This window comes from Massilia agri (genome assembly GCF_024753255.1).
Lineage (GTDB): Bacteria > Pseudomonadota > Gammaproteobacteria > Burkholderiales > Burkholderiaceae_D > Telluria > Telluria agri.
The window spans coordinates 1-227,400 of record NZ_JANUHA010000002.1 but is presented as its reverse complement, the minus strand read 5'-3'; the positions used below and the strand labels follow the sequence as shown (position 1 = coordinate 227,400).

Genomic DNA, 227,400 nt, shown 5'->3' with positions numbered 1-227,400 from the left:
CGTCCTGCGCGCACGCCTGCGCCATGCGGCGCCCGGCATGCATGCACTAGTGTATCCGATGGGAAATAAAAAGGTATGCATGGTTGGCACGTAAAAACACGTAAAGCACGCGAAACATCGACTTGAGGATTGTGGCAGTAGGAAACAAAAAAGGCATGCGTTTGGGACGCATGCCTTTTCGTGGAGCAGACCGGAATCAGTCGCCGTACAGCTTCTGCTTCAGTTCGCGGCGTTGCTGGGCTTCCAGCGACAGGGTCGCGGTCGGACGGGCGATCAGGCGCGGGATGCCGATCGGTTCGCCGGTTTCCTCGCACCAGCCGTACTCGCCGGCCTCGATGGCGGCAAGCGACTGCTGGACCTTCTTGAGCAGCTTGCGCTCGCGGTCGCGGGTGCGCAGTTCCAGCGCGTGTTCTTCTTCGATGGTGGCGCGGTCGGCCGGGTCCGGGACCAGCACGGTTTCGCGCAGGTGCTCGGTGGTTTCGCCGGCGTTCTTCAACAGTTCCTTCTCGAGCTCCTGCAGGCGGTTACGGAAGAACGCCAGCTGGGCCGGATTCATGTAGTCGTCGTCGCTCATCGCCCGAATTTCTTCTTCCGTCAGAAGGCGTTCTTCGAGCTGCGCGGCGGTATTCGGTTTCGTTGTTTTAGTCATGATGCCTTCGATACGACAGAGGTTTTCATTTTAGCAGCTAACTCGGCAATAGCACTTTTGCAACAGGTGCGTGCGAGAGCTGCTGCCCGGACGGCGACCGCCGTCCTTCACTGCCTGCTCCCCACCCTGGACGAGATGGGGTTGCCCGGATGCGGCTGCTGCCGCCGCCCGTCCCGCCAACTCCGTGGCAGGCCGTCAAACGAGCCCGGGCGTGCCCGTAAAACTGATGTAGTTTATACCAAACACTGTTCGAGTCCGGCGATAAATACGTCTTTTGGTAAATTTTTACCAATAAAGACCATTTTACTGGCGCGAGGTTCGCCGTCGATCCACTTTGCGCCCAGGTCGCTGCCCATGATTTGATGCACGCCTTGGAACACGACCTTGCGGTCGGCGCCCGCCATCGACAGCACACCCTTGTAGCGCAGCATCTGCGGGCCGAAGACCTGCACCATGCTGCCCAGGAACTGGTCGAGGCGCTCCGGATCGAAGGCGCGTTCGCTCTTGAACACGAAGGCGGCGATGTCGTCGGTGTGGTGGCTATGGTGATGGTCGTGGTGGCTGCAGGCTTCGCCGTGGGCGTGGTCGTGGCCGCAGTGCTCGCCGTGTTCATGATCGTGGTCGTGCGCGTGATCGTGCTCGTCGGCGCGCAGGAAGTCCGGATCGATCTCCAGCTTGTCGTTCAGGTTGAAGCCGCGCAGGTCCAGCACGTCCGAGATCGGCGCGCGGCCGAAGTCGCTCGTGGCGATCGGGGCGCGCGGATTGATGCGGTGCAGGCGCGTCTTCAATGCCTCGACCGCGGCGGCGTCGACCAGGTCGGTCTTCGAGAGCAGGATCTTGTCGGCGAAGCCCACCTGGCGCTGGGCTTCCTCGTGCTGGTCCAGCTGCATCATGGCGTGGCGCGCGTCGACCACGGTCACCACGGCGTCGAGCATGTAGTTAGCGCCCACTTCCTCGTCCACGAAGAAGGTCTGGGCCACCGGGCCGGGGTTGGCCAGGCCGGTGGTCTCGATCACCACGCGGTCGAAGGCGATTTCGCCGGCGGCGCGCTTCTGCGCCAGGTTGTTCAGCGCCACGATCAGGTCGCCGCGCACGGTGCAGCAGATGCAGCCATTGTTCATCTCGACGATCTGCTCGCCGGTGTCGCGCACCAGGATCTCGTTGTCGATGTTTTCCTGGCCAAATTCGTTCTCGATGACGGCGATGCGCAGGCCGTGCTCCTCGTGCAGGATGCGGTTGAGAAGGGTGGTCTTGCCTGCGCCGAGGAAGCCGGTCAGGATGGTGCTCGGGATGGGTTCCATATTCGCTGTGCGTCCGGTTGGGCCCGTGCTGGGGCCGGAGAATCGGGGGATTATGCCGGATTTCTTTCAACACCACCATCAACCGTGCAGTGTCTTGACGCACTTCAATCCGGTGTGGCGGACTCCCTTCACCGATTTCGCCTTTTTGGCTATTTGCTCTTTGCGCGCGGATGGGCCTTGTCGTACACCGCGGCCAGGTGCTGGAAGTCGAGCGCCGTATACACCTGGGTCGAGGTGATGCTGGCATGGCCGAGCAGCTCCTGCACCGCGCGCAGATCGCCCGAGGACTGCAGCACGTGCGAGGCGAAGGAGTGGCGCAGGACGTGCGGATGCACATGCACCAGCGTGCCCGCGCGCAAGGCATGGGCTTTCAGCCGCGCCTGCACCACCCGCGGCGTGATGCGCACGCCGCGCGCCGACAGGAAAAGCGCGGCGCTGCCATCGCGCGCGGCAGGCCGCACGGCCAGCCAGGCCTGCAAGGCGTCGCGCGCCGGGCCGCCGACGGGCACCCGCCGCATCTTGCCGCCCTTGCCTGTGACCACGACTTCGCCGGCCTGGGCATCGAGCCAGCCGAGCGAGGCGGGAACACCATTGCCGCCTTCGGTATAGACCATGTCGAGGCCGGTGAGTTCCGAGACCCGCAGGCCGCTTGAATACAGCAGCTCGAACATGGCGCGGTCGCACAGTTCGGCCGGCTCCGGATGGCCGTGGCGGTTCGCTTCCATCAGCTGCACCGCGTCGTCGACCGACAGGGCCTTCGGCAGGGTCTTGGGCCGGCGCGGGGCGCGCACGCCATCGACCGGGTTGGCCGCCAGCGCTATCTGCCGCGACAGCCATTCATAGAAGCCGCGCCAGCCGGACAGCTTGCGCGCGATCGAACGCGCCGACTGGCCGCTGGCGTGCAGCTTGGCCGCGAAGCGGCGGATATCGTGGTGGGACAGTCGCGACCAGTCGGCGTGGCCGGCAAGTCGGGCCAGCTCCTCCAGGTCCCGCCGGTAGGCGGCGACGGTGTGCGGCGACAGCTGGCGCTGGGTCGCCAGCTCGCCGAGGTAGCGCGCCGGCCAGTCGTCCCGGCTGTCCGCACCAGGCATGGTCAGGCGCGCAGCGGCGCCAGCGCGGTGCTGGCGGTGGCGGCGATGTGGACCAGGAAGTCGGTCGCCATCGTCGCGGTGAAGCGGTCGTCGTTCGGGGCGCCCAGCACCAGCAGGCCGAAGGTCTTGCCGCCCGCCACGAGCGGCATCAGGACCGTCGAACGCACCGAGGCCGGGTCGTCGAGCCAGCGCACCGCCTCGAAGTCGTTGTTCAGGCCGCAGTAGGGCGCGCGCAGGCTGGCGGCGAACAGGCGCGCGTCGTCCGACACGCCCTCGGTGAACCAGGTCCCGGCGTATTCCGGGGCCAGGTTCCACAGGCGCAGGGTGACTTGCGGGACCATGAATTCGGTGCGCAGCGCATCGACCAGGTCGCGCGCCATCGCGGCGCCGCCTTCCGAGGCGAGCAGGGCCTGGTTCCAGGCATGGAAGCGGTTGGCGATCGCGTGGTTTTCCTCGGCGCGGCGGGTCAGTTCGGCCAGGCGCAGTTCTAGCACGCGGTACTTGTCGCGCATGACTTCCATCTGGCGTTCCTGCAGCGACACGGCGCGGCCGGTCAGCGGGCTCGACAGCTTGACTTCGCCCAGCAGGCCGGCGTGCTCTTCGAAGAACTGCGGGTGGTCGATGAGGTATTGGGCGACGGCGTTGGCGTCGAGTACGTCAGTGGTCATGAATGCTCGATGGAAGTGGAGGGACATCAAAGTGTCATTTTACCCGACCGCCGCACGGCATCGGGCTACGACCCGGGAACATAAAAAAAGACGCCCCGCAGGGCGTCTCGTGTGGCCGGCCTCGCCGGATCAGAAGCGGTGGCGGATGCCGATCTGCAGCGCGCGGCCGTCTGCTCCCGGCGTCTCGGTGAAGCCGCCCGGGTTGCCCGAGGTACCCGGCGAGTACTGTGCCAGGCCATCGTTCTTGATGAAGGACACGACGGTGTACAGGTCGGTGCGCTTCGACAGGAAGTGGTCGTAGCCCAGCGCGTACAGGTTGGCGTCGCTGTTGGTTTCGGTACGGTCGTTCTGGTGCGCGTACTGGGCCATGATGCGGCCGCTGCCGATCTTGTAGTGCGCGCCGACCTGGTAGCTGTTGGCGTCCTGCTGGGTGTTCTTGCTCAGCGCGGTGAGGAAGATGTTGCGCAGGAAGTTCTGGTTGGCCGCCGGGATGCCCTGTTGGGTCAGGACCGGGACCACGGCCTGGTTCCAGCCGGCGGTGTAGTCGGCCATCAGCACCGAGTTGCTGTTGCGCTGGCTGTGGAAGCCGGCGAAGAACTTCCAGGTGTCGTTCGGAGCATAGGAGCCGCCCACGGTGGTGGTGCGCAGGCTTGGGCGGTTCAGCTGGTCGTAGCCGTGGTTGTAGCCGATGCCGACGTCGAAGCCGTTGGCGGTATAGGTGACGGCGCCGGCGCGGAACTTGTTGTAGCGGCCCAGGTAGCCCGAACCTTTCGGGCCGTACATGACCGAGGCGCCGATGCCGTTCGGCAGCGCGATGCGGTACTGGATGGCTTCCTGCGAGCGGATGTCGGCGCCCAGCGCGGTGAAGCCCGCGGTGCCGCCGGTGATGTGGCCCCAGGTGCCGCCGGTGCCCGACTCGAAGGTGTCGGCCTTGTTGAAGACTTCATAGCCCGGGGTGTACATGCGGCCCAGCAGGATGGCGCCGACCGGGGTGATCAGGCCGACCATCGCGGTGCGGTCGAACAGCGCGCGTTCCTGGTTGACGGCCGGGCCGCCCGGCGGCTGGATCGTGGTCTGCAGGCGATCGAGGATGGCCTGCGGGATGCCATTCATGCCGCGCAGCAGGTAGGTGCCCGGATTGTCGTTCATCAGGGTCGGCTGCTGGGTGCCGGTGTCGAGTTCGACACGGGCTTCCAGGTTGAAGATCGCCTTGTAGCCGTTGCCGAGGTCTTCGGTGCCTTTGAAACCGATGCGCGAGCCGTCGGCGCCGCCGCTGTAGATCTTGGTCGGGCCGCCTTTCTGCCACATCACGCCGGCATCGGCGATACCGTAGATCTGCACGCTGGTCTGCGCGAAGGCCGAGGTTGCGAAACAGGTGCCGAGCAGCGCGGCCAGGATACTCTTCTTCATTGCGTCTCCATGTTATTTTGCGAACGAGCGTTTGTTAACTCGTCTTGGCAATATGCCATTGCTTCTGCGCACTGTACAGACTCTCCTCATGCGTGATGCAGCCCTCATGGCTGGCGTTGCTGAAAAACTACAGAAGCGCTGGGTGAAAACAACAGGGGCGGACATGGTTGTCCATGTCCGCCCCTGTGCGAGGGCAGGCCCTGTGGCCCGCCCTGGTGACGTTCAGCTTAGAACGAGTGGTTCACGCCCACGTCGTAGTGGTTGACGGTGGTCGGCTGGGAGGTCAGGCCCTTCTTGCGCGATGCGTCCACGTAGAGGTAGGTGCGCTTCGACAGGCTGTACTCGTAGCCCAGCGACAGCTGCTTGACCTTTTCCAGGCCGTCCTGGTCCTTCTGGCCATAACCGGCCAGGAACTTGCCCGGGCCCATGGTGTAGTTCGCGCCCACGACCCATGCCTTGGTATCCGGATTGATCAGGCGGTTTTCTTCCTGGTCCTGCTTCGAGTACAGGGCCATCAGCTTCAGTTCCGGGGTGGCGGCGACCGATGCGCCGATCGACCAGACCTTCGATTCGATGGCGTTGCGCTCGTAGGCGCCCATGAAGGCCAGCGGACCGTTGTTGTAGGTGCCGGTGATCGAGTACGGGTTGGCCGATGCCTGTGCGCCCACCGGGAACTGCGGGTTGGCTGCGGTGCCGCGGCCGATGATGGCTGCGCCGCCGCCGCCTTCCTTGGTGGCGATCGCTGCGTTCAGCTGGAAGCCGCTGGTGACCGGCGAGTTGTACCAGACCGCGTTCGAGAAGCGGTTGTTCGAGTAGCCGGCAACGTCCAGCGGCTGCGAGCTGTAGCCTGCGACGGCGATGTCGGTCCAGAAGCCGGCCGGGCTCGGCGAAGCGTGGAAGGGTTCGAAGGCGCCCACGGTTTCGTGGAACGGGGTCAGGCCGCGACCGATGCGGACCATACCGAAGTCGCCCTGCAGGCCGACGCGGCTCTGGCCCTGGAACAGCGGACGCTGGGTGCCGTTGCCGCCGATTTCATTGGTGCCGGTGTCCGGCTCGTAGCGCATTTCCAGTTGGAACAGTGCCTTGAGGCCATTGCCCAGCTCTTCAGTGCCCTTGAAACCCAGGGTGTTCGAGGCACGCTTGCCGATGTTCAGGCTCTGGCCGCTGCGCTTGATCAGGCCAGCGTCGATGGTGCCGTAGATTTGAACCGAGGTTTGTGCATGGGCCACGCCGGCGAATGCGCCGAGCAGTGCGACGGCCATGAGGGAGTGTTTCATTGTTCGTATTCCTTTTCTTAAGTCTTTAGCGTCATCCTTGGCATTGAGGCTCGTGTGCTGAATGCCCGGATAAGCTGCACCTTAAATGCTTGAGTCGTCAAGATTGTCGGTTTTGTCAATTATGAAGGGGTGACTTGGCCGAAAGCCAATAAATCCAATCGTGCTGTTGTATTTTTGAAACGCGTGTCAAAAAGATGTAACAAATTGCTTCAGGGCTACAGTCGAGTTCGGCAAATAGTTGGTTTGCGCCGCCTCAAGGAAGTCCGGAATTGCAAGAGGAACGCCACCAGTCGCGGCTTAGACTCTGCGTCACATTGCGTGCGTGTCGGCGACGAATATTGATTTCTTGTATATTGGCAACTTTGGGCATGGCCATCGCTGCGCTGCCCGGTCGCCCCGGCGATTTCGCCGCTCCCGCCGCCGCGCCGCGTACCGAACCCATACCCATGAATCAGAATGGCTAACCGCGAAGAACTGGCGATCATCCGCAATGCCCGCGCCGGGCAGGCCGCTGCCCAGCTCGCGCTGGGCAAGCTCTACCTGTTCGGCAGTGCCGGCCTGCCGCAAAGCCTGCCGACCGCCCTGCACTGGCTGGAGCGGGCGGCGCGCCAGGACTGCCAGCAGGCCTGGCAGCTGATCGGCGACCACATTCCGCTGGAACTCGCACAGGGCAGCGCGCAAGCGCTCGCGCCCTGGTACGAACGCGCCTACGACGACGGCAGCGTGCACGCCGGGCTGGTATTCGCCCAGCTCGTGCTGGAGACCATCGATACCGGTGTCGCGCCGGCTCCACAGCACGGCAAGGCGCAGCGCGCCCTCGAGGATGCGGCGCGCGCGGGCTTTCCCGCGGCCCAGTGGCTGCTGGCGCGCCGGCGCGAGCTGGCTGCCGCGCCGACGCGCCAGGCCCGGGCCGATGCCGCCGCGCCTTCCACCGGCAGGCCGGCGGCGGCCAGCCAGGGCTGGCTGCGGCGCGCCGCCGACAACGGCGTCGCCGAAGCCCAGGCCGCCGTGCTCGAACAGGCCTGGGAGGCCGGCCACTGGGACGACTACCTGGCGCGCGCCCTGCCGCTGGCGCGGGCGCTGGTGGCGGCCGCCTCCAGCCGCGGCCAGTTGCAGCGCCTGGCGCCCGGCGACATCACCCTGCTGTCGCGGGTGGCGCGCCTGCTCGACGGCCGCCATGGCCCGGCACCGGCGCCCGGCGAACCGCTGTGCTTCTGGGAACTCGCCGCAGCCGAACACGACCGCCACGCCCAGCTGGCCATGGGCCTGCGCTGCGCGCGCATGGGCATCGACGGACGCCGCATTGCCGGCGCCGGCGGGGCCGCCAATTTCAAAAAGGCGATCCGCTGGCTGACCTTGGCGGGCGAGCAGGGCCTGCCGGAAGCCTGGTATGCGCTGTCGCGCATCTATATCAAGCCGGAATTCTCGCAGCGCAATGTGGCCGACGCCCAGCGCCACCTCGAGCGCGCCGCCGAGATGGGCTATGCCGACGCCCAGCTCGAATGCGGCAACAATGCCTGGCGCGCGCGCCGTGAAAACGAGAACAACGACGTGCGCGCGGCCTACTGGCTGCAGAAGGCGGCCGCCCAGGGTTCGGGCGCCGCAGCCGCGCTGCTGCGCAAGATCGCCCCGCGCCTGTCCACGCCGCCCTATCTCGAGACCGGGAAGCTGTTCGCCAGCTACCAGGCCAGCCAGCGCAATGGGCCGCGCGATGCGGCCCCCCGGGGAGCCGTACCTGCCCATCCCTTGCTCGCGGCACGCCTGGAACTGGCCGCCCTGTTTAATCTGTCGCGCGCCGAGGCGCTGCTGCTCGACGTGCCGACAGCCGACCAGGGCCACTGCCTGGTGATCGACATCCGCGCCAGCTACGGCCGCAGCAAGCGGCGCCTGGTGCTGGTCGAGACGGCGCAGGAGCGCATCGCGCTGGACCGCATCGGGCGGCTGTTCGAGCAGATCGATTGCGGGCCCTCGGGGCCGGAGGGGAATTACCGGCAGCGGCTTTACCGGTTGCGCACCTTGCTGGGAGCAGGCAAGGACAGCAGCGAGGCGCCAGCGGAGGAGATCGGCCTGGCCGCCTGAGCGGGCCACGCCGGATCTCGTAACAGGGCTAGCGGGCTTTCCCCTTGTCGGCGACGCGGAACCGACGCGCCGGGCCGACTTCCAGGCCCTTGTTCAAGCCACTCCCTGTTTGAATGCCGGATTGACTGCTCAGATCTCGACTTCGCCTTCGAACACGGTGACTGCCGGACCGCTGAGGTAGACCGGCTCGCCAGGCCCGCCCCAGGCGATGCTCAGTTCGCCGCCCCTGGCGGAGACGCGCACCGGCGAATCGAGCAGGCCGCGGCGGATGCCGGCCACGACGGCGGCACAGGCGCCGGTGCCGCAGGCCAGGGTTTCGCCGGCGCCGCGCTCGAACACGCGCAACTTCACGTGCTTGCGGTCGACCACCTGCATGAAGCCGGCATTCACCTTTTTCGGGAAGCGCGGATGCGTTTCGATTGCCGGCCCCATCGTTTCCACCGGCGCGGTATCGACGTCGTCGACCACCTGCACCGCATGCGGATTGCCCATCGAGACGACCGACACGAAGACGGTCTTGCCGTCGACCGGCAGCGGCCAGTTGGTGTCCTCGCCCTCGATTCGGCCGTCCAGGCCTGCGCTGTCGAAGGGCACCTCTGCTGGATCAAGGCGCGGCGCGCCCATGTCCACCGTCACGCTGCCATCCAGCTCGAGGCGCGGGGCGATGATGCCTTTCATGGTTTCGACGCGGATGCTGCTCTCTTTTGAGAGCCCCTTGTCGCTGACGAAGCGGGCAAAGGCGCGGGCGCCGTTGCCGCATTGTTCCACTTCGCCGCCATCGTTGTTGAAGATGCGGTAGCGGAAATCGACGCCTTCGGTGACCGGGCGTTCGACCACCAGGATCTGATCGGCGCCGATGCCGAAGCGGCGGTCGGCCAGCTTGCGCCATTGTTCCGCAGTCAGGCTCACGTCCTGGTGGATGGCGTCCACGACGATGAAATCGTTGCCGGCGCCGTGCATCTTGGTGAATTTCAGTTTCATGGGTTCAAAAGCTGGTTCAGTTCTGCGAATGCAAATCCATACTGGATTGGCGCAGCTTAATCATAGAAGGACGGCTCGCCCGCCGGACGGGTCTTGAAGCGTTTATGCGTCCAGAAGTACTCCGCCGGCGCCTCGCGCACGCGGTCCTCGATGAAGGCGTTCATGCGGCGGGTCGCTTCGACCATGTCGTCGCCCGGATAATTCTCCCACGCCGGGTAGAAACGCACACGCCAGCCTTGGTAGTTCGGCAGATAGGTGGCGATCACGGGAATCACCTTGGCGCCGGTGGTCGCCGCGATGCGGCCCAGGGCGGTGAGGGTGGCGGCGGGGATGCCGAAGAAGGGCACGAACTCCGCATCTTTTTCGCCGAAGTCCATGTCCGGCAGCATGAAGTAGGGCAGGCCGTCACGCAGGGCGCGCAGGATGGGCTTGATGCCTTCCTTGCGCGTCACCAGGCGCACCGGGCCGTAGCGTTCGCGGCCGTGGCGCAGCAGCTTGTCGAAGGCCTCGTTCTTCTGCGGCACGTACATGCTGCACACCGGGATCACGCGCGAGGCCACCCCGGCCACGTCCAGGCAGACGAAGTGCGGGCACAGCAGGATGGTCGGGCCAGATTCCATCTCGGCCTGCGGCACCGCCGGCTCCACGTGGATGTAGCTGCGCACGCGCTCTTCCGGCGCCCACCACAGGATCGAGCGCTCGAAGATGCTGCGCGCGTAGGCGCGGAAGTGCTGCTTCGCGATGGCGTGGCGCTCTGCATCCGACTTTTCCGGCATGCACAGGCGCAGATTGGTCAGGGCGATGCGGCGGCGCTTGCCGAGGATCAGGAACATCAGGCTGCCGACCGCTTCGCCGAGGCGCCCGAGGATAGGCAGCGGCAGGAAATGCAGCAGCCACAGGAAACCGAGCAGTAGCCTCATGCCGCGACCTCGCTCTCCGGACCGCTCACGCCTTCCGGCTGCTTGTAGCGGTTATAGCTCCAGAAATACTGCGCTGGGCAGCGTGCGATCAGCTGCTCCATGGCGCGGTTGATCGACGCCGCCTGTTCGCTGGCGCTGCCTTCCAGGCTGCCCTCGAAGGGCACGAAGCGCACGACGTAGCCGCGGCCCTTTGGCAAGCGCTCGGCATAGACCAGCAGGATGTCGGCCTTGCCCAGCTGGGCCAGCTTGGCCGGCAGGGTCATGGTGTAGGCGGTGCGGCCGAACCATGGGGCCCACACGCCTTCGCCTTCCTGCGGCACCTGGTCGGGCAGCAGGCCGATCGGCTCGCCGCTCTTGAGGGTCTTGGCCAGGATGCGCACGCCGGACAGGGTCGCCGGGGCGAGTTTCAGGTTGTGGCGGGCGCGGGCGCCCTCGACCAGGGGTTTCAGCGCGCTCTTCTTCGGCGGACGGTACATGACGGTCAGTGCCGTCTGCAGGGCGATTTGCTGGGCCGTCATCTCGAAACAACCCAAGTGTGGCGTCAAGAACACAATGCCGCGGCCGGCGTCGAGGCGTTCCTGCACCAGTTCCCAGTTCTCCACGCTGGCGTGGCGGGCGACGCGCTTGGGGTCGGCGCACCAGACGAAGGCCAGCTCGATGATGGCCTTGCCGGCTTCGGCGACTGCGGCATTCAGGTGCTGTTCATAGCCGGCCTGGGCCAGGTTGGCGCGCAGGCGGCGGCGGTAGGAGCCGGACAGGAGATAGACGAGCCAGCCGAGGGCCGCGCCTAAGGCATGCAAAAACGGCAATGGAAATACCGATAGTGCACGGAATAAATAAACTAACATGCTATTGATCAGGGTTGAACGCGCGGGGCGTGGTAGAGCAAAATTCTCGAAGGAAGCGTAAAATACCACTTAATGCAGGATCCGCCGAGTTAATAGACAACTTGCGAAGCGGAATATAAATGTCGCTAAAGCGTCGCAGGCAACCGTTGCTGCGGCACATTTTTAAAACATCGCCCTCACAGCAGTAACTGGAGCCTACATGTCCAACGACTATCTCTTCACTTCCGAATCGGTTTCGGAAGGCCATCCCGACAAGGTCGCCGACCAGATTTCCGACGCCATCCTCGACGCCATCCTGGAACAGGATCCGCGCGCGCGCGTCGCCGCCGAAACCCTGTGCAACACCGGCCTGGTGGTGCTGGCGGGTGAAATCACCACCCACGCCAACGTCGACTACATCACGGTCGCACGCAACACCATCAAGCGCATCGGCTACGACAACACCGACTACGGCATCGACTACAAGGGCTGCGCCGTGCTGGTCGCCTACGACAAGCAGTCGCCCGACATCGCCCAGGGCGTGGACGAAGGCGCCGGTATCGACCTCGACCAGGGCGCTGGCGACCAGGGCCTGATGTTCGGCTATGCCTGCGACGAGACCCCGGAACTGATGCCGGCCGCTATCTATTACTCGCACCGCCTGGTCGAGCGCCAGTCGCAGCTGCGCAAGGATGGCCGTCTGCCATGGCTGCGCCCGGACGCCAAGTCGCAGGTCACCCTGCGCTACGTCGACGGTCGCCCGGTCTCCGTGGACACCGTCGTGCTCTCCACCCAGCACCACCCGGACGTGACCCACTCGCAGATCGAGGAAGCGGTCATCGAAGAAATCATCAAGCCGACCCTGCCGCGCGAGTGGCTGCAGGACACCAAGTTCCTGGTCAACCCGACCGGCCGCTTCGTCATCGGCGGCCCGCAGGGCGACTGCGGCCTGACCGGCCGCAAGATCATCGTCGACACCTACGGCGGCGCAGCTCCGCACGGCGGCGGCGCCTTCTCGGGCAAGGATCCTTCGAAGGTCGACCGCTCGGCAGCCTACGCCGCGCGCTACGTCGCCAAGAACATCGTCGCCGCCGGCCTGGCGCGCCAGTGCCAGGTGCAGGTCAGCTACGCGATCGGCGTGGCCCGTCCGATCAACATCACCGTGTATACCGAAGGCACCGGCGTCATCTCCGACGAGAAGATCGCCCAGCTGGTGATGGAACACTTCGACCTGCGCCCGAAAGGCATCGTCCAGATGCTCGACCTGCTGCGCCCGATCTACGCCAAGACCGCGGCCTACGGCCACTTCGGCCGCGAAGAGCCGGAGTTCACCTGGGAGCGCACCGACAAGGCGGCGCTGCTGCGCGCCGAAGCCGGCCTCGCCTGAGTTCTGCCATGCCCACCCGGAGCCCCACGGTTCCGGGTCGGGGCAGGGGAACAACAATGGCGGCCTATTTCGCCGCCACTCGTGGTAAACTCACCAATTCCGAGGAGCGTTGCGACGAAGATTCCCATCTTCGCCAGGCTCGGATATCAACACCGCGCTCACGTTACTTTTTTCAACCATTGAAAGGAGGGCGTGATGAGCGCCGTACTCAAAGACATCAACGATTTCCACGTAGCAGACATCTCCCTGGCATCCTGGGGCGAGAAGGAAATCCGCATTGCTGAAACCGAAATGCCGGGCCTGATGGCGATCCGCGAGGAATACGCTGCCGCCCAGCCGCTGAAAGGCGCGCGCATCGCCGGTTCCCTGCACATGACCATCCAGACCGCGGTCCTGATCCGCACCCTGGAAGCCCTGGGCGCGCAAGTGCGCTGGGCATCGTGCAACATCTACTCGACCCAGGACCACGCCGCCGCCGCCATCGCATCGGTCGGCACCCCGGTCTTCGCCGTCAAGGGCGAAACCCTGGACGAGTACTGGGAATACACCCACCGCATCTTCGAATGGCCGGGAGACAACCACGCCAACATGATCCTGGACGACGGCGGCGACGCCACCCTGCTGCTGCACCTGGGTGTGCGCGCGGAAAAGGACATCTCGGTGCTGGACAAGCCGGGTTCGGAAGAAGAAATCTGCCTGTTCAACTCGATCAAGGGCCGCCTGGCGCGTGACCCGGCCTGGTACTCGAAGCGCCTGCCGTGCATCCTGGGCGTGACCGAGGAAACCACCACCGGCGTGCACCGCCTGTACCAGATGCACCAGGAAGGCAAGCTGGCCTTCCCGGCCATCAACGTGAACGACTCGGTCACCAAGTCGAAGTTCGACAACCTGTACGGCTGCCGCGAATCGCTGGTGGACGGCATCAAGCGCGCGACCGACGTCATGGTCGCAGGCAAGATCGCCGTGATCGCCGGCTACGGCGACGTGGGCAAGGGCTCGGCCCAGGCCATGCGCGCGCTGTCGGCCCAGGTGTGGGTCACCGAGATCGACCCGATCTGCGCCCTGCAGGCCGCGATGGAAGGCTACCGCGTCGTGACCATGGACTACGCCGCCGAACACGGCGACATCTTCGTCACCTGCACCGGCAACTACCACGTCATCACCGAGCAGCACATGCTCAAGATGAAGGACCAGGCCATCGTCTGCAACATCGGCCACTTCGACAACGAAATCGAAGTCGCCGCACTCAAGAAGTACGAGTGGGAAAACATCAAGCCGCAGGTCGACCACGTGATCTTCCCGGATGGCAAGCGCATCATCCTGCTGGCCGAAGGCCGCCTGGTGAACCTGGGCTGCGGCACCGGTCACCCGTCCTACGTGATGAGCTCCTCGTTCGCGAACCAGACCATCGCCCAGATCGAGCTGTTCGCCAACACGGATAAATACCCGGTCGGCGTCTACACCCTGCCGAAGCACCTGGATGAGAAGGTTGCCCGCCTGCAGCTGAAGAAGCTCAACGCCCAGCTGACCACGCTGACCGACGAGCAGGCCGCCTACATCTCGGTGCAGAAGGAAGGCCCGTACAAGCCGGATCACTACCGCTACTGATCCACGGTAGCTGGTAAAGGATGCGCGGGCGCGGCGTTGTTTCAACCCCGCGCCCGTTTTTCAACAGCCGGCACTTTCACGCGTGAAAGTGCCGTGTACCACGAAAGTCGATGCGATGCGCCTGCTGATTACCTGGCTGATCAATGCCGTGGCCCTGATGGCCTTGCCCTTCCTGATGTCTTCCGTCGTCGTCACCAATTTCACGACCGCGCTGATCGCCGCGCTCGTGCTCGGGCTGGTCAATACCCTGATCCGTCCGCTGCTGGTCATCCTCACCCTGCCGGTGACCGTGATCTCGCTGGGCCTCTTCATCCTCGTCATCAATGCCCTGCTGTTCTGGATGGTGTCGCACTGGATCGAGGGCTTCGACGTACGGGGATTCGGCTCCGCCTTCCTGGCCGCCATTTTGTACAGCATCATTTCGTGGGCGCTTTCGACCTTGCTCCTCAAAGACAAAGATGAACACGCATAATTTCAGTATCGAGTTCTTCCCGCCGAAGACCGAAGAGGGCGCCGAAAAGCTGCGCGTCGTGCGCAGCAAGCTCGCCGAGCTGCAGCCCAAGTATTTCTCGGTGACCTTTGGCGCCGGCGGCACCACCCAGCAGGGCACCCTGCAGACCGTGCTCGAGATCAAGAACGAGGGCTTCGATGCGGCGCCCCACCTGTCCTGCATCGGCGGCACCCGCGACTCGCTGCGCACCATCCTGCAGGAATTCCAGGCCAAGGGCATCCGCCGCCTGGTGGCCCTGCGCGGCGACCTGCCGAGCGGCTATGGCGCCGGCGGCGAATTCCGCTACGCCAACGAGCTCGTCGAGTTCATCCGCCAGGAAACCGGCGACTGGTTCCACATCGAAGTGGCGGCCTATCCGGAAATGCACCCGCAGGCGCGTTCGCCCCAGGACGACCTGCAGGCCTTCGCCCGGAAGGTAGCCGCCGGCGCGAATTCGGCAATCACGCAGTATTTCTACAACCCGGACGCCTACTTCCAGTTCGTCGACAATGTGCGCAAGCTGGGTGTGGACGTGCCGGTGGTGGCGGGCATCATGCCGATCACCAATTACACGCAGCTGATGCGCTTCTCGGACATGTGCGGCGCCGAGATCCCACGCTGGGTGCGCGTCAAGCTGGCCAGCTTCGGCGACGACAGCGCCTCGATCAAGGCCTTCGGGCTGGATGTGGTGACGGGCCTGTGCGAGAAGCTGCTGGCCGGCGGGGCGCCGGGACTGCATTTCTACAGCATGAACCAGGCGGCGGCGACCACGGCGATCTGGCAGCGCTTAGTGAAGTGATTCGTAGGGTGGACGGCTTCGCCGTCCGCGCGTTCAATCGGCGGGGAAATGGACGATGCGCGTCCTCTCATCGTGTATTTGAACGCGCGGACGTATGTCATTCCGGGCATTGCCCGGAATGACCCCGTCCACCCTACATTTCGGTAATCATCTGGTCGAGGGGAATGTCATATTTCCCGATCTCGAACGCCACCTGCTGGCACGCATACGCGATGCCCACTGTCTTCGGACGCGGCTCGGCCGCCAGCGTCCTGTCATAAAACCCCCCGCCATACCCCACCCGATAGCCGCGCGCGTCGAAGCCCAGGCAGGGCACCAGCAGCGCATCCGGCCTGTCGACCATGCGCAGTTCGCTTGGCACCGCCACCCCCATGCTGTCCGCCACCGTCGCCTCGCCCGGCACCCACGCGGCGAATCCCAGCGCCGCATCGCGTTCCACCACGACGGGCAGGGCCAGCCGTACGCCTGCCTCCGCCAAATCCGCGTAGGCTGGACGCAGGTCCGGTTCGCCGGCGAGCGGCCAGTAGACCCCGAGCATACGCACGTCATGTTCCTGCACCCAGGCCACCACGCGCGCGCCGATGCGGTCATCCCAGGCACGTTTGGTGGCGTGATCGATGGCGCGACGCCGCTCTTTCAAGATGCGGCGAAGTTGTGGTTTATCGGGCGCGGCGCTTGCGCCATCGTCTGGCAGGAGCCCGGGGGCGCGTGGTATTCTTGGATCGCCGGTCATGGTGTGAATGCAGCGTTGAGTGAGAGTTGTGGATGTTTCAATCGAGATTGACAACCGGCTCCCTGCCGGCCGTTTTTTTTCTTGCAACTGCTTCGTGGCTGCTGCCCCTTGGCGCAGTCCACGCGGAATCCGCGCCAGATGCGGCGCCGCCCGCGCAGCAGACGATCTCGCCGGTGCCGGCCGGCGCACCCACGGTGCCCGGGGCTACCCCGCCGGATTCCCGCGCCGATGACGACACCTTCATGCTGCTGCGCGAAGCCGCACGCCAGAACGACGCGGCGCGCGTCAATGCGCTCGCATCGCGCCTGCCGAACTACGTGCTGGCGTCCTACGTCGACTATTATCGTCTGAAACCCCGCCTGCGCGAGGCCACGCAGGAAGAGATCCGCGAGGTCCTGCGCCGCCACGAGGGCACGGCGGTCGCCGAGCAGCTGCGCACCGAGTGGTTGCTGGACCTCGGCCGGCGCCGCGACTTCGCCGGCTTCGAACGCGAGGCGGGCCAGCTGGCGCGCGGCGACAACCTGCAGATCCGCTGCTACGCCTTGCTGGCGCGCGCCAGCCGCGGCGAACAGGTGGCGCCTGATGCCCGCGCCCTCCTGCAAAACCCGCCGGGCTATGGCGAGGCCTGCGCAGCCCTGATCGCCCAGCTCTACCAGACGCGCCAGTTCAACGACGACGACCTGTACTGGCAGCTGCGCCTGGCCGGCGAAGCCGACGCCACCGGGCCGGCGCGCCGCATCGCGCTGCTGCTGGGCGCCTCCGACACGCGCGCGGCCCAGGCCGTCGACGTGCCCGCCGTGGCCATGGCGCGCGGCATCGGCAAGACGCGCGCCGAACGCGCGATCTACCTGGTCGCGGTCGGCCGCATGGCGCGCACCAGCCTCAAGCTGGCCGCCGTCGCGCTCGAGAAGAACAGCCCCAGGCTCACGCCCGAGGAACGCGCCACCGGCTGGGCCAGCCTCGCCCACGCCGCCTCGATCGGCCTGTCGCCCGACGCCTACAACTACTGGCAGCGTGCCAACGGCGTACGCCTGACCAACGAGCAGCTGCAGTGGAAGACCCGCATCGCCCTGCGCCGCGGCGACTGGAAAACGGTCCGCGCCACCATCGAGGCGATGCCGCAGGCGCTGAAGAACGACAATGCCTGGGTCTACTGGCTGGGCCGCGCCGACAAGGCCGAGGGCCGGGCACAGGAAGCGAATGCGGCCTTCGAGCGCATCGCCAGCCAGCACAATTACTATGGCCAGCTCGCCCTGGACGAACTCGGCCGCCAGGTCACGGCGCCGCCGGCGCCAAGCCCGCTCACGCCCGAGGAGCTGGCCCAGGCCGGCGCCAACCCGAGCCTGCAGCGCGCGCTGAAGTTCTATTCCTTGCGCCTGCGCGCGGAAGGCAACCGCGAATGGAACTGGGGGCTGCGCGGCTTGTCTGACCGTCAGTTGCTGGCCGCCGGCGAACTCGCGCGCCGCAACGAGCTGCTCGACCGCACGGTCGAGACCTCGCTGCGCACGCGCTCCGAAATCGACTTCGCGCAGCGTTTCCCGGCGCCGCACCTGGACGTCCTGCACCCGACCGCACAGGGCCTGGGCCTCGACAAGGCCTGGGTCTACGGCCTGATCCGCCAGGAATCGCGCTTCGTCACCGATGCGCGCTCCGGCGTCGGCGCCTCCGGCCTGATGCAGGTGATGCCGGCCACCGGCAAGTGGGTGGCGGCCAAGATCGGGATGGACAATTTCGTGCACGGCATGCTCACCGACCTGCGGACCAATATCACGCTCGGCGCCAATTACATGAACATGGTGCTGGAGAACTTTGACGGCGACGAGATCCTCGCCACGGCTGCCTACAACGCCGGCCCCGGACGCGCGCGCGCCTGGCGCGGCCTGCTGGACCAGCCGATGGAAGGGGCGGTCTTCATCGAGTCGATCCCGTTCTCCGAGACCCGCAACTACGTGCGCAATGTGCTGGCCAACGCCACCAACTACGCAGCCGTGTTCGAGAACAAGCCGCAGTCGATCAAGACCCGCGTGCGGCCGGTGCAGCCGCGCGAGCGCGCCGCCATCCTCCCCTGAACCGTTATGAGGATTTGGCCATGCGTGAACAGAACGTGGTGGTCATCGGCGGCACCGGCTTCATCGGCGGCCATCTCCTGAACCGCCTGGCCCAGGACGGCTTCAATACCCTGGTCCCGGCGCGCCACTACGAGGCCGCCAAGCACCTCACCACCTTGCCCTACCTCGACCTCGAGGTCGCGAACATCCACGACGACGCCACCCTGCGGCGCCTGTTCCAGGGCCGCGACGCGGTGATCAACCTGGTCGGCGTGCTGCACGGCGGGCAGGGCGAGCCCTATGGTCCGGGTTTTCGCCGCCTGCACGTCGAACTGCCGCGCCGCATCGTGCAGGCCTGCTTGGATGCGGGCGTGCCGCGCTACCTGCACATGAGCGCCCTGGGCGCCAGCCCCACCGGCGCGTCGATGTACCAGCGCTCCAAGGCCGACGGCGAGCTGGCCGCGCGCAGCCGGCCCGAGGTATCCGCCACCATCTTCCGCCCCTCGGTGGTGTTCGGCCCGGGCGACCATTTCCTCACCCTGTTCGCGAAGCTGCAGCGCCGCCTGCCGGCCGTGCCGCTGGCCTGCGCCGGGGCGCGCTTCCAGCCGGTCTACGTCGAGGACGTGGGCGCCGCCTTCGCCGCGGCGCTACGCGATCCGCATACGCGTGGGGCCACGATCGAGCTGGCCGGCCCCGGCATCTATACCCTGGCGGAACTGGTGCACCTCGCCGGGCGCTATGCGGGCCACGAGCGCCATGTCGTCGCACTCCCGGATTGGGCCGCCCGGGCGCAGGCGCGCCTGTTCGAGCTGCTGCCGGGCGAGCCGGTGATCAGCCGCGACAACCTGGCCTCGATGAAGACCGACAATGTGCTCGTCCCCCACGAAGGAGTCTTGACAGCGGGCGCGCTGGGAATCAAGCTCACACCGCTCGAGGCCGTCGCGCCGCATTACCTGGCGCCCGAACGCGGACTCGATGACTACCGCGAGCACGCGGGCCGCTGACATCTCAACCATACCGGACACCATGCAGACCATCGAACTCGACCCGACCCTGTCTTCCACCCTCGAACAGGCCCGCCAGCCGGGACTGACCCTCGTCATCGGCAACAAGAACGTGTCCTCATGGTCGATGCGTCCCTGGGTGGCAGCCAAGGCCTTCGGGATCCCGTTCACCGAGGTCCGCATCCTGCTCGACCAGGCCGATACCGCGACCAATATCGCGCGCTATTCCCACGCCGGCCGGGTGCCGGTGCTGCTGGCGGGCGAGATGACGATCTGGGACAGCCTCGCCATTGTCGAATACCTGGCCGAGCAGTTCCCGGACAAGCATATGTGGCCGCAGGATGTCGCCGCGCGCGCGCTGGCGCGGGCGATCGTGGCCGAGATGCACTCGGGCTTCGCCGAACTGCGCACCCAGATGTCGATGAACATCCAGGCGCGCCTGCCGGGCCGTGGCCGCACCCCGGGCGCCCAGGCCGACATCGGCCGCATCTGCGAGATCTGGGAAGACTGCCTGTCCCGCTTCGGCCACCACCATTTCCTCTTCGGCGAGTTCTCGATCGCCGACGCCTTCTATGCGCCCGTGGTGACCCGCTTCAAGACCTATGGCGTGGCGCTGGCGCCGGCCCTGCAGGCCTACTGCGACCGTGTGCTGGCCCATCCGGCCGTGGCCCAATGGGTCGAGGAAGCCATGCGCGAGACCGACCCGACCCCGCTGCACGACCTCGAACTGCCGGGCGAGGATCAGTGAACAGGATGCGGACCTACGTGGTCGGCGGCGCCGTGCGCGACGCCCTGCTGGGACGTCCCGTCACCGACCACGACCACGTGGTGGTCGGCGCCACGCCCGAGCAGATGGTGGAGCAGGGCTTCCGCCCGGTCGGCAAGGATTTCCCGGTCTTCCTGCACCCGGAGACCCAGGAGGAATACGCGCTGGCCCGCACCGAGCGCAAGACCGCGCCCGGCTACCACGGCTTCGTCTTCCACACCTCGCCCGAGGTCACGCTCGAAGAAGACCTGGTGCGGCGCGACCTGACGATCAATGCGATGGCGCGCGCCGAGGACGGCAGCATCGTCGACCCCTACGGGGGCCAAGAGGACCTGCGTGACCGCATCTTCCGCCATGTGTCCGAAGCCTTCGCCGAAGACCCGGTGCGCATCCTGCGCCTGGCGCGCTTCGCCGCGCGCTTCCCGGACTTCCGGGTGCACGAGAGCACCAATGCCCTGATGCGCCGGATGGTCGCGAGCGGCGAAGTCGACGCCCTGGTGCCGGAGCGCGTCTGGCAGGAACTGGCGCGCGGCCTGATGGAGGAGCAGCCTTCGCGCATGTTCGCGGTACTGGCCGACTGCGGGGCCCTGGTCCGCCTCCTGCCGGAAGTCGATGCCGATGCCTCCCTCATGCGGATGGTCGACAAGACGGCGGGGCAGGGCGCGCCGCTCGAAGTGCGCTTCGGCGTGCTGCTGCACCGGCTGCCGCAGGAGGAGGTGCTGGAGGTGAGCAGGCGCCTGAAGGCGCCCAACGAATGCCGCGACCTGGCCCAGTTGATCGCGCGCGAACGCGGCGTGGTCGAGCAGGCGGGGGTACTCGACGCCGAGGCCATCGTCACCCTGTTCGAGCGCAGCGACGCCTTCCGCAAACCGGAGCGCTTCGGGCAGATGCTGCTGGCGGCCGCCTGCATCACGGGCGAGGCGCAATCGCCGAACGCGCCGCCATCGCGCCTGCCGCGCGCCCTGGCGGCGGCGCGCGCCGTGAATGCCGGCGAGGTGGCGGCACGCTGCGCCGGCGACAAGGCCAGGATCCCGCAGGCCGTCCACGCGGCCCGGGTCGCAGCGGTGGCGGAGGGGTTGTAACAGGGCAATTCAGAAGTGCGCGGCTGTTCCGCAAGCTTTTGCTATGCTTGGCCGGATAACAATGGTTCAATTGGTGTAACGGAGGAGAAGATGGTTGCCGTGCTGGCGCAGCGGGTAGCAAGCTGGACACCGCGTCGCCGCCTGCAACTTGCCGGCGCGGCGGTCGTGGTGCTGGCCCTGCTGCTCGCCTTCCTGTTCGTCCGTTCGGAAGCGGCCGATCCCGAAATCCGCAACGACGTCATGCTCAGCCTGCGCGAGCTGGAAAAGCTCGACGCCGAATGGGATGCCAACATCCTGCGCGCCCACATCGGCCGCGCGCCCGCGACCCCGCAGCTGACCACCCAGCTGCCGCACATGCGCGCCCTGCTCGTGCGCCTGGGCGAGGCCGTGCCCGACGATGGCGACCCCGCACTGCGCAGCGCCTATGCCCAGCTGAGCGACGCCATGCAGCGCAAGGAACTGATCACGGTCCAGTTCGCGCGCCACAATCCTCCACTGCGCGAGGCGCTGACCTATCTGCCGCCCGCGGTGGCCGACCTCAAGACGGAACTCGGCGGCATCGAAGGCGCGCTGGCGCCGGCCAGGCTGGTGGTGCGCCTGGACGCCTCGCTCAATGCCTTGCTCACCGAGATCCTGCGCTATAACGTGATTCCCTCGACGCCGCTGGCCGCGCGCATCGACGAGATCCTGGGAGACATCGCGGCCCAGGAAATCGCCTTCTCGCCGGCCGTGGTCGAGAAGATGGACGCCATCATCAAGGCCAGCCGCGTGATCCTGGAAAAGCGCCCGCTGGAAAACCGCCTGGAAGCGCAGATCGCCTCCACCGCCACCAGCGCGGCCTTCGACCGCCTGGGGCGCGAGTTCACCCGCTCGTTCGACGCCGCGCTGGCGGTGCGCGAGCGCTATCGCGGCTATCTGTTCGCCTATTCGGCGCTCCTGCTGGTGCTGCTGGCCTGGGCCGGCATCCGGCTGTGGCGCAGCTACCGCATCATCGGCGAGGTCAACCACCGCCTGCATGCGGCCAATGAAAACCTCGAGCACCGCGTGGCCGAGCGTACCGCCGAGCTGGAAACGCAATCGAAGCAGCTGGAACGCCTGGCCCAGCACGACAGCCTTACCGGCCTGATCAACTACCGCCAGCTGACCCGCCTGCTCGAGCGGGCCCTGGCCCGGGCCGACCGCCGCGACACGGTGGTGGTCATCATGTTCATCGACCTGGACGGCTTCAAGGCGGTCAACGACACCTATGGCCATGCCACCGGCGACCTGGTGCTGCAGATGGTCGCGCGCCGGGTACAGGACAAGCTGCGCGCCGAGGATGCCCTGGCGCGCCTGGGCGGCGACGAGTTCGTCATCATGCTGGAGGAGGTCACCTCGCGCGACGGCGCGCTGCGCGTGGCCCAGATCGCGCTCGAGCAGATCAAGTCGGTCACCGAGGCCGACGGCAATCCGGTGTCGATCTCGGCCAGCATCGGCATCTCCAGTGCCAAGGGCCACGCAGGCGCGGCCCGCGGCTCGGCGGCCCTGCTGGCCGAAGCCGACAAGGCCATGTACGAGGCCAAGAACTCGGGCAAGGGCGTGTTCGTGGTCAGTCCGAAGGCGCAGTGGGCCGTTCCTGGTGACGGCAGCACGACAGGGTAGAATTCGCTAGAATCCTGTTATTGCTGCACTGCACAAAAAGGAAGACACCATGCTGGACAATCCGCTGGGACGCTGGCTGCGCGGCCTGGGTGGCAAGCACACGGGCAAGCCCGGGCGTCCCACCGTGCTCGTCAAGGAACTGGGCGAGCGCGACCGCCGCCGCATCCTGCGCCACTTCCTGGCGCTGGACAGCAATGACCGCCTGCTGCGTTTCGGCAGCATGATCCCGGACGAGCAGATCCAGGCCTATGTCGCCAAGATCGACTTCAAGCGCGACATCGTGTTCGGCGTGGTGAACCGCGTCTTCCAGCTCGTAGGCGTCGGCCACCTGGCCTTTGCACCGGCCGACAAGGGCAAGCCCACGCAGAAGGCGCGGGTGGCCGAGTTCGGCGTGTCGGTGTCGGCATCCGCGCGTGGCCAGGGCGTCGGCTCGCGCCTGTTCCAGCGCGCCGCCATCCACTGCCGCAACGCCGACGTCGACACGCTCTACATGCAGTGCCTGACCTCGAACCAGACCATGATGCACATCGCCCGCAAGGCGGGGATGGAGATCAAGCGCGAATACGGCGAGGCCGACGCCTACCTGCAGCTGCCGCCGCCGAGCCCGGCGAGCGTGATGGCGGAGGCGCTGGAGGAGCAGTGGGCGGTGATCGATTACGCGGTGAAGGCGAATGCGCGCGCAGCCGTGAAGTGGCTGACGCCGAAAAAGTAGGGTGGACGGCAGGGCCGGCTAGGCGCTCCCGTCCGCCCTACCCGGCTACGGGAAGTGCCGTGGTCTCCTTGATCCGCTGCAAGGCAAAACTCGACTTCACATCCAGCACCGCCGGATGCTTGAGCAGGGTGCCCATCATGAAGCGCGAGAAGTGGTCCATGTCTTCCACGTGCACGCGCAGCAGGAAATCCATCTCCCCCGTCATCGCATAGCAGGCCACCACTTCCGGCCAGGTGCCCACCGACACCGCGAAGTCGTTGCGCGGAGAGGTGGCCGGCAGGCTGGGGGCGCCGCGGGCGCCGCCGGCGACTTCGCTGTGCTTTTCCAGGCGCACGTTCACATAGGCCAGCAGGCCCAGGCCGATCTTGTCGGGGTCCACCAGCGCCACGTACTGGCGGATGACGCCGGCTTCTTCCAGGCGCTTGATGCGGCGCAGGCAGGGGGAGGGGGACAGGTTGACGCGCTCGGCCACGTCCTGGTTCGACAGCCGGCCATCCGTCTGAAGCACCGCCAGGATCTTGCGGTCGGTCTTGTCGAGCTCGATTTTTGACATGGTTTCCTCGGTTGATTCGCAAACACGGCAATTTTATTGCGCAAATCGCCCGGCGGGGGGAATTGTTTGGAATTTAATGCCGGATCACCAGCCCTATACTGTGCGCCATACGGGAGCAGGCTGAACCAGCCCCGCGCGCACGACAGGCCGACAAGAGCCGATGGCGCCACGTTCCGCATCCCACCGAACACCACGGAGACACCGCATGAACGCACCCCTCGAGCGCGCCAACCTGGCGCTGCCCCAGCACGACATTACGTTGGACGACAAGTGGACGCTCGAACGCGGCCGCGCGTTCATGACCGGCACCCAGGCACTGGTGCGCCTGCCCATGCTCCAGCGCGAGCGTGACCTCAAGGCAGGCCTGAACACCGCCGGCTACATCACCGGCTACCGCGGCTCGCCCGTCACCGCCGTCGACCAGACCGCGATGAAGGCGAAGAAGCATCTCGACGCCCACCACGTGAAGTTCCACCCGGGCATGAACGAGGACCTGGCGGCGACCGCCGTCTGGGGCACCCAGCAGACCAATCTCTACAAGGACGCCAAGTACGACGGCGTGTTCGCCATGTGGTACGGCAAGGGCCCGGGCGTGGACCGCTGCGGCGACGTCTTCAAGCACGGCAACAATGCCGGCTCGGCGAAGCATGGCGGCGTGCTGGTGCTGGCCGGCGACGACCATGCGGCCAAGTCTTCCTCCACCGCCCACCAGTCCGACCACATCCTGACCCACTGCGGCATCCCGGTCCTCTACCCGTCGTCCGTGCAGGAATACCTGGACTTCGGCCTGCACGCCTGGGCCATGAGCCGCTATACGGGCCTGTGGGTGTCGATGAAGTGCGTGACCGACATCATCGAATCCGGAGCCGTGGTCGACCTCGATCCGGACCGCGTGCAGATCGCCCTGCCGACCGACTTCGACATGCCGCCGGGCGGCCTGAACATCCGCTGGCCGGACGCCGTGCTGGACCAGGAAGTCCGCATGAGCAACTTCAAGTGGTACGCGGCCCTGGCCTATGCGCGCGCCAACAAGCTCAACCGCATCATCTGGGACAGCAAGAAGCCGAAGATCGGCATCATCACTGCCGGCAAGAGCTATGTCGACACCCGCCAGGCCCTGGCCGACCTCGGTATCGACGAACAGGCGGCCGCCGACATCGGCCTGCGCCTGTACAAGGTCGGCATGACCTGGCCGCTCGAATCCGAAGGCGTGCACGAATTCGCGCGCGGACTGGACGAGATCCTGGTGGTCGAAGAGAAGCGCCAGGTGATGGAATACGCGCTCAAGGAAGCGCTGTACAACCTGCCGGACGGCGAGCGTCCGCGCGTGGTCGGCAAGTTCGACGACACCGGCGAGTGGAGCAACAAGGACCGCATGGGCCACGGCGACTGGCTGCTGCCGGCCACCTACGAGCTGAACCCGGCCCAGATCGCCCGCGCCATCGCCTCGCGCATCTCGCATTATTGCGCCGGCCACCCGGTCGAGCAGCGCGTGAAGGAACGCATCGCCTACCTGGAGAACAAGGAGCTGGTGCTGAAGTCGATTCCGGCGAAAGCCAATCCGGAAACCGACCGCATCCCCTTCTTCTGCTCCGGCTGCCCGCACAACAGCTCGACCAAGGTGCCGGAAGGTTCGCGCGCCATGGCCGGCATCGGCTGCCACTACATGGTGCTGTGGATGGACCGCGAAACCTCCACCTTCACCCACATGGGGGCAGAGGGCACGACCTGGATCGGCCAGTCGCCCTTCACCGACGAGAAGCACGTCTTCGTCAACCTGGGCGACGGCACCTACTTCCATTCGGGCATCCTGGCGATCCGCGCGGCGGTGGCGGCGAAAGTCAACATCACCTACAAGATCCTCTACAACGACGCGGTCGCGATGACCGGCGGCCAGAACGTCGACGGTCCGCTCGATCCGGGCATGATCACGCGCCAGATCGCGGCCGAAGGCGTGCGCCCGATCATCGTCGTCACCGACGAACCGGAAAAATACCCCGAGGACTACGCCTGGGCCGAAGGCGTCACCGTGCGCCACCGTTCCGAGCTGATGGACGTGCAGAAGGAACTGCGCGAGATGCCGGGCGTCTCCGCCGTCATCTACGACCAGACCTGCGCCTCCGAGAAGCGCCGCCGCCGCAAGAAGGGCGAGTTCCCCGACCCGGCCAAGCGCGCCGTCATCAACGAGGCCGTCTGCGAAGGCTGCGGCGACTGCTCGGTGCAGTCGAACTGCCTGTCGGTGGAGCCGCTGGAAACGGAGCTGGGCCGCAAGCGCCAGATCAACCAGTCCTCCTGCAACAAGGATTTCTCCTGCGTCTCCGGCTTCTGCCCTAGTTTTGTGACCGTCGAAGGCGGCGGCCTGAAGAAGCCGAAGAAAGCCGCGACTGCGGATGCAGCCCCGCCGGCCCTGCCGATGCCGCGCATCCCGCAGGTCGCCGAACCCTTCGGCATCCTGATCGCCGGCGTGGGCGGCACCGGCGTCGTCACCGTCGGCCAGATCCTGGCCATGGCGGCCCACGTGGAAGGCAAGGGCGCGCTGGTCCTCGACCAGTCGGGCCTCGCGCAGAAGGGCGGTCCGGTGATGTCGCACGTGCGCCTGGCCGAACACCAGGCCGACCTGCACTCGACCCGCGTCGGCACCGGCAGCGCCGACCTCGTGATCGGCTGCGACCAGATCGTCACCGCCAGCCGCGATGCGCTCTCGCGCATGGGCGAAGGCCGCACCTGGGCCGCCGTCAACTCGACCGGCGCGACCACCGCGGCTTTCGTGAAGAACCCGGACTGGCAGTTCCCGGCCGAGGGCTCGAAAGGCGCCATCGTACAAGCCTGCGGCGAAAGCAATGTCGATTTCGTCGACGCCGGCAAGATTGCCACCGCCCTGATGGGCGATGCGATCGCCACCAATATGTTCATGCTGGGCTATGCCTTTCAGAAGGGCCACGTGCCGCTGCAGGAAGCCTCGCTCTTGAGGGCCATCGAACTGAACGGCGTCTCGGTGCCCTTCAACAAAGCCGCCTTCAACTGGGGCCGCACGGCCGCCCACGACCTGGCATCGGTGAAGAAGCTGGCGACGCCGAGCCAGGTGATCGAGTTCAAGCGCAGCGAGAGCCTGGACGACATCATCAACCGTCGCGTGGATCTGCTCACCGCCTACCAGGACGCCGCCTATGCCGCGAAGTACAAGGCCTTCGTGGACCAGGTGCGCGCCGAGGAAGCGAAGTTGGGCAAGGGCACCCGCCTGACCGAATCCGTGGCCCGCTACTTCTACAAGCTGATGGCCTACAAGGACGAGTACGAAGTCGCCCGCCTGCACACCGACCCGGCCTTCAAGGCCAAGATCGCGAACATGTTCGAAGGCGACGTCAAGCTCAAGTTCCATCTCGCGCCGCCGCTGCTGGCCAAGCACGACAAGGAAGGCCGCGCGCTGAAGCAGGAATACGGTTCCTGGATGATGGGGGCCTTCGGCGTGCTGGCCAAGCTCAAGCGCCTGCGCGGCACCCCCTTCGACGTGTTCGGCTACACGGCCGAGCGCCGCACCGAACGCGCCCTGGTCAAGGAGTACCGCCAGACCGTGGAAGCGCTGCTGCCCAAGCTCACGCCGGACAACCTGGCCCAGGCGGTGGCGATCGCCAGCATCCCGGAAGACATCCGCGGCTATGGCCACGTGAAGGAGCGCCACCTGAAGGCGGCGAAACAGAAGGAAGCGGCCCTGGTGGCGGCCTTCCACGCGCCCGCAGGCACGGCGTCGCAGGCGGCTTGATGACAGCTTGATATGGCCGGCTTCGGCCGGCCATATCCGACTGGCATGCTTTGTTGTGATCCAGCTCCAACTGTTACAGTTGGTTGCACTTCGGGCGATTTGCGGCGTCTATAATCGGCGCATGAGATCGCCATCCCTCCGTCTGTTCGTCCCCTTTGTTCTTGCAAGCGTCCTCGCCGGCTGCGGCGGCGGTGGCGGTTCGCCCGGTGTCGGCGCGCGTCCGCCCACGGGTGGCACCACGCCACCGCCGGTAACGAATCCGACCACGCCGACGACCCCGGCCCCGACCCCGACCCCGCCGTCGGCGGCCGACCTCGACCCGAGCACCCTGGGCGATGCCTTCCTGAGCTACTGGAACCTGTGCGAAAAGCCGCGCACCGGCGTCGACTTCGAGGGCAAGCCCTACCGCGACCGCCAGGGCACCCTGCTCGACGAACTGAAGTTCCTGCGCGCGTTCTCGCACCAGTACTACCTCTGGTACAAGGAAATCCCCAACACCTACAAGATGGCGGATTTCACGAACCCGATCGATTACTTCAACGTCCTCAAGACCCCCGCGCTGACCGCCTCGGGCCAGCCGAAGGACAAATACCACTTCACCTACCCGAGCGACGAGTGGGACAAGTTGCAGAACGCGGGCATCGAGCTGGGCTATGGCGTGACCTGGAAGCGCAACAGCTCGACCGCCCCGCGCACCTGGCTGGTGACCCTGGTCGAGCCGGGTTCGCCGGCCGCGGCGGCCGGCCTGAAACGTGGCGACATGCTGATGCGGGTTGACGGCGTCGACTTCGTCAATGGTTCTGACGCCGCCTCGGTCGACCGCATCAACGCCGGCCTCTTCCCCGAAGTCGCAGGTAGCGCGCACAACTTCACGCTGCGCCGCGGCGGGGCGAACTACGACGTGAGCATGACGGCGCTGGAAGTCAGCACCGACCCGGTCAAGCACGTGAAGGTGATCGACACCCCGAGCGGCAAGGTCGGCTACCTGAGCTTCGAGACCCACGACGGCGTATCGGAAAAAGAACTGCTGGACGCCTTCACCACCTTCAAGCAGGCCGCGGTGAGCGACCTGGTGCTCGACATGCGCTACAACGGCGGCGGCCTGCTCTACGTCGCCAGCGAGCTCTCGTACATGATCGCCGGGCCGGAAGCCACGAAAGGCAAGGTCTTCGAGCGCCCGCTGCACAACGACAAGATTCCGCAAGAACCGGCGATCCCCTTCCTCGACACCGCCTATGGCTTCCCGGCGCCGAATCCGGCGCGGGCCGGCACGCCGCTGCCCTACCTGGGCCTGAAGCGCGTCACCGTGCTGACCACCGAGGGCACCTGCTCGGCCAGCGAAGCCGTGATCAACGGCCTGCGCGGCGCCGACATCCAGGTCGACGTCATCGGCAGCAAGACCTGCGGCAAGCCCTACGGCTTCACGCCGGTGCCGAACTGCGGCACGACCTATTTCTCGATCGAATTCATGGGCGTGAACGACAAGGGCTTCGGCGACTACGCCGACGGCCTGGCTGCGACCTGCCAGGTGGCCGACGACCTGTCGCGCGAGATCGGCGACCCGGCCGAGGGCTTGCTCGCCGCGGCCCTGTCCTACCGCCAGACCGGCGCCTGCCCGCCGGCCAGCCGCGCGCGCATGATTCCGATGGAGATCGTGCGTCCGCCGGTGAAGGAAATCGCGATCCGCACCCCGCCGCGACCTTGATCGCATCGCCTTGAAGACGGCCCGGCCAGCACCCGCTGCCCGGGCCGTTTCATTTGGGAAAACGGGTCTATAATCATCCGCTTTGTCACCTCGTCAATTGCCGGAGATTCAAGGATGATCCGTTCCGCCGTATTGCTGGCCATGCTGGCCGCTGTCCCCCTGTCGCACACCGCCCACGCCGCGACTGCCCTGACGACCATCTCCGAGCGCTCCGGCTTCCAGGCCACCGGCCGCTACGACGAAGTCATCACCCTGTGCGGCGCGTTCCAGAAGGCGTATCCGAAGCAGGTCAAGTGCACCGAATTCGGCCGCACCCCGGAAGGACGTCCGATGCTGGCGCTGATCGTCAACGGCAAGGGCGTGTTCACGCCGGCCGCGGCGCAAAAGGCGGGCCTGCCGGTGACCCTGATCCAGGGCGGCATCCATGCGGGCGAGATCGACGGCAAGGACGCCGGCTTCCTGGCCCTGCGCGAAACCCTGGACGGCAAACTCGCCAAGGGCGCGTTGGAGAAGCAGGTGCTGGTCTTCGTCCCGGTCTTCAACGTCGACGGCCACGAGCGCTTCGGCAAGTGGAACCGCCCGAACCAGCGCGGCCCGGTCGAGATGGGCTGGCGCACCACGGCGCAGAACTTCAACCTGAACCGCGACTACGTCAAGGCCGACGCGCCCGAGATGCAGGCGATGCTGAAACTGGTGAACGCCTGGGACCCGCTGACCTACGTCGACCTGCACGTGACCGACGGCGCCAAGTTCCAGCACGACGTCTCGATCCAGGTCGAGCCGGTGTACTCGGGCGACCCCGAATTCCGCAAGGCCGGCCTGGCCCTGCGCACCGGCGTGATCGGCGACATCGCCAGGCAGGGCTCCACCCCGCAGTCCTACTACATGTCCTTCGCCAAGACCGACGACCCGATGTCGGGCTTCATCGACAGCGTCTCGGACCCGCGCTTCTCGACCGGCTACTTCCAGCTGCGCAACCGCATGGCCCTGCTGGTCGAGACCCACTCGTGGAAGGACTACCCGACCCGCGTGCGCGTGACCCACAACACCGTGATCTCGATCCTCGAGCAGGTCGCGAAGAACGGCGCCGACTGGCAGGCTGCGGCGAAAGCGGCCGATGCGCGCGCATCGAAGCTGGCCGGCGGCGAGGTGGCGCTGACCTACCGCACCACCGATAAAACGCAGATGGTCGACTTCAATGGCTACGAGTTCACCCGCACCCAGTCCGATATCTCGGGCATGCTGATGACCCGCTACGACGAAAGCAAACCGCAGGTCTGGCGCGTGCCGCTGCGCGAGGAAGTGGTGGCCGACAAGGTGATCGCGGCGCCGCGTGCCGGCTACATCGTGCCGGCCGCCTATGCCGACATCGTGGCGAACAAACTGGCGCTGCACGGCATCAGCTTCCAGAAGCTGAGCAAGCCGATCGCGAAGCTGGAAGCCGAGACCTTCCGCGCCGACAAGGCGACCTTTGGCGCCACCTCCTTCGAGTCGCACCAGCGCCTGACGGTGGAAGGCAACTGGAAACCGGAAGCGCGCGCCGTGCTGGCGGGCTCGCTCTTCGTGCCGGTGAACCAGCCGAAGGCGCGCCTGGTCGTGGCGATGCTGGAACCGCAGGCCCCGGACTCGCTGCTGGCCTGGGGCTTCTTCAACAACGCCTACGAGCGCAAGGAATACATGGAAGAGTATGTGGCCGAGGACGTGGCGCGCGAGCAGCTGAAGGATCCGGCGGTGGCGGCGGAGTTCAAGCGCCGCCTCGAAACCGACCCGGCCTTCGCCAAAAACCCGCATGCGCGCCTGGAGTTCTTCGCCCAGCGCCATGCCTCGTGGGATGAGCGTTTCAGGCTGTATCCGGTGCTGCGCACCAACGTCGCGCCTTGATTTTGTAGGGTGCACGGCTTCGCCGTGCGCGCGTTCAACTCCCGTATAAACGGATGCGGCGTGCGCTATTCACGCACTGGTTGAACGCGCGGTCGGCGGAGCCGACCACCCTACGAAAGCACAGCCGCCTCTGACTTCAGCGCCCGCTGAACAGCCGAGGCGGGAAGATTCATCAGCAACCTCACCAGCTCCGGCTGCCGGTTGGTCGCCGTCTTCTGGTAGATCGACAGCAGCTGCTTGCGCACCGTGTCGTATTGCACCCCCAGCGTCTCCGCAATCGCCTTGAGCGGCATTCCGTCCGCCAGGTGGGACGCCACCCGGCATTCCGCGTGCGAGAGCCCGAAGGCCGCCGTCAGGAGGGCCGAGTCGATCACCTGGGCCGACCCAGGGTGGTAGAAGATCAGCATCACCAGCGGCCGCAGGCCGAAGCTGCCCAGGGTCCGTTCCGGCACCAGCATCGTGAAGAAACCGTAGAGCACGTCCTGCGCGGCGCCGGGCTCGCTCGTCATGTGCAGCGAACGAAAATCCTTGCCGCCGCCGCTACCTGCCGCCGCCCCCGTGGCGCGGACCGCGTGTTCGAGCCCGGCGCACTGCTCGAGGAAGGTCCGGCGATAGGCCTGGGGCAGGACCAGGCGGCCGTCCGCCACCTGCACCAGGCTGGTCGAGCCGAGCAGGCAGCGCGCGGCCTCGTTGGCCAGCACCACGTCGCCGGTGGTGGTGAGCAGCATGACCGGCTGGCGCAGCTTGTCGACCAGGGCGTGGCCGACCAGGGCCTGGGCCGAGTAGACGAAGCGGGCGAGCCCGAGGCGCACGGCGCGCTGCAGGTGCGGGCGCAGGCGGTCGAGGAAGTCCAGGGCGTCAGCCGGCATCGGGCCTTCGCCCGTGCGCCGCAGGCAGGCCAGGATGACGGTCGCCTCCGCGTTCTCCACCAGCTTGCAGGCCGACAGGTAGCGCGCGCCGTGGGGAATCAGGAATTCCTGATAGAAGGGATCGCCGGCCACGAAGGCGTCGTCGAAGTGCTCGTGGCAGTGCAGCCAGACGTCCGGCGCCAGGGTGCGCAGCAGGCCGACGCGCGAATCGATGAACTGGTATTTCTGGATGTACTCGAGGTCGATCTGGGGCGCCATGTCGGCGCCGTCGCTGTACGACAGGGCGCCATGCTCGGCGTCGAAGGCCAGCAGGTGGATCGCGCGGCCGCCGACCGCCTCGTGCAGGCACTCCAGCACCGGACGCCAGCCGCCCCGGTTTTCCAGCGTCTCGTAGATGAGATTGACGGCGCGCTCGAAGCGCTCCTGCGACAAATCCAAGATGTTCCCCGTATTGACGTCCTTTTTACATCGTAACCGATGCCGGGGTGCATTGGAACCGCCGGTTATTGTTGTGGCGTAACAGGAAGGGAGCGCAACAGGACCGTGCGCACCGCGCCCTCCCTGCCGGTGAGCTGGTAGAGACGGTCGTATTCGTCGTCGAGGATGTCGGGTCCCGGCACGCCGCCGAACAGGCGCACCAGTTCCGGCAGGGTGTTCGAGTGGCCGACCACCAGCACGTTCGCGCCGGCTGCGCGCACGTTCTGCACCTGCGCGACGAGCGCCTTCGGATTGCCCGGATCGTAGAGCGCCACGGCGATGCCGCTTTGCTGCGCCAGCGGCGCGGCGGTCTGGCGGGTGCGCTGGGTATTGGAACTGTAGATGGCAGTGATGCCTGCCTTGCCGAGGATGGCGGCCACGTTCTCGGCGCGCAGCCTGCCTTGCGGCGTCAGTTCCGGATCCTTGCCGCTTGCTGCCTTCTCGCCATGGCGGACCAGGTAGAGCGCACCCGGCTCGGCCAGGGCCTCGGCGGGCGCGAGCATGGCGAAGCCGAGGGAGAGAGGCAGGGTCAGGTGGCGGAACAGGCGCAGCAGGCTCATTGGCATCCTTTTTCTGTGCAGGGAAAAGCCCAGCGTATCACGACGGCGCCCCCCTGTTGCCACTGTCGAGTTGTATTTTCGTGCACACGATTGGTGCATCCGCGACATGTCTCCCTTACGGCGCTACTCTACGCCAGAGGCCGCTCCGTACCAGGCTGCCGGCTTCCTTAGTGCACTTTTCTGAGGGAGAGTGAAATGAAGAAACCGACGCTGCTTGCAGCAGCATTGGCGCTGGCAGCAAGCGGCGCACAGGGGCAGGAGATCACGTGGCGCGTGGACTTCCTGGAAATCAGCGGGCGCACCCATGGATTCAGCTGGGACAACGAACCCCCGCCGCCATTCGAGCGCACCACCCTGAGCGGACTGGTGCGCGGCGAAGACCGCAACGATGACGGCTGGATCGACGAGTCGGAGCTGAGTGAACTGCGCTTCGGCAATGACGGCTTTACCGGTAACTATGTCAATTGCGAAACCACTGGCGACGCCTATAACTATTGCGCGCTGCTCGCCTTCCGGTTCGCGCCCGATAGCCCGCTGGGGCCCGTCTTCGAGATGTCTTCGCAATGGGAGCAGCGGGGTGACGGGATGCGGGAACGTTTCGCGCGGGTCGAGACGGGCAAGGAATACCGCTTCGAATATTACCGCGAGCTCTACGGCAGCTATTACTGGACCGAGGACACGACCCTGCAGGTGACCCAGATCTCGGCGGTGCCGGAGCCAGGCCACGGCCTGATGCTGGCTGCGGGCCTGGCAACCTTGCTCGGCGCGCGGTGCCGGCGCCCAGTCTCGTCAAGGAGGGCATGACGATGGTGAAACGACTGCTGCTGGGCGCCGCACTGGCGCTCGCCGCCGGCATGGCGCAGGCCCAGGAGGGCGCGTGGAACGTGCAATTCACCGACGTCATGGGCCGTATCACCTACGGCTGGAGTCCGGAACCGCCGCCGCCACCGCCCTACGAACCTGCCAATCTGTCGGCCTTTGTCAGGGGCGAGGACAGTAATGGCGACGGCTGGATCGACGAAACGGAAGTGAGCGAACTGCGCTTCGGCCATGACAACATTGCGGGGGACTATGCCAACTGCGGCGCATCGTTGGGCGTCAACGATTCCTGCTCGCTGGAGCACTTTCGGTTCGTACCCGACGGACCGCTCGGCCCCACCTTCGAGATGAAGGCGCACTGGAGCCAAGGATCGGGCTACGACTTGCAGGAAACGCTACTCGACATTGGAACCCAGAACCAGAATTACCGCTTCCAGGTCTACCGGCAGCTGTTCGGCTACTACTACTGGACCGAGGATACGCAGCTCCTGGTGTCGGCCGTGCCGGAACCGGCGCACGGCGCGATGCTGGCTGCCGGTCTGGCGCTGCTGGGCCTGCGCCGGCGCCAGGCCCGGACCGGGTGATTACAGCTGCGTGAGCGAGATCGTGTTCGGCGCCGGCGTCGAGCACGGCTCCTCGTCGAAGGCGATGTCGCCCAGCGGGTTCGGCACGCCGTCGGTCTTGAGGTCGACGAAGCCGAACAGATTGCGGTCCTGCAGGTGCGAAGGCACCACGGTGCTCAGGGACGAGAACACGTTCTCGACGCGGCCCGGGTGTTTCTTTTCCCAGTCGCGCAGCATGGCCTTGATCTGCTTCCTCTGCAGGTTTTCCTGCGAGCCGCACAGGTCGCACGGGATGATCGGGAAGCCCTTCACTTCGGCATAGCGCTCGGTATCCGCTTCCTTCACATAGGCCAGCGGACGGATCACCATGTGCTTGCCGTCGTCCGACACCAATTTTGCCGGCATGCCCTTCAGCTTCCCGCCGAAGAACATGTTCAGGAAGAAAGTCTCGAGGATGTCGTCGCGGTGGTGGCCCAGGGCGATCTTGTTGCAGCCCAGCTCATCCGCCACGCGGTAGAGGATGCCGCGACGCAGGCGCGAGCACAGCGAGCAGGTGGTCTTGCCTTCCGGGACCAGGCGCTTGACGATGCTGTAGGTGTCCTGGTTCTCGATGTGGTAGGGCACGCCCAGCTTGTCGAGGTAGGCCGGCAGCACCTCGGCCGGGAAGTTCGGCTGCTTCTGGTCGAGGTTGACCGCGACGATCTCAAAATTGATCGGTGCGCGCTCGCGCAGGGTCATGAGGATGTCGAGCAGGGCATAGCTGTCCTTGCCGCCCGACAGGCAGACCATGACCTTGTCGCCGTCCTCGATCATGTTGAAGTCGCCGATGGCCTGGCCCACCAGGCGGCACAGGCGCTTGTGCAGCTTGTTGTTCTCGTACGCGATTTTTTCGAGTTTGGCTTTTTCCAACTTATTCGCGTCCGGGTTCAGCTGGTCGAGATCCGCTTCGCTCATGCTTCTTCCTTCACCGAAAACACTTCCACGCCCACGCCTTCGCAATCCGGATAGACATCCGGCTTCATGGTCGACACGCGCGCGGCGCGCACGCGCGGGTGGGTCAGCATCGCCTTGACCACGTCGTCGCACAGGGTTTCCTGCAGATGGATGTGGCCCTTCGAGATGCGCTTGGCGATGGTCTCGCGCATGAAGTCGTAGTCGACCACTTCCGACAGCTGGTCGGCCTTCGGCGTCGACTGCTCGAGCGGGATGTAGAGGTCGACGTTGATCAGGACACGCTGTTCCGCCTTCTTCTCGAAGTCATGCACGCCGATGTTGATCATCACTTCGTAATTGCGCAGGAACAGCCGGCGGCAGTCGCGCAAGCTCGGGTGAATCAGGGCGGATAACATGGATAAAGCCTTTTATGAATGGTTGTTTGGTTCGGTCAGGAACATCACGTCGCGCGGCGACGCCTGCAAATGCTGGCCGCCGTCGACCAGCAGGGTGGTGCCGGTCAGCGCCCGCGCGCCGACAGCAAAGACCACGGCGTCGGCGATGTCCTGCGGGGTCGAGGAGCGTTTCAACGGCGTCATGGTGTGCGCCTGCCGGAAGCCTTCCTCGCTCTGCTCGCCCGACACCATCGTGATGCCCGGCGCCACGCCGACCACGCGCACCGACGGCGCCAGCGCCTGCGCCAGCACCGTGGTAGCCGTGTGCAGCGCCGCCTTCGACAGCGTGTACGACAGAAAATCCGGGTTGAGATTGTACAGTTTCTGGTCCAGCAGGTTGACCACCACGGCCTGGCTGCCGGCAAGCGTCATGGCGTGCAGGGCCTGGGCCAGCAGCAGCGGCGCCGTCACGTTCGCCGCCATGTGGGTGTTCAGGAGGGCCGGCGAGAAGGTGGTGGCACTGTCGTATTCGAACAACGAAGCGTTGTTCACTACACAAGTGATCACGCCCAGTTCCGCGGCGACGCGGCCGGGCAGGGCGCGTACGGCGGCTTCATCCTGCAGCTCGCATTGGAACAGTGCGGCGCGCCGGCCTAGGGCCCGGATCGCTTCCGCCGTCTCTCGCGCGTCGCCTTCCGAATGGCGGTAGTGCACGGCCACGTCCCAGCCGGCGCCCGCCAGCCCGAGCGCGATGGCGCGGCCCAGGCGGCGCCCCGCGCCGGTCACCAGCGCGACCTTAGGGGCGGGATGCATCGCGTTGTCCATGGTTGCTTGCTATTAGTTGATAAGAGCTGATTTCGCTACAATGCCGGCATGTCCCTGCCCGCACCCACCCCCGACGCGCTTGCCGCATCCCAGTCCCTGCAACAACTGATCGCCGCCGAAATCGAAGAGCTCGGCGGAGCGATGGCGTTTTCACGGTTCATGGAACTGGCGCTGTATGCGCCCAGGCTCGGGTATTACAGCGGCGGCGCGTCCAAACTGGGCGCGAGCGGCGACTTCACGACCGCGCCCGAGATCTCGCCCCTGTTCGGGGCCGCCCTGGCGCGCGTGGCCGCCCATATTATCGCCCAAAGCGCGCCCGAGATCATCGAATTCGGCGCCGGGACCGGCAAGCTGGCGCGCGACGTGCTCACGGCCCTCGACCGCATGGGCGTGGCCGTCAACGCGTATACGATCATCGAACTGTCCGGCGAACTGCGCGCGCGCCAGCAGGAAGCATTGAAAGACCTGCCGCAGGTCCGCTGGCTGGACGGCATGCCGGAACATTTCAGCGGCGTGGTGCTGGCCAACGAGGTGCTGGACGCGATGCCGGTGGAACTCGTCGTCCGCCAGGACGGCCAGTGGATGCGCCAGATGGTCACCGTGCGCGAGGGCGCCTTCGCTTTTGTCGCGGCGCCGCTGCCTCCGGGGCTCGCGGCCCAGGTGGCGCGCCAGGTCCCCGATGCCGGGCAGCTGCCGGACGGCTACCTCACCGAGATCCACCCCGTCGCCGAGGGCTTCATGGCCTCGCTGGCCGCCATGATGAAAGAGGGCCGCGGCGCCGCCATCCTGTTCGACTACGGTTTCCCGGCCCACGAGTACTACCTCGACCAGCGCATGGGCGGCACCCTGATGTGCCACTACCGCCACCACGCCCACCCGGATCCCTTCTACCTGCCGGGCCTGCAAGACATTACCGCCCACGTCGACTTCACCGCGATGGCGCTGGCGTCCCAGGAAGCCGGCCTGCCGGTGCTGGCCTATATGAACCAGGCTTCCTTCCTGCTGGGCGCCGGCATCGGCGAGCTCCTGATGGCAAGCGACCCCGAGCAGGTCCTGGACTTCCTGCCGCAATCGCGCGCGGTGCAGAAGCTGGTCTCGCCGGCCGAAATGGGCGAGCTGTTCAAGGTGCTGGTGGTCGGACAGGATGTGGAATTGCCCGACGCTATCGTGCGGGCGGACCGGGCCCACCGCCTGTAGAATTTTTGACATCTTGCGCTCTGGATACAAATCCGGCTAAGCTGTACCACCCCGGATCGGCTCGGATCGCCTGAACATTCTCACGACCGGCAGCAGCGGGACTTTTCGACAGACCATGGCCAAGATCCATACCCACTATGACAACCTGAAGGTCGCGCGCGGCGCGCCGGCGGAAGTCATTCGTGCGGCGTACAAGGCCCTGAGCCAGAAATACCATCCCGACAAGAATCCGGGCGACGAAAAAGCCGCCCGCATCATGGCGATCGTCAACACCGCCTACAACACCCTGTCCGATCCGGTGCGCCGCAAGGAGCACGACGAGTGGATCGCGTCCGAGGAGTGGGAAGTCGAGTGGCTGGAAAGCAGCGGCGCCGAAGAGGGCGAACAGGGGGCGGGGCGCGGCCGGCCGGAAAGCTGGGAGCCGCGCGCCACCGGCGAGGGCCGCCCGCGCGCCAGGCTGCTGCGCGATCCGCGCTGGTGGCTGGGCCTGTCGACCTGCTTCGTGCTGGGCGCCGCCGCCGCCGTCTTCATCGGGCAGCAGCCCCGCGGCAAATTGCCGGATGTGCTGTCCTGGGCCGGCAAGTCCGAGGTGGCCGCCGCGGCCGCGCCTGGCGCGAAGGCCGCGCCGGCGCCCGACCGTCCCGATGACCTCGGGGCCGACGCCAGCACCGAAGGCTGGGCGCGCCGCTTCGGCGGCGAAGGCAAAGAGCCCCCGCCCGAGATCAAGGCCCTGGCCGTGACCCAGCTGGTGGTCCCGGCGCGCGCCCCCGACTGCGGCACCGACCTGCAGACCCTGGCCGCCCCCAGCGGCGATCCGTGGCCGGCCGAGTCCGGCTACCTGCCGGGTTATCCGGTCGGCAATAGCGGCAGCGAGATGCAGGTCATCATCGACAACAGCGAGAATTCCTCGCCGATCTTCGTCAAGCTCTATGACCTGGACCGTCGCTCGAACGTGCGCCATGCCTACGTCCAGCCGAACGGCAATTTCATTATCGACAAGCTGGCCGCCGGCAAGTACGAAGTCCGTTACCAGAACATCGTCATCGGCGAGGGCAAGACCGAGTGCATCAACGGCCGCCGCATGCCATTGCGACAAGCAGCCGCCTTCTCTGCGGGCAGCTGACACGCCACGGTGTCGCTTTTTCCCCGCATCTCTTGCCCGTAATTACCGGGTCTTTACCCAATTTAACTAATTCGTTCCCCAGCCGTAATATACTCAATCGATGCGGCAGCCTATGTAGCGGCCGCCCATGCCCAACGCAGGCTTACGGAACCCCATGAACGAACTGGAAGGCCTCACGGCCCTGATCATCGAGCCCCACGCGGGCATGCGCGCCAATATCCACAGCATGCTCAATATGTGCGGGTTGACGCGCATCGAGCATGCCAGTTCGTCCAACCTGGCCGTCAAGCACCTGGGCCTGCGCAGTTTCGACATGATCCTGTGCGAGTACGACCTCGAGGGCGGCCAGGACGGCCAGCAGCTGCTGGAAGACGTGCGCCACCACAAGCTGATGCCCCTGTCGACCATGTTCTTCATGGTCACGGCCGAAGGCAACCACAGCAAGGTGGTCAGCGCCGCCGAGCTGGCGCCCACCGACTACATCCTGAAACCCTTCACCGCCGACCGCCTCCTCGAGCGCATCGCGCGCGCGCTCGACCGGCGCAGCGCCTTCATGCCGGTCTACACCCTGATGGAAGCGGGCGACCAGCGCGAGGCGATCGAGGCCTGCATCGCGGGCGAAGGCCTGCATCCGCGCTACGCGGTCGACTTCCTGCGCCTGCGCGCCGAGCTGCACGTCTTCCTGGGCGAGCCGGAGCAGGCCGAGCCGATCTACCGCAAGCTGATCGAAGTGAAGGCGATCGCCTGGGCGCGCCTGGGCCTGGCCAAGACCCTGTTCCTGCGCAAGCAGTACGGCGAAGCCCAGGAGATGCTGGAAGAGCTGGTCGACTCCAACCGCAATTTCGTCGACGCCTACGACTGGCTGGCGCGCACCCATGCGGCGGTGGGCGACCTGGCCCAGTCGCAGGCGGTGCTGCAGGAAGCGGTGGCGGTGTCCCCGCACGCGGTGCGGCGCCTGCGCACCCTGGGCGAGACCGCTTTCGAAGCCGGCGACAACGAGTCGGCCGAAAAATTCCTCAAGCAGGTGGTCAGCAAGGCCAAGTATTCGGAATTCCGCGACCCCGAAGACCACGTGAAGCTGGTGCGCACCCTGGTCAGGAAGGGCGACCCGGTGGCGGCCGCCTCGGTGATCCGCGACCTCGACCGCTCGATGGGCGGACGTCCCAACACCACGCTGTGCAGCGCGATCTCCTCGGCCCTGCTGCATGAATTCACCGGCAACGAGACGCGCCTGAACGACGCCCTCAACACCGCGCTGGAGGCCTGCAAGGATGCGCCGGCGCTGTCCGCCGACCTCAAGCTGGAGCTGGCGCGCACCTGCCTGGAAAACAATATGGAAGAGGGCGGCGCCGAGATCGTGCGCGAGGTGATGCGCAATGCCTCGAGCGACGCCGGCATGGCGCGCGCCATGGGCGTGCTCGAAGGCGCGGGCTTCCCCGACCTGGCACGCACGCTGGCGCAGGAAAGCCGCCAGCACGTGGTCGACCTGGTCAACGGCGGCGCCGCGCGCGCCAGGAATGGCGACTACCAGGGCGCCGTCGAACTGATGCTGGAAGCGGCCACCAAGCTGCCGAACAACCCCTCGGTCGCCTTCAACGCCGCCCTCGCGGTGCTGCGCTGCCTCGAGCACGACGGCTGGGACGACCGCCTCGGCCAGCAGATCAGCGGCCTGATCGGCAATGTGCGCAAGCTCGACCCGGGCAATCCGAAACTGGGCGCGCTGTCGGCGCTGCACCACCAGATCCTCAAGAAATACGAACGCAACGGACAGGGACGGGTGAGCAAGCCGGCCGCGGTTCAAAAAGCGGCAGTGTGAAAGCTTAAACGATGTCCGAATCCCATTTGCCGTCCGAAGGCGCGACCCGCCGCGTGCGTGCGGCCCTGATGAACAAGGTCTGCGGCGACGAAGAGATGTTCGCCCTCGGCGCCTCGATCGCCCGCGTGGTCGAGATGGCCTCCAGCGACGACCAGGGCACCCATGACCTGGCCTATTACGTGGTGTCGGACCCGGCCCTGACCCAGCGCATCCTGCGCCTGTCGAACACCATCCAGTACCGCACCACCTCCGGCGCGCCGGTGACGACGATCTCGCGCGCGATCTCGCTGCTGGGATTCGACAACGTCAAGGCCACCGCGCTGGCCATGCTGCTGGTCGATGCCCTCGACAGTTCGGAACACGCCGGCAGCGTGCGCGTCGAGCTGGAAGCCGCCCTGTGCGCCAGCCTGGTGGGTCGCGAGATGGCGCGCCACAGCTTCTACCAGGGCGCCGAGGAAGCGGCTATCTGCGCGCTGTTCAAGAACCTGGGCCCGCTGCTGGTGGCCAGCCACGCGCACGAGCGCTACCGCGAGATCGGCGCCCTGATGGCGGGCGGCAAGCATACGCTGGGACAGGCTTCACAGATGATCCTCGGCTGCAGCTACGACGCACTGTCGCAGGCCGTGCTGCAGGAGTGGAAGATCCCCGACATGATCGTGCGCGCCCAGAGCAGCCTGCCGCCCACGGCGGTGCGAGTGGCCGCCAACCGCGGTGAATGGATGCGTCAGGTGGCTTCCTTCAGCCAGGACGTGGCGCGCCTGCTGGCCCGGACCCACGAGCCGGTGGCTTCGCCCGAGGCCAAGGCCCTGCTGGGCCGCTATGGCGACGCGCTCGACCTGGACGGCGCGCGCATGGACGCCCTGATGAACGCGGTGCAGGAGGGCATGCGCGGCCTGCTGGAGAGCATGAACATGCAGCCCGCGCCGCGCAGCGAAGCGAAGGAAGCGGGCAGCGGCCTGCCGAATGTGCTGCTGCTGGCGACGCTCGACGCCGGCGAGGAGGAGCAGGAAGGCGCCCACCCGAGCGGCAAGCCGAAGAACGCCCGCGAACTGCTGCTGGCCGGCGTGCAGGACGTGACCCAGCTGCGCGCCACCGGCGGCAAGGTCAACGACGTGGTGATGGCCGTGCTCGAGACCCTGTACAGCGCGCTGGGCTTCCGTTTTGCCACCGTCTGCCTGAAGGACGTGCGCAGCAACCAGTTCCGCGCGCGCCTGGCCCTGGGCGAGGAGGGCGCCCGCCTCCAGGCCGGCTTCGCCTTCCCGATGGCCTCCAGCCGCGACCTGTTCCACCTGGCGATGGAGAACGACGCCGACCTGATGATCTCGGATGCGTCGAGCACCAAGATCCGCGACCTGCTGCCGGAATGGCACCGCCGGCTGCTGCCGGATGCGAAGAGCTTCATCGTGCTGCCGCTGGTGGTGGGGAAGGTGCAGTTGGGGCTGTTCTATGCGGACCGGACGCTGGAAGCGCCGGAGGGCGTGCCGCCGGATGAGACCGCGCTGATCAAGGCGCTCAAAGGGCAGGTTCTCGCAGCCCTCGGCCCCACGTAGGGTGCACCGGGCCACGAAAGGCGGCTTCGCCGTGCGCGCGTTCAAACCGACGTAGAACTGACGCACATCGTCCATTTTCGAGCTGGTTGAACGCGCGGTCGGCGGAGCCGACCGCCCTACAAAACCCACGTCCGAACCCGCCGAAACGGGGCTTTTCCCGATTCCCTGCAATTCCCACAAAATCGCCCTTGTGGTTTTGCATCCCGCCCGTTACAATCACGCCCCGAAGCAACGCTGCTATGCGACGCGGACAAAGTCTGCCGAAACATAGTTGACAATACGTTGAGCTTGCTTCATACTCTGCGGTTCTTCGCGGTGGGGTGGCCGAGTGGTTAAAGGCAGCAGACTGTAAATCTGCCCTCTCTGAGTACGCTGGTTCGAATCCAGCCCCCACCACCAAAAAGAAGAGTCGTGAAGCGAATTGAAGAAAGTTGTACCTCGCGGGTGTAGCTCAATGGTAGAGCAGAAGCCTTCCAAGCTTACGACGAGGGTTCGATTCCCTTCACCCGCTCCAGTTAGTGCGGTGTCTTTTCTAGCCGCAAAAAATAAGCCCTTGTAGCTCAGTGGTAGAGCACTCCCTTGGTAAGGGAGAGGCCACGTGTTCAATCCACGTCAAGGGCACCAGAATTTTGTACGGCAGTCGCGTAGTACTCGTCCGTCAGGTGTGCCTGGTAATTCTCAAAAAAATCGTTAGATCTTAGGAGTCTGAAATGGCAAAGGAAAAATTCGAACGGACCAAGCCGCACGTCAACGTCGGCACCATCGGTCACGTTGACCACGGCAAAACCACCCTGACGGCTGCAATCGCAACCGTTCTGTCGAAGAAGTTCGGCGGCGAAGCCAAGGCCTACGACCAGATCGACGCGGCTCCGGAGGAAAAAGCACGCGGCATCACCATCAACACCGCGCACGTCGAGTACGAAACCGCAAACCGTCACTACGCCCACGTTGACTGCCCAGGCCACGCCGACTACATCAAGAACATGATTACCGGTGCTGCGCAGATGGACGGCGCGATCCTGGTGTGCTCGGCCGCTGACGGCCCGATGCCGCAGACCCGCGAGCACATCCTGCTGGCGCGTCAGGTTGGCGTTCCGTACATCATCGTGTTCCTGAACAAGTGCGACCTGGTCGACGACGCAGAACTGCTGGAACTGGTCGAAATGGAAGTGCGCGAACTGCTGTCGAAGTACGAGTTCCCGGGCGACGACCTGCCGATCATCAAGGGTTCGGCACGTATGGCGCTGGAAGGCCAGGCTGGTCCGCTGGGCGAAGACGCGATCATGCAACTGGCTGACGCGCTGGATTCGTACATCCCGACCCCGGAACGTGCCGTTGACGGCGCCTTCCTGATGCCGGTGGAAGACGTGTTCTCGATCTCGGGCCGCGGTACCGTGGTGACCGGTCGTGTCGAGCGCGGCATCATCAAGGTCGGCGAAGAAATCGAAATCGTCGGTATCGTCGACACCGTCAAGACCACCTGCACCGGCGTGGAAATGTTCCGCAAGCTGCTGGACCAGGGTCAAGCTGGCGACAACGTCGGCCTGCTGCTGCGCGGTACCAAGCGCGAAGACGTCCAGCGTGGCCAGGTCCTGGCCAAGCCGGGCTCGATCAAGCCGCACACCGACTTCACCGGCGAAGTGTACGTCCTGTCGAAAGACGAAGGCGGCCGTCACACCCCGTTCTTCAACAACTACCGTCCGCAGTTCTACTTCCGTACGACTGACGTGACCGGTTCGATCGTGCTGCCGGCTGACAAAGAAATGGTCATGCCAGGCGACAACGTGTCGATCACCGTCAAGCTGATCGCTCCGATCGCGATGGAAGAAGGTCTGCGCTTCGCAATCCGCGAAGGCGGCCGTACCGTCGGCGCCGGCGTGGTTGCCAAGATCATCGCCTAATAAGTGATGCAAGAGGGAGGCGGAGCAACGCTTCCCTCCAACAGCATTGCCTGGCGCGCGCGCGCCATGTATAATGCTGGATTCAGCGAGAAGTTTTCGTAGGGGTGTAGCTCAATTGGCAGAGCGTCGGTCTCCAAAACCGAAGGTCGCGGGTTCGATTCCCTCCGCCCCTGCCACCGAATTCTGGTGCGCAAGCATCGAAAGAAAAGAAGATGTCCAATCAATCCGTGCAAACTGTCAGCACCTCGAATGACAAGTTCAAGGTCGCACTGGCGGTAGTTGCCACGATTGCAGGCGTTGTCGGGTTCTTTTACCTGAAAGGCCAAAACAAACCAGCCTTGGTCGCCACCGGCGCCCTCGTGGCTGGTTTAGTTTTTGCTGTCCTGCTTTTGTGGACTTCCACTACCGGTCGTGATTTCCTGAACTTCGCCAAGGAGTCGGTGCGCGAGACCAAGAAAGTTGTTTGGCCGACCCGCAAAGAGGCCACCCAGATCACCGGCATCGTGTTTGCCTTCGTGGTCGTGACGGCGATTTTCCTGTGGGGCACGGATAAGGTGTTGGAGTTCGTATTGTACGACCTGGTCCTGGGATGGAAAAACTGATGAGCGAAAACGTGCAAGACAATGCGCCGGGCCAAGACCCGGCGCAAGACGCTGGTGCGGCTCCCGTGAGTGTCCCGGTCAGCAACAAGCGCTGGTACGTCGTCCACGTCTACTCCGGCATGGAAAAGAGCGTCATGCGCGCCCTGACCGAGCGCATCGAGCGCGCGGGCATGTCGGAACAGTTCGGCCGCATCCTGGTTCCGACCGAGGAAGTCGTCGAAATGCGCAACGGCACCAAAGCCGTCTCCGAGCGTCGTTTCTTCCCGGGCTATGTCCTGGTTGAGATGGAAATGACCGACGAGACCTGGCACCTGGTGAAGAACACCTCGAAGGTCACCGGCTTCATCGGCGGCAAGTCGAACAAGCCGACGCCGATTCCGGCGCGCGAGATCGACAAGATCATGCAGCAGGTCCAGGAAGGCGTCGAAAAGCCTCGTCCAAAAGTGCTGTACGAAGTGGGCGAGCAGGTGCGCATCAAGGAAGGCCCGTTCACCGACTTCAACGGCAACGTCGAGGAAGTCAACTACGAAAAATCGAAGGTGCGTGTCTCTGTCACCATCTTCGGCCGCGCAACTCCGGTGGAGCTGGAGTTCGGGCAAGTAGAGAAAGTCTAAAACGCCGTAATCGGAGCGTTCGCAGCAGCAAGGCGGAATCCGGTAAGAGGAGCCCCGCCAGAGTAGTAGTGGTGGGGCGCTACTACTCAATGCCAATCTAGGAGCCATTCATGGCAAAGAAAATTATTGGCTTTATCAAGCTGCAAGTCCCGGCTGGTAAGGCAAACCCATCCCCACCGATCGGTCCGGCACTGGGCCAGCGCGGTCTGAACATCATGGAATTCTGCAAGGCGTTCAACGCCCAGACCCAAGGCTTCGAGCCGGGCATGCCGATTCCGGTCGTGATCACCGCCTTCGCGGACAAGTCCTTCACCTTCGTGATGAAGACCCCGCCGGCAACCTACCTGATCAAGAAAGCCGCTGGCATCACCAAGGGTTCGCCGAAGCCACATACCGACAAGGTTGGCTCGCTGACCCGTGCCCAGGCTGAAGAAATCGCAAAAACCAAGCAGCCGGACCTGACCGCCGCCGACATGGACGCAGCAGTGCGTATCATCGCTGGCTCGGCACGTTCGATGGGCATCACGGTGGAGGGTGTGTAATGGCTAAGCTGTCCAAGCGCGTCAAAGAAATGAAAGCAAAAGTGGACCGTAACAAGGTCTACGCGTTCGACAACGCTGTGTCGATCGTCAAGGAATTCGCCACCGCCAAGTTCAACGAGTCGATCGACGTGTCGATCCAGCTCGGCGTGGATCCGAAGAAGTCGGACCAGGTGGTCCGCGGTTCGGTCGTCCTGCCAGCAGGCACCGGCAAGACCGTGCGCGTCGCTGTCTTCGCTTCGGGCGACAAGGCTGAGGCTGCTAAAGCAGCCGGCGCCGACATCGTCGGTATGGAAGACCTGGCAGAGCGCGTCAAGGCCGGCGACATGCCGTTCGACATCGTGATCGCTTCGCCGGACACCATGCGTATCGTCGGTACCCTGGGTCAGATCCTGGGCCCGCGCGGCCTGATGCCGAACCCGAAGGTCGGCACCGTGACCCCGAACGTCGCCGAGGCCGTCAAGAACGCCAAGGCCGGTCAGGTCCAGTACCGCACCGACAAGGCAGGCATCATCCACGCCACCATCGGTCGCAAGTCGTTCTCGGACGAACAGCTCAAGACCAACCTGGCAGCACTGCTGGATGCCCTGAACAAGGCCAAGCCGGCAACCTCGAAGGGCGTGTACCTGCGTAAGGTCGCCCTGTCGTCGACCATGGGCGCTGGCGTCCGCGTCGACCACGCTTCGATCGCTGCTTAATAGCACTGAATAAAGTCCCTGCAGTTTCATCGCAGGGCGCATCTTTGGGCTGTCGGAGCAAATTACCGCTCCGGCAGGCAATCAAAGACCGTTGGGCCGAAGGCAGAGGTTGAGCTTGAGGTTAATACACCACCCAACGCAGATGGTGACCCGAACAAGTTTTGTAGTCCACGCTGCGTGAGTTCATCCGCGTTAGATTGACTTCTTAACTTCGGACGCCGTGTTCGAACCGATGCAAACATGTTGTTCGCATCATTTAAGGAGATTGACCGTGGGTCTTAATCTGAATGACAAAAAGGCCGTCGTCGAAGAGGTGAGCGCGAAAGTTGCAACCGCGCAGACCATCGTCGTGGCTGAGTACCGTGGCATCCAGGTTGCTCACTTGACCAAACTCCGTGCAGCTGCACGTGCCCAGGGCGTCTACCTGCGTGTTCTGAAGAACACGCTGGCTCGTCGCTCGGTCGAAGGCACGCAGTTCGCTTCGCTGGCAGATTCCATGACCGGTCCGCTGATCTACTCGATCTCGGACGACGCCGTTGCAGCAGCTAAAGTCATCAATGACTTCGCTAAAACCAACGACAAGCTGGTCGTGAAAGCTGGTAACTACGCCGGTAAGCAACTGGATGTTGCTGGCGTGACCGCGCTGGCAAGCATCCCGAGCCGTGAAGTCCTCATCGCCCAGCTGCTGGGCGTCATGCAGGCACCGGTGTCGGGCTTCGCACGAGTTCTGGCTGCAGTCGCAGCACAAAAAGGCGAAGGCTCGGCTGCTCCGGCAGCGGAAGCCGCCGAAGCGTAATCGCTTCGCGACTTTTTGTTCAAGTAGAACCAAACCTGTACTACACACACACAATATTTGGAGTTTCAAATGGCAATTAGCAAAGAAGAGTTCCTGGACGCAGTTGGCGCAATGTCGGTCATGGAACTGAACGACCTGGTCAAGGCTTTCGAAGAGAAGTTCGGCGTGTCGGCAGCTGCAATGGCAGCACCGGCAGCTGGCGGCGCCGCTGGCGGCGCAGCTGCTGCTGAAGAGCAGACCGAATTCAACCTGGTCCTGGCTGAAGTCGGCGCGAACAAGGTCGGCGTCATCAAGGCCGTCCGCGAAATCACCGGTCTGGGCCTGAAAGAAGCCAAAGACCTGGTCGACGGCGCACCGAAGGTCGTGAAGGAAGCCCTGCCGAAGGCAGACGCAGAAGCCGGCAAGAAGAAGCTGGAAGAAGCTGGCGCCAAGGCCGAGCTGAAGTAATACATATGCATTGGGCACTCATCAAGGGTGCCCAGCGCGGGAGTCAAAGCTTGCGGAACCTGCCGAAAGGGAGGGGATGCGGCTTTGGCTCTTTTGTCGTCCCTGCAGCAAACGTTTGCATCAGGTGCCGATAAGCAACACAGCAGTAAAGAGCAGCACCAGCAGCACCAGCGGTCAGAAATATCGTAACACAGCAGTACGGCTGTCTTAATCACCTGGCGGGAAAGCAGAGGCTTCAGGCCTTGCGTGTGGTGCGACCACCACTGGCAATTCCTGAATTCTCATCCTTTCTGTCACTCACGGAGTGTCCATGCACTACTCATTTACTGAGAAGAAGCGCATTCGCAAGTCGTTCGCGAAGCGCGCCAACGTTCACAACGTTCCCTATCTTCTGGCTACCCAGCTCGAATCCTACGAGAATTTCTTGCAGGCCGACGCCACTCCGTCCGTCCGCAAGAATGAAGGCCTGCAGTCCGCCTTCACCTCCATCTTCCCGATCGTGTCGCACAACGGTTTTGCGCGCCTCGAGTTCCTGTCCTATGTGCTGGGCGACCCCGCGTTTGACGTGAAAGAGTGCCAGCAGCGCGGCCTGACCTTCGCTTCGCCGCTGCGCGCCAAGGTGCGTCTGGTGATCCTGGACAAGGAATCGCCGACCAAGCCGGTCGTGAAGGAAATGAAAGAGCAGGAAGTGTACATGGGCGAACTGCCGCTGATGACCACGAACGGTTCGTTCGTCATCAACGGTACCGAGCGCGTCATCGTCTCGCAGCTGCACCGCTCGCCGGGCGTGTTCTTCGAACACGACCGCGGCAAGACGCACTCGTCCGGCAAACTGCTGTTCTCGGCTCGCATCATTCCTTACCGCGGCTCGTGGCTGGACTTCGAGTTCGACCCGAAGGACATCCTGTTCTTCCGCGTCGACCGCCGCCGCAAGATGCCGGTGACGATCCTGCTGAAGGCCATCGGCATGACGCCGGAACAGATCCTGGCGAACTTCTTCGTCTTCGACAATTTCACCCTCCGCGATGAAGGCGGCGAGCTGGAGTTCGTGTCCGAACGCCTGCGCGGCGAAGTCGCGCGCTTCGACATCGTCGATCCGAAGTCGGGCAAGACCATCGTCACCAAGGACAAGCGCATCAACGCCAAGCACGTCCGTGACATCGAAGCCGCTGGCATCAAGTCGATCTCGGTGCCGGAAGACTACCTGCTGGGCCGTGTGCTGGCCAAGAACATCGTCGACCAGGACACCGGCGAAGTCATCGCCGTGGCCAACGACGAGCTGACCGAAGAGCTGCTGGGCAAGCTGCGCGACGCCAATGTGTCGGCCATCCAGACCCTGTACACCAACGACCTGGACCAGGGCGCCTACATCTCGCAGACCCTGCGCACCGACGACACCGCCGACCAGACCGCCGCACGCGTGGCGATCTACCGCATGATGCGTCCTGGCGAACCGCCGACCGAAGAGTCGGTGGAAGCCCTGTTCAACGGCCTGTTCTACAGCGCCGAGCGCTACGACCTGTCGGCCGTGGGCCGCATGAAGTTCAACCGCCGCATCGGCCGTGACGAACTGACCGGCGACATGACCCTGTCGAACGACGACATCCTGGCCGTGATCAAGATCCTGGTCGAGCTGCGCAATGGCCGCGGCGAAGTCGACGACATCGACCACCTGGGTAACCGCCGCGTGCGTTGCGTCGGCGAACTGGCTGAGAACCAGTTCCGCGCCGGCCTGGTGCGCGTGGAACGCGCCGTCAAGGAACGCCTCGGCCAGGCCGAAGCGGACAACCTGATGCCGCACGACCTGATCAACAGCAAGCCGATCTCGGCCGCGATCCGCGAATTCTTCGGTTCCTCGCAGCTGTCGCAGTTCATGGACCAGACCAACCCGCTGTCGGAAGTCACCCACAAGCGCCGCGTCTCGGCACTGGGCCCGGGCGGCCTGACCCGCGAACGCGCAGGCTTCGAGGTGCGCGACGTGCACCCGACCCACTACGGCCGCGTCTGCCCGATCGAAACGCCTGAAGGCCCGAACATCGGCCTGATCAACTCGTTGGCACTGTACGCCCGCCTGAACGAATACGGCTTCCTGGAAACCCCGTACCGCAAGGTCGAAGGTTCGAAGGTCACCGACAAGATCGAATACCTGTCGGCGATCGAAGAAGGCCGCTACATCATCGCCCAGGCGAATGCTGCCATCAACGAAGAAGGCCAGCTGGTCGACGAACTGGTGTCGGCGCGTGAAGCAGGCGAAACCATCCTGGTCTCGCCGGAACGCATCCAGTACATGGACGTGGCCCCGGGCCAGATCGTGTCGGTTGCAGCCTCGCTGATTCCGTTCCTCGAGCACGATGACGCGAACCGTGCACTGATGGGCGCCAACATGCAGCGCCAGGCCGTGCCTTGCCTGCGTCCTGAAAAGGCCGTGGTCGGCACCGGCATCGAGCGCACCGTGGCGGTCGACTCGGGCACCACCGTGCAGGCCCTGCGCGGCGGCGTGGTGGACTACATCGACGCGGGCCGTGTCGTGATTCGTGTGAACGATGACGAAGCACAGGCTGGCGAAGTCGGTGTGGACATCTACAACCTGATCAAGTACACCCGTTCGAACCAGAACACCAACATCAACCAGCGTCCGATCGTGCAGGTTGGTGACCGCGTCGCCCGTGGCGACGTGATCGCCGACGGCGCATCGACCGACCTGGGCGAACTGGCACTGGGCCAGAACATGCTGGTGGCCTTCATGCCGTGGAACGGCCTGAACTTCGAAGACTCGATCCTGATCTCGGAAAACGTGGTCAAGGACGACCGCTACACCTCGATCCACATCGAAGAGCTGAGCGTCGTCGCACGTGACACCAAGCTGGGCGCGGAAGAAATCACCCGCGACATCTCGAACCTGGCCGAGAACCAGCTGGCCCGCCTGGACGAATCGGGCATCGTGTACATCGGCGCCGAAGTGCAAGCCGGCGACGTGCTGGTCGGTAAGGTCACCCCGAAGGGCGAGACCCAGCTGACCCCGGAAGAGAAGCTGCTGCGCGCGATCTTCGGCGAAAAGGCCTCGGACGTGAAAGACACCTCGCTGCGCGTGCCTTCGGGCATGGTCGGCACCGTCATCGACGTGCAGGTGTTCACCCGCGAAGGCATCCAGCGCGACAAGCGCGCCCAGCAGATCATCGACGACGAGCTGAAGCGCTACCGCCTGGACCTGAACGACCAGATGCGTATCGTGGAAGGCGACGCCTTCCAGCGTCTGGAGCGCATGCTGATCGGTAAAGTCGTCAACGGCGGTCCGAAGAAGCTGGCGAAGGGTGCCGCGATCACCGCCGAATACCTGGCGGACCTGGACAAGTTCCACTGGTTCGACATCCGTCCGGCCGACGACGACACCGCGAACGCGCTGGAAGCGATCAAGGAATCGATCAACGAGAAGCGTCACCAGTTCGACCTGGCCTTCGAAGAGAAGCGCAAGAAGCTGACCCAGGGCGACGAGCTGCAGCCTGGCGTGCAGAAGATGGTCAAGGTCTACCTGGCCGTCAAGCGCCGCCTGCAGTCGGGCGACAAGATGGCAGGCCGCCACGGTAACAAGGGTGTGGTCTCGCGTATCGTCCCGGTCGAAGACATGCCGTTCATGGCCGATGGCCGTCCGGCAGACGTCGTGCTGAACCCGCTGGGCGTTCCGTCGCGTATGAACGTCGGTCAGATCCTGGAAACCCACCTCGGCTGGGCAGCGAAGGGCCTGGGCTGGCGCATCGGCGAAATGCTGGCTGCGCAAGCGAAGGCTGCGGATCTGCGCGCGTTCCTGGGCAAGATCTACAACGAAACCGGCCGCAAGGAAGACCTGGACAGCTTCAGCGATGAAGAGATCCTGAGCCTGGCGCACAACCTCAAGAACGGCGTGCCGTTCGCGACCCCGGTGTTCGATGGCGCCCACGAAGACGACATCCGCCGCATGCTGGACCTGGCCTTCCCGGACGACATCGCTGCCCACCTGGGCATGACCCCGTCCAAGAACCAGGTCGCCATGTTCGACGGCCGCACCGGCGAAGCGTTCGAGCGCAAGGTCACCGTCGGCTTCATGCACATGCTGAAGCTGCACCACCTGGTCGACGACAAGATGCACGCCCGTTCGACCGGCCCGTACTCGCTGGTGACGCAGCAGCCGCTGGGCGGTAAAGCCCAGTTCGGTGGCCAGCGCTTCGGTGAGATGGAGGTGTGGGCACTGGAAGCGTACGGCGCATCGTACGTGCTGCAGGAAATGCTGACCGTCAAGTCGGACGACGTGAACGGCCGTACCAAGGTGTACGAGAACCTGGTCAAGGGCGACCACGTGATCGACGCCGGCATGCCGGAATCGTTCAACGTGCTGGTGAAGGAAATCCGTTCGCTGGGTATCGACATCGATCTCGAGCGCAACTAAGCAAGGCCAGCATGGCCGCCGGCCTTCGGGCCCGGCCCTCTGCTCCTGAAATCGTCGCCCCGGCGCAGGCCGGGGCCCAAGTCCAGTTGGTAACTGGAAAAATTGGATCCCGGCCTGCGCCGGGATGACGCTTTCAAGGGTATGGTGAGGCAAACACTGGCGAAAATCAGTGAGAACCGGCGGAAGTAGTACTTAGTACAGAATCAATCACCTCTGGAGTGATACATGAAAGCACTGCTCGATCTATTCAAGCAAGTTCAGCAAAACGAGAGCTTCGACGCCATCAAGATTGGCCTGGCGTCGCCCGAAAAAATCCGTTCGTGGTCCTACGGCGAAGTCAAGAAGCCGGAAACCATCAACTACCGCACCTTCAAGCCTGAGCGCGACGGCCTGTTCTGCGCCAAGATCTTTGGCCCGATCAAGGATTACGAATGCCTGTGCGGCAAGTACAAGCGCCTGAAGCACCGCGGCGTCATCTGCGAGAAGTGCGGCGTCGAAGTCACGCTGGCCAAGGTGCGCCGTGAGCGCATGGGCCACATCGAGCTGGCCTCGCCGACCGCCCACATCTGGTTCCTGAAATCGCTGCCGTCGCGTCTGGGCATGGTCCTGGACATGACCCTGCGCGATATCGAACGCGTGCTGTACTTCGAAGCATACGTCGTGACCGATCCTGGCATGACCCCGCTGAAGAAGTGCCAGATCATGTCGGAAGACGACTACGCCGCCAAGTACGAAGAGTACGGCGACGACTTCACCGCATTCATGGGCGCCGAAGGCATCCGTGAACTGCTGCGCTCGATCGACATCCACCGCGATGCCGAAGCCCTGCGCGTGGAACTCAAAGAGTCGAAGTCCGAAGCCAAGATCAAGAAATACGCCAAGCGCCTGAAAGTGCTCGAGGCGTTCCAGCGTTCGGGCATCAAGCCTGAATGGATGATCATGGAAGTGCTCCCGGTCCTGCCGCCGGAGCTGCGTCCGCTCGTCCCGCTGGACGGCGGCCGTTTCGCGACCTCCGACCTGAACGACCTGTATCGCCGCGTCATCAACCGTAATAACCGCCTGAAGCGCCTGATGGAACTGCGCGCTCCGGAAATCATTACGCGTAACGAAAAGCGCATGCTGCAGGAAGCGGTTGACTCGCTGCTGGACAACGGCCGTCGCGGCAAGGCGATGACCGGCGCCAACAAGCGTCCGCTGAAGTCGCTGGCTGAAATGATCAAGGGTAAGGGCGGCCGCTTCCGCCAGAACCTGCTGGGCAAGCGCGTCGACTACTCGGGCCGTTCGGTCATCGTGGTGGGTCCGCAGCTGAAACTGCACCAGTGCGGCCTGCCGAAGCTGATGGCCCTGGAACTGTTCAAGCCCTTCATCTTCAACAAGCTGGAACTGATGGGTCTCGCGACCACCATCAAGGCTGCCAAGAAGCTGGTCGAAGTGCAGGAGCCGGTGGTCTGGGACATCCTGGAAGAGGTCATCAAAGAGCACCCGGTCATGCTGAACCGTGCGCCTACCCTGCACCGTCTCGGTATCCAGGCGTTCGAGCCGGTCCTGATCGAAGGCAAGGCGATCCAGCTGCACCCGCTGGTCTGCGCGGCGTTCAACGCCGACTTCGACGGTGACCAGATGGCAGTCCACGTCCCGCTGTCGATCGAAGCACAGATGGAAGCCCGCACCCTGATGCTGGCTTCGAACAACATCCTGTTCCCGTCGAATGGCGAACCGTCGATCGTCCCGTCGCAGGATATCGTGCTGGGTCTGTACTACGCGACCCGCGAAGCGATCAACGCCAAGGGCGAAGGCATGCTGTTCCCGGACGTGTCGGAAGTCATCCGCGCGTACGACAACAAGGAAGTCGAACTGGCGACCCGCATCACCGTGCGTATCACCGAATACCCGAAGAACGCCGAGGGTGAATTCGACAAGACCGTGACCCGCTACGAGACCACCGTCGGCCGCGCCATCCTGTCCGAGATCCTGCCGAAAGGCCTGCCGTTCTCGGTGCTGAACCGCGCGCTGAAGAAGAAGGAAATCTCGAAGCTGATCAACACGTCGTTCCGCAAGTGCGGCCTGCGTGCGACCGTCGTCTTCGCGGACAAGCTGATGCAGTCGGGCTTCCGCCTGGCGACCCGCGCCGGCATCTCGATCGCCGTCGACGACATGCTGATCCCGGACGTCAAGAAGGGCATGATCGCGACCGCCGAAGCGGAAGTGAAGCAGATCGAGCAGCAGTACGCTTCGGGTCTGGTCACCGCCGGCGAGCGTTACAACAAGGTCGTCGACATCTGGGGCAAGACCTCGGACGAAGTCGGCAAGGCGATGATGGACCAGCTGAAAGTGGAACCGGTCACCAAGCGTGACGGCACCGAAGGCACCCAGGAATCGTTCAACGCGATTTACATGATGGCCGACTCGGGCGCCCGTGGTTCGGCAGCCCAGATCCGCCAGCTGGCCGGTATGCGAGGCCTGATGGCCAAGCCGGACGGTTCGATCATCGAAACCCCGATTACCGCGAACTTCCGCGAAGGCCTGAACGTTCTGCAGTACTTCATCTCGACCCACGGCGCTCGTAAAGGTCTGGCGGATACGGCACTGAAGACCGCGAACTCGGGTTACCTGACCCGCCGCCTGGTCGACGTGACCCAGGATCTGGTGGTGATCGAGGACGATTGCGGCACCAGCAACGGCACGCACATGAAGGCGATGGTCGAAGGTGGTGAAGTCATCGAGCCGCTGCGCGACCGTATCCTCGGCCGCGTCGCCGGTACCGACATCGTGAATCCGGAAACCCAGGAAACCCTGTACGAAGCCGGCACGCTGCTGGACGAAGACATGGTCGAAGAGATCGAACGCGTCGGCATCGACGAAGTGAAGGTCCGCACCCCGCTGAACTGCGACACCCGCTTCGGCCTGTGCGCGAAGTGCTACGGCCGTGACCTCGGCCGCGGCCTGCTGGTCAACGCCGGCGAAGCAGTCGGTGTGGTCGCAGCACAGTCGATCGGTGAGCCGGGTACCCAGCTGACCATGCGTACCTTCCACATCGGTGGTGCGGCATCGCGTGCAGCGGTGGCGTCGTCGGTCGAAGCGAAGTCGAACGGCACCGTCCGCTTCACCTCGACCATGCGTTACGTCACCAACGGCAAGGGCGTCCAGATCGTGATTTCGCGTTCGGGCGAAGTCCTGATCACCGACGACCACGGCCGTGAGCGCGAGCGCCACAAGGTGCCGTACGGCGCGAGCCTGATCGTCAAGGATGGCATGGCTGTCAAAGCCGGTACCGCCCTGGCGACCTGGGATCCGCTGACCCGTCCGATCATTACCGAGTACGCAGGTACGATCAAGTTCGAAAACGTGGAAGAGGGCGTTACCGTCGCTCGCCAGGTGGACGAAGTGACCGGCCTGTCGACCCTGGTCGCGATCGATCCGAAGCGCCGTGGTTCGGGCAAGGTCCTGCGTCCGCAGGTCAAGCTGCTGAACGACGAAGGCCAGGAAGTCAAGATCGCCGGCACCGAGCACGCCGTGACGATCGGCTTCCAGGTCGGCGCGCTGATCATGGTCAAGGACGGTCAGCAAGTCTCGGTGGGTGAAGTGCTGGCACGTATCCCGACCGAATCGCAGAAGACCCGTGACATTACCGGTGGTCTGCCGCGCGTTGCCGAACTGTTCGAAGCACGTTCGCCGAAAGACGCGGGCATGCTGGCGGAAGTCACCGGTACCGTCGCGTTCGGTAAAGAGACCAAGGGCAAGCAACGCCTGGAAATCACCGACATGGACGGCAACAAGCACGAGTTCCTGATCACCAAGGACAAGCAAGTGCTGGTGCACGACGGCCAGGTGGTGAACAAGGGCGAGATGATCGTCGACGGTCCGGCCGATCCGCAGGACATCCTGCGCCTGCTGGGTATCGAAGCGCTGGCCCGCTACATCGTGGACGAAGTGCAGGACGTGTACCGTCTGCAGGGCGTGAAGATCAACGACAAGCACATCGAGGTGATCGTTCGCCAGATGCTGCGTCGTGTCCAGATCACCGATGCAGGCGACACCGACTACATCGTCGGCGAGCAGGTGGAGCGTTCGGAACTGCTGGAAGAGAACGACAAGGTCAACGCCGTCGGCAAGCTGCCGGCGCAGTACGAAAACGTGCTGCTGGGTATTACCAAGGCATCGCTGTCGACCGACTCCTTCATCTCGGCCGCATCGTTCCAGGAAACCACTCGCGTCCTGACCGAAGCGGCGATCATGGGCAAGCGCGACGGTCTGCGCGGCCTGAAGGAAAACGTCATCGTCGGCCGCCTGATCCCTGGCGGTACCGGCCTGGCATTCCACCGCGCCCGCAAGGAGAAGGAAGTGTGGGAGGCGGAAGAGCGCCAGGCGCTGCTGCAGCAGGAGAAGGCCAATATGGCTGCCGAACTGCAGGCGATGGAAGACCAGCAGAATGCTGCGGCTCCGGCGGAGCAGCATCATGGTGAGGGCGAGTGATCGTCTGAGCTAGCTGAGAGCTGAAATGAGAACGGCACCCTGAGGGGTGCCGTTTTTATTTGGGCAACAGTATTCAATAGACCGAGTAGTGTGGTTTCTTGCCACACACCACTTGATCAAGCTAAAGGAAACACTGATTAATCGCTTATCGGCCTAACTCAGAAGACACAATAGCTCTCTGTTCTTGAGTAAATCGAACATGAGATAAGGTGGCTCCTCCGATGGCTGATCCGACCAAGTCCTTCAATCAAGCACTCCTTGCCCAGCACGACCGTCTCCTGAAGCTGGACACGCCTCTCGGCAACGATATCCTCCTGCCACAACGCGTCCTTGCGCATGAGCGCCTCGGTAGAAGTTACGAATACACGATCGATCTCGTATCAGTACGCGACGATATCGAACTCAAGAAACTCATCGCTCAGCCGGTCACTCTCTGGCTACGACAGGCAGACGGCAGCTACCTTCCCACTAGCGGCTATGTGCACACAATCAAGCGATTAGGCAGTGACGGGCAGATCACGTTTTGCCAGATATTGATCGCGCCGTGGCTATATTTTCTGAAGTTTCGCAAAGACGCCCGGATATGGCAAGACAAGACCGCCGATGACATTCTGGCTGAAGTATTCTCAGTGCATCCCCAAGCGGCAGGAAATTTTCGTTTTGAATTGAGCCAGCCAGCACTTCCGCGCTCGTATTGCACACAGTACGAGACGGATTGGCATTTCGTCCATCGCTTGATGGAAGCGGAGGGATGGTACGGCTACCACGAGCAAGCAGAAGACGGCTCGGGCCACGTTCTCGTCATCACGGACTCGACGTATCAACTCAAGCCTCTCCTGTCTCAGCAGATCCGCTTCCACGGAGCAGGTACCGAGGATGAGTTGCAGGAAATCGGGCACTGGGGCACAAGCCGAAGCGTCCTCTCGTACCAATTCACCACGCGAACCGACGACTACAAGGCCCCCAACCAGCAAAAGCAATGCAACGTCTCTGTGCTGACAGAACATGGCGATCTGCCCAGCCAACTGGAGGTGTACGAGTACACGGGTGCTTATACCTATTCAAAGCGCGAGCAGGGAGACAAGCAAGCGCGCATTAGGGTGGAAGAATGGGAATCGAGCATGCAGCGTTTCCACGGGGTTTCCAGTGTGCGCAACTTACGCGTGGGAAGTTGGTTCACACTGGAAGATCATCCGGCCCATCGGGACGATCCAGAACAAGAACGCCAGTTCATCGTCATCGCTCTTGACTGGTGCATTGAAAATAACTTGCCGGTGTCGGACAAGTTGAGAGATCTTCCAGGCAGTCTCTCATTGCAGGTGAAAACGTTCAAAGCTGCCATCGGCCGCGGCGGTGCAGGAGTCCGGTCGAGCGGTGAAGGACCGCGGAGTAACAAGGACACCGGCCATTGCTTCAACTGCTTCGAAGTCCAGCGACGCAAGGTTCCCTTTCGTAGTCCGGTGGAGCACGCAAAGCCGAACCTGCATCCGCAGACCGCTATTGTCGTCGGGCCTGCTGGCGAAGAGGTCTATACGGATCACCTCAACCGGGTCAAGGTCCGGTTCCGGTGGGATCGGGAGAATTTCGGCGATGAGAGGGCATCGTGCTGGGTACGTGTCAGCTACCCGAACGCAGGTCAGGGCTGGGGCGGAATCAATGTTCCCCGCACTGGGCAGGAAGTCATCGTCACCTTCCTGAACGGCGACGCGGACAGGCCTGTCATTACGGGCCGGCTCTATAACGAAGACCAGGTTCCGCAGTGGCATACCGATGGCAAGCTCTCGGGTCTCAAGTCCAAGGAACTCAAAGGCAACGGCTTTAACCAGCTGGTCCTTGATGACACGACCAGCCAAAACCGGGTGCATCTCTACAGCAGCAATACCCATGCACAGCTGAACCTCGGTTATCTGGTCACCCAGCGTGGGAACGAGCGAAGCCGTTTTTTTGGATCAGGCTTTGCACTCAGCACTGACGACTTCGGCGGCATAGTCACGAACAAGGGGCTGTATATCAGCACCTTTGGTCGCCCCGGTGCGCAGGGAACACAGCTCGATGCGACCGAATCCACCAGTCAGCTCAAGGCGGGCGCCTCGCTCGTAAAAAATCTGTCTGACACGGCGTCTAAGGCAGGAGCAGAAGCGCTCGGTGGACAGGAGGGCCTCAAGCAGTTCATCGACGCAACCGCAGACCGTTACGAAGGCGATGCACAGGGAGGCGCCAACCGTTTCAAGGAACCAATCCTGCTCGCCGGATCCCCCGCGGGGATCGGGCTGGCCAGCACTACAGGCATGCATGTTCATGCGGGCACGGATGTGACTCTATCGTCCGGTACGGATACCAATGTAGCGGTGGGCAAAAGCCTTATTGCCAGCGTCGCTGAAAAGATCAGCCTGTTTGCCTACAACGCGGGTATCAAGCTGTTCGCAGCCAAGGGCAAAGTCGATATCCAGGCGCAGGGCGATGATCTCGACATCATCGCTGAGAAAGTCGTGCGCCTGCTGTCGACCAGCTCCCGCATCGAAATCCACGCGAAGGAGGAGGTCACCATCTCCGCAGGCGGGTCCTCCATCAAGATCAATGGTTCCGGAATCACGGAGAGCACGTCAGGCAAATGGACTGCCCACGCGTCGATGCACCTTATGCCTCGGCCGGCAAAGGCTCCCTATGTGATGCCGCATTTACCGAAGACCGAGCTGCAGAAGACCGATCTGGAATTTCGCCATCTGACGGACTGGGGCGAGCCCTTGGCAGGTGCTGCGTTCAAGGCGACGCTGAGCGACGGCAGTGTACGCACGGGCACGCTTGATGCGCAAGGGATTGCTCGTGTCAGTAATGTGCCCGCGGGTACGACGGCGAAGATTGAATACGACTACAAACCGCTGCAGGCAAGCTCTACCGTATCGACTGAGCTGGACGATGATGTTGACGAATTGCTGAACTGGGTATCGGGCAGCGGTGTCGAGAAAGGTAGAGCATGAGCCAAAAACCTGCGCTACCGGATCAGAACGGAATTCTTGAGGACGCTTGGGAGTCGGTCGTAGGAGGTATGAATTGGCTCAGCTCGGTCCTCTTGGGAGAGTTTGCCGACAAACGGCCCCTTTCGGCTGTCGTGGCGGACATGCTGGTCAGTTTCGTGCCTGGTGTCGTCATTGTAACCAGCGCCCGTGATGCGGTCGCTGTCATCGTACGGCTGGCCTGTCATCCCGAAAAGCGTGATGACCTCATGGAATGGGTGCTTCTGAGCGCTTGCCTCATTGTTATAGCGTTGCCCATTGCGATGGCTGCCGCAGGCGCCGCTGCGCTAGGGGCCGGCGCCGTCGTAGGGGGTATCGCGGGTTCAGAACTCGGCGCCGTGCTGCGTGCCGTCATGCTCCTGTTGATCAAGGAAGCGTCGAAGCTTGTGGAATTGGTGCGTTTCTTGCAGCAGTTCATCAAGGGCGACGTCCTGAAGTTCCTGCGCGCAGTGAAGTTCGCTCAATACGAAAAAGCGCTTCTCGGAGCGATGAAGCAAATTATCGGTAAGCTCGTGGAAATAGTGCGGGCGCTACGTACGCGGCTGGAAAGCCTGGAATATTTTGAAACGGTCAAGGTCACGATCGGCAGACTTATAGACTGGGAACAAAGGTTTTACCAAGTACAGCAGGATGCGATCAAGCAGATGCCGAGGGCGCTGGCGGAACTCGATGCACGGCTTGCGAAACTGCTGGCGCAGACTGCGCCAAAGGAGGCGCATACGGTCGTCATTGGTGTTAAAACAGATAAGGCTGTGGGAGCGCAACTGCTCAAGCAGCGGGTACGGGATACACCGGGTAAAGTCCTGGAGAAGCCAGAATACAAAGCATCAAAGCCAAAAGCCATCACCGCAGCGGCGCCACCCGACGTCAAAACCAGATCGAAAGCCGCATCCGAGATTTCACTGAAAGAAAAGCCCGAGCCTATAAAATCGCCTCACGAGGGGCCGAACGGGAAGAAACAAGCTGTAGCCGATGCCGCTGCGGCCGCTGATAGGGAGCGGATAACGCAACTGGCTAAGGAAGGTAAGATCGGCGAAGCACAAAGAATTTTACAACCTTATGTAGACGCAGCTAAAGATGCTAAGACATCGACGGAAAAACAGGCTGCAATGGATGCGATAATCGCCAGGCTGGACGTAACTTCTGATAAAGAAAAGATGTTCTGGTCCGGCAATAAAGATCTCGCGGCTAAAATAGCAAAAGAAAGAGGGAAGACTATTTTAGAGCAAACGCCGGGTGGCAGCGTCATTGATGGTTGGGGAGATTTGAACAAGACGTTTTCTTGGGCGGGAGAGGGAATCGAGCCTCATGGACCTGATTTCTGGGGTGCCGTATCCTCAAAATACTCGAGCGATGCAACCGGTAAGATCGACGTCATTCAAGATTTTGAGAAAAGATTTCCGCGCGGAGGGAATATTTGGCGTGAAGATGAGTGGACAACAATCGTAAGAGAGGGCAAGGTGACGTCCATTAATGTGTTGGGGATGAGCCCTGACGGTAGACTGGTAGATTCAATGGAAATCGAACCAAACGGAGCGATTGCCAAAAAACTATTCGGAGAGGGATAAAATGACGTTGGCGTTCGAGAATTTCATGAGGCAATACAAGATGACCGGAAGCGAAAAGGCTGATGGATATAGTCGGGATGCTTTCGTAGGACTCGACGAGTACGAGAAGAAAACCGTTTTCGAATTATTGGTGAAAGAGCTTCCATGGTCTGCTGAATGGCTCTTTTACCTTGATCCAGAAAAGGCTCTTGCAGTTACGAAACAAATAGAAGAACAATCACGCGGAAATCCTTATGCTCATGTTTATAAATTACAGGAGCAGATAGTTAAATACTCTGGAGATCTAAATTACCAAAAACGCATGATCGACGATTTTCCTAATTACATAGATAGACTAAAGCCACGTGTTGTTGATGCTATTAATAGAACGCCTACGACAGATGTAAAACTTGATTTTTTTAAGCAGGTTATTTTATTGGAAGCGAATTCCGATGCTGTGGCAAGAGCCAGTCAGCATCTGCTAGATTCACTTAATATTTCTTGCGAGGGCGAGCGCGAAGAAGAATACAATCGATTGATTCGAGCACTCCGTAGCGATAACCTTACAGATAAAAAGAGAGCCATTGCTGAGTTGCGACGGTATGGTTCTATAATCTAAATTCGAGGGACACATCGATTTGGCTTGCCAGAGTTTAAAATCGTTTGGAACAGGAGAAGATAAGCGAAATCAAAATGCATGTGGTGGATATAGGCTCGGGCACTCACGGCTTGCCAGATACCTACATCAACCAACTACCAAATTTCGATCGACGACCATGAGCGAATGCCGGAATTTCCTCGATTTCTTTTCGATGCATAACAAAGAACGTTTGGATGGATTGAGTGAAATTTATTTTTCGGAAATGACGCATCAAGAGCGAACAATGGCGTTCGGCTATCTGTTGAAGATGGTAAAGGCTGGAGGGTCAGAGGAAAGCATAAATGGACTTTTTCTAGCCGATCAGAAACGTGCGTGTCTGATTGTGGCAGAGCTTCTAAAAAGCGGGAGTTTGCGAGATGAGGCCAGAGTCGTAGCGGCGTGGAATCTTTTTCGTGTAGAACCTGACTCTTCGCTGCTTTCCGTGTTTATACAACTCATGTCAAGTGCGGACAAGCGAATTCGTGCCAAAGCTGCGTACTATGTTCCTTCCAACATGGCAACCTCAGATCTTATTGATGGGCTTAAGGCGATGGTACGAACGGAGACCGATACTCTGGCCTCAATAAATGCTGCAAACAAGCTGCTGGAATGCTATGGCATCACTAGAGAATCCGTAGAAAAGGAAGAATTTTCTCGTCTTTATCGAGGTCTTCGGAGCGATGATTCAAGCGATAGGGAACAGATTTTCAAACAGCTCGACCGTTTGTACAAGCCGAGAGTCGTAGCCAGCGAGGGGCCCGATTTATAAGGCCGCAATATTTTGTCTGGTCAGGCGAATGGTGCTTACCCGTAGGTGGCCGTGGCTAGGCTGGAGATCAAGGTACATCCGCAAGCGCAGCGGTGACCATGTAACGCAACCATGCGCTCACCAATTAAATAGGTTCCGGCCCCTTCCACGATAAGATTGATGCCATGCCCGATTTGTGGGCAAGTGATCAAATCGCCAACACGGGCAATGCCGATTCCATCGATAAGGTGCGTAGTCGACGCGGAGATCACTTTGCCACCGTGTGAGGTAGAGTCGCCCAAGCGGACAATTGGTAGCGCCATTTTCATTCCTCCCACTATATTTTCCAATCAAATCATCACCAAATTACTCAAGAACGGTTAACTTTTTCGCCGAGTCAAAGCGTACATTGCCTTAAATGCGTTGGTGCTGTTGTTGAACAATATTTTTGGACCGAGGCCGATCACCAGGGACAAGCAGGTGCTGGTGCACGACGGCCAGATGGTGCACAGGTACGAGATGATCGTCGACGGTCAGGACTGGGGCGCCCCACCGATCGCAAGACATCCTGCGTCTGCTGAGCATCGAAGCGCTGGCCCGTTGCATCATGAATGAAGTGCAGGACGTGTACCGTCTGCAGGACGTGAAGATCAACGACAAGCACATCGAGGTGATCGTTTGCCAGATGCTGCGTCGTGTCCAGATCACGATGCAGGCGACACCGACTACATCGTCGGCGAGCAGGTGGAGCGTTCGGAACTGTTGGAAGAGAACGACAAGGTCAACGCCGTCGGCAAGCTGCCGGCTCAGTACGAAAACGTGCTGCTGGGTATTACCAAGGCATCGCTGTCGACCGACTCGTTCATCTCGGCCGCATCGTTCCAGGAAACCACCCGCGTCCTGACCGAAGCGGCGATCATGGGCAAGCGCGACGGTCTGCGCGGCCTGAAGGAAAACGTCATGGTCGGCCGCCTGATCCCTGGCGGTACCGGCTTGGCATTCCACCGCGCCCGCAAGGAGAAGGAAGTGTGGGAGGCTGAAGAGCGTCAGGAATTGCGTCTGAACTAGGACATGGAACTACGCCTGCGCCAGATAAGGCCCACAATGAGACCAAACAGAACTACGGCGAATGCAGCGTAGGCTTGAATGTAATAGACTGTGCCCTGTTCCAGACGCAGGTAAGGGCCAACATCTGGCGAGTGGATTTCCAGTAACAGGCCGATAAACCAGAAGGCCACAGTCGCAAAAAACAGGACGCCCAACCAAGGTCTCAAACGTGCAGCGAAAAGGCAAAGCATTGCTGCCGTCAATCCCACAGTCCAGAACAGCGAGATAGTGGGCTCCTTGTCGCTCACCTCAGCAATCGCTGTTCCCGGAATGAAGGCAAGAGCAGATAACAGGAGCCACGATGTTGCATGGTCAGGGGCATACGACATTTGCAAAGTTCTCCGCTTACTTCGTTGGGACGCTCGGTTTGATTCACGTACCATTGCGGCATCGCGAACAAACAGGTCTAGCGCATGATCAACAAGCAGTTTGAAGCAGACGGATTTGCCAGTATTGCGCAAGTGCTGTCCGCACGAGAGTGCGAGTTGATCGCTGCAAGGACAGTGGCAATCGATGCCAACGCAGTAGGCACCCGCTGCCTGCTTGCCGAGGACTGGTGCCGGGCGCTTGCCAGACGGTTGCTCCAGCATCCCAACATCGCAGCGTTCATCCCAAGCGGCTTCGTGGCGGTCCAGTGCATCTACTTCGAAAAATCAGTGGAACGGAACTGGCTTGTCCCCGTCCATCAGGACCTGAGCATTCCAGTTGCGGCACGCGTCGACCATCCGGACTTGCGCGGATGGTCGGAAAAGGAGGGCGGCCTGTTCGTCCAGCCGCCAGCCGCCTTGATGGAACAACTCGTCGCCCTGCGCGTGCATCTCGACGCATGCCTGGAGCAAGATGGCCCGCTTCAGTTTGTTCCGGGTTCGCATCAGGAGGGGCGGATCAGTGCAGACGAGGCGCGGATGCGGCGCCAGGCCGGCCCCATTGTCAGCTGCGCGATGGAGCAGGGTGACGTGCTCGCCATGAGACCGCTCGTATTACACGCTTCCTCGAAAGCGGAAGGACATAGCCGCCGCCGTGTCCTGCATTTCGTGTTCGGCCCCCCCAAGCTGCCCTATGGCCTGTCCTGGCAGCGGCCGGTCTGATCGAGCGGGAGACGCCTACTTCGCTGACGCTGCGTTCTTTGAGATCACCGGCGCACACCCGCGGGTGCAGCGCATGTAGCTCGCATCGCACGCATCCAACCGCTCCCGCTTGCGCTTCATGAAATCGCTGCGCTCCGCCTCACGCGCCGATTCCGGCCGCATCCGATTGGCGGTGTCTGCGAGCGGGTTCTTTTCTTCCCCCGCTATGGTATCGAGTTCAGTCAGCCTCCCCGCACGGTTCGCGCACTGCTGTTTTGTGTCTGCACACATTGACTTGCACATGGAGGGCTCTTCGGCACGGGTGACAGGAGCCGCGAAGATGCCGAGCAGGGCGACGAGCAGGATAGAACGCTTCACTTGAATTCCTTTTACTAGGTGGCAGCGACGCTGCAAGCCAGACAATGCCCCGCAGCATACGAAGGCCATTGTAGACCCGCATCCGCGCCATAAAGCAATCCCGACAAACGACCCCCACAACTTACCCTGTCCGGGTAATGCCAAATGCGCACAAATGTGTCATACAATGTTATCCATTTAACTCATCCGTACGCCCCGTCCGTGTAATGACTGCTATGATCCGCGGCTGAGTTATCGAACTATCCACATCCCTTGCCCTGCGAGCAATATGCCCTGGCCTTTTGACACGACACCGGACGCGGCTGCCTCCGACCTCAAGTCGGATAGCCGCACCTCGGACAGCCACATCTCCGAGATGGAGCGCCGGATGCGCGCCTTCCCCTGGGAGACGACAGCGGTAGGCCCGGTCCATACCTGGCCGCACAGCCTGAAAAGCGCCGTCCGCACCGTGCTCGACCTGCGCCTGCCGGCCTATCTCGCCTGGGGCGATTCCTACGTCCAGTTCTTCAACGACGCCTACATCCCCATCCTCGGCGACAAGCAGGATGCGGCGCTCGGCAACGACGTGCGCGTCACCTGGGCCGAGATCTGGCCGACCATCGGCCCGATGTGGCAGCAGGTGCGCCAGGGCGAGGCGCTCGGTTCGGAAGGGCTGCCGCTGACGATCAACCGCTACGGCTACTACGAGACCTGCTACTTCAGCTATTCGTACAGCCCGATCTACGGCGACACCGGCAAGGTCGAGGGCGTGCTGGTCACCTTCGCCGAGATCACCAAGGCAGTGCTGGGCGAGCGCCGCCACGCCTACCAGATCAAGCTGGCAGACACGCTGCGCCGCGAGACCGAATTCAACCCGATGCTCAAGGCGACCATTCGCCTGACCAGCGAATACTTCACCAACTCGAACGTCGCCTACGTCGAACTCGACGAGGCAAAGCGCATCTTCACGGTGAAGGAGGAGTGGAAGGACGGCGTCGAAACGGGCGCCGCCCAGGGCACGCTGCCGATCGACATGCTGTCCCCCGGCCAGCTCGAGCTGCTGCGCGCCGGCACTACCATCTGCATCAACGACGTCTCGAGCGATCCCGAATGCGCGGCCGTCGCCGGTCCCTGCCTGATGCTGGGCATTCACTCGGTGATCGTCATCCCGCTCAAGGACGGCAACCGCCTGCACGGCGCCGGCTTCCTCTACAAGGACCATCCCTACCGCTGGACCGATGACGAACGTACCCTGGCCGAGGACCTGGCGCGCCGCACCTGGGAAGCGCTGCGCCGCATCCGCGCCGAGGAAGCGCTGCGCGAAGAGACGCGCATGCTCGAACTCCTGAACCGCGCCGGCAGCGTGCTCGCCTCCACGCTCGACATCGACACCCTGCTGCAGGCCGTCACCGACGCCGCCACCGAACTGACCGGCGCCGAATTCGGCTCCTTCTTCTACAACGGCAAGGACGCCAACGGCGACGCCTACCTGCTCTACACGCTCAGCGGCGCGCCGCGCGAAGCCTTCGAGAAGCTCGGCCATCCGCGTCCGACGGCCGTCTTCAAGCCCACCTTCGATGGCGGCCCGCCGATCCGCAGCGACGACATCACCAAGGACCCGCGCTATGGCCGGATGGGGCCGCACCACGGCATGCCCAAGGGCCACCTGCCGGTGCGCAGCTACCTGGCGGCGTCCGTCAGCTCGCGCTCGGGCGAGGTGCTGGGCGGCCTGTTCTTCGGCCACTCGCAGCCGAAGATGTTCGACGAGCGCACCGAACAGCTGATCGCCGGCTTCGTGGCCCAGGCGGCCGTCGCGATCGACAATGCGCGCCTCTACGACATGGCGCAGCGCGCCGCCCGCGAGCGCGAGGGCCTGCTGGCGAGCGAACGCGCCGCGCGCGCCGAGGCCGAGCGTCACAGCAAGATGAAGGACGAGTTCCTCGCCATGCTGGCGCACGAGCTGAGGAATCCCCTGGCGCCGATCACCAATGCGGCCCAGCTCATCAACATGCCGAGCGTCGACGAAAAGCTGCGCCTGAAGGCCGGCAGCATCATCTCGCGCCAGGTGCGCCACATGACGGAGCTGGTGGACGACCTGCTGGACGTCTCGCGCGTGACGCGCGGCCTGGTCAAGCTGGAGCACGAGACGCTGGAGCTGAGCGCGGTGCTGCGCTCGGCCGTCGAGCAGGCGCGCCCGCACATCGAAGCGCGCGAACACGCCCTCGTCGTGGAAGCGCCTGAACACCCGGTGCTGGTGGTGGGCGACCGCACGCGCCTGGTGCAGGTGCTGGTCAACCTCCTGAACAACGCCGCCAAGTACACGCCGCCGCGCGGACGCATCGTGCTGCGCCTGGAGGCCGGCCTGGAGTCGGCGCGCATGACCGTCATCGACAACGGCGCCGGCATGGACGCCAAGCTGCTGCCCCACGTGTTCGACCTGTTCACCCAGGCCGAGCGCACCCCGGACCGCTCGCAGGGCGGCCTGGGCATCGGCCTGGCCCTGGTAAAAACCATCGTGCAGATGCATGGCGGCCAGGTCGAGGCGCACAGCGACGGGCCGAACCTCGGCGCCTCGGTGTCGGTGCTGTTGCCACTGGCGGCGGCCGATGCGGCCAGGCCGCAGGCGCCGGGCCGTCCGCGCGCCGGCAGGCGCAGCGTCACGCCCTGCGTGCTCACCATCGTCGACGACAATGCCGACGCCGCGCAGTCCCTCGCCGTGCTGCTGCGCGCCCAGGGCCATACCGTGAATGTGTTCGAGGACGGCGTGCGCACCCTGGCCTCGAGCGACATCGCGCGCGCGCAGGCCTTCATCCTCGACATCGGCCTGCCCGACATGACCGGCTACGAACTGGCGCGCCGCCTGCGCCGCGAGCATCCGAAGGCGACCTTCATCGCGCTCACCGGCTACGGCCAGGCGCGCGACCGCGACCTGTCGAAGCAGGCGGGCTTCGACCATCACCTGGTCAAGCCGGTGGAGTTCCGCGCGCTGGCCGACATTCTGGCAGGACTCGATTGCACAGCCGCCGAGGAACCGGATATCGCAGGCGCGAGGTGAAAGCTGGTTGACTTTGTTGCAGTAAGTCAGCAATATTGTTAACTCCTCGACATCTGCATTTCTCGCCTTCGCCGTGTCCCGTAAAAAGAACAGTCGCCAGTGGGCGCGCCTGCGGATCCTGTGTTCCGGTGGCCTGCACCTGATGACTCTGATCCCCGATGCGCTGGAGCTGGTGCGTGAGCTGATTCCCAACAGCGCGTCCCAGCTGTTCCTGCTCGCCGAGCAGGCGCCGGAGGATGTACAGGAAGCGAACGTGCTGGGTGTGCTGCCGCCGCCGAACGGCTACTTCTATGGCGATTCGGTCGACTTCGGCGTAGCCCCGGGCGAGGCAAAAGCGCGTGCCCAGCACGTGCTCGAAGTGCGTCTCGGTTCCGCCGCCCATCCCCTCGGCACACTCACCCTGCTGCGCGACAGCGGCGCCGCCTTTGACCAGGACGACGAGGAAGACCTCGGCCGCGTCGCCAACTATTTCGACTACGCGCTGCGCAATGCGGCCGGCGCCGGCACGGGTCTGTCGGGCGTGATCGAGGACGAAGCCATGCTGCTGGCCACGACCAGCGGCGACATCCTCTTCCTGAGCGATTCGGCCGGCGCGCTGCTGGGCCAATTGGCCTCGCAGGAGCAGCAGGTTTTTGATCGCCGTACGCTGCCGCCGTTCTGCCTGCGCCTGGTGGAGTCGGTGGTGTTCGGCGAGCGCTATCCCTGGCGCCTGCCGGCGGGCACGCTCGAGCTGGCCGGCGGGGTGCTGGAAGCGCGCGCCCAGTGGATGAGCGCCGGCTCGCACGACGCCGTCCACGGCCGCACCGTCGGCATCTTCCTGAAGTTCGTGGTGCCGATGCCGCTGCGGATCTGGCGCGCCCTGGGCAGCGTGGAGCTGTCGCCGCAGCAGATGGAAGTGGCGTTCTGGATGGGCCTGGGCGGCGGCCGCGAAGCCGCGCGCTCGCGCATGGACGTCAGCGACGCCGTGCTGCGCGACTGCGTCAAGGCCGTCTACGAGAAGTTCGGCTGCACCTCCGAAGCGGGCCTGCTGGCCATCCTGCGCCCGGCCGTCTCGCGCATGTAATCCCCCCGCTGTCCGGTTTCTCCGGAACACCCCCCACCCGAGGGGATGGAATACACTTGCTTGGCTTTTTATTATCTAACCCGAATCTCGAAGGAGGTTGTCATGAACATTCGCTGGATGTGCGCTGTTCTCCTGGGCGCGAGCTGCGCCGTCGCCAATGCCGCCGATACCAAGGTCACCATGAAGATGGCGACCGAAAAAGGGGAGGGCCTTGAGGTCGGCACCGTGACCATCAGCGAGACCAGCCACGGCCTGGTGTTCACGCCGATGCTCAAGGGACTGCCGGCCGGCCTGCACGGTTTCCACGTGCATGAAAACGGCAGCTGCGGCCCGAACCAGAAGGACGGCAAGCCGGTGCCCGCGGGCGCGGCGGGCGGCCACCTGGACCCGTCCAAGACCGGCAAGCACGGCCTGCCATGGGGCGACGGCCACCTGGGCGACCTGCCGGCGCTCACGGTCGACGACAAGGGCGCGGCCAGCAACCCGGTGCTGGCGCCGCGCCTGAAGAAGCTGGCCGACATCAAGGGCAAGGCCCTGATGGTGCACGCGGGCGGCGACAACCATGCCGACCACCCGGCGCCGCTGGGCGGCGGAGGCGGCCGGATCGCCTGCGGCGTGATTCAGTAGCCATCCCTGATGCTGTCAGGGATGAAATAAAATTTCAAATAGAAGGCAAAAACGAAATGAAATTTCACTCCCTGATGGCAGCGGCGCTGCTGGCCTTTTCCATGGACAGCCACGCCGGCCTGATCCACCAGTTCAATATCAACGGCTCCCTGGCCGATTCGGTGGGCAACGCTTCGCTGGTCGGCCTGGGCGGCACGGTCGGCGCCGATGCCTACGTGTTCGACGCCAACAAGGGCCTGCGCCTCGAAGCGAAGCTGGGCGGTGTCTATACCATCGACATGCGCTTCCACTTCGACAGCTTCCGCACCTACGGCCGCATCATCGACTTCAAGAACCTGGTCGGCGACGAAGGGTTCTACGCCGCCAGCGACAAGTTCCGCGTCTTTAACATCGCCGGCACCGGTAGCGGCGGCAACATGGATGCGAACGTCGATAGCCGCGTGACCGTCACCCGCGACGCCCAGAAGATGTTCCGCGTCTACCAGAACGGTGAACTGGTGCTGAGCGTGCTGGACACGGCGGGCGTGACCGATTTCGGCCAGAATGTTGCCCACTTCTTCCGTGACAACATCAGCGGGGGCACTACCGGGGAAGGGAACCCGGGTGCGGTCGACTATATCCGCGTCTACGACACGGCCCTGGGCCTCGAGGAAGTGCGCGCGCTGACGCCGCCGGATGTGGACGTGCCCGAGCCGGCTTCGCTGGGCCTGATGGGCGCCGGCCTGGCGCTGCTGGGCTTTACCCGCCGCCGCCGCAAGTGATGTTCGTGCGTGGCCGGCGTTGCCGGCCACGTCACGGTTTCCTGGGTAATTCCACCTGCGGCACCTCGGTCGCCTGCGCCGCAATGAATCCCTCCAGCGCATCCGTCAGGTCGTCGACGACGGCCTTGCCCCACGCTTCTTCCATCAGCCGGTACTGGCGCTCGATCAGCGGCGCGATCTCGTCGATCAGGCGATCGCCTTTCTCCCCCAGCAGCACCAATACCCGGCGCGCATCGGTGGCCACCCGCTGGCGCTTGACCAGCCCGAGTTCTTCCATCCGCGACAGCACGCCCGCCATGCTCGGGCTCAGGATCTGGCACAGCTCGCACAGCTCGCGCGGCTCGAGCTGGCCGTGCTCGTCCAGCGCGCGCAGGATGCGCCACTGTTGTTCGGTGACCCCGAAGTGGTTCAGCACCGGGCGAAAATGCGCCATCAGCGCGTCGCGCGCTTTCAGGAACAACTGGGGCAGGTTACGGTGGGTGATCCGGTAGGGCAAGGGAACTCCATTCGCGCAGTGAGGCGAGCTTGACTGGCTAACATATTAGTGATTAACTTACGCACATATTAGCGAATATTGTGTTCGCTGCCTTCACTTTTTCGCGTGCGGCAAAGACCGTGATTATCCGAGACAGGCCTTCCGGCCTCAAGCTGTTCCTCCTCCTGCGCGGGTCAGTTCTGCTACGCATCCTGCCGACGCTGGCGGTCAACGTGGCGGTCGCCATCCTCGTCACCTGGTCGCATGGCGACTTGTGGGACCTGAAGATCACGCTCACCACCATTCCCTTCACCCTGATCGGCCTGCCGATCGCGATCTTCCTCGGCTTTCGCAACAACTCGGCCTACGACCGCTTCTGGGAAGGCCGCAAGCTGTGGGGCGAGCTGCTGCTGCGCAGCCGTAACCTGGCGCGCCAGTGCCTGAGCCTCGTCGACGGTGACGGCCCCGCGCACATGAAGAACGGCCTGGACGACGTCCGCGTGCGCATGGTCCTGCGCGCCATTGCCTTCTGCGGCTCCCTGCGCGACCAGCTGCGCCACCGCCCCCTCGACCCGCACCTGGCCAGCCTCCTGCCGGCTTCGGAATTCGAAGCATTGAAACACCAGGCGAACGGGCCGGACTACCTCATGCGAAGAATCGGCCAGGACCTCGGCGAATGCGTCCGGAACAAGCGCATCGAGCCCTGCCTGGCCGCCAACATCGACCACACGCTCTCCGCGATGACGGCCGCCGCCGCATCCTGCGAGCGCATCAAGAATACCCCGATTCCCTTCTCCTACTCGGTGCTGCTGCATCGCACCGCCTACCTGTACTGCTTCCTGCTGCCCTTCGGCCTGGTCGACACGATCGGCTTCATGACGCCGGTGGTGGTGGCCATCGTGGCCTATACCTTCTTCGGCCTGGACGCCCTCGGCGACGAACTCGAGGAGCCGTTCGGGATGGAGCCCAACGACCTGCCGCTGGACGCGATCTGCCGGGTGATCGAGATCGATCTGCGCACGGCGCTCGGCGACGACGACGTACCACCGCCCCTGCAGGCGGTCGATTACACCCTCATGTAGCACGTTTTTGAAGAGACGTTTATGCACCACGACGAACACGTTCAACACGACCGCATCCGCCTGCCGCAACTGCGCGAACGGATCACCAGCGCTGCCCGGGCGGCCGAATGGATCAGGGACGGCATGACCGTCGGCATGAGCGGCTTCACCCGCGCCGGCGACGCCAAGGCGGTGCCGCTCGCCCTGGCCGAGCGCGCCCGCAGCGAACCCCTGAAAATCACGCTGATGACCGGGGCGTCCCTGGGCAGCGACATCGATAAAACGCTGGCCGAATCTGGCGTGCTGGCGCGCCGCATGCCCTTCCAGGCCGACCCGGCGCTGCGTGCGGCGATCAACCGCGGCGAAGTCATGTTCGTCGACCAGCACCTGTCCGAGACCGTCGAACTGCTGCGCACCCGCCAGATCGCCCCGGTCGACGTGGCCGTGATCGAGGCGGTCGCCATCACGGAAACCGGCGCCATCATTCCGACGACCTCGGTCGGCAACAGCGCCAGCTTCGCCATCCTGGCCGAGAAGGTGATCGTCGAGATCAACCTGAGCCAGTCGCCGGCCCTGGAGGGCCTGCATGACATCTTCATCCCCAAGCACCGCCCGCGCCGCGAACCGATGCCGCTCATGAACGTGGACGACCGCATCGGCACCACGGCCATCGAGATCCCGCCCGAGAAGATCGTCGCCATCGTGATGACCGAGAAGATGGATAGCGCCTCGACCATCCTGCCGGCGGACGCGGAGACGGCGGCGATCGCGGGCCACCTGATCGGCTTCTTCAACGAAGAGATCGCATTGGGCCGCCTGACCGAGCGCCTGATGCCGATCCAGGCCGGCATCGGCACCATCGCCAACGCCGTGGTCGGCGGCCTGATCGACGGACCGTTCAGGAACCTCACCATGTACTCGGAAGTGCTGCAGGACTCGACCTTCGATTTGTTCGACGCGGGCAAGCTGGACTTCGCCTCGGGTTCCTCCATCACGCTGTCGGAGGCCAAGGCGCGCCAGGTGTTCGGCGACATCGAGCGCTACAAGGACCGCCTGGTACTGCGCCCCCAGGAGGTGAGCAACCATCCGGAGGTGATCCGGCGCCTGGGCATCATCGCCATCAACACGGCGCTCGAGTGCGACATCTACGGCAACGTGAACTCGACCCACGTGCAGGGCACGCACATGATGAACGGCATCGGCGGCTCGGGCGACTTCGCGCGCAACGCCTACCTGTCCGTGTTCGCGACCAAGTCGCTGGCCAAGGGCGGCAAGATCTCGAGCATCGTGCCGATGGTGGCGCACGTCGACCACAACGAACACGATGTCGACATCATCGTCACCGAAGTGGGCCTGGCCGACCTGCGCGGCCTGGCGCCACGCGAACGGGCGCAGCGCATCATCGAGAACTGCGTGGCCCAGCCTTACCGGCAGATGCTGAAGGACTACGTGGAAGAGGCGAGCAAGGGAGGAGGGCAGACGCCGCACGTGCTGGAGAAGGCGTTCTCGTGGCACGTGCGATACCGCGAGACGGGGTCGATGCTGCCGGCGGCCGAGGGCGTTTGACTTGCCGCGAACCGTAGGGTGGTCGGCTCCGCCGACCGCGCGTTCAACTCCCCTTTGAACAGACGTAAGCGCTGCTCATATACGGTTTGAACGCGCGCACGGCAAAGCCGTGCACCCTACTATTTCGCGGACGTGCGGGCCTTGCCGAACGGATCCCCCGCCTTCCACTGCGGCGCCTTCGGCGAATCCGCCACCATGCGGCCCAGGTTCAGCGTGAACTGCGCCTGCTGCACCATGCCCGACAGGTCCCAGTTCGGATCGTACTCATCCGACACCTGGTGATACTTGGCGCGGTAGGACGCCTGCTTGGCCTTGCTTGCCTCCACATCCTTCACCCAGCCATGCCCCGCCCCCACCGAGAACGCCGGCACGCCGGCCTTGGCGAAGCTGAAGTGGTCGCTGCGGAAGTAGCCGCCCGCCAGGTCGGGACGCGACGGCGCCACCGTCAGGCCCATGCTCCTGGCGGTGGCTGCGGCCAGGGCGCCCAGGTCGGTACGCTCGCTGCCAGGCGTCGAAACATCCTTCACCAGGCCGACGAAGTTCAGGCTGTCCAGGTTCAGGTTGGCCACCGTCTTCTCGATCGGCCACAGCGGCTTGGCGGCATAGGCCGCGCTTCCCAGCAGGCCCTGCTCTTCGGCCGCCACCCACAGGAACATCTGGCTGCGCTTGGCCGGGTTGCGTACGGCTTCCTGGGCCATCGCCAGCAGGGCCGCGGTGCCCGAGGCGTTGTCGACGGCGCCGTTGAAGATGGTGTCGCCTTCCGTCCCCTGCTTGCCCATGTGGTCCCAGTGGGCGCTGTAGATCACCACTTCGTCCTTGAGCTTCGGGTCGGTGCCCGGCACCACGCCGGCCACATTGAATTCGTTCAGCGTGCGCACTTCGGCGCGCGCCTCGCCCTTCACGCGGGCGTTCAGCACGACCGGCCTGAAGTTCTTGTCCTCGGCGGCGGCGCGCAGCTTGTCGAGATCCTGGCCGCCGGCTGCGAACAGCTTGCGCGCGGTGGCGTCGGTCATCCAGCCCTGCAGGCCGGTGCCCAGCTTGCCCTCGGCCAGCTGGAAGCGCTCGGCGTTGGCCCAGCTGTTCTGCACCACGCTCCAGCCGTAGGAGGCCGAGGCGTCGGTGTGGATCAGCAGGACGCCGGCCGCGCCCTGGCGCGCCGCTTCTTCCAGCTTGTAGGTCCAGCGGCCGTAGTAGGTCAGGCCTTCGCCGTTGAAGCGCTTCGGCTCAAGGGCGGTCGGCTTCGGATCGTTCACCATCATCACCAGCACCTTGCCCTTCAGGTCCTGGCCCTTGAAGTCGTCCCAGCCCTCTTCCGGCGCTTGAATGCCGTAGCCGACGAAGACCAGCTCGGCGTCCAGGGTGTGGTCGGCCTGGGCGTCGCCCGGACCCCAGACCCAGTCGGGGCCGAACTGCAGCGGCAGCGCCTGGCCACCGGCGGTGATGCCGAGATTGCTCTTCGCGGGCAGCGAGCGCACGCCGGCGATCTTGACCGGCTGGCGGTAGCTGCCGTTGTTGGCCGGCTGCAGGCCGATCGCGGCGGACTGGGTTTCGAGGTAGGTGACGGTCAGCTCACCGCCGCGCTGGCCGGTGCCGCGGCCTTCGACGGCGTCGGACGACAGGAAGGCCAGGTGGGCGCGCAGCGGCGCTTCCTTGACGGTAGCGGCTTGCGCCTTGCCTGCGGCGTGGGCCGGGTAGGCCACTGCCAGGCTGGCTGCGAGAGCGGTGAAAGCAAGGGAGGAGACGATCTTGTACATGGAATCCTGCTGCAAGAGTTGAAAGGGTTGGCACACCGGGTGCGTCTTGCATTGTATGCCAACCCATCAGTAAAACCGCAGCACGTCGGACGATATCGTCATGCCCGTTCCCGGCATGCGCTTCGGCGCGCCGGGCGGGAGCAGGTGGGTCGGCAGGCCCGGGATGCGCTCCTCGACCACCACCGCCAGCAGGTCCTCGGACTTGATGTCGAAGGTAAAGCGCAGCAGGGTGTCTTCCATCCCGTACACCGACATCGACCAGATGGTCTCCTTGTTGCCGAGCGCGCGGCCGTTGACGGTGGAGGCCAGCGGCTTGGTGCCGGCCGCCCACAGCTCGATGTGGGGCGCCCGGTTCTTCGAGCGCAGCGTGAACTCGACCTGGCGCGGGCCGCCTTCCTTGCGCGGCCTGGGCATGCGCAGCAGGTAGCCTTCCGGATAGGCGATGGCGTCCTCACGCGGCGCCACCGAAAACCACTGGCGCGGGCTGTGCCAGCCGAAGACGTCCACGTGGATCGAGGGCTTCGCGAGGTGCGGGAACAGGTTCTTGCTCCAGCTGTCGAGCGGATCCGGCGGCGCCAGCCAGTAAGCGCGCCAGCTGTTCATGTCCTTGAAGTAGACCAGGCGGTCCGGTGCCAGGGCCGGCGTTTCGATCGGCGCAGGACGTGCCGCCTGGGTGGGCAGCGCCAGGCAGCCGGCGCAGGCGAGCAGCATCGCGGCCGCGACGTAGCGCCCGACAGGCAGCAGCAGGAACAGGCTGGCGAAGCAGGCCAGCAGCACCGCGATCGCCAGCGAGGGCAGGTAGACGCCGCGCGGAGCCAGCGCCGTCCAGGTTTCACCCAGGGCGGGGACGAGCAGCAGCAGGGCCGGCAGCAGGCCCGCGGCCAGCACCAGCACGCGCGCCGCAAGGTGCGATATGCGCGGCAGCACCATCCAGGCGCCCAGCGCCGCCGTCAGCGGCCAGGCCAGCAGGTAGGCCGTCTCGGGGGCGATCAGCAGCGCCAGCACCAGCGCCACCAGCAGCCAGGCCATGGTCCCGAGGAAGACCGGCGCCGCGCCCATGAAGCGGCGCATCAGGTAGAGTCCGGCGACGAACAGGCAGCCGCCGACGATGGTGTAGGCCAATGCCGGCCCGCTGTCGCTAAGGCGCGTCAGCGCCGCCACCTCCTCGCGCTGCTCCCACAGCGCCATGCGCGCCGCCAGCAGCACCAGCGCCACGCCGAAGAAACCCTGCACCAGCGGGGCCACCGTTTCTTCGGACCGCGCCAGCGCCTGCTGGTAGCCGCGCACCAGCATCAGGGCGGCCAGCGCCGCCAGGGTCCAGCACAGGATCGCCGAATGCTGCACCCGTCCCAGGCCCGGGACCGTGAACCAGGCGCGGGCGCCATGTGCGCCGCGCGCGAGGTCGGCATCGCCGTAGTGGCGCGCCAGGCCCAGCATCGCATCGCCCAGCCGCGCCGGCAGGCCGGTCTCCAGGCGCTCCAGGGTATCGAGCGTGCGCTCGCCGTCGAAGGGTTTGCCGGTGTTCGCGAACAGCAGGGCCGGCGCGCCGAGCCGGCCGAGAGGTCCGACGCGCGGCGTTTCCGGCCGCAGCCTGTACAAACCCGCCAGCAGCGACGAGCCTTCCACGCCGGGCGCCGCATCCGGCAAGGCGTTCAATACGCTGCCGCCGGCATTGCTCGCATCGAGCAGCATCAGGGGGCCGCCGCTGCCCATGCTGTCGAAGCGCAGCGCCAGCCCGACCTGGCGCGCCAGCGGATGGCGCTCGGCGAAACCCTGGGCGCCGAGGGCGCCGACTTCCTCGCCGTCGGCGAACAGCATCACGATATCGTTCCGTGGCGCCTGCCCGGCGGACAGGGCGCGCGCCGTCTCCAGCAGCGCAGCCGCCGGCAGGGCCGAACGCGCGGCGCCCAGCGTCGTCTTCCCGCTGTCGTAGTGCGTGGCCAGCAGCAGGGCGGGGCGCTTCGCCCTGTCCGGGGCGCTGCCGGACAGGCGCGCCACGACGTTGTGGACCACGCCCACCGTGTAGTGGGTGCCGCCCCAGTACTGGACGGTGGATTTCTGCACCGTGGTGCGCTGCACGCTGGCCTGCAGGCCCATGCCGCGCAGCTGGTTGACGATATAGTCGCGCGCCGCGGCATTCGCGTCGGTGGCGATCGGCCGCGTGGAAGCGGCGAGATTGGCCATGTGGCGCTGCATGCGGGTGGTATCGATGGCCGCCGGTGGCGATGCGGGCGTGTCGTGCGGGCGGGCCAGCCAGGCCAGCGCCAGGGCGATGCAGACGGCCGCGAAGGCGGCCAGGCCGAGGGCGCGCGCGGGCGCCGCCGGTAGTCCAGCGGTAAGCATGTTTCTCTCTCCAATGTTTGTCTTGTTGTGGGTGCGACGGGCGTACGGCGGGAAGCGGCTCCTTTCGAGTCGAAAAAAAGCCCGCCAGGCTGGGAGGCTGTAGCGGGCGAAGTAGGGAAACTGTCGTGCTTAGTCGAGGGTCCAGACGTAGGCGATCTGCGCCCACCCGGCTTCGGCCACGCCGTTGTTCATGGCCGGCTTGAACTGGCACAGGCTCAGGGCGTTGACCGCGGCGCGGTCCAGCACGCGCGAGCCGCTCGACTTCTGGATGCGCGAATCCTGCACGCGACCGTCGGCGCCGACCATCAGGGCCAGGGTCACGGTGCCGGTCTCGCCGTTGCGGGCGGCGCTCGTCGGGTAATCGGGCTTGGCGCAGCCGTCGGCGTCGGCCAGCACGGCGCTGCGCATCGCGCCGGCATTGCTGCTGGCGGGCGCCTGGCTGGGCGGCGCCTCGCTGGCGGCGGCTTGCGCAGGCTCCGGCATCGGCTGCGGCTCGGTGGTGGCCTGCACCTGTTCCTCCATCGGTGGCGGCGGCACCTCGACCTCCACCTTCGGCACCACGATCGGCGGCTTGGCGACTTCCACGCGCGGCTTGGGCGGTTCCGGCGGCGGCGGAGGCGGCGGAATGTCCGGCTTGACCCAGACCAGCGTGTCTTGCACCAGGGCCGGAATGCTGATCGCCTTCGAATTCATCACATTGACCACGCCCATGGCCACCAGCGCGTGCAGGCCGGCCACGAGGGCGAACTTCCCGGCCTTGCCGCCGGTCCCATCGTTGATTTGCGAGAAGTGCATGACGATCTCCTTATTGTTGCGCCTGCGCATGGATCGCAGAACTTTTTGCTTCAGGAAAGATATGCATCAGACAACCGATGGAACTAATATATGCCAGCCTCTAGCAATAAGTAAAGCGCTTTCTTGGTAATTTTGCTTCGATGTGTAAGTGTTCTTGGCCTGCCGGCGTGATGAAACCGGCACTCGCGTCCGTGACCGTTGTATGAAATAATCCTCTTGCAACCCGCATCCTTTCTGTCGTCTGGCACACTTGGCTGCCACAGATTGGTACGGCGACCGTAAGCGGGTCCCAGAACAGGAGCAGAAGAGTGGTGTCCGAACAGAAAAAACCTATCCGCGTGATGCTGGCCGACGACCATCCCATCGTCATGACCGGCTTTGCCATGTCGCTCGAAGCGGCAGGCATGCAGGTGGTAGGGCAGGCCAAGACCCCGAGCGAGGCGGTGGCGCTGTATGCCGCGCAGCAGCCCGACGTGGTCATCCTCGACATGCGTTTCGGGACCGAACTCACCGGCCTCGATGCGGCGCAGGGCATCCTCAAGGACGACCCGCGCGCGAAGATCATCTTCCTCAGCCAGTTTGACCAGGACAGCCTGATCAAGGAAACCTACCGCATGGGCGCCCACGCCTTCGTGACCAAGGATTGCGACCCGTCCGACCTGGTCACCGCCGTGCGCCACGCCCACGACGGCAAGCTGTACTTCCTGCCGCAGATCGCCTCGCGCCTGGCCAGCATGGCGGTGCGCGGCGACGTGACGCCGCAGTCGCAGCTCGATGAACGCGGGCTGGAGATCTTCAAGCTGATGGCCGAGGGCCTGACCAATGCGGAAATCGCCGAGAAGCTCGACCTGTCGACCAAGACCATCAGCAACATCAGCCAGTCGATCAAGGAAAAGCTGGGCGTGCACCGCCAGGCCAACATCACCCTGCTGGCCGTGAAGCATGGCCTGATCGAGCCTTAAGCGAATGTCTCTCCTGCGGAACACGCGCGCGCTCCTGGCGACGCTGAGCGTCCTTGCGCTGCTGGCCGGCGCTGCCCAGGCAGGCACGGGGCAAGCGGCCGCGCGTGACGACGAGGTCACGGGCTTCCGCTTCCAGATCCTCACCGGCGACGACAGCGAGGTCACGCGCCGCATCGCCGAAGACCTGTACAAGCGCCTGGTGCCGACCTTCGGCGCCTTCCGCACCGAGCTGGCCCAGCGTCGCCGCATGCTCTACGTGGCGATCGGCCCGACCGCGCTGCGCGACGCCCTGGCGCGCCGCTGCGACTGCGTGATCATCTCGGCCTTCACCTCGAGCCAGGTCTGGCGCGCCCTCACCGCCAGGGCCAACAACCGCACCGCGATGCTGACGGCCGTCTACGCCGAGCCGGCGCCGGCCGACCAGCTGCGCCTGGCGGCCCTGCTGTACGGGCGTCCGGTGCGGGTGGGCGCCATCCTCGGCCGCGACACCGCTTTCCTGCGCACGACGCTGGAGAGCGAGGTCGAGGTGCAGCCCTTCGCCGCCGGCGACGACATCAACCACACGCTCAACGGCATGACGCGCGCCGAGGTGCTGCTGGCGCTGCCCGACGGCGACGTTTACAACCCCGAGAACGTGCGCAACATCCTGCTCTCGACCTACCGCCGCAAGCAGGGCGTGATCGGCTTCTCGGCCGACATGGTGAAGGTGGGCGCGCTGGCCACCACCTATTCGGAGATCGAGGACATCAACACGCAAGTCGCCGAGATCGCGGCCGCTTTTGTTGCCACCGGCGAGCTGGCCCCGCCGCAGTTTCCGCGCTACTTCCGCACCGTGGTCAACGAGGGCGTGGCCCGTTCCCTCGACGTGCGCGTGACCGACGGCGCGCGCCGCTTCGCCCGCCATCCGGCGCGTCGGGCGCCGGCACCGGCCCCCGCGCCCGCCGCCGCCGCGCCGGTCGTCTCGCAGGCGCCCATTCCACCGGCGCCCGTGCCATGACGCTGCGTTTCTGGCGCAGCTGGAGCATCGGCCGGCGCATGACCGTCATCACCATGCTGCCGGTGGTCTGCCTGTTCACCGCCTTCGTCTGGTATTCCTGGTACTCGCACCGCGCCCAGGTGACCGAGGAACTGGCCGAGCGCGGGCGCATCCTGGCGCGCGCGCTGGCCGAGACCAGCGAATACAACGTCATCTCCGGCAATCTCTCCGACCTGCGCCTGACCATCAACGGCCTGGTGCAGTCCGACAGCAGCATCTACCGCATCGAGGTGGTGGGCGTGGACGGCGCCCAGGCCGTGCGCGTGAATTCCGAATCCGCCATCGACGCCCAGCCCTTCCACTACGAGGCGCCGATCAAGAAGCAGGTGGTGTGGATCAACCTGTTTACCGACAACGGCACCCCGCACGTCTCCGCCTCCAGCGACCTGCGTCCGCCGACGCTCACCACCGAGATCGTCGGCTGGGTGCGCGTGACGATGTCGCCCTCGAACATGATGGCCAAGCAGACCCGCCGCTTCCGCTTCGAGCTGTCGATCGCCGCGCTGGCGCTGGCCGCCAGCGCCGTGATGGCCTGGGTGCTGGCGCGCTCGCTGACGGTGCCGCTGCGCGAGGCGATCGGCGCCTTGAGCCGCATCCGCAACGGCGACTACCGCGTGCAGCTGCCGGTCAGGACCGGCGGCGAGGTCGGCGAGCTGCAGGCCTCGATCGGCGAGATGTCGCTGGCGCTGGACGAATCCAAGCGCGACCTCGAGAACAAGGTGGCCGAGCGCACCCGCGACCTGCTCGCCTCGCGCAACGAGGCGCTGCGCGCCGACGCCGACAAGCGCAAGCTGATCCAGAAGGTCAACTCCATCATCGAGGACGAGAGGAAGAGCATCGCGGTCGAGATCCACGACGAACTGAACGCGTCCCTGATCGCCGCGCGCCTGGAAGCCCAGGCCATCGGCGCCTTGGCAAGCAAGGCGGCCCCTGGACCGGAGATCGAGGAGATCGGCCGCAAGTCGCAGGCCATCACCAAGCTCGCGCTCGACCTCTACGCCAACGGCCGCCGCCTGGTGCGGCGCCTGCGCCCCGAAGTGCTCGACATGCTCGGCCTGCACGGCGCGGTCGAGGAGATGACGCGCCACTACGACAGCAGCTCCGGCTGCAGCTTCGAATTCCACGGCGAGGGCGACTTCTCGCGCCTGTCGAACGAGCTGGCCATCTCGGCCTACCGCATCGTGCAGGAAGCGCTGTCGAACATCATGAAGCACTCCCACGCGACCTCGGCCCAGGTACGCCTGGTGCTGGACGAAAGCGCGCAGACGCTGCGCATCGTGGTCGCCGACGACGGCAACGGCTTCGATCCGGCCAGCGTCTCGGAAGGCATCGGCATCATCGGCATGCGCGAGCGCGTCTACGCCGTGCATGGCACGATGGACGTGCGCTCGCGCCCGGGCGGCGGCACCGTGGTGGCCTTCACCCTGCCGCTCAGTGCGCCGGCGCCCGCATCGGCACCCACTTAAGCATTCACTCATCAACAAAGACGACCATGTCCAACGAACTGCGCACGCCCTACGAGAAGGGCAACCTGAACCAGACCACCACCCATGCCGAATGCATCGCCTGGTATCAGGACCTCGCGGCGCGCCATCCCGGCGTGCTGCGCTTCTTCGAGGTGGGCGTGTCGGACGCGGGCGTGCCGATCCACGCGGGCGTGGTGAGCAGCGACGGCGTCTTCGACCGCGAGGAGATCAAGCGCACGGGCCGTCCGGTCTTCTTCAACAACAACGGCATCCACCCGGGCGAACCGGAAGGCGTGGACGCCTGCATGGCCCTGGTGCGCGACTTCTGCACCCAGCCCGAGCGCCTCGCGGCGCTCGGTAAAACCGTCTTCCTGTTCGTCCCGCTGTACAACGTCGACGGCAGCCTGAATCGGGCCGACACTTCGCGCGTGAACCAGGACGGCCCCGAGCAGTTCGGCTTCCGCGGCAACAGCCGCCACCTCGACCTGAACCGCGACTTCATCAAGTGCGACACGCTCACGGCCCAGGTCTTCAACAAGCTGTTCACGGCCTGGGACCCGGACGTGATGGTCGACACCCACACCTCCAACGGCGCCGACTACAGCTACACCATGACCCTGATCCACACCCAGCCGGACAAGCTGGGCGGAGAACTCGGCGAGTTCCTGCGCTCCACCATGCTGCCCGCGATGTACGCCGGGATGCAGGAGCGCGGCTGGCCGACCTGCCCCTACGTGAACCCGGTCAAGGACAGCCCGGACCACGGCATCGCCGACTTCCTGGAAACGGCGCGCTTCTCGACCGGCTACGCGGCCCTGCACCACACGATCGGCTTCATGCCCGAGACGCACATGCTCAAGCCCTTCCAGGACCGCTACGAGTCGATGCGCGCGCTGGTCGAGACCGCGCTCGCCTTCACGGTGCAGAACGCCGAACAGATTCAATCCCTGCGCCGCGCGGCAAAGCAGCTTGGTCGCACCCGCGCCGAGTGGCCGATCCACTGGACGATGGATGCCGACAATCCCGACAGCTTCCGCTTCAAGGGCTACGAGGCCAAGTACAAGCCGAGCGTGCTGGGCACCTACACGCGCCTGTGGTACGACCGTACGAGCCCGTGGGAGCGCGACATCGCCTGGTACAACCGCTTCCCGGCCGACATCCACGTTCCCGCGCCGCGCGCCTACGTGGTGCCGCAGCAGTGGCGTGAGGCGATCGAGCGCCTGCAGTGGAACGGCGTACGCATGGAACGTGTCGAAGCCGACCGCATGCAGGAAGTGGACTACTACCACATCGTGAGCGTGGCCTCGCGCCCGAACGCCTATGAGGGCCATATGTTCCATGATGACGTCGTGCTGGAGAAGCGCCGCGGCGAGGTGCTGCTGCGCGCGGGCGACTACATCGTGCCGCTCGACCAGGACAATGCGCGCTACGCGGTCGAGACCCTCGAGCCGCTGGCCCACGACAGCTTCTTCCGCTGGGGCTTCTTCAACAGCGTGCTGGAGAAGAAGGAAGCGTATTCGGATTACGTGTTCGAAGACCACGCGGCCGAGCTCTTGAATGACGAGCCGGCGCTGCTGGCGAAGTTCGAAGCGTGGAAGGAAGCGAATCCGGCGCTGCTGGATAACCAGGAAGCGGTGCTGGACTTCATCTTCGCGAACTGCGAGCGCTATCGCGAGCCGGAGTGGCGGCGTTATCCGGTGTTCATGCTGGCTTGAAGGTCTTCCAGTTCGACGGCGATTCGAGCGCACCGCCGCCTCTGGCTGTCTGTCAAGTTTTGCCGATCGCGGCCACGCTATTCTTGTTTGTACAACGACGTTGAGGCGACACCATGAGTATTCGCGGTAAAGAAAGCCAGATCGACAACATCGAATTCAATGTCCTGGACATCGGCAGAAGCAAGCGGTTTTACGGCGAGGTGTTCGGCTGGACCTTCGTCGATTACGGTCCTGCCTACACTGAATTCACGGATGGCCGGCTGACGGGCGGTTTCACGACCGGCGAAGACGTCCGACCCGGCGGTCCCCTGGTCATCCTGTATTCCGACGACCTGGAGCAAGCTGCGCACAGGATCACGGGAGCGGGAGGCCGCATCAGCCGGGACGTCTTTTCCTTTCCCGGCGGGCGGCGCTTCCACTTCATCGACCCGGATGGCTATGAGCTGGCGGTGTGGTCGGCGGACGAGCAGTAGCTAAAGTGGTGAGCATCATGATTTCGCTTTATCAGCTGAAAGTGATGTTCACCAATATCCATTAGGGAGCGAGTTCTTCTTCGCGAGCCACTTGATCAAGTACGGCGGCGCAGGAAGCCCAAACCAGACAGGCCGATGGCCAGCAGGGCCAGCGAAGCGGGTTCCGGCACCGGGCGGATTTCCGGGTCCGGCTGCTTGAGTTCCTCGCGCTTGAAGTCCGCGGTGATGTACATGCGCGAAGTCTTGCCTTCCGGGGTGGTCCAATACTTGCCGTCGAAGCTGCCGTAGGCGCCAGCTTCCAGCTGGTATTTAATGTCCGACATCACGATGCCATTCAGCGCGAACGAGAGATTGCCCAGGTCATTGAGGGACAGGCCCATCAGCTTGTCGCCCGCGTTGTTCTGGGTATTGAGGATCGTGAAGCTGAACGGCTCCGTATCCGCAGCCGTGTTCGGCTTGGAAAAGTTGATGTTGAGGGTATAGCTGGCGCCGAAACTACTCGGGGTGACCGATGAACTGGTGGCGCGGTTGGTCCACACCAGTTCGGCAAGGATCACGTCGTCGGCGTCGGTCGACACGTTCCAGTTGCGGTCCCTGGCAGTCAGGGTCGATCCGGGTTTGCTGAACCACTCGGTACCGAACCAGCCCGGGGTATATCCCCATTCGAGCACGGTGTTGCCGCCATCGGTCCCGCCCTTGATGCGGCAATAGGGCGATGCGCAGTTGCTGATATTGGAGAAGCTGCCATCGGAATTCCCGGTGATGACGCCGGCGCTGGCGCTGCCTGCGCCGGCCAACAGGGTAAGCGCCAGGGCGGACGAAAAGATCTTGTTGTTAAATACACTCATATTGCACTCCTTAAACTAATATTTCCGCAATGTAATGCAAATAACGTGCCAGCACGCTAAGCCTTTGATTTTATTGGACAAGCTAAATAGTGTCCCCAGGGCATGTAAGATTTCTCGACATCACAAGTGCGCTTCCCGCGGCGGCGCCGGCGGCGAAGCCAGGCAGTGGGTCTGCCGGTGACGCATTTTTTTCCCGCCGCTGTCGAATCCCAGTTTCCCCAAACGTCGTTGTTGGGCACACCGACAAACCGAAAGGAACGACGATGGAACAGGAACGGAATATTGCCGACACCGAAAGCGTACGCCAGCTCCTGCTGGACTGGGCCACCGCAACCCGCAGCGGCGCACGCGACGCCATCCTGCAAGGGCACGATCCCGATGTGCTGATCTACGATGTCCTTCCACCCTTGCTCTACCAGGGAGCCGACGCCTATCGCGCCAGCTGGAGCGGCTGGCAGCCGCAGACGCAAGGAGAAGACACCTTCGAATTCACCGGGCTGGATGTGGTGGCGGGAAGCGATGTCGCTTTCGCGAGCGGCTTGATCAAATGCGGCGGCACCCTGCAGGACGGCAGGACCTTCGCAGACCTCGTCAGGGCCACCTTCTGCCTGCAGAAGCGCTCGGGCGAATGGCTGGTGACCCATCAGCATATCTCCAGGCCGACGGGCGCTTGAGGAGACGTCGATGAGGGACGGGATCCTGCGCCGCGACGATGGACGGACGCTTCACTTCCATGACCAAGGACCGCCGGACGGCAAGCCGGTGTTCTGGCTGCATGGCACGCCGAACATCGGCCTGCCGCCCGAACCGCTGTTTGCCGATGCCGAGCGCCTGGGACTGCGCTGGATCGGCTATGACCGCCCCGGCTATGGCGGTTCCAGCAAGCACTCGGGGCGCGACCTGGCCTCGAGCGCCCGGGACGTCGCTGCAATCGCCGATTTGCTGGGCATCGCGCGCTTTTCGGTCATGGGGCATTCAGGCGGCGGCTCGCATGCGCTGGCTTGCGCTGCCGCCATGCCGGACCGCGTGCTTGCGGCCATCAGTGTCGCCGGCCTCGCGCCCTATGGAGCCGATGAACTCGACTGGTTCGCGGGAATGCATGCGGAAGGCGAGGCCAATCTGCGTGCGGCGCTGGCGGGACGCGAGGCCAAGATGGCGTACGAGGAATCGGCCCCGGAATTCGATGCCACGCTGTTCACGGACGCCGACTGGATGGCCTTGTCCGGGCCGTGGTCCTGGTTCGACAAGGTGGTCGGCCCGGCCGTCTCGAGCGGGCCGGCGGGCCTCGTCGACGATGACATCGCTTATGTCACGCCCTGGGGTGTCGACCTCGCGCGGATCGCTGCGCCAGTGCTTCTCCTGCACGGCGGGCAGGATCGCATTGCGCCGCTCGGGCATGGCGAATGGCTGGCCCGGCATTGTCCGACCGCGCAGCTGTGGCGGGGGCCGGAGGATGGTCACATCTCGGTCCTGGGTGCCGCACCGGATGCGCTGGAATGGCTTGCAGCGATCCTGCGCTCGTCCGCCTGACTACAGTCGCGCATCGCGGTCGGCAAGCTCCAGCCGGGTGCCCAGCAGGACCAGCTCTTCGTTCAGCGCATCGAGCGTGCCCTGGTAGCGCTTCTCCCTGCTGTCGTCCGTTTCGAGCTTTCCTGTTTGTCCGGGCTGATAGGGCGCCAGCGCGTCCATCAGGTTGCGCACCAGCACATACTGGCCCGGTATCGTCTCGTCCGACATCAGGCGGCCCAGCACATATTTGCGCACACGCTCGGATTCGCTGAGCGTCTGCTCCATGCGCGCTCCCGTCAGGCGGCCATCCTTGTAGTCGAGGGACACCGTACTGCTCGCGCTGTCGTTGATCTCGTGGTAGCGGTAGTTCTGCGTTTCGGAACGGAAGTCGAAAGCCGGGAGGTCGCCCTTGTTCAGCGCCTCGTGGAACTGCGCCTTCAGCTGCGAATTCTGCACCTGCGACAGGGAACGCCGCGCATCCTTCTCTTCCGTCCGCGTGGCCTGCGACAGCGCGTAATGGAAACCCGTGACTTCCTCGCGCCGTGCCGGGTTGTCCTGGCGTGGCGTCCCGGTGACCGAAGCCTCGAAGTCCGCCAGGCCGGTCAACACGGCGCGGTCCACTTTCGACAGGGGCTTGCGTTCGCCTGCCGGCATGCCGGTCTCGATCGCATCGCGGTTTGACGTGCGGCTCAAGTCGCTGAACGCGTCCTTGAACATCGTGGCCAGTTCCGTGTTCCCATGCCCGCGGCGAACGGCGTGGTCGAAGCCCTTCAGGTAGGTGTCGATGGCCCGCGCCTGCTGCTGCTTCGTGCCCAGCAGTTCCAGTTTGCCGGTGTCGATGGCGAGGGAGATTGCGCCGCGCGGTCCGTCGATGGCGAGCGAGCGCCGGTCCGCATCGATGTGCAGGTCCAGCGACTGCCGCTCGGCCGGCTCGCCCGGCAGCGTCACCTCGGCGCGCAGCTTGATCGACTCGAGCAGGGGATGCAGGCGCGCGAGTTCGCCGAGCCGTATCCTGGGCGGGTCGATCGCCATGCCGTCGATCGCTGCCTGGAAGCCTTTCGCCAGGCCGGCCAGGGCTTCGCGCTCGTCCTCGCCGAGGTCCGCGTCCGCATCCACGCGCATGAACATCTCGTCACCAAGATTGGCCAGCACGAGGTCGACCTTCCCGCCGCTCGCCGTCGTGACGCTGAGCGCGAAGCGGTTGTCGACATCTTCCGGCATCGCCGCATCCGCTACCGGTTTGATAGGACCGCTCCTGAAGGCCGCAAGCAGTTCCGCACCCAGGTCCTTGTAGCGCATGGCCGTCGTGACGGGTTTCTGTGCCGCTTCCTCGGCTGCCGCGAGGCCTTCCTTGCTCAGTTTGACGACGGCCGATGGCGCTGCGGCGGCAGCCTGTACGGCACTGCCGGAACGGCTGGACGGGGCCGGATAGGGCGCGGCCGCCTGCAGCTGGGAGAGGGACGATATGGTGCTCATACGTGGGTTAACGGCGCGGATTTCCTTCAGCTGAGGTCCTGCAAAGGAGGGGGTTTGATTTCACGCCGCTTGCGTGGCATTTACGGCAGGCGTAAAAAAACCGGGGCATGCCCCGGTTCCTTGCATCTGGCGCCGAGATTACCTGCTCGCGGCGATCCAGCGATCCACCTTGGCCTCCAGCACCGCCAGCGGCAAGGTGCCTTCACCCAGCACGATCTCGTGGAACTTCGGCAGGCTGAATTTCTCGCCCAGCGCGCTTTCCGCGCGCTTGCGCAGCTCCATGATCTTCAGCGAACCGATCTTGTAGCCCAGCGCCTGGCCCGGCCACACCATATAGCGCTCGATCTGCGCGCGGGCCTCAGGCTCGGAATAACCCAGCGTATCCTGGAAATACTGGATCGCTTTCGCGCGGCTCCAGCCCTTCGCGTGCAGGCCGGTATCGACCACCAGGCGGGCGGCGCGCAGCATCTCGTCGTTCAGGTGGCCGAAATAATCTTCCGGCTTCTCGAACAGGCCCATCTCCTTGCCCAAGGTCTCCGCATACAGCGCCCAGCCCTCGGTGAAGGCATTGTTGCCGCCGAACTTGCGGAAGTTCGGCAGGCCCAGTTCCTGCACCAGCGCGATGTGGAAGTGGTGGCCCGGCTGGCCTTCGTGCAGGTAGAGGGTCACCATGCCGGTGCTGCCGTACTGCTTCGGATCGTTCACCACCGACCAGAACACGCCCGGACGCGAACCGTCCACGGCCGGAGGTGTGTAGTGGTCGGAGGCGGTGGCGCGCGACAGCTCCGGTTCCAGGCGCAGGTCGAGCGGCGACTTCGGCATCAGGGTGAACAGCGCCGGCAGCTTGGTGCGCACCTTGGCGTCGAGCTCGCGGTAGACGTCGATCACCTGCTGGTCCGAGGTGAAAGGCTTGTACTTCGGCTGTTCCGATACCCAGCGCGGCAGGCCGGCGGCCGGGCCGGTATAGCCCATCTTCGGTCCGACGACGCCGTACTCGCCCTGGATGCGCGCGACTTCCTTGACGCCGATCTCGTGGATCTGCTCCGGCGTGAGGTTCGTCGTGGTCATCCCCGCCACCCGGGCCGCGTACCAGGCCGCGCCGTTCGGCAGCGCGTTCCAGCCGGCGCTGGTGCGGGTCTTGGGCAGGTAGTCCTTCTCGAGGAAGGTCGACAGGCGCCGCAAGGCCGGATTCAGTTTGTTGGCGATGGTCTTGCGGTAGGCCGTCGTCAGGCTGCGCTTCTCGGCCGCCGTGAAGCTGGCCGGCAGATTGGTGATCGGCGTGTAGAAGATGCTGTCCTCGGCCTTGGCGGCGACCAGCTGCCTGAACTGGGGCAGGGCGGACTGCATGGGCTCGCGCGGCTGCACGACGCCGCGCTTGATCCCTTCGCGCATGTTGACGATGGACTGGTCGATGTGCGTCACCAGCTGCGCCAGGCGGTTCAGGTAGGCGCGGTATTCGCGCGGCGTGCTCAAGGGCTGGGCGCCCTGGCCGCTCGCGTAGTTCGCCAGGATCACCGGCATGCTGACCATCTGGTCGATCGGGATCAGGTGCTCGGGGAAGGCGGCCAGGCGCAGCGCCGTGTCGAGCTCGAACTTGAGGATGTCGTAGCTGGTCTGGTCGCGCTGGCCCAGCTTGTCGCGCGGAATGCTCGACAGGCGCTTGAGGTAGCTGCGGTAGCGTGCGAACTGCTGCTGGCGCACCTTGGGCGAGATCGACAGGCCGAGCTGGTCGTTGAAGCGGCTGTCGCCGTTCTCGGTGGCCCAGACGGGCTCGAAGCGCGCGAGCGATTCGTAGTACTCGTCGGCCAGGGCGTTGATCTGGCGCGATTCAGGTGTCGCCGCGGCGGGTGCAGGCTTGACGGCAGGGGCGGCCTGCTGCGCCGCGCCCGCCGGCGCGCAGGCCAGCAGCGCTGCAGCGGCCAGCGTAAGCAGGGACAATCGGGTTTTCATCGTTGCGAATCCTTAGTAGCTTGCCAGCGGCGTCAAGGCGCCGTTCCTGAAGGTATAGACAGTCACCGTGGTCTTCTTCAGGTTGCCCTTCGGGTCGTAGCCATAGGTGCCGACCACGCCCTGGTAGCTGATCGTGTGCATGGCCGCGCCGACCTTGGCCGGGTCGACCGAGTTCGCGCTCTTCATGGCCTGGGCGATGAACTTGGTCTGGTCGTAGAAGGAGGGCGCGTAGACGTCGGGATCGCGCTTGAAGCGGGCCTTGTAGCCGTTGATGAAGGCCGGGCCGCCCGGCTGCTTGGCGACGATGGCGCCGGCCTGGGCGCAGCGCACGTTCTCGCCGACCGCCGGGCCGCCGAGCTTGGCCATCTCGGGGCTGCACAGGGTGTCGCCCCCCAGCAGCGGCACGTTCAGGCCGAGCGCCTTCATCTGGCGCGCCATCGGGGCCGCCTGCGGGGCATAGCCGCCGAAGAAGACCGCGTCCACGCGCCTGGCCTTCAGCGCGGTGAGGATGGCGGCGAAGTCGGTGGCCTTGTCGGTGGTGTACTCGTGGCCGGCGACCTTCATGCCGTTCGCCTGCGCCTGGCGCTTGAATTCCATGGCGATGCCCTGGCCGAAGGCGGTGCGGTCGTCGATCACGCCGACGTTCTTCACCTTCAGTTCCTTGGCCGCGTAGGCAGCCACCGATCCACCCACCTGGGTGTCGCTGGCGACGATGCGGAACACGGTTGGATAGCCGGCTGCGGTGATCTTCGGATTGGTGCCGACGGTCGACATCAGGATGCCGTTGTCGTTGTAGACGCGCGAGGCGGGAATCGCCACGCCCGAGTTGTAGGGGCCGAGCACGTACTTCACCTTGGCGTCGGCGAACTTCTGCGCCACGGTCACGCCCTGTTTCGGGTCGCCGCCGTCGTCCTCGGACTGCAGCTCGAAGCGGATCGTGTTGCCGCCCACCTGCAGCTTCTGTGCGTTGAGTTCCTCGATGGCGAGGCGCACCCCGTTCTCGTTGTCCTTGCCGGCGAAGGCATTCGAGCCCGAAAGCGGGCCGCTCACGCCGATTTTCACGACCTGTTCGGCGGCGTTGGCGGAAGTGGCGGTGGCAAGCAGCGCAGTGATGAGCGCCAGCGACAGTTTGGATGGCATTCCCTTGGTCTCCGTTGTGTTCTAACGGACGCCATCATCGCATACATCGATGGCCGGGCGAAGCGCGCGCCCGGCAGAATCTAGGCCGGTAGCCCGTGCGAGATCAGCTCCAGCGGCAGCGCCGTGGTGCACTTGATCTGTTCCATGGAGAAGGCCGAGGACACGCCGGTCAGGCGCGCCGCCTTGATCAGCTTCTTGTAGAAGCGGTCGTAGCCGGCGATGTCGGTGGTGACGACCTTGAGCAGGTAGTCGACGTCGCCGCTCATGCGGTGGAATTCCAGCACCTCGGGCAGCGCCACCACCGCCGAAGCGAAGCGGGCCAGCCACTTCTCGTCGTGTTCGCTGGTGCGCACGCTCACGAACACGGTGACGGGCAGGCCGACTTTCTCGCGGTTGACGATGCTGACCCGGCTTTCGATATAGCCCTCTTCCTCGAGCCGTTTGACGCGTTTCCAGCAGGGCGTACTGGACAGTCCGACCTTTTCGCTGAGGCCGGAAATCGAGAGGGTGGCATCCGCCTGCAACGCAGCAAGAATAGCGCAATCAAACTTGTCGAGAGAGTTCATTTTCCATATATCGATATGTGGAGAACACATATGCCAATTATGTGCCATAAAGGCGAAAAATTGGGATATCTTTACCGGCACGACTCCGTAACATATTACTTAAAAATAACACGCTCCGCAGCAAATATTTACTTTTTTGTAATTGGTTTATGAACAGCGAACTGTACCTCGACGCCAACGCCACTTCCCCGGTCCTGCCGGCCGCCATCGAGGCCGCCACCACGGCCATGCACACCTGCTTCGGAAACCCGAGCAGCAGCCACGCCGCCGGCCTGCGCGCCAAGGCGCTGCTGGACGGCACCCGCGCACTGGCGCGCAGGGTACTGGGCGCGGCGACGGGGCGGGTGATGTTCACGAGCGGGGCGACCGAGGGCATCCAGACCGCCGTGCTGTCGGCCCTGTGCGCGGTGCGCGAGCGCCGCCTGCACGGCGAGGTCTGCGGCGACCTGCTGCTGTACGGCGCCACCGAACACAAGGCGGTGCCGGAAAGCCTGGCGCACTGGAACCGCCTGCTGGGCCTGAACCTGGAGCTGCGCGCGCTGCCGGTCGGCGCCGACGGACGGCACCGTCTCGACGTGCTGCGCGAACTGGCGCCCCGTGCCGCTTTTGTGTGCACCATGGCCGCCAACAACGAGACCGGCGTGGTGTCCGACCTGGACGGCATCGCCGCCGTCCTGAAGGAAAGCGCCAGCCCGGCCCTGTGGATGGTCGATTGCGTGCAGACGCTGGGCAAGCTGCCCCTGCAGCTCGATCGCAGCCGCATCGACTACGCCCCCTTCTCGGGCCACAAGCTGTACGCGCCCAAGGGCATCGGCCTGCTTTACGTACGCGAAGGCGCGCCCTACACGCCCCTGATGTGCGGCGGCGGGCAGGAAGCCGGACAGCGTTCCGGCACCGAGAACATGAGCGGCATCGCGGCCCTGGGCGCCGTCCTGGCGGCGCTGGAGGCGGGCGGCACCTTCCGCACCCATGGCCAGCTGCTGGCCATGCGCGAGCGCCTGGCCGCCGCCCTGCTCAACGCCTTCCCTGGCCTGGTCTTCAACGCGCCGCTGGCGCAGACGCTGCCGACCACCCTGAACTTCTCGGTGCCGGGCGTGAGCAGCAAGGAACTGCTCGACGTGTTCGACGCCGCCGGTGTGCGTGTCAGCGCCGGATCGGCCTGTTCGGCTTCCAAGGCCGCGCCCAGCTATGTGCTGGATGCGATGGGCGTGCCGGCGGCCTGCAGCGCTTCCGCGGTGCGCCTGTCCTTCGGTCCCCTCGCGGACGAGGCCTTCATCGAAGCCGCCTGCGAGCGCATCCTGCGCTGCGGCCACGCCTTGCTCGAGGCGCGTCCCGCCGCCATGCTGCAGCAGCTCGAATCCTTCGGGGCCAGCGGCTGGCTGCTGTTCGACGAAGCGGGCAGCGCATGCATCGCGATCGATCCGCCGGCGGCGCTGGCGCCGCGCATCGCGGCCGGCCTGCGCGCCTGCTGTTGTCGCCTGCTCGCCTGCTTCGACACCAGCCATGGCGCCGGCGGCGCCGACGCGCTGGGGGAACTGATGAACGTCACACCCGGCTGGCCGGGCGAGGGCGCGGGCATCGCCCTCGGCCAGGACCTCCTGGTGCAGCGCGGCGACGCCTTCTTGTTCGGCCGCGCCCGAGACGGCGTCCTGGCCCTGGCGGACGTGCGCTTCGTGTTCGGCGCATCAAACCTTGACGGCGTGGCCGGCAGCGCCCTGTGCTGCCACCGCATCGGTGAACCGGCGGTGTCGCGGCCGGGCATCGACCCACTGCCGGACGAGGGCATCGACCTGGATGCCGTCTCCGCCGCCGCCTACCTGGAATCGCACCCCGACGCCCTGCTGGTCGACGTACGCGAGCTGCCTGAGCACACCGCCGGCGCCGCCCGCCTGCACGGGCGCGCGGCGCTGCACGTGCCGCTGTCGGAGCTGGCCGGCCGGGCCGCACAGTGGCTCGACCAGCCGCGTCCCCTGGTGTTCGTCTGCCGCAGCGGCAACCGCAGCGCGCGCGCCGCGCGCACCCTGCGCCGCCTCGGCCATGCCCAGTGCTGGCACGTGGCCGGTGGCCTGGCGCTGGCCGGCTGATCTGCCAAAAGACCGATCGCCTCGTGACACATCGGTGTCACAGGCCGGCCCATCGGCCGCCTGTGTACGCCACCGCACAGTGACCGCCGCCCGCATCTCCTAGCATGGCGGTGGCCGTGCGCGCCCAGCGTTTCCCGTCCTCCCGAACCGCCCCGGGCGCCCTGCGCGCCAGCGGTCGACTGCGCACGCCTCTGTGTCGAGGTCCCTGTTGAAGCAAGAAACCAAAGCGAAGGCCGGATCCGCCGCCATCGACGAGCAAGCGGCTTCCCAGGCCGCCCAGTTTGCGGCGCATTTCCAGCGGCTCGCTGCAAGCCACCGGCTGGAGCGGGGCGATGGCGCGCCCGCGCTGCGCATGCTGCTGTCCACCCAGCTTGCCGCCTTCGACGCTGCCTGCGATGCGCTCGAAGGCGCGCGCCTGGACGGCACCGAACTGCCGGCCGCCGCCGGCGCCATCCTCGACGGCTATCCCCTGATCGACGCCCAGCTGCGCGAAGCGCGCGGCCAGCTGCTGCATGACGCGGGCGTGCTGCCAAGGCTGGCGCCCGATGGCCAGGCGCGCATCTACGCGCTGGCCGGCGAGGCGGTGGCGCAGGGTGGAGGAAAGATCACGCGCGCCGAGCTGGCAGCCATGCTCGCCGCCTACCAGGAGGGGCTCGAGGACAAGGCGCTGCGGCTGGCCGAGCTGCGCCTGCTGCCCGCCGCGCTGCGCCTGGCCCTGCTCGACACCCTGCGCCACGTGGCCGAGCGCAGCGCCGAGGCCTGCCGCGAACGCCTGCGCGCCGCCGACTGGGCCGGCCGCATGCTCGATACCGCCCAGCAGCGCTCGGGCGACCTGATCCTGCTGGTGGCGGACATGGCGCGCGCCGTGCAGCCGCTCGGCTCCGCCTTTGTCGCGGAGCTGGCGCGCCGCCTGCATGGCCGCGGCGGCGCCCTGGAACAGGCGCTGGCCTGGATCGACGCGCGCCTGCAGGACGAAGGCGCCGGCATCGGCCAGCTGGTCGAGCGCGAGCGCGGCGCACTGGCGGCGGATGGGGCAATCGCCGCGCACTGCCTGGCCAGCCTGCGCCAGCTCGGCGGCGTCGACTGGCGCGCGCTGCTGGAAGAGGTGAGCCCCGTGGAGACACTGCTGCGCGCCGATCCGGACGGCAGCTATCCGCGCATGGACGGGCCGACGCGCGACCTGTACCGCCACGCCGTCGAAACCCTGGCGCTGCGCGCCCGCCGCCTGGAAGCGGAAGTCGCCCAGGAAGCGCTGGCGCTGGCCGGCGTGCACCGCGCGCCGGGCGAGGGCGGCCTGGACCTGCGCCGGCGCCATATCGGCTACTACCTCGCCGGGCCGGGACGAGAAGCCCTGATGCAGCGCCTGCGGCCGCAGTCCCGCCTGGCCGCGCGGCTTCGTAGGCCGCGTGCGCCGCTGGTGCTGCGCATCGGCGCCGTGGCCCTCCTGTCCCTGCTGTTCGCCGTCTGCGTCATCGCCTGTGCACGTACCCAGGGTGCTGGCCTGGCGCTGCAGGCGGCGATCGCACTGCTATCCCTGGTCGGGGGCAGCCAGCTGGCCGTGGCGCTGAGCGACATGATGGCCGTCTGGCTGGCGCCGCGTCCCCAGGCCATGCCGCGCATGGACTACGAGGACGGCATCCCGGCCGACGCACTGACGCTGGTCGCGGTATCGGCGCAGCTCGCGCATGCGGAGCAGGTCGCCGGCCTGTGTCGCGATCTCGAACAGCGCTATCTGGCCAACCGCGATCCGCGCCTGCGCTTTTGCCTGCTGGCCGATCTGCTAGATGCGACCGAAGAGGTGCAGCCGGGCGACGCGGCGCTGGTGGCGCAGGCGGTGGACGCGATCGAGGCGCTCAATCGCAGGCACGCGCGCGAGCACCGCTTCCCGATCGTCGACGAGGACGGCCAGCCTACCACGCACAGGGTGCGCGTCGAGCCTTTCCTCCTGCTGCAGCGCCCGCGAATGCGTGGACGGGCAGGGCGCCGCGGCCAGCTGGCCGACCTGCATGCCTGGCTGGCCGCCAGACCCGAGGACGGGGGACACGCGCGCTTCGCCACCGTGGCGGGCGGCAGCGCCGGGCTGGCGGAAGCGCGCTATGTGATCGCGCTGGACGCCGCCATCGACCTCCCGCGCGACGCGGCGCGCAAGCTGGTCGCGGCGATGGCGCATCCGCTCAACCAGGTAGTCCTCGACACCGGCGCGCCCCGCGTCCTGGAAGGCCACGCCATGCTGCGCCCGGCCATCGGCGGCGCGCTCCCCGGCAGGCAGGACTGCCGCTACCAGCGCCTGTGGGCCGAGGGCAGGGATAGCTGGGCCGCGCCACAGGCGCTGCGCGAATCCGAGGCCCAGGGCATGTTAGGTTGGGCCGCGATCTACGAGATCGATGCCTGGGAGCGCCTCATGGCGGGCGAGCAGTCGGCGCCGGGCATCGTGGACGAAGGCTGCCTGCACGCGCGCCGCGACGGGGAAGTCCGGCTGGAACAGGCCTTCCCCTGCGGCTACGGCGAGCATGCCGCGGCGCGGCGCGGCGCCGTGCGCGCCGCCTGGCAGTCGGCCGGACGGTTGCGGCGCCCTGGTTTGATGACGGGACAGGCGCGCTGGCGCCTGTTCGACGCCCTGCGCGACAGCCTGGTGGCGCCGGCGCTGCTGCTCCTGCTGGTGCTGTGCTGGACGGCGCTGACCGAGCCGGCTTTCTGGACCGCGGTTGTGCTCGCGGTATTCTTCCTGCCCGGGCTGCTGGGAAGCCTGGTGGCGCTCATCGACCGGCCGCACGACGCTCCCTGGCGCCAGCACCTCGAGGCCTGGACACGCGGCGCCCGCGTGCCGCTGGTGCGCGCGGCGCTGGCCACCAGCTTCCTGCCGCACGCCGCCTGGTCCCAGTGCGATGCGCTGCTGCGCGCCCTGCTCAAGCGGCGCGATCCGGCAAGGACGCGCACCATGCCCGCGGTCGTGCATTATCTCGTGACGATGTGGTTCGCGCCCGCCCTGTCGGTGGCCATGGCCCTGCTGCTGACTTTCGCCAATCCGTATTCGCTGTTCCCGGCCGCGCCGCTGCTGCTGGTCTGGTTCCTCTCCCCCCTGCTCGCATGGTGGACCGGCCTTCCGGTGCGTCCGCGCCCGCCGCGCCTGTCGGCGGCGCGCCAGGCCCTGTTGCAGCGCGTCGCGCGGCGCAGCTGGGCCTTCTTCGAAGACTTCGCCGGCCCCGCCAACAACTGGCTGCCGCCGGAAAGCGTGCAGGAACAGCCGGAGATGCTGGCCGACGCACGCACCACGCCCGAGGGCATGGCCGTGTCCCTGTTGTCGGCGCTGGCCGCGCGCGACTTCGACTTCCTGCCGCTGGGCGCGCTGCTGGAGCGCCTGGAGGGTTCCTTGGGCGCGATGGGCATGCTGGAGCGCTGGCGCGGCCACTTCCTGGCGGCCTACGACAACGCCAGGCTCGCGCCGATCGAGCCGGCCTTTGTGTCCACCTCCGGCAGCGGCTGGCTCGCGCTGTCGCTGCGCATTCTCGGCGTTGGCCTCGACGAGCTGCCCGACGCGCCGATTGCCGGACCGCAGGCCCTGGAAGGCATCCGCGCGACGCTGCACGTGGTGGACGAGCTCGCGGACGGACGATCGATGCGCGAGCGCGAACTGGTGGCCGCCGCATGGGCAGCGCTGGACCCGCAGCGCTGCCGCGCGGCCGACACCTTGCCCGGCCTGGCCGAATGCCTGCGCCACATCGTCGCGGCAAGCGAAGCCCTGCATGCCGGCCTGCCACGCGCCGGACTGAAGGACGAGGACCCTCTACGCGAATGGGCCGCGCGGCTGGTGGCGCAATGCCAGGCCCTGCAGGACGACCTCCTGGAGCTGGCGCCCTGGATGCGCGCCGAGCAGGAATACGTGCTCGACGCCGGACTCACCCGCATCCCGACCTTGCGCGAGCTCGCCGCCTTCGAGCCGCTTCCCGGCATGCACCCCGGCCTGGCGCGCCACGTGCGCGACGGACGCGAACACGCGCGCAAGCTGATGAAGCGCTTCGCGGCGCTCGCCGTCCAGGCGCGCGGCTTCGGCGCGATGGATTTCGCGGCCCTGTTCGACCCGGCTGCCGGCCTGCTGGCGCGCGGCTGCCATGTCCGTGAAGAGCGCCTCGATGCCAACAGCTGCGACCTGCTGGCCTCGGATGCCTGCCTGGCCAGCTATATGGCGGTGGCCCAGGACCAGCTCGGCCAGCGCCACTGGTGGCGCTTGAGCCGTCCACTGCGCATCGCCGGCTTCGACCAGTTGCTGCTGTCGGCCGATGGCGCCCTGTCGGACTACCTCGCGCCCCAGCTCCTGATGCCGGCCTGGCGTGACACGCTGCTTGACCATGCCGCCCGCGCCGCCGTACGCGCCCAGGTGGCGCATGGGCGCCGCCACGGCATGCCCTGGGGCTTCTCGGAATCGGCCTGCAATGCGGTCGACGCCAGCCTGCTGTACCAGTTCCGCCGCTTCGGCGTGCCAGGCGCCGCCCTGCGCCGGGGTAGCGGGGACGCCCTGGTGGCCGCTCCCTACGCGGCCCTGCTGGCGCTGCCGCTCGCGCCCGGCGCGGCGCTCGCCAACCTGGAACGCATGGCCGCGCTCGGCATGGGCGGCGACTACGGCTTCGTGGATGCGGTCGACTACACGCCCGGCCACCTGCCGCACGGGGAGGGCCACCACGTGGTGCGCACGGTCGCCGCCCGCCACCAGGGGATGAGCATGCTCGCGCTGCTGCAGGCGCTGCACGACGCGCCGATGCAGCGCCGCTTCGCGCTTGATCCCGAACTGCGCGCCGCCCAGGCGCTGCTGCAGGAAGCGGTGCCGGCCCGCGGCGCCTCCATGCCCGCGCCCTACAGCGGCGCGGCAAGGCCCGGCACGCCGAGCCAGGTCCGCGTCATCGAGCGCGCCGACGCCGCCATGCTCGACGTGCAGCTGCTGTCGAACGGCCGCTACCACCTGATGGTGGCCAGCGACGGTTCCGGCTACAGCCGCCTGGACGACATGACGCTGACGCGCTGGCAGCCGGACCCGCTGGGGTCCCGGGGTGGCATGGCCTGGATGCTGCGCGACACCGCCGGCGGCGAGCTGTGGTCGTCCACGCCTGGCCTTGGCGCGACGGAGCGCATCGAAGCCGTATTCGCCGAGGGCCGCGCGACCTTCCGGCGCCAAGAGCGCGGCCTGGCCATCGTGGCCGACGTGGCGGTGGCGCCGGAAGACGACGTCGAGCTGCGGCGCCTGCGCATCCGCAACACGCGCGACACCGCGCTCGCCCTCGAGGTGACGAGCGGCGTTGCCCTGGCCGCGCTCGCGCCGCACGGACAGGGCGTCCAGCTCCAGGTCGATGCGGCATCCAGCGCGCTGCTGTGCTACGCCGGCCCGGCCCTGCCCACCGTGCTGCACGCGCTGGCGGTGCGGGGCAGGTCCGGCGCACCGCAGTTCGGCGGCGCCTGCCTCGATCCCGCCAAGCCCCTGCCGCCGCTCGAAGAAGGGACAAGCGAGGTGCCGGTGCTGGCGATCCGCCGCAGCCTGGACCTGGATCCCGGGCAGGAAATCACGGTCGACCTGCTGCTGGGGGCGGCCGCCACGCCCGCCGCGGCGCGCGCCCTGGCGGCCCGGTATCTCGACGCGGCCGCGGTGGCGCAGGCCCTGGAAGCGGCATGGACCCACGGCCAGGCCGCGCTCGACCGCGAAGGCCTGGGCGAGGCCGAGGCACAGCGCTTCAACCGCCTGGCCGGCTGCCTGTTCGAGCCCGTGCCCGGTCTGCGCGCCGAGCCCGGCGTCATCGAACGCAATGTGCGCGGCCGCGCGGCCCTGCGCGCCTACGGCGTGGACGGCCGCCGTCCCCTGCTGGTGCTGCAGCCGGACGCCGACCTGGACCTGGCGCGCGAGGTGCTGCGGGCCCATGCCTACTGGCGCGCCCGCGGCCTGGCCGTCGACCTGCTGGTGCTGTGCGAGAACCGCGCGATCCGCGAGCAGACAAGGGAGATGGCGCCGCAGGACGTGGCGCACCTGCACCTCCATCTGCTGGACGAGGTGCCGCAGGAAGACCGCATCCTGCTGCGCGCTGCCGCCCGGGTACTGCTGCTGGCCGGGCGCGGCCCGCTCGCCGAGCAGCTGGGCCGCGCCGCGCCGCCGATGCCGTCCTGGCCCGTCCCCTTCGTCCCGGTCGCCGAGCCGCCGCAATGGACGCCGGATGCACCCCCGGTGGCGCCGGAAGCGCTCCAGCACGACAATGGTCTCGGCGGTTTCACCGCAGACGGCCGCGAATACCTGATCCGCAGCAGCGAGGCCCTGCCGGCGCCCTGGCCCAATCCGCTGGCCAACGGCAGCTTCGGCGCCGAGGTCCAGGCCACCGGGCCGGGCGGCAGCTGGTGCGGCAGCCGCATGCTGCGCCTCACGCCTGACGAGGGCGAGGCTTTCTACCTGCGCGACGAGGATACGGGCGTGGCCTGGTCGCCCACGCCCTGGCCCATGCCCTCCGGCGAACCTTATCTGACGCGCCACGGTTTCGGCTATACGCTGTTCGAACACGGGGCCCACGGCATCGCGTCGACGCTACGCTGCTTCGTCGCCCAGGATGCTCCCCTCAAATACTCGGTGCTCACGCTGCGCAATGCCTCCAGCACGCCGCGCCGCCTCTCGGCGACCGGCTACGTGCAGTGGTGGCTGGACGAGGCCGAGGCGCCTGCCGGCCTGCAGATCGTCACCGGCGTCGACCTGGCCAGCGGTGCGCTGACCGCCCGCAACGCCTTCGGCGACGGCTTTGCAGACAAGGTCGCCTTCTTCCACGTGGAAGCGGCGCAGGTGGCGCATACCGCCGACCGGCGCGAATTCGTCGGACACCACCGCAGCCTTGCGCGGCCGGCCGCACTCGAACGCGGGGGCCTGTCGGGCAGCCACGGCGCCGCGCTCGACCCCTGCGCTGCGCTGCAGCTGCGGATCGAGCTGCAGCCGGGCGAGGAAAGGGAGCTGGTGTTCCTGCTGGGCGTGGCCGGGCCAAGCGTGCTCGCCGCCAGCCAGGCGGTGCAGCAGCATGGCGGCGCCAGGGGCGCGGCGCGGGCCCTGCGCGCGCTGCACGCCCATTGGGACGCGCTGCTCGGCAGCGTGCGGGTTGCCACGCCAGGCCCGTCCTTCGACCTGTTCGCCAATGGCTGGCTGCCCTACGCCGCCCTGGCCCTGACCTCCGGCGAGGCGCCGGCCCGGCAGCTGCAGGGTGCGCTGGCGGCCCTGCACGGCAGCCCGGCCACGCTGCGCGAGGCACTGCTGCGTGCTGCGCGCGCGGACATCGGCAGCGCCGGGGCGGCTGTCGAGGACTTCCTCTGGCTGCCCTGGGCGCTACAGCGCTATATCGCGGTGAGCGGCGACTACGGCATCCTGCGCGAGCCGGCCGGGGGCGATCCATCCAGCGGCACGCGACTTGCCCACGACGACCTCTACCAGTATTGTGTGCATGGCCTGCGCGGCTGCCTGCGTTTCGGCGAGCACGGCCTGCCCTTGCAGGACGCGCGCATGCACGAGGACGGAGAAGATATGCCGGAGCGTCCGGAAGACCTGCGACTGGCCTTCCTGCTGGCCGCCGTGCTCCAGCATTTCGCCGACGTGGCCGACCGCCGCGCCGACTTCGGCTTCGCCACCACCTGCCGCGGCGCGGCGCTGGCCTTGATGGCGCAGGCCGAGGAACACGGCTGGAACGGCGAAGCCTATGGCGAAGGCGATGCCGCGACCCAGGCCTGGGCTGCGCTCGCGGGTGCGGAGCCGGGCCGTGTCGCCGCCGCGCTGTCCAGGCAGGACCGTGCGCCGGACGCGCGCACGGCCGCCTGGCTGGGCCTGGCCCTTGCCAAGCAGGGCGCCGCGACGCGCGCCTGGGCGCTGGCCATGGAGGCACCCGTGCGCCCTCTGGCTACGCCTTACTTCATGATGGATGGCGCGGCGAGCGGCTGGACCTGCCTGCTGCTGTATGATGCGCTGCTCGGCATCGGGCGCGCGGCCGACCGCCTGGCGCTGGCGCCCTTGCTGCCGGCCGCCTGGGAAGGACTGCGCCTGCGCTACCGGGCGGGCCGGGCGGACTACGACGTCCAGGTGCGCCATGCCGGCCAGGGCGAAGCGCTGCTGCTCGACGGCCGGCCGCAGGCGGACAACATCATCGACCCGCTCGACGATGGCCGCGAACACCAGGTCGAACTCTATGTGGAACGCAGGCCGGGAGACGTACTCCCCGGCCCGCATGACAAACTGCCAGGATTGAAAACATGAGCACCCAAGCGAGAAAAATGAGAACAGCGGCCTGCGCCGCACTGCTGTGCTGCGCCGTCCCCGCCGGGGCGATGGACTGGAGCGACAACGCGATCAGCTACCGCTACGGCACGCGCTTCGCGGAGCCGTTCAACCCGGAGCACATCAAGAAGCACATCGTGGCCTTCACGCACGCGAGCGGCTACAAGTACGGCAGCAACTACCTCAACCTCGACGTGCTCAAGTCCGACAGCACGGACCCGCGCAACCTGGGCAGCGACAGCGGCGCGCAGGAAGCCTACCTGCTGTACCGCCACACGCTCGACATCGGCGCGCTGCGCGGCTCCGAGATTCGCTTCGGAAAGGTGAAGGGCGTGGGCCTGACGCTCGGCTTCGACGTCAACGACAAGGACGACGTCGGCTACAACTCGCGCAAGCGCATGCTGGTAGCCGGCCCCACCCTGATGTGGGACGTGCCGGGTTTTCTCAACACCAGCATCCTGTGGCTGCGCGAATCGAATGCGCCGAGCGGCCCCTTCCCGCCGATCGCCAATGTGCGCGGCCGCTACACCTACGAGACCCACCCGATGTTCGGCGCCAGCTGGGGCATCCCGGTGGCCGAGGGCTGGTCCTTCGAAGGCTTCCTGAACTTCATCGCCGAGAAGGGGCTGGACGAGACCGGCAACCCGACGGGGGCCGAGACCAACCTCGACCTGGCCTTCATGTACGACATCGGCCCGCGCCTGGGCTACGCGAAGAAGAAGATCCGGATCGGCGTCGGCTACCAGTTCTGGAACAACAAGTTCGGCAATACGCGCCGCACCACGGGAGGCGCCGGCCAGCGCGCCAGCACCCCGATGCTGCGCGCGGACTTCCATTTCTAGTGCCGGCTGTCGAGCTATTGAAGTCGCTCAAGAGTTCTAGATAAATTTGCAACAGCGGCGCCGGGTGGGCGCAAGGTGGATTTCGATGCAATTGTAAAAATTGCATTATGAAAACCACAATCTTCTCCCCACTCTTCGGTGCGCTGCTGCTGGCCCTGTGCCACGGCGGCGCGGTCGCGGCCCCTGCCGAGCACAAGGAACTCGAAGCCACGCTGCACGCGCCTTTCAAGGCGGCGGACGCGCGCCGGACCTTCAGCATGAGCTTCCATTATCCCGGCCTGGAAGGCCGCGGCACGGTGGACTGGTCGCTGGAACTGGTCGACCCGCGCGGCCGCGTCGCCCGGCGCTGGCGCGGCAAGCGCGTCATCGGATCCGAGGCTGTCGCTGTCCCGGTCGCCTGGGACGGACGGATCGGCGGCGTCGCGGCGCCTGCAGGCCTGTACCGGGTCCGGCTGCGCGCCCAGCTCGATGGCGACCATGAGGAGGCCGTCGTGCAGGACTGGCAGATCGCCGTCGGCGCCTTGCCCGCCCAGCGCACCCCGCGCTTCGCGCCGCTGCCCGGCGTGCGCGAGATGACGGGGCAGGCCGGAGCGGCGCCCGCCCCGGGCGCGCTGCCCTACACCGTCTATCTCGCCAACCTGCACAGCCAGAGCAACCACAGCGACGGCGGCGCCGCGCTCGACGAATGCAAGGGCGCCCAGGACCCGCTCAAGGCGAAGTACGGACCGGAAGCCGCTTTTGCCTACGCGCGTGGGCGCGGCCTCGACGTGCTGGCGGTCTCCGAACACAACCACATGTACGACGGCTCGGACGGCACCAACCTCGACGCAGACGCCGCCCAGGCGCGCGCCCTGTACCAGGCGGGCCTGGCCAGCGCCGCCGCCTTCAACGCCACCAAGCCCAACTTCCTCGCCCTGTACGGCATGGAGTGGGGCGTCATCAACAAGGGCGGCCACGTCAACATCTTCAACAGCGACGAGCTGCTCGGCTGGGAGAGCAACGGCAAGGGCGAGCTGATGGCCGATACGGCGACGCCCCGCAGCGACTACGGCGCGCTCTACACCCTGATGCGAAAGCAGGGCTGGGTGGGCCAGTTCAACCATCCGGCGCACAGCGGGCAGTTCGTGGTGAACGGCGTCCCGCTCGGCTACACCGCCGACGGCGACGAAACCATGGTGCTGTGCGAGGTGATGAACAGCACCGCCTTCTCGACCAACGACAGCGAGACCGAAACCCGGCGCAGCAACTTCGAGCAGGCCTGCAACCGGTTGCTGGAAGCCGGCTACCACCTGGCCTTCAGCACCAACCAGGACAACCACTGCGCCAACTGGGGCGCGTCCTACACCAACCGCACCGGCGTCCTGCTGCCCAACGGGACGCCGCTCACGCGCGAGAGCTTCGTGGCGGCGCTCAAGGCGCGCCGCGTGTTCGCGACCATGGACAAGACGGCGCAGCTGGTGTTCACCGCGAACGGGCGGATGATGGGCGAGCGCTTCGTGAACCGCGGACCGCTGACCCTGCAGGCGAACTTCGCATCCAGCACGGGCAAGAAGGTGGCGGCGGTATCGATCATGGAAGGGGTGCCGGGGCGCAAGGGCACCGTGACCGAGGTGTCGAACCTGGCCACGGCCAGCTTCACGCCTTCGCCCGGGGCGCACTTCTACTATGCGAAGGTGACGCAGGAGGATGGCAACGTGCTGTGGTCGGCGCCGATCTGGGTAACGCAGGAATGACCGCGAATCGTAGGGTGGTCGGCTCTGCCGACCGCGCGTTCAACTCCCAGTCGAAGGGACGCTGCGTCTGTTCGTCATCGGTTTGAACGCGCGGTCGGCGAAGCGACGGGGCCGCCCAGGCCACCCTACCAGAGCGACTCGCCTGCTCCCAAGAGGGTGGCGATACCCAGTACCGCAAAGATCAGCGCTGCCAGCCCGTGCACCAGCCTCAGGGGCACCCGGTGCGCGATGCGCTCGCCGAACACCACCGCCGGCACGTTCGCCAGCATCATGCCGAAGGTGGTCCCCGCCACGACCGCCGCCATGGCCTCGTAGCGCGCGGCCAGGGCCACGGTCGCGACCTGGGTCTTGTCGCCAATCTCGGCCAGTCCCACGATGCCGGCCGATACGAGAAAGGCGTCCATGATGGGGCCGGATCATAGCAGAGCGCCCCGTCAATACGGCGTGCGCCTGGGGCCAACTCGTGCTTTTCCGACGCGCCCGGAAGATGCTATTCTGCTCGCGCCCTCATCCTTCCCGAGAGACCATGAAGACTTCTACCGTGCTGCGCGCCACCGCCTGCGCCATCCTCAGCCAGTGGAGCGCCTACGCGTTCGCACTCGATCCCCTCAGCTACGCCAAATACGACCAGGTCAAGACCACCGCCCTGCACCTGGACCTGAAGGCCGACTTCACCCAGAAGACCCTGGGCGGCTATGCCGAACTGACGCTGGACTGGATCGACAAGAAGGCCACCACCCTGGACCTCGACACCCGCGACCTGGCGATCTCGAAGATCGAGGCGCAGGATGCGAAAGGCGGCTGGACGCCGGTCAAGTACACCCTTGACAAGCTCGATCTTGAAAAGGGCCAGGCCCTGCACGTGACCCTGCCCGGCCAGCCGGCCAAGGTGCGCATCCACTACAAGACCGCGCCTACCGCCGCGGCCCTGCAGTGGCTGACCCCGAAGCAGACCATGTCGGGCAAGTTCCCCTTCATGTTCAGCCAGTCGCAGCCGATCAATGCGCGCTCCTTCATGCCGGTGCAGGACACGCCAGCGGTGCGCTTCACCTACACCGCCCGCATCCAGGCGCCGGAAGGCATGCGCGTCGTGATGAGCGCCGATAACGACCCGAAGGCCACCGGCAAGGGCGGCTGGAACTTCAAGATGCCGCAGCCCGTGCCGTCCTACCTGGTGGCGATCGGCATCGGCGAGCTGGAAGCACGCACCCTGGGCGGCCGCACCGGCGTCTACGCCGAGCCGCAGCGCATCAAGGCCGCCGAGTACGAGCTGGCCGACACCGAGAAGATGGTGGCCGCCGCCGAATCGCTGTACGGCCCATATCGCTGGGGGCGCTACGACATGCTGGTGCTGCCGCCGTCCTTCCCGATCGGCGGCATGGAAAACCCGCGCCTGACCTTCCTGACCCCGACCATGATCGCGGGCGACCGCAGCCTGGTCGACCTGATCGCCCACGAACTGGCGCACAGCTGGTCGGGCAACCTGGTGACCAACGCCTCGTGGAAGCACTGGTGGCTCAACGAGGGCTTCACCACCTACGTCACCACCCGCATCATCGAGAAGCTCTACGGCGAGGAAGTGGCGACCATGAACCTGCAGCTCGAGCAGGAAGAGGCGATCGAATCCCTGAAGGGCATCCCGAAGGAGAAGCAGGCCCTGGTCACCCGCAACCCGGACGACTCCTCGAAGCACTACACCGACGAAGGCCTGGCTTACCCGAAGGGCGCCTGGTTCCTGCGCACGCTGGAACAGCGCGCCGGCCGCGCCGCATTTGACCCATTCCTGCGCAACTGGTTCGACCAGCACGCCTTCCAGAGCGTGACCACCGACCAGTTCGTGGCTTTCCTGCGCACGAACCTGCTGGCGAAGAACCCGAAGATCATGAGCGACAAGGAGCTCGACGAGTGGCTGTACGGCCCGGGCATCCCGGCCAGCGCCAAGCACGCCGTCTCCAGCCGCCTGACGAAGCTGAACGACACCACCGCGCGCTGGCTCAAGGGCGAGCTCACAACCGCGCAGCTCGATACCAAGGGATGGAAGGCGGAAGAGTGGATGAAGTTCCTGAACGACATCGACAACAAGGCCAATGCCGCCAAGCTGGAAGAACTCGACAAGGCCTTCGGCCTGGCCAGGACCGGCAACAACGAAGTGGCCTTCCGCTTCTATCGCGCTGCGGTGCACGCCGGCTACAAGGGCGTGCGTCCGCAGATGGAAGCCTTCCTGATGAGCGTCGGCCGCCAGAAGTTCGTGGTGCCGCTGTACACCGCCCTGCGCGCCAAGCCGGACGACCGCGCCTGGGCCGAGCGCATCTACAAGTCGGCGCGCGAGCGCTACCACCCGGAGACGCAGGGCAGCGTCGACAAGGCCATGGCAAGTAAATAAACAAGAAGGGGACAGACAGAGTGTTTTCGATGAATCGAGTAGCAGCCGCGGTCCTGATCGCGATTTCCACCACCGGTGCGGTCTTCGCACAAGATGCGGCGCCAGGCAGCAGCGCCGCCGTCGCGCCGGCGTACAACCTGCGCGCCGACGTCGAGCGCGTGATGAAAGAGTTCGACGTGCCAGGCATCGCCATCGCCGTCGTCAAGGACGGCAAGGTCGTCACCGCCGAGGGCTTCGGCGTGCGCAAGCGCGGCGAAGCGGCCAGGGTCGACGGCAAGACCATCTTCGAGATCGCCTCGAATTCCAAGGCCTTCACCGCCGCGGCGCTGGGCATGCTGGTCGACCAGGGCAAGCTGTCCTGGGACGATCCCGTGATCAAGCACCTGCCGGACTTCCGCATGTACGACGCCTACGTCACCGCCGAGATGACCGTGCGCGACCTGCTGACCCACCGCAGCGGCCTGGGCCTGGGCGCGGGCGACCTGTTGTGGTGGCCGACCACCACCTTCAGCACCGACGAGATCATCCACAACCTGCGCTATGTGAAGCCGGCGACGAGCTTCCGTAGCGCCTACGCCTACGACAACCTGCTCTACATCGTGGCCGGCAAGATCATCGCCGCCAAGTCCGGCAAGACCTGGGGCGAGACCATGCACGAGTGGATCCTCAAGCCAGTCGGCATGACGGGCACCACCACGAGCCTGGAAGAGAACGCGAAGTTCGCCAACGTCTCGGCGCCGCACAGCAAGATCGCCGGCAAGGCCGTGCCGGTCAAGCCGATGCCGGTATCGAACGCCGTCGGTGCGGTCGGCATCAACACCAGCGCCGAGGACATCGCGCGCTGGATGAACGTGCTGCTCGATAACGGCAAAGTCGGCGGCGACAAGCGCCTGTGGTCGGACAAGCAGGCGCGCGAGATGTGGACCGCCCAGACCCCGATGACGATCAACCAGCCGCGTCCTCCGCTGGCGGCGACCAAGCCGAACTTCTACGCCTATGGCCTTGGCTTCCAGCTGCGCGACTACCAGGGCAAGCTGGTCGCCATGCACGGCGGCGCGCTGCAGGGCTTCTATACCCGCGTGCTGCTGGTGCCGGAAGCGAAGCTGGGCATCGCGATCTTCACCAACGCCGAGAGCGGCCCGTCGCTGAACGCCCTGCAGTACCGCCTGCTGGACCAGCACCTGGGTGTGGCGCCGACCGACTGGATCGGCCGCATCGCCGACATCGACAGGGAAAACCAGGCCAAGGAAGCGGCCCGCGTGAAGGGGGAGGCGGCGTCGCGCGCGGCGCAGTCGAAGCCTTCGCTGGCGCTGGCGTCCTATGAAGGCGACTACGAGGATGCCTGGTACGGCAAGGTCTCGATTAAACGCGTGAATAACAGGCTGGTGATGTCCTTCACCCGCACGCCCGACCTGACGGGGGAGATGGAGCACTTCCAGCACGACACCTTCATCGTGCGCTGGAAGGAACGTAACTTCAACGCCGACGCCTACGTGACCTTCTCGCTGGATCACGACGGCAGCATCGAACGGGTGCGCATGAAGCCGGTGTCGACCGAGACCGACTTCAGCTACGACTTCCAGGACCTGCTGCTGGTGCCGGTCAAGAAGGCGAAGTAAGCAAAAAAAAACCGCAGCCCAGGCTGCGGTTTTTTCATTGCGGGACCGGATTACTTCCCGTTCCACACCTTCATCATGTCCTCCGACCCCTGGGTGCGGATGCCGTTGTCCGACAGGATCGATTCGGTCGCATCCAGCGCCGCCTTGCGCGGCAGGATCAGGGTCTCGCCGTAGCGCTGGTCGAACTTGAAGACCACGTGCTCGTCCTTCAGGTCACGCAGGGTCGACACCAGGTGCGCCAGGCTGCGGATCTTGACGCCGTTGACCGTGTCGACCACCGAGCCGAAGCGGTTGCCGTAGCCGGTCACCAGCCGGTGCGGGAAGAAGGGGCTGCTGATCACGACCAGTTCCTCGCGCGCCGCATCCGGCGAATCGCCGCGCTGGTTCACCAGGGGATTGTCGTTGAAGGCGTAGGCCGTCATTGCCGCCGCATTCGTCATCAGGAAGCTCGCGAATTCGGCCGTCGCGCGGGTGAAGGAAACCGGGCCGTAGACGAAGTAGGAGGGGTAGCCGCCGTTCAGGTCGGGGATCAGGAGCGGACGCGGGCCGCTGGTCGGCACCTCGACCTTCATGGTCTTGCCCCCACGGACGATGGTCATGGGCACCTTGCCGTTCTTCGCCACCTGCTGGATGCGGTACTGGAAGCGCACGCGCAGGTTCGAGCCCAGCTTCACCATGCCCTGGTTGTCGACCGGGTACTCACCGATGTGGGTGATCACGTCCCATTCTTTCAACGGCCAGGAAGCATCAGGTTTATACGGACGATGCACCACCGCGCCTTCGACCGATTTGTCCAGCTTCAGGAAGGCGCGCAGGGCCGGGTTCTCCAGGGTCTGGATGCTGTCGTGCAGCAGCGGCTTGCCGTCGTAGCGGCCATCGGCCACGTCCTTCAGGAACAGCTCGATCTCCTCGTTCGGAATCACGTAGCCGATGTTCTGGGCGCCGGCCGCCATCGAGAAGGCCAGGCCGATCATCTTGTCGCCGGCGATCACGGGGCCGCCGCTGTTGCCCGGGTTGATCGGCGCGTCGATCTGGATGCGCAGGCCCGAGCTGAAGGAACCGTAGCCGACGAATTCCACGCGCGAGACGATGCCGCGGGTGGTCGAGAGCGAGTTGCCGCCGACCGGATAGCCGTAGGCGTAGACGGCTTCGCGCACGTCCGGCAGCACGGCGGCGCGCCGGACCGGCGGGCGCTTCTCAAAAAAGGAAGCGTCGTCCAGTTCCAGCACCGCCAGGTCCAGGCCACGCGCCAGCGCGATCACCTTGGCCGGCACCTTGTCGCCCGACTGGCTGGCCTGCACCTCCACCTGGCTGGCGTAACCGACCACGTGGGCATTCGTCAGGATGCGCTTGCCCTCGATGATGACGCCCGAGCCGGTGATGTCGCGCGGCGACTGCTTGGCCCAGGGTTTGTACGGGTCCGGGGCACGCACGGTGGAGAAGATCTTGACCACCGAGTTCTCGACCGCCGGCAGGGCGGGAGCCGTGGTGGCCGACGGGGTCGCGACCGCCGGCGAAGGCGGGGTGCCGGGAACCGGCGCCGGGGGAGGGGTGGTGTCCTGTGCATGGACGAAGCCGGCCAGGGCGAATGCCACGGCGGCGGCAAGACGTGCGGTTTTCATGGTTTCCTTCGGTGGCGTTGCGGTTGATTCGAACCGCAAGAATATACACGCTCGCCGCCGAAGGAAATACACAAAATTCCACCGGAGGGGCGGCCCCTCCGGCATGGCTTACTGCTTGACGAACTTGAGCGTCATGCGGTCGCTCTCGCCGATCGCCATGTACTTCTCGCGGTCCTTGTCCTTGTTGGCCAGTACCGGGGGCAGGGTCCACACGCCCTTCTCGTGATTGGCGGTGTCCTTCGGATTGGCATTGACCTCGGACTTGGCGGCCAGCTTGAAGCCGGCGCTTTCGACCATCTTGATCACCCAGGCCTCGTGCACGTAGCCGCTCGAGGCTTTCGCATCCTGGGTCATCGAGGCCGGCAGGCGGTGGTCGACGATGCCCAGCACGCCGCCCGGTTTCAGGACCTTGTGGATTTCCCTGAAGGTGTTCTTCAGCGCGTCTTCGCCGTTGCCGACCCAGTTGTGCAGGTTGCGGAAGGTGAGCACCATGTCGACGCTGTTCGGCGCCGCGATCTGGTAGGTGGTCGGCGGTTCGAACACGGCTGGGACCACCTTGTCGTAGATCGCCGGGTTCGAATCGAGCTTCTTCTTGAAGGCCATGCCGTAGCGCTTCTCCGGTGCGATGGCTTCGCCCGCGCCGATCAGCTTGCCGTTCTGGCGCAGGTAGGGCGCCAGGATCTCGGTGTACCAGCCACCCGAAGGCGACAGCTCCACCACGGTCATGTTCGGCTTGATGCCGAAGAAGCTCAAGGTCTCGTAGGGATGGCGCGCCGCGTCGCGCGCCTTGTTGGCGGCGCTGCGGTGTTCGCCCGCGATGGCGGCTTTCAGGGCGTCGTCGGCCTGCGCGGCGCCGGCCGCCAGGCTTGCGGCCAAACCAGCGGCCAGGATCAGTCGTTTCATCGGTTCGAGGTCTCCATGGTGTTGTGCGGCCGGGCGGGACGCCGCCGCCGCGCCGATGATCAGGCACGCGGGCCGGACAGTCAAGCAGTGTTCGCATATACATATTCGTCCCCTGTACATGTCCGGCCAAGTGTCCGCAATCGCCGTCCGGACAGGGTCGCGGACACTTTCCGCGGACAGCGGACGCCCATGCATTCATGCATGCAAAAGGCACGGTGATCTGGCACAACAATTGCCTATTCAAAACCTCAAGTTGCTGCTAAGGTTGACAAGTTTGCCGGGCCCGATCGGGGTCGGCAAAACCGCTTTCCCTGCGCCGTAAATACAAGAGCGGACCGCGTCGTCGGCGGGACCGCTGCCCAGAAGTAGGTTGATTTCAGGAGATTTTATGGAACGCCGTACCTTTCTAAATTTCAGCAGCCTGGCGCTCGCCTCCACAATGCTCCCCTTTACCCGCGCGATCGCGGCTGAAGAGCTGCTGAGCAGCATGCCCACCGCCGCCAAGAAGGCCCTCGCCGACGTCGCGCTGAACGCCGCCACCAAGGCCGGCGCCAGCTATGCCGACGTGCGCATCGGCCGCTACCTGAACCAGTACATCACCACGCGCGACCTGAACGTCGAGAACGTGGCGAATACCGAGTCGGCCGGCGTGGGCGTGCGCGTGATCGCGAACGGCGCCTACGGCTTCGCCGCCACCTCGGACATGAGCAACGACGGCATCGCCAACGCGGCGCGCCAGGCGGTGGCGATCGCCAAGGCCAACGCCAAGCTGCAGTCCGAACCGGTGCGTCTCGCACCAGTCAAGGGCGTCGGCGAGGTGTCGTGGTCCACGCCGATCAAGAAGGACTGGCGCCTGGTTCCGATCAAGGAAAAGGCGGACCTGCTGATTGCGGCCAACAAGGCCGGCATGGAAGGCGGCGCGACCTTCATGAATTCGATGCTGTTCCAGGTGAACCAGCAGAAGTATTTTGCCTCGACCGACGGCTCCTACATCGAGCAGGACGTGCACCGCCTGTGGGCCCCGTTCCAGGCCACGGCCGTGGACAAGGGCACCGGCAAGTTCCGCTCGAGGTCCGGCCTGGGAGCGCCAGTCGGCATGGGCTACGAATACCTGGACGCGCGCCCCGAGCACAAGCTCAAGGCGGCCGGCGGCGTCGCCACCTTGTACACCGGTTCCTACGACATCATCGAGGACGCGAAGGCCGCGGGCCGCGATGCCAAGACCAAGCTGACCGCCAAATCGGTCGTGCCGGGCAAGTACGACCTGATGCTCTCGCCCGAACACCTGTGGCTGACGATCCACGAGAACGTCGGACACCCGACGGAACTGGACCGCGTGCTCGGCTACGAAGCCAACTACGCCGGCACCAGCTTCGCCACCCTGGATAAGTGGGAGACCAAGAAGTTCAAGTACGGTAACCCGATGGTCAACCTGTACGCCGACAAGGTCACCCCGGGTTCGCTCGGCTGCGTGGGCTATGACGACGAGGGCGTCAAGACCAAGAAGTGGGACATCATCAAGGACGGCATCCTGGTCAACTACCAGGCCACGCGCGACCAGGCCCACATCATCGGCGAAAAAGAATCGCACGGCTGCTCCTACGCCGACTCGTGGAACTCGGTGCAGTTCCAGCGCATGCCTAACGTCTCGCTCGCCGCGGGCAAGAAGAAGCTCACCCCGGACGAGATGGTCAAGGACATCAAGAAGGGCATCTACATCGTCGGCGACGGCTCCTTCTCGATCGACCAGCAGCGCTACAACTTCCAGTTCGGCGGCCAGCTGTTCTACGAGATCAAGGACGGCAAGATCGGCCCGATGCTGGAAGACGTGGCCTACCAGGCCAATACCCAGGAATTCTGGAATGCCTGCAGCGCGATCTGCGACGAGCGCGACTGGCGCATGGGCGGCTCGTTCTTCGACGGCAAAGGCCAGCCGCCGCAGATCAGCATCGTCTCACACGGCTCGTCGACGACGCGCTTCAACGGCATCAACGTGATCAACACCGCCCGCAAGATCGGCTGAGGCATAGGCAAACATGAGCATCCTGACCCAAGAGCAAACCAAGCGCATCACCGACCGCGTCATGTCGCTGTCGAAGGCCGACGAGTGCACCGTCAGCATCGAAGGCTCGCGCATCGGCAACATCCGCTTCGCGCGCAATGCCGTGTCCACCGCCGGCCTGTCGGACGACACCCAGATCCAGGTGCAGGTGGCCTTCGGCAAGCGCCAGGGCACCGCCACCATCAACGAGTTCGACGACAAGTCGCTGGAAAAGGCCGTGCGCCGCGCCGAAGACCTGGCGCGCCTGGCGCCGGAGAATCCGGAATTCATGCCGGCGATCGCCAAGACCGCCTACAAGCCGTCCGAGACCTTCGTCCAGCGTACCGCCGACATCGATCCGGAGTTCCGTGCCCAGGCGGCCGCCTACGCCATGGAAGCCTGCCGCAAGAAGGGCCTGGTCTCGGCCGGCTTTTTCACCGACCGCTCGACTTTCGAGACCGTCGCGAATTCCAACGGCGTGTTCGGCCACCAGGTCGCCACTTCGCTGGACTTCACCTGCACCGTGCGTACCGAAGACGGCCGCGGTTCGGGCTGGGTCAAGCGCTCGGCGCGCGACGTCGCCAAATTCGATCCGCGCGAAGCGGCCGACATCGCCATCGAGAAGGCGCTGCGCTCGGTAGACGCCAAGGCTCTCGAGCCGGGCCGCTACACCGTGGTGATGGAGCCTTCCGCTACCAGTGATTTGCTGACCTTCATGATCGGCGGCTTCAATGCCCGCATGGCCGACGAGGGCCGCAGCTTCCTGTCGAAGAAGGGCGGCGCCAACCGCCTGGGCGACAAGCTGTTCGACCAGCAGGTCAACATCTGGTCCGACCCCTGGGACAAGGACGTGCCGGTGCTGCCGTGGGACGGCAATATGCTGCCGCGCGAGCGCACCCACCTGGTCAAGGACGGCCGCATCAATGCGCTGAACTACTCGCAGTACTGGGCCAAGCAGAAGGGCCAGCGCGCCATCGGCAGCGCCGGCAACATCATCATGGCCGGCACCGACAAGAGCACCGCCGAGCTGATCGCCAACACCAAGAAGGGCGTGCTGGTGACCCGCACCTGGTACATCCGCATGGTCGACCCGCAGTCGGTGCTGGTGACGGGCCTGACCCGCGACGGCACCTTCTACATCGAGAACGGCAAGGTCAAGCACCCGATCAAGAACTTCCGTTTCAACGAGAGCCCGGTGTCGATGCTGAACAATATCGAGGAGATCGGCAAGCCGATCGTGATCGGCGGGGACGAGGCGAACTACTCGATGCTGATTCCGTCGATGAAGATCCGCGATTTCAACTTCACTTCCCTCTCGGACGCTGTCTAAGCACCGTTGGGTGGGCGGGGACCGCCCACCCATTGACACCCACTCGGAACAAATCATGGAACGTCGTAAATTCCTCCAAATCGGCGCCGGCACCGCGGGCGCCATGCTGGTCCCCGTCTTCGGCAACGCCATCGCGGCCGAGGAGCTGCTCAATCCCATGGCCGCAAGCGCCAAGAAGGCCATCGCCGACGTCGCGCTGAACGCCGCCACCAAGGCCGGCGCCAGCTATGCCGACGTGCGCATCGGCCGCTACCTGAACCAGTTCATCATCACCCGCGACCTGAACGTCGAGAACATCAGCAACACCGAATCGAGCGGCGTCGGCGTGCGCGTGATCGCCAATGGCGCCTACGGTTTCGCATCGACCAACAACATGAGCCCGGACGGCGTCGCCGAAGCCGCGCGCCAGGCGGTCGCCATCGCCAAGGCCAATGCCAAGCTGCAGACGGAACCGGTGCGCCTGGCGCCCGTGAAGGGCGTGGGCGAGGTGGCCTGGGCCACGCCGATGAAGAAGGACTGGCGCGGCATTCCGGTCAAGGAAAAGGCCGACATGCTGATCGCCGCCAACAAGGCGGGCCTGGACGCCGGCGCGACCTTCATGACCGGCTCGCTGTTCCAGATCAACCAGCAGAAATACTTCGCCTCGACCGACGGCTCCTACATCGACCAGGACATCCATCGCCTGTGGGCGCCGATCAACGCGACCGCGGTCGACAAGGCCAGCGGCAAGTTCCGCTCGCGCGCCGGCCTCGGCTCGCCGGTCTCGATGGGCTACGAGTACTTCGACGCCAAGCCGGGCGACAAGGTGCGCGCGGCAGGCGGCGTGACCACGCTCTATACCAGGTCCTACGATCTCGTCGAGGATGCGCGCCTGGCCGGCAAGCAGGCGCGCGAGAAGCTCACGGCGAAGTCGGTCGAGCCGGGCAAGTACGACCTGGTGCTCTCGCCCGAACACCTGTTCCTGACCATCCACGAGAACGTCGGCCACCCGACGGAGCTGGACCGCGTGCTCGGCTACGAGGCCAACTACGCCGGCACCAGCTTCGCCTCGCTCGACAAGTGGGAAACGAAAAAATTCAAGTACGGCGCCGAGCGGGTGAACTTCGTCGCCGACCGCACCACCCCGGGTTCGCTGGGCCTCATCGGCTACGACGACGAGGGCGTGCGCGCCAAGAAGTGGGACATCATCCGCAACGGCGTGCTGGTGAACTACCAGGCCACGCGCGACCAGGCCCACATCATCGGCGAGAAGGAATCGCACGGCTGCTCCTACGCCGACAGCTGGAGCACCATCCAGTTCCAGCGCATGCCGAACGTGTCGCTCGAGCCGGGCAAGGCGCGCCTGACCCCGGACGAGATGGTGGCCGACGTCAAGAAGGGCATCTACATCCTCGGCCGCGGCTCCTACTCGATCGACCAGCAGCGCTACAACTTCCAGTTCGGCGGCACGCTGTTCTACGAGATCAAGAACGGCAAGATCGTCGGCCCCCTGGAGGACGTGGCCTACCAGGCCAACACCCAGGAATTCTGGAATGCCTGCAGCGCGATCTGCGACGAGCGCGACTGGCGCATGGGCGGCTCCTTCTTCGACGGGAAGGGCCAGCCGAGCCAGGTCAGCGCGGTTTCGCACGGTTCGAGCACCACGCGATTCAACGGCATCAACGTCATCAACACCGCACGCAAGATCGGTTGAGGAGGAGACACCATGAAACAGCTGAACCAGGAACAAGCCAAGCGCATCACCGACCGCGTGATCGGTTTTTCGAAAGCCGATGAATGCAGTGTCTCGATCGACGGCAACCGCACCGGCAACATCCGTTTCGCGCGCAACAGCGTGTCGACCGCCGGCCTGACCGAGGACACCCAACTGTCCGTACGCGTCGCCTTCGGCAAGCGCACCGGCACTGCGGTCATCAATGAATTCGACGACAAGTCGCTGGAGAAGGCCGTGCGGCGCGCCGAGGAACTGGCGCGCCTGGCGCCGGAAAATCCGGAATTCGTCCCGGCCTTCGGACCGCAGGAATTCCGCGGCACCCAGACCTTCGTCCCCGGCACGGCGGCGATCGACCCGGACTACCGCGCCGAGGTGGCGGCCGCTTCGATCGGCCAGGCGCGTGCGAAGAAACTGGTCACCGCCGGCTTCTTTACCGACAGTACCCGGTTCTCCGCGATCGCCAACTCGAAGGGCGTGTTTGGCTTCCAGGAATTCACCGATCTCTCCTTCACCTGCACCGCGCGTACCGAAGATGGCCGCGGTTCGGGCTGGGTGACCCGCTCGGCCAACGATGCACGCCGCTTCAACGCGGGCGAAGCCGCGGCGGTCGCGATCGACAAGGCCCTGCGCTCGGTCGACGCGAAGGCGCTGGAACCGGGCCGCTACACCGTGATCCTGGAGCCGGCGGCAACGTCTGAAATCCTCGGCAATATGTTCAGCTCCTTCAGCGCGCGCAGCGCCGACGAGGGCCGCAGCTTCCTGGCCAAGAAGGGCGGCGGCAACCGCCTGGGCGACAAGCTGTTCGATGAACAGGTCAATATCTGGGCCGACCCCTGGAATCCGGACGTGCCGGTGGCGCCCTGGGATGACAACACCATGCTCGCCCGCAAGCGCACCGACCTGGTCAAGAATGGCCGCGTCGCCTCGCTCGGCTACAGCCCCTATTGGGCGCAGAAGACCGGCAACGCTCCCACTGCCAGCCACGGCAACATGATCATGGCGGGCGGCACCAAGTCGCTGGACGAGCTGATCGCGGGCACCAAGAAAGGCATCGTGGTCACCCGTACCTGGTACATCCGCATGGTCGACCCGCAGTCGCTGCTGCTCACCGGCCTGACGCGCGACGGCACCTTCTACGTCGAGAACGGGAAGATCAAGCACGCGGTGAAGAACTTCCGCTTCAACGAGAGCCCGGTCACCATCCTCAACAACATCGAGGAGCTCGGCAAGCCGGAGATCATCGGTGGCGACGAGGTGCCTTTCCAGATGGTGCTGCCGCCGATGAAGGTCCGCGACTTCAACTTCACCTCGCTGTCCGACGCGGTCTGAATGGCGCGCTTCTGATGGCGAACTTCGATTTCTACTTCACGCGCCTGAGCTACGAATCGGGCGACTGGGACGTGGATATCCGTATGCCCAGCAACGTGCTGAACTCGCTCGTCGAGTACACCACCTTGCGGGTGGATCCGACCGAGCGCATCGTCGCCCTGTCGGATCCGAAGATGCTGGAAGCGCCGTTCTGCTACTTCGCGGGACACAAGCTGGTGCAGTTCACCCCAAGCGAGCGGCGCAACCTCGAGAAGTACGTGCGCGGCGGCGGCTTCGTCTTCGTGGACGACTGCAACCACGACATCGACGGCCTGTTCGCGAAATCGTTCGAGGCCGAGATGGTCAAGATATTCGGCGCCTCCGCCCTGAAGAAGATCCCGAATACGCACCCGCTGTATTCCTGCTTCTTCAAGTTCGACGGACCGCCCACCACCGGGGGCGAGCTCAATGGCTGGGGCGACGACCTGGTGCACGAATACCTGAAAGCCATCGAGTTCGGCGGGCGCATCCGCCTGCTGTACTCGAACAAGGACTACGGATGCGAGTGGGACTACGACTTCCGCAACAAGCGGTTCCTCGCGGTCGACAACACCCGCTTCGCGGTCAACATCATTCAATATGCGTTGGGAGCCTGAAGAGTGTCGGAAGCGTGGAATGAAGAGCAAATCGCCTCCTTGAGTGCGAAGATCGGCGCCCTGAAAGCAAGCATGGCGCGCGTCATCATCGGCCAGGAAGAAGTGGTCGACCTCCTGGTGACCTGCCTGCTGGCCGGCGGCCACGCCCTGGTCGAGGGCGTGCCGGGGCTGGGCAAGACCCTGCTCGTGAAGTCGCTGGCCCAGGCCACCGACATGCAGTTCCGCCGCGTGCAGTTCACGCCGGACCTGATGCCCTCGGATATCGTGGGCACCGAGATCCTCGAAGAGGACACCACCACGCGCCAGCGCGTGTTCCGCTTCCAGCAGGGCCCCGTGTTCACCCAGGTGCTGCTGGCCGACGAGATCAACCGCGCGCCGCCCAAGACCCAGTCGGCCCTGCTGGAAGCCATGCAGGAGCGCGCCGTCACCTTCGCGGGCACCACCCATAAACTGCCGCGTCCCTTCTTCGTGCTGGCAACGCAAAACCCGATCGAGCAGGCCGGCACCTATCCGCTGCCGGAAGCCCAGCTGGACCGCTTCCTGCTGCGCATCGACGTGGTCTACCCGACCGAGGACGAGGAAGTCCTGATGGTCTCGCGCACCACCCACGCCGGGCTGGACGATGCGGAACCGGCCATGTCGGTCGAAGACCTGCTGCGCCTGCAGCAACTGGTGCGCGACATCGAGATCGGCGAGCACCTGCTGCGCTACGCCACCCGCCTGGTGCGCGCGACGCGCCCATCGGAGACCACGGTGGCGGCGGTGAAGAACCATATCGGCTGGGGCGCCGGCCCGCGCGCCGGCCAGGCCCTGGTGCTCGCATCCAAAGCGCGTGCCCTGATGCAGGGGCGCCTCGCCGTCACCCGCGACGACATCCAGGCCATGCTGCTGCCGGTGCTGGCGCACCGCGTGCTGCGCAACTTCGAGGCGGAGGCCGACGGCATCGCCATCGCCGACATCCTGCAATCCCTGCGTAACGAGATCCGGGTCGATTAATCTTGTCGCTGGCGAAGACCGCGCTGATCGCGCACACGCAAAAGCTCGACCTCGTGATCCGCCACGTGCTGGCGGGCCTCGGCCACGGCATCCACGCCGGGCGCGAGCGCGGGGCGGGTGTCGAATTCTCGGAATACCGGGCCTATGCGCCCGGCGACGAGTGGCGCCGGGTCGACTGGAAGCTCTTGGCGCGCGCCGACCGCTACTTCGTGCGCGAGGCCGAGCGCGACAGCCACGTGGCCGTCTGGCTGCTGCTGGACGCCAGCGCCTCGATGCAGGAACCCAGCCGCGAGATTGGCGGCGTGGACAAGCTGGCCTATGCCCGCACGCTGCTCGGCTGCGTGGCGGCCATCGCCCAGCGCCAGGGCGATGCTTTCGGTCTCGTCGTCCTGAACGCTGGCCGCGTCCAGTTCACCCCGGCCATACGCGGCCCGCGCCAGCTGCAGCGCGTGCTGCTGCAGCTGAGCCGGGTGCAGCCCGAAGGCGGGCTGCCGGATGCCGACACCCTGCGCGCCAGCCTGCACTTCGTCCAGTCACCCAGCGTCATCTTTGCCGCCAGCGACCTGCTCGACTGGCCGTCGCCGCTGTCGCAAGCCTTGACCCGCCTGCGCGGCATGCGCCACGACGTACGCGTGCTCTGCCTGCAGACCCAGGCCGAGGTCGACGCCAGCTTTTCTTCGAACGCGGCCTACCGCGACCCCGAACAGGCATCCGGCGTATTCCGCTTCGGCGCCGACCTGAAGGAGGGGTATCGCCGCGCCCGTGACGAACACTTTGCCCAGGTCACGTCCAGCTGCCGCAAGGCCGACATTCCCCTGGTGACGGCGCGCATCGAGCAGCCGCCCGGCGAAGTGCTGCGCCTGTGGTTGCGCAAACCCGGGAGCCGCCCATGAACGCGCTATGGTGGCTGGCGCTGCCCATCCTGCTGCTGCCGGTCTGGTGGCACCGGAAGAAGCGCGAACAGCACAAGGCCGAGCCGCTGGCGACCAGCCGCTTCCTGCCGCGTACCGAACCGCGCCAGACGCGCGAATGGTCTTGGCAAGATCTGCTCCTGCTGCTGGTGCGCTGCCTGCTGCTGGCCTGCGCGATCGCCTGGCTGGCCGATCCGGTCATGCCCTCGCGTGGCGACACCGTCATTGTGGCGGAAGGGACCGACGCCCAGTGGGCCGAGCGCGAAGCAGCGCAGGCCGGATTGAGCAAGGCCGAGCGCCTGTCGCTGCCGGCGGGGCAGGCGATTGCTTTCCTGCGCACGCACCAGCGGGAATGGCGGCCTGATGCCCGCCTGCTGGTCCTGGGCGACATCCCGATGCCGGCCATGGCGCCCGAGTTCGGCCGCCGCATCGAGGTGCGCACGCTGGCGCGCCCGTTCGAGCGAGCCGAACGCCATGTGCACATCGCCAGTACGCGCCTCGAACAGTGGCGGCGCGTCTTCGCCGGCCAGGGCGCGGTCTTCGACGAGGCGCCCGGAGCCAAGACTTCCCTGATCGTCTGGGACCGTCCGGACGCGCCACCGGCATCGCTGCGCGCGCCCCTGTGGCTGGTTGCCGATACGACGGCCTTCCCCGAACTGAAGAAAGCGCCGCAGGTAGGCGGGCTGCACTACGCCGACAGCCCGCGCGGCCGCCTCTGGCATGCCGCGAGCTGGCCGCCGCAGACGGCGGAAGCGGCGCGCACGCTGCTGGAGGACTGGCAGCGCCTGCATGCCGGCCCGCCGGCCTACACCATGCCGGCACGCGTGTTCGATGCCACCGCCAGCGTCCGCGCCCCCGAGCCGAGCGGCGCGCTGCGCGGCATCCTGATGGCCGTGCTCGTGGCCCTGTTCGTACTTGAAAGGATCCTGAGCCATGCAAGAAGGCGCTGAGATCGTCCGGCGCGTCTGGCGCGCCGCCCAGTTGCGCCGCCTGCCCCTGTGGATCGTGGGCGCGCTGCCCTGGCTGCTCATCCGTTCGGCGCCAGGGCTGATCGCCTGGAGCGCCTTCTGCGCCTGGGACTGGGCCGTCCTGCGGCGCGGCGTCGCCATCGAATGGACGTCCTGGATCGATGGCGCCGTGCCGGAAATGGAAGACAGCAGCGCGCTGCTCGAGCACGCGCCGACGCCGGTCGCCCAGCTGCAGAGGAAGCGCCTGTTGGAGCGCATCGACGCCAGCGTCGGGGCGCCGCAGCTGCGCGCCATCGCGCGCGGCCGCATCAAGGCGGGAGCACCCTGGCTGCTCGGCAGCGCCATCGCGGCCGCCGGCATCTGGTTCGCGGGCGCCGGCGCGCCACAGGGCAGCGCCGTGGCGCAGACCCGCCCCCGGCCTGCGATGGCCACCCTTGCCGCCAACCAGGTCATCGTGCGCACGGCGCCGCCGGGCTATACCGGCGTGCAGCCGGTCGAGACCACGCCGCGCGACCTGCAGGTGCCGGAGCAGACCCTCGTCATGTGGTGCGTGATGGACCCGAGCGCCACGGAAGAGACCATCGAAGCCAGCAATGGCCAGGTGTTCAGGCCGGGCCGCGAGTGCGCGCGCTGGACTGCTGCCGAATCGGTGTTCTGGCGCTGGCGCGGCAAGCGCTACACGATCAAGGTCATTCCCGACCAGCCGCCCGAGATCACGATCACGGCCCCAACGCAGATGGTGCAGGAGCTGCTTGATACGGCGACCAGCGCCGCCATGGGCGTGCAGATACGCGACGACTACGCCATCAGGCGCGCCACCCTGCACATGACGCTGGCGCGCGGCAGCGGCGAGAACATCCGCTTCACCGACCGCGAAATGCCGCTGCCTGCCGGCCCCGACCCGAAACGGCGCAACTGGTCGAAGCAGTGGTCGTTGGCGGAACTGGGCATGGAGCCGGGCGACGAACTCTACTTCTTCGTGCGCGCCATCGACAATGCGGAGAAGCCGCACACGGTGCAGTCGCCCACCTACACGCTGCGCCTGCCCGCGCCGCCAGAAGAAGCTGAAGAAGAAAGCGCGGCGATGCCGATGCTGGTCAAGCCGCAGAGCCTGCGCAGCCAGCGCCAGATCATCATCGATACCGAGCAGCTCGTCGCCGACATGCGCAGCACGAAGATGGGCGAGGACGCCGTGCGCGAGCGCAGCCAGAAGATCGCGGCCGACCAGGGCGCGCTGCGCCGCCGCTATGGCCAGTTCCTGGGCGAGGAGTCGTCGCTGTTCGCCGATGGCGAGGACGACCACGATGACCATGGCGACCATGGTCCGGGTGAGGGAAGCAAGCAGGACATCCTGCACACCTACGGCCACGCCCACGACGAGGCCGAGAACGCCACCCTCTACGACGAGGCGACCAAGAAGGTGCTGCGCCGCGCGCTGGCCGCGATGTGGGACGCCGAAAAGGCCTTGCGTGCGATCACGCCGAAAGTCGCGCTGCCGCCCGAGCACAAGGCGCTGGAGGCGATCAAGGAGCTGCAACAGGCCGAGCGCGTCTACCTGCACAAGACCGCCTTCGTGCCGCCGCCGATCAAGGAAGAGAAGCGCATGAGCGGCGACATGGTTGGCGCCGCGAGTTACCGCCGCGAGCAGGCCGGAGGCGAGGAGCGCGTGCCGGAAGACGTGCGCCAGCTGGTGCAGGCCCTCTCGAACGACGGCCCGTTGCCGGCGCTGTGGACGCGCAGCGCCCACGACTGGGTGCGCACCCACATCAAGGATGACGAGCAGCGCCTGGCCGCCCAGGGCGCGATCCAGGACGTGGCGGACGGCCGCGCAGCCAGCCGTCCCGTGCTGAGGGCCTGGTTGCGCGCCGGCGCAGGGCAGGGCAAGGTGCTGCTGCAGGCACGCGACAAGGTAGAAACACCATTCCTGCGTGCCTGGCGCGAGGGTGGGAAATGATGGATGCCGAAATGAACGGGATCTGGATGCTGGTGCTGATCGGCGCGACGGGCCTCGTGAGCGCCGCCCTGTATGCGCGCCGCCGCCAATGGATCGACGCCTTGCTGGTGCTGGTCGCCGCCATCGCCCTCGGTCTGTTCGCCGCCGGCCTGCGTGTTCCGGGCGATAGCGGCCGCGTGCTCGCGCTGGAACCGGGAATGCCGGCGCCTCTACTTGCCGGCGTACGCGGTTTCTCGGTAAAGGACGACGGCTTGCGCGCCGCGCAGTGGAACGACCTGCCGGCCTTGCCCCTGCAATGGGAACAGCCCAGGGGCGGCGCCATGCGCCTGGACTTTCCGCGCCGGCTCGCGCTCGGCCGCACGTTCACGCTGCGCCTGCAGCGCGAGGAAAAGACGGAAGCGCATTTACAGTTGTTGGCCGAGAACGGCCAGCCGATCGGCGAAGCGCGCGGCAAAGGCGACCTGACGGTCGACTGGATGCCGCCGCTGGCTGAGCGCATGGTGCTGCGCGCACGCCTGCTGGACAAGGACGGCAAGAAGATCGCCGAGGGCCCGGTGCCGCTGACGGTGCATGAACCTGCGATCCTGCAGGTACAGGGTCGCTTCGGCGCACCGTCCTTCGACCTGCGTACCCTGAACGAACTGCTGGCCGGCAGCGGCGCACTGCTGGACTGGCAGGTGGTGCTTGGTCGCGACATCAAGCGCAGCGAGCTGCCGCGCGAGGACATGCAGGAGCCTAACCTGCTGGTCGTCGACGCAGCCTGGTTCGAACGCGCGGGCGCTGGAGAGCGTTCCGCACTGCTGGGCCGTGTCGCCGGCGGCCTGCCCCTGCTGGTACTGGGCGCGAACGCCAACGCCCCGGCCTTCTGGTCGCGCACCCTGGAACTGCCCCTGAAGGCGCAGCCGGCTGACGCGAAGACCGAGGGGCCGCTGGAACTGGCGGTAGCGCCGCTTAACCCGGCCGCACGCGAGGCGGGCGAGTGGACGGGCTCGGACAATCTGGTGTGGACGCGTGCCTGGCAAAAGGGCCGCATCGCCTGGCTGGGCGCCGCCGAATGGCACCGCCATGCGATCGCCGAACCGCAGGCCCTGGCCCTGTGGTGGCAGGACGTGCTGGACCGCGTTGGCGTGGAACTGCCCAGGGAAGTCGAGTGGCTGGAGCCGGAAGAAATGCCACTGCCCGGCCAGCGCATGGAAGTGTGCGCACGCGGCGTGAGCGGCGAGGTCGACTTCCCCGCGCTGAAGCTGACGCGCACATGGACGCCGCGAATCGATTCCGCCTGCGTGGCCGTCTGGCCGACGCAATCGGGCTGGTTGGAACTGAAGGATGCGAAGGCGGGCGTTCACGCGCTCTACGTCTACGCGCCGGAGGATTGGCCGCAGTGGCAGGCCGCGCAGCGGCGGGATGCGACGGCGCGCTACATGGCGCGTACCCCGGCCAGGGCGCTGGAAGGGGCGGCGCGCGCCTTCCCGGCCTGGCCCTTCGCCGCCGTGTTCGCGCTGGCGATGCTATTGCTGTGGTGGCGCGAGCGCCGTTAGGAGGACAAGCGTGGCAACCGACAGCCATTTCGTCGACTACATCATCGAACAGAGCGGCCTGGGCGCGCGGCTCACCAGCAGGAAGATGTTCGGCGAGTATGCGCTCTACCTGGACGGCATCGTGGTGGCTTTTGCCTGCGACAACAGCCTGTTCATCAAGCCCTCGCAGGCGGCCGTCCTGCTGGCGCCGGACCTGCCGCAGGGGCCGCCTTATCCGGGCGCCAAAGACTATCCCATTGCCGACGAGCTGCTCGACGATCCGGACGCCCTGCGCCGCCTGATCGTCGAGACGGCGGCCCTGATGCCGCCGCCGAAAGCGAAAAAGCCCGGCAAGGCCGGGCCGAAGAAGAAGGCGGGACCGGCATAGCCGTTCCCGCCCGCGCCGCGTCAGAAGGCGTAATCCACCTTCGCGTACATCGAGCGGCCATTGATCCCGAACGGGCAGGTCTCCCAGCAGTGGGTGAAGCCCAGCTGCGGGAAGGGCGCCGCCTTGACCGGATCCCACTTGGTCGGGTAGGTGTCGAACAGGTTGTTGACCCCAAGCGACAGGCTCAGCTTCTTCGTGAAGCTGTAGCGCGCGGTCAGGTCGACGATCCACTTCGCATCCCACTTCTGGATGAAGCCCGGCGTGAAGCCCTGGCCCTCGACTTCGCCGAAGTAGTTGGCGCGCACCGTCCCGTTCCACGGGCCGGTGGTGTAGTCAGCGGCGACGACGTGGTGCTGGCGCGGCTGGCCCTTCTCGATCAGGGTCACCTGGCTGTCGTCGAAGAGCTGGGCGCCGGTGAGCACCGAGGACTGCGAGTGGCGATCCTTCACCTTGGTGCGATTGAAGCCGAGCTGGCCGGACAGCACCAGGGTCGAGCCTTGCCCGCGCGTGGTGTGCTGGGCCACCAGGTCGAAGCCGGTCGTCGTGGTGTCGATCGCATTGGTGAAGAACTGGGCCTGGCCCACGCGCAGCGGATCGAGGATGGCCTTGATCGGGCAGGCCGCGGCGGTCGCGCAGGCGCCCGACTCCGGACTGATCACGCTCGAGAACACGATGCGGTCGTCGATGTTGGTGCGGTACAGGTCGGCCGTCACCGAGAAGTTGCTGGTCGGGCGCAGGATCATGCCGATGCTGGCGCTTTTCGACGTTTCTTCCTGCAGCGGCGCGATGCCGAAGGCGCGGGTCACCGGGCTGTTCTCGCGTGCCGTCAGGGTCTCGGTCAGCACGCCGGCGGCGTTCAGGTTGGTGGACACCGAGCTGTAGAACTTTTGCTGCACGCCCGGCGCGCGGAAGCCGGTCGAGCCGCTGGCGCGCAGGCCGATGGTGCGCGACGGGTCGTAGCGCAGGCTCAGTTTGCCGATGGTGGTGTTGCCGAAGTCCGAGTAGCGCTCGTGGCGCACCGCCGCGCCCAGCGACAGCGCGTCGATCTTGCGCTCGAGGTCCAGGTAGTAGGCGGTGTTGTGGCGGCCGTCGTCCACTTCGGTGCCGGGGGTATAGCCCGGGAAGCCCTGGATGCCGGAGGCCGCGATGCCGCCGTTCTGGTTGAGGATGACCTTGCGCGGATCGTTGGTGCGGCCGTACTGGTAGGAGACCGGGTCGCCGGCGACGATCTGGTAGTTATCCTCGCGCCATTCGAAGCCCGCGCCGATGTAGAGCGGGCTGCCCGCGACCTGGAGCGAACCCTTGAAGTCGAGGTTCAGGGTGGTCTGGTCGAACTTCAGCTTGCCGGTATCGGCCGAGGTGGGCGAGCTGCCGTTCTCGTAGTAGTAGCTGACGTTGACCGAATTGCGCTCGTGGAAACCGAGCTCGCTGCGGCCGTGGTTGACGCTCAGGTCCACGCTCCAGTCGCCCGTCAGGTCGTGGCGGTAGCCGACCCCGAGCGAGGCGTCCTTGACGGTGGTGACGATGTTCGGCAGGAAGCCGTTCGGGTAGAGCGCCGGCACGTTGCGGTCGTCGCCGGCGGAGCGGTAGAAGCCTCCCGAATCGCCGCGGCGCTTGGAGGCGCCGCCGAAGGTGTACAGTTCGCCGCTGCCGACCGGCAGCGAGGCGTTCATCCAGACGTAGCCGTCCTTGGCGAGGCTGTCGCCGATGCGCTGGGTCACGCGCGGCGGATCCACGCGCAGCGTATCGACGCCGGCGCGGTTGGTCTCGTTGCGGCGCCGGCCCTCGACCGACAGGTTCAGGTAGCCGCCGTCCGCGCCGAGCGCGAAGCCCTTGTGCGCACTGGCGGTATAGGTGTCGCCGTCGCCTTCGCTGGTGGTGCCGGCGCTGGCGCTGAGTTGCGTGTCGGTGGCGCCCTTCTTCAGCACGATGTTGATCACGCCGGCGATCGCATCCGAGCCGTACTGCGCGGCCGCGCCGTCGCGCAGCACCTCGATCGACTGGATGGCCGACAGGGGAATGGCGTTGATGTCGGTGCCGGCCGAGCCGCGGCCGATGGTCTGCTGCACGTTGACCAGGGCCTGCTGGTGGCGGCGCTTGCCGTTCACGAGCACGAGGAGCTGGTCGGGGCCGAGGCCGCGCAGGGTGGCCGGACGGATGATGTCGGTGCCGTCGCTGATGAAGGTGGTCGTGAAATTGAAGGAGGGGTCGAGATCCTGCAGCACCTTGCCGAGTTCGAGCGAGCCGGCCGACTGCAGGTCTTTCGCGTTGATCAGGCCCACGGGCACGGCGGTATCCAGCGCCGTCTTGGCCTGGGTCCGCGAACCCAGCACCACCACCGTCGCCGTATCGGATTGCGCCGCATTGTTCGCCGCTTCCTGCGCGAACGCCGAGGCCATCGCCGATACCAGTGCCGTTACCAGCAGTGCCTGTTTCTTCCCTTGATTCACCATCTTGTCCCCTTCGTTTGAGTTAGATCGCCATCACGAAAACTAAGCCGCCTATAACTGCGGCTAATTGATTCTGCGCAAACATTTCCGTAAGTACAAGTGTCAACTGTGCAGGACGCAACACTTTTTGGAAATTATGCGTATTGACGAAAATGGCGGGGGAGATGCTTTACAAGCGGGGGAGAATGTGGCAATCGCGCATGTCGATCAGGCGTGGTCGCGCATCCATTCCTTCAAACCGTTGACCCAGTTTTTCGCAGGCAGGTTGTAGCGCCGCCGGATCTCGGCGGCGCGTTCGTACAGCAGCGCGAAGTCGATCTGCGGGGCGTTCTTGAAGGCGAGGACCACGATGTTCGCGTCGTGCACCTCGGGCAGCCAGACCACGGCGTCGAAAACCTGCTGCATGGTGAGCAGGTTCTTGTCGTAGCTGTTGAAGTCACCGAAGACGTTGGCCGTCATGATGCCGTCGCTCGTCAGGCAGTCGTAGCAGCCCTGGTAGAAGTCGAGCGAGTCGAGCACCGGGCCGCGGGCGTCGTGGTCGTAGAGGTCGACCTGCAGCACATCGACCTTGCCATGGTTGTCGGCGTCGAGCACGAAGTCGAGGGCGTTCATCTCGCGCACGTCGAGGCGCGCATCGTTCTCGGGCAGGCCGAACAGGGCGCGGCAGATGGCGATCACATTGGGATTCAGCTCGGCCGCCGTGACCTGGGCGTCCGGGAAGCGCCGGTAGCAGAACTTGGTCAGCGCGGCGCTGCCCAGGCCCAGCTGGACGATGTGGCGCGGCGCATCCTGGAACAGCGTCCACATCATCATCATCTGCACGTATTCGAGCTCGATCGCGTCCGGCTTGGACAGGCGCATGGCGCCCTGCACCCAGGAGGTGCCGAGGTGCAGGAAGCGCACGCCGTCGAATTCGTCGATGGTGGCGGGCGGATGGCCGGGTTGGGCGAAGCGGGGATCGATGCGGGAGTACGAGGGAGGCATGGGGAGGATGATACCGTAGGGTGGTCGGCTTCGCCGACCGCGCGTTCAACTCCCGGATGCGTAGTAGCGGCTCATGAAGTACTTGAACGCCCGGACGGGGGACCCGTCCACCCTACGCGATACCGTTGCGCCCGAACTCGCGGAAGCCCTGCCGTTCGCTTAGACGCTCGTAATAGGCGGCCACGTGGCGGTAATCCGGCCGCGCCATCGGCGTCATCATCCAGCGGTTGACCGACAGGCCGAGCACGACGTCGGCCAGCGTGAAGTGTTCACCCGCGGCATAGGCGCCGGTCTTGCCGAGCTGCGCGTCGAGGATGCCGATGTGGCGGTTCCACGCGACGATGCCGGCCGCGATCAGGGCAGGGTCCTGGTGGAGCGGCGACTTGCGCACCAGCGCCATGAAGGCATAGCGCCAGGCCGCGTTCAGTTCGGTCGCCTGCCAGTCCATCCACTGCTCCACACGGGCGCGGCCCTGGGCGTCCGCCGGCAGCAGCGCGGAAGCGTATCGGGTAGCCAGGTAACGGCAGATCGTGTTCGACTCCCACAGCACCAGGTCGCCATCGACCAGCACCGGCACCATCGCATTCGGATTGAGCGCCGCGTGCGTGGCGTTCCAGTCCTCGCGCTCGTAGGACAGGCCGAGTTCGGCGCAGGTCCACAAGACCTTGCGGACGTTGATCGAGGTGGTCTTGCCGATGATTTTCATGCCGGGCTTCCGGGCAGGATGGGAAGGATGAGGGTGACGGCCAGGCCGCCGCCCTCGCGATTGGACAGCAGGATGCGGCCGCCGTGGGCTTCGGCGATCTCACGCGCCAGCGCCAGCCCGAGGCCGGTGCCGCTGCGCTTGGTCGAATAGAAGGGCACGAGGGCGTTGGCGAGCACGGCGTCACTCATGCCCGCGCCGCGGTCCAGCACGTCGATGCGCAGGGCGTCCTGCACCCGCCGCACGCTTAGCTCGACGTCGCCAGGGACGGAGCCCGATTCGTGGGCGTTCTTCAGCAGGTTGAGCAGGGCCTGTTCCATCTGCGCCGCATCGATCCAGGCCGGCGCCGAGGGCAGTTCGCCGGCGAGGCGGAAGGCCACCTGGTCGGCCAGCCGGCCGACAAACGCGTCCCAGGGCGTCGGCTCCAGGCGCGGCGCCGGCAGCTTGGCGAAGCGCGCGTAGCCGAGGATGAAGGTTTCGAGGTGGCGGGTGCGCTCGCCGATGGTCTGCAGGATCTGCGGCAGGCGCTCGGTCTGGCCGCGCCGCACCAGCTCCGCGCCGGAATGCGCCAGCGAGGCGAGCGGCGCCAGCGAGTTGTTGAGTTCATGGCTGATCACGCGGATCACCTTCTTCCAGGTCTGCACTTCCTGGCGCCGCAATTCAAGGGTGAGGTGGCGCAGCAGCAGCAGCTCGTGGCGCCGGCCGTTCAGGGTGAAGCTCGAGCGCGCCAGGTGGTAGACCTCTTCGTCCTCGGCTTCGCCGGCGGTGAACAGGCCGTCGCCGCCGCGCGCCAGCGCTTCCTTCAGGGCCGGCGCCGCATGTTCGAGCACTTCGCCCAGCTGGTGGCCTTCCAGCTTGCGGCCTTCGGACAGCAGCTGGCGCGCGGCCAGGTTGGCGTAGACGATGGCGCCGCTGCCGGCGCCGGAGTCGGTCACCAGCAGCATGGCCACCGGCGTGTTCTGGACCATGGTATCGAGCAGCAGTTCGCGCTGCACCAGGCCGAGGCGCTGCTCGCGCAGCACCTTGCCGAGCTCGTTGTGGGCGGCGATCAGGTCGGCCAGCTCGTCGTTCTGCGGCCAGTGCAGGCTGAAGGAGAAGTCGCCGTCCCGGTAGCTCGTCACCGTGCCCTCCAGCGCGCGGAACAGCGACAGGATGGGCTGGATCTGCGAGCGGATGGTGATGATGGAGATCGGGACGATGGCCAGCAGGCATGCGCAGAAGACCAGTACCGGCTGCCCGGGGAAGAAGTGGTCCAGCCCGAGGGCGATCAGGATGCCGAGGGCGAGCAGGGTGCCGACCAGCGCCGACCAGCGCGTGACCAGCGAGAGGCGAAAACCCCGGCGCTCCCCGCTCATGCCGTGCGTGCGATGCCGAGCCGCTCCATGCGCCGGTACAGGGCCTGGCGCGACAGTCCGAGTTCGCTGGACGCCTGGGCCACCACGCCATTGGCGCGGGCCAGGGCCTGGACGATGGCCTCGCGGTCGGGTTCCGCATCGTGGCTGCTCCCGACGGCCAGCGGCAGGCCGAGGTCGGCCGCCTTGATCACCGCGCCTTGCGCCAGCAGGCTGGCGCGCGCCATCACGTTCTTCAGTTCGCGCACATTGCCGGGCCAGTTGTGGGCCAGCAGGGCGTTCTCCGCGGATGGATGCAGGGTCTTCCCGCGCAGGAAGGACAGGGCCAGGGGCAGGATGTCGCCCGGACGCGCGGCGAGTGGCGGCAGGCGCAGCTCGATCACGTTGAGGCGGTAGAACAGGTCTTCGCGGAAGGTCCCGGCGCGGATCATGGCGGACAGGTCGGCATTGGTGGCGCTGATCACGCGCACCTTGACCTGGCGCTCGCGGTTCGAGCCGAGGCGCTCGAAGCGGCCGGTCTCCAGCACGCGCAGGAGCTTCATCTGCCCGGCCAGCGGCAGGTTGCCGATCTCGTCGAGGAAGAGGGTGCCGCCGTCGGCTGCCTCGAACTTGCCTTCGCGTGCTTTCGAGGCGCCGGTGTAGGCGCCGGCGTCCGCGCCGAACAGCTCGGCCTCGATCAGCTCGGAGGGCAGGGCGCCGCAGTTGAGCACCACGAAGGGCCCGTTCGCCACCTGCGAATTGGCCTGGATGATCTCGGCGATGCGCTCCTTGCCGGTGCCGTTCGGGCCCGTGATCAGGACCGGCACGTCGGCGCGCGCCACCTGGCAGGCCAGGGTGAGCACGCGTTCGGTGGCCGGGTCCTGCCAGACCAGGCCGCGCAGGTCGAAATTCTGTTCCAGCTCGCGCCTGGCCTTGCGTTCGCGCTGCAGGCGCTGGCTGAGGGCGCGGTTGGCCTGGCCCAGCTCGATCAGGTTGGTGACCGTGGTGAGCAGGCGCTCGTCGTTCCAGGGTTTCGACAGGTAGTCGGCGGCGCCGGCCTTGATCAGCTCCACGGCCGCGTCCAGGTGGGTCCAGGCGGTGAGCAGGATCACCGGCAGGTCGGGGTGGCGCCGGCGGATCTCGCGGAACAGGGCCACGCCTTCCTCGCCCGAGGTCGTGTCAGCCGTGAAGTTCATGTCCTGGATGACCAGGTCCACCGCCTCGCGCTCGAGAATGGCCAGTCCCTCTTCCGGCGAAGCCGCGCGCAGCGAGGCGATGTCGTGGAGGGAGAACAGGACCTCGAGAGCGATGGCGACCGCGGCGTTGTCGTCGATGATCAGTACAGTGGGCATGGCGACAAGCATATCATTGCTGCAAACACATCAGGCACTGCGGGTTGCGGTCGCCGGCGAAATGCTGGCCGCGCGCCATGCCGGGCCGTAGGCGGCCAGGATGCCGAGCGCCCAGAACACCACCGCACCGCCCACCAGGTAAGTCGCCGGCAGGCGCGCCATCTCGAGCTTCGTCACCAGGAGGTGGTTCAGGCTCAGGCCGAACAGCACGCCGCCGAACACGCCGGCGCTGGTGATCATGAAGTTCTCAAGGATGAAGTAGCGCAGGATGTCGAGCTTGCGGGCGCCCAGGGCGCGGCGCACGCCGATCTGCTTGCGGCGCTGGGTGACCCAGAGGCTGGCCATGCCGACGATGCCGCTGCTGGTGATGAGCAGCAGCAGGACGCTCACCGTGATCAGCATCCACGACAGGGCCATGTCGGCGCGGTAGCGGTTCTTGCGGTCGTCCTCGACCGTCTTGGCCTGCATGATGACCGGGGTGGCGGAGGACTTGCGCAGCGCCTCTTCCGCTTCCTTGATGACGCGGTCGCGCTGGCCGGGCTCGGTGCGAATCGCATACATATTGCCGGGGCGGCCATACACGCGCGCCGGGACGATGGTGGAGAATTCGGCCCGTTCGCCCATCTCGCCATGGGCGGACTGGAGACGCTCGACCACGCCCACGACCTGCGAGGACAGGGCGTCGTCGCCGGTGCCGAACCAGACCTGCTTGCCGATCGCCGTGGAAGCGCCGGGCCACATCTTCTCGGCCAGGGCCTTGGTGACGATGACCTGCTTGGGCAGCTCGCGCTGTTCGTTCTCGTTGACCTCGACGATCTCGCCCGGAAGGAAGTCGCGGCCCTCGACCAGCTTCAGGCCGAAGGTCTTGACCAGGGAGTCGCCGGACACGTACTGCGAGGCGATCGCGGTTTCGCGCTCCTGGCGCTGGTCGACGGCGACGCTGTTGTTGCTGCCGCTGCGCGACAGCGGCATTTGCGACACCTGGGCCACCGAGGCCACGCCCGGCACCGCGCGCAGGACCTCGGTCTCGCGCCGGATCGTGGCCAGCATCTGCTCGGGGCCGTCGGTGTTCAGGTTGCGCACCTGGAAATAGAAGGTGGAGGCTTCGTCGGCCAGGCCGGAAGGGCGTGCCGCCACGGCGCGCCGCTCTTCGACGATGTGCAGGGCGTTGGCCAGGATGCCCAGGCTCAGCGCGACCTGCAGCGCAACCAGGATCGGGCCGGTTTTGTTCCGCAACAGGGCGGACAGGATGGGACGGATTTCCATGATGGTCTCTCGTTCTTGTCAATGGTTCGTCATTGCGACTTGAGCTGGATGGCCGGCGTCACCTGGCAGGCGCGCCAGGTCGGCAGCAGGCCGGCGAGGAGGGCCGCCAGCACCGACATGACGAAGGTCAGCAGCAGCATCTGCCAGTCCATGCGCGCGACGATCGCCATGCCGCGGCTCTGCATGCCGATCAGGGCCAGGGCGCCGAAGGCCAGCACCAGGCCCAGCACGCCGCCCACCAGGCCGACCACGCCGGTCTCGATCAGGAACTGCTTGAACACGTCGGCGCGCGAGGCGCCCAGGGCGCGGCGCACGCCGATCTCGGAGGCGCGCACCGAGAATTTCGCCAGCAGCAGGCCGACGGTGTTCACCAGGCAGAGGATCAGGAAGCCGAACGCCAGCCAGGCCTGCAGCTTGCTGTCGTTGCCCACGACCTTCATCTCTTCCATCCATTCCATCACGTTGTACAGTTCGTTCGGCGCATTGCGCTTCAGGCGGCCCAGCTTGCGCTGGTCGTTGGCGTAGTTGTCGAGCCAGGACTGCAGCTCGGCGCGGTCGGAAGCAGACCTGGTCTCGAACCAGAACTGGATCCAGGTGCATTCGGACAGCAGCAGGTTGGCGAAGCCGGGGTCGCGGTTGGCGCTGCAGCTCATGCTGCCGTTGTGGCCCATCTCGTGGCGCAGCGCGTTCGAGAAGGGAATGAAGAATTCCTCGCCCTGGCCGAAGCGGCTGCCGCCGATCAGCTTGTAGTAGCGCGGCACCGGCGCCCAGGTATCGGTCACGCCGACCACGGTATAGGGGAAGCCGCCGATGCGCAGCTGCTTGCCGACCGGGTTCGCGTCACCGAACAGCTTCTCGGCGGTCTCGCGCCCCAGCACCACCACGTCGGCGCCGCGGGTGTCGTCGCCTTCGGTCCAGGCCTGGCCGTGCAGGAAAGGCACGTTGAACATCGCGAAGAAGTCGCGGGTCGGCGCCATGCCGGAAGCGTTGAAGGCCGGGATGTCGGTGCGCGGCGGCTCGACCGGGCGCATCACGCCGTACATGGCGGTGCGGCGCTCGCCCTGGCCGCTCTTGAGGAAGTTGGCGGCGTCGATGTAGCCCAGCTGGTCGTCGTTGCGCCCGTCGCTCGGCACCCAGCCTTCCAGCTGGCCGTTGTCCACGAGCGGCACGAACAGGCGGTCGCTCTTCTCGGGAATCGGGTCGCCCGACATCACGTGCAGGATGGTAAGCGTGGAAACGCTGGCGGCCACGCCGATGGCCAGGGTCAGCACCATCAGCGCGGTCAGCGCGGGGTTGCGGCGCAGGCTGCGCACGCCGAGCTTGAAGTAGTAGGAGAACATGGCGCGCCGCTCCTTATGCCGTGGCCTTGTCGACCAGGGTCGGGCCCTTGCGCACCAGGTCCGAGACCTGGCCGTCGATGATGTGCACGTTGCGGTGGGTGCGCACGGCCAGTTCCGGGTCGTGGGTCACCATCAGGATGGTGGTGCCGGCCGCGTTGATCTCTTCCAGCAGCTCCATCACGCCGCGCGCCATCTGGGTATCGAGGTTGCCGGTCGGTTCGTCGGCCAGCAGCAGCTTCGGACTGCCGGCCAGCGCGCGCGCGATCGCCACGCGCTGCTGCTGGCCGCCGGACAGCTCGGCCGGGAAGTGCTTCATGCGCGAGGCCAGGCCGACTTTCGACAGCGCGTCCTCGATGCGCTCCTTGCGTTCCTTCGCATTGAAGCCGCGGTAGCGCAGCGGGACGTCGACGTTGTCGAACAGGTTCAGGTCGGGGATCAGGTTGAAACCCTGGAAGATGAAACCGAGCTTCTCGTTGCGCAGGCGCGAGCGGGCCGCATCGTCCAGGCCCTTCACGTTGACGCCGTCGAGGACGTACTCGCCCGAGGTGAATTCCTCCAGCAAGCCGGCGATGTTCAGGAAGCTGGTCTTGCCGGAACCGGAAGGGCCGGTGACGGTAACGAACTCGCCCTGCTTGACTTCGATCTCGAAACCGCGCAGCGCGTGGGTCTCGATCATGTGGGTGCGGTACACCTTGCTCAGGTTGGTCATGCGCAGCATGGGTTTCTCCTTGTTTGTCTTTTCAGGTTGTTCAGCGATTGATGGATACGCGAGCGGCATTGTTGAAGGTATCGGTGCCGGCGATGACTACCTTGTCGCCCGGCTTCAGGCCCGACAGGATCTCGACGGCGGAAATGCTGGTCGCGCCCAGCTGCACCGGGGTGCGCACGGCGATGCCGTTGTCCACCTTGTAGGCGAAGCGTCCGCCCTCGCTTTCGACGAAAGGACCGCGCGGCAGCATCACGACGTTCGGGCGCTCTTCGATCAGCAGGCGCGCGGTCACGCGCTGGCTCTGGCGCAGGCCCTTGGGCTGCTCGCCGTCGAAGCGCACGCGCGCCAGCACCTGGTTGCGCACGACTTCGGGCGAGAGCGCCGACAGCTTGCCGGTGGCCTTGCCCGAAGGCAGGGTGATCTCGGCGTTCATCCCCAGGCCGATGTCGGCCACATAGGATTCCGGCACCTCGACCTCGACCTCGAGCTTGGACAGGTCGACCAGGGTCATCAGGGGCGCATTGGCGGCGACGACCATGCGGTTCTGGACGTTCAGGGTGCCGATGAAGCCGTCGACCGGGGCGCGCACGGTGAGTTCGTCGACGCGGCGCTGGGCGTTGGCGAGTGACAGGCGCTGGCGTTCCAGCTCGTTGATCTTGGTTTTCAGGGCCAGCTGCACGTCGTCGCCTTCCAGGTTGGCCGCCTGGGTGGCGTGGCGCGCGCGGATCTCGGCCGAGTTCAGGGCGTCCTTGGCCTTCTGGTAGTCGATCTTGGCGATGATGCCGACCTGGGCCACGCCCTCGTAGCGCTCCAGGGTGCGCTGGGCCGACAGGCGCTCGATCTCGGCGGTGTCGGCTTCGCGCTGGGCCAGCAGCTTCTGCTTGCGCGACAGGATCTGCTGGCGCGCCACCTCGGCTTTCAGCTGCTCGTAGCTCGAGACTTCGCGCTTGAGTTCATCGGTGAGGTCGGGCGACTCCAGCACGGCCAGCACGTCGCCCTTTTTCACCGTGTCGCCGGCGGCGACTTTCAGGTTGACGGTGGCCGGGGCGGTCGAGTACAGGGTCGGGCTGACGGCGGCCACGATGCGGCCGTTGACCGAGGCGTCGCGCACCAGGGTGCCGCGGCTGACTTCGGCGATGCGCAGGCGCGCTTCGTTGACCGAGTGTTCGCTGCTGCTCCAGGCGCCGAGCACGGCGGCGGTGACCGCGGCGATGGCCACCAGGCCGCCCACCCACAGGGCGCGGCGCTTGATCTTGTGGACGGGCGCCGGGGTGAGGACGGCGTCTTGTTGTGAGGTATCGCGGATCATGGCTTCTCATTGACAACATTGGATGCGGGTGTCAATGCATGATCCGTGCCAGTATTGCAAGTGCCTGATTTTGCTGGAATCGCGCTGCCGTGCGCGGTGTCCGCAGTGTCCGTCAATATGGTCCCGGACAGTCGGCCGGACAGGCCGGACAGCGAACCCGGCAGTCGACGATGTGCACGCCTTGCGGTATCGTGGGGCGTTCACCGATTCTTCAGGATTCCCATGCGACTTCCCCGTCTTGCCTGCTTCCTGGCCTTGTGCGCCGCATTCCTCCCGGCCCACGCACAGAAACCCGCGAGCCGCGCCGAAGCGGTCAAGATCGTCGCCGACATGCGGCGCATCGTCACGCCCGAGGGCATCGAACGGACCCAGGCCGTGCGCATCGGCGGCATCGACCAGTGGATCTCGGTGCGCGGCGTCGACCGCCGCAATCCCATCCTCCTGATGATCCACGGCGGGCCGGGCTACGTCAGCATGCCGACCAGCTGGTACTTCCAGCGCGGCTGGGAGGATTACTTCACGGTGGTGCAGTGGGACCAGCGCGGCGCCGGCAAGACCTATGCGGCCAACGACCCGGCCGTGGTGACGCCGACCATCACGCGCGCGCGCATGGTCGAGGATGCGGTGGAGATGGTCGCCTGGCTGCGCAGGGAGTTCGGCAAGGAACGCATCTTCGTGCTCGGCCATTCCTGGGGCAGCACGCTCGGACTCGAGGTGGCGCAGCGCCGTCCGGAATGGCTGCACGCCTACATTGGCGCCGGGCAGGCCACCAACGGGCCCGAGGGCGAGCGGCGCGGCCTGCGCTTCGCGCTCGATGCCGCCCGCCGCGATGGCAATGTCCAGGCGGTGCGCGAGCTGGAAGCGCTCGGCGACTATGCCGCGCCGGGACGGCCGATCAGGCTGGCCGACATCTTCCTGCAGCGTAAATGGCTGGGGCACTACGGCGGCGCCGTGCATGGGCGCCGCAACTTCGATCACGAAGGCGCCGCGGCCCGCCTGGCGCCCGAGTATTCGGACGCCGACCTCGCCACCATGTGGAAGGCCAACGACATCTCGACCGAACGCCTGCTGGTGGAGACGGTGTCGACAGATTTCAGCAAGGTGGCGAACCTTAAATGCCCGCTCATCCTGCTCAACGGCCGCCACGACTACAACGTGTCGGCCAGCCTGGCGGCCGAATGGTTCGAAAAGGTAAAAGCGCCCTCGAAGGCGCTGGTCTGGTTCGAGCACTCGGCGCGCGAGATGTTCAACGAGGAGCCGGGCAAGATGCTGGTGGCGCTGGTGCGCCACGCACGGCCGATCGCGGAGAAAGCAGGCGACGCGGCGCCTTGAGTCCGCTCAAGCCGCCTCGCGCAGGGTGCGCGCCGCCGCCACCATGTTCTCCAGCGCCGGCAGCACCTCTTCCCAGCGGCGCGTCTTGAGGCCGCAGTCCGGATTCACCCACAGCTGCGCGGGTGGAATGCGCGCCGCCGCCTTGCGCATCAGCGCCAGGATCTGCTCGCGGCTCGGCGTGTTGGGCGAGTGGATGTCGTAGACGCCGGGGCCGATGCCGTTCGGGTAGCGGAAGCCGTCGAAGGCGTCCAGCAGCTCCAGGCCCGAGCGCGAGGTCTCGATGGTGATCACGTCGGCATCCATGGCGGCGATGGCCTCGATGATGTCGTTGAACTCCGAGTAGCACATATGGGTGTGGATCTGCGTCGCGTCGTGCACGCCGTTCGCGGCGATGCGGAAGGACTCGACCGCCCAGCCGAGATACTCGTCCCATCGTTCGCGCCGCAGCGGCAAGCCTTCGCGCAGCGCGGCCTCGTCGATCTGGATGATGCGCACGCCGGCGCGTTCCAGGTCCTGCACCTCGTCGCGGATCGCGAGGGCCAGCTGGCGGCAGGTGGCGGCGCGCGGCTGGTCGTCGCGGACAAAGGACCAGTTCAGCATCGTGACCGGGCCGGTGAGCATGCCTTTCATGGGCTTGTCGGTCAGCGACTGGGCGTAGCGGATCCATTCGACGGTCATCGGGCGCGGGCGGCGCACGTCGCCGTAGAGGATGGGCGGCTTGACGCAACGCGAACCGTAGGATTGCACCCAGCCGTTGGCGCTGAAGGCATAGCCCTCGAGCTGCTCGCCGAAGTATTCGACCATGTCGTTGCGCTCGGCCTCGCCGTGCACGAGGACGTCCAGGCCCAGCGCTTCCTGCTCACGCACGCAGCGCCGGATCTCGGCCTGCATGGCGGCGCGGTAGCCGGCGGCGTCGAGTTCGCCGCGCTTGTGGCGCTGGCGCGCCTGGCGGATGTCAAGCGTCTGGGGGAAGGAGCCGATCGTGGTGGTGGGATAGCTGGGCAGGTTCAGGACCGCCGCCTGTTCCGTCAGGCGCTGGGCGTGCGGGCTGCTGCGCTGTCCCATCTCCGGCGTGATGGCGGCCACGGCGCGCGCCACCTCCGGCTGGTGCACGCGTTTCGACGCGCGGCGGCGGTCGACGGCGGCGGCATTGGCCAGCAGCGCTTCCTGCACCTTGACGCGGCCATGGTCGAGGGCGCTGGCCAGCAGGCGCAGTTCTTCGAGCTTCTGCACTGCGAAGGCGAGCCAGGAACGGATCTCCGGGGCCAGGTCGGTCTCGAGCTCCAGGTCGACGGGGACGTGCAGCAGCGAGCACGATGGCGCGATCCACAGGCGTTCCTGCAACTGCCGCTGCACCGGCTCCAGCCAGGCCAGCGTCGCGTGCAGGTCGGTCTTCCAGATGTTGCGGCCGTCGACGACGCCGAGCGACAGGATCTGCTGCGGCGCCAGCAGCGCGATGGCGCTTGCGACTTCGTGCCCGGCATTGATGGCGTCCAGGTGCAGGCCGGCGACCGGCAGGCCGCAGGCCAGCGGCAGGTTTTCGCCGAGGGGACCGAAATAGGTGGCCAGCAGCAGCTTCGGGCCGTGGCCCTGCAGGGCGGCATAGGCGTCCTGGCAGGCCTGGCGCCAGCGCGCATCGAGGCTTGTCGCGAGGGCAGGTTCGTCGACCTGCACCCACTCGACGCCTTCGCTGGCAAGCCAGTCGAGCAGCCCGGCATATACCTTCAGGAGGGCGGGCAGCAGCGCCAGGCGCTCGCTGCCGTCCTTCGACTTGCCGAGCCAGAGGTAGGTGAGGGGGCCGAGGATGACCGGCTTGGCGCGTACGCCTAGATCCTGAGCCTCGCGCAGCTGCGCCTGCAGGCGGCTGGTGTCGAGGGCGAAGGTGGTGGCGGCGTCGAACTCGGGGACGATGTAGTGGTAGTTGGTGTCGAACCACTTGGTCATCTCGCCGGCGTGCACGCAGCCGCAATCGGCGTCGCCTGGCGCACGGCCGCGCGCGACGCGGAAGTACTGGTCGAGGGGGCTGCCGCCATGGCTGTGGGCCCTGGCCGGGACGTGCCCCAGGGTGAAGCTCATATCGAGCACCTGGTCGTAGAGGGAGAAGTCGCCTACGGGGGCGAAATCGAGCGCGGATTGCGCGGCCCAGTGTCGGGCGCGCAGGCCGGCAGCTTGTGCTTCCAGTTCGCCGGCGGTGGCGGCGCCTTGCCAGTAGCGCTCCAGGGCGAATTTCAGTTCGCGCCAGGCGCCGATGCGGGGAAAGCCGAGGTTGTGCGTGGTGGTCATGGTAGTGGTCCTGTTGATGTCGAAGCCATGATAGGACGGACAACCCATGAATAAAATTGATATGATTTCATGTATCCATCGATTCTATTCATACATCATGATCGAGCGTATCCACCTCCTGATCCTGCGCGAAGTCGCGCAACGCGGCTCGCTGACGGCCGCCGCCGAGGCGCTGCACCTGACCCAGTCCGCGCTGAGCCACGCGATCCGCAAGCTGGAAGGGCAGCTCGGCGTCGACGTCTGGATCCGCGACGGCCGCAGCCTGCGCCCGACCCCGGCCGGCCTCTATTTGCTGGCTTTGGGCGGGCGCCTGCTGCCCCAGCTCGAGCACGCCGAGCGCCTGATGGCGCAGTATGCGCAAGGGCAGCGCGGCACCCTGCGCATCGGGATGGAGTGCGCGCCCTGCTACCAGTGGCTGCTGAAGGTCGTCGCGCCTTATCTCGCGGCCTGGCCGGACGTCGACGTGGACGTCAAGCAGCGCTTCCAGTTCGGCGGCATCAAGGCGCTGGAGGAGTGGGAGATCGACGTGCTGGTGACGCCCGACCCGGTGCACAAGGCGGGCCTGGCCTGGGCGCCGGTGTTCGACTACGAGCAGGTGCTGGTGGTCGCGCAGAGCCATCCGCTCGCCGGGCGGGACTATGTCGAGCCCTGTGAGCTGGTGGACGAAGTCCTGATCACCTATCCGGTCGATATCGACCGCCTCGACATCTACAACGCCTTCTTCCTGCCGGCCGGCTGCGCGCCGCGCCAGCGCAAGACCATCGAGACCACCGACATCCTGCTGCAGATGGTCGCCAGCGGACGCGGCGTGGCGGCGCTGCCGCGCTGGCTGGTCGAGGAGTACGCTTTGAGGATGCCGGTCGTGCCGGTGCGCCTCGGCCAGAACGGTATCCCGAAGAGCATCTTCCTCGGCAGGCGCGCGGACGACGCCGCGGTCGAGTACCAGGACGCCTTCATCCGTATGGCGGCCGGCGTCGGTGACAATGCTTGAGATTTGCGGGCCGGATGCGCTGCTAGGATCGCGGCATGATTCGATCTTTATTGTCCGACCTGTTTCGCCCCCTTGCAGATTTCTTCAAGCCCGAGGCGCAGCGCGAGCCTCCCAACACCTTCTTCACACCGGAGGAAATCGGCCGCCTGCACCGCGTCACGCTGGACAGCCGCACCGCGCTCGATGGCCAGACCTGGCAGGACCTGCTGCTCGAACCCTATGAAGAAACGCTGACGCAGCAGACCAGCATCTTCGGCCGCCAGCTCCTGCACCGCCGCCTGCGCGCAGGCCTGGACGACGATGAATGCGCCGCCCTCGCCGGACGCCTGCGCGGCCTGCTGGACGATACGCCCCGTGCCGACGCGGTGATAAGCGCCCTGCGTCCGCTGCGCCATGCCGAGACCGAAGTCGCCGGCCTGCTGTTCGAAGGCGATGCGCCGTGCGTGCCAGGCTGGGCGCGCTTCACCTGGCTGCTGCCGCTGTTCCTGCTCCTGTCGCTGGGCGTGCTCCTCACGCAGCCGCTGGGCTGGATGGCGACCCTGGCCGCCATGGCGCCCCTGATGGCGCTGCAGATCGTGTACCACCGCCGCGTCGAAGCCTGGAACCAGGTCCTGAACAGCGTGCAGGCCCTGCTGGCGGCCAGCGGCAGGCTGGCGGCGCTCGGCGGACCGCTCCTCGAACCCTTCGTCGCGACGCGTGCACAGAACGCGCGGCTGCACGAACGCCTCGCGCGGCCGCTGCTGTTTCGCACCTTCCCGGCCGCCGAGTCCTATGTCAACTGGTTCGCCGCCTACAATGTGCGGCGCTACTGGCGGACGATGGGGGCGCTGCACGCGGCGCGCGACTTCCTGCGCGCGCGCTACCTGGAGGCCGCGACGCTGGAAGCCGACGTCACCCTGGCGCGCCACCTGCGCGGCCTGGATCACTGGTGCTGGGCCGGGCGCGGCGCGCCGCGCAGCCTGGCGCTGGAGGAGGGCGTGCATCCGCTGATGGACAGGCCGGCCGCCCTGTCGGTGGCGCTGGACGGACGCGGCGCCTTCATCTCGGGCCAGAACGCCTCGGGCAAGAGCACCTTCCTGCGCATGGTGGGCCTGAACCTGGTGGTCGCGCGCGCCTTCGGCTTCTGCTACGCCAGGCGGGCGGTCCTGCCGGCAGTACCGGTGCGCGCCAGCATGCAGAACGAGGATTCGCTGCTGGGCGGCGAGAGCCTGTATATGTCCGAATTGCGCCGTGCGCGTGAGCTGCTGGACGCCGAAGCGGCGGGCGTGTGCCTGATCGACGAAGTCTTCCGCGGCACCAACCACCTGGAGTCGGTCTCGGCGGCGAGCGCGGTGCTGGAAAGCCTGGCGGCACGCGACCTGGTGCTGGTGTCCTCGCACAACCTGGTGCTGGCGCGCATCCTGGCCGGCAAGCTCGAACCCTTCCGCATCGATACGAGCAGCGGCGCGCCGGCCTTGAAACCGGGCGTGCTGCGCGAGCCGAACGGCATCGCGCTGCTGGCCACCCAGGGCTTCGGCCCGGAAATCGAGGGCCGGGCGGCGGAGGTGGCGCGCTGGCTGCATGGCCACCTCGCCGAGCCTGTACCGGAATATCATTGAGCGGCGCGCGCGCCGCCCGCACGCAGGGCCGAGGCGGCGCCGGCCGCCGCCAGGGCCGATGCCAGGACGATCCAGGCGGCCGCCTGCCAGCCGTGGGCCTGGATGGCGCCGCCCACGAATATGGGCCCGAGCACCTGGCCCAAGGCGCTCCCCTGCATGAGCAGTCCCAGCACGACAGGCGCCAGGCCGGCCTCGCGCGCCAGCAGGGGCGCCGACGAGATCAGGGTGGCCGGGACCAGGCCGCCGACGGCCGAGAACAGGATGCACAGCAGGAGCGTGGGCAGTGCGCCGAACCATTGCAGGTAGATGCCGGGCGCGGCCAGTCCCATGGCCAGGCAGGCTGCGGCCAGCAGGACGAAGCGCTGCGCACCGCGCGCCAGGAGCCGGCCGGCCGCCAGGTTGCCGATGATGTTGGCGGCGGCGGCCAGGGCTGCCAGCAGGCCGGCCGCCTGCCCGTCGACGCCCATGCGCTCGACCAGCAGGACCGGCAGGAAGCCGAACAGCGCAAAGAACATCAGGCTGTACAGGGCAAAACAGAGCGCCAGCAGCACTGCCCGCCGGTTCCCCAGCACGGAAAGGGCGTCGCCGCCGATGCTGCGCATGGGAAGCGATGCGCGCGCCGGCGCCGGCGGCAGCAGGGCGGCCGCGGCCAGCACCGCCGCCGCGAGCCCGGCGCTGGCCCACCACAGATTGCGCCAGTCGCCGTATTGCGGGCCCACGCCCATGGCCAGGGCCAGCCCGGCCGGCATGAAGCAGCTCCACAGGCCGAAGGCGAATTCGCGCCGTGCCGGCAGCACGGCCCGCTCGAGGATGGCGGGACCGGCGACCGTGATGAAGAGAAAACCGAGGCCTTCCAGGATGCGCGCGCCGAGCAGCACCGCATAGTCGGGCGCGAGCGCGCCAAGCACCGCGCCCAGCAGCGCGGCCGCCAGGCCGGCCAGCAGGACCGGGCGGTCGCCGACGCGCGCGACGAGTGCGCCGGCGGGGATGCCGCCGAGGATGCCGAGCAGCGCGAAGATGCCGGTCAACCATCCCGCGGCCGACAGGTCCAGGCCCATGTCCGCCAGCAGCCAGGGCGTTGCGATCGCCGCCTTGCCGGCCTGGAAGGCCGTGACGATGCCGGCCGCGACCACCAGGGCCACGGCCCCCCATCCGGCGCCGGAATGGGCATCCGTGCGCGCCGTATCCGCCCTCATGCCGTGTCCCGATGGCGCGCCGCCGCCAGGGCGCGCGCGATGCCGGCCACGTGGCGGCCCTGGAAGCGCGCGCCTTCGAGCTCGTTGGCGCTCGGCTGGCGGTCGCCTCCTTCGCCGTCGTCCGCCAGGGTCGAGGCGCCATAGGGCGAGCAGCCCGTGATCTCGTCCATCCGGTTCTGGCCCTTGAAGGTATAGGGCAGGCCGACGATGACCATGCCGAGGTGCAGCATCACGGTATGGACCGACAGGATGGTGCTTTCCTGGCCGCCGTGCTGGCTGCCGGTCGATGTGAACACGCTGCCGACCCTGCCGACCAGGGCATCCCTGGCCCACAGGCCGCCGCACTGGTCGAGGAAATTCTTCATCTGCGCGGCCATATTGCCGAAGCGGGTGGGCGTGCCGATCACGATCGCGTCATAGTCGGCCAGCTCGGCCACCGTCGCGACCGGCGCCTCCTGCGCGCGCTTGTAGCCCGCCTTCTGCGCGACCTGGTCAGGGACCAGTTCCGGCACCCGCTTGACGTGGGCGCTGGCGCCGGCTTCGCGCGCGCCCGCGGCGAGCGCATGGGCCATGGTTTCGATATGGCCGTACGAGGAGTAATACAGAACCAATAGCTTCGTCATCGCTGCTCCTTTCCTTGCTTGCTTGTGAGGGCAAGGCTAAGGCAGACGTTTGTTCTGCGGAAGTGATATAAAGTCGATAGGTTTGATCGATTGGATAGATCATGTTGGATGTCCTGACCCTCGACCAGCTGCGTACCTTCGTGACGGTAGCCGACAGCGGAAGCTTCCGCGCCGGCGCCGCGCGCCTGCTGCGCGTGCAGTCCGCCATCAGCCATGCGATCGCCAACCTGGAGGGCGAACTCGGCGTCAGCCTGTTCGACCGCTCCGGACACCGGCCGGTGCTGACGCCCGAGGGCCAGGCGCTGCTCGAGAACGCGCGCGACATCCTGCTCAGGGTGGACGCCATGCGGGCCCGTGCGCGCGGCATGGGCGAGGGTGTCGAACTCGCGCTGTCGCTCACCGTCGATACCCTGTTCCCCATCGCCCATGTGGGCGCGGCCCTGGCCGAGGTGCGCGCCGCCTTTCCGACGGTCGGCATCGGGCTGGCCATCGAAGCACTGGGTGGGCCGCTGCGCGCCCTGCTGGAGGAGCGCAGCACGCTGGCGATCCTGGTCGGCGAAGACTTCCGCGACCCGCGCATCGCGCTGGAGGGCATCCGCACCGTCGAACAGCTGGCCGTGGTCGCGCCGCACCATCCGCTGGCCGCGCGCGCGCAGGAAGCCATTGGCCTGCCGGAGCTCGCCGACCATCTGCAAATCGTGCTGGCCGATCCGACGCCGCTGTCGGAAGGACGCAGTTTCGGCGTGCTCTCGCCCCAGACCTGCCGGGTGAATACCCAGGACGCCAAGCACGCCCTGATCGTCGCCGGCCTGGGATGGGGAAGGCTGCCGGCCTGGCTGGTCGAGCAGGACCTGCTTGCCGGGCGCCTGGTGCGCATCAAGGCGCAGGGACTCGGCCGCGCCGGTGGACTGCGTTCGGAGGCCTATATCGCCCACCGGCTCGACGCGCCGCTCGGACCGGCGGGCCGGGCGCTGCGCGCGGCCCTGCTGCGCCAGGCATCCGGCGGGGAAGGGGCGGCCTAGCGGCGCGGCAGGGGCTTGCCCTTCGCGATCACCTCGCGGCAATCGCCCTTCATGGTCGCATCGTCATAATCCGTCCAGCCCCAGCTGTCGACGTAGCGCTTGTGGCGCTTGAGGGCCGGGTTCACGAAGCTCCACTCGAGCCGCTCGCCGGGATAGCGGATGTCGGCCATGTCCAGCACGGTGTGGAACATGTTCTCGGTCGAGAGCCTGGCCTTGCGGTGCTTGCGCAGCTGCTCCACCTTGGCCGGAAAGCGTTCGCGGTAGGCGTCCGAATACCAGACGAAGGCCGGCACGTGGAACTCGTACTGCGTGTTATGGCCGTGGAAGGCGATCCTGCACGACTTGTCGTACAAGGTCTGGCCATGGTCGGCCACATATAACAGCGAGGACGGCAGGCTGCTCTCCTTCAAGAGCCCGATCGCGTTCGACAGGAACCAGTCCGTGTACAAAATGGCGCTGTCGTAGCTGTTGTTCATCTGCGGCTCGATCCGGGTGTCGGTGTAATCCGGTTTCGCGATCGACTGCAGCGAAGGCAGCCAGCGGTCGAACTCCTTCGGATAGCGGTGGCCGTAGTTCCAGTGGCTTCCTAATGTATGCAGCACCACCAGCACCTTCTGCGCCGGGTCGGCGATCGCGCGCCGCAGGGGTTCGAGCAGCACGCTGTCGTGGTTGGAGGCGTCCGAGAAACCGCCCAGGTTCAGGAACTGGACGTCGTCCGCCTCCTTGGCGAACACCGAGACCGGCGTGTCGAACTTGCCGAAGGAGACCTGGTTCGAGATCCAGAAGGTCTTGAAGCCCGCTTCCTTGAAGGCCGACAGGAAGGATTTTTCGGAGAAGCCGTCTTTCAGGCTTTGCATCGCGGGCTTGCGCGAGATGATGACCGGCACCGACAGGCGGGTGGCCGACACCGGCGTGATCACGTCCTTCAGCATGACCAGGTTTTCTTCCTTCGCCAGCAGGGGATTGGTCTCGCGCGCATAGCCGTTCAGGCTCCAGCGGTCGTAGCGCGAGGATTCGCCGATGACCACCACCACAAGCTGCGGTCCGTGCTCCGGCCCCGCCTGGCTCGCGCCGAAGCGGAAGGCGGCGCTGCGCCGGTTCAGTTCCGTGAGATACACGCGCTCTTTATAGAAGTCGATGCCGCGCGCGGTGAGGCCGAAGGGCCAGGAGCGTGCGAACACACTGGTCTCGACCGGCAGCCTGGCCCAGGCCGGTACGGAGCGAGTGAAGCGCTGGGCGCCCAGCACCGCCAGCGCCAGCGCCAGCACGGCCAGCACGATCCAGCGCGAGCGGTCGTTCCAGTCCAGCGCCCGGGTGCGCCAGGCCACCGCCCAGGTCGACCCGAACCACAGCAGCACGCCGATGAGGACGACGCCCAGCAGCCAGGCTTTCGCACCCAGGAATTCCAGCGCCTCGCTGGGGCTGGTCTCGGCGATGACGCCCAGGTGGTGGGTCGAGATGCCCTGCCCGTAATAGGTAAGAAGGTAGAGTTCTGTTGGCAGGGCGAGGAAGGCCGGCAGCAGGGCCCAGTGGAAGCAGGCCGGACGCTTGAACACGGCCCAGACGGCGATCCAGGCGAACACGCCGGCGCCCAGCAGCTGCCACGGGTCGCCGCCCGGCACGCCCATCAGCGGCGCGGCCAGCGGCATGCAGGAGAGCAGGACATAGCTCAGCAGCAGGTACAGATTGGCGGGGCGCAGCAGGGGATGCGGCAGTCGGGACATGGAGCGATGAAAGCGGGAAATCGGCTATTATCCCGTCTTTATCGCCGGAAATGCGAAGTTTTGCAGAGCTTGCCAAGGCTTCCTGCCCCACGGTTTGTAGCAAGCTTGCCACATCCACCACGGTAAACCGCCGGTTTACCGCCGCCGACCCCGAATAAGGGCTTGACGAGGCGGCAAAGCGGTTGACCCTCGCCCTTATCGGGTCTATACTCGCGAGTTCTCGATTTATTCTGCACATGGTATACGCACTTGCAGCCGCTCCTTCGGTGAGTGGCTTTCGTCGCCTCTGCTGTGACCAGATGCCGGGACTAGGTTTCAGTCCCCGGGCCAGCGCAACATCGGCCCGGGTCATCAACGTAGTAATTTTGTTGGATTTTTGAACGATGCCAACCATCAATCAACTGATTCGCAAGCCGCGTGAAGCCGCGGTTGTGAAGAGCAAGTCGCCGGCACTGGAAAACTGCCCGCAAAAGCGCGGTGTCTGCACCCGTGTCTACACCACGACCCCGAAGAAGCCGAACTCGGCACTGCGTAAGGTCGCTAAAGTTCGCCTGACCAACGGTTTCGAAGTCATTTCGTACATCGGCGGTGAAGGCCACAACCTGCAAGAGCACAGCGTCGTCCTGATCCGCGGCGGCCGTGTGAAAGACTTGCCGGGTGTGCGTTACCACATGGTCCGCGGCGCGCTGGATACCCAGGGCGTGAAAGACCGTAAGCAGGCTCGCTCGAAGTACGGTGCGAAGCGCGCCAAAGCTGGCGCCAAGAAGTAATCCTGCCCTGTCACAGACAGGTCACATTAAAAAGTTAAGTTGAGCCGGCCGGAAGGCCGAGTAAGTGAAAGATCATGAGGGTCTTTCGCGAGTGCGGATCCCGCACTCAACTGAAGATAGGAAGGAATTGAAATGCCACGTCGTCGTGAAGTACCTAAGCGCGAAATCCTGCCGGATCCGAAATTCGGCAACACCGATGTCGCCAAGTTCGTCAACGTTCTGATGCTGTCCGGTAAAAAATCGGTCGCTGAAAACATCATCTACGGTGCGTTCGAATACATCCAGTCCAAATCGGGCAAAGACCCGCTGGAAGTGTTCACGACCGCGATCAACAACGCTAAGCCGCTGGTGGAAGTCAAGTCCCGCCGTGTCGGCGGCGCCAACTACCAGGTGCCAGTGGAAGTTCGTCCGGTTCGTCGTATGGCGCTGTCCATGCGTTGGTTGCGCGAAGCCGCAAACAAGCGCAGCGAAAAATCCATGCCGCAACGCCTGGGTGGTGAACTGATGGAAGCCGCAGAAATGCGCGGCGGCGCGATGAAGCGTCGTGACGAAGTCCACCGCATGGCAGAAGCGAACAAGGCGTTCTCGCACTTCCGCTTCTAAGCACATGGCCAAACCCCTCCGGGTGGTGCGGCCTGCAGTATCCGTTGTTCAGGCCGGGCGCGTTTTGATCCTCAAAATGTTGCCCGGTTTTGTCCATTCAAAGATTTAGGAAAAATTATGGCACGCACTACCCCCATTGAGCGCTACCGCAATATCGGTATTTCCGCTCACATCGACGCCGGTAAAACGACGACCACCGAGCGCATCCTGTTCTACACGGGTGTGAACCACAAGCTGGGCGAAGTGCACGACGGCGCCGCCACCATGGACTGGATGGAGCAAGAGCAAGAGCGCGGCATCACCATTACCTCGGCAGCGACGACCTGCTTCTGGAAAGGTATGGCCAGCAACTTCGAGCCGCACCGCTTCAACATCATCGACACCCCGGGCCACGTCGACTTCACCATCGAGGTGGAGCGTTCGATGCGCGTGCTGGACGGCGCCTGCATGGTTTACTGCGCAGTCGGCGGCGTGCAGCCGCAGTCGGAAACCGTGTGGCGTCAGGCTAACAAGTACAAGGTTCCGCGTCTGGCCTTCGTCAACAAGATGGACCGTACCGGTGCAAACTTCTTCAAGGTGTACGAGCAGATGCGCGCCCGCCTGAAGGCCAACCCGATCCCGCTGCAAGTGCCTATCGGCGCCGAAGACAACTTCAAGGGCGTGGTCGACCTGGTCAAGATGAAGGCCATCCTGTGGGATGACGCATCGCAGGGCATGAAGTTCGAATACGTCGACGTGCCGGCCGAACTGCTCGACACCTGCAACGAGTGGCGCGAGAAGCTGGTCGAAACCGCCGCTGAAGCGTCGGAAGAGCTGATGAACAAGTACCTCGAAGAGGGCGAACTGTCGGAAGCCGAGATCAAGAAGGCGCTGCGCCAACGTACCATCGCCGGCGAAATCGTCCCGATGATGTGCGGCACCGCATTCAAGAACAAGGGCGTGCAGGCAATGCTGGACGCGGTCATCGAATACCTGCCGTCGCCAGTGGACATCCCGCCGGTCGCAGGTACCGACGAAGACGAGCAGCCGACCTCGCGTAAGGCCGACGACAGCGAGAAGTTCGCTGCGCTGGCATTCAAGATCATGACCGACCCGTTCGTCGGCCAGCTGATCTTCTTCCGCGTGTACTCGGGCGTCATCAACTCGGGCGATACCGTCTACAACCCGATCAAGGGCAAGAAGGAACGCCTGGGTCGTATTCTGCAGATGCACGCCAACCAGCGCGAAGAAATCAAGGAAGTCCGCGCGGGCGACATCGCCGCTGCAGTCGGCCTGAAGGAAGCAACCACCGGCGAGACCCTGTGCGATCCGTCGGCACCGATCATCCTCGAAAAGATGGTGTTCCCGGAGCCGGTCATCCAGCAGGCAGTCGAGCCGAAGACCAAGGCTGACCAGGAAAAGATGGGCCTGGCACTGAACCGTCTGGCTCAGGAAGACCCGTCGTTCCGCGTGCGTACCGACGAAGAATCGGGCCAGACCATCATCGGTGGTATGGGCGAGCTGCACCTGGAAATTATCGTTGACCGCATGAAGCGTGAGTTCAACGTGGAAGCGACCGTCGGCAAGCCGCAGGTTGCATACCGCGAAACCATCCGCAAGGCAGTCACCGACGTCGAAGGCAAGTTCGTCAAGCAGTCGGGTGGTCGCGGCCAGTACGGTCACGCTGTCCTGTCGATCGAGCCGCAAGAGCCGGGCAAGGGCTTCGAATTCATCGACGCCATCAAGGGCGGCGTGGTTCCTCGCGAATACATCCCGGCAGTCGAGAAGGGTGTGCGCGAAACCCTGACCAGCGGCGTGCTGGCTGGCTACCCGGTCGTTGACGTCAAAGTCACCCTGACCTTCGGTTCGTACCACGACGTCGACTCGAACGAAAACGCGTTCCGCATGGCGGGCTCGATGGCGTTCAAGGAAGGCTGCCGTAAAGCGAATCCGGTCATCCTCGAGCCGATGATGGCCGTGGAAGTGGAAACGCCGGAAGACTACGCCGGTACCGTGATGGGCGACCTGTCGTCCCGCCGCGGTATGGTGCAGGGCATGGACGAAATCCCGGGCGGCGGCGGCAAGATCATCAAGGCTGAAGTCCCGCTGTCGGAAATGTTCGGTTACTCGACCTCGCTGCGTTCGGCGACCCAGGGCCGTGCGACCTACACGATGGAGTTCAAGCACTATTCGGAAGCTCCGAAGCACGTGATCGACGCTATCGTCACCGCGAAAGCCAAGTAATACAACAACCGGAGGCGGGATTCATGTGGATCCCGTCTCCAAGCAAGCTAAAAACAAATAAACGTTTCTTTTAAAGGAAGATAGGAAATGGCAAAGGAAAAATTCGAACGGACCAAGCCGCACGTCAACGTCGGCACCATCGGTCACGTTGACCACGGCAAAACCACCCTGACGGCTGCAATCGCAACCGTTCTGTCGAAGAAGTTCGGCGGCGAAGCCAAGGCCTACGACCAGATCGACGCGGCTCCGGAGGAAAAAGCACGCGGCATCACCATCAACACCGCGCACGTCGAGTACGAAACCGCAAACCGTCACTACGCCCACGTTGACTGCCCAGGCCACGCCGACTACATCAAGAACATGATTACCGGTGCTGCGCAGATGGACGGCGCGATCCTGGTGTGCTCGGCCGCTGACGGCCCGATGCCGCAGACCCGCGAGCACATCCTGCTGGCGCGTCAGGTTGGCGTTCCGTACATCATCGTGTTCCTGAACAAGTGCGACCTGGTCGACGACGCAGAACTGCTGGAACTGGTCGAAATGGAAGTGCGCGAACTGCTGTCGAAGTACGAGTTCCCGGGCGACGACCTGCCGATCATCAAGGGTTCGGCACGTATGGCGCTGGAAGGCCAGGCTGGTCCGCTGGGCGAAGACGCGATCATGCAACTGGCTGACGCGCTGGATTCGTACATCCCGACCCCGGAACGTGCCGTTGACGGCGCCTTCCTGATGCCGGTGGAAGACGTGTTCTCGATCTCGGGCCGCGGTACCGTGGTGACCGGTCGTGTCGAGCGCGGCATCATCAAGGTCGGCGAAGAAATCGAAATCGTCGGTATCGTCGACACCGTCAAGACCACCTGCACCGGCGTGGAAATGTTCCGCAAGCTGCTGGACCAGGGTCAAGCTGGCGACAACGTCGGCCTGCTGCTGCGCGGTACCAAGCGCGAAGACGTCCAGCGTGGCCAGGTCCTGGCCAAGCCGGGCTCGATCAAGCCGCACACCGACTTCACCGGCGAAGTGTACGTCCTGTCGAAAGACGAAGGCGGCCGTCACACCCCGTTCTTCAACAACTACCGTCCGCAGTTCTACTTCCGTACGACTGACGTGACCGGTTCGATCGTGCTGCCGGCTGACAAAGAAATGGTCATGCCAGGCGACAACGTGTCGATCACCGTCAAGCTGATCGCTCCGATCGCGATGGAAGAAGGTCTGCGCTTCGCAATCCGCGAAGGCGGCCGTACCGTCGGCGCCGGCGTCGTGGCAAAGATCATCGCCTAATTTCGGTTAGCGAGATCGGAAGGGCGCTCCAGGGGGCGTCTCTTCCAACCAACGATGGGGACAGACTTTTTGGTCTGTCCCCATCTTTATGAGAGGGAACGGTGATATACTCCCGCCTCTTGAGCAGTACCGAAGCACCTTTCACACATTGCCGGCTACGTGCCGGAACGTTCTTTTAAAGGAAATAGCATGTCCGCTCCGAACCAGAAAATCCGCATCCGCCTGAAAGCGTTTGACTACAAGCTGATCGACCAGTCCGCTCTGGAAATCGTCGACACCGCCAAGCGCACCGGCGCGGTTGTCAAGGGCCCGGTCCCGCTGCCGACCCGCATCCAGCGTTTCGACGTCCTGCGTTCGCCGCACGTCAACAAGACCTCGCGCGACCAGTTCGAAATCCGCACCCACCAGCGCCTGATGGACATCGTTGATCCGACCGACAAGACCGTTGACGCACTGATGAAGCTGGACCTGCCGGCTGGCGTCGACGTCGAAATCAAGCTGCAGTAATACCGTATCACCGCTGGCGGTTCATCCGCCGCGGAGCAAGGGCCGGGAAGTCTGAAAGGACTCCCGGCCCTTGTCATTTGTAGCGCCTGGCGCGGGGGCGATTCAATTCATGAGGTGGTAGAGCACAGGCCCGAGCTGGCCGCCGAGCGCGACGCCGCCGCCGATCAGCAGCACGACCAGGGCATAGCGTCCGAGCCAGCCGATCACGGAGTGGTCGCGGGAGAGATTCGTGAAATGCGAGCGGACGTCGGCCGCGCTCAGGCGCGTGGCATCGTCCGGCAGGTGATCGAAGTTCGACATGGGGCCTCCGTGCAAAAGCCTATTGTCGAGCGCGCCGCAGCCGGGCATTTGTGCTGCCTCAACAGCCGGCAGGGCCAGAAGCGAACTCAAGCTTACGCCTCACTTAAACCGCCAGCGCCGGCCGGCAGCTTATGCAGGCCACATTGTTCGTGCCGGGTCGCCATGGTGTAATCGACGGGACCACAAGTACCCAGTCAGCGGATGCCCCAGTTTCACACGACGCAACGCCTTGCAACCGGCCTCTTCATCGGCCTGCTTCACCTCGTCCTCGTTGCCGCACTGCTTCACCATGCGAACAGTTCCAGGCCTGAGGACAGTGGCCCGGTCGAGTACATGAGCGTTATCCTGGTACCGAAGACGGCCACTGCGCCCGTACAGGCACCCGCGGCCCCGCCGCGACCCGTGCGCCGCAGCCGCCCTTCCGCCGACATTGCCGAAACGCGGCCAATACTGAAAGCCATTCCCGCACCCGAAGCGGCCGAAGCGCAGGCGGTGGCCCCGGAAGCGCAGGCGCCAGCGCCCTTGGCATCGCCTTCGCCTTCGCCGAAACTCGACATGGCCGCCCTGCGCGCCGATGCAGGCCGCCTCAGCAAGGATTATGTCGCGGAACCTTTCGAACAGGTGCGGGCCGCAGAGAGCCGGCTGGAAGCGGAGAAGAACAATCTGGGCCGCGCCATCGAAAAGGCGAAGCGGCCGCCCTGCACAAAGAAGTACAGCGGCGGCACCTCAATGAACCTGATTCTGCTGATTCCGCTGGCTATCGACACCATCACCGACAAGGGATGCAAGTGGTAGCGCAAATGTGCGCTGCCAAACTCGGTGTCACAAACTCGGTGTCAGGTCTGTCACAAACTCGGTGTCAGGTCTGACATTTGGACACGAGCACAGCCATAAATCCATGTCACACTCGAACAGCAAGAGCAGCTGGCAAGGCCATGGCATGGACTGTTGAGACCGTGTCCGAATGTCAGACCTGACACCAGGGTTCGCAGTTAAATGTGAAAGCTGAAGGATCGCTCAGGCTTTCGACCCGGTCTTCCAGCGCAGCCCGAAACCGAAATGCCGGTCCATCAGCTCGTGGGCGCTGGTGCCGCCCATCTGCTGGAAGTACTCGGCCAGCTTCGTGACCTGCAGGCTGCCGCCGCGGTTCTCGATGAGGGCGATCGCGCACATCATCTGGTTGCCGCCGCCATCCAGGCGCACCTCGATCGGCGCCTGTTCGGGCGCGGCGATCGTCACGACGCCGTCGGTCGCGGACCAGTTGGGCACGCCCTCGTAGATGAAGGAAAAGATCAGGGCGCGGCGGATCTGGTCGAAGCGCTCGCCGTTGATGTAGAGGTTCTCGCCGCCGGCCACCGCGCCGGTGCGGTCGTCGGCGTCGAGGCGGATGAATGGTTCGCGCTCGAAGTCGCCCCAGGCGTTGCCGAGGGCCTGGACCAGGCCGCGCCGGCCGTCGGCCAGTTCGTACATGCAGCCGAGGTCGAGGTCGATGCCGCCGCGTCCCTTGCGCATGCCCGCGCCGCCCACCAGCTTGTCGAAGAAGCCGGTCTTGGCCGGCTGCGGCGCCGCGGTGGCGGACTGGTTCCAGTTGAGGTTCACGTGGATGCGGCCGAAGCCGCGGCCGGCGCGCTTGTCGAGCGAGACCTTGTCGCCGCGCTTTTCGAGGGTGACTTTCGACAGCGAGACCTTGGGCGCGGCGGGCGCCGGAGCGGGAGCAGGGGCGGCTTCGGTGCCGCCGAAATGCGCCAGCAGCGCCGACAGTCCGCCATTGAAACCCTGGCCGACCGCGCCGAAGCGCCAGGTCCCGTCGCGCCGGTACAGCTCCGCCACGATCACCGCCTTCTCGTCGCCGAAGTCCGCGCCCGACCACGGGAAGTTCACCGCGCCGCCGATTCTCAGGCTACTGCTGCCAAGCGCACGCATGGTCTGCGCGCCGTCGATGGCGGCCACGAAGACCAGCTTGGCGATCGAGGCCGGCAGGGCGTCGAGGTTCACCGTGAAGCGGGACAGGGAGCCGCCCAGCTCCAGCCGCACCGCGCCCTCGGGGCTGGCCAGCTGGTTGTAGAACACCATATAGCGGTCGTCCGACAGCCTGTCCTGCGCATCCAGGCCGAAGCAGGACACGTCGACCGACATGCCGGACGCCGCCACGTCCAGCTCGACGGTGAAGGCGTGGCCGCAGCCCAGGTCCGCCAGCTTGCCCTTCTGGCCGCGTGCAAAGGTGGTCATGACGGTTCTCCTTCCATCGAACGGGCGCCGAAACGGTGCGACTGCTCTACCAGGCGCTCGGCCCAGGCGCGGTGGGTGGCGACTTCGCACATGGCGTCGTCCATGCGGAACACGGCGGGGCTGGCCTCATCCAGGATGGCGCGCGCCACCGCCAGGTCTTGCGGGCGCACCTTGTAGTGCTGCTCGATCGGCGCGATCTGCGTCGGGTGGATGGCGGTCTTGCCGACCATGCCGTAGGCGAGGTCTTCGAGCACTTCCTGGTCCAGCAGTTCCGGCAGGTCGAGGTATTCGAACACCGGCGCCGTCAAGCTGAAGCCGTAGGGCCGGAAGGTCGTCACCAGGCGCGCGATCACGGGGCCGAGCGGGGTGCGGTAGATCGTCATGCCGCGCGGACGGCGCAGGCCGAGCAGGGCGAGCAGGTCGTTGCCGCCAATGCGCAGGGCCAGGATGCGGTGGCGCACGCCCGGCGCCTCGAACACGGTGCGGAGCATCTGCATCTCGCTGTCGTTGAACACCTCGGCCGTCTCCAGTGTCGGCATCAGGACGTGATCGGTATCGCGCACCAGGCGGAAATAGGTCTCGAAGTTGTGGCGCGTGACCTTGGGCAGCACGAAGCCGGTGAGCTTCTCGCTGCCTGCCATGGCCAGCACGCGCGCCATGACGTCGGGATTGCGCACGCGGACGAAACGCTCGGCCGGAATATCCGCGCGCATGTTCGCCAGCACCACCGACAGGTTGAACAGCGACCAGCTCAGCTCCCGGTCGGCGATCGCATCTTCCAGGCAGAAGATGAGCGAGCGCGCCTGCGGCAGCTTTTCGCCGTTCGCGATGCTCGCCAGGTTCTTGTGATTGGCCGGCACGTACAGCGACGCGCCCATGGATTTAGCCATCCGATGCACTCCTGATCAGGGATACTGCGTGGTAGGGGAGGTCCGCATCGATCTCGACCGGGACCTGTTTTTCTTCGGCCAGCACCTCGAGGTGGGCCACATCCGGCGCGCCGCGCGCACGCAGCACCAGCAGGCGCGGCACGCGGCGCAGCAGCACCCGAGTCGCTTCACCGATGCCGGGTTTAATCATGTTGACGTCCCGGATGCCGTAGCGTGCCATGGCGCCGTCCAGGTAGGCGCGCGAACGCTGCGCAGCCGCCGGCGCGTCCAGCGCGCTTGGGGCCGGAATGGCCTGCCCGGCCTGCGCGATGGCCAGCGCCGCCACTTCGTCCGCGAAGCGCTGCGATTGGTCATGCGGCGCGAACTCGCCGTAATACACGCAGCCATGGAAATCCTGCGGGCCGATGCGTTCGTCCAGCACCGTGCGGCTCACCAGTCCCGATACCGTCGCGTTCAGGATGCTGGACGGGATCAGGTAATCGTCCCCGGAAGCGGCGCAGGCGCTGGCTCCCGAGAGATCGGACAGCACGTAGAGGCCGTTGTCGATCTTGCTCTTTTCGCTCGCATTGAAGGCGGACACCGACAGCGCGAGCTCGCGCGCGATCACGCCCTTGCCGGTCCAGCCGTCCACGAAGACGATCGATTCCGGCGCATGGCCATTCGCGAGGATGTGGCGCAGCGCCGCCCAGTCGATGCCGCGGTCGCGCACGATCGAGACGCAGTAATGCGTCGCCTTGCGCCCGAACACCTCGCGCAGCAGGCGCGTCACCACCACGCCCACCGGCGTGCCGGCGCGCGCCAGCGACACCACGGTGATGTCGCCTTCGCGGCGGGCGTCGACCAGGCTGGCCAGGCGCAGGCAATCAAGCGCCATGCGCTCATTGTTGGCGCGGCAGGCGTCCTCGAACACCGCCATGTAGCGTGGCGAGGGCGGCGATTCCTGCGACAGCATCTGGCTGTAGTGGCGCTGGCCCGACTGGATCAGGCGTTCCTTTTCAGCGACGCTGGTGAAGCTCTGCGCCTCCAGCCGCGTCAGCAGGAAAGTCACGTCCTCGCTGCGGTAGCTGCCCGAGAAGCTCACAGCGCCTCCACGGTCAGGCGCGCCAATTGGGTGGCGCGCGGGACGATGGCATAGTCGCAGGCGGCCATGAAGCGCGCATCCGAACGGCTGTCGCCCATGCCGAAGGTGACGATGTCGCCGTGCTCGGCGCGCAGCAGCTCGGTGACGCGGGCCACGGCATTGGCCTTGTCGAGCGCCTTCGGCAGGATGGCCAGGTTGTTGCCGTTGCGGTGGACGCAGTAGTCCCCGTGGCCGTCGGCGATCCAGGGCAGCACCGCTTCCTGCTCGACCGTCGCCAGGCGTTCGTGGCGCTTGTCCGGGTCTTTCACGACCAGGAAGAAGGGCGTGGCGAAGTCCTCGATCATGCGCGCGCGCCCGCCGAAACCCGTGCGCGCCGCATAGGCGTCGATGTGGCGCGCCAGCTCCTGCAGGCCGGGCAGGGCGGTGTGCATGGCCGCGCGGGTCTGCTCGAGCCAGGGCTTGTCCGCATGCCCGTCGGGCCGCAGCACCACGCCGCCGTAGTTGATGATGGCGTAGCTGTCGAAAGGCAGGTGCACGCGCTTCAATCCGTCGTGGTCGCGCGCGGTGGTCGGGATCACCGTCATCCCGTCCTGCACGAAGCTGAGGAAGGCGCGCTGGGCGCGCGTGGTGTACGAGCAGATGCTGCCGTCCCTGTAATAGGCGGCCGGCTCGAGCATGTCGGCGCCGTTCAGCGGCCCGCACTTCTCGAAAGTCTGGAACAGCGTATCGTCCAGGTCAGCGAACAGGAACTTCTTCAACTTTGGCCTCGGACTGGAAGTGGAACAAGCGCGCGTGCAGGAGCTCCGCCAGTTCGCGCAGGGCGGCGTTTGGCGCGGTCTCGTGGCAGACCAGCACGTGATCGTACTGGCCGGGCGCGATGTTGTAGATGAAGTTGGCGACGCCTTCGCCGTAGTTGTCGGGGAAGCGCAGGGCGTGGCTGACCGCACCCCATGTGAGGATGGGCGAACGCGTGGTCGATTGGATCTTCACATCCACGCCGCGCCGCGCCAAAGCCGCACCCAGCAGGGTCGCCGCATGCATGAATTCGCCGGTGCCCAGCACCGCAACGGTGGCCCCGGGCGCGAATTCGCCGGCCAGGCGCTCGGCCAGCTGTTCGGGCGCGTCCAGGGCGCGGCGCAGGCCGAGGCGCCCGAAGCGGGTGCTGGCGCCGCGGTCGGCATCCGGATCGAAACGCTGGGCCGCCTCAATCGGCGCCACGTAGTCGCCGGGCTGGAAGCGGTATTCGCCATCGACCAGCGCCCCCATGGTGACCGGCAGGCCGAAGCGGGCGGACAGGCCGTCGGTGGCGTCGCGGCCCATGAAGTTGGTGATCGTCGCCAGGTGCACGCGCGCGATGCCTGGGTTCAGGCGGCGGCAGGCATTGGTCAGGTTCAGGAAGGTGTTGCCGGTGCTGGCTTCGTCGTCCACCAGCACCAGGGTGCCGGCGTTCAGGAGGAGGGCACGCAAGGCCGGGTCTTCCGGCATGTGCAGGAACTGGCGCGGCGCGTGGCTGTGCGCTTCCTCGAACTCGATCAGGTCCCCGCTGCCCACGCGGTAGCGCGTGGTGTGCACGAACAGGGCCTCGCAGCCCGGATGCGCGCGCAGCCAGGCTTCGAACACGCCCTGGCCCAGTCCGATCGCGGTTTCGGCCATGGCGATGAAGACGATCGGGCCTTCCACCTCCGGCACGGTCGCGGCGAGCCGGTCGTGCACCTGCAGCATGGTCGAGGGCCTGACCGGCCAATGCTTGCCCAGCACCTTGCTCAGGAAGAGGAAACCGCGCTTGGCATTGGCGCGCGCGGCGAAACCGAGCAGGTCGTCCGCCTCCATGGCGCCCCTGTCGAGGGTCAGCTCGAGCGTGCCGGTCGGCAGCGCCACGCTGCGTCGCGCCAGCTCAAGCGGGTTGGAGCGGCTGTTCATGGCAGCTCCTGGGGCTGCGGCATCTCGATCACGCGCATGCCGCCGCGCACCTCCGGCACCCTGACGGTGTCGAAGCCGTCCGCAAAACCCTTCAGCGCGATCCAGGGCAGGTTCGGTCCGGCCGCGCAGGCCATGCCGATGCCGCCCGACATGCGCGGGTTGATCTCCAGAAGACGCGGCTTGCCCGCCGCCTCGCGGAACTGCACGTTGAAGATGCCGGAGAGGCCATAGTCGCCGGCGAGCTTCGCGGTCGCCTCGATGATTTCGGGCCGCATGTCGATCAGCTGGCCGCTGCCGGCTCCCGGCAGCTTGCGGCGCGCCACCGCCGCCACCAGGCGGCCGCGGTCGCCGACGCAGTCGACGCTGTATTCGTGGCCGTCCAGGTATTCCATCAGGAGCATGGTGCGGAACTCGCCCAGCTCCGCCAGCCCGCGGCGCAGGTCCTGGTAGCCGATGTGGTATTCGACGCCTGCGAGGAGCAGGGCGGCGCTGCTGCGCTCTTCGTCGACGATGGCGAAGCCGATGCCGTAGATGCCGCGCGAAGGCTTGATGCACAGCTTCGCATGGCGCGGGCGCAGTTCATCCCAGGCGGCGTCGAATTCGGCCAGGTTCTCGAAGCGGCGGAACTCGGCCACCGGCGCCAGCGGCAAATCCGTTTCGGCGTAGAAGCCGGCCTTGTCGTGGATGAGCTGCAGCCTGGACGGCGTGGCCGCGCTCAGCACCCGCGTACCGATCGCCTCGAAGCGCGCGTGGTGGTTCGACAGCGTGGTGGCCTCGCGGCCCGGCACGAAGATGTCGATGCGCTGCAGGCGGCAGAACTCCAGGCACCAGTCGACGTAGGCCTCCGGCGCCAGCCCGGTCGGTTCGCCGTGGAACTCGTGGGCGATCCGCGCCGCCGGGGTATGGCGGTTGGCATTGCTGTGGATGAGGGTGAAACGCCCGTGCTCATCGGCTTCGCGGATCAGCTTGAGGGCGGTGTAGACGGACGAGAACGTCCTGTTGAACCAGACGCGCATGGAGTCTTTCGAGACAGATGGACTTCGCGCCCGGATGGGCGCGCAGAAAGGGCGGCTGCCGCCGCCTCTCTTTATTGCTGGGATGCCGCTTAGACGTTCACGCCGAAGGAGCGCGCGAGCGGACCCAGGCCGCCCTTGAAGCCCTGGCCGACGGCGCGGAACTTCCATTCGCCGCTGTGGCGATACAGCTCGCCGAAGATCATCGCGGTTTCCGTCGAGCTGTCCTCGGACAGGTCGTAGCGCGCGATCTCGGCTTCGCCATTCGCGTTCAGGCAGCGGATATAGGCCTTGGCGACCATGCCGAAGTTCTGGCGGCGCGCATCGGCGTCGTGGATGGTGACGCAGAACGACACCTTCTCGACCTCGGCCGGCACGCGCGACAGGTCGACGGCGATCTTCTCGTCGTCGCCATCGCCCTGGCCGGTGGTGTTGTCGCCGGCGTGGACCACCGAGCCGTCGCTCGATTTCAGGTTGTTATAGAAGATGAAGTCGGTGTCGCTGCGCACCTTGGCGTCGGCCTTCAGCAGGAAGGCGCTGCCGTCGAGGTCGAAAGCGGCGCCGTCGGTCGAGCGCGGATCCCAGCCCAGGCCGATGATGACCTTGGTCAGGCCCGGTGCTTCCTTGCTCAGGTTGACGTTGCCGCCTTTTTGCAGACTGATTGCCATACATGCTCCTTTGTCGTGTCGGGGTGGATCGGCCATCGATTTTTAGCGCCCAATATAGGCGGTAATTGTCCGATTGTACACGGGCACGAATTCACAATGCTGCCCCGTGTGATGTCCATACGCCATTGGCGGTTCCGACACATTCCGGTCATAATCCGGGCCGGAAGGAGACAGGATGGCAACAATGAAGCAGGTGGCGGAGCGGGCCGGCGTATCGACCTCGACCGTCTCGCACGTGATCAACAAGACGCGGGCGGTGAGCGAGGACGTGCGCGAGCGCGTGCTGGCGGTCATCGGCGAGATGGGCTACATCCCGAACGCGATGGCGCGCAGCCTCAAGAACGACAAGACCCGTACCATCGGCGTCTCCGTGCCGGACAACACCCATGCGGCCATGGCCGAGCTCCTGCGCGGCATCGAGGACGCCGCCTTCGCGGTGGGCTACAACATCATGCTGTGCAACGGCTACGAGGACCCGCAGCGCCAGGCGGCCCACCTGCGTTCGCTGATCGAGAAGCGCATCGACGGCCTGGTGCTGGTGGCCGGCGCCGCCCGCGCCAACGAGGAGCTGGCCGCCTTGCTGTCGAGCGGGCGCGTGCCGGTGGTGCTGGCCGACCATGCCGTCGCCGGCGTCGACACCGACTTCATCGGCCTGGACCACGAGGCGACCGGCTACCTCGCCACCCGCCACCTGCTCGAGCTGGGGCACCGCCGCATCGCCTGCGTCGCGGGCCCCGCACACGAGCCGGCCGGCTCGGCGCGCCTGGCCGGATGCCGCAGGGCGCTGGCCGAGGCCGGGCTCGCGCTCGATCCCAAGCTGCTGGTGCATGGCAGCGCCGACTGCCAGGGCGGCCACGATGCCGCGCGCCGCCTGCTCGGCCTGGACGCGCCGCCCAGCGCGCTGTTCGCCTGCAACGACCTGATGGCCCTGGGCGCCCTGTGCGCCGCGCGCGAGGCCGGCGTCGCGGTTCCCGCCGCGCTGTCGGTGGCCGGCGGCGACGACCTGGGCGTGGCGGCCTTCGCGACCCCCCGCCTCACCACCGTCGCGCAGCCCAGCCATGAGATGGGGCGCCGGCTGACCGAGCTGCTGCTGCAGCGCATCCAGGGCGACCCGGCTCCGCGCCACCAGACGCGCCTGGGAGGGCAGCTCGTCGTGCGCCATTCCACCGCGGCGCCGCAAGCGCGCTGACGTTCCGCATCTTTCCCACCTGCGCCGGCCCTGTGCCGGCCATCCCTCTCCTCCTCCTCCCTGCTTCCCGCCGCCACGCGCGCGGACAGCGTCTTCTCCTGCAGCGCACAACAAAATTTTCCACAACAGAAAACAACGAACATAATTTTCTGATTGTTTAATATTCAGAAAATAATGTAGTATTTTGAAAAGCGTATTGACCGCGGTTCCATCACCAGGAGTGCATCATGTACCGAAGCGTTTCGCAGCTGTCGAATACCACAACAAGCGACTTCCCGCGCCGCAAGGCGGTTTCCCTCGCCGTCGCTTCCCTCCTGTCCCTGGCCTGCGCCCAGGCCGCGGCCCAGACCGGGCAGGCGGCCGATCCGGGGTCCGGTCCGGCCGCCGACACCGACAGCAAGACCGAAGTCGTCACCGTAACCGCCACCCGGCGCCGCGAGCCGATCCGCGACGTGCCGCTGCGCGTCGAGACCATCAGCACCGAATCCCTCGAGCGCTCCGGCGCCGCCTCGCTGACCGACTACGTGGGCTCGCTCCCGGGCGTGCACGTGGAAAGCGATGGCGGACCGGGGCGTGGCCAGGTGAGCATCCGCGGCGTGACGGTGGGCAGCCTGAGCGCGCCGACCGTCGGCATCTATATCGACGACACGCCCTTCGGCTCCAGCACGGGCTTCGTCGGCGAAGCGGTATCGGCGCTGGACCTGTCGCTGCTCGACCTGCACCACGTCGAGCTGCTGCGCGGCCCCCAGGGCACGCTGTACGGCGCCGGCGCGATGGGCGGCCTGCTCAAGTACGTGACCAACGACCCCGATCCGAGCGGCCTGTCGGGCAAGGCCGGCCTGGCGGTGCGCCAGAGCCGCAAGGGCGCGCTCGGGCACACCGAACACGCGGTCATCAACGCGCCCCTGAGCGAAGGCGTGGCGGCCTTGCGGGTGGCCGCCTTCAACGAACATGACGGCGGCTTCCTGCGCGCCATCGGCCCGGCGGCGGGCAAGCACGTCAACGACGGCGACACGCGCGGCATGCGCCTGTCGGTGCTGATCGACCCGAGTTCGAAGCTGCGCATGCGCCTGACCGCCACCCAGCAGGACATCGAGCGCGACGGCACCGTCATCGCCCAGTACGACGCCCGCACCGGCCAGCCACTGCACGGCGAGCTGACCCAGTTCCTCTACCGCCCCGAACCCTACAGCATCCGCACCGGCGTGCTGTCCGGGACCGTCGAATACGAGATGGGCTGGGCGCGCCTGAACGTGATCGCCTCCAGCCAGCGCTTCAAGGCGAAGACGGCGCTCGACGCCACCGAGATCGTGGGGGCGGCCGGCATCGACTTCGCGGGTCTCGACAATGACACCGACCTGCGCAAGCGCACCGCGGAAGTGCGCCTGACCTCGAGCCGCGGTCCGGTCGAATGGCTGCTGGGCTTCTACCACAACAAGGAAACCGGCAACCGCTACCAGCGCCTGTGGGCCCAGCTGCCGGATAGTTCGCAGATGGACTTCGTCACCTCGGGCCAGCCCTCGCGTTTCCAGGAGAACGCCTTGTACGGCGACATCACCTGGAACCCTTCTGCCGCCTGGTCCTTCACGCTCGGCGCCCGCAATGCGCGCAACCGCCAGGTCTACGGCACCGTCACCAATGGCGTGAAAGACTTCGAATCCGGCGGCAAGGAAGGGTCGAAGACCTACCTGGCGACAGCGCGCTACTCGATCGACAAGTCCAGCAGCGTCTACTTCCGCGCCGCCAGCGGCTACCGTCCGGGCGGACCGAATCCGCCGGCGCTCGACCAGGACGGGTCGATCGTCCCGGGCGCGCCGCTGACCTTCGAAGCCGACAAGCTGTGGAGCTATGAAGTCGGCTACAAGGCCGACCTGCTGGACCGGCGCCTGTTCCTCGAGCTTGCGCTGTTCGACATCCGCTGGGACAAGCTGCAGCAGCCGGTCGCTTTCGGGGTGACCACGCTGACCGGAAATGCCGGCGAGGCCGAATCGAAGGGCCTGGAGCTGGCCCTGCGCTACAAGGTGAACGAGCGATTCAGCCTGGATGGGAGCCTGGCCTGGACCGACGCCAAGCTGACCGAAGACGCGCCCGCCCTGGGCCAGGCCGGCATGCGCCTGCCGAACACCGCCAGGTTCTCGGCGTCCGTGAACGGCCGCTACGACTTCGAATTGAACGGCAAGCGCGCCTGGGCGGGGCTCGGCGTGCGCCACGTCGGCCAGCGCAATGCGGGCTTCGATACGCCCACCAGCTCGGTGCCGTATTTCAGCATCCCGGGCTATACGGTCGCGGATGCGCAGCTGGGCGTGGACATCGACGGCTGGGAGCTCGGGGCGTTTGTCCGTAACCTGACGGACAAGCGCGCCCTGAGCGGCGCCGACACCGCGCTGACCTCGTTCGGCGGCCCCTTGCGTGCGACGCCGATGCAGCCGCGCACCGTCGGCCTGAGCGTGGCGAGGAGCTTCTGATGCGCCGCCCATCGCTCGCTGCCCTCGCGCTTGGATTCGTACTGGTCCTCGGCCGGCTGCTGCCGGCCCATGCCCAGGCTCCCGGCCCGGTCCCGGCTTCCCCCGCGGCCCCTGCGCCGGCCGCGGTGCCGGTGACGCCGGCCGCCACGCCGGTCCTGAACGCATCCGACCTCGAGACCTGGCTGGACGGCATGATGCCGAGCGCCCTGCGCACCACCGGCGTTCCCGGTGCGGTAGTAGTGGTGGTCAAGGACGGCAAGCCCCTGCTCCAGAAAGGCTATGGCTACGCCGACTGGGAAAAGGCGCTGCCGGTCGACCCCGCGCGCACCCTGTTCCGGCCCGGATCGATTTCCAAGCTGTTCACCTGGACCGCCGTGATGCAGCTGGTCGAGCAGGGCAAGCTCGATCTCGACGCGGACGTCAACCGCTACCTCGATTTCACCGTCCCGGGCCGCAACGGCAAGGCCCTCACGCTGCGCCACGTGCTGACCCACACGACCGGCCTGGAAGAGGCGGGCCGCGGCCTGATCGTCTACGGCGACCATACTCCGGACAACGGCGCGGTCCTGAAGAGCTACATTCCGCCCTACCTGTACGATCCCGGCACCACCCAGGGCTATTCGAACTGGGCCACGGCGCTGGCCGGCTACATCGTGCAGCGCACCAGCGGCCTGTCTTTCGACGACTACATCGAGCAGCGCATCTTCACGCCGCTGGGCATGACGCAGTCGACCTTCCGCCAGCCCTTGCCCGCGGCGTTGCGCGGCCAGATGTCGCAGGGTTACCTCAGCGTCGACGAACCGGCCAAGGGTTTCGAGATCGTCAGCCTGCCGCCGGCCGGCAGCATGTCGGCGCCCGGCAGCGACATGGCGCGCTTCATGCTGGCCATCCTCGGCGGGGGCGAGCTGGACGGCAAGCGCATCCTGAAACCCGAGACCGTGACGCTGATGCAGACGCAGATCACGCGCGGCATGCCGGACCTGAACGGCATCGGCCTGGGCTTCTACCAGCAGGACGTCAACGGCCGCCGCGCCGTCGGCCACGGCGGCGACACCATCCTCTTCCACTCCGACATGATCCTGCTGCCGGACGAGAACATCGGCATCTACGTCTCGGTGAACGCACCCGGGCGCCACGCCCTCGGCCAGTGGATCCGCGAACGCCTCTATCACGGTTTTGCCGACCGCTACCTGCCCGATCCCCGTCCCGCCGTCACTTCGAGCGTGGACCGGGCCACCGCCGAAGCGCATGCGAAGATGCTGGCCGGCGCATACCGCAACAGCCGGCGCGAGGATTCGACCTTCCTGTCCATCATGCAGCTGTTCAGCCCCTTGAAGATCGAAGCCCTGGAGGGCGGCCGGGTGGCGATCGACATCGCCGGCAGCCGCAACGTGTTCCGCGAAGTGAAGCCCTTCCTGTGGCAGGAGGAGAACGGCAAGCGGCGCCTGCAGGCGATCGTCGAGAACGGCGCGGTCAAGCGCTGGGGACTGGAGCCCTTCGTGTTCGCTTTCATCTTCGAGCCGGTGCCCTTCATGGCGAGCGGCACGATGCTCGCGCTGCTGCTGGCTTCTCTGGTGCTGGTGCTGGGCACGGTGCTGGCCTGGCCGCTGGTGGCGCGGCTGCGCCGCCGCCACGGCTTGCCGGCGCCGGCGCGCTCGCTGACCTGGCTGCGCCTGGCCTGCTGCCTGGTTCTCGTCAGCGTGCTGCTGTGGACCGTGGTCTTCGTCCGGATGAACGACAGCGACCCGAGCGCCTTCGTGGTCATGGCGCAGCTGGCAAGCTGGCTGGCCTTCCTCGGCGGTCTCGGCGTGGCCCTGTGGCATGCGCGCACGGTGTTCGCAGCCGGGGGAAGGAAGGGCGCGCTGGCGCTGCCCGTCCTGTGGATACTGTGCTTCCTGGCCCTGACGGCGGTGGGCTTCCATCACCATCTGCTGAGCTTCAACCCCAACTACTAAGTCCCCCAAGGAGTCCGATGAAAGCGCGCACCCACCTCTTGTCACTCCTCGCAGCCGCCACCCTCGGCCTGCTGCCTTCGCTGGCGGCAGGCCAGGGCCAGAAGTCGCCCGCCGACCTGGCGCCCACTCCAAAGCAGCAGCAGACGCCAAAGGAAAAGGCCGAGGCGGCGCTGGAGAAGAGCCGCAGCGCCGACCCCCGGGTGCCGGAAGCGCCGCGCGCGGCAGCGAACGGCGCTGCCGCAGGGAGCGCGCATGCGCTGGACGCCACCGACCTGTCGGCCTGGCTCGACGGCCGCGTCCCGTACGCGCTCAAGAGTGGCGAGATCGCCGGCATGGTGATCAGCGTGGTCAAGGACGGCAAGGTGCTGCTGCAGAAGGGCTACGGCCTGGCCGACGTCGAGGCCAAGGTTGCGATGGACCCGGCCACCACCCTGGTGCGCCCGGGCTCGACCTCCAAGCCGTTCACCTGGACCGCCGTCATGCAGCTGGTCCAGCAAGGGAAAATCGACCTGGATCGCAACGTCAACGACTACCTGGATTTCAAGATCGAGGAAGCCTACGGCAAGCCGATCACCATGCGCGACCTGATGAACCACCGCGCCGGCTTCGAGGAGGGCCTGAAGGACCTGCTGGGTTACGACCCGGCCCTGGCCCAGACCACCGAACGCTACCTGAAGGAGCATCCGCGGCCCATGCTGTTCGCGCCCGGCGAGGCGCCCGGCTATTCGAACTATGGCGTGGCGCTGGCCGGCTACATCGTGCAGCGGGTCTCGGGGCTGCCCTTCGAGACCTACGTCCAGCAGCACATCTTCAAACCGCTCGGCATGAACCACTCGACCTTCGTCCAGCCGCTGCCGAAAGGCTTCCCGGGCTTCCTGTCGAAGGGCTACGACACCATCAACGAACCGCCGTCGCCCTTCGAGCTGGTGATCACGGCGCCGGCCGGCTCGCTCACCACGACGGCCGCCGACATGAGCCGCTTCATGCTGGCCCACCTGGGACAGGGCAGCGTGGACGGCGCCAGCATCCTCGAACCCGCAACGGTCGCGCGCATGCACAGCCCCAGCTACCGGCACAAGGACCTGCCGGGCTTCGGCACCATGGCCCACGGCTTCTTCCACGTGCGGCACAACGGGCGCCTGCTCATCGGCCACGGCGGCGACACCATCGTCTACCACACCGAGATGAACCTGCTGCCAGAGGAAAACGTCGGCATCTTCTTTACCTTCAACAGTCGCGGCAAGGACAGCGCCGTGTATGGCGCGCGCAAGGAGCTGATGGACGGCTTCATGGACCGCTACTTCCCGGCGCCTCCAGCGGCCGAGCAGCCGACCCTGGCCACGGCGCAGGCGGACGCGCAAAAGATCGCCGGACGCTACCAGAGCTCGCGCCGGGTCGATCACGGCTTCCTGCGCTTCTTCTACCTGCTGCAGCAGACCGTCATCACGGCCAACCCGGACGGGACGATTGCCGTGCCGGACGGCCTTGGCGAGATGGGCACCTACCGCGAAGTCGGCCCGCAGCTGTGGCGCAAGGTGGGGGGCAGCCAGATGATGGCGCTCAGGGAAATCAATGGCGTCAAGACCGTGATCGACAGCGACAACCCGGTCGCGGTGCTGCAGGAAGCGAGCTTCCTGAACTCGGCGCCGCTCAATGTCAGCATCCTGCTGCTGTCCTTCCTGGTGCTCACGCTCGCCCTGGTGGCCTGGCCGGTGGGGGCCCTGCTGCGCCGCGCCGACCGCGCGACGAGCGGCGCCTCGCCCGAGCTGCGGCGCCTGCGGCGCTTCCAGCGCGGGGCGGTGCTGGTGTCCCTGGTCTACATCGCCGCCTGGTTCATCCTGATCAAGCCGGTCCTGAGCACCGACGTCGCCGTCTACCACAGCGGCATCGACTGGCTCGTCGGCCTGCTGGAAGCGAGCGGCCTGCTGGCCATCGGCGCTGCCGTGGTGGGCGTGTGGGTGGCGTGGCGCATGCGCCGCACGGATGCATCGCGCCTGACCCGGATCTGGGCGGTGCTGGTGGCGCTCGGCCTGCTGGGCGTGGTGTGGCTCGGCCTGGTCGGCCACCTGATCACCTGGAACCTGAACTACTGAGCCGTGCGCATGCGCTTCTTCATCGCCCACCTGGCCACCGAGACCAATACCTTCGCCGCGGCGCCGACCGGGCTGGGCGACTTCGAGGAAATCGGCATCTTTCACGGTGACGCCAGCCGGCGCGATCCGGAAGGCGCGGGCGCGTTTCTCCGCTACCTGCGCGATCTGGTCGAAGGCGAGGGCGGGGAAGTGGTGGAGAGCCTGTGCACGCTGGCCCAGCCTGGCGGGCGCACGGTGCGCCATGTGTACGAGGCGCTGCGCGACGAGATCCTGGCGGACCTGCGCGCGGCCCTGCCGGTCGACGCCGTGCAGCTGCTGCTGCACGGGGCGATGGCGGCCGAAGGCATCGACGACTGCGAGGGCGACCTGGCCGCCGCGATCCGCGCGGTCGTCGGCCCGGGCGTGCCGATCGGGCTCGAGCTCGACCTGCACTGCCACTTCACGGAACAGATGCGCGGCGCCGCCGACGTCATCGTCGCCTTCAAGGAATATCCGCACATCGATACCGATGCGCGCGGCGAAGAGCTGTACCGCATTCTCAAGGATGCCGCGCTCGGCAAGGTGCGCCCCGTCACCGCCGTCTTCGATTGCCGGATGGTGGGCCTGTGGCACACGACCCGCGAGCCGATGCAGGGTTTTGTCAGGCGCATGCAGGCGGTGGAGCGCGAGCCGGGTGTGCTGTCGGTCTCGCTCGGCCATGGCTTCCCCTGGGGCGACGTACCGGAGGCGGGCGCAAAGCTGTGGGTGGTCACCGACAACGATCCGGCCCTGGCGCAGGCCATGGCGCGGCAGCTCGGCCGGGAGTTCTGGGCGCTGCGCGAGCGCATCGGCGCGAGCGTGTGCGGCATCGACGAGGCGCTCGATGCGGCCTTCGAGTCCGGTTTCGGCGCCGCGGAGCCGAAGGGGCCGGCCGTGCTGGCGGACGTCGCCGACAACCCGGGGGGCGGTGCGGCCGGCGACAGCACCTTCATCCTGCGCCGCCTGGTCGAGCGCCGGGTCGCGAACAGCGCCGTCGGCGCGATCTGGGACCTGGGCGCGGTCCACATCTGCAAGGCCGCCGGCGTCGGCGCCCAGCTCGACCTGCGCATCGGCGGCAAATGCGGTCCCGCCTCGGGCCTGCCGGTCGACCTGCGCGTGACCGTGCGCGCCATCGTGCCGAACCACAGCCAGAGCGCGCTCGGCACGCGCGAGCGCCTGGGCGACTGCGCCTGGGTCGAGGCGGCGGGCGGCCTGCACATCCTCCTGTGCTCGGTGCGCACCCAGACCTATGGGCTGGACGCCTTCACCGGCGCGGGGATCTCCTTGGTCGACAAGGCCATCGTGGTGGTGAAGTCGACACAGCATTTCCACGCCGAATTCGCGCCGATCGCACGCAAGGTCCTCTACGTGAGCACGCCCGGCGCGATGAGCTTCGGCTTCGCCGCCATCCCCTATCGCCTGCGCTCGCTTGCATACTGGCCGCGGGTGCCCGATCCGCACGGTGCGCAGCAGATTTAGCGTTCCGGAAAATCGGCGTGTCGCGTTTTCAATCGTGGCAAGGCCGCACTATAATGGCGCATCATACGAGGACAGGGCATGGCAACCAAACGCGCGATCAATCACGGACCGGACGGCAACCTGGGCGAGTCGCTGCGGCGCATCCGCAAGGAACGCGGCATGACGCTGATCGAGGCTGGCGAGAAGAGCGGCATGCCGATGTCCACCATCTCCAAGATCGAGAACAACAAGATGTCGCTCAGCTACGACAAGCTGCTGCGCATCTGCAATGCCCTGGAAATCGACATCTCGGAGCTGTTCAGCGGCAGCCCCACGGTGGAGAAGGCGCCGGCGCCGGTCTCCAGCGGACGGCGCAGCATCAACCGGCGCGGGACCGGCTACGTCATCAACACCCCGAACTATTCCCACCTGTATCCGGCGGCCGACCTGCTGAACAAGCGCTCGGTGCCGATCTTCGCCGAGATCCACGCGCGCTCGCTGGCCGAATTCGGCGAGCTGATCCGCCATCCCGGCGAGGAATTCGCCCTGGTGCTGGAAGGCGCGGTCGACCTCTACACCGACCTCTACGCCCCGGTGCGCCTGGAAACGGGCGACTCCATCTACTTCGACAGCGGCATGGCGCATGCCTATATCGCGGTGGGGGAGGGGACCTGCCGCGTGCTGTCGGTGTGCACCTCCGACGAGCCGAGTTCGGAAGGCACCTTTGCTTCCCTGATCGAGCCGGCGCCGGATACCGTGCCTGACAGCGCGCCTGCGCCGGCTGCCAAGCCGGCGGCGAAGACAGCCTCCAGGAAGCCGAAGAAATAAGCCCGCTTACGGCGCGTACGCCGTCACCTCGATCTCGACGTCCACGTCGAAGGCCAGCTTCGCCTGCACCGTCGACCTGGCGGGCAGGTGCGGCGCCTTGAAATAGCCGGCATAGACCTCGTTGAAGCGCGCGAACAGCGCCAGGTCGGACAGCCATACCGTCACCCGCACCACATCGTCCAGGCGGCACGCGTGCTGCGCCAGCGTCGCCGCGATGCGCTCGATGACGCTCGCGGTCTGTTCCTCGATCGTTCCGCGCAAGGGAGCGCCGTCCCCGCCCAGGGGGATCTGCCCGGACAGCATCAGGAATCCGCCCGCGCGGACCGCTTTCGAGAAGGGCAGCGGCAGTTCGCTGGGCGTGCGTTCGATTCCGGGCATGGTGTTCTCCTTCGTTTCGCGTCAGTAGAAATTTTCTGATTCAGAAATAAAAATCATTATCACCAGCTCTGCAGGCGCCGTCAATCGTTGCGTGGCTGCGCCGGATTGTTTCAGAAAATGCTTGCGCAGGCGTTCGGCGTCGCATATCTTTCAGGTATAGAAGAATTTTCTTTTTCTGAAAATTATGGAATCGGCGAAAGGCGGGCAAGTGGATCGTATGGGGCATGACACTGCGGATTTCATCGTGATCGGCGCCGGCATCGGCGGCGCGTCGGTCGCCTACTGGCTCTCGCGCCGTGCGCGCGTCATCGTGCTGGAGGCCGAGTCGCAGCCCGGCTACCACAGCACCGGGCGCTCGGCCGCGCTGTTCATGGAAAGCTACGGACCGGACCAGGTCCGCGCGCTGACCCGCGCCAGCCTCGACTTCTTCCGCAATCCGCCGGCCGGCTTCACCGGGCATCCCCTCCTGACGCCGCGCGGCGCATTCGTGTTTGGCACGCCGGGCCAGGAAGCGCTGCTCGATGCCCACGAAACGCTGGTGCGCGCCACCTCATCGCCGGTGGAGCGCCTCGACGTGCAGGCCGCCCTCGAACTGGTGCCGGTCCTGCGCGCGGACCAGCTGATCGGCGGGGTGCTGGAACAGGATGCGGCGGACATCGACGTCGACGCCCTGCTGCAGGGCTTCCTGCGCGGCGCGCGCGCCAACGGCGGGCTTACCGTCTACGACGCCGCAGCGCGTGCGGTGCGGCGCGTCGACGGCCTGTGGGAAGTGACGACCCGCGCGGGAACCTTCCGCGCGCCGGTGGTGGTGAACGCGGCCGGCGCCTGGGCCGACGAGGTCGCGCGCCTGGCCGGCGCCGACCCCGTGGGCCTGGTGCCGAAGCGCCGCTCGGCCTTCATCTTCGCCCCGCCCGAAGGCATCGCGACGCAGGACTGGCCGCTCTTCCTCGACGTGACGGAATCCTTCTATATCAAGCCCGACGCCGGCATGCTGCTCGGCTCCCCCGTGAATGCCGATCCGGTGGCGCCGCACGACGTGCAGGCCGAGGAACTCGACGTCGCGATCGCCATCGACAACATCGAGCGCCTGACCACCCTGCGCATCCGGCGTCCGACCCACACCTGGGCCGGCCTGCGCAGCTTCGTCGCGGACGGCGAGCTTGTCGGGGGTTTCGATCCGAAGCTGCCGGGATTCTTCTGGGCCGCGGGGCAGGGCGGCTACGGCATCCAGTCGGCGCCCGGCGCGGGACGCTATTATGCGTCGCTGCTGCTGGGCGAAGGGCCGGCGCCGGAGCTGGCATCGTTCGGCTTCGACCCCGCCCGTATCAGCCCCGCGCGTTTCCAGACCTGAGGACTGCCATGCACATCTTCCTTGCCGCGCTCGCCCACGAAACCAACAGCTTCTCGCCGATCCCGACCACGCTGCGTTCCTTCGAAGAGGGCATCCTGGTGCGGCCGGGCGCGGATGCGGCGGCCCAGGCCCTGGCCCATGGCTTTCCCGGCTATGGCTTCCTGCTCGAGGTGGCGCGGGAACACGGCGACAGGGTCACGCAAGGCCTGTGCGCCTGGGCCCAGCCGGGCGGGCCGGTGGCGCGCCAGGTGTATGAAGGCTTGCGCGACGAGCTGCTCGGGCAACTGGCGGCCGCCGGTCCGGTCGATGCGGTGTTCCTGGTGCTGCACGGCGCCATGATCGCCCAGGGCTGCCAGGATTGCGAAGGCGACCTGCTCGAACGCGTGCGCGCCGCGGTGGGGCCCGGCGTCCCGGTCGGCGCCTTGCTCGACCTGCACGCGACCGTGACGCCGCGCATGACGGACAGCGGCGCGGTGCTCGTCGCCTGCAAGGAGTATCCGCACACCGACTACCTGGCGCGCACCCGCGAACTGCATGCGATCCTGTCCGGCATGGCCGGAGGCGGATGCCGGCCCGACACCCTGCTGCGCCGGGTGCCGATGCTGGGCCTGTTCGGCACGGGCGAAGCGCCGATGCGCGCGCTGCTCGAGCGGGTGCGGGAGGAGGAGGCCCAGGACGGCATCCTGTCGATTTCGCTGATCCACGGCTTTCCCTGGTCCGACACCGCCGAGACCGGCGCCGCGGTGCTGGTGGTGTTCGAAAGCGGCGCGCGCGAAAGGGCGGACACAATCGCGGCCCAGCTGGCGCATGCCTTCTACGCGCTGCGCAATCTCGGGGCGCGCTCGATGCTGGCGCTCGACGAGGCCGTGGACGCGGCGCTGGCCCCGAGCGCGGGCCTGGTGGTGATGGCCGACAGCTCCGACAACCCCGGCGGCGGCGCGGCCTGCGACAGCACCTTCGTGCTGCGCGCACTGCTCGAGCGCGGCGCCCGCGACGTCGCCCTGGGCATGCTCTGGGATCCGCTGGCCGTGCAGCTGGCCATGGATGCCGGCGTCGGCGCCGTGCTGCCCCTGCGCATCGGCGGCAAGGTCGGCCCGGGTTCCGGCCAGCCGGTCGACCTGCTGGCGACCGTGACGGCGGTGCGGCGCGACGCGCGCCAGCACGGGCTGGCCGGCAAGTACACGGAAAGCCTGGGCGACGCGGTGGCGATCCGAGCGCTGGGCATCGACATCGTCCTGAACACCCGGCGCCAGCAGGTATTCTCGCCCGAATGCTTCACCGAGCTGGGCATCGACCTTTCCACCAAGCGCCTGGCGGTGGTGAAGTCGACCCGGCACTTCCGCGCCTGCTTCGACCCGATCGCGCATGAGACGATCATCTGCGACGCCCCCGGCGCCCTGCACAGCGACCTGGCGCGCCTGCCTTACGTGCACCTGCAACGGCCCATGTGGCCACTCGACGAGGAGACCGGCCATGCGTGACACCGCCACCTGGTTCGGCCAGCCGCGGGGCCTGACCATCCTGTTCCTGACCGAGATGTGGGAGAAGTTCTCCTTCTTCGGCATGCGCGCCCTGCAGATCTACTACATGACCAAGGAGCTGCAGTACACCCAGGCTTCCGCCTCCCTGGTCTTCGGCGCCTATGCGGCGGGCGTGTATCTCACGCCGATCTTCGGCGGCATGATCGCCGACCGCTGGCTGGGCCGCAGGCCGGCCGTGGTGATCGGTGGCCTGCTCATGGCGCTGGGCCACTTCATGATGGCCTTCGAGGCGCTGTTCTTCCCGGCGATGGCCGTGATCGCGATCGGCAATGGCCTGTTCCTGCCGAACTTGCCGAGCCAGGTCACCCTGCTGTACCCGAAGGACGACCCGCGCGCCGGCGCCGCCTTCAACGTCTATTACGTCGGCATCAACCTGGGCGCATTCCTGGCGCCGCTGGTCTGCGGCACCCTGGGGGAGGTCTATGGCTGGCACTATGGCTTCGGCGCCGCCGGCATCGGCATGTGCCTGGGCCTCCTCGTCTATCTCTGGGGCGGCAGGTACCTGCCGCCGGAAGCCTCGAAACCGGGCGGCCGCCCCGGGGCCATCGATTCGAACGAGGGCATGTCGAACGTGCCGCTGCTGGTGGGCGTGGCGCTGGCCGTGATGCTGTTCCGGATCGCCTACGAGCAGACCGGCAATACCTTCGCGGTATGGTCCGATGCGGCGGTCGAGCGCACGGCCTTCGGCATGACGATTCCCGTGACCTGGTTCCAGTCGCTCAATCCGATGTTCGTGTTCCTGTTCAGCCCTTTGCTGGTGCGCATGTGGAATGCCCGCGCCGCCCGTGGCCACGCCACGCCCGCCTTGAAGCGGATGGGGCAGGGGGCGCTCGGCATCGGCATCTCCTATGCCCTGCTGGCGGGCCTGATCGTGCTGACGGCCGGCGCCGGCTTCGCGATCGGCTGGCCCTGGATGGTGCTGTTCTTCGCCATCTTTACCCTGGCCGAGCTGTACATCCTGCCGGTTGGCCTGGGCCTGTTCGCCACCCTGGCGCCGAAGCGCTTCGCCGCCACCACCGTGGCCGCCTGGTTCTTCTGCTCCTTCACCGGCAACCTGCTCTCGGGCGTGATCGGCGCCACCTGGGAGACCATGCGCCCCGAAGGCTTCTTCCTGATGATGGCGGCGATCGCCGGGGTGTCCGGCCTGATCCTGTTCGGCATCCACCGCAGGCACCAGGAAAAGCTGGCCTTGCCCGACGTGGCCATCCCTCCGGTGGAGAAGGCCTTGTAGACCATGCTCGTCCTGCGCAACGCACTGGAAACCGATCTCGATGCCGTCCTCGACCTGGCGAAGGGCATCGGACCCGGCATGACGACGTTGAAGGCCGACCGCGGCGCCCTGGGCGAGCGCCTGGCCGTGGCGGCCGCCTCCTTTGCCGGCGAGGCCGCGCAGGAAGATGCCGACTATCTGTTCGTGCTGGAAGACCTGGCAAGTGGCCGGGTATGCGGCGTGTCCGCCATCAAGGCCGCGGTCGGCGTCAAGGAGCCCTTCTATAACTACCGGATCGCCACCAGCGTGCATGCCAGTCCCACCACCGGCCTGGTGAACCGGGTGCAGTCGCTGCACCTGAGCCACGACCTGTCGGGCGCGGCCGAACTGTGCTCGCTCTACCTGCATCCGGACTACCGCAGCGGCAGCAACGGCAAGCTGCTGTCGAAAGGCCGCCTGCTGTTCATGGCCCAGTTCCCGCGGCTCTTCGGCGCCAAGGTCTTCGCCGAGATGCGCGGCTTCCAGGACGAGCACGGCTCCTCGCCCTTTTGGGAAGCCGTGGGCCGGCCCTTCTTCCACATGGATTTCCACGAAGCCGACGATTTGTGCGGCAAGGGCGACCGCCTCTTCATCGAGCACCTGGTGCCGCGCCTGCCTCTCTACACCCACCTGCTGGGAGAGCAGGCCAGGGCGGCGATCGGCACGACCCACGCCGATACGGCGCCGGCGCGGCGCCTGCTGGAACAGGAAGGGCTGCGCTTCGACGGCTATATCGACATCTTCGACGGTGGCCCGGTCCTGCAAGCCAACCTGCACGACCTGCGTGCGCTACGCGACAGCCGCCTGGCGCCCGCCAGAGCGGACAAGCCGCAGCGCGCCGTGGCGACCCTGGCAGCCTGCACGCAGCGCCACCGCTTCCGGGTCCTGGTCGCGGACACCGACCCGGAGGCGCATGTCGTGGCGCTGCCGCAGGCGGCCCTGGATGCGTTGGGCTGCGATGCAGGCAGCCCGCTGCGCATCCTGCCGCTGGCGCCCTGACTCAGGCGGCCTGCCGCAGGACGGCCGCGCCGGACGGCTCCGCCAGGTGCAGGGAATGCGCCGGCAGCGCCAGGCGCACGCCCTGCTCCTCCAGCATCGCCACGATGCGCAGGTAGATCTCCTGCTGCGTGTCCATGAAGACCCGGTAGTCGGCGCTGTCCACATAATAGACCGTCTCGAAGGTGTAGCCGGGCGCCGCCAGCGAGGCCAGGTGGGCGCGGTCGAAGCGCACCTGCGGCTGGGCGACGACGATTTCCTCGATCAGGCCGGGCAGCAGGCGCAGGGTCGGCTCCGGCGTCTCGTAGGTGAGGTCGAAGCGGAACACCACGCGCCGCGCTTCCATGCGGCGCAGGTTCTGGATGCGGCTTTTCAGCAGGTCGGCGTTCGAGAACACGATCTGCTCGCCGCCCAGGCTGCGCACGCGGGTGGTCTTCAGTCCGATGCGCTCGACCGTGCCGAGCATGGTGTCGACGATGATGAAGTCGCCCACCACGAAGGGCTTGTCCAGCACGATGGAGAGCGAGGCGAACAGGTCGCCGAGGATGCTCTGCACCGCCAGGGCGATGGCGATACCGCCGATGCCCAGGCTGGCCACCAGGGTGGTGATGTTGACGCCGAGGTTATCGAGGATCATCAGCGCGACCACCGCCCACAGCGCCACCCGCAACAGGAAGGCGATCGCCGCGGACGAGGTCACGCGGTCCGGGTCGGCCGCCTGGCGGGCGCGCGTGCCGGCCAGCCAGGCGCGCACCGCGTGGTCGCCCCAGAGCGCGCACTGCACCAGCACCGCCGCGATTGCGATACGGCTCAGCACCAGCTGGGCGCGTTCGGGCAGCACAAGCAGGCTGGCGCCGGCATACAGCCCGACCAGCACCAGCACCGCCAGGCGGGTGCTGGAGAGGGCGGCGACAAAGGAGCCCGCCGCGCGCGCATTGCCGGGATCGGCCGCCACCAGGCGCGAGAGGCGGCGCAGCAGGATGGCCTTGACGGCGTCCAGGCCGGCCGCGACCACCGCCGCGGCCACCAGGGCGATCAGCCAGTCGGCCAGCGGGTTGCCGAGGACGAGAGCGTTCATGTCCGGTCCTCCCTTCACGCCGCCGGGCGTTCGTCGGCGAGGGCCGCGGGCGCCAGGGCCGCCAGGAAGCCTTCGCCCCAGCGCGCCACGTCATGCTCTTCCACGATCATCCCGAGGCGCGCGGCGCGGTAGGCGACTTCGTCGGCGCCCATGGTCAGGGCCTGGTACAGGGTCTCGCTCATGGCGTTCGCATCGTAGGGGTTGACCAGCAGGGCGCCGTGCAGTTCGACGGCGGCGCCTGCGAACTCGGACAGGAGCAGCACGCCGGGCCGCCCGACCGCCTGGCGCGCGGCGATGTATTCCTTGGCCACCAGGTTCAGGCCGTCGCGCAACGGCGTGATCCAGGCGATGCCGCAGGCGGCGTAATGGGCCACCACGTCTTCGAAAGGCAGGGAGCGGTAGAAGTAGCGCACCGGCACCCAGTCGAGCGTCGAGAAGCGGCCGTTGATGCGGCCGACGGCGCGGTCGAGTTCCTCGCGCAGGCTGTCGTAGATTTCCATGCCGCTGGCGGCCGGGGTGACGATGTTCAGCAGGGTCACCTTGCCCAGCAGTTCCGGATGGCGTTCCAGCATGCGCTCGAAGGCTTCCAGCTTCTCCAGCGAGCCTTTCACATAATCGAGGCGCTCGATCGAGACGATGCCCGTCCTGCCATCCAGATACCCGTCCAGCTCCGCCAGCTGGCGCTGCACGGTGTCGCCCTGCACCAGGGAGCGGATCGCGGCGACGTCGGTGCCGACCGGATGCGCGCCCAGCGCCACCCGGCGCCCGCCGACCTCGATCGCGGTCATCATGCGGTCGACCCCGAGCGCGCAGCCATAGGTGAGGAAGCGCGGCGCGCAGGGCACGCTGCCGGCCACGTCGACCGGCGCGAAGGAGCGCACCGCGTCGACGAAGTTCTCGACGTAGCGCGGGATGTGGAAGCCCACGTAGTCGCACTGCAGCAGGCTGCCGATGATGTCGCGGCGCCAGGGCAGGATGTTGAACACGTCGCTCGAGGGAAAGGCCGTGTGGTGGAAGAAGGCGATGGTGAGGTCCGGCCGCAGCGGGCGGAGAAAAGCCGGGACCATCCACAGGTTGTAATCGTGGATCCACGCGGTGGCGCCATATGCGGCCTCGCGCGCGGTCTGTTCGGCGAACAGGCGGTTCACTTCCAGGAAGCGTTCCCAGTGGGCCTGCTTGAACCGGGCCTTGTCCGGGAAGGAGAAGATGATGGGCCAGAAGGCTTCTTTCGAGAACTTCTTGTAGAACAGGTCGATGTCTTCCTCGGTGAGCGCGATGCGCGCCGCCTGCAGTTGCGGATAGCGGGCGGCGTCGACCGCCACGTGGGTGGTGAAACCCTCCGGGGCGCGGCTCGCCTGCCGCGACCACGCCACCCAGGAGCCCTTGCGTCCGCCCGCGAAGAAGTTCATCAGGGTCGGCATGATGCCGTTCGGGCTCTTCGGGCGCTGCTGCAGCGTGATGCCGTCGACCTCGATCTCATCGTAGGGCAGGCGATGGTAGACCATGACCAGCTCGGCGTCGCCGTGGACCGGCGCTGCGTCCTGGGGGCGCGTTTCGCCCAGCGGCATGCCGTGGCGCGCCAGGCCCTCGAGGATGCCGCCACAGCCTTCCTGCGTGGCCACGTGCACGCGCGGGTTCTTGCGCACCCGCTCGGCCAGGGCGGGCTCGGCGCCGCCCACCACCACGCCGCGAAAGCCTGCTTCGAACATGGACAGGTCGTTCAGGGTATCGCCCGCCACCACCACGCTGGCGGGGTCGAAGCCGGCGGCGGTGGCCAGGCGGCGCAGCGCGGCGCCCTTGCCGACGCCGCGCGGCAGCACGTCGAGGTAGCGGCCGGCCGAGAACAGCAGCTCGCAGCCGAGGGCTTCCACCGCCGCCTGCAGGGCGGGGGTGACGGCGTCTTCTGGCGCGAGGAAGGAGCAGCGCCGCTCCTGGGGCACGCTCTGGCGCACCAGCTGCGGGAAGCCGCTCAGCGCGCGCAGCACGGCCTGGCTGCCGGGCCAGTGGGCGGTGAGCTCGTGCTGGATCGGCTCGACCGGGCGCAGCTCGCGGTCGACCACGGTGGCGCCGACGTCGGCGATGATGTAGTCGGGCGTGGGGATGCCGGGGTCGCTCAGCAGGGGGATGACGGTCTCGAGGCCGCGTCCGGTGACGAAGACCAGGACGGGGCGGGTGCCTTCTGGAGCGACGGCGGCGCCGGCGAACAGTTCGCGCACGCGGCGCCGCGCCTCATGGGTGCCGGCCAGCAGGGTGCCATCGAGGTCGGTGGCAAGCACGAGGCGGGCGGGATCGAGGGGGCGGGACCAGCGTTGCGAATCGATAACGGTCATGGATCATCCTTTTTAAACGATGCGTCCGCGCGCACGGGCGGCGGACCGGGTCGGGGCATGCGGGACGGGCCGGGAGGCGCACATGCCAGGGAAAGGCAGCAAGCTGCGCGGGACGCAGCCGGGGGGGCTGCCGGCGAGAGGTAGTGCTGAAGAGAAACTTTTGCTAAGTGCATTTGTACAATAGCATTTCGTGGCGGCATCGACAACCCGCGATCCGATACCGGCCTCATGAAAGGTATCGAAAAAAAGCTATTGCAAAACTGCTGGGCCGCTACGTATAATGCGGCTCCCCGGGCGGTTAGTTCAGCTGGTTAGAATACTTGGTCGACATCCAAGGGGTCGCAGGTTCGAATCCTGCACCGCCCACCAGACTTCCAGATCGCAGGCTCCCAGCAATGGTCGTAGCCTGCAGAGAAAAGGCGCAGCGGTGTGCCTTTTCTGTGCCGGTCGACAAGACCGGATTCCTCGCTCTCTCCACGATACTGCGGAAAACGCAACAGGCCGGTTTCAACCCCGATTTATCCTGTTGCGCCGTTGCCGTTTGCGCGTTATACTAGCCGGCTTCGGTATGGGCACGTCTTTTTTAGCCCATGCTTTTTTAGTAGTACTAATTAGCCCCGCCCAATCGTAGGTGGGAATGGAGAAAAAATGAGCCTGGGCCTCCTCGGTCGCAAGGTTGGCATGATGCGTATCTTCACGGATGACGGCGATTCGATCCCTGTCACCGTGCTGGACGTGTCCAACAACCGTGTTGCGCAAGTCAAAACCCCTGAAACTGATGGCTACACTGCAGTTCAGGTCGTCTTCGGTCAACGTCGCGCCTCGCGCGTGAACAAGGCCGCCGCCGGCCACCTCGCCAAAGCTGGCGTGGAAGCTGGCACGATGCTGCGTGAATTCCGCATCGATTCCGCCAAAGCCGCTGAACTCAAAGCCGGCGACACCATCAATGCTTCGATGTTCGAAGTGGGCCAGAAAATCGACGTGCAGGGCACCTCGATCGGTAAGGGCTACGCCGGTACCATCAAGCGTTACAACTTTGCTTCGGGTCGTCAGACCCACGGTAACTCGCGTTCGCACAACGTTCCTGGCTCCATCGGTATGGCGCAGGATCCGGGCCGCGTGTTCCCGGGCAAGCGCATGACCGGTCACCTGGGCGACGTTACCGTCACCACCCAGAACCTGGAAATCGCCCGTATCGACGCTGACCGTCAACTGCTGCTCGTGAAGGGTGCCGTTCCTGGCGCCAAGAACGGCCAGGTGATCGTCAAGCCGGCTGTCAAAACCAAAGCCAAGAAAGGAGCCTAAGTATGGAACTCCAGCTCCTGAATGAGCAAGGTCAAGCTGGCGCCGGCGTTGCAGCTGCCGACACCGTGTTCGGCCGCGAATACAACGAAGCCCTGATCCACCAGATCGTGGTCGCCTACGCCGCCAACGCGCGCAGCGGCAACCGCAAGCAGAAAGACCGTGAAGAAGTCAGCCACACCACGAAGAAGCCATGGCGCCAGAAGGGCACCGGCCGCGCTCGTGCTGGTATGTCGTCGTCGCCTCTGTGGCGCGGCGGTGGTCGCATCTTCCCGAACACCCCGGACGAGAACTTCTCGCACAAGGTCAACAAGAAGATGTTCCGCGCAGGTATCTGCTCGATCTTCTCGCAGCTGGCCCGCGAAGGCCGTCTGAACGTCGTCGAAAACCTGTCGATCGAAGCCCCGAAGACCAAGCTGCTGTCGCAAAAGCTGCAGGGCATGGGCCTGGAATCGGTCCTGGTGATCACCGACACCATCGATGAAAACCTGGAACTGGCATCGCGCAACCTGCCGAACGTGCTCGTCGTCGAGCCGAAGTCGGCTGACCCGATGTCGCTGGTGTTCTACAAGAAAGTCCTGGTCACCAAAGCTGCTCTGGCCAAGATCGAGGAGATGTACGCATGAGCGCCGCAATCAAATTCAGCGAAGAGCGCCTGATGAAGGTGCTGCTGGCTCCGGTCATTTCCGAAAAGGCGACCTTCGTCGCTGAAAAGAACGAACAGATCGTGTTCAAGGTTCTGCCGGATGCGACCAAGCCGGAAATCAAGGCTGCCGTCGAGCTGCTGTTCAAAGTCGAAGTGGAATCGGTGCAGACCGTGAACCGCGAAGGCAAGCAGAAGCGCGCTGGCCGTTTCACTGGTCGCCGCAACCACACGAAGCGTGCTTTCGTGTGCCTGAAGCCTGGCCAGGAAATCAATTTTGTCGAGGAGGCTAAATAATGGCACTCGTTAAGATGAAGCCAACCTCCCCAGGCCGCCGCGGCATGGTGAAGGTTGTGAACAGCGACCTGTACAAAGGCCGTCCGTTCGCAGCCCTGGTTGAAAAGAAATCGAAGACCGCCGGCCGTAACAACAACGGTCACATCACCACCCGTCACATCGGCGGTGGCCACAAGCAGCACTACCGTCTGGTCGACTTCAAGCGCCAGAAGGATGGTATCCCTGCCAAGGTCGAGCGTATCGAATACGACCCGAACCGTACCGCGCACATCGCTCTGCTGTGCTACGCGGACGGCGCCCGTGCGTACATCATCGCTCCGAAGGGCGTCGCTGTCGGCGATACCCTGATGAACGGTTCGGAAGCACCGATCAAGGCCGGTAACTGCCTGCCGATCCGCAACATCCCGGTCGGTACCGTGATGCACTGCGTCGAAATGCTGCCTGGCAAAGGCGCACAGATGGCCCGCACCGCCGGCGCCGCTGTCGTCCTGATGGCCCGCGAAGGCACCTACGCCCAGGTCCGCCTGCGCTCGGGTGAAGTCCGTCGCGTGCACATCGAGTGCCGTGCAACCGTGGGTGAAGTCGGCAACGCCGAACACAGCCTGCGCAAGATCGGTAAAGCCGGTGCGATGCGTTGGCGCGGTGTGCGTCCGACCGTCCGCGGTGTCGTCATGAACCCGATCGACCACCCGCACGGTGGTGGTGAGGGTCGTACGGCAGCGGGTCGTCACCCGGTGTCGCCATGGGGCCAGCAGACCAAGGGCAAGAAGACGCGTTCGAACAAGCGCACTTCGTCGATGATCGTCTCGCGCCGCGGCAAGAAATAAGGGATAAAACATGACTCGTTCATTGAAAAAAGGGCCGTTCATTGACGCCCACCTGGTGAAGAAGGTCGAAGCCGCGCAAGCGAGCAAAGACAAGAAGCCAGTCAAAACCTGGTCGCGCCGCTCGACGATCACTCCTGACTTCATCGGTCTGACCATCGCCGTCCACAACGGCAAGGTCCACGTGCCGGTGTATGTCTCGGAGAACATGGTCGGCCACAAGCTCGGCGAATTCGCGCTGACCCGTACGTTCAAGGGCCACGCTGCTGACAAGAAGGCGAAACGATAATGGAAACTAAAGCAATCCTCAAAGGCGTTCGCCTGTCGGAACAGAAGGGCCGCCTCGTTGCGGACCTGATCCGCGGCAAGAAAGTTGACGCAGCACTCAACATTCTGCAGTTCAGCCCGAAAAAGGGCGCGACCATCATCAAGAAGGTGCTGGAGTCGGCAATCGCCAACGCCGAGCACAACGATGGTGCGGACATCGACGAACTGAAGGTCGTGCAGATCTACGTCGAAAAGGGCCCGATCCTGAAGCGCTTTACGGCTCGCGCCAAAGGCCGCGGTGATCGCATTTCGAAACAATCCTGTCACATCTACGTGACTGTCGGTAACTAAGGGGTCACACGATGGGTCAGAAAATCCACCCAACCGGCTTCCGCCTGGCGGTCACCCGTAACTGGGCATCGCGCTGGTACGCTGGCAACGGCAACTTCGCCGAAATGCTGAAGGAAGACCTGGAAGCTCGCGCTTTCCTGAAGAAGAAGCTGAAGAACGCTTCGGTCGGTCGCGTCGTCATCGAGCGTCCTGCCAAGAACGCGCGCTTCACCATCTTCTCGTCGCGTCCTGGCGTCGTGATCGGCAAGAAGGGCGAAGACATCGAAGTGCTGAAGTCGTCGCTGGCGAAGATCATGGGCGTGCCCGTGCACGTCAATATCGAAGAGATCCGCAAGCCGGAAATCGATTCGCAGCTGATCGCCGATTCGATCGCGCAGCAGCTCGAAAAGCGCATCATGTTCCGTCGCGCCATGAAGCGCGCGATGCAGAACGCCATGCGCCTGGGCGCCGTCGGCATCAAGATCATGTCGTCGGGCCGCCTGAACGGCATCGAGATCGCACGTACCGAATGGTACCGCGAAGGCCGTGTGCCCCTGCACACCCTGCGCGCCGATATCGACTACGGCACCAGCGAAGCATCGACCACCTACGGCATCATCGGCGTCAAGGTGTGGGTCTACAAGGGCGATCGTTCGGCAACGGGCGAAGCACCTGTGATCGACGTCCCGGCCGACGAGAAGAAGCCACGCGGCCCGCGTCGCGATGATGGCAAGCCGGGCGGCCGTCCGCGCCCAGGCGCCAAACCAGGAGCCGCTCCAGCAGGTCGTCGCGCCGCTGCCAAGCCGGCTGAGAAAGCAGGAGAATAAAGATGCTGCAGCCATCCCGCAGAAAGTATCGTAAAGAGCAGAAGGGCCGTAACACCGGCATCTCGCACACCCGCGGCACCTCGGTGTCGTTCGGCGAATTCGGCCTGAAGGCAGTTGCCCGCGGCCGTATCACCGCACGCCAGATCGAAGCCGCACGTCGCGCGATGACCCGTCACATCAAGCGTGGCGGCCGTATCTGGATCCGTATCTTCCCGGACAAGCCGATCTCGAACAAGCCGGCCGAAGTCCGTATGGGTAACGGTAAGGGTAACCCGGAGTACTACGTCGCTGAAATCCAGCCAGGCAAGGTCCTGTACGAGATGGACGGCGTCGCTGAAGAACTGGCGCGCGAAGCGTTCCGCCTGGCCGCTGCCAAACTGCCGCTGGCGACCACTTTCGTGGTCCGTCAAGTCGGCCAATAACAGGAGTTGAATATGAAAGCATCGGAACTCCGCGGCAAGGACCAGGAAGCGCTGCAAAAGGAGCTGAATGAGCTGCTGAAGGCCCAGTTCGGCCTGCGCATGCAAATCGCTACCCAGCAGCTGGGCAACACCGCGCAGCTCAAGAAAGTACGTCGCGACATCGCGCGTGTGAAGACTGTGATGAACTCGAAGGAAGCCAAATGAACGACACCACTAAAACGGCGCTGAAGCGTACGCTGGTCGGCAAGGTCGTGTCCGACAAAATGGACAAGACGGTGACCGTCCTGATCGAGCGTCACGTGAAGCACCCGCTGTACGGCAAGATCATCGTGCGCTCGAACAAGTATCACGCGCACGACGAGACCAACCAGGTCAAGACCGGCGACACGGTCGAGATCACGGAAGGTCGCCCGATCTCGAAGACGAAGGCCTGGACCGTGACCCGTGTTGTGCAGGAAGCACAGGTCATCTAAAGCCTAAAAATTTGTCTTGCGTGGCCCGCTGGTATCTGTGATACTAGCGGGCTTCGTTCATGTGTTGCCGCAGTGCGTATCCCTCGGTATCTGCGGCCTGTAACGAATGGAAAGTCCATCACCCAAACATGGGGCTCCAGCAGGGGCGTCATGGCGGGACCAAGACTGACCGCAGGCCCATGGATTTCCGTGGGGTTTTCTACGGCTTAAGTTGGGAAAGAAAATACTATGATTCAAACCGAAAGCCGGCTCGAAGTAGCCGACAACACCGGTGCCAAGGAAGTTCTGTGCATCAAGGTGTTGGGCGGCTCGAAGCGCCGTTATGCGAGCATTGGCGACATCATCAAGGTCACCGTCAAGGTGGCTGCGCCGCGTGGCCGCGTCAAGAAGGGCGAAATTTACAACGCCGTGGTTGTGCGTACCGCTAAAGGTGTGCGCCGCCAGGACGGTTCCCTGGTGAAGTTCGATGGCAATGCCGCCGTCCTGCTGAACAGCAAGCTGGAGCCGATCGGTACCCGTATCTTCGGACCGGTGACGCGCGAGCTGCGTACCGAGAAGTTCATGAAGATCGTGTCCCTGGCACCTGAAGTTCTGTAAGGAGTCGACATGGATAAGATTCGTAAAAACGACGAAGTCATCGTTCTGGCCGGTAAGGACAAGGGCAAGCGTGGCGTCGTTCAGAAGCGTGTAGACGCTGAACACGTCATCGTTGAAGGCGTCAACGTCGCTAAGAAAGCGACCAAGCCGAACCCGATGACCGGTGTTACTGGTGGTATCGTCGACAAGACTATGCCGATTCACGTGTCGAACGTCGCGCTGTTCAACGCTGCGACCGGCAAGGCAGATCGCGTTGGCTTCAAAGATGTGGACGGCAAAAAAGTCCGCGTCTTCAAGTCGAACGGCGAAGTAGTGAAGGGGTAAGATAAATGGCCCGTCTCCAACAAATTTACAAAGACAAGATCGTCGCCGAGTTGACCGAGAAATTCGGTTACAAGTCGGTGATGGAAGTCCCGCGCCTGACCAAGATCACCCTGAACATGGGTCTGTCGGAAGCAGTCGCTGACAAGAAAGTCATCGAGCACGCCACTGGCGACCTGACCAAGATCGCCGGCCAGAAGCCGGTCGTGACCAAGGCACGCAAGGCAATCGCAGGTTTCAAGATCCGCGAAGGCTACCCGATCGGTACCATGGTCACCCTGCGTGGCAACCGCATGTACGAATTCCTGGACCGCTTCATCACCGTGGCCCTGCCGCGCGTGCGTGACTTCCGCGGTGTGAATGGCAAATCGTTCGACGGCCGTGGCAACTACAACATCGGTGTCAAGGAACAGATCATCTTCCCTGAGATCGATTACGACAAGATCGACGCGCTGCGTGGCATGAACATCTCGATCACCACCACCGCTAAGACCGACGAAGAAGCCAAAGCGCTGCTCGCCGCCTTCAAATTCCCGTTCAGGAACTAAGAGCATGGCAAAACTTGCACTGATTAACCGCGAACAGAAGCGTGCAGACCTGGTGGAGAAATTCGCCGCAAAGCGTGCAGCTCTGAAAGCAATCATCGACGACCAGTCGAAGTCGGAAGAAGAACGTTACGAAGCGCGCCTGAAGCTGCAGGCTCTGCCGCGCAACTCGGCGCCGACCCGCCAGCGCAACCGCTGCGCCATGACCGGCCGTCCACGTGGCACCTTCCGTAAATTCGGTCTGGCCCGCACCAAACTCCGCGAATTCGCCATGAAAGGCGAAATCCCGGGTATGACCAAAGCCAGCTGGTAATAGGAGAATAAGCAATGAGTATGAGCGATCCTATCGCCGATATGCTGACCCGCATCCGCAACGCACAAACTGTCCAGAAGACCTCGGTCGCAATGCCGTCGTCGAAAGTCAAGGTTGCGATCGCCAACGTCCTGAAGGACGAGGGTTACATCGAAGATTTCGCCGTGACCACCGAAGGTGGTAAGGCTGAACTGAAAATCGGTCTGAAGTATTACACCGGCCGTCCGGTCATCGAGCGCATCGAGCGCGTGTCCCGTCCTGGCCTGCGCGTCTATAAGGGCAAGGATGAAATCCCGTCGGTCATGAATGGCCTGGGCGTGGCAATCGTCTCGACCCCGCAAGGCGTGATGACCGACCGCAAAGCACGTGCAACCGGCATCGGTGGCGAAGTGCTGTGCTACGTGGCTTAAGGAGTAGACATGTCTCGAGTAGCTAAGATGCCAATCGCCGTCCCGGCAGGTACCGATGTCGCGATCACCGCGTCGTCGATCACCGTCAAGGGCCCGCTCGGCACCCTGACCCAGTCGCTGAACGGCCTGGTCAAAGTGGAAAACAACAACGGCACGCTGACCTTCGACGTGGTGGACGATTCGCGTGAATCGAACGCCATGTCGGGCACCCTGCGCGCCCTGGTCAACAACATGGTTACCGGCGTCACCAAGGGCTTCGAGAAGAAGCTGAACCTGGTGGGCGTGGGCTACAAGGCAGCTGTGCAGGGCAACGCCCTGAACCTGTCGCTGGGCTTCTCGCACCCGGTGCTGCACGCGATGCCGGAAGGCGTCACCGCGGCCACCCCGACCCCGACCGAAATCGTGATCAAGGGTATCGATCGCCAGAAGGTCGGCCAGACGGCCGCTGAAGTGCGCGCTTACCGCTCGCCTGAGCCTTACAAGGGCAAGGGTGTCCGTTATTCGGACGAAGTGGTGAAGCTTAAAGAAACCAAGAAGAAATAATCGGAGCTGACGATGGACAAGAAAGAATCGCGTCTGCGTCGCGGACGTCAAACCCGCATCAAGATCGCCCAGCTGGGCGTGAACCGTCTGTCGGTTCACCGCACCAACCTGCACATCTATGCGAACCTGATCAGCCCGGACGCAAAGGTGCTGGTGTCGGCTTCGACGCTGGAAGCGGAAGTGCGCGCCGAACTGGCCGGCAAGTCGGGTGCGGGCGGCAACGCTGCAGCCGCTGCCCTGGTCGGCAAGCGCGTCGCAGAGAAAGCACTGAAAGCAGGGATCACCGAAGTGGCATTCGACCGCTCGGGTTTCCGTTACCACGGCCGTGTCAAAGCGCTGGCAGAAGCTGCCCGCGAAGCCGGTCTGAAGTTCTAAGGAAGAATCGTCATGGCAAAAATGCAAGCGAAAATGCAAAGCGACAAGCCGGATGATGGCATGCGCGAAAAAATGATCGCGATCAACCGCGTGACCAAAGTGGTCAAGGGTGGTCGTATCATGGGTTTTGCAGCGCTGACCGTTGTCGGTGACGGCGATGGCCGCATCGGCATGGGCAAGGGCAAGTCGAAGGAAGTTCCTGTCGGCGTGCAGAAAGCGATGGAAGAAGCCCGCCGCAACCTGATCAAGGTGCCCCTCAAGAACGGTACGCTGCACCACACCGTCACCGGTCGTCACGGCGCATCGCGCGTCATGATGTCGCCGGCCAAGCCGGGTACCGGCGTCATCGCTGGTGGCGCAATGCGCGCTATCTTCGAAGTGATGGGCGTGACCGACGTGGTCGCCAAGTCGACCGGTTCCTCGAACCCGTACAACCTGGTTCGCGCGACCCTCGACGGTCTGGCAAAAATGAGCACTCCGGCTGACATCGCTGCCAAGCGCGGCAAGTCGGTTGAAGACATCCTGGGTTAAGGGGAACAAACATGGCAAACACTGTCAAAGTCAAGCTCGTCAAGGGCCTGATCGGTACCCGTCAGGATCACCGTGCCACCGTGCGCGGCCTGGGTCTGCGTCGTGTCAACTCGGTCTCCGAGCTGCAGGACACCCCGTCCGTGCGTGGCATGATCAACAAAGTCGCGTACCTCGTTAAAGTTGTTTCGTAAGCCGCGGCTTACGTACGGAGAAATCAATGGAACTCAATACCATTCAACCAGCTGACGGCGCCAAGCACGCGAAGCGTCGCGTTGGCCGCGGTATCGGCTCGGGCCTGGGCAAGACTGCCGGCCGCGGTCACAAGGGTCAGAAATCGCGTTCGGGCGGCTTCCACAAAGTCGGCTTCGAAGGCGGTCAGATGCCTCTGCAGCGTCGTCTGCCGAAGCGTGGCTTCAAGTCGCTGAACGCATCGTTCAAGGCTGAAGTGCGTCTGTCGGACCTGAACAACCTGGCCGTCGGCGAAATCGACATCCTGGTGCTCAAGCAAGCAGGCATCCTGCCGGTGGTGGCACGCGACGTGCGCGTCATCCTGTCGGGCGAGATCACCAAAGCGGTGACCCTCAAGGGCCTGAAGGCAACTGCCGGCGCGAAAGCGGCGATCGAAGCAGCTGGCGGTTCGGTCGCTTAATTGCGGCCCTGCCTGATCGGAGCAAAAATTGGCGACTAATTCACAACTTGGTAAAAGCGCCGCTTCCGGCTTCCCCTGGGGTCGGCTGTGGTTTTTGCTTGGCGCATTGGTCGTGTACCGCATCGGTGCTCACATCCCGGTCCCCGGGATTGACCCGGTGCAGCTGGCAGCGCTGTTCAAGCAGAACGAAGGCGGCATCCTGGGCATGTTCAACATGTTCTCGGGTGGCGCCCTGTCCCGCTTTACCGTGTTCGCCCTCGGCATCATGCCTTACATTTCGGCTTCGATCATCATGCAGCTTGCATCGATCGTCTCGCCGCAACTCGAGGCGCTGAAGAAAGAGGGCGAAGCCGGCCGCCGCAAGATCACCCAGTACACCCGTTACTTCACGGTTGCGCTGGCACTGTTCCAGGCGTTCGGCATCGCGGTCGCGCTCGAAGCGCAGCCTGGCCTCGTGCTCGATCCGGGCATGGGCTTCCGCTTCGTCACGGTGGTCACCCTGCTGACCGGCACCATGTTCCTCATGTGGCTGGGCGAGCAGATCACCGAGCGTGGTCTTGGCAACGGTATTTCGATCATCATTTTTGCCGGTATCGCAGCAGGTCTGCCGTCGGCCCTGGGTGGCCTGTTCACCCTGGTTTCGAACGGTTCGATCAGCAGCATTGCAGCGATCATCATCGTGCTCCTGGTAGCAGGGGTTACGTATGCCGTCGTGTTCGTGGAACGCGGACAGCGCAAGATCCTGGTCAATTACGCTAAACGCCAGGTCGGCAACAAGATCTACGGTGGCCAAACCAGCCACCTGCCCTTGAAGCTGAACATGGCCGGCGTGATTCCGCCGATCTTCGCCTCGTCGATCATCCTGTTCCCGGCGACCATCGTGGACTGGTTCACGCGTGGCAAGGACTCCTCGAGCCCCTTCATCGGGTTCCTCAAGGATCTGGCCGCGTCGCTGGCGAACGGTGAGCCGCTTCACGCGGTGCTGTATGCGGTGGCGATTGTATTCTTCTGCTTCTTCTACACGGCGCTGGTATTCAACAGCAAGGAAACGGCGGACAACTTGAAGAAGAGCGGCGCATTCGTTCCGGGCATCCGTCCGGGCGAGCAGACTGCCCGCTACATCGACAAGATCCTGATGCGCCTGACCCTGGCCGGTGCGGTCTACATCACCCTGGTGTGCCTGGTGCCGGAGTTCCTGACCTCGCAGTGGAAAGTTCCTTTCTACTTCGGTGGCACGTCGCTCCTCATCGTAGTCGTGGTGACGATGGACTTCATGGCACAAGTGCAGAACTACGTCATGTCGCAACAGTACGAGTCATTGTTGCGGAAGGCAAACTTCAAGGGCGGGATTCCGTCGCGTTAAGCGGGGAAGGCATAGACCGAATGGCAAAAGACGACGTCATCCAAATGCAAGGGGAGATTCTCGAGAATCTCCCGAACGCAACATTTCGCGTGAAGCTGGAAAACGGGCACGTGGTTCTGGGACATATCTCGGGTAAAATGCGCATGAATTACATCCGCATTCTCCCGGGTGACAAGGTGACGGTGGAGTTGACCCCGTACGACCTGTCCCGGGCCCGCATTGTGTTCCGCACCAAGTAAAAATCATTAAAGTAAACGAACCGAAGAGAGTGCAAAATGAAAGTTAACGCTTCAGTCAAGCGGATCTGCCGCAACTGCAAGATCATCAAGCGCAAGGGCGTGGTCCGTGTGATCTGCGTCGAGCCGCGTCACAAGCAGCGTCAAGGTTAATTTCGAGGAATAACGAATGGCACGTATTGCAGGGGTTAACATCCCAAATCATCAGCACACTGTTATCGGCCTGACGGCGATCTACGGTATTGGCCGTCCGCGTTCGCAGAAGATCTGCGACGCAACCGGTATCGCGACCAACAAGAAGGTCAAGGACCTGGACGATAACGAACTCGAGAAGCTGCGCGACGAAGTTGCGAAGTTTGTCGTGGAAGGCGACCTGCGCCGCGAACTGTCCATGAACATCAAGCGTCTGATGGACCTGGGCTGCTACCGCGGCATGCGTCACCGCAAGGGCCTGCCAGTGCGCGGTCAGCGTACCCGCACCAATGCTCGTACCCGCAAGGGCCCGCGCAAGGCAGCTCAATCGCTCAAGAAATAATCTAGGAACCGACCATGGCCAAGCAACAGAGCAGCGCAGCAGCAGCCCGCGTGCGCAAGAAAGTCAAGAAGAACGTTGCCGAGGGTATCGCCCACGTGCACGCGTCCTTCAACAACACCATCATCACGATCACCGACCGTCAGGGCAACGCTCTGTCGTGGGCAACCTCGGGCGGCGCCGGCTTCAAAGGCTCGCGCAAATCGACCCCGTTCGCAGCGCAGGTTGCTGCCGAAGCCGCAGGCAAGGTCGCTCAGGAATCGGGCGTGAAGAACCTGGAAGTGCGCATCAAGGGCCCAGGCCCTGGCCGTGAATCGGCTGTGCGTGCACTGAACAACCTGGGCATCAAGATCACCGAGATCCAGGACGTCACCCCGGTTCCGCACAACGGCTGCCGTCCGCCGAAGCGTCGTCGTATCTAATACGGCGCTGACTCGGCAGTAGGTGAGGGTGCAAGCCCTCTCCTGCGTCGCGAAAAGCCAACGACGGGGCCTTGCGCCCCGTTGTGTTTTACGGGATAAACCGGCGCAGTAAGCCCAAAATGGGTTATACTGCCCGGCTCTTGTCGTCTGCCGTTTTCACGGCGGGCGTTTTTTCAAGCCACGTCCGCTCTCTCGTAGAAGTGGACTAGCGCCTGCCGCATCGCTCGCGATGCCTCCGGGGCGTGATTATTATTTTAAGGATTCAACGTGGCACGTTATATCGGACCAAAAGCAAAACTGTCGCGCCGTGAAGGCACCGACCTGTTCCTGAAGAGCGCACGCCGCTCGCTCGACTCGAAGTGCAAACTGGACGTCAAGCCAGGCCAGCACGGCGTCAAGTCGGGTGCCCGCACCTCGGACTACGGCAACCAGCTGCGCGAAAAGCAGAAGGTCAAGCGTATCTACGGCGTGCTCGAGCGCCAGTTCCGCCGCTACTTCGCTGAAGCATCGCGCCGCAAGGGCAACACCGGCGAAACCCTGCTGAAGCTGCTGGAATCGCGCCTGGACAACGTCGCTTACCGCATGGGCTTCGGCTCGACCCGCGCTGAAGCGCGCCAGCTGGTGAGCCACAAGGCCTTCACCGTCAACGGCCAGGTCGTGAACATCGCTTCCTACCAGGTCAAGACCGGCGACGTCATCGCTGTCCGCGAAAAGGCCAAGAAGCAAGTGCGTATCGCTGAAGCGCTGTCGCTGGCTGAACAAGTCGGCTTCCCGAGCTGGGTGTCGGTCGATGCCAAGAAGTTCGAAGGCACCTTCCGTTCCTTCCCGGAGCGTAACGAGATCGCTGCCGACGTCAACGAAGCACTGATCGTCGAACTGTACTCGCGTTAATAGATCGCGGCGCATTGGCGCCGCCGTCTATACCCCCGGGGAGCTGGCGGCACGCCGCCGCCCCCGGATGGGTGAACCCCGAATTCAAGTCGTATCCGCCTGCTTGCCGCATCGGCAAGTGGGCTTTTCTACTAATGCCATCAGCCTTATCGGTGTAACGAGCCGAGGGTATTGAAAAGGACATTTCATGCAAAACAGTCTGTTGAAACCACGTATCATCGATGTCGAAGCACTGGGCGCCGGCCACGCAAAAGTCGTGATGGAACCCTTCGAGCGTGGTTATGGCCACACCCTGGGCAACGCGCTGCGCCGCGTGCTGCTGTCGTCGATGATCGGCTACGCGCCGACCGAAGTGACGATCGCCGGTGTCGTGCACGAGTACTCGTCGCTGGACGGCGTGCAGGAAGACGTCGTCGACCTGCTGCTGAACCTGAAGGGCGTGGTCTTCAAGGTCCACAACCGCGACTCCGTCACCCTGACCCTGAAGAAGGAAGGCGAAGGCGCCGTGCTGGCTTCGGACATCGACCTGCCGCATGACGTGGAACTGATCAACCCGGATCACGTGATCGCCCACCTGACCGCCGGCGGCAAGCTGGACATGCAGATCAAGGTCGAGAAGGGCCGTGGCTACGTTCCTGGTAACGTGCGCCGCCTGTCGGAAGACACCAACAAGACCATCGGCCGCATCATCCTGGACGCGTCGTTCTCGCCGGTGCGCCGCGTGTCCTACGCCGTGGAATCGGCCCGTGTCGAACAGCGTACCGACCTGGACAAGCTGATCATCAACATCGAGACCAACGGCGTCATCACTCCGGAAGAAGCGATCCGCCAGTCGGCACGCGTGCTGGTCGACCAGCTGAACGTGTTCGCCGCCCTGGAAGGCACCGAAGCCGCCGCCGAAGCACCGTCGCGTGCTCCGCTGGTCGATCCGATCCTGCTGCGTCCGGTGGACGACCTGGAACTGACCGTCCGCTCGGCAAACTGCCTGAAGGCCGAAAACATTTACTACATCGGCGACCTGATCCAGCGTTCGGAAAACGAACTGCTGAAGACGCCGAACCTGGGCCGCAAGTCGCTCAACGAAATCAAGGAAGTCCTTGCTTCGCGCGGCCTGACCCTGGGCATGAAGCTGGAAAACTGGCCGCCTGCCGGCCTGGAAAAGTAATTGCAGTACCTGCCCGGGCAATGTCTGTCCGGGCAGTCTTTAACCACTAAAACCGGTCCGCGGACATGCGCAAGCATGAACGATCGAAGAACTGGATTGTAAACACTCGAAAGGAAGTACCATGCGTCACCGTCACGGCCTCCGTAAGCTGAACCGTACCTCGTCCCACCGCCTGGCAATGCTGCGCAACATGACCGTCTCGCTGCTGCGTCATGAAGCCATCAAGACCACCGTGCCGAAAGCCAAGGAACTGCGTCGCGTCATCGAACCGATCCTGACCCTGGGCAAGACCGACACCCTGGCCAACAAGCGCCTGGCATTCGCTCGCCTGCGCGATCGCGAAATGGTGCAGAAGCTGTTCGCCGAACTCGGCCCGCGTTACGCCAACCGTAACGGCGGCTACCTGCGCATCCTGAAAATGGGTTTCCGCGTGGGCGACAATGCGCCGATGGCCTATGTCGAACTGCTGGACCGTCCGGAAGTCACCTCGGCTGAAGAAGCACCGACCGCCGAGTAATCGCTCTTTCGCGACTGAAAAAACCAGGCCCCGTGCCTGGTTTTTTTTTGTATCGCAGCCGCCCGGGCCACTATCGTCCCGCCCCCAGGACATGTGCCAGCCTGGCACAGCTGTCATGAAGTACGTCGGGCTGCACATTGCTGACCCCGAGAAGCAGGCCGCGCTGCCCTGGCCCAGCGCACCACCAGGACAGCGCCGACGGCCCCAGGCCGGCTGTGCGCGCCTGCTCCGCGAGCTGCAGGTCGTCGACACCGTCGCCCAGGCGCACCAGTACTGACAAACCTGCTTCCTGGTGGACGATGTCCAGGCCACGCAAGCAGGCGGCAAGCGCCCGACGGCGCTCGGCGTACAGGCGCTTCACGCGCCGCAGATGGCGCAAATAGTGCCCCTCGCGCATGAACCCGGCTACCGCCAGCTGGACCGCGGGAGCGGGGGCAGTCGCCCACGTGTCCGCCGACTTTCCCATTTGCTCCGCTAATCCCGGCGGCGCCACCATGAAGCCCACGCGCAGCGCAGGGCTGATCGTCTTGCTGAAGGTCCCGATGTGCAGCACCCTGCCGGCGTGGTCGAGCGACGCGAGCGCCGGCGTGGCACGGCCCTGCAGCTGAAGTTCTCCCAGATAGTCGTCTTCGACAATCCATGCCTGCGCCGAGGCGGCCCACTCCAGCAGTGCGCGACGCCGTGCCAGCGGCAGCGTCATCCCGAGCGGCGCCTGCTGGCCCGGCGTCACCACGGCCAGCGCGGCGTCGGGTGCGTGCCTGATGCCGGCCGCAACGTCCAGTCCCTCGTCATCGACCGGTACCGGCACGGGGCGCAGGCCCGACTGCGCCAGCAGCTCGCGGGTAGGGGCATAGCCGGGATCCTCGATCCAGGCGCGCCGGCCGTCCAGCCGCAGGGCGCGCAGGGCCATGGCCAGCGCGCCAGCGTAGCCAGTGGTGACGAGCACCTGGCCCGGGTCACAAGCGATGCCGCGGGCGAACGACAGATAGGCTGCAATCTCGGCGCGCAGCGCCGGTTCGCCGCGCGGGTCGGGATAGGCCAGGGGGACTGCGGCCGCCGTGCGCGCTGCGCGCCCCATGATGCGCGACCACGTCTTGAACGGAAACACGTCCTGTGCAGGGACGCCCACCTGGAATACGGCAGGCCGCGTGGACGGCCTCGCCGGGATGGCGAGACGTCCGGGCGCGCCATGGCCGCGCGTGCCGGCGCCCGCCTGCTGGGAGGCGACACGCGTCCCGGCTGCACCGGCTGCGGCGACGAGTTGCTGGTCGCGCAAGCGTTCGTAGGCGACCCGCACGGTGCCGCGCGCCACGCCCAGCTGCACCGACAGGTCGTGCCAGGACGGGAGACGCGCGCCCGGCGCCAGGCGACCGTCGCGGATGGCGTCGCCAATTGCGGCGCTGATTTGCTCGGCCAGCGACCGTCCCGCACTGCGGTCGATACGGATGGCCAGGCAGGCTGCGTGGGAGGAGGGCATAGCGTTGTGCATCTGTTCAGCGAAAGGTTGAAACATGGTACAGAGATTTGCGTAATTCTTGCATCTGTTTTATGTCTCATGAGCTGGATACGATGGCTGGGTTTTCGTTACCGGGATTCTCATGTCGAACCGATTAGCTACCCTGCCGGCCCTTGCACTCTTGCTGTGCTGCGCCGTGCTTCCTTTATCTACCAACGCCCGGCAGCGCGCCGATGAGGGCGGAGACGGCGCAAGCCGCGCCGCCCAGGCGGGCCGCGGCCTCGTTGGCCGGCCCGCGCCAGCCGCTGTCCTGCGCACCGTGGACGGGAGCAGCATCGACCTCGGCGCCTTGTATGGCAAGCGGCCGGTCTACCTGAAATTCTGGGCGACCTGGTGCTCGATCTGCCTCGAACAGATGCCGCAGTCCAGCCGGCTTTACCGCAAGTATGGAGAGCGGATCACGGTGGTCGCCGTGAACGCCGGGTTCAGCGAAACCGACGCCGCCGTGCGCACTGTCCGCGACGTGTATCGGCTGCCGATGCCCGTGGCCATCGATGACGGCAGCCTCGGACGCAGGCTGAACCTGCGTGTCACGCCGCAGCACGTGGTGATCGGCGCTGACGGGCGCATCCTCCACGTCGGCCACAAGCACGACGAGCAACTCATCGCCGCGCTCGAGCGCGCCGCATCGGGGCATATCGCCGCAGCCGCGCCTTCCCTCGCGCCACGCGGCGCCAGTCCATCCCAGGGAGAGGGCAGCGACGTGCGCGGCCTCGCCGTGACCACGATCGATGGCCGGCGTGCGGCGCTGGGCCAGGCCGGCCGGCCCCAGGCCCTCGTGTTTTTCTCGCCCTGGTGCGAGTCATACCTGCGCGACAGCCGCCCTCGGACGGCGCAAGCATGTGCGCGCGTGCGCCAGGAAAGCGAGCGGCTCGCCAGGTCGGGGGACATCGACTGGTTCGCCATCTCGGGCCCTGTCTGGTCGTCGACCGGTGAGCTTGCAGAGTACGCGCGCACCCGCAAGACCCGGATCCCGCTGGCGCTCGACAGCACCGGCGAGGTGTTCGCGGCGTTCGGCATCCGCGATATTCCGGCCGTCGTCCTGCTCGACGCCGCAGGACGCCTCGTCCGCGTGCTCGGTCCCGATGACCGCGATCTCGAGCAGGCGCTGCGCGACCTGCGCGCGCGCTGAGTACGAGGGAGGGGGGATGAAGAAAATCGATATCGCTACCCTGCTGGCGCTTGCAGGCCTGTGGGGAGCATCCTACCTGTTCATGCGCATCAGCGCGGGCGAGTTCGGCGCGCTGACGCTGGCGGGCGCCCGGGCGGCAGGCGCAGCGACCCTGCTGCTGCCGCTGTTGGCGGCGCGGCGCGAGGGTGGCGTCATGGCGATGCGCCGCCACTGGCGACCGATCCTGCTGGTGGGGATCAGCAACAGCGCGCTACCTTTCGTGCTGTTCGCGGTCGCTGCGCAGAGCATCAACGCCAGCCTGTCGGCCATCTTCAATGCCGCCACGCCGCTGTACGCCGCGATAATCGGGCTGCTATGGCTTGGCGAAGGGATTGGGCGCAAGCGCGCGGCCGGGCTGGCGCTGGGCTTCGCCGGCGTGGCCTGGCTGGCATGGGACAGCGCCGGCCTCAAGGAGGGCAGCGGAGCGGCGGCCACGGGATGGGCGGTCCTGGCCTGTGTCTCCGCCACGGTACTGTATGCGTTTTCCGCCCATTACAGCAAACGCTACCTGGCGCACGTGCCCCCACTCGCCGTCGCCACCGGCAGCCAGCTCGCCTCGGCGGCGGTCCTGGCCGTGCCCGCGCTGGTCCTGGCACCGGCACGCCTGCCTTCCGTCCCGGCCTGGCTGGCTCTGCTCGGCCTGAGCGCCGCCTGTACCGCACTCGCCTACGTTCTGTTTTTCCGATTGATTGCCCGGGTCGGCGCTGCGCGGACGATGGCCGTGCCCTTCCTGGTGCCGGCGTTCGGGGTGCTATGGGGCGCGTCGTTCCTGGACGAGGTCCTGGACGGGAAAGTGCTGTCGGCTTGTGGCCTGATCATGCTGGGCACGGCGCTGGCGACCGGCGTGGCCGGATCGCGCAGCCGCGATCGCGCCCATGCGCAGGCCGGAGCAAGTGTGTAGATTTCCTGCGCCAACTAAAAGCCTTCGGGCAGTGCGACGGATTGCCGTATCGTCAAGCTGGCAGCGGCGATTGCGCATGCAAGGCTCCAGCGGTGTACCATGCCGGTGCGCAGTAACAACTCATCCATCATCATGTCCTTTTCCTTGACCAGCATTTCACGCGTCCTGGCGCTTGCCTGCCTGACCCTATTTGCCACACTGCTGCTCGCGGGCGGCGCACGCGCCGCCGACGACTTCCTCGATCCCGCCATCGCCTTCCGCTTCGAAGCCCGCATGGCCGATCCCCAGACCGTCGAGGTGCGCTACCAGATCGCCGACGGCTACTACATGTACCGCGAGCGCTTCGCCTTCCGCGCGGCGGGGGCCAAGCTGGGTATGGCGGAAATCCCGCCCGGCAAGGTGAAGTACGACGAAACCTTCCAGAAGGATGTCGAGACCCACAAGGGCGAGCTGATCATCCGTATTCCCGTGGAGGGCAGCGGCCCGTTCACCTTCACTGCCAGCAGCCAGGGCTGCGCCGACGCCGGCCTGTGCTATCCGCCGCAGGAACACAGCGCCCGGCTGGACGCCGGCGGGGGCGCCCCGGCCGCGCCCGCGCTGCCCATCGGCGCCAATGCGCCGCACATGTCGACCGGCCCGCTGTCTTCGCAGCCGGCCATGGACACGGCCCCGGCTCCCGCCCCGGCAGCACCAGTGCAGGCCGGGCCGGCGCCGGCAGCAGCGCCGGCCGCTGCCCCCGCACCCTCCGAGATGTCGCGCATCGACGCCGTCCTCCAGGGCGGCCGCCTGCTCACCATCGTGCCGGCCTTCATCCTGCTCGGCCTGGGCCTGGCCTTCACGCCCTGCGTGCTGCCGATGGTGCCGATCCTGTCCTCGATCATCGTCGGCGAAGGCCAGGTGAGCCGCGGGCGCGGCTTCCTGCTGTCGCTCACGTATTCGCTCGGCATGGCCATCGTCTACACCCTGCTCGGCATCGCTGCCGGGCTGGCAGGGGAGGGCCTGGCGGCCGCCCTGCAGAACCCCTGGGTGCTGGGCGCCTTTGCCCTCCTGATCGTGGCGATGGCGATGTCAATGTTCGGTTTCTACGAACTGCAGCTGCCGTCGAGCCTGCAGAGCCGCCTGGCCAATGCGTCCGGCCGCCAGTCGGGCGGCAAGCTCGTCGGCGTGTTCGCGATGGGCGCCATCTCGGCCCTGATCGTCGGCCCCTGCGTGGCCGCGCCCCTGGCCGGCGCCCTGGTCTACATCAGCCAGACCCGCGACGTGCTGGTCGGCGGCGCGGCCCTGTTCGCGATGGCGGCCGGCATGAGCATCCCGCTGCTGCTGGTCGGCCTGTCGGCCGGCTCGCTGCTGCCGCGCGCGGGCGCCTGGATGGAATCGGTCAAGCGCCTGTTCGGCGTGCTGATGCTGGCGATGGCCCTGTGGCTGGTGTCGCCGGTGCTGCCGCCGATGGTGCAGATGCTGGGCTGGGCGCTGCTCCTGCTGGGCTATGGCTTTTACCTGCTGCGCAAGCACAAGCACTGGGTGGCGATGGCGGCGGGCGCCGCGTTTGCCTTGCTGGGCGGCATCCAGCTGGTCGGCGCCGCGACCGGCGGCCGCGACGCCCTGGCGCCGCTGGCCCACCTGACGGGCGGCGTCCACCAGGGTCTTGCATTCAAGCGCATCAAGACCGTCGACGACCTCGACCGCGAGCTCGCCGACACGGGCGGCAAGACCGTGATGCTGGACTTCTACGCCGACTGGTGCGTGTCCTGCAAGGAGATGGAGAAGCTGACCTTCGTCGATCCGGCGGTGCAGGTAAGGCTGGCCAATACCATCCTGCTGCAGGTGGACGTGACGGCCAACGATGCGGCTGACAAGGCCATGCTCAAGCGCTTCAAGCTGTTCGGGCCGCCGGGAATCATCCTGTTTGCGCCGAACGGGGAAGAGATTCCGGACAGCCGCGTCATCGGCTACCAGAATCCGGAAAAATTCCTCGCTTCCCTCGCCAGGCTGCCTTGAGCAGGATCTCCGGATGCGCCAGAACCCGGGACTGCTGCGGCGTTTGCTGAGAGCGAAAGACCGCATGGACGCGGCGCCCCACGAGGACTGGCCCATCAGCCGCCTGGCCGAGGCAAGCGCGGTGTCGGAAGCGCACTTCGCACGCGAATTCAAGAAGGCCTTCGGCCTGCCGCCGCACCGCTACCTGCTTACCCGCCGTATCGAACGGGCGGCCGCCCTGCTGCGCGAGACCGGGCTTCCCATCCTCGACGTGCTGCTCCAGACCGGTTGGAACAGCCCGGGTACCTTCGGGCGGGTGTTCCGCGATATCACCGGCGAGAGCCCGGGACAGCTTCGGGCGCGCGAGCAATCATTGCCGGCGCCGATGGCCTCGATGCCCGAATGCGTCCTGCGCAGCATCAGCCGCCCGAACCTCAAGACCGCAGTTTCGGAGAAGCGCCGCTCGCTTGCCGATGGCAGACTGGAGCCTCAATCCAAGGAGGAGGTCGATGATGCGAGGAGTAGGAACGGTCGGACTGTATGTCCGTGACCAGGACGAGGCGCTGGCGTTTTACGTGGACAAGCTGGGCTTCCGGGTCCACACGGACGTGCGCAATGGAGACTACCGCTGGCTGACGGTGCAGCACCCGGACCAGCCTCTGCAGCTCGGGCTGCTCAAGCCCGGGCCGCCGGTGCACGATGCCGCCACCGCGCGCGCGCTGGAGGAGATCGTCGCCAAGGGCGCGATGCCGCCGCTGGTCCTGCTGGTGGACGACTGCCGCGCCACGCATGCGCGGCTTGCCGAACGCGGGGTCGAATTTTCCCAGCAGCCCGTGGAGCGCTACGGGGCCGTCGATGCCGGCTTCCGGGATCCGTCCGGCAATGGCTGGAAAATGATCCAGGCCGCCCGGGAGGGACAATGAACCGGACCGCCTGGATGCGGCAGGGCCACCGCTGGCTGTCGATCGTCTTCACCGTCACGGTGATCCTCAACGTCGCGGCCAGGGCCGTGGGCGAGGGTGAGCCATCTCCCTGGATCACCTACGCGCCCTTGCCGCCGCTCTTCCTGCAGCTGCTATCCGGCCTCTACCTGTTCGCGCTGCCCTACGTGCCGAAACGGCGCAGCACGTCCAGTGCCTGAGTCGACAGGCTGCCCGCGCGGGCAGCCATCGCCTGTTGTAGCGGCGCCATACCGGACAGAGAGAATTATTTCCAATAGGAAAATAAATAGTCCTCGTAAACACATTCGCCGGGATAATACAAAACAGCACATCTCCGTTCTCCCGCGCCATGAACTTTGAAGAATTCGAGTCCTTCGACTCGAGCCCGCCACCGCGGCCGGCCGAGGAGACGTCCCCGCTGGTCCGTTTGCAATACCTGATCGACAACACCCCGGCGATCGTCTACAGCTCGGTCCCCAGCGGCGATTTCAAGCTGACCTTCGTCAGCAAGAACGCCTACCGCGTCCTCGGCTACCAGCCCGAGGAAATGCTGGCCGACCCGAACTTCTGGTTCGACCATATCCACCCGGAAGACGCCCCCAACATCTTTTCCAGCCTGGCCCTGCTGTTCGTCGAAGGCGAGCGGACCTACGAATACCGGTTTCGCACCGCCAATGGCGACTACCTGTGGATGCACGACCAGCTGCGCCTGATCCGCGACGAGCACGGCGCGCCGGTCGAAGTCATCGGCTCGCTCAGCGACATCAGCGCGCGCAAGCACATGGAGCAGGAGCAGGAACGCCTGATCGCACGCCTGCGCGAAGCGCACGACCAGCTGCTCCAGTCCGAAAAGATGGCTTCCATCGGCCAGCTGGCCGCCGGCGTGGCCCACGAGATCAACAACCCCCTGGGCTTCGTGAACAGCAACATGAGTTCGCTGAAACGCTACATCAACACCCTGCTGGCGGTGGTGGGGGCCTACGACAGGGTGGTCAAGCAGGCGGCGCCCGGCTCGGCGCTGGAAGCGCGCGTCGAAGCCATCGCACACGAAGCGGACCTGGCTTTCCTGCGGGAAGACGTTCCCGACCTGGTGGCGGAATCGCTCGACGGGCTGAAGCGGGTGCGCGAAATCGTCCAGGCGCTCAAGGATTTTTCGCACATGGGCGACACCGACTGGCAGCGCGCCGACCTGCACGCCGGCCTCGACAGCACATTGACCATCGTCGCCAACGAGATCAAGTACAAGGCGACGATCGAGAAGCGCTATGGCAGCCTGCCGTTCGTCACCTGCCTGCCTTCACAGCTGAACCAGGTCTTCATGAACCTGCTGGTCAATGCCGCCCATGCGATCCGCGAGCAGGGCCTCATCACCATCAGCACCGGCGTCGATGGCGACTGGGTCTGGGTGGCCATCAGCGACACCGGCTGCGGCATTCCGCAGAAGAACATGAACCGTATCTTCGAGCCCTTCTTCACGACCAAGCCCGTGGGCAGCGGCACCGGGCTGGGCCTGTCGCTGTCCTACAGCACTGTCAGCAAGCACGGCGGGCGCATCGAGGTCGAATCCGAGGTCGACGTCGGCACCACGTTCACGGTGCGCCTGCCGGTGCTGCCTCCGGCCAGCGTCGAGAGCCCGCCCCTGGCCGACGCCTGAGCCAGCCTGATCGATAAAAAAAGGACGCCCGCGGGCGTCCTTCGTCATTCAGCTGGCAAACGCTCAGCCATGCATCATGCCGTGGCCGCCGTGGCCACGGTGATGACGGCCGCCGCGGCGCTGCTGCGACGCGTCGAACACCTTGCGCTGCTCGGGGCTGAGGGCCGCGTACAGGCTGTTCAGGGCCGACAGGCGGGCTTCCATGCGGGCGGTGCGCTGCTTCTGCATGGCGATGCGGCGCTCCAGGCGTTGCGGGGCGGTGAGGGCGGCGCGCTGTTCCTTGCTCAGGCGCTGGCCGGCGCGCTCGCCTTTCTGGGGTGGGGTCGTGCTGGCCACGAAAGCCTGCCACACCGGCTGCTGGGCCGGGGTCAGCTTCAGCGACTCGGCCAGTTTGGCCTGGCGGGCGGCGCGATGTTCGGCGCGCTTGGCCTTGAATTCGGCGAATTTCGCCTGGCGTTGTTCAGGAGTCATGTTGCGGAACTCGGCGCGTTTCGCTTCGCGCTGCTCCTTGCTCATCGCATGGCCGTGGCGGCCTTCCTGCGGCGCGGCGCTCTGCGCCTGGACACCCAGCGAGGCGCCGGCGATGCCGAGCGCGGACAGGACGATCACGATGTTCTTGCGGACGGTGTTCATGTTGTTTCCTTTGTGAGAATGAGGAGTCGGTCGGTGTGCACCTTGCATCCGGACTGCTCGCTGCACGGTTCCCATCATCGGAAAAAACTGTAACCGCGGGATTTCCCCTGTGCGATACTTTGTATCAATATGTTTCGTGCTCAGCGGCATATACAAGCCGATACAAAACGGCTGTCCATCCTTGCGCCGAATACGGATAATTGAGGTTATGGACAATCCCTCTACGATCTTGATCGTCGACGACGACCGCGATATCCGCACCCTGCTCGCCGACTACCTGGAGTCGAACGGCTACCGCACGATCGCCGCCGCCGACGGCACCGGCATGTGGAAAGCGCTCGACGACGCGCGCCCGGACCTGATCGTGCTCGACCTGAACATGCCGGGCGACGACGGGCTGACCCTGTGCCGCAAGCTGCGCGCCACCTCCAGCCTGCCGGTCATCATGCTGACCGCCCGCAACGAGCCGCTCGACCGCATCCTCGGCCTCGAGATGGGCGCCGACGACTACCTGCCGAAACCCTTCGAGCCGCGCGAACTGCTGGCCCGCATCCGCAGCGTGCTGCGCCGCTCGCACGCGATGCCGTCCAACGCCCCGTCCGAGAACGTGCAGCAGATGCGTTTCTCCGGCTGGACCCTGGACCTGACCGCGCGCCACCTGGTCAATCCGCAGGGCGTGGTCATCATGCTCTCGGGCGCGGAATTCCGCCTGCTGCGCGTCTTCCTCGAGCACCCGAACCGGGTGCTCAACCGCGACCAGCTGCTGAACCTGACCCAGGGCCGCGACGCCGACCCCTTCGACCGCTCGATCGACATCCAGATCTCGCGCCTGCGCCAGAAGCTCGGCGAAGACGCCCGCATGCCGCAGATCATCAAGACCGTGCGCAACGGCGGCTACGTGCTGGCCGGCCAGGTCACCGTGGAGCCGCCTGCGTGAAAGCCTTCCTCGGCTCGATGACCGGGCGCGTCTTCATCACCCTGCTGCTCGGCATCCTGATTTCGGCAACGCTCACCCAGCTGGCCGCCGACCTCGAGCGCCTGCGCGTCATCGAGCAGCAGCGCGACCAGCACCTGCTCGAGCGCGCCGAGCAGCTCGTCATGGCGACCGAGATCGTGCCGACCTCGGCCAGGTCCGTCTACCTCTCGGTGGCCAACCGCCCCGGCCTGCGCCTCGAAGTCGGCAACGTCCAGCCGCCGGCCCAGCCGCCCAGCTGGTTCGCGCGCTCGCTGGCGGCGCGCCTGGGCGACGGCTACCGCATCACCTCGGCAGCCAGCCGCCCGGCTTCCTGCGACATGCCGCACCAGCAGATGGTGCTCTACGGCCTGGTCTCGACCCAGTGGCGCGGCGCCTGCGAGACCCTGAACGTGCGCCTGCGCGACGGCGAGGAACTGCGCCTCTCGGTGCTGCCGCCGCGCTCGGTCTTCACCGGCCCCGAAACCGACTACCGCACCACCATCGCCCTGTTCCTGGTCAGCATCGCCGCGCTCGCCTACCTGGTGGCGCGCATGACCACCCGCCCGCTGAAGGTGCTGGCGCGCGCCGCCCAGGACCTGGGCCAGGACATCAACCGCGCGCCGCTCGAACTGAACGGCGCCAGCGAGATCCGCCAGGCCAGCGCCGCCTTCAACGCCATGCAGGCGCGCATCCGCCAGTACATCTTCCAGCGCACCCAGATGCTGGCGGCCATCACCCACGACCTGCAGACGCCCCTGACGCGCATGCGCCTGCGCCTGGAAAAAGTGTCCGACACAGAGCTGCAGGAACGCCTGATCGGCGACCTGTCGGCGATGCAGGAAATGGTGCGCGAGGGCCTGGTGCTGGCGCGCAGCATGGACACCACCGAGAACATGCAGATGCTCGACCTCGACTCGCTGCTGGAAGCCGTGTGCGCCGACGCCGTCGATGCGGGCCAGCAGGTCGAGCTGAAAGGCCATGCCGGCATGGCCCTGATGGGCCGGCCGCTCGACCTGCGCCGCTGCTTCGGCAACCTGATCGACAACGCGGTGAAGTACGGCCGCGAGGCGCGCGTCTGCGTCGACCGCACCCATGGCGCGGCGCGCGTGCGCATCCGCGACGGCGGCCCGGGCATCCCGGCCGGCGAGCTGGGCCGGGTGTTCGATCCCTTCTACCGGGTCGAAACCTCGCGTTCGCGCGAGTCGGGCGGCACCGGCCTGGGCCTGACCATCGCGCGCAATATCGCGGAGCAGCACGGCGGCAGCATCGCCCTGGCGAATCACCCTGAGGGCGGGCTGGAAGTCACGCTGGTGCTGCCCGAGTACTACCCAAACAAGTAAAAAACAAAAAGAAACCCAATACACAATCCTGAAACATGGCCATGCGAAAATGCAGCGCCGCGCATATGCGCTGCACCCCGGGCAACTGAGAGAAAGAGCCGCCGGAACTGGCGGCAAGAGACGAACATGAAAAAGAAGAATGCGGGAATGATCGTAGGTGTCGTAGCACTGGCCCTTGCCGGCGCCTGGTACCTGAACAAGGGCGATGGCGCCCATGCCGGCCCGGACGGCGCCGCCGCGGGCGCGCAGGGCGCCATGCCGCCGACCACGGTCAACGTGGTCACGCCGCAACGCCAGGACGTCGGCGTGGAATTGTCCGCCAACGGCACCGTCACTCCCGTGCGCACCGTCGACCTGCACCCGCAGACCACCGCCACCATCCGCCAGGTGCACATCCGCGAAGGCCAGTTCGTCAAGGAAGGCCAGCTCATGTTCTCGCTCGACGACCGCGCCGACCGCGCCAACGTGGCGCGCGCCGAGGCCCAGGTGGCGCAGAACCGCGCGACCCTGGCCGACCTCGAGCGCCAGTACAAGCGCAGCCAGGAACTGGCTTCCCAGAATTTCCTGTCCCAGAGCGCCGTCGACTCCCTCAAGAGCCAGGTCGAGGCGGCCCGCGCCCTGGTCCAGAGCAATGCCGCAGCCGCGCGCGCCAGCCAGGTCAGCGCCAGCTATACGAGCATCCGCGCCCCGATGTCGGGCCGCGTCGGCGCCATCGACATCCACCCGGGCGCCCTGGTGCAGCCGACCACCTCGCTCACCACCATCACCCAGCTCGACCCGATCGATGTTTCCTTCACGCTGCCGGAGTCGGCGCTCGGGGCGGTGCTGGGCGCCCAGCGTGCCGGCCGGGTGCCGGTCCAGGCCAGCGCCGGCGACGCCGGCCGGCCGATCGCGGGCGAGCTGAAGTTCGTGGACAACGCGGTCGATCCGGCCACCGGCACCATCCGAGTCAAGGCCCAGTTCGCCAATCCCGAGGCCAATCTGTGGCCGGGCCAGTACGTTACCACCCGCCTGACGGTCCAGACCCTGCGTGATGCGGTCGTGATTCCGCAGAACGCCATCATCACCAACACCCAGGGCACCTTTGTCTACGTCGTGGGCGAGGGTAACCAGGCGCGCCAGGTCAAGGTGGCGCGCCTGCACGGTTTCGGCGAGTATGCTGCCGTGAGCGGTCTCGCGGGCGACGAGCGCGTCATCACCGAAGGCAAACAGAACCTCCGTCCTGGCGGCAAGGTGCGCCTGGCCGCCACCGCCGGCGGCACGGCCGCGCGCAAGAAAGGTGAAGAGGCATGAACCTGTCCGAACTGTGCATCCGCCGTCCCGTCATGGTGGTGCTGCTGTCGCTCAGCCTGATCCTGGCGGGCGTGCTGGCCTATATGCAGATTCCGGTTGCGGCGCTGCCGAGCTATAACACGCCCGTCATCAACGTCAGCGCCGACCTGCCGGGCGCCAGTCCGGAAACCATGGCTTCGTCGGTTGCCTTGCCGTTGGAAAAGCAGTTCGCGACGATCGCCGGGATCAGCATGATCAGCTCGACCAGCACCGAGGGCGACACCAATATCACGCTGGAGTTCGACCCTTCGGTCGACGTCAACCAGGCGGCCATCGACGTGCAGGCAGCCCTGCTGCTGGCGCAGCGCCGCCTGCCCCAGGAAATGACCGAGCTGCCGTCCTATCGCAAGGTCAACCCGGCCGATGCCCCGGTCCTGTTCATGCACATGACCTCGCCGTCCATGGACCTGGCGGAGCTGAACGATTACGCGGAAAACCTGGTCTCGCCGGCCATTTCGACCTTGCCGGGCGTGGCCCAGGTGACGGTGAATGGCGGCAAGCGTTTCGCCGTCCGCGTGCGCGCCAGGCATGACCTGATGAATGCCCGCAATATCTCGATGGACGAGCTGGCCGCGGCCCTGCGTTCGGCCAATTCGAACACGCCGCTGGGCATGCTCGACGGACCTACCCAGACCCTGACCATCCAGGGCAGCGGCCAGCTGATGCGCGCCGCCGACTTCGCCGGCCTGATCGTCGCCACCCGCAATGGCCAGCCGGTGCGCCTGCGCGACGTCGCCGAGGTCGAGGACAGCTACCAGTCGGTCAAGGCCAACGGCAGCCTGAACGGCGAGCGCTCGATCGTGCTGATGCTGCAGCGCCAGCCAGACGCGAACACCGTGGCGGTGGTCGATGCGGTGCGCGCCCTCATGCCGCGCTTCGAAGACCAGCTCCCGAAGTCGATCAAGATCCATCTCGTCAGCGACCGCTCGGTGTCCATCCGCGAGGCGATCCACGACGTCAACCTGACCCTGGCCGGCACCGTGGTGCTGGTCATCCTGGTGATCTTCCTGTTCCTGCACCGCTGGACTGCCACTTTCATTCCCGCCGTCACGGTCCCGATCTCGCTGCTGGGTGCGCTGTCGCTGCTCTATGCTTTTGGCTATAGCCTAGACAACATTTCGCTCCTTGGCATCACACTGGCGGTGGGCCTTGTGGTCGATGACGCCATCGTGGTGCTGGAAAATATCGTGCGCCACATGGAGATGGGAAAGAAACCCATGAAGGCAGCGCTGGTCGGTTCGAAGGAGATGGGTTTCACCATCATCTCGATCTCGATCTCGCTGGTGGCGGTGTTCATCCCGATTTTCTTCATGCCGGGCGTGATCGGCCTGCTGTTCCGGGAATTCGCCGTGATCGTCGGCCTGGCGGTGCTGGTGTCGGCCGTGGTCTCGCTGACCCTGGTGCCGATGCTGTGCTCGCGCCTGATCAAGCATGGCGGCCACGTCGATCCGAAGGACATGTCCTGGGTCGGCCGCCGCTTCGAGGCGATGTTCACCAATGTGCGCGACGGCTATGCCCGCACCCTGGACATGGCGCTGCGCCACCGTTTCCTGGTGCTGATGCTGGCCGTCGGCACCTTCGCGCTGACTGCCGTCCTGTATATGGGTATGCCCAAAGGCTTTTTCCCTGAGGAAGACATCGGCCAGATCCGCGTCACTGTCGAGGCCTCGGAAGACACCTCGTCGATGGCGCTGGTCGGCCTGCAGGCCCAGGTGCGCGACATCATGCGCGCCAGCCCCTATGTGCAGGACGTGACCTCGTTCACCGGCGGCGGCAATACCGGCCGCATGTTCATGGTGCTCAAGCCGCGCAGCCAGCGTCCGCCGATGTCGCAGGTGGTCGACGAGCTGCGCAAGGCCACCCGCAAGGTCGCGGGCGTGCAGGTGTTCATGGCGCCGCTGCAGAACCTCCAGCTGGGCGGGCGCCAGTCCAAGAGCCGCTACCAGTACACGCTGCAGAGCGTGTCCGGCGGCGAGATCGGCGGCTGGGCCGAGCAGTTCCTCGAGCGCATGCGGGCCGACCAGCGTTTCCGCGACGTCACCAGCGATTCACAGAACAAGGCCTTGCAGGCGACCATCGACATCGACCGCGACAAGGCGGCCTTGCTGGGCGTGGAGATGGCCGATGTGCGCACTGTGCTGTATGCCTCCTTCGGCGAGCGCCAGGTCTCGACCATCTACTCGACCGCGGCCAGCTACTATGTGATTCTCGAAGCGGCGCCGGCCGACCGCTACTACGACGAAGCCTTGTCGCGCGTGTCGGTACGCGCCAGCACCGGCGAGCTGGTCAAGCTGTCGAGCTTCGCCAAGGTGCGGCGCACGGTGGGACCGTTGGCGGTGAACCACCAGGGCCAGCTCCAGGCGATCACGCTGTCCTTCAACCTGGCGCCGGGCGTCCCGCTGGGCGACGCCACCGCCGCGATCGAACAGATGGGGCGCGACATGAAGCTGCCGGCGTCCATCATCACGAACTACGGCGGCGACGCCGCCGTGTTCAAGGACACCCAATCGAGCCAGCTGATCCTGATTCTCGCCGCGCTCGGCGTGATCTACGTGCTGTTGGGCGTGCTCTATGAAAGCTATATCCACCCCATCACCATCCTGGCCGGCCTGCCTTCGGCGGCAGTGGGGGCGCTGCTGACGCTGTGGATCTTCGACATGGACCTGACCCTGATCGCGATGATCGGTATCCTGATGCTGATCGGTATCGTCAAGAAGAACGCGATCATGATGATCGACTTCGCCCTCGACGCCCAGCGCAACCAGGGGATGAAGCCGGTCGACGCGATCCGCGAGGCCTGCATCCTGCGCTTCCGTCCGATCCTGATGACGACCCTGGCCGCGATGATGGGCGCGCTGCCGATCGCGCTGGGCATCGGCGCCGGCGCCGAGCTGCGCCAGCCCCTGGGTCTTGCCGTGGTGGGCGGCCTGATCTTCTCGCAGGTGATCACGCTCTACATCACCCCGGTGATCTATCTCTACCTCGACAAGTACAGCGGCACCGGTCCGATGACGGACAAGCAACTGACGAAACTGGAAGAAGCGGCAGCGCACTGACAGGGCGGGCAGGCGGGTCCTCCCGCCTGCCTGTATGGCTCGACGGAAACATCTTGTAACATCCTTCAAGCTTCCGGAAACGCCGCTAAGCTTCCTCTAAGCTGCGCCTCTGTCGCAAAACGGTTAGACTGCGGCTCTCGTGCAGCCTTCCGGTAACAAGCTGCCCGGTAACCAGTTGCCACTATCCAGGAACCGTTTGACCTTGCGTGACCATTCCCACAGCTACGAGGAGCATAGCGACGTCTGCGCCCACTGCGGCCAGCCGCTGCCGGGACGCGTCGCGCCGACCTATGGGCGCCAGGGGCCGAACCGGCCGGCGCTGGTGGCCACGATCCTGCTGCACGCCCTGCTGGTGCTGATCTGGTTCATCCAGCCCGACAAGGACGCCAAGCAGGCGAAACCGGCCTCGGGCAGCGAGGGCGAGGTGGTCTATATCGCGCCCATGCAGCAGCCGCCCAAGCCCCCGCCGCGTGCGCAGGCGCCCACGCCGACGACGAAAACCAAACCCACGCCGCGTCCGCAGCAGGAGCGGATCGAGATCGCGCGCCTGCCGGATACGATCACCTTGCCGGAAGAAAAGCCGGTCGAACCGACCAAGCCTGAGCCGCAGAAGAAATTCGACGAGCAGCAGCCGGTCGACATGGCCGACTTCATCGCCGCCCGCAAGCGCCAGCGCGGGGCCGCCACCGGCAGCGAAGACACGACGCCGGAAAGCGAAGCGACCAGGGGCATGCGCAACGCCATGAACAATATCGCGTCGATCAACGGCCGCGGCCGCGAAGACCGCAACGAGACCGGCGGCGTGTTCTCGATCTCGAACAAGACCTTCCACAGCATGGACCTGAAGTTCCGCGGGTGGAACCCGAACTTCAAGCGCCGCTGGCTGACCCAGGTGACGGTGGAGCAGGGCAGCGAGCCGGACGTCGAGATTGCCGTGGTCAAGAAGATGATCGAGCTGATCCGCCGCGAGAAGACCGGCGACTTCGAATGGGATTCGCACCGCCTGGGGCGCATCGTCAAGCTCAGCGCAAGGCCGCAGGATACGGACGAGCTGATGACCTTCCTGTTCAAGGAAATGTTCCCGGAGTATAAGCCGCCGCCGCAGTGGCGCTGATCCCGCGCGCGCCATCGCGGCCGCGCGTTTTTTGCATTTGATTTCGCGAACAAGCCGGCGTTGGCGAGCTTGTCGTGCTCGGCTGTACAGCCTGTGAATCGGATCATTAAATTGAAAGCCTGCCCGAGCTGCTACTCGGGCAGGTTCCTATGCCAGGAAGCAGCTCCTGGTGCTGCACTTCACTTTCGAGAGCACGTCATGATCGATTGGTCCGCGAAGTGTTCCCCGAAGCCACGCCACCCTTTAGGCTACCGGGCTCCGAGCAAGACCTTCCCTTTCGACATCGTGCACGACCGTTCCTCCAAACTTATGCAAAGCTTGCTAGTGTTGCTTAAGCTCGCCATACAGTTGGATTCCTGCTTCGCTGGGGCTAGTTTCACTTGCCGCTCGCGCGCCAAGTCAGCGCTTTCCCCTCCACAGGCAGTCACGGTGGAACTCACCGCGATGTGCCTCGCGTCGAACGTCGCGTGGCAATAGTGCTCGTGCCACGCGATTGACCGAGGTGAATCAGCCCTAGTATGACAAGTCCAAAATGAACAGGTTTCAGCTTCATCGTCAAAACTCATGCTAGTGCGAAGCCAATGTGGCGGTGCTGAACGGCCTGGATGATGCGCGGCAGGTAAATCACGGCGAGGCGGTGGAGCTGCTGGGCGTCAGCGTCGAGGCGTACTGAAGGGCGGTGGCGAGCTTGTCGGGGTTGCGCATCGCGTAGATGGCGGTGATGCGCTCCCCGTCGCTCACGAACGCCTGGACCGACTCCAGCTGGCCGTCGATATAGCGCAGCAGTCCCGGCTCGCCATTGACCAGGGCCATGCGGTAGGCCAGCTTCGGTCCATTGCGCAGGAATACCGCCTTGTACAGGTTGGCGATGCGATGGCCACCGCGCAAGACCTTCATGAAGGACGCCACCTTGCCGCCGCCGTCGGCCACGATGGCGACGTCCTCGGCCAGCAGCTCCCTGAGCGCCGCCATGTCGCCGCGGCTCGCGGCCAGCCGGAAGCGTTCCAGCAGGCTGCGGTGCGCATCCCGCCGGACCTGGAAGCGCGGCGCATCCTGCCGGATCCGCTCGCCGGCGCGGTGCACCAGCTGGCGGCATGCCGCTTCGCTCTTGCCCAGCACGGCCGCCAGTTCGCCGTAGTCCTGCTCGAAGGCCTGGCGCAGCAGGAAGGCGGCGCGCTCTTCCGGCGCGAGCCGTTCCAGCACCCACATCAGGGCCACCGACAATTCGCTGGCGAGGATGGCGGCATCCTCGGGCGTATGCTCGTCCACGCCGACCAGCGGCTCGGGCAGCCACTCGCCGACGTAGTGGGCGCGCTGGAGCTTGGCCGCGCGCAAGCGGTCGATCGACAGGCGCGTCACCACCGACACCAGCCAGGCTTCGCCCGATTGCACGGCAGGACGGGCCGGATCGCTCCAGCGCAGCCAGGCATCCTGCACCACGTCCTCGGCATCGGCGCGCACGCCCAGCATGCGGTAGGCGATCGAGAACAGGCGCGGGCGCAGGGCCGAGAAAGCCTCTATTTCACTCATTGGGCGGAAGGGAAGGCGGCCCGGGCCACCGGCTGGTGGAATCCGATCGCCATCCGGTTCCAGGCGTTCATCAGGGCCGTCGCGAAGCCGATGTCGGCGATCTCCCGATCGGAGAACACTTCCTTCAGGCCCAGGAAGACGGCGTCGGGGACCTCGCCGCCGTCGAGGCGGGTCGCCGCTTCCGCCCAGGCCAGGGCGGCGCGCTCGCGGGCGCTGTAGAAGTCCGTTTCGCGCCAGGTGACGAGGCTGTTAATGCGCTGGAAGTCTTCGCCTCCCTTGATGAGGTCGCGTGCGTGCTTGTCCACGCAGAAGGCGCAGCCGTTGATCTGCGAGACGCGCAGGTAGATCAGGTGCACCAGCTGCTTGCCGAGGGGCGACTCGTCGAGGATGGGGCCGGCCGCCGCCATTGCCTGGGAGACGGCGGGGGAGAGGGAGTGGTAGGGCAAGCGCGATCTGGACATGGTGTTTTCCTTTGTCGAGGTGGGTGAATGCCTCTTAGACGAGCCAGCCCCGCATCCTGTGACAGCTTTCCAAAAAAAAACCGCGCAGCGCGCGGTTTTCATGGGAGCGGAACGGTTCAGCCCTGCGCCTTCAGCTTGCGCGCCACGTCGAGCGCGAAATAGGTCAGCACGCCGTCGGCGCCGGCGCGCTTGAAGGCCATCAGCGATTCCATCATGACCTTGTCGTGGTCCAGCCAGCCGTTCTGGGCGGCCGCCTTCAGCATCGCGTATTCGCCGCTGACCTGGTAGGCAAACGTCGGCACCTTGAACTCGTCCTTCACGCGGCGCACCACGTCCAGGTAAGGCATGCCCGGCTTGACCATCACCATGTCGGCGCCTTCGGCCAGGTCGAGCGCGACTTCGCGCAGGGCCTCGTCGGTGTTGGCCGGGTCCATCTGGTAGGTGTTCTTGTCGGCCTTGCCGAGGTTCGCCGCCGACCCGACCGCGTCGCGGAAGGGGCCGTAGAAGGCGGAGGCATACTTGGCGGAGTAGGCCATGATGCGGGTGTGGATGTGGCTGTCCGCCTCGAGCGCGTTGCGGATCGCGCCGATCCTGCCGTCCATCATGTCGGAAGGCGCCACCACGTCCACGCCGGCCTCGGCCTGGGCGAGCGACTGGCGAATCAGCATCTCGATGGTCTTCTCGTTGACGATGTAGCCGTTCTCGTCCGGCAGGCCGTCCTGGCCGTGGGTGGTGTAGGGATCCAGGGCGACGTCGGTCATGATGCCCAGTTCCGGGAAGTGCTTCTTCAGTTCGCGCACGGCGCGCGGCACCAGGCCTTCCGGATTCGTCGCTTCCACGCCGTCATAGGTCTTGAGCGAGGCGTCGACCACCGGGAACAGGGCCAGCATCGGGATGCCGAGGGTCACGCACTCTTCGGCGACCTTGAGCAGCAGGTCGACCGAGACGCGCTCCACGCCCGGCATCGAGGCGACTTGCTGGCGCTGGTTCTGGCCGTCCAGGATGAAGACCGGGTAGATCAGGTCCGAGGGCGTGACAACGTTCTCGCGCATCAGGGCGCGCGAGAAAGGATCGCGGCGCATGCGGCGCATGCGTGCGGCGGGGTAGCTGGCAGGAACGATAATTGTCATAGTCTTCCTAACAAATGTTTATTGCGCGTCGTCTGGTTCCGCCGCGGCCTCGTCGTCGCGGTCCAGCCCCAGCAGTTCGATGATCTTGGCGTCCGCTTCCTCGATGCCGATGCGCTTGAGCGCCGAGAACAGCTGCACCGTGAACGGGAAGCCTTCGCCGTCTTCATCGACATAGCTGTCGAGGATCTTCTGCGCCTGGCGCAGGGCGTTGGTCTTTTCGTTCTGGTTGAGCTTGTCGGCCTTGGTGAGAATGCAGTGGATCGGCTTGCCGGTCGGGGCGAACCATTCGAGCATCTGCACGTCGAGGTCGGTGAAGGGGCGGCGCGAGTCCATGATCAGGACCAGGGCGGCCAGCTGCTCGCGGCGCTGGACGTAGTCGCCCAGCAGCTTTTGCCAGTGCAGCTTGGCCGTGCCGGAGACTTCGGCATAGCCGTAGCCGGGCAGGTCGACCAGCAGGGCGCGGATTTCCTCGACGATGGTCGGGTCCTTGCGGTGCTGGGCCACGTGGGCGCCGCCGATCGAGAAATAATTGATGTGCTGGGTGCGGCCAGGCGTCTTGGACGCGAAGGCCAGGCCCTTCTGGTTGGTGAGAATATTGATCGCCGTGGACTTGCCAGCGTTCGAGCGCCCGGCGAAGGCGATTTCGGGCACGGTGGTGCCGGGAAGATCGCGCAACTGATTAACGGTCGTGAAAAACCGGGCCTGCCAGAGTTGGGACATGCTTTTTGAACGTGGGGAAAGGTTTAAATGACAACGAAATGGCGATGCGGAAACAAAGCTATTGTACAATAAGGGGTTCATCGCTGCTCCCCAGGGGGAGCGCCAGTAAGGCCGCTGCACTAAGTTTCACTGTAAATTCCAAAATCTGTTTTTGACTTTTTCAGGGTGCTTGAATGAATCGTCTGACGTTTCCGCTTTTGAAGTCCTTGTTGGTTGCAACCCTGGCTGTATGCGGTAGTGTTTCCGCGGCCGAAGCACAACGCGTCGCCGCGAAAGCCGACCCGGCCAAGGGCGGAACCCTCTACGATTCGGGCGACGCCGCGCGTGGCCTGCCAGCCTGCATGTCCTGCCACGGCGCCGCCGGCAATTCGACCATCGTCGCCAACCCGAAACTGGCCGGCCAGATCGAAGCCTACACCCACAAGCAGCTGGTCGACTTCACCACCCCGAACCGCCAGCAGCCGGTCATGACGACCTACGCCAAGATGCTGACCGAGGACGAGAAGCGCCATATCGCCGCCTATCTCGCCACCCAGAAGCAGAAACCGGGCGCCGCCAAGAACAAGGACACCGTGGAACTCGGCCGCAAGATCTACCGCGGCGGCATCGCCGAGAAGGGCGTCGCCGCCTGCGCCAGCTGCCACGGCGCCACCGCCGGCGGTATCCCGGCCCAGTATCCGCGCCTGTCGGGCCAGCACCAGGACTACACCTACGCCCAGCTGGAAGCCTTCAAGACCGGCACCCGCAAGAACAGCATCCAGATGACCACGCTCGCGCAGCGCATGTCGCCCGAAGAGATGAAGGCGGTGTCGGACTATATCGCGGGCCTGAAGTAAGGCGCGTCAGATACGTAAAAGAAAGGGCGGCGGCGTCGAGCTGGCTGCCCTTTTTGCTGTATGCTCGGCAGGTTTGCCGGTTTCACCGGCGCGGCAGAAGATAGAACATGCGTACCACCGGAATTGAACTGAACACCCGCCGCCGCGGGTTCGCCGAAGCGGTCGAGCTGGTGTCCTCGATGCGTTTCGCCATCAGCCTGCTCACCATCGTGGCGATCGCCTCGGTGATCGGCACCGTGCTCAAGCAGGCCGAGCCGATGCCGAACTACGTGAACCAGTTCGGACCCTTCTGGTTCGAGGTGTTCGCCAGGCTCGGCCTGTACAACGTCTACACCAGTCCCTGGTTCCTGGCCATCCTCGTCACGCTGATCGTCTCCACCGCCCTGTGCGTGGTGCGCAATGCGCCGAAGATGGTGAAGGACATGCGCAGCTGGCGCGAGAACGTGCGCGAAGAGTCCTTGCGCAACTTCCACCACAAGCTTGAATGGACGGCGCCGCTGGACCGCGCCGGCCTCGCCCGGCAGACCGCCGCGCGCCTGCGCCATGCCGGTTACGCGGTCAAGCTGGTCGAGAAGGAAAGCGGCACCCTGGTGGCGGCAAAGAAGGGCGCCGGCAACAAGTTCGGCTACATCTTCGCCCACTCGGCCATCATCGTGATCCTGCTGGGCGGCATGCTCGATTCGGAATTGCCGGTCAAGTTCCAGCAGTGGTTCCTCGGCAAGACGCCTTTTGGGGGCAGCGGCGTGATCGCCGAGATTCCCGCCCAGCACCGCCTGAGCGTCTCGAACCCCACCTTCCGCGGCAATACCCTGATCGCCGAAGGCCAGACCAGCAATACCGCGCTGCTGCCCCAGCCCTCGGGCGTGCTGGTGCAGGAACTGCCGTTCTCGATCCAGCTGAAGAAGTTCCACATCGATTTCTACTCCACCGGGATGCCGAAGCTCTTCGCCAGCGACGTCGTCGTGCACGACCCGGAAACCGGCAAGACCTTCCCGGCCACCATCAAGGTCAACCACCCCCTGATCTACAAGGGCGTCGCGGTCTACCAGTCGAGCTTCGAAGACGGCGGCAGCAAGCTCAAACTCACCGGCTTCCCGATGGCCGGTCCCAAGGCGGAACCGTTCGAGATCGCCGGCACCGTGGGCGCGTCCACCGAGCTGAAGCAGGGCGGCGAGACCTATAGCGTGGAATGGTCGGGCTTCCGTCCCTTCAACGTCGAGAACATGGCGGCCAACCAGGATGCCCGTGCGGTGGCGAAGAACACCTCCTTCAACGAGCAGCTGGCCGCCACCCTCGGCAAGGCCTCCGGCTCGGCGGCGAAGAACGCGGACAACAAGGACTTGAAAAACGTCGGCCCGAGCGTGCAGTACAAGCTGCGCGACAAGACCGGCCAGGCACGCGAATTCCTGAACTACATGCAGCCGGTAACCTTGGAGGGCGCCCAGGTGTACCTGGCCGGCGTGCGTTCCAGCCCGGCCGAGAACTTCAGCTTCCTGCGCATTCCCGCCGACGCCGAGTACAGCGTGCGCACCTGGATGCGCCTGCGCGCGGCGCTCAGCGACCCGGCCCTGCGCGAGGAGGCCGCGCGCCGCTATGCCTCGCGCGCCCTCGCGCCCGAGCAGCGCGGCCAGGACGGCCTGGCGCGCCAGCTGGAGGAGTCCGCGGCGCGCACCCTGGCCATCTTCGCCGGTGCGGGGGAAGGGCGGGGCGGCTTCGTCGGCGTCTCGCAGTTCCTGGAGAAGATCCCCGCAGCCGAGCAGGAAAAGGCGGCGAACATCTTCATGAAGATGCTCAACGGCGCCCTGTGGGAGCTGTGGCAGGCCGCCAACGAGCGCGCCGGCTTGCAACCGGTCGAGCCGACCGAGGCGAATGGCCGCTACCTGCAGCTGGCCACCAATGCGCTGTCGGACAGCGTGTTCTACGGCGCCCCGGTCTACCTGCAGCTGGAGGAATTCGAAGAGGTGAAGGCCTCGGTGCTGCAGCTGACCCGCTCCCCGGGCAAGGGCATCGTCTATTTCGGCTGCCTGCTGCTGGTGGCGGGCGTGTTCGCGATGTTTTATATTCGTGAACGACGCATGTGGGTCTGGGTGCGCGACGGCAGCGAAGGCGCGCATGCGCTGATGGCCATGAGCACCCAGCGCAAGACGCTCGACTTCGAGCGCGAGTTCGACGACCTGAAAGAAAAACTGCCGCAGCGGGCCTGAGCCCACGCGCAATCTGGAGACAAGCATGGAACTGTCGCACACCCAAGCCAAGGCCGCACAGACTTACGTCGAAGCGCCGGGCTTCTTCCGCAGCCTGACCCTGGTGGACTGGCTCTACGCCATCGCCCTCTTGGGCGCCGCCCTGTTCGCACTGAACCGCTATGCCCACCACATGGACATCTACGAACAGGTGATCCTGGTGGCGACCGCGCCGACCTTCGCGCTGCTGGGCTGGTACTGGAAGCCGATGCGCTGGCTGCTGCCCCTGGTGGGCCTGCTGTCCCTGTGGGCGATCTCGCTGTACGGCGGCGCGATCGAGGCGGCTAACACCAAATTCTTCCTGAAGTACATGCTGTCGAGCCAGTCCGCGATCCTGTGGATGAGCGCCCTGTTCGTGTTCTCGACCGTGTTCTACTGGCTGGGCCTGGTCAGCCGCTCGGCGTTCGGCGGCTCGGTCGGCAGCAAGCTGTGCTGGGCCGGCGTGGTGCTGGGTTCGGTCGGCATGATGGTGCGCTGGTACGAGTCCTACCTGATGGGGCCGGACGTCGGCCACATCCCGGTGTCGAACCTGTATGAAGTCTTCATCCTGTTCGCGATCATCACCGCGCTGTTCTACCTCTACTACGAAGGCCGCTACGCGACCCGCCAGCTCGGCCCCTTCGTGCTCCTGATTATCACGGCCGCGGTGGCCTTCCTGCTCTGGTACACGGTCTCGCGCGACGCCGCCCAGATCCAGCCCCTGGTGCCGGCCCTGCAGAGCTGGTGGATGAAGATCCACGTGCCGGCCAACTTCATTGGCTACGGCACCTTTGCCCTGGCCGCCATGGTCGGCACCGCCTACCTGCTCAAGTCCCACGGCATCCTGGCCGACCGCCTGCCCGCGCTCGAGGTGCTGGACGACGTGATGTACAAGTCGATCTCGGTCGGCTTCGCCTTCTTCACCGTCGCCACCATCCTGGGCGCCCTGTGGGCGGCCGAGGCCTGGGGCGGCTACTGGTCCTGGGACCCGAAGGAGACCTGGGCCCTGATCGTCTGGCTCAACTACGCGGCCTGGCTGCACATGCGCCTGATGAGCGGCCTGCGCGGCCGCGTGGCGGCCTGGTGGTCGGTGGTGGGGCTGTTGGTCACCACCTTCGCCTTCCTGGGCGTGAACATGTTCCTGTCGGGGCTGCACTCCTACGGCGAGCTGTAAACCTTTTCAGTTGCCCCGGTAGGTCGAGTAGCCGAAGGGGCTCAGCAGCAGGGGAATGTGGTAGTGCTGCGCCGGCGCATCGACGGTGAACTCGACCGGAATGCGCGGGAAGAAGCTCGCCTGCTCCGTGCGCGCGAAATGCTCGCCCGTCCTGAACACGATGCGGTAGTCGCCCGCCGCCATCGCCTTGCCTTCCGGGTAGAGGGCGGGGATGCGTCCCTGCCCGTTCGTCACGCCACTCGCCAACTGAATCCATTCCGTCCCCTTGCGCTGCTCGAGCGTGACTTCGATGCCGGCGCCCGGCTGGCCGCTTTGCTGGTCGAGCACGTGGACGCTGAGCGGATTCGGGGCGGCGGATGCCGCCAGGCTGGCGGCCCCAAACAGGGCGGCGAGGGTGAGCTGCTTGATGAGTCGCATGGTGGTTCTCCATTGAAGTATCGATGCCCGCCATCCTCGCACGCGGCGCTTGATGGCAGGCTGACCGCCAGATGACAGCTTCGTCATCTTCGGCGGCGTTGCTTCGGCATAGAATGCGGTTTTCTTTCCCATTCCCGCCATGAGCATCCTCGTGATCGAAGACGAACCGAAGACCGGCGACTACCTCCAGCGCGGCCTGGCGGAGTCGGGCTTCGCGGTGCGGCTCGCGCGCAATGGCCGCGACGGCCTGGCCATCGTCCGCGAGGAGGCCATCGAGCTGGTCGTGCTGGACGTGATGCTGCCGCGGATGGACGGCTGGCAGGTGCTGGAAGCCCTGCGCGCCGATCCGGAGTCCGAGCAGATCCCGGTGCTGTTCCTGACGGCGCGCGACGAGGTCGAGGACCGCGTGCGCGGGCTGGAGCTGGGCGCCGACGACTACCTGGTCAAGCCCTTCGCTTTCGTCGAGCTGGTGGCGCGCATCCGCACCCTGCTGCGGCGCGGGCCGGTGCGCGAGGAAGAGCTGATCCGGATCGCCGACCTCGAGATCGACGTGCTGCGCCGCCGGGTACGGCGCGGGCTTGAGACGATTGCCCTGACGGCCCAGGAATTCGCCCTGCTGCACCTGCTGGCGCGGCGCCAGGGCCAGGTGCTCTCGCGCGCCCTGATCGCGTCCCAGGTCTGGGACATGAACTTCGACAGCGACACCAACGTCATCGACGCCGCCGTGCGCCGCCTGCGGCGCAAGATCGACGACCCCTTCACGCAGAAACTGATCCACACGCGGCGCGGCATGGGCTATGTGTGCGAAGCGCAGGCCCCGTCATGAAGTCCTCTCTGACCCTGCGGGTGACGCTGGCCTTCGTGCTGATCGTCGCATTGACCGCCTCCCTCCTCGGCATCTACCTCTACCGCGCCTTTGTCGCCGAAATCGTGCGCCGCGACGAGCTGCAGCTGCTGGGCAAGCTGCGCCAGGTGCAGATCGTGCTCGGCCGCCCCGGCGCGGCCGAACTGCTGGCCGCCCAGCCCGACTTCTTCCGCGACACCATGAGCGGCCAGGAGAATTCGCTGGTGCGCATCGTGGCGCCGGGCGGCGCGGTGCTGGCCGATATCAACCCGGCTGGCGAACGCTATCCCGTGCCACCAAGCGCCGGCGCCGCGCCGGGCCACGGCGCCATCGTCGCCTGGACCGCGCGCGGCGGCGTTCCCGGCCGCGTCGTCGCCGGCAGTGCGCGCCTGGGCGCGACGCCGGTCACGGTGGTGGTGGCGCGCGCCTATGGCGAGCGCACCGCCATGTTCGCGCGCTACCGCGCCCGCATCCTGGCCGCCTGCGCCGCCGGCGCCCTGCTTGCCGCCGTGCTGGCCGCCCTGATGCTGCGGCGCGGCCTGCGTCCGCTGCGGGCGGTGGCCGAGCATGCGGCGCTGGTCAAGCCCGGCGCCCTTGCCCATCGTCTCGACATCGCCGGAGCGCCGTCCGAGCTGCGCCCCCTCGTCGACGCCTTCAACGCCATGCTGCAACGCCTGCAGGATGGCTATGCGCGCCTGTCAGGCTTTTCCGCCGACCTGGCGCACGAATTCAGGACGCCCGTGACGAACATGATCGGGCAGAGCCAGGTCGCGCTCGGCCAGGGCCGCAGCCGGGAAGAATACGAAGCCCTGCTGGCCTCGAACATCGAGGAACTCGAACGCCTGGCGCGCATGATCGAGAGCATGCTTTTCCTGGCCCGCGCCGGCCAGGAAGAGGTGGTGCTCGCGCGCCAGCCGCTCGAGGCGCGTGAGGAGCTGGAGCGCGTCGCCGGCTTCTTCGAAGGGATGGCCGAGGAGCGCGGCCTGCGCCTGCAATGCAGCGGGGAAGGGCGCATCGCCGCCGATCCCGCGCTGGTGCGCCGGGCGCTGGCCAACCTGGTGTCGAACGCGGTGCGCCATGCGGACGCCGGCAGCACGGTGACACTGCACGCCCAGCCGCGCGCCGGCATGGTGGAACTGAGCGTGGCGAACGCCGGCGCCCCGATTCCCCGCGAGCACCTGGAGCACCTGTTCGAACGGTTCTACCGTGTCGACAGCGCCCGCAGCGACGCCGAAGGGTCGACGGGACTGGGCCTGTCGATCGTGAGCGCCATCATGACCTTGCATGGCGGCAAAGCCACCGTGCAGTCTCACGGTCCCGAAACCCGTTTCACGCTGGTCTTTCCCACCGGATGACGCGCTTTTGTCCTGCGCGGCCAGCGCTTCCTTGCCTGGCGGCTATTGGCGCTAACGTGCGCCCAAGCCGGCTGGTGTAACCTGAAATCTCTCTCTGCAGCGGAGTCAACCATGCTTTTCAAACGCAGCCCGAACGGAATCGACCTCCCGTATTCCTCCGAGATCACGCCGCGCGAGGTCTACGAAGGCCGCCGCCAATTCATCGCCCGCATCGCCGCCACCGCCGCCGTCGGCAGCGGCGTCTGGGAGATGGCCAACCGCGAAGCCTTCGCGCAGGGAAGCGCCCAGCGCCTGGCCGCCACCCGCAACGCGGGCCTGTCGACCCAGGAGCAGCAGACCTCCTTCAAGGACGCCAGCTCCTATAACAACTACTATGAATTCGGCACCGACAAAGGCGACCCGGTCGAGAACGCGCACACCCTGCGCACCCGCCCCTGGACGGTGACCATCGACGGCGAAGTGAAAAAGCCCGTCACCCTCGACATCGACCGGATATTGAAACTCGCCCCGCTGGAAGAGCGCGTCTACCGCCTGCGCTGTGTGGAAGGATGGTCGATGGTGATTCCCTGGGTCGGCTATTCGCTGTCGAACATCCTCAAGCAGGTCGAGCCGACCGGGAACGCCAAATACGTGGAATTCACGACCCTGGCCGACCGCCGCCAGATGCCCGGCCTGCGCAGCCCCGTGCTCGACTGGCCCTATGTGGAAGGCCTGCGCATGGACGAGGCCATGCATCCGCTGGCGCTGCTCGCGGTCGGCATGTACGGCCAGGTGCTGCCCAACCAGAACGGCGCGCCGGTGCGCCTCATCGTGCCATGGAAGTACGGCTTCAAATCGGCCAAGTCGATCGTGCGCATCCGGCTGGTGAGCCGCCAGCCGCGCACCGCCTGGAACGATTCGGCGCCCAACGAATACGGTTTCTATTCGAACGTGAACCCGAACGTCGACCACCCGCGCTGGTCGCAGGCCACCGAGCGCCGCATCGGCGAGGACGGCTTCTTCCAGCGCAAGCGCAAGACCCTGATGTTCAACGGCTACGACCAGGTCGCCTCGCTCTACAGCGGCATGGACCTGAAAAAGTTCTTCTGACGATGGCTTTCAATCCGACGCCGAAGCAGCTCACGCTCATCAAGTCGCTGGTCTTCTTCCTGGCGCTGCTGCCCTTTGTGCGCATGGCCTGGCTGGTCTTCCAGGGCGTGCCGGTCGAGCCGCTCGAGTTCCTCACGCGCGGCACCGGCGACTGGACCCTGTACTTCCTGTGCATTACCCTCGCCGTGACGCCATTGCGGCGCCTGAGCGGCTGGAACTGGGTGATCAAGCTGCGCCGCATGCTGGGCCTCTACGCCTTCTTCTACGCGCTGCTGCACTTCGTGACCTTCTTCTGGTTCGATCACTTCTTCGATATCGCCGGGATGCTCAAGGACGTGGTCAGGCGGCCCTTCATCACGGTGGGCTTCATTGCGTTTGTCCTGCTGATTCCGCTGGCCGTGACCAGCACCAATGCGATGGTGAAGCGCCTGGGCGGCAAGCGCTGGCTGTGGCTGCACCGCCTGATCTACGTGATCGCGCCGCTGGGCATCCTGCATTTCTGGTGGATGAAGGCGGGCAAGAACGACTTCCAGGAACCGATCATTTTCGGCGCGATCGTGGCGCTGCTGCTCGCGATGCGTGTCTACTGGAGTTACGTCAAGAAGACGGGGGCGGCGCGCGCCTGACAATCGCGCTACGCTGTCGTTTTGGGAGGGTATTGGATGAAACCGCGAATCAGCCTGATCACGCTCGGCGTGGAGCACCTGGAGCAGTCCGTGGCCTTCTACCGCGACGGCCTGGGATGGGAAACGGAAGGCATCGTCGGCAGGGAGTTCGAGCACGGCGCCGTCGCCTTTTTCGACATGGAGGGCGGCCTGCGCCTGGCCCTGTGGCCACGCGCCAGCCTGGCGCACGACACGGGGGCGCCGCAGGGCAGCCTCAACTCCACCGAATTCTCGCTGGCCCACAACGTCGCTTCGAAAGAAGAGGTCGACGCTGTCATGGCGCAGGCGAAAGGGGCCGGGGCGCGCATCGTGAAACCCGCCGCCGACACCTTCTACGGCGGCTATGCCGGCTACTTCGCCGACCCGGACGGCCACCTCTGGGAAGTGGCCTTCAATCCGCAGATGCTGCCCCCAGCCTGATTATTTCAGCATCGATTCCAGCGCGAACAGGTCGGCCGGGTTCTCGCGCTGGCGGATCTGGTGGACGGTGTCGCCGTCGACGATGACTTCCGCCGCGCGGCCGCGCGTGTTGTAGTTCGAGGCCATGGTCATGCCGTAGGCGCCGGCCGTCATGATGGCCAGCAGGTCGCCAGGCTCCACGTTCAGCTCGCGCTCGCGCGCCAGCCAGTCGCCCGATTCGCACACCGGGCCCACGAGGTCGTAGACCAGCTTGTCGCCCTCGCGCGGGCTGACTGCCTGCACGCCCATCCAGGCCTGGTACAGGGTCGGGCGCATCAGGTCGTTCATCGCCGCGTCGACGATGGCGAAGTTCTTCTCCACACCGGGTTTCAGGAACTCGATCTTCGTCAGCAGCACGCCGGTGTCGGCCACGATCGAGCGGCCCGGTTCGAAGATCACCTTGACCGGGGCGCCGCCGTGTTTTTCCGCGCGCCAGGCGTCGATGCGGGCGAACAGGCGGCCCAGGTAGTCGCCCACCGGGACCGGCGGCTTCTCGCCTTCGGCGCCGTAGTTCACACCCAGGCCGCCGCCGATGTCGAGGTGGTGGATGTGGATGCCTTCGGCGTGCAGGGTGTCGATCAGCTCGATCAGCTTGTCCAGGGCTTCCAGCAGCGGCGCGTCGTCCAGCAGCTGCGAGCCGATGTGGCAGTCGATGCCGACCACGTCCAGGTTCGGCAGGCTGGCGGCCGTGCGGTAGGTGTCCAGCGCATCGTCAAAAGCCACGCCGAACTTGTTCGCCTTCAGGCCGGTGGCGATATAGGGGTGGGTCTTGGCGTCCACGTTCGGGTTCACGCGCAGCGACACCGGCGCGCGCTTGCCCATGCTGCCGGCCACCTCGTTGAGACGGTGCAGTTCCGGGATCGACTCGACGTTGAAGCACAGGATGTTCTTTTCCAGCGCCAGCCGCATTTCCTCGACGGTCTTGCCGACACCCGAGAAGATGGTCTTGCCCGGATCGCCGCCGGCGGCGATCACGCGCAGCAGCTCGCCGCCCGAGACGATGTCGAAGCCCGCACCCTGGCGCGCCAGCAGGTCGAGGATGGCGAGGTTGGAGTTGGCCTTCATCGCATAGCAGACCAGGGCGTCGCGCCCCGCGCAGGCGCTCGCATAGGCGCCGAAATTTTCTAGCAGGGCGGTCTTCGAATAGACATAGGTCGGCGTGCCGAATTCCTCGGCGATGGCGGACAGGGCAACGCTGTCGGCGTGCAGGACGCCGTTCTGGTACTGGAAGTGCGACATGGGGAACTTTGACTTCTATTTGTTGGGGGCCGGGGTGGAGGCGTTGTTCGAGGGGACGGGCTGGGCGGGCAGCGGCGTGGCGCTTGGCGCGGGCTTGGCCGGCGGCGTCGGCATGTAGAGCGGACCCGTCTGGCCACAGCCGGCGACGAGCACGCTCATGAGTACGGCAGCGCAAAGCAGTGCGATAGTGGACTTCACGATTAGAATGGGGGTTTGATTAGCAGACTTTGGAGTGTAGCATGACCGAATCGGAATTTTTGGCGCTGGCCGAAAGCACCCTTGACCGCATCGAGCAGTGCCTCGACAAGCTCAACGACGATGACGTGGTCGACGTCGAGTGCCGCCGCAGCGGCAATGTGCTGGAGATCGAATTCCTGCGCAACGCGACCAAGATCATCGTCAACAGCCAGGCCCCGCTGCAGGAAATGTGGGTGGCGGCGCGCTCGGGCGGCTACCACTACAAGCGCGTGGGCGAGGAGTGGCGCAACACGCGCGACGATTCGGAGCTGTTCGCCTCGCTGTCGCAGTACGTGACAGAGCAGGGCGGGGCGCCGGTGGCGCTGGGCTGATCTGCCGCTATCCTGCGGGGCCGTCCATCCATGGACGCGGACTGGCCCCGATCGCGTCGAGGGCTTTCAGCACGGCTGCCTCGACCGCTGGCGGAACCGGAATCTTGACCGTCTTCTGAAACCGCCAGAACCATTTTTTTCGCCGGGATGCGCGCAGCCGCAGTCCCCATTCCGGCGTTCCCACAGCACCATCCTCGCTCCCTCCGGTGAAGTCGTACACGCCGATCTCGAAGCTCGTCGCGGGCGTGGCCGTTCCCTGGATCAGCCAGCCCCAGTCCTCGTCCCAGAAAACTGCATCGAGTCCTTTGGCATTGAGCCGCTCGCACAGCCAGGCTGCGAGGTCGCGGCCGTAGAGCTGGTTGCCCGCATTGTCCTCCTCGGGCAGCGCGGAGCTGCAGTCGAACTTGCTCGATGTGAATACGATGGCCTTGTCCAGGGCTTCCATGGCGCGCGCGCGGTTGTTGCGATGAGGAAAGTATAGCCCGGTCGCGCTCAGGGACGTTTCACCCAGTTCGATAGTTGCTGGGCACTCTGTATCCGGACCTGGTAGAGCAGGGCGGAGACGGTCGCGTCGGAATCGACCTTCAGGGGCAGCCAGCGCGCCTGCTCGTCGCGCCCGAACACGATCGAATACGTCATCGACTTCATCATCGACGCGCCCTTGAAGACGTAGTCGGCGCGCAGCGGCAGCCTGGTCGCCTCGTCGATCCAGACCTTGGCCGTGAAGGGGCGCTTGCGCTGCACGCCCGTCAGGTGGAACAGCACGGTGGCCTTCCCGTCCAGCATCGCCGGTCCGGCGCGCACGATGCTGTCGGCATCGGCCAGCGCCTGCTCGGGATGGTTCGCGACGCCCCATTCGAACTTCAGCTCGCCTAATCCACTCCCTTGGCTTTCGACCATTTTCACCGTGGTGCGCACCGGCTCGCCGTCGCGCCAGCCGGTCAGCCTGGTGGACTTCTTGATGGTGTCCAGGTTCTTCCCACTCTCGTCGGTCACCACGGTGTCCGCATTGACCTCGCTGGCCACCAGGTCGCGCGAGGCGCGCAGCGTTTCGCTGGCGGCCTGCCAGAGGGAATCGACCTGGCCGGCCGTCGAGAGGGGGCTGGCCAGGAACAGGCAGGCGGCGATGAAAAGGGAAGGCGGGAACATGGAACGCTCATGAAAAGGAACAATGTTCATGTTACAGCAACAAAATATTGTAAAACAATAATTTTATTGCAAATTATTCATCTGACATGGAACTGCCCGCTTGACCCGCACGCGCAGGCCCGGACCCGGCGCCGGGCCAAGAAAAAGGCTGTGTTCGCGCTAATTGGGTGAACCAAATTGT

General features: G+C 65.7%; 200 protein-coding genes, 5 tRNA genes, 1 pseudogene and 1 riboswitch. Of the genes and pseudogenes, 139 read left to right on the top strand and 67 right to left on the bottom strand.

Translation table 11 applies throughout. The annotated features are described in order from the left end of the window. Positions 1 to 196: 196 nt before the first annotated feature. The 6 genes from dksA to NX780_RS04015 all read right to left on the bottom strand — a co-directional run bounded on the left by dksA (position 197) and on the right by NX780_RS04015 (position 6,396). Positions 197 to 649, bottom strand: a complete 453-nt coding sequence (dksA, locus tag NX780_RS04040; RefSeq protein ID WP_258826567.1) for an RNA polymerase-binding protein DksA — start codon at positions 647 to 649, stop codon at positions 197 to 199. Between the two features lie 233 nt (positions 650 to 882). Next, positions 883 to 1,950 (bottom strand): CobW family GTP-binding protein, encoded by a 1,068-nt coding sequence (locus NX780_RS04035; protein WP_258826566.1) that lies wholly within the window; start codon positions 1,948 to 1,950, stop codon positions 883 to 885. A 149-nt stretch (positions 1,951 to 2,099) separates the two neighbouring features. Further along, positions 2,100 to 3,041, bottom strand: coding sequence for a tyrosine recombinase XerC (gene xerC / locus NX780_RS04030; RefSeq protein WP_258826565.1), 942 nt, complete (start codon positions 3,039 to 3,041; stop codon positions 2,100 to 2,102). A gap of 2 nt (positions 3,042 to 3,043) precedes the next feature. Continuing rightward, a complete protein-coding gene (locus NX780_RS04025; protein ID WP_258826564.1) occupies positions 3,044 to 3,709 on the bottom strand; it encodes a DUF484 family protein in 666 nt (221 codons plus the stop codon). A 129-nt stretch (positions 3,710 to 3,838) separates the two neighbouring features. Then, positions 3,839 to 5,119, bottom strand: coding sequence for a porin (locus NX780_RS04020; RefSeq protein WP_258826563.1), 1,281 nt, complete (start codon positions 5,117 to 5,119; stop codon positions 3,839 to 3,841). 227 nt (positions 5,120 to 5,346) lie between these two features. After that, positions 5,347 to 6,396 carry a porin gene (locus NX780_RS04015; RefSeq protein ID WP_258826562.1) on the bottom strand — a complete coding sequence of 350 codons (1,050 nt, stop codon included), beginning with the start codon at positions 6,394 to 6,396 and terminating at the stop codon, positions 5,347 to 5,349. A 456-nt stretch (positions 6,397 to 6,852) separates the two neighbouring features. On the opposite strand from NX780_RS04015, the gene NX780_RS04010 reads away from it, so the two are divergent. Continuing rightward, the gene (locus NX780_RS04010; RefSeq protein ID WP_258826561.1) at positions 6,853 to 8,475 is read left to right on the top strand and encodes an SEL1-like repeat protein; all 1,623 of its coding nucleotides are present in this window, start codon (positions 6,853 to 6,855) and stop codon (positions 8,473 to 8,475) included. 129 nt (positions 8,476 to 8,604) lie between these two features. Here the strand turns inward: NX780_RS04010 and dapF are convergent, their stop codons facing one another. Genes dapF through NX780_RS03995 form a run of 3 tightly spaced genes read right to left on the bottom strand, consistent with a single transcriptional unit; the run spans position 8,605 to position 11,224 of the window. Beyond that, positions 8,605 to 9,456, bottom strand: coding sequence for a diaminopimelate epimerase (dapF, locus tag NX780_RS04005; RefSeq protein WP_258826560.1), 852 nt, complete (start codon positions 9,454 to 9,456; stop codon positions 8,605 to 8,607). A 56-nt stretch (positions 9,457 to 9,512) separates the two neighbouring features. Further along, positions 9,513 to 10,376 carry an LpxL/LpxP family acyltransferase gene (locus NX780_RS04000; protein ID WP_258826559.1) on the bottom strand — a complete coding sequence of 288 codons (864 nt, stop codon included), beginning with the start codon at positions 10,374 to 10,376 and terminating at the stop codon, positions 9,513 to 9,515. Further along, a complete protein-coding gene (locus NX780_RS03995) occupies positions 10,373 to 11,224 on the bottom strand; it encodes a lysophospholipid acyltransferase family protein (protein WP_258826558.1) in 852 nt (283 codons plus the stop codon). Before NX780_RS03995 ends, NX780_RS04000 begins: the two co-directional genes overlap by 4 nt. A gap of 199 nt (positions 11,225 to 11,423) precedes the next feature. Between NX780_RS03995 and metK the strand changes: the two genes are divergently transcribed. The 4 genes from metK to metF all read left to right on the top strand — a co-directional run bounded on the left by metK (position 11,424) and on the right by metF (position 15,487). After that, positions 11,424 to 12,590 carry a methionine adenosyltransferase gene (gene metK / locus NX780_RS03990; RefSeq protein ID WP_258826557.1) on the top strand — a complete coding sequence of 389 codons (1,167 nt, stop codon included), beginning with the start codon at positions 11,424 to 11,426 and terminating at the stop codon, positions 12,588 to 12,590. A gap of 95 nt (positions 12,591 to 12,685) precedes the next feature. Further along, a riboswitch (S-adenosyl-L-homocysteine riboswitch) is annotated at positions 12,686 to 12,757 on the top strand. Between the two features lie 28 nt (positions 12,758 to 12,785). Next, positions 12,786 to 14,198, top strand: a complete 1,413-nt coding sequence (ahcY, locus tag NX780_RS03985) for an adenosylhomocysteinase (RefSeq protein ID WP_307732633.1) — start codon at positions 12,786 to 12,788, stop codon at positions 14,196 to 14,198. Positions 14,199 to 14,313: 115 nt separating this feature from the next. Then, on the top strand, positions 14,314 to 14,670 hold the full coding sequence (locus tag NX780_RS03980; protein WP_258826555.1) for a phage holin family protein: 357 nt from the start codon (positions 14,314 to 14,316) through the stop codon (positions 14,668 to 14,670). Then, complete coding sequence (gene metF, locus NX780_RS03975; protein ID WP_258826554.1) at positions 14,657 to 15,487, top strand: methylenetetrahydrofolate reductase [NAD(P)H]; 831 nt, start codon at positions 14,657 to 14,659, stop codon at positions 15,485 to 15,487. The genes NX780_RS03980 and metF overlap by 14 nt, the downstream gene beginning before the upstream one ends. 133 nt (positions 15,488 to 15,620) lie before the next feature. Here the strand turns inward: metF and NX780_RS03970 are convergent, their stop codons facing one another. Further along, positions 15,621 to 16,220, bottom strand: a complete 600-nt coding sequence (locus tag NX780_RS03970) for a 5-formyltetrahydrofolate cyclo-ligase (RefSeq protein ID WP_258826553.1) — start codon at positions 16,218 to 16,220, stop codon at positions 15,621 to 15,623. 47 nt (positions 16,221 to 16,267) lie between these two features. Here NX780_RS03970 and NX780_RS03965 point away from each other — a divergent pair, with 47 nt between their 5' ends. The 6 genes from NX780_RS03965 to NX780_RS03940 all read left to right on the top strand — a co-directional run bounded on the left by NX780_RS03965 (position 16,268) and on the right by NX780_RS03940 (position 23,473). Next, complete coding sequence (locus NX780_RS03965) at positions 16,268 to 18,289, top strand: lytic transglycosylase domain-containing protein (RefSeq protein WP_258826552.1); 2,022 nt, start codon at positions 16,268 to 16,270, stop codon at positions 18,287 to 18,289. 20 nt (positions 18,290 to 18,309) lie between these two features. Beyond that, a complete protein-coding gene (locus NX780_RS03960; RefSeq protein ID WP_258826551.1) occupies positions 18,310 to 19,272 on the top strand; it encodes a complex I NDUFA9 subunit family protein in 963 nt (320 codons plus the stop codon). A gap of 22 nt (positions 19,273 to 19,294) precedes the next feature. Continuing rightward, on the top strand, positions 19,295 to 20,020 hold the full coding sequence (locus NX780_RS03955) for a glutathione S-transferase family protein (RefSeq protein ID WP_258826550.1): 726 nt from the start codon (positions 19,295 to 19,297) through the stop codon (positions 20,018 to 20,020). Between the two features lie 5 nt (positions 20,021 to 20,025). Beyond that, entirely contained in the window at positions 20,026 to 21,120 is a 1,095-nt protein-coding gene (locus tag NX780_RS03950; protein ID WP_258826754.1) for a tRNA nucleotidyltransferase/poly(A) polymerase-related protein, read from the top strand. 90 nt (positions 21,121 to 21,210) lie between these two features. Next, complete coding sequence (locus tag NX780_RS03945) at positions 21,211 to 22,761, top strand: diguanylate cyclase (protein WP_258826549.1); 1,551 nt, start codon at positions 21,211 to 21,213, stop codon at positions 22,759 to 22,761. A gap of 49 nt (positions 22,762 to 22,810) precedes the next feature. Continuing rightward, positions 22,811 to 23,473 carry a GNAT family N-acetyltransferase gene (locus tag NX780_RS03940; protein ID WP_258826548.1) on the top strand — a complete coding sequence of 221 codons (663 nt, stop codon included), beginning with the start codon at positions 22,811 to 22,813 and terminating at the stop codon, positions 23,471 to 23,473. Positions 23,474 to 23,510: 37 nt separating this feature from the next. On the opposite strand, the gene NX780_RS03935 is transcribed toward NX780_RS03940, so the two are convergent. Then, on the bottom strand, positions 23,511 to 24,026 hold the full coding sequence (locus NX780_RS03935; protein WP_258826547.1) for an Lrp/AsnC family transcriptional regulator: 516 nt from the start codon (positions 24,024 to 24,026) through the stop codon (positions 23,511 to 23,513). A gap of 205 nt (positions 24,027 to 24,231) precedes the next feature. Between NX780_RS03935 and NX780_RS03930 the strand changes: the two genes are divergently transcribed. The 3 genes from NX780_RS03930 to NX780_RS03920 all read left to right on the top strand — a co-directional run bounded on the left by NX780_RS03930 (position 24,232) and on the right by NX780_RS03920 (position 31,372). After that, positions 24,232 to 27,786 (top strand): indolepyruvate ferredoxin oxidoreductase family protein, encoded by a 3,555-nt coding sequence (locus tag NX780_RS03930; protein ID WP_258826546.1) that lies wholly within the window; start codon positions 24,232 to 24,234, stop codon positions 27,784 to 27,786. Positions 27,787 to 27,907: 121 nt separating this feature from the next. After that, positions 27,908 to 29,491 carry a S41 family peptidase gene (locus NX780_RS03925; protein ID WP_258826545.1) on the top strand — a complete coding sequence of 528 codons (1,584 nt, stop codon included), beginning with the start codon at positions 27,908 to 27,910 and terminating at the stop codon, positions 29,489 to 29,491. A gap of 114 nt (positions 29,492 to 29,605) precedes the next feature. Beyond that, complete coding sequence (locus NX780_RS03920) at positions 29,606 to 31,372, top strand: M14 family metallopeptidase (protein ID WP_258826544.1); 1,767 nt, start codon at positions 29,606 to 29,608, stop codon at positions 31,370 to 31,372. Between the two features lie 110 nt (positions 31,373 to 31,482). Here NX780_RS03920 and NX780_RS03915 read toward each other — a convergent pair whose 3' ends face one another. Both NX780_RS03915 and NX780_RS03910 read right to left on the bottom strand, forming a co-directional pair. After that, entirely contained in the window at positions 31,483 to 32,679 is a 1,197-nt protein-coding gene (locus tag NX780_RS03915) for a helix-turn-helix transcriptional regulator (RefSeq protein ID WP_258826543.1), read from the bottom strand. Between the two features lie 65 nt (positions 32,680 to 32,744). Continuing rightward, positions 32,745 to 33,278, bottom strand: coding sequence for a SixA phosphatase family protein (locus NX780_RS03910; protein WP_258826542.1), 534 nt, complete (start codon positions 33,276 to 33,278; stop codon positions 32,745 to 32,747). Between the two features lie 195 nt (positions 33,279 to 33,473). Here NX780_RS03910 and NX780_RS03905 point away from each other — a divergent pair, with 195 nt between their 5' ends. Then, positions 33,474 to 34,082, top strand: a complete 609-nt coding sequence (locus NX780_RS03905; protein WP_258826541.1) for a PEP-CTERM sorting domain-containing protein — start codon at positions 33,474 to 33,476, stop codon at positions 34,080 to 34,082. Further along, complete coding sequence (locus NX780_RS03900) at positions 34,079 to 34,681, top strand: PEP-CTERM sorting domain-containing protein (RefSeq protein ID WP_258826540.1); 603 nt, start codon at positions 34,079 to 34,081, stop codon at positions 34,679 to 34,681. The genes NX780_RS03905 and NX780_RS03900 overlap by 4 nt, the downstream gene beginning before the upstream one ends. On the opposite strand, the gene ttcA is transcribed toward NX780_RS03900, so the two are convergent. The 3 genes from ttcA to NX780_RS03885 are packed head-to-tail and all read right to left on the bottom strand — an operon-like array spanning position 34,682 to position 36,801. Then, positions 34,682 to 35,614, bottom strand: coding sequence for a tRNA 2-thiocytidine(32) synthetase TtcA (ttcA, locus tag NX780_RS03895; protein WP_258826539.1), 933 nt, complete (start codon positions 35,612 to 35,614; stop codon positions 34,682 to 34,684). Further along, a complete protein-coding gene (locus NX780_RS03890; protein WP_159698620.1) occupies positions 35,611 to 36,009 on the bottom strand; it encodes a dihydroneopterin aldolase in 399 nt (132 codons plus the stop codon). The genes ttcA and NX780_RS03890 overlap by 4 nt, the downstream gene beginning before the upstream one ends. Positions 36,010 to 36,021: 12 nt before the next feature. Further along, complete coding sequence (locus NX780_RS03885) at positions 36,022 to 36,801, bottom strand: SDR family oxidoreductase (RefSeq protein WP_258826538.1); 780 nt, start codon at positions 36,799 to 36,801, stop codon at positions 36,022 to 36,024. Positions 36,802 to 36,861: 60 nt separating this feature from the next. Between NX780_RS03885 and NX780_RS03880 the strand changes: the two genes are divergently transcribed. The 21 genes from NX780_RS03880 to NX780_RS03780 all read left to right on the top strand — a co-directional run bounded on the left by NX780_RS03880 (position 36,862) and on the right by NX780_RS03780 (position 62,959). After that, positions 36,862 to 38,010, top strand: a complete 1,149-nt coding sequence (locus NX780_RS03880) for a class I SAM-dependent methyltransferase (RefSeq protein WP_258826537.1) — start codon at positions 36,862 to 36,864, stop codon at positions 38,008 to 38,010. A gap of 115 nt (positions 38,011 to 38,125) precedes the next feature. Next, the gene (locus tag NX780_RS03875) at positions 38,126 to 39,133 is read left to right on the top strand and encodes a J domain-containing protein (protein ID WP_258826536.1); all 1,008 of its coding nucleotides are present in this window, start codon (positions 38,126 to 38,128) and stop codon (positions 39,131 to 39,133) included. Between the two features lie 154 nt (positions 39,134 to 39,287). Beyond that, a complete protein-coding gene (locus NX780_RS03870) occupies positions 39,288 to 40,949 on the top strand; it encodes a tetratricopeptide repeat protein (protein WP_258826535.1) in 1,662 nt (553 codons plus the stop codon). 11 nt (positions 40,950 to 40,960) lie between these two features. Then, the gene (locus NX780_RS03865; protein WP_258826534.1) at positions 40,961 to 42,499 is read left to right on the top strand and encodes an HDOD domain-containing protein; all 1,539 of its coding nucleotides are present in this window, start codon (positions 40,961 to 40,963) and stop codon (positions 42,497 to 42,499) included. A 314-nt stretch (positions 42,500 to 42,813) separates the two neighbouring features. Continuing rightward, positions 42,814 to 42,898: transfer RNA gene (locus NX780_RS03860), tRNA-Tyr, on the top strand. Between the two features lie 41 nt (positions 42,899 to 42,939). Then, positions 42,940 to 43,013, top strand: a tRNA-Gly gene (locus NX780_RS03855). A 35-nt stretch (positions 43,014 to 43,048) separates the two neighbouring features. After that, positions 43,049 to 43,123 (top strand) — tRNA-Thr (locus NX780_RS03850). Between the two features lie 86 nt (positions 43,124 to 43,209). Then, on the top strand, positions 43,210 to 44,400 hold the full coding sequence (gene tuf / locus NX780_RS03845; protein ID WP_036209002.1) for an elongation factor Tu: 1,191 nt from the start codon (positions 43,210 to 43,212) through the stop codon (positions 44,398 to 44,400). Between the two features lie 100 nt (positions 44,401 to 44,500). Continuing rightward, positions 44,501 to 44,576: transfer RNA gene (locus NX780_RS03840), tRNA-Trp, on the top strand. A gap of 36 nt (positions 44,577 to 44,612) precedes the next feature. Further along, positions 44,613 to 45,002: a preprotein translocase subunit SecE gene (gene secE / locus NX780_RS03835; protein ID WP_258826533.1), complete on the top strand. Its 390-nt coding sequence runs from the start codon at positions 44,613 to 44,615 to the stop codon at positions 45,000 to 45,002. After that, positions 45,002 to 45,616, top strand: coding sequence for a transcription termination/antitermination protein NusG (nusG, locus tag NX780_RS03830; RefSeq protein WP_258826532.1), 615 nt, complete (start codon positions 45,002 to 45,004; stop codon positions 45,614 to 45,616). The genes secE and nusG overlap by 1 nt, the downstream gene beginning before the upstream one ends. Positions 45,617 to 45,726: 110 nt before the next feature. After that, a complete protein-coding gene (gene rplK / locus NX780_RS03825; RefSeq protein ID WP_211526658.1) occupies positions 45,727 to 46,158 on the top strand; it encodes a 50S ribosomal protein L11 in 432 nt (143 codons plus the stop codon). Beyond that, on the top strand, positions 46,158 to 46,853 hold the full coding sequence (gene rplA / locus NX780_RS03820; protein WP_258826531.1) for a 50S ribosomal protein L1: 696 nt from the start codon (positions 46,158 to 46,160) through the stop codon (positions 46,851 to 46,853). The genes rplK and rplA overlap by 1 nt, the downstream gene beginning before the upstream one ends. A gap of 271 nt (positions 46,854 to 47,124) precedes the next feature. Beyond that, entirely contained in the window at positions 47,125 to 47,649 is a 525-nt protein-coding gene (rplJ, locus tag NX780_RS03815) for a 50S ribosomal protein L10 (protein WP_258826530.1), read from the top strand. Between the two features lie 69 nt (positions 47,650 to 47,718). Beyond that, positions 47,719 to 48,096, top strand: a complete 378-nt coding sequence (rplL, locus tag NX780_RS03810) for a 50S ribosomal protein L7/L12 (protein WP_258826529.1) — start codon at positions 47,719 to 47,721, stop codon at positions 48,094 to 48,096. A 310-nt stretch (positions 48,097 to 48,406) separates the two neighbouring features. Beyond that, positions 48,407 to 52,516, top strand: a complete 4,110-nt coding sequence (gene rpoB, locus NX780_RS03805) for a DNA-directed RNA polymerase subunit beta (protein ID WP_258826528.1) — start codon at positions 48,407 to 48,409, stop codon at positions 52,514 to 52,516. Between the two features lie 225 nt (positions 52,517 to 52,741). Next, positions 52,742 to 56,989 (top strand): DNA-directed RNA polymerase subunit beta', encoded by a 4,248-nt coding sequence (gene rpoC / locus NX780_RS03800; protein WP_258826527.1) that lies wholly within the window; start codon positions 52,742 to 52,744, stop codon positions 56,987 to 56,989. 221 nt (positions 56,990 to 57,210) lie between these two features. Then, a complete protein-coding gene (locus tag NX780_RS03795; protein WP_258826526.1) occupies positions 57,211 to 59,967 on the top strand; it encodes a type VI secretion system Vgr family protein in 2,757 nt (918 codons plus the stop codon). After that, entirely contained in the window at positions 59,964 to 61,571 is a 1,608-nt protein-coding gene (locus NX780_RS03790) for a hypothetical protein (RefSeq protein ID WP_258826525.1), read from the top strand. The genes NX780_RS03795 and NX780_RS03790 overlap by 4 nt, the downstream gene beginning before the upstream one ends. Positions 61,572 to 61,596: 25 nt before the next feature. Continuing rightward, positions 61,597 to 62,169 carry a hypothetical protein gene (locus NX780_RS03785; protein WP_258826524.1) on the top strand — a complete coding sequence of 191 codons (573 nt, stop codon included), beginning with the start codon at positions 61,597 to 61,599 and terminating at the stop codon, positions 62,167 to 62,169. A gap of 193 nt (positions 62,170 to 62,362) precedes the next feature. Next, positions 62,363 to 62,959, top strand: a complete 597-nt coding sequence (locus tag NX780_RS03780; protein WP_258826523.1) for a hypothetical protein — start codon at positions 62,363 to 62,365, stop codon at positions 62,957 to 62,959. A 35-nt stretch (positions 62,960 to 62,994) separates the two neighbouring features. Here NX780_RS03780 and NX780_RS03775 read toward each other — a convergent pair whose 3' ends face one another. Then, the gene (locus tag NX780_RS03775; RefSeq protein WP_258826522.1) at positions 62,995 to 63,261 is read right to left on the bottom strand and encodes a PAAR domain-containing protein; all 267 of its coding nucleotides are present in this window, start codon (positions 63,259 to 63,261) and stop codon (positions 62,995 to 62,997) included. A gap of 139 nt (positions 63,262 to 63,400) precedes the next feature. Between NX780_RS03775 and NX780_RS03770 the strand changes: the two are divergent. Next, positions 63,401 to 63,994: pseudogene (locus NX780_RS03770) on the top strand (DNA-directed RNA polymerase subunit beta'); the annotation flags it as partial. An 8-nt stretch (positions 63,995 to 64,002) separates the two neighbouring features. On the opposite strand, the gene NX780_RS03765 reads toward NX780_RS03770, so the two are convergent. Then, positions 64,003 to 64,374 (bottom strand): hypothetical protein, encoded by a 372-nt coding sequence (locus NX780_RS03765; RefSeq protein WP_258826521.1) that lies wholly within the window; start codon positions 64,372 to 64,374, stop codon positions 64,003 to 64,005. Between the two features lie 84 nt (positions 64,375 to 64,458). Between NX780_RS03765 and NX780_RS03760 the strand changes: the two genes are divergently transcribed. Continuing rightward, entirely contained in the window at positions 64,459 to 65,133 is a 675-nt protein-coding gene (locus NX780_RS03760) for a phytanoyl-CoA dioxygenase family protein (protein ID WP_258826520.1), read from the top strand. A 15-nt stretch (positions 65,134 to 65,148) separates the two neighbouring features. Here NX780_RS03760 and NX780_RS03755 read toward each other — a convergent pair whose 3' ends face one another. Continuing rightward, positions 65,149 to 65,490 (bottom strand): hypothetical protein, encoded by a 342-nt coding sequence (locus tag NX780_RS03755; protein WP_258826519.1) that lies wholly within the window; start codon positions 65,488 to 65,490, stop codon positions 65,149 to 65,151. A gap of 268 nt (positions 65,491 to 65,758) precedes the next feature. Here NX780_RS03755 and NX780_RS03750 point away from each other — a divergent pair, with 268 nt between their 5' ends. The 4 genes from NX780_RS03750 to NX780_RS03735 all read left to right on the top strand — a co-directional run bounded on the left by NX780_RS03750 (position 65,759) and on the right by NX780_RS03735 (position 70,975). After that, on the top strand, positions 65,759 to 68,524 hold the full coding sequence (locus tag NX780_RS03750) for an ATP-binding protein (protein WP_258826518.1): 2,766 nt from the start codon (positions 65,759 to 65,761) through the stop codon (positions 68,522 to 68,524). A 142-nt stretch (positions 68,525 to 68,666) separates the two neighbouring features. Next, positions 68,667 to 69,587: a helix-turn-helix transcriptional regulator gene (locus NX780_RS03745; RefSeq protein ID WP_258826517.1), complete on the top strand. Its 921-nt coding sequence runs from the start codon at positions 68,667 to 68,669 to the stop codon at positions 69,585 to 69,587. Positions 69,588 to 69,689: 102 nt separating this feature from the next. Continuing rightward, positions 69,690 to 70,214, top strand: a complete 525-nt coding sequence (gene sodC, locus NX780_RS03740; RefSeq protein ID WP_258826516.1) for a superoxide dismutase [Cu-Zn] SodC — start codon at positions 69,690 to 69,692, stop codon at positions 70,212 to 70,214. A gap of 56 nt (positions 70,215 to 70,270) precedes the next feature. Beyond that, complete coding sequence (locus NX780_RS03735; RefSeq protein ID WP_258826515.1) at positions 70,271 to 70,975, top strand: LamG-like jellyroll fold domain-containing protein; 705 nt, start codon at positions 70,271 to 70,273, stop codon at positions 70,973 to 70,975. Positions 70,976 to 71,006: 31 nt separating this feature from the next. Here the strand turns inward: NX780_RS03735 and hpaR are convergent, their stop codons facing one another. Next, the gene (gene hpaR / locus NX780_RS03730; protein WP_258826514.1) at positions 71,007 to 71,471 is read right to left on the bottom strand and encodes a homoprotocatechuate degradation operon regulator HpaR; all 465 of its coding nucleotides are present in this window, start codon (positions 71,469 to 71,471) and stop codon (positions 71,007 to 71,009) included. Positions 71,472 to 71,590: 119 nt separating this feature from the next. Between hpaR and NX780_RS03725 the strand changes: the two genes are divergently transcribed. Together NX780_RS03725 and scpC are read left to right on the top strand one after the other, a co-directional pair. After that, positions 71,591 to 72,532 carry a bestrophin family protein gene (locus NX780_RS03725; RefSeq protein WP_258826513.1) on the top strand — a complete coding sequence of 314 codons (942 nt, stop codon included), beginning with the start codon at positions 71,591 to 71,593 and terminating at the stop codon, positions 72,530 to 72,532. A gap of 21 nt (positions 72,533 to 72,553) precedes the next feature. Then, positions 72,554 to 74,077: a succinyl-CoA:acetate CoA-transferase ScpC gene (gene scpC, locus NX780_RS03720; protein WP_258826512.1), complete on the top strand. Its 1,524-nt coding sequence runs from the start codon at positions 72,554 to 72,556 to the stop codon at positions 74,075 to 74,077. A gap of 119 nt (positions 74,078 to 74,196) precedes the next feature. On the opposite strand, the gene NX780_RS03715 is transcribed toward scpC, so the two are convergent. From NX780_RS03715 to NX780_RS03705, 3 genes are all read right to left on the bottom strand, one after another. Then, a complete protein-coding gene (locus NX780_RS03715; protein ID WP_258826511.1) occupies positions 74,197 to 75,831 on the bottom strand; it encodes a M28 family peptidase in 1,635 nt (544 codons plus the stop codon). A gap of 66 nt (positions 75,832 to 75,897) precedes the next feature. Then, positions 75,898 to 78,174: a M28 family peptidase gene (locus NX780_RS03710; RefSeq protein WP_258826510.1), complete on the bottom strand. Its 2,277-nt coding sequence runs from the start codon at positions 78,172 to 78,174 to the stop codon at positions 75,898 to 75,900. Between the two features lie 129 nt (positions 78,175 to 78,303). Continuing rightward, complete coding sequence (locus NX780_RS03705) at positions 78,304 to 78,969, bottom strand: energy transducer TonB (RefSeq protein ID WP_258826509.1); 666 nt, start codon at positions 78,967 to 78,969, stop codon at positions 78,304 to 78,306. Between the two features lie 311 nt (positions 78,970 to 79,280). Between NX780_RS03705 and NX780_RS03700 the strand changes: the two genes are divergently transcribed. The 5 genes from NX780_RS03700 (at position 79,281) to NX780_RS03680 (ending at position 84,621) form a co-directional block, all read left to right on the top strand. Next, positions 79,281 to 79,931, top strand: coding sequence for a response regulator (locus tag NX780_RS03700; protein WP_258826508.1), 651 nt, complete (start codon positions 79,281 to 79,283; stop codon positions 79,929 to 79,931). Between the two features lie 4 nt (positions 79,932 to 79,935). Continuing rightward, positions 79,936 to 80,928 carry a hypothetical protein gene (locus NX780_RS03695; RefSeq protein WP_258826507.1) on the top strand — a complete coding sequence of 331 codons (993 nt, stop codon included), beginning with the start codon at positions 79,936 to 79,938 and terminating at the stop codon, positions 80,926 to 80,928. Next, positions 80,925 to 82,433, top strand: coding sequence for a sensor histidine kinase (locus NX780_RS03690; RefSeq protein ID WP_258826506.1), 1,509 nt, complete (start codon positions 80,925 to 80,927; stop codon positions 82,431 to 82,433). The genes NX780_RS03695 and NX780_RS03690 overlap by 4 nt, the downstream gene beginning before the upstream one ends. Before the next feature lie 26 nt (positions 82,434 to 82,459). Continuing rightward, positions 82,460 to 84,148 (top strand): M14 family zinc carboxypeptidase, encoded by a 1,689-nt coding sequence (locus NX780_RS03685; protein ID WP_258826505.1) that lies wholly within the window; start codon positions 82,460 to 82,462, stop codon positions 84,146 to 84,148. A gap of 113 nt (positions 84,149 to 84,261) precedes the next feature. Beyond that, positions 84,262 to 84,621: a VOC family protein gene (locus NX780_RS03680; RefSeq protein ID WP_258826504.1), complete on the top strand. Its 360-nt coding sequence runs from the start codon at positions 84,262 to 84,264 to the stop codon at positions 84,619 to 84,621. 95 nt (positions 84,622 to 84,716) lie between these two features. Here NX780_RS03680 and NX780_RS03675 read toward each other — a convergent pair whose 3' ends face one another. Next, on the bottom strand, positions 84,717 to 85,469 hold the full coding sequence (locus NX780_RS03675) for a choice-of-anchor K domain-containing protein (RefSeq protein WP_258826503.1): 753 nt from the start codon (positions 85,467 to 85,469) through the stop codon (positions 84,717 to 84,719). 263 nt (positions 85,470 to 85,732) lie between these two features. On the opposite strand from NX780_RS03675, the gene NX780_RS03670 reads away from it, so the two are divergent. Then, a complete protein-coding gene (locus NX780_RS03670) occupies positions 85,733 to 86,143 on the top strand; it encodes a YybH family protein (protein ID WP_258826502.1) in 411 nt (136 codons plus the stop codon). Positions 86,144 to 86,153: 10 nt separating this feature from the next. Then, positions 86,154 to 86,999 carry an alpha/beta fold hydrolase gene (locus NX780_RS03665; protein WP_258826501.1) on the top strand — a complete coding sequence of 282 codons (846 nt, stop codon included), beginning with the start codon at positions 86,154 to 86,156 and terminating at the stop codon, positions 86,997 to 86,999. On the opposite strand, the gene NX780_RS03660 is transcribed toward NX780_RS03665, so the two are convergent. The 4 genes from NX780_RS03660 to NX780_RS03645 form a co-directional block, all read right to left on the bottom strand. Beyond that, entirely contained in the window at positions 87,000 to 88,454 is a 1,455-nt protein-coding gene (locus tag NX780_RS03660) for a hypothetical protein (protein WP_258826500.1), read from the bottom strand. 138 nt (positions 88,455 to 88,592) lie between these two features. Next, positions 88,593 to 90,404, bottom strand: a complete 1,812-nt coding sequence (locus NX780_RS03655; protein ID WP_258826499.1) for a DUF885 domain-containing protein — start codon at positions 90,402 to 90,404, stop codon at positions 88,593 to 88,595. A gap of 12 nt (positions 90,405 to 90,416) precedes the next feature. Continuing rightward, positions 90,417 to 91,544 carry a branched-chain amino acid ABC transporter substrate-binding protein gene (locus tag NX780_RS03650; protein WP_258826498.1) on the bottom strand — a complete coding sequence of 376 codons (1,128 nt, stop codon included), beginning with the start codon at positions 91,542 to 91,544 and terminating at the stop codon, positions 90,417 to 90,419. 80 nt (positions 91,545 to 91,624) lie between these two features. Beyond that, positions 91,625 to 92,110 (bottom strand): Lrp/AsnC family transcriptional regulator, encoded by a 486-nt coding sequence (locus NX780_RS03645; protein WP_258826497.1) that lies wholly within the window; start codon positions 92,108 to 92,110, stop codon positions 91,625 to 91,627. A gap of 149 nt (positions 92,111 to 92,259) precedes the next feature. Here NX780_RS03645 and NX780_RS03640 point away from each other — a divergent pair, with 149 nt between their 5' ends. From NX780_RS03640 to NX780_RS03625, 4 genes are all read left to right on the top strand, one after another. Further along, complete coding sequence (locus NX780_RS03640; RefSeq protein ID WP_258826496.1) at positions 92,260 to 94,194, top strand: aminotransferase class V-fold PLP-dependent enzyme; 1,935 nt, start codon at positions 92,260 to 92,262, stop codon at positions 94,192 to 94,194. Between the two features lie 208 nt (positions 94,195 to 94,402). Beyond that, on the top strand, positions 94,403 to 102,445 hold the full coding sequence (locus NX780_RS03635; RefSeq protein WP_258826495.1) for a GH36-type glycosyl hydrolase domain-containing protein: 8,043 nt from the start codon (positions 94,403 to 94,405) through the stop codon (positions 102,443 to 102,445). Beyond that, positions 102,442 to 103,308, top strand: a complete 867-nt coding sequence (locus NX780_RS03630; protein ID WP_370663572.1) for an outer envelope protein — start codon at positions 102,442 to 102,444, stop codon at positions 103,306 to 103,308. The genes NX780_RS03635 and NX780_RS03630 overlap by 4 nt, the downstream gene beginning before the upstream one ends. Before the next feature lie 107 nt (positions 103,309 to 103,415). Then, on the top strand, positions 103,416 to 105,041 hold the full coding sequence (locus NX780_RS03625; protein WP_258826494.1) for a CehA/McbA family metallohydrolase: 1,626 nt from the start codon (positions 103,416 to 103,418) through the stop codon (positions 105,039 to 105,041). 125 nt (positions 105,042 to 105,166) lie between these two features. Here the strand turns inward: NX780_RS03625 and NX780_RS03620 are convergent, their stop codons facing one another. Further along, a complete protein-coding gene (locus NX780_RS03620) occupies positions 105,167 to 105,445 on the bottom strand; it encodes a TMEM165/GDT1 family protein (protein WP_258826493.1) in 279 nt (92 codons plus the stop codon). 122 nt (positions 105,446 to 105,567) lie between these two features. Here NX780_RS03620 and NX780_RS03615 point away from each other — a divergent pair, with 122 nt between their 5' ends. Continuing rightward, positions 105,568 to 107,424: a M1 family metallopeptidase gene (locus tag NX780_RS03615; RefSeq protein ID WP_258826492.1), complete on the top strand. Its 1,857-nt coding sequence runs from the start codon at positions 105,568 to 105,570 to the stop codon at positions 107,422 to 107,424. A 29-nt stretch (positions 107,425 to 107,453) separates the two neighbouring features. Continuing rightward, positions 107,454 to 109,043, top strand: a complete 1,590-nt coding sequence (locus tag NX780_RS03610) for a serine hydrolase (protein WP_258826491.1) — start codon at positions 107,454 to 107,456, stop codon at positions 109,041 to 109,043. Positions 109,044 to 109,093: 50 nt separating this feature from the next. Here NX780_RS03610 and NX780_RS03605 read toward each other — a convergent pair whose 3' ends face one another. Together NX780_RS03605 and NX780_RS03600 are read right to left on the bottom strand one after the other, a co-directional pair. After that, positions 109,094 to 110,665 (bottom strand): S1C family serine protease, encoded by a 1,572-nt coding sequence (locus NX780_RS03605; protein WP_258826490.1) that lies wholly within the window; start codon positions 110,663 to 110,665, stop codon positions 109,094 to 109,096. Positions 110,666 to 110,773: 108 nt separating this feature from the next. Next, positions 110,774 to 111,568 (bottom strand): class I SAM-dependent methyltransferase, encoded by a 795-nt coding sequence (locus NX780_RS03600; RefSeq protein ID WP_258826489.1) that lies wholly within the window; start codon positions 111,566 to 111,568, stop codon positions 110,774 to 110,776. 388 nt (positions 111,569 to 111,956) lie between these two features. Here NX780_RS03600 and NX780_RS03595 point away from each other — a divergent pair, with 388 nt between their 5' ends. The 11 genes from NX780_RS03595 to NX780_RS03545 are packed head-to-tail and all read left to right on the top strand — an operon-like array spanning position 111,957 to position 125,351. After that, positions 111,957 to 113,591, top strand: coding sequence for a TldD/PmbA family protein (locus NX780_RS03595; RefSeq protein ID WP_258826488.1), 1,635 nt, complete (start codon positions 111,957 to 111,959; stop codon positions 113,589 to 113,591). Positions 113,592 to 113,604: 13 nt separating this feature from the next. Further along, positions 113,605 to 114,939: a TldD/PmbA family protein gene (locus NX780_RS03590; RefSeq protein ID WP_258826487.1), complete on the top strand. Its 1,335-nt coding sequence runs from the start codon at positions 113,605 to 113,607 to the stop codon at positions 114,937 to 114,939. 55 nt (positions 114,940 to 114,994) lie between these two features. After that, complete coding sequence (locus NX780_RS03585; protein ID WP_258826486.1) at positions 114,995 to 116,632, top strand: TldD/PmbA family protein; 1,638 nt, start codon at positions 114,995 to 114,997, stop codon at positions 116,630 to 116,632. Positions 116,633 to 116,644: 12 nt separating this feature from the next. Continuing rightward, positions 116,645 to 117,982 (top strand): TldD/PmbA family protein, encoded by a 1,338-nt coding sequence (locus tag NX780_RS03580; RefSeq protein WP_258826485.1) that lies wholly within the window; start codon positions 116,645 to 116,647, stop codon positions 117,980 to 117,982. A gap of 14 nt (positions 117,983 to 117,996) precedes the next feature. After that, entirely contained in the window at positions 117,997 to 118,617 is a 621-nt protein-coding gene (locus NX780_RS03575; RefSeq protein WP_258826484.1) for a DUF4159 domain-containing protein, read from the top strand. A gap of 39 nt (positions 118,618 to 118,656) precedes the next feature. Further along, the gene (locus tag NX780_RS03570) at positions 118,657 to 119,613 is read left to right on the top strand and encodes an AAA family ATPase (RefSeq protein ID WP_441294990.1); all 957 of its coding nucleotides are present in this window, start codon (positions 118,657 to 118,659) and stop codon (positions 119,611 to 119,613) included. A gap of 2 nt (positions 119,614 to 119,615) precedes the next feature. Further along, positions 119,616 to 120,506, top strand: a complete 891-nt coding sequence (locus NX780_RS03565; RefSeq protein ID WP_258826483.1) for a DUF58 domain-containing protein — start codon at positions 119,616 to 119,618, stop codon at positions 120,504 to 120,506. After that, the gene (locus tag NX780_RS03560) at positions 120,503 to 121,474 is read left to right on the top strand and encodes a BatA domain-containing protein (RefSeq protein ID WP_258826482.1); all 972 of its coding nucleotides are present in this window, start codon (positions 120,503 to 120,505) and stop codon (positions 121,472 to 121,474) included. Before NX780_RS03565 ends, NX780_RS03560 begins: the two co-directional genes overlap by 4 nt. Beyond that, entirely contained in the window at positions 121,458 to 123,446 is a 1,989-nt protein-coding gene (locus tag NX780_RS03555; protein WP_258826481.1) for a DUF4175 domain-containing protein, read from the top strand. Before NX780_RS03560 ends, NX780_RS03555 begins: the two co-directional genes overlap by 17 nt. 11 nt (positions 123,447 to 123,457) lie before the next feature. Further along, the gene (locus NX780_RS03550; protein ID WP_258826480.1) at positions 123,458 to 124,984 is read left to right on the top strand and encodes a hypothetical protein; all 1,527 of its coding nucleotides are present in this window, start codon (positions 123,458 to 123,460) and stop codon (positions 124,982 to 124,984) included. A gap of 10 nt (positions 124,985 to 124,994) precedes the next feature. After that, positions 124,995 to 125,351, top strand: a complete 357-nt coding sequence (locus NX780_RS03545; RefSeq protein ID WP_258826479.1) for a TfoX/Sxy family protein — start codon at positions 124,995 to 124,997, stop codon at positions 125,349 to 125,351. Positions 125,352 to 125,371: 20 nt separating this feature from the next. On the opposite strand, the gene NX780_RS03540 is transcribed toward NX780_RS03545, so the two are convergent. The 9 genes from NX780_RS03540 to NX780_RS03500 form a co-directional block, all read right to left on the bottom strand. Next, a complete protein-coding gene (locus NX780_RS03540) occupies positions 125,372 to 127,804 on the bottom strand; it encodes a TonB-dependent receptor plug domain-containing protein (RefSeq protein WP_258826478.1) in 2,433 nt (810 codons plus the stop codon). 204 nt (positions 127,805 to 128,008) lie between these two features. Further along, complete coding sequence (locus NX780_RS03535) at positions 128,009 to 128,785, bottom strand: spermine/spermidine synthase domain-containing protein (RefSeq protein ID WP_258826477.1); 777 nt, start codon at positions 128,783 to 128,785, stop codon at positions 128,009 to 128,011. A gap of 112 nt (positions 128,786 to 128,897) precedes the next feature. After that, positions 128,898 to 129,491: a glutathione S-transferase family protein gene (locus tag NX780_RS03530; RefSeq protein WP_258826476.1), complete on the bottom strand. Its 594-nt coding sequence runs from the start codon at positions 129,489 to 129,491 to the stop codon at positions 128,898 to 128,900. Continuing rightward, on the bottom strand, positions 129,488 to 130,843 hold the full coding sequence (locus tag NX780_RS03525) for a sensor histidine kinase (RefSeq protein ID WP_258826475.1): 1,356 nt from the start codon (positions 130,841 to 130,843) through the stop codon (positions 129,488 to 129,490). Before NX780_RS03525 ends, NX780_RS03530 begins: the two co-directional genes overlap by 4 nt. Beyond that, positions 130,840 to 132,171, bottom strand: a complete 1,332-nt coding sequence (locus NX780_RS03520; RefSeq protein ID WP_258826474.1) for a sigma-54-dependent transcriptional regulator — start codon at positions 132,169 to 132,171, stop codon at positions 130,840 to 130,842. The genes NX780_RS03525 and NX780_RS03520 overlap by 4 nt, the downstream gene beginning before the upstream one ends. 30 nt (positions 132,172 to 132,201) lie before the next feature. Beyond that, on the bottom strand, positions 132,202 to 133,437 hold the full coding sequence (locus tag NX780_RS03515; RefSeq protein WP_258826473.1) for an ABC transporter permease: 1,236 nt from the start codon (positions 133,435 to 133,437) through the stop codon (positions 132,202 to 132,204). Positions 133,438 to 133,466: 29 nt separating this feature from the next. Continuing rightward, on the bottom strand, positions 133,467 to 134,777 hold the full coding sequence (locus tag NX780_RS03510) for an ABC transporter permease (protein ID WP_258826472.1): 1,311 nt from the start codon (positions 134,775 to 134,777) through the stop codon (positions 133,467 to 133,469). Positions 134,778 to 134,790: 13 nt separating this feature from the next. Then, entirely contained in the window at positions 134,791 to 135,495 is a 705-nt protein-coding gene (locus NX780_RS03505; RefSeq protein ID WP_258826471.1) for an ABC transporter ATP-binding protein, read from the bottom strand. A gap of 31 nt (positions 135,496 to 135,526) precedes the next feature. Continuing rightward, complete coding sequence (locus tag NX780_RS03500) at positions 135,527 to 136,795, bottom strand: efflux RND transporter periplasmic adaptor subunit (protein WP_258826470.1); 1,269 nt, start codon at positions 136,793 to 136,795, stop codon at positions 135,527 to 135,529. Between the two features lie 222 nt (positions 136,796 to 137,017). On the opposite strand from NX780_RS03500, the gene NX780_RS03495 reads away from it, so the two are divergent. After that, a complete protein-coding gene (locus NX780_RS03495) occupies positions 137,018 to 138,127 on the top strand; it encodes an alpha/beta fold hydrolase (protein WP_258826469.1) in 1,110 nt (369 codons plus the stop codon). A 6-nt stretch (positions 138,128 to 138,133) separates the two neighbouring features. On the opposite strand, the gene metE is transcribed toward NX780_RS03495, so the two are convergent. Then, positions 138,134 to 140,410 (bottom strand): 5-methyltetrahydropteroyltriglutamate--homocysteine S-methyltransferase, encoded by a 2,277-nt coding sequence (metE, locus tag NX780_RS03490; RefSeq protein WP_258826468.1) that lies wholly within the window; start codon positions 140,408 to 140,410, stop codon positions 138,134 to 138,136. A 97-nt stretch (positions 140,411 to 140,507) separates the two neighbouring features. On the opposite strand from metE, the gene NX780_RS03485 reads away from it, so the two are divergent. After that, positions 140,508 to 141,401 carry a LysR family transcriptional regulator gene (locus NX780_RS03485; protein WP_258826467.1) on the top strand — a complete coding sequence of 298 codons (894 nt, stop codon included), beginning with the start codon at positions 140,508 to 140,510 and terminating at the stop codon, positions 141,399 to 141,401. A gap of 35 nt (positions 141,402 to 141,436) precedes the next feature. Next, entirely contained in the window at positions 141,437 to 142,999 is a 1,563-nt protein-coding gene (locus NX780_RS03480; protein ID WP_258826466.1) for a MutS-related protein, read from the top strand. On the opposite strand, the gene NX780_RS03475 is transcribed toward NX780_RS03480, so the two are convergent. Further along, complete coding sequence (locus NX780_RS03475) at positions 142,993 to 144,195, bottom strand: MFS transporter (RefSeq protein WP_258826465.1); 1,203 nt, start codon at positions 144,193 to 144,195, stop codon at positions 142,993 to 142,995. The genes NX780_RS03480 and NX780_RS03475 overlap by 7 nt on opposite strands. Continuing rightward, positions 144,192 to 144,818, bottom strand: a complete 627-nt coding sequence (wrbA, locus tag NX780_RS03470; protein WP_258826464.1) for an NAD(P)H:quinone oxidoreductase — start codon at positions 144,816 to 144,818, stop codon at positions 144,192 to 144,194. The genes NX780_RS03475 and wrbA overlap by 4 nt, the downstream gene beginning before the upstream one ends. A 101-nt stretch (positions 144,819 to 144,919) precedes the next feature. On the opposite strand from wrbA, the gene NX780_RS03465 reads away from it, so the two are divergent. Continuing rightward, positions 144,920 to 145,840: a LysR family transcriptional regulator gene (locus tag NX780_RS03465; RefSeq protein WP_258826463.1), complete on the top strand. Its 921-nt coding sequence runs from the start codon at positions 144,920 to 144,922 to the stop codon at positions 145,838 to 145,840. Here the strand turns inward: NX780_RS03465 and NX780_RS03460 are convergent. Continuing rightward, positions 145,837 to 147,564, bottom strand: a complete 1,728-nt coding sequence (locus tag NX780_RS03460) for a phosphoethanolamine transferase (RefSeq protein WP_258826462.1) — start codon at positions 147,562 to 147,564, stop codon at positions 145,837 to 145,839. The genes NX780_RS03465 and NX780_RS03460 overlap by 4 nt on opposite strands. A 383-nt stretch (positions 147,565 to 147,947) precedes the next feature. On the opposite strand from NX780_RS03460, the gene rpsL reads away from it, so the two are divergent. The 5 genes from rpsL to rpsJ all read left to right on the top strand — a co-directional run bounded on the left by rpsL (position 147,948) and on the right by rpsJ (position 152,945). Beyond that, positions 147,948 to 148,334, top strand: coding sequence for a 30S ribosomal protein S12 (rpsL, locus tag NX780_RS03455; protein WP_027867278.1), 387 nt, complete (start codon positions 147,948 to 147,950; stop codon positions 148,332 to 148,334). Positions 148,335 to 148,466: 132 nt separating this feature from the next. Then, positions 148,467 to 148,937, top strand: coding sequence for a 30S ribosomal protein S7 (gene rpsG / locus NX780_RS03450; RefSeq protein ID WP_231058255.1), 471 nt, complete (start codon positions 148,467 to 148,469; stop codon positions 148,935 to 148,937). A gap of 117 nt (positions 148,938 to 149,054) precedes the next feature. After that, positions 149,055 to 151,160 carry an elongation factor G gene (fusA, locus tag NX780_RS03445; RefSeq protein WP_258826461.1) on the top strand — a complete coding sequence of 702 codons (2,106 nt, stop codon included), beginning with the start codon at positions 149,055 to 149,057 and terminating at the stop codon, positions 151,158 to 151,160. An 87-nt stretch (positions 151,161 to 151,247) separates the two neighbouring features. Beyond that, the gene (tuf, locus tag NX780_RS03440) at positions 151,248 to 152,438 is read left to right on the top strand and encodes an elongation factor Tu (protein ID WP_036209002.1); all 1,191 of its coding nucleotides are present in this window, start codon (positions 151,248 to 151,250) and stop codon (positions 152,436 to 152,438) included. A gap of 189 nt (positions 152,439 to 152,627) precedes the next feature. Continuing rightward, positions 152,628 to 152,945, top strand: a complete 318-nt coding sequence (gene rpsJ, locus NX780_RS03435) for a 30S ribosomal protein S10 (RefSeq protein ID WP_005663509.1) — start codon at positions 152,628 to 152,630, stop codon at positions 152,943 to 152,945. A gap of 102 nt (positions 152,946 to 153,047) precedes the next feature. On the opposite strand, the gene NX780_RS03430 is transcribed toward rpsJ, so the two are convergent. Continuing rightward, positions 153,048 to 153,245 (bottom strand): hypothetical protein, encoded by a 198-nt coding sequence (locus NX780_RS03430; RefSeq protein WP_258826460.1) that lies wholly within the window; start codon positions 153,243 to 153,245, stop codon positions 153,048 to 153,050. A 201-nt stretch (positions 153,246 to 153,446) separates the two neighbouring features. On the opposite strand from NX780_RS03430, the gene NX780_RS03425 reads away from it, so the two are divergent. Next, positions 153,447 to 154,040, top strand: a complete 594-nt coding sequence (locus NX780_RS03425) for a hypothetical protein (protein ID WP_258826459.1) — start codon at positions 153,447 to 153,449, stop codon at positions 154,038 to 154,040. A gap of 222 nt (positions 154,041 to 154,262) precedes the next feature. Here NX780_RS03425 and NX780_RS03420 read toward each other — a convergent pair whose 3' ends face one another. From NX780_RS03420 to NX780_RS03390, 7 genes are all read right to left on the bottom strand, one after another. Next, positions 154,263 to 155,474: a TerD family protein gene (locus NX780_RS03420; protein ID WP_258826458.1), complete on the bottom strand. Its 1,212-nt coding sequence runs from the start codon at positions 155,472 to 155,474 to the stop codon at positions 154,263 to 154,265. Then, the gene (locus NX780_RS03415) at positions 155,471 to 156,364 is read right to left on the bottom strand and encodes an HpcH/HpaI aldolase/citrate lyase family protein (RefSeq protein WP_258826457.1); all 894 of its coding nucleotides are present in this window, start codon (positions 156,362 to 156,364) and stop codon (positions 155,471 to 155,473) included. The genes NX780_RS03420 and NX780_RS03415 overlap by 4 nt, the downstream gene beginning before the upstream one ends. Continuing rightward, positions 156,357 to 157,445, bottom strand: coding sequence for a cysteine protease StiP family protein (locus tag NX780_RS03410; protein ID WP_258826456.1), 1,089 nt, complete (start codon positions 157,443 to 157,445; stop codon positions 156,357 to 156,359). Before NX780_RS03410 ends, NX780_RS03415 begins: the two co-directional genes overlap by 8 nt. Then, complete coding sequence (locus tag NX780_RS03405; RefSeq protein ID WP_258826455.1) at positions 157,442 to 158,203, bottom strand: HAD family hydrolase; 762 nt, start codon at positions 158,201 to 158,203, stop codon at positions 157,442 to 157,444. Before NX780_RS03405 ends, NX780_RS03410 begins: the two co-directional genes overlap by 4 nt. Beyond that, the gene (locus tag NX780_RS03400; protein ID WP_258826454.1) at positions 158,181 to 159,365 is read right to left on the bottom strand and encodes a phosphoribosyltransferase domain-containing protein; all 1,185 of its coding nucleotides are present in this window, start codon (positions 159,363 to 159,365) and stop codon (positions 158,181 to 158,183) included. Before NX780_RS03400 ends, NX780_RS03405 begins: the two co-directional genes overlap by 23 nt. Beyond that, positions 159,362 to 160,381 carry an ATP-grasp domain-containing protein gene (locus tag NX780_RS03395; protein WP_258826453.1) on the bottom strand — a complete coding sequence of 340 codons (1,020 nt, stop codon included), beginning with the start codon at positions 160,379 to 160,381 and terminating at the stop codon, positions 159,362 to 159,364. Before NX780_RS03395 ends, NX780_RS03400 begins: the two co-directional genes overlap by 4 nt. 89 nt (positions 160,382 to 160,470) lie before the next feature. After that, positions 160,471 to 161,046 (bottom strand): TerD family protein, encoded by a 576-nt coding sequence (locus NX780_RS03390; protein ID WP_258826452.1) that lies wholly within the window; start codon positions 161,044 to 161,046, stop codon positions 160,471 to 160,473. 175 nt (positions 161,047 to 161,221) lie between these two features. Between NX780_RS03390 and NX780_RS03385 the strand changes: the two genes are divergently transcribed. The 6 genes from NX780_RS03385 to NX780_RS03360 all read left to right on the top strand — a co-directional run bounded on the left by NX780_RS03385 (position 161,222) and on the right by NX780_RS03360 (position 171,052). After that, entirely contained in the window at positions 161,222 to 162,235 is a 1,014-nt protein-coding gene (locus NX780_RS03385) for a LacI family DNA-binding transcriptional regulator (RefSeq protein WP_258826451.1), read from the top strand. 227 nt (positions 162,236 to 162,462) lie between these two features. Next, complete coding sequence (locus tag NX780_RS03380; RefSeq protein WP_258826450.1) at positions 162,463 to 164,700, top strand: TonB-dependent receptor; 2,238 nt, start codon at positions 162,463 to 162,465, stop codon at positions 164,698 to 164,700. Then, the gene (locus tag NX780_RS03375) at positions 164,700 to 166,655 is read left to right on the top strand and encodes a serine hydrolase domain-containing protein (RefSeq protein WP_258826449.1); all 1,956 of its coding nucleotides are present in this window, start codon (positions 164,700 to 164,702) and stop codon (positions 166,653 to 166,655) included. The genes NX780_RS03380 and NX780_RS03375 overlap by 1 nt, the downstream gene beginning before the upstream one ends. A gap of 17 nt (positions 166,656 to 166,672) precedes the next feature. Continuing rightward, positions 166,673 to 168,748 (top strand): serine hydrolase domain-containing protein, encoded by a 2,076-nt coding sequence (locus NX780_RS03370; protein WP_258826448.1) that lies wholly within the window; start codon positions 166,673 to 166,675, stop codon positions 168,746 to 168,748. Positions 168,749 to 168,757: 9 nt separating this feature from the next. Next, positions 168,758 to 170,245: a M81 family metallopeptidase gene (locus NX780_RS03365; RefSeq protein WP_258826447.1), complete on the top strand. Its 1,488-nt coding sequence runs from the start codon at positions 168,758 to 168,760 to the stop codon at positions 170,243 to 170,245. Between the two features lie 78 nt (positions 170,246 to 170,323). Then, positions 170,324 to 171,052: a helix-turn-helix domain-containing protein gene (locus NX780_RS03360; RefSeq protein ID WP_258826446.1), complete on the top strand. Its 729-nt coding sequence runs from the start codon at positions 170,324 to 170,326 to the stop codon at positions 171,050 to 171,052. A gap of 6 nt (positions 171,053 to 171,058) precedes the next feature. Here the strand turns inward: NX780_RS03360 and NX780_RS03355 are convergent, their stop codons facing one another. Then, positions 171,059 to 171,430, bottom strand: a complete 372-nt coding sequence (locus NX780_RS03355; RefSeq protein ID WP_258826445.1) for a RidA family protein — start codon at positions 171,428 to 171,430, stop codon at positions 171,059 to 171,061. 217 nt (positions 171,431 to 171,647) lie between these two features. Between NX780_RS03355 and NX780_RS03350 the strand changes: the two genes are divergently transcribed. From NX780_RS03350 to astA, 4 genes are read left to right on the top strand one after another with little or no spacing between them, the layout of a single operon-like run. Continuing rightward, on the top strand, positions 171,648 to 172,781 hold the full coding sequence (locus tag NX780_RS03350) for an NAD(P)/FAD-dependent oxidoreductase (protein WP_258826444.1): 1,134 nt from the start codon (positions 171,648 to 171,650) through the stop codon (positions 172,779 to 172,781). 8 nt (positions 172,782 to 172,789) lie between these two features. Next, positions 172,790 to 174,262, top strand: a complete 1,473-nt coding sequence (locus NX780_RS03345; RefSeq protein ID WP_258826443.1) for a M81 family metallopeptidase — start codon at positions 172,790 to 172,792, stop codon at positions 174,260 to 174,262. Next, positions 174,255 to 175,553: a peptide MFS transporter gene (locus NX780_RS03340; RefSeq protein WP_258826442.1), complete on the top strand. Its 1,299-nt coding sequence runs from the start codon at positions 174,255 to 174,257 to the stop codon at positions 175,551 to 175,553. Before NX780_RS03345 ends, NX780_RS03340 begins: the two co-directional genes overlap by 8 nt. A gap of 3 nt (positions 175,554 to 175,556) precedes the next feature. Then, entirely contained in the window at positions 175,557 to 176,570 is a 1,014-nt protein-coding gene (gene astA, locus NX780_RS03335) for an arginine N-succinyltransferase (protein ID WP_258826441.1), read from the top strand. 1 nt (position 176,571) lies between these two features. Here the strand turns inward: astA and NX780_RS03330 are convergent, their stop codons facing one another. Next, positions 176,572 to 177,645 (bottom strand): mechanosensitive ion channel family protein, encoded by a 1,074-nt coding sequence (locus NX780_RS03330; RefSeq protein WP_258826440.1) that lies wholly within the window; start codon positions 177,643 to 177,645, stop codon positions 176,572 to 176,574. Between the two features lie 14 nt (positions 177,646 to 177,659). Beyond that, positions 177,660 to 179,975, bottom strand: a complete 2,316-nt coding sequence (ggpS, locus tag NX780_RS03325; RefSeq protein ID WP_258826439.1) for a glucosylglycerol-phosphate synthase — start codon at positions 179,973 to 179,975, stop codon at positions 177,660 to 177,662. Positions 179,976 to 180,267: 292 nt separating this feature from the next. Between ggpS and NX780_RS03320 the strand changes: the two genes are divergently transcribed. From NX780_RS03320 to rplQ, 29 genes are all read left to right on the top strand, one after another. Then, positions 180,268 to 180,344 (top strand) — tRNA-Val (locus NX780_RS03320). A gap of 279 nt (positions 180,345 to 180,623) precedes the next feature. Continuing rightward, positions 180,624 to 181,280, top strand: coding sequence for a 50S ribosomal protein L3 (rplC, locus tag NX780_RS03315; protein WP_258826438.1), 657 nt, complete (start codon positions 180,624 to 180,626; stop codon positions 181,278 to 181,280). 2 nt (positions 181,281 to 181,282) lie between these two features. Further along, positions 181,283 to 181,903 (top strand): 50S ribosomal protein L4, encoded by a 621-nt coding sequence (gene rplD, locus NX780_RS03310; protein WP_036208965.1) that lies wholly within the window; start codon positions 181,283 to 181,285, stop codon positions 181,901 to 181,903. After that, positions 181,900 to 182,217 carry a 50S ribosomal protein L23 gene (rplW, locus tag NX780_RS03305; protein ID WP_258826437.1) on the top strand — a complete coding sequence of 106 codons (318 nt, stop codon included), beginning with the start codon at positions 181,900 to 181,902 and terminating at the stop codon, positions 182,215 to 182,217. Before rplD ends, rplW begins: the two co-directional genes overlap by 4 nt. Then, entirely contained in the window at positions 182,217 to 183,044 is an 828-nt protein-coding gene (rplB, locus tag NX780_RS03300) for a 50S ribosomal protein L2 (RefSeq protein WP_258826436.1), read from the top strand. The genes rplW and rplB overlap by 1 nt, the downstream gene beginning before the upstream one ends. A 10-nt stretch (positions 183,045 to 183,054) precedes the next feature. After that, a complete protein-coding gene (gene rpsS, locus NX780_RS03295) occupies positions 183,055 to 183,330 on the top strand; it encodes a 30S ribosomal protein S19 (RefSeq protein WP_109345404.1) in 276 nt (91 codons plus the stop codon). Then, positions 183,327 to 183,659 carry a 50S ribosomal protein L22 gene (gene rplV, locus NX780_RS03290; protein ID WP_171085678.1) on the top strand — a complete coding sequence of 111 codons (333 nt, stop codon included), beginning with the start codon at positions 183,327 to 183,329 and terminating at the stop codon, positions 183,657 to 183,659. The genes rpsS and rplV overlap by 4 nt, the downstream gene beginning before the upstream one ends. An 11-nt stretch (positions 183,660 to 183,670) precedes the next feature. Next, positions 183,671 to 184,465 (top strand): 30S ribosomal protein S3, encoded by a 795-nt coding sequence (gene rpsC / locus NX780_RS03285; protein WP_258826435.1) that lies wholly within the window; start codon positions 183,671 to 183,673, stop codon positions 184,463 to 184,465. Between the two features lie 2 nt (positions 184,466 to 184,467). Continuing rightward, positions 184,468 to 184,887, top strand: coding sequence for a 50S ribosomal protein L16 (rplP, locus tag NX780_RS03280; RefSeq protein WP_036246288.1), 420 nt, complete (start codon positions 184,468 to 184,470; stop codon positions 184,885 to 184,887). Between the two features lie 12 nt (positions 184,888 to 184,899). Further along, positions 184,900 to 185,091, top strand: coding sequence for a 50S ribosomal protein L29 (gene rpmC / locus NX780_RS03275; RefSeq protein ID WP_027867254.1), 192 nt, complete (start codon positions 184,900 to 184,902; stop codon positions 185,089 to 185,091). After that, positions 185,088 to 185,360, top strand: a complete 273-nt coding sequence (gene rpsQ / locus NX780_RS03270; protein WP_258826434.1) for a 30S ribosomal protein S17 — start codon at positions 185,088 to 185,090, stop codon at positions 185,358 to 185,360. Before rpmC ends, rpsQ begins: the two co-directional genes overlap by 4 nt. A 228-nt stretch (positions 185,361 to 185,588) precedes the next feature. Then, positions 185,589 to 185,957, top strand: coding sequence for a 50S ribosomal protein L14 (rplN, locus tag NX780_RS03265; protein ID WP_211519064.1), 369 nt, complete (start codon positions 185,589 to 185,591; stop codon positions 185,955 to 185,957). 9 nt (positions 185,958 to 185,966) lie between these two features. Next, the gene (gene rplX / locus NX780_RS03260; RefSeq protein ID WP_036208955.1) at positions 185,967 to 186,281 is read left to right on the top strand and encodes a 50S ribosomal protein L24; all 315 of its coding nucleotides are present in this window, start codon (positions 185,967 to 185,969) and stop codon (positions 186,279 to 186,281) included. Positions 186,282 to 186,286: 5 nt separating this feature from the next. After that, the gene (gene rplE, locus NX780_RS03255) at positions 186,287 to 186,826 is read left to right on the top strand and encodes a 50S ribosomal protein L5 (protein ID WP_258826433.1); all 540 of its coding nucleotides are present in this window, start codon (positions 186,287 to 186,289) and stop codon (positions 186,824 to 186,826) included. 4 nt (positions 186,827 to 186,830) lie between these two features. Further along, positions 186,831 to 187,136 (top strand): 30S ribosomal protein S14, encoded by a 306-nt coding sequence (gene rpsN / locus NX780_RS03250; protein WP_005663444.1) that lies wholly within the window; start codon positions 186,831 to 186,833, stop codon positions 187,134 to 187,136. Positions 187,137 to 187,150: 14 nt separating this feature from the next. Beyond that, positions 187,151 to 187,546, top strand: a complete 396-nt coding sequence (gene rpsH / locus NX780_RS03245; protein ID WP_258826432.1) for a 30S ribosomal protein S8 — start codon at positions 187,151 to 187,153, stop codon at positions 187,544 to 187,546. A 9-nt stretch (positions 187,547 to 187,555) separates the two neighbouring features. Then, a complete protein-coding gene (gene rplF, locus NX780_RS03240; protein ID WP_258826431.1) occupies positions 187,556 to 188,089 on the top strand; it encodes a 50S ribosomal protein L6 in 534 nt (177 codons plus the stop codon). A 12-nt stretch (positions 188,090 to 188,101) separates the two neighbouring features. Continuing rightward, positions 188,102 to 188,464, top strand: coding sequence for a 50S ribosomal protein L18 (rplR, locus tag NX780_RS03235; protein ID WP_078034739.1), 363 nt, complete (start codon positions 188,102 to 188,104; stop codon positions 188,462 to 188,464). Between the two features lie 12 nt (positions 188,465 to 188,476). Then, the gene (gene rpsE / locus NX780_RS03230) at positions 188,477 to 188,995 is read left to right on the top strand and encodes a 30S ribosomal protein S5 (RefSeq protein WP_078034738.1); all 519 of its coding nucleotides are present in this window, start codon (positions 188,477 to 188,479) and stop codon (positions 188,993 to 188,995) included. Positions 188,996 to 189,006: 11 nt separating this feature from the next. Beyond that, positions 189,007 to 189,186: a 50S ribosomal protein L30 gene (gene rpmD, locus NX780_RS03225; RefSeq protein ID WP_036246278.1), complete on the top strand. Its 180-nt coding sequence runs from the start codon at positions 189,007 to 189,009 to the stop codon at positions 189,184 to 189,186. A 26-nt stretch (positions 189,187 to 189,212) separates the two neighbouring features. Continuing rightward, complete coding sequence (gene rplO, locus NX780_RS03220; protein WP_258826430.1) at positions 189,213 to 189,644, top strand: 50S ribosomal protein L15; 432 nt, start codon at positions 189,213 to 189,215, stop codon at positions 189,642 to 189,644. 28 nt (positions 189,645 to 189,672) lie between these two features. Next, on the top strand, positions 189,673 to 191,007 hold the full coding sequence (gene secY, locus NX780_RS03215; RefSeq protein WP_258826429.1) for a preprotein translocase subunit SecY: 1,335 nt from the start codon (positions 189,673 to 189,675) through the stop codon (positions 191,005 to 191,007). 20 nt (positions 191,008 to 191,027) lie between these two features. Further along, complete coding sequence (infA, locus tag NX780_RS03210; protein ID WP_005663428.1) at positions 191,028 to 191,246, top strand: translation initiation factor IF-1; 219 nt, start codon at positions 191,028 to 191,030, stop codon at positions 191,244 to 191,246. A 36-nt stretch (positions 191,247 to 191,282) separates the two neighbouring features. Beyond that, positions 191,283 to 191,396 (top strand): 50S ribosomal protein L36, encoded by a 114-nt coding sequence (gene rpmJ / locus NX780_RS03205; RefSeq protein ID WP_005663407.1) that lies wholly within the window; start codon positions 191,283 to 191,285, stop codon positions 191,394 to 191,396. Positions 191,397 to 191,412: 16 nt separating this feature from the next. Then, a complete protein-coding gene (rpsM, locus tag NX780_RS03200) occupies positions 191,413 to 191,778 on the top strand; it encodes a 30S ribosomal protein S13 (protein ID WP_036208931.1) in 366 nt (121 codons plus the stop codon). Between the two features lie 14 nt (positions 191,779 to 191,792). Further along, entirely contained in the window at positions 191,793 to 192,197 is a 405-nt protein-coding gene (gene rpsK, locus NX780_RS03195) for a 30S ribosomal protein S11 (protein WP_005663404.1), read from the top strand. A gap of 267 nt (positions 192,198 to 192,464) precedes the next feature. Beyond that, on the top strand, positions 192,465 to 193,088 hold the full coding sequence (gene rpsD, locus NX780_RS03190) for a 30S ribosomal protein S4 (protein ID WP_258826428.1): 624 nt from the start codon (positions 192,465 to 192,467) through the stop codon (positions 193,086 to 193,088). 187 nt (positions 193,089 to 193,275) lie between these two features. Then, positions 193,276 to 194,253, top strand: a complete 978-nt coding sequence (locus NX780_RS03185) for a DNA-directed RNA polymerase subunit alpha (RefSeq protein ID WP_026354946.1) — start codon at positions 193,276 to 193,278, stop codon at positions 194,251 to 194,253. Between the two features lie 121 nt (positions 194,254 to 194,374). Next, on the top strand, positions 194,375 to 194,770 hold the full coding sequence (rplQ, locus tag NX780_RS03180; protein WP_005663400.1) for a 50S ribosomal protein L17: 396 nt from the start codon (positions 194,375 to 194,377) through the stop codon (positions 194,768 to 194,770). A gap of 70 nt (positions 194,771 to 194,840) precedes the next feature. Here the strand turns inward: rplQ and pdxR are convergent, their stop codons facing one another. Then, positions 194,841 to 196,283: a MocR-like pyridoxine biosynthesis transcription factor PdxR gene (pdxR, locus tag NX780_RS03175; protein ID WP_258826427.1), complete on the bottom strand. Its 1,443-nt coding sequence runs from the start codon at positions 196,281 to 196,283 to the stop codon at positions 194,841 to 194,843. A gap of 85 nt (positions 196,284 to 196,368) precedes the next feature. Here pdxR and NX780_RS03170 point away from each other — a divergent pair, with 85 nt between their 5' ends. Then, positions 196,369 to 197,418: a TlpA family protein disulfide reductase gene (locus tag NX780_RS03170; RefSeq protein ID WP_258826426.1), complete on the top strand. Its 1,050-nt coding sequence runs from the start codon at positions 196,369 to 196,371 to the stop codon at positions 197,416 to 197,418. 16 nt (positions 197,419 to 197,434) lie between these two features. Further along, the gene (locus NX780_RS03165) at positions 197,435 to 198,358 is read left to right on the top strand and encodes a DMT family transporter (RefSeq protein ID WP_258826425.1); all 924 of its coding nucleotides are present in this window, start codon (positions 197,435 to 197,437) and stop codon (positions 198,356 to 198,358) included. Between the two features lie 14 nt (positions 198,359 to 198,372). On the opposite strand, the gene NX780_RS03160 is transcribed toward NX780_RS03165, so the two are convergent. Beyond that, the gene (locus NX780_RS03160; protein WP_258826424.1) at positions 198,373 to 198,513 is read right to left on the bottom strand and encodes a hypothetical protein; all 141 of its coding nucleotides are present in this window, start codon (positions 198,511 to 198,513) and stop codon (positions 198,373 to 198,375) included. Between NX780_RS03160 and dsbD the strand changes: the two genes are divergently transcribed. The 5 genes from dsbD to NX780_RS03135 all read left to right on the top strand — a co-directional run bounded on the left by dsbD (position 198,512) and on the right by NX780_RS03135 (position 202,930). After that, complete coding sequence (gene dsbD / locus NX780_RS03155; protein ID WP_370663577.1) at positions 198,512 to 200,356, top strand: protein-disulfide reductase DsbD; 1,845 nt, start codon at positions 198,512 to 198,514, stop codon at positions 200,354 to 200,356. The two genes, NX780_RS03160 and dsbD, sit on opposite strands and share 2 nt — an antisense overlap. Before the next feature lie 13 nt (positions 200,357 to 200,369). Next, positions 200,370 to 200,885 carry a helix-turn-helix domain-containing protein gene (locus tag NX780_RS03150; RefSeq protein ID WP_258826422.1) on the top strand — a complete coding sequence of 172 codons (516 nt, stop codon included), beginning with the start codon at positions 200,370 to 200,372 and terminating at the stop codon, positions 200,883 to 200,885. Further along, positions 200,845 to 201,258, top strand: coding sequence for a VOC family protein (locus NX780_RS03145; RefSeq protein WP_258826421.1), 414 nt, complete (start codon positions 200,845 to 200,847; stop codon positions 201,256 to 201,258). Before NX780_RS03150 ends, NX780_RS03145 begins: the two co-directional genes overlap by 41 nt. Continuing rightward, positions 201,255 to 201,476, top strand: a complete 222-nt coding sequence (locus NX780_RS03140) for a hypothetical protein (protein WP_258826420.1) — start codon at positions 201,255 to 201,257, stop codon at positions 201,474 to 201,476. Before NX780_RS03145 ends, NX780_RS03140 begins: the two co-directional genes overlap by 4 nt. Positions 201,477 to 201,625: 149 nt before the next feature. Beyond that, positions 201,626 to 202,930 (top strand): ATP-binding protein, encoded by a 1,305-nt coding sequence (locus tag NX780_RS03135; RefSeq protein ID WP_258826419.1) that lies wholly within the window; start codon positions 201,626 to 201,628, stop codon positions 202,928 to 202,930. A gap of 63 nt (positions 202,931 to 202,993) precedes the next feature. Here the strand turns inward: NX780_RS03135 and NX780_RS03130 are convergent, their stop codons facing one another. Beyond that, positions 202,994 to 203,563, bottom strand: coding sequence for a Spy/CpxP family protein refolding chaperone (locus tag NX780_RS03130; RefSeq protein ID WP_258826418.1), 570 nt, complete (start codon positions 203,561 to 203,563; stop codon positions 202,994 to 202,996). A 208-nt stretch (positions 203,564 to 203,771) separates the two neighbouring features. On the opposite strand from NX780_RS03130, the gene NX780_RS03125 reads away from it, so the two are divergent. From NX780_RS03125 to NX780_RS03105, 5 genes are all read left to right on the top strand, one after another. Continuing rightward, positions 203,772 to 204,500 (top strand): response regulator, encoded by a 729-nt coding sequence (locus tag NX780_RS03125; protein ID WP_231058299.1) that lies wholly within the window; start codon positions 203,772 to 203,774, stop codon positions 204,498 to 204,500. Next, on the top strand, positions 204,497 to 205,858 hold the full coding sequence (locus NX780_RS03120; protein ID WP_258826417.1) for an ATP-binding protein: 1,362 nt from the start codon (positions 204,497 to 204,499) through the stop codon (positions 205,856 to 205,858). The genes NX780_RS03125 and NX780_RS03120 overlap by 4 nt, the downstream gene beginning before the upstream one ends. Positions 205,859 to 205,984: 126 nt before the next feature. Beyond that, positions 205,985 to 207,151 carry an efflux RND transporter periplasmic adaptor subunit gene (locus NX780_RS03115; protein ID WP_258826416.1) on the top strand — a complete coding sequence of 389 codons (1,167 nt, stop codon included), beginning with the start codon at positions 205,985 to 205,987 and terminating at the stop codon, positions 207,149 to 207,151. Then, positions 207,148 to 210,246 (top strand): efflux RND transporter permease subunit, encoded by a 3,099-nt coding sequence (locus tag NX780_RS03110; protein WP_258826415.1) that lies wholly within the window; start codon positions 207,148 to 207,150, stop codon positions 210,244 to 210,246. The genes NX780_RS03115 and NX780_RS03110 overlap by 4 nt, the downstream gene beginning before the upstream one ends. Positions 210,247 to 210,448: 202 nt before the next feature. Continuing rightward, a complete protein-coding gene (locus tag NX780_RS03105; RefSeq protein ID WP_258826414.1) occupies positions 210,449 to 211,360 on the top strand; it encodes a hypothetical protein in 912 nt (303 codons plus the stop codon). 624 nt (positions 211,361 to 211,984) lie between these two features. Here the strand turns inward: NX780_RS03105 and NX780_RS03100 are convergent. From NX780_RS03100 to yihA, 4 genes are all read right to left on the bottom strand, one after another. Then, positions 211,985 to 212,890 (bottom strand): RNA polymerase sigma-70 factor, encoded by a 906-nt coding sequence (locus tag NX780_RS03100; protein WP_258826413.1) that lies wholly within the window; start codon positions 212,888 to 212,890, stop codon positions 211,985 to 211,987. After that, the gene (locus NX780_RS03095) at positions 212,887 to 213,351 is read right to left on the bottom strand and encodes a carboxymuconolactone decarboxylase family protein (RefSeq protein WP_258826412.1); all 465 of its coding nucleotides are present in this window, start codon (positions 213,349 to 213,351) and stop codon (positions 212,887 to 212,889) included. The genes NX780_RS03100 and NX780_RS03095 overlap by 4 nt, the downstream gene beginning before the upstream one ends. A gap of 116 nt (positions 213,352 to 213,467) precedes the next feature. After that, positions 213,468 to 214,481: a porphobilinogen synthase gene (gene hemB, locus NX780_RS03090; RefSeq protein ID WP_258826411.1), complete on the bottom strand. Its 1,014-nt coding sequence runs from the start codon at positions 214,479 to 214,481 to the stop codon at positions 213,468 to 213,470. 18 nt (positions 214,482 to 214,499) lie between these two features. Further along, the gene (gene yihA / locus NX780_RS03085; RefSeq protein WP_258826410.1) at positions 214,500 to 215,201 is read right to left on the bottom strand and encodes a ribosome biogenesis GTP-binding protein YihA/YsxC; all 702 of its coding nucleotides are present in this window, start codon (positions 215,199 to 215,201) and stop codon (positions 214,500 to 214,502) included. 173 nt (positions 215,202 to 215,374) lie between these two features. On the opposite strand from yihA, the gene NX780_RS03080 reads away from it, so the two are divergent. The 3 genes from NX780_RS03080 to ccsB all read left to right on the top strand — a co-directional run bounded on the left by NX780_RS03080 (position 215,375) and on the right by ccsB (position 219,433). Then, a complete protein-coding gene (locus NX780_RS03080; protein WP_258826409.1) occupies positions 215,375 to 216,037 on the top strand; it encodes a c-type cytochrome in 663 nt (220 codons plus the stop codon). A 107-nt stretch (positions 216,038 to 216,144) separates the two neighbouring features. Continuing rightward, positions 216,145 to 218,241, top strand: coding sequence for a cytochrome c biogenesis protein ResB (locus NX780_RS03075; RefSeq protein ID WP_258826408.1), 2,097 nt, complete (start codon positions 216,145 to 216,147; stop codon positions 218,239 to 218,241). 25 nt (positions 218,242 to 218,266) lie between these two features. Further along, a complete protein-coding gene (gene ccsB / locus NX780_RS03070) occupies positions 218,267 to 219,433 on the top strand; it encodes a c-type cytochrome biogenesis protein CcsB (protein WP_258826407.1) in 1,167 nt (388 codons plus the stop codon). Positions 219,434 to 219,439: 6 nt separating this feature from the next. Here the strand turns inward: ccsB and uraH are convergent, their stop codons facing one another. Further along, positions 219,440 to 219,850 carry a hydroxyisourate hydrolase gene (gene uraH / locus NX780_RS03065; protein ID WP_258826406.1) on the bottom strand — a complete coding sequence of 137 codons (411 nt, stop codon included), beginning with the start codon at positions 219,848 to 219,850 and terminating at the stop codon, positions 219,440 to 219,442. Between the two features lie 139 nt (positions 219,851 to 219,989). Between uraH and NX780_RS03060 the strand changes: the two genes are divergently transcribed. The 5 genes from NX780_RS03060 to NX780_RS03040 all read left to right on the top strand — a co-directional run bounded on the left by NX780_RS03060 (position 219,990) and on the right by NX780_RS03040 (position 224,223). After that, complete coding sequence (locus NX780_RS03060) at positions 219,990 to 220,676, top strand: heavy metal response regulator transcription factor (protein ID WP_258826405.1); 687 nt, start codon at positions 219,990 to 219,992, stop codon at positions 220,674 to 220,676. Beyond that, a complete protein-coding gene (locus tag NX780_RS03055; RefSeq protein WP_258826404.1) occupies positions 220,673 to 222,049 on the top strand; it encodes a heavy metal sensor histidine kinase in 1,377 nt (458 codons plus the stop codon). The genes NX780_RS03060 and NX780_RS03055 overlap by 4 nt, the downstream gene beginning before the upstream one ends. A 111-nt stretch (positions 222,050 to 222,160) precedes the next feature. After that, a complete protein-coding gene (msrP, locus tag NX780_RS03050; RefSeq protein WP_258826403.1) occupies positions 222,161 to 223,138 on the top strand; it encodes a protein-methionine-sulfoxide reductase catalytic subunit MsrP in 978 nt (325 codons plus the stop codon). Positions 223,139 to 223,140: 2 nt separating this feature from the next. Then, positions 223,141 to 223,764: a protein-methionine-sulfoxide reductase heme-binding subunit MsrQ gene (gene msrQ / locus NX780_RS03045; RefSeq protein ID WP_258826402.1), complete on the top strand. Its 624-nt coding sequence runs from the start codon at positions 223,141 to 223,143 to the stop codon at positions 223,762 to 223,764. 36 nt (positions 223,765 to 223,800) lie between these two features. Next, positions 223,801 to 224,223 carry a VOC family protein gene (locus NX780_RS03040; RefSeq protein WP_258826401.1) on the top strand — a complete coding sequence of 141 codons (423 nt, stop codon included), beginning with the start codon at positions 223,801 to 223,803 and terminating at the stop codon, positions 224,221 to 224,223. Here the strand turns inward: NX780_RS03040 and lysA are convergent, their stop codons facing one another. After that, entirely contained in the window at positions 224,224 to 225,501 is a 1,278-nt protein-coding gene (gene lysA / locus NX780_RS03035) for a diaminopimelate decarboxylase (RefSeq protein ID WP_258826400.1), read from the bottom strand. 15 nt (positions 225,502 to 225,516) lie between these two features. Further along, on the bottom strand, positions 225,517 to 225,699 hold the full coding sequence (gene lptM / locus NX780_RS03030) for an LPS translocon maturation chaperone LptM (protein WP_258826399.1): 183 nt from the start codon (positions 225,697 to 225,699) through the stop codon (positions 225,517 to 225,519). A gap of 41 nt (positions 225,700 to 225,740) precedes the next feature. On the opposite strand from lptM, the gene cyaY reads away from it, so the two are divergent. Then, on the top strand, positions 225,741 to 226,070 hold the full coding sequence (gene cyaY / locus NX780_RS03025) for an iron donor protein CyaY (protein ID WP_258826398.1): 330 nt from the start codon (positions 225,741 to 225,743) through the stop codon (positions 226,068 to 226,070). Positions 226,071 to 226,077: 7 nt separating this feature from the next. Here the strand turns inward: cyaY and NX780_RS03020 are convergent, their stop codons facing one another. Together NX780_RS03020 and NX780_RS03015 are read right to left on the bottom strand one after the other, a co-directional pair. Continuing rightward, positions 226,078 to 226,515: a hypothetical protein gene (locus NX780_RS03020; RefSeq protein ID WP_258826397.1), complete on the bottom strand. Its 438-nt coding sequence runs from the start codon at positions 226,513 to 226,515 to the stop codon at positions 226,078 to 226,080. A gap of 47 nt (positions 226,516 to 226,562) precedes the next feature. Beyond that, on the bottom strand, positions 226,563 to 227,219 hold the full coding sequence (locus NX780_RS03015) for a hypothetical protein (protein ID WP_258826396.1): 657 nt from the start codon (positions 227,217 to 227,219) through the stop codon (positions 226,563 to 226,565). Positions 227,220 to 227,400: the final 181 nt, after the last annotated feature.

Excerpts from the sequence above, each read along its gene's own strand:
- dksA (WP_258826567.1), bottom strand. The coding sequence starts at position 649 with ATGACTAAAACAACGAAACCGAATACCGCCGCGCAGCTCGAAGAACGC.
- NX780_RS04035 (WP_258826566.1), bottom strand. The coding sequence starts at position 1,950 with ATGGAACCCATCCCGAGCACCATCCTGACCGGCTTCCTCGGCGCAGGC.
- xerC (WP_258826565.1), bottom strand. The coding sequence starts at position 3,041 with ATGCCTGGTGCGGACAGCCGGGACGACTGGCCGGCGCGCTACCTCGGC.
- NX780_RS04025 (WP_258826564.1), bottom strand. The coding sequence starts at position 3,709 with ATGACCACTGACGTACTCGACGCCAACGCCGTCGCCCAATACCTCATC.
- NX780_RS04020 (WP_258826563.1), bottom strand. The coding sequence starts at position 5,119 with ATGAAGAAGAGTATCCTGGCCGCGCTGCTCGGCACCTGTTTCGCAACC.
- NX780_RS04015 (WP_258826562.1), bottom strand. The coding sequence starts at position 6,396 with ATGAAACACTCCCTCATGGCCGTCGCACTGCTCGGCGCATTCGCCGGC.
- NX780_RS04010 (WP_258826561.1), top strand. The coding sequence starts at position 6,853 with ATGGCTAACCGCGAAGAACTGGCGATCATCCGCAATGCCCGCGCCGGG.
- dapF (WP_258826560.1), bottom strand. The coding sequence starts at position 9,456 with ATGAAACTGAAATTCACCAAGATGCACGGCGCCGGCAACGATTTCATC.
- NX780_RS04000 (WP_258826559.1), bottom strand. The coding sequence starts at position 10,376 with ATGAGGCTACTGCTCGGTTTCCTGTGGCTGCTGCATTTCCTGCCGCTG.
- NX780_RS03995 (WP_258826558.1), bottom strand. The coding sequence starts at position 11,224 with ATGTTAGTTTATTTATTCCGTGCACTATCGGTATTTCCATTGCCGTTT.
- metK (WP_258826557.1), top strand. The coding sequence starts at position 11,424 with ATGTCCAACGACTATCTCTTCACTTCCGAATCGGTTTCGGAAGGCCAT.
- ahcY (WP_307732633.1), top strand. The coding sequence starts at position 12,786 with ATGAGCGCCGTACTCAAAGACATCAACGATTTCCACGTAGCAGACATC.
- NX780_RS03980 (WP_258826555.1), top strand. The coding sequence starts at position 14,314 with ATGCGCCTGCTGATTACCTGGCTGATCAATGCCGTGGCCCTGATGGCC.
- metF (WP_258826554.1), top strand. The coding sequence starts at position 14,657 with ATGAACACGCATAATTTCAGTATCGAGTTCTTCCCGCCGAAGACCGAA.
- NX780_RS03970 (WP_258826553.1), bottom strand. The coding sequence starts at position 16,220 with ATGACCGGCGATCCAAGAATACCACGCGCCCCCGGGCTCCTGCCAGAC.
- NX780_RS03960 (WP_258826551.1), top strand. The coding sequence starts at position 18,310 with ATGCGTGAACAGAACGTGGTGGTCATCGGCGGCACCGGCTTCATCGGC.
- NX780_RS03955 (WP_258826550.1), top strand. The coding sequence starts at position 19,295 with ATGCAGACCATCGAACTCGACCCGACCCTGTCTTCCACCCTCGAACAG.
- NX780_RS03950 (WP_258826754.1), top strand. The coding sequence starts at position 20,026 with ATGCGGACCTACGTGGTCGGCGGCGCCGTGCGCGACGCCCTGCTGGGA.
- NX780_RS03945 (WP_258826549.1), top strand. The coding sequence starts at position 21,211 with ATGGTTGCCGTGCTGGCGCAGCGGGTAGCAAGCTGGACACCGCGTCGC.
- NX780_RS03940 (WP_258826548.1), top strand. The coding sequence starts at position 22,811 with ATGCTGGACAATCCGCTGGGACGCTGGCTGCGCGGCCTGGGTGGCAAG.
- NX780_RS03935 (WP_258826547.1), bottom strand. The coding sequence starts at position 24,026 with ATGTCAAAAATCGAGCTCGACAAGACCGACCGCAAGATCCTGGCGGTG.
- NX780_RS03930 (WP_258826546.1), top strand. The coding sequence starts at position 24,232 with ATGAACGCACCCCTCGAGCGCGCCAACCTGGCGCTGCCCCAGCACGAC.
- NX780_RS03925 (WP_258826545.1), top strand. The coding sequence starts at position 27,908 with ATGAGATCGCCATCCCTCCGTCTGTTCGTCCCCTTTGTTCTTGCAAGC.
- NX780_RS03920 (WP_258826544.1), top strand. The coding sequence starts at position 29,606 with ATGATCCGTTCCGCCGTATTGCTGGCCATGCTGGCCGCTGTCCCCCTG.
- NX780_RS03910 (WP_258826542.1), bottom strand. The coding sequence starts at position 33,278 with ATGAGCCTGCTGCGCCTGTTCCGCCACCTGACCCTGCCTCTCTCCCTC.
- NX780_RS03905 (WP_258826541.1), top strand. The coding sequence starts at position 33,474 with ATGAAGAAACCGACGCTGCTTGCAGCAGCATTGGCGCTGGCAGCAAGC.
- NX780_RS03900 (WP_258826540.1), top strand. The coding sequence starts at position 34,079 with ATGACGATGGTGAAACGACTGCTGCTGGGCGCCGCACTGGCGCTCGCC.
- ttcA (WP_258826539.1), bottom strand. The coding sequence starts at position 35,614 with ATGAGCGAAGCGGATCTCGACCAGCTGAACCCGGACGCGAATAAGTTG.
- NX780_RS03890 (WP_159698620.1), bottom strand. The coding sequence starts at position 36,009 with ATGTTATCCGCCCTGATTCACCCGAGCTTGCGCGACTGCCGCCGGCTG.
- NX780_RS03885 (WP_258826538.1), bottom strand. The coding sequence starts at position 36,801 with ATGCATCCCGCCCCTAAGGTCGCGCTGGTGACCGGCGCGGGGCGCCGC.
- NX780_RS03880 (WP_258826537.1), top strand. The coding sequence starts at position 36,862 with ATGTCCCTGCCCGCACCCACCCCCGACGCGCTTGCCGCATCCCAGTCC.
- NX780_RS03875 (WP_258826536.1), top strand. The coding sequence starts at position 38,126 with ATGGCCAAGATCCATACCCACTATGACAACCTGAAGGTCGCGCGCGGC.
- NX780_RS03870 (WP_258826535.1), top strand. The coding sequence starts at position 39,288 with ATGAACGAACTGGAAGGCCTCACGGCCCTGATCATCGAGCCCCACGCG.
- NX780_RS03865 (WP_258826534.1), top strand. The coding sequence starts at position 40,961 with ATGTCCGAATCCCATTTGCCGTCCGAAGGCGCGACCCGCCGCGTGCGT.
- tuf (WP_036209002.1), top strand. The coding sequence starts at position 43,210 with ATGGCAAAGGAAAAATTCGAACGGACCAAGCCGCACGTCAACGTCGGC.
- secE (WP_258826533.1), top strand. The coding sequence starts at position 44,613 with ATGTCCAATCAATCCGTGCAAACTGTCAGCACCTCGAATGACAAGTTC.
- nusG (WP_258826532.1), top strand. The coding sequence starts at position 45,002 with ATGAGCGAAAACGTGCAAGACAATGCGCCGGGCCAAGACCCGGCGCAA.
- rplK (WP_211526658.1), top strand. The coding sequence starts at position 45,727 with ATGGCAAAGAAAATTATTGGCTTTATCAAGCTGCAAGTCCCGGCTGGT.
- rplA (WP_258826531.1), top strand. The coding sequence starts at position 46,158 with ATGGCTAAGCTGTCCAAGCGCGTCAAAGAAATGAAAGCAAAAGTGGAC.
- rplL (WP_258826529.1), top strand. The coding sequence starts at position 47,719 with ATGGCAATTAGCAAAGAAGAGTTCCTGGACGCAGTTGGCGCAATGTCG.
- rpoB (WP_258826528.1), top strand. The coding sequence starts at position 48,407 with ATGCACTACTCATTTACTGAGAAGAAGCGCATTCGCAAGTCGTTCGCG.
- rpoC (WP_258826527.1), top strand. The coding sequence starts at position 52,742 with ATGAAAGCACTGCTCGATCTATTCAAGCAAGTTCAGCAAAACGAGAGC.
- NX780_RS03795 (WP_258826526.1), top strand. The coding sequence starts at position 57,211 with ATGGCTGATCCGACCAAGTCCTTCAATCAAGCACTCCTTGCCCAGCAC.
- NX780_RS03790 (WP_258826525.1), top strand. The coding sequence starts at position 59,964 with ATGAGCCAAAAACCTGCGCTACCGGATCAGAACGGAATTCTTGAGGAC.
- NX780_RS03785 (WP_258826524.1), top strand. The coding sequence starts at position 61,597 with ATGAGGCAATACAAGATGACCGGAAGCGAAAAGGCTGATGGATATAGT.
- NX780_RS03780 (WP_258826523.1), top strand. The coding sequence starts at position 62,363 with ATGCATAACAAAGAACGTTTGGATGGATTGAGTGAAATTTATTTTTCG.
- NX780_RS03775 (WP_258826522.1), bottom strand. The coding sequence starts at position 63,261 with ATGGCGCTACCAATTGTCCGCTTGGGCGACTCTACCTCACACGGTGGC.
- NX780_RS03765 (WP_258826521.1), bottom strand. The coding sequence starts at position 64,374 with ATGTCGTATGCCCCTGACCATGCAACATCGTGGCTCCTGTTATCTGCT.
- NX780_RS03760 (WP_258826520.1), top strand. The coding sequence starts at position 64,459 with ATGATCAACAAGCAGTTTGAAGCAGACGGATTTGCCAGTATTGCGCAA.
- NX780_RS03750 (WP_258826518.1), top strand. The coding sequence starts at position 65,759 with ATGCCCTGGCCTTTTGACACGACACCGGACGCGGCTGCCTCCGACCTC.
- NX780_RS03745 (WP_258826517.1), top strand. The coding sequence starts at position 68,667 with ATGACTCTGATCCCCGATGCGCTGGAGCTGGTGCGTGAGCTGATTCCC.
- sodC (WP_258826516.1), top strand. The coding sequence starts at position 69,690 with ATGAACATTCGCTGGATGTGCGCTGTTCTCCTGGGCGCGAGCTGCGCC.
- NX780_RS03735 (WP_258826515.1), top strand. The coding sequence starts at position 70,271 with ATGAAATTTCACTCCCTGATGGCAGCGGCGCTGCTGGCCTTTTCCATG.
- scpC (WP_258826512.1), top strand. The coding sequence starts at position 72,554 with ATGCACCACGACGAACACGTTCAACACGACCGCATCCGCCTGCCGCAA.
- NX780_RS03715 (WP_258826511.1), bottom strand. The coding sequence starts at position 75,831 with ATGTACAAGATCGTCTCCTCCCTTGCTTTCACCGCTCTCGCAGCCAGC.
- NX780_RS03710 (WP_258826510.1), bottom strand. The coding sequence starts at position 78,174 with ATGCTTACCGCTGGACTACCGGCGGCGCCCGCGCGCGCCCTCGGCCTG.
- NX780_RS03705 (WP_258826509.1), bottom strand. The coding sequence starts at position 78,969 with ATGCACTTCTCGCAAATCAACGATGGGACCGGCGGCAAGGCCGGGAAG.
- NX780_RS03695 (WP_258826507.1), top strand. The coding sequence starts at position 79,936 with ATGTCTCTCCTGCGGAACACGCGCGCGCTCCTGGCGACGCTGAGCGTC.
- NX780_RS03690 (WP_258826506.1), top strand. The coding sequence starts at position 80,925 with ATGACGCTGCGTTTCTGGCGCAGCTGGAGCATCGGCCGGCGCATGACC.
- NX780_RS03685 (WP_258826505.1), top strand. The coding sequence starts at position 82,460 with ATGTCCAACGAACTGCGCACGCCCTACGAGAAGGGCAACCTGAACCAG.
- NX780_RS03680 (WP_258826504.1), top strand. The coding sequence starts at position 84,262 with ATGAGTATTCGCGGTAAAGAAAGCCAGATCGACAACATCGAATTCAAT.
- NX780_RS03675 (WP_258826503.1), bottom strand. The coding sequence starts at position 85,469 with ATGAGTGTATTTAACAACAAGATCTTTTCGTCCGCCCTGGCGCTTACC.
- NX780_RS03670 (WP_258826502.1), top strand. The coding sequence starts at position 85,733 with ATGGAACAGGAACGGAATATTGCCGACACCGAAAGCGTACGCCAGCTC.
- NX780_RS03665 (WP_258826501.1), top strand. The coding sequence starts at position 86,154 with ATGAGGGACGGGATCCTGCGCCGCGACGATGGACGGACGCTTCACTTC.
- NX780_RS03660 (WP_258826500.1), bottom strand. The coding sequence starts at position 88,454 with ATGAGCACCATATCGTCCCTCTCCCAGCTGCAGGCGGCCGCGCCCTAT.
- NX780_RS03655 (WP_258826499.1), bottom strand. The coding sequence starts at position 90,404 with ATGAAAACCCGATTGTCCCTGCTTACGCTGGCCGCTGCAGCGCTGCTG.
- NX780_RS03650 (WP_258826498.1), bottom strand. The coding sequence starts at position 91,544 with ATGCCATCCAAACTGTCGCTGGCGCTCATCACTGCGCTGCTTGCCACC.
- NX780_RS03645 (WP_258826497.1), bottom strand. The coding sequence starts at position 92,110 with ATGAACTCTCTCGACAAGTTTGATTGCGCTATTCTTGCTGCGTTGCAG.
- NX780_RS03640 (WP_258826496.1), top strand. The coding sequence starts at position 92,260 with ATGAACAGCGAACTGTACCTCGACGCCAACGCCACTTCCCCGGTCCTG.
- NX780_RS03630 (WP_370663572.1), top strand. The coding sequence starts at position 102,442 with ATGAGCACCCAAGCGAGAAAAATGAGAACAGCGGCCTGCGCCGCACTG.
- NX780_RS03625 (WP_258826494.1), top strand. The coding sequence starts at position 103,416 with ATGAAAACCACAATCTTCTCCCCACTCTTCGGTGCGCTGCTGCTGGCC.
- NX780_RS03620 (WP_258826493.1), bottom strand. The coding sequence starts at position 105,445 with ATGGACGCCTTTCTCGTATCGGCCGGCATCGTGGGACTGGCCGAGATT.
- NX780_RS03615 (WP_258826492.1), top strand. The coding sequence starts at position 105,568 with ATGAAGACTTCTACCGTGCTGCGCGCCACCGCCTGCGCCATCCTCAGC.
- NX780_RS03610 (WP_258826491.1), top strand. The coding sequence starts at position 107,454 with ATGAATCGAGTAGCAGCCGCGGTCCTGATCGCGATTTCCACCACCGGT.
- NX780_RS03605 (WP_258826490.1), bottom strand. The coding sequence starts at position 110,665 with ATGAAAACCGCACGTCTTGCCGCCGCCGTGGCATTCGCCCTGGCCGGC.
- NX780_RS03600 (WP_258826489.1), bottom strand. The coding sequence starts at position 111,568 with ATGAAACGACTGATCCTGGCCGCTGGTTTGGCCGCAAGCCTGGCGGCC.
- NX780_RS03595 (WP_258826488.1), top strand. The coding sequence starts at position 111,957 with ATGGAACGCCGTACCTTTCTAAATTTCAGCAGCCTGGCGCTCGCCTCC.
- NX780_RS03590 (WP_258826487.1), top strand. The coding sequence starts at position 113,605 with ATGAGCATCCTGACCCAAGAGCAAACCAAGCGCATCACCGACCGCGTC.
- NX780_RS03585 (WP_258826486.1), top strand. The coding sequence starts at position 114,995 with ATGGAACGTCGTAAATTCCTCCAAATCGGCGCCGGCACCGCGGGCGCC.
- NX780_RS03580 (WP_258826485.1), top strand. The coding sequence starts at position 116,645 with ATGAAACAGCTGAACCAGGAACAAGCCAAGCGCATCACCGACCGCGTG.
- NX780_RS03575 (WP_258826484.1), top strand. The coding sequence starts at position 117,997 with ATGGCGAACTTCGATTTCTACTTCACGCGCCTGAGCTACGAATCGGGC.
- NX780_RS03560 (WP_258826482.1), top strand. The coding sequence starts at position 120,503 with ATGAACGCGCTATGGTGGCTGGCGCTGCCCATCCTGCTGCTGCCGGTC.
- NX780_RS03555 (WP_258826481.1), top strand. The coding sequence starts at position 121,458 with ATGCAAGAAGGCGCTGAGATCGTCCGGCGCGTCTGGCGCGCCGCCCAG.
- NX780_RS03550 (WP_258826480.1), top strand. The coding sequence starts at position 123,458 with ATGAACGGGATCTGGATGCTGGTGCTGATCGGCGCGACGGGCCTCGTG.
- NX780_RS03540 (WP_258826478.1), bottom strand. The coding sequence starts at position 127,804 with ATGGTGAATCAAGGGAAGAAACAGGCACTGCTGGTAACGGCACTGGTA.
- NX780_RS03535 (WP_258826477.1), bottom strand. The coding sequence starts at position 128,785 with ATGCCTCCCTCGTACTCCCGCATCGATCCCCGCTTCGCCCAACCCGGC.
- NX780_RS03530 (WP_258826476.1), bottom strand. The coding sequence starts at position 129,491 with ATGAAAATCATCGGCAAGACCACCTCGATCAACGTCCGCAAGGTCTTG.
- NX780_RS03525 (WP_258826475.1), bottom strand. The coding sequence starts at position 130,843 with ATGAGCGGGGAGCGCCGGGGTTTTCGCCTCTCGCTGGTCACGCGCTGG.
- NX780_RS03520 (WP_258826474.1), bottom strand. The coding sequence starts at position 132,171 with ATGCCCACTGTACTGATCATCGACGACAACGCCGCGGTCGCCATCGCT.
- NX780_RS03515 (WP_258826473.1), bottom strand. The coding sequence starts at position 133,437 with ATGGAAATCCGTCCCATCCTGTCCGCCCTGTTGCGGAACAAAACCGGC.
- NX780_RS03510 (WP_258826472.1), bottom strand. The coding sequence starts at position 134,777 with ATGTTCTCCTACTACTTCAAGCTCGGCGTGCGCAGCCTGCGCCGCAAC.
- NX780_RS03505 (WP_258826471.1), bottom strand. The coding sequence starts at position 135,495 with ATGCTGCGCATGACCAACCTGAGCAAGGTGTACCGCACCCACATGATC.
- NX780_RS03500 (WP_258826470.1), bottom strand. The coding sequence starts at position 136,795 with ATGATCCGCGATACCTCACAACAAGACGCCGTCCTCACCCCGGCGCCC.
- NX780_RS03495 (WP_258826469.1), top strand. The coding sequence starts at position 137,018 with ATGCGACTTCCCCGTCTTGCCTGCTTCCTGGCCTTGTGCGCCGCATTC.
- metE (WP_258826468.1), bottom strand. The coding sequence starts at position 140,410 with ATGACCACCACGCACAACCTCGGCTTTCCCCGCATCGGCGCCTGGCGC.
- NX780_RS03485 (WP_258826467.1), top strand. The coding sequence starts at position 140,508 with ATGATCGAGCGTATCCACCTCCTGATCCTGCGCGAAGTCGCGCAACGC.
- NX780_RS03480 (WP_258826466.1), top strand. The coding sequence starts at position 141,437 with ATGATTCGATCTTTATTGTCCGACCTGTTTCGCCCCCTTGCAGATTTC.
- NX780_RS03475 (WP_258826465.1), bottom strand. The coding sequence starts at position 144,195 with ATGAGGGCGGATACGGCGCGCACGGATGCCCATTCCGGCGCCGGATGG.
- wrbA (WP_258826464.1), bottom strand. The coding sequence starts at position 144,818 with ATGACGAAGCTATTGGTTCTGTATTACTCCTCGTACGGCCATATCGAA.
- NX780_RS03465 (WP_258826463.1), top strand. The coding sequence starts at position 144,920 with ATGTTGGATGTCCTGACCCTCGACCAGCTGCGTACCTTCGTGACGGTA.
- NX780_RS03460 (WP_258826462.1), bottom strand. The coding sequence starts at position 147,564 with ATGTCCCGACTGCCGCATCCCCTGCTGCGCCCCGCCAATCTGTACCTG.
- rpsL (WP_027867278.1), top strand. The coding sequence starts at position 147,948 with ATGCCAACCATCAATCAACTGATTCGCAAGCCGCGTGAAGCCGCGGTT.
- rpsG (WP_231058255.1), top strand. The coding sequence starts at position 148,467 with ATGCCACGTCGTCGTGAAGTACCTAAGCGCGAAATCCTGCCGGATCCG.
- fusA (WP_258826461.1), top strand. The coding sequence starts at position 149,055 with ATGGCACGCACTACCCCCATTGAGCGCTACCGCAATATCGGTATTTCC.
- tuf (WP_036209002.1), top strand. The coding sequence starts at position 151,248 with ATGGCAAAGGAAAAATTCGAACGGACCAAGCCGCACGTCAACGTCGGC.
- rpsJ (WP_005663509.1), top strand. The coding sequence starts at position 152,628 with ATGTCCGCTCCGAACCAGAAAATCCGCATCCGCCTGAAAGCGTTTGAC.
- NX780_RS03430 (WP_258826460.1), bottom strand. The coding sequence starts at position 153,245 with ATGTCGAACTTCGATCACCTGCCGGACGATGCCACGCGCCTGAGCGCG.
- NX780_RS03425 (WP_258826459.1), top strand. The coding sequence starts at position 153,447 with ATGCCCCAGTTTCACACGACGCAACGCCTTGCAACCGGCCTCTTCATC.
- NX780_RS03420 (WP_258826458.1), bottom strand. The coding sequence starts at position 155,474 with ATGACCACCTTTGCACGCGGCCAGAAGGGCAAGCTGGCGGACCTGGGC.
- NX780_RS03415 (WP_258826457.1), bottom strand. The coding sequence starts at position 156,364 with ATGGCTAAATCCATGGGCGCGTCGCTGTACGTGCCGGCCAATCACAAG.
- NX780_RS03400 (WP_258826454.1), bottom strand. The coding sequence starts at position 159,365 with ATGAACAGCCGCTCCAACCCGCTTGAGCTGGCGCGACGCAGCGTGGCG.
- NX780_RS03395 (WP_258826453.1), bottom strand. The coding sequence starts at position 160,381 with ATGCGCGTCTGGTTCAACAGGACGTTCTCGTCCGTCTACACCGCCCTC.
- NX780_RS03390 (WP_258826452.1), bottom strand. The coding sequence starts at position 161,046 with ATGGCAATCAGTCTGCAAAAAGGCGGCAACGTCAACCTGAGCAAGGAA.
- NX780_RS03385 (WP_258826451.1), top strand. The coding sequence starts at position 161,222 with ATGGCAACAATGAAGCAGGTGGCGGAGCGGGCCGGCGTATCGACCTCG.
- NX780_RS03380 (WP_258826450.1), top strand. The coding sequence starts at position 162,463 with ATGTACCGAAGCGTTTCGCAGCTGTCGAATACCACAACAAGCGACTTC.
- NX780_RS03375 (WP_258826449.1), top strand. The coding sequence starts at position 164,700 with ATGCGCCGCCCATCGCTCGCTGCCCTCGCGCTTGGATTCGTACTGGTC.
- NX780_RS03370 (WP_258826448.1), top strand. The coding sequence starts at position 166,673 with ATGAAAGCGCGCACCCACCTCTTGTCACTCCTCGCAGCCGCCACCCTC.
- NX780_RS03365 (WP_258826447.1), top strand. The coding sequence starts at position 168,758 with ATGCGCTTCTTCATCGCCCACCTGGCCACCGAGACCAATACCTTCGCC.
- NX780_RS03360 (WP_258826446.1), top strand. The coding sequence starts at position 170,324 with ATGGCAACCAAACGCGCGATCAATCACGGACCGGACGGCAACCTGGGC.
- NX780_RS03355 (WP_258826445.1), bottom strand. The coding sequence starts at position 171,430 with ATGCCCGGAATCGAACGCACGCCCAGCGAACTGCCGCTGCCCTTCTCG.
- NX780_RS03350 (WP_258826444.1), top strand. The coding sequence starts at position 171,648 with ATGGGGCATGACACTGCGGATTTCATCGTGATCGGCGCCGGCATCGGC.
- NX780_RS03345 (WP_258826443.1), top strand. The coding sequence starts at position 172,790 with ATGCACATCTTCCTTGCCGCGCTCGCCCACGAAACCAACAGCTTCTCG.
- NX780_RS03340 (WP_258826442.1), top strand. The coding sequence starts at position 174,255 with ATGCGTGACACCGCCACCTGGTTCGGCCAGCCGCGGGGCCTGACCATC.
- astA (WP_258826441.1), top strand. The coding sequence starts at position 175,557 with ATGCTCGTCCTGCGCAACGCACTGGAAACCGATCTCGATGCCGTCCTC.
- NX780_RS03330 (WP_258826440.1), bottom strand. The coding sequence starts at position 177,645 with ATGAACGCTCTCGTCCTCGGCAACCCGCTGGCCGACTGGCTGATCGCC.
- ggpS (WP_258826439.1), bottom strand. The coding sequence starts at position 179,975 with ATGACCGTTATCGATTCGCAACGCTGGTCCCGCCCCCTCGATCCCGCC.
- rplC (WP_258826438.1), top strand. The coding sequence starts at position 180,624 with ATGAGCCTGGGCCTCCTCGGTCGCAAGGTTGGCATGATGCGTATCTTC.
- rplD (WP_036208965.1), top strand. The coding sequence starts at position 181,283 with ATGGAACTCCAGCTCCTGAATGAGCAAGGTCAAGCTGGCGCCGGCGTT.
- rplW (WP_258826437.1), top strand. The coding sequence starts at position 181,900 with ATGAGCGCCGCAATCAAATTCAGCGAAGAGCGCCTGATGAAGGTGCTG.
- rplB (WP_258826436.1), top strand. The coding sequence starts at position 182,217 with ATGGCACTCGTTAAGATGAAGCCAACCTCCCCAGGCCGCCGCGGCATG.
- rpsS (WP_109345404.1), top strand. The coding sequence starts at position 183,055 with ATGACTCGTTCATTGAAAAAAGGGCCGTTCATTGACGCCCACCTGGTG.
- rpsC (WP_258826435.1), top strand. The coding sequence starts at position 183,671 with ATGGGTCAGAAAATCCACCCAACCGGCTTCCGCCTGGCGGTCACCCGT.
- rplP (WP_036246288.1), top strand. The coding sequence starts at position 184,468 with ATGCTGCAGCCATCCCGCAGAAAGTATCGTAAAGAGCAGAAGGGCCGT.
- rpmC (WP_027867254.1), top strand. The coding sequence starts at position 184,900 with ATGAAAGCATCGGAACTCCGCGGCAAGGACCAGGAAGCGCTGCAAAAG.
- rpsQ (WP_258826434.1), top strand. The coding sequence starts at position 185,088 with ATGAACGACACCACTAAAACGGCGCTGAAGCGTACGCTGGTCGGCAAG.
- rplN (WP_211519064.1), top strand. The coding sequence starts at position 185,589 with ATGATTCAAACCGAAAGCCGGCTCGAAGTAGCCGACAACACCGGTGCC.
- rplX (WP_036208955.1), top strand. The coding sequence starts at position 185,967 with ATGGATAAGATTCGTAAAAACGACGAAGTCATCGTTCTGGCCGGTAAG.
- rplE (WP_258826433.1), top strand. The coding sequence starts at position 186,287 with ATGGCCCGTCTCCAACAAATTTACAAAGACAAGATCGTCGCCGAGTTG.
- rpsN (WP_005663444.1), top strand. The coding sequence starts at position 186,831 with ATGGCAAAACTTGCACTGATTAACCGCGAACAGAAGCGTGCAGACCTG.
- rpsH (WP_258826432.1), top strand. The coding sequence starts at position 187,151 with ATGAGTATGAGCGATCCTATCGCCGATATGCTGACCCGCATCCGCAAC.
- rplF (WP_258826431.1), top strand. The coding sequence starts at position 187,556 with ATGTCTCGAGTAGCTAAGATGCCAATCGCCGTCCCGGCAGGTACCGAT.
- rplR (WP_078034739.1), top strand. The coding sequence starts at position 188,102 with ATGGACAAGAAAGAATCGCGTCTGCGTCGCGGACGTCAAACCCGCATC.
- rpsE (WP_078034738.1), top strand. The coding sequence starts at position 188,477 with ATGGCAAAAATGCAAGCGAAAATGCAAAGCGACAAGCCGGATGATGGC.
- rpmD (WP_036246278.1), top strand. The coding sequence starts at position 189,007 with ATGGCAAACACTGTCAAAGTCAAGCTCGTCAAGGGCCTGATCGGTACC.
- rplO (WP_258826430.1), top strand. The coding sequence starts at position 189,213 with ATGGAACTCAATACCATTCAACCAGCTGACGGCGCCAAGCACGCGAAG.
- infA (WP_005663428.1), top strand. The coding sequence starts at position 191,028 with ATGGCAAAAGACGACGTCATCCAAATGCAAGGGGAGATTCTCGAGAAT.
- rpmJ (WP_005663407.1), top strand. The coding sequence starts at position 191,283 with ATGAAAGTTAACGCTTCAGTCAAGCGGATCTGCCGCAACTGCAAGATC.
- rpsM (WP_036208931.1), top strand. The coding sequence starts at position 191,413 with ATGGCACGTATTGCAGGGGTTAACATCCCAAATCATCAGCACACTGTT.
- rpsK (WP_005663404.1), top strand. The coding sequence starts at position 191,793 with ATGGCCAAGCAACAGAGCAGCGCAGCAGCAGCCCGCGTGCGCAAGAAA.
- NX780_RS03185 (WP_026354946.1), top strand. The coding sequence starts at position 193,276 with ATGCAAAACAGTCTGTTGAAACCACGTATCATCGATGTCGAAGCACTG.
- rplQ (WP_005663400.1), top strand. The coding sequence starts at position 194,375 with ATGCGTCACCGTCACGGCCTCCGTAAGCTGAACCGTACCTCGTCCCAC.
- pdxR (WP_258826427.1), bottom strand. The coding sequence starts at position 196,283 with ATGTTTCAACCTTTCGCTGAACAGATGCACAACGCTATGCCCTCCTCC.
- NX780_RS03170 (WP_258826426.1), top strand. The coding sequence starts at position 196,369 with ATGTCGAACCGATTAGCTACCCTGCCGGCCCTTGCACTCTTGCTGTGC.
- NX780_RS03165 (WP_258826425.1), top strand. The coding sequence starts at position 197,435 with ATGAAGAAAATCGATATCGCTACCCTGCTGGCGCTTGCAGGCCTGTGG.
- NX780_RS03160 (WP_258826424.1), bottom strand. The coding sequence starts at position 198,513 with ATGCTGGTCAAGGAAAAGGACATGATGATGGATGAGTTGTTACTGCGC.
- NX780_RS03150 (WP_258826422.1), top strand. The coding sequence starts at position 200,370 with ATGCGCCAGAACCCGGGACTGCTGCGGCGTTTGCTGAGAGCGAAAGAC.
- NX780_RS03145 (WP_258826421.1), top strand. The coding sequence starts at position 200,845 with ATGATGCGAGGAGTAGGAACGGTCGGACTGTATGTCCGTGACCAGGAC.
- NX780_RS03140 (WP_258826420.1), top strand. The coding sequence starts at position 201,255 with ATGAACCGGACCGCCTGGATGCGGCAGGGCCACCGCTGGCTGTCGATC.
- NX780_RS03135 (WP_258826419.1), top strand. The coding sequence starts at position 201,626 with ATGAACTTTGAAGAATTCGAGTCCTTCGACTCGAGCCCGCCACCGCGG.
- NX780_RS03130 (WP_258826418.1), bottom strand. The coding sequence starts at position 203,563 with ATGAACACCGTCCGCAAGAACATCGTGATCGTCCTGTCCGCGCTCGGC.
- NX780_RS03125 (WP_231058299.1), top strand. The coding sequence starts at position 203,772 with ATGGACAATCCCTCTACGATCTTGATCGTCGACGACGACCGCGATATC.
- NX780_RS03115 (WP_258826416.1), top strand. The coding sequence starts at position 205,985 with ATGAAAAAGAAGAATGCGGGAATGATCGTAGGTGTCGTAGCACTGGCC.
- NX780_RS03110 (WP_258826415.1), top strand. The coding sequence starts at position 207,148 with ATGAACCTGTCCGAACTGTGCATCCGCCGTCCCGTCATGGTGGTGCTG.
- NX780_RS03100 (WP_258826413.1), bottom strand. The coding sequence starts at position 212,890 with ATGAGTGAAATAGAGGCTTTCTCGGCCCTGCGCCCGCGCCTGTTCTCG.
- NX780_RS03095 (WP_258826412.1), bottom strand. The coding sequence starts at position 213,351 with ATGTCCAGATCGCGCTTGCCCTACCACTCCCTCTCCCCCGCCGTCTCC.
- hemB (WP_258826411.1), bottom strand. The coding sequence starts at position 214,481 with ATGACAATTATCGTTCCTGCCAGCTACCCCGCCGCACGCATGCGCCGC.
- yihA (WP_258826410.1), bottom strand. The coding sequence starts at position 215,201 with ATGTCCCAACTCTGGCAGGCCCGGTTTTTCACGACCGTTAATCAGTTG.
- NX780_RS03080 (WP_258826409.1), top strand. The coding sequence starts at position 215,375 with ATGAATCGTCTGACGTTTCCGCTTTTGAAGTCCTTGTTGGTTGCAACC.
- NX780_RS03075 (WP_258826408.1), top strand. The coding sequence starts at position 216,145 with ATGCGTACCACCGGAATTGAACTGAACACCCGCCGCCGCGGGTTCGCC.
- ccsB (WP_258826407.1), top strand. The coding sequence starts at position 218,267 with ATGGAACTGTCGCACACCCAAGCCAAGGCCGCACAGACTTACGTCGAA.
- uraH (WP_258826406.1), bottom strand. The coding sequence starts at position 219,850 with ATGCGACTCATCAAGCAGCTCACCCTCGCCGCCCTGTTTGGGGCCGCC.
- NX780_RS03060 (WP_258826405.1), top strand. The coding sequence starts at position 219,990 with ATGAGCATCCTCGTGATCGAAGACGAACCGAAGACCGGCGACTACCTC.
- NX780_RS03055 (WP_258826404.1), top strand. The coding sequence starts at position 220,673 with ATGAAGTCCTCTCTGACCCTGCGGGTGACGCTGGCCTTCGTGCTGATC.
- msrP (WP_258826403.1), top strand. The coding sequence starts at position 222,161 with ATGCTTTTCAAACGCAGCCCGAACGGAATCGACCTCCCGTATTCCTCC.
- msrQ (WP_258826402.1), top strand. The coding sequence starts at position 223,141 with ATGGCTTTCAATCCGACGCCGAAGCAGCTCACGCTCATCAAGTCGCTG.
- NX780_RS03040 (WP_258826401.1), top strand. The coding sequence starts at position 223,801 with ATGAAACCGCGAATCAGCCTGATCACGCTCGGCGTGGAGCACCTGGAG.
- lysA (WP_258826400.1), bottom strand. The coding sequence starts at position 225,501 with ATGTCGCACTTCCAGTACCAGAACGGCGTCCTGCACGCCGACAGCGTT.
- cyaY (WP_258826398.1), top strand. The coding sequence starts at position 225,741 with ATGACCGAATCGGAATTTTTGGCGCTGGCCGAAAGCACCCTTGACCGC.
- NX780_RS03020 (WP_258826397.1), bottom strand. The coding sequence starts at position 226,515 with ATGGAAGCCCTGGACAAGGCCATCGTATTCACATCGAGCAAGTTCGAC.
- NX780_RS03015 (WP_258826396.1), bottom strand. The coding sequence starts at position 227,219 with ATGTTCCCGCCTTCCCTTTTCATCGCCGCCTGCCTGTTCCTGGCCAGC.